At 34.6% G+C, this 192,068-nt stretch carries 169 protein-coding genes, 1 tRNA gene and 1 pseudogene; 87 read left to right on the top strand and 84 right to left on the bottom strand.

Annotated features, from left to right (window positions below; genetic code table 11):
- Window positions 1-273: 273 nt before the first annotated feature.
- Both lon and bamD read right to left on the bottom strand, forming a co-directional pair.
- The gene (gene lon, locus BKH43_RS02230) at window positions 274-2,775 is read right to left on the bottom strand and encodes an endopeptidase La (protein ID WP_095228091.1); all 2,502 of its coding nucleotides are present in this window, start codon (window positions 2,773-2,775) and stop codon (window positions 274-276) included.
- Window positions 2,776-2,785: 10 nt separating this feature from the next.
- The gene (bamD, locus tag BKH43_RS02225) at window positions 2,786-3,421 is read right to left on the bottom strand and encodes an outer membrane protein assembly factor BamD (protein WP_095228108.1); all 636 of its coding nucleotides are present in this window, start codon (window positions 3,419-3,421) and stop codon (window positions 2,786-2,788) included.
- 392 nt (window positions 3,422-3,813) lie between these two features.
- Between bamD and fliW the strand changes: the two genes are divergently transcribed.
- From fliW to miaA, 3 genes are all read left to right on the top strand, one after another.
- A complete protein-coding gene (fliW, locus tag BKH43_RS02220) occupies window positions 3,814-4,203 on the top strand; it encodes a flagellar assembly protein FliW (RefSeq protein ID WP_095228088.1) in 390 nt (129 codons plus the stop codon).
- A gap of 366 nt (window positions 4,204-4,569) precedes the next feature.
- On the top strand, window positions 4,570-5,388 hold the full coding sequence (locus BKH43_RS02215) for a pyrroline-5-carboxylate reductase (protein ID WP_172402291.1): 819 nt from the start codon (window positions 4,570-4,572) through the stop codon (window positions 5,386-5,388).
- 18 nt (window positions 5,389-5,406) lie between these two features.
- On the top strand, window positions 5,407-6,294 hold the full coding sequence (miaA, locus tag BKH43_RS02210; RefSeq protein WP_095228084.1) for a tRNA (adenosine(37)-N6)-dimethylallyltransferase MiaA: 888 nt from the start codon (window positions 5,407-5,409) through the stop codon (window positions 6,292-6,294).
- Between the two features lie 72 nt (window positions 6,295-6,366).
- Here the strand turns inward: miaA and cysK are convergent, their stop codons facing one another.
- The gene (gene cysK, locus BKH43_RS02205; protein WP_095228082.1) at window positions 6,367-7,287 is read right to left on the bottom strand and encodes a cysteine synthase A; all 921 of its coding nucleotides are present in this window, start codon (window positions 7,285-7,287) and stop codon (window positions 6,367-6,369) included.
- 134 nt (window positions 7,288-7,421) lie between these two features.
- Between cysK and acnB the strand changes: the two genes are divergently transcribed.
- Window positions 7,422-9,980 carry a bifunctional aconitate hydratase 2/2-methylisocitrate dehydratase gene (acnB, locus tag BKH43_RS02200; protein ID WP_095228080.1) on the top strand — a complete coding sequence of 853 codons (2,559 nt, stop codon included), beginning with the start codon at window positions 7,422-7,424 and terminating at the stop codon, window positions 9,978-9,980.
- A gap of 149 nt (window positions 9,981-10,129) precedes the next feature.
- On the opposite strand, the gene BKH43_RS02195 is transcribed toward acnB, so the two are convergent.
- From BKH43_RS02195 to BKH43_RS02185, 3 genes are all read right to left on the bottom strand, one after another.
- Window positions 10,130-13,132, bottom strand: a complete 3,003-nt coding sequence (locus BKH43_RS02195; protein WP_095228078.1) for a molybdopterin-dependent oxidoreductase — start codon at window positions 13,130-13,132, stop codon at window positions 10,130-10,132.
- Window positions 13,133-13,171: 39 nt separating this feature from the next.
- On the bottom strand, window positions 13,172-13,915 hold the full coding sequence (gene dsrO / locus BKH43_RS02190; RefSeq protein ID WP_095228076.1) for a sulfate reduction electron transfer complex DsrMKJOP subunit DsrO: 744 nt from the start codon (window positions 13,913-13,915) through the stop codon (window positions 13,172-13,174).
- A 159-nt stretch (window positions 13,916-14,074) separates the two neighbouring features.
- The gene (locus BKH43_RS02185; RefSeq protein WP_095228073.1) at window positions 14,075-14,893 is read right to left on the bottom strand and encodes a hypothetical protein; all 819 of its coding nucleotides are present in this window, start codon (window positions 14,891-14,893) and stop codon (window positions 14,075-14,077) included.
- A gap of 281 nt (window positions 14,894-15,174) precedes the next feature.
- On the opposite strand from BKH43_RS02185, the gene BKH43_RS02180 reads away from it, so the two are divergent.
- Genes BKH43_RS02180 through BKH43_RS02165 form a run of 4 tightly spaced genes read left to right on the top strand, consistent with a single transcriptional unit; the run spans window position 15,175 to window position 18,396 of the window.
- Window positions 15,175-16,032 carry an ATP phosphoribosyltransferase regulatory subunit gene (locus BKH43_RS02180; protein ID WP_253248021.1) on the top strand — a complete coding sequence of 286 codons (858 nt, stop codon included), beginning with the start codon at window positions 15,175-15,177 and terminating at the stop codon, window positions 16,030-16,032.
- Window positions 16,033-16,044: 12 nt separating this feature from the next.
- Window positions 16,045-17,229 carry an adenylosuccinate synthase gene (locus tag BKH43_RS02175; RefSeq protein WP_095228071.1) on the top strand — a complete coding sequence of 395 codons (1,185 nt, stop codon included), beginning with the start codon at window positions 16,045-16,047 and terminating at the stop codon, window positions 17,227-17,229.
- Window positions 17,226-17,678 (top strand): flagellar FliJ family protein, encoded by a 453-nt coding sequence (locus BKH43_RS02170; protein ID WP_095228069.1) that lies wholly within the window; start codon window positions 17,226-17,228, stop codon window positions 17,676-17,678. The genes BKH43_RS02175 and BKH43_RS02170 overlap by 4 nt, the downstream gene beginning before the upstream one ends.
- Window positions 17,647-18,396, top strand: a complete 750-nt coding sequence (locus tag BKH43_RS02165) for a PDP protein (protein WP_095228067.1) — start codon at window positions 17,647-17,649, stop codon at window positions 18,394-18,396. Before BKH43_RS02170 ends, BKH43_RS02165 begins: the two co-directional genes overlap by 32 nt.
- Window positions 18,397-19,334: 938 nt before the next feature.
- Here BKH43_RS02165 and BKH43_RS02155 read toward each other — a convergent pair.
- The 4 genes from BKH43_RS02155 to minD are packed head-to-tail and all read right to left on the bottom strand — an operon-like array spanning window position 19,335 to window position 22,441.
- The gene (locus tag BKH43_RS02155; RefSeq protein WP_095228063.1) at window positions 19,335-20,273 is read right to left on the bottom strand and encodes a DNA-processing protein DprA; all 939 of its coding nucleotides are present in this window, start codon (window positions 20,271-20,273) and stop codon (window positions 19,335-19,337) included.
- A 6-nt stretch (window positions 20,274-20,279) separates the two neighbouring features.
- Complete coding sequence (locus BKH43_RS02150; protein WP_095228061.1) at window positions 20,280-21,353, bottom strand: divergent polysaccharide deacetylase family protein; 1,074 nt, start codon at window positions 21,351-21,353, stop codon at window positions 20,280-20,282.
- A 34-nt stretch (window positions 21,354-21,387) separates the two neighbouring features.
- Window positions 21,388-21,612, bottom strand: coding sequence for a cell division topological specificity factor MinE (locus BKH43_RS02145; RefSeq protein ID WP_095228057.1), 225 nt, complete (start codon window positions 21,610-21,612; stop codon window positions 21,388-21,390).
- Window positions 21,613-21,622: 10 nt separating this feature from the next.
- Window positions 21,623-22,441, bottom strand: coding sequence for a septum site-determining protein MinD (gene minD, locus BKH43_RS02140; RefSeq protein WP_095228055.1), 819 nt, complete (start codon window positions 22,439-22,441; stop codon window positions 21,623-21,625).
- A 241-nt stretch (window positions 22,442-22,682) separates the two neighbouring features.
- On the opposite strand from minD, the gene rplM reads away from it, so the two are divergent.
- Together rplM and rpsI are read left to right on the top strand one after the other, a co-directional pair.
- A complete protein-coding gene (rplM, locus tag BKH43_RS02135) occupies window positions 22,683-23,111 on the top strand; it encodes a 50S ribosomal protein L13 (protein ID WP_095228053.1) in 429 nt (142 codons plus the stop codon).
- Window positions 23,111-23,503, top strand: a complete 393-nt coding sequence (gene rpsI / locus BKH43_RS02130) for a 30S ribosomal protein S9 (protein WP_095228051.1) — start codon at window positions 23,111-23,113, stop codon at window positions 23,501-23,503. Before rplM ends, rpsI begins: the two co-directional genes overlap by 1 nt.
- Window positions 23,504-23,592: 89 nt before the next feature.
- On the opposite strand, the gene BKH43_RS08455 is transcribed toward rpsI, so the two are convergent.
- Window positions 23,593-23,668 (bottom strand) — tRNA-Glu (locus BKH43_RS08455).
- Between the two features lie 251 nt (window positions 23,669-23,919).
- Between BKH43_RS08455 and tpx the strand changes: the two genes are divergently transcribed.
- A complete protein-coding gene (tpx, locus tag BKH43_RS02125) occupies window positions 23,920-24,414 on the top strand; it encodes a thiol peroxidase (RefSeq protein WP_095228048.1) in 495 nt (164 codons plus the stop codon).
- 159 nt (window positions 24,415-24,573) lie between these two features.
- Complete coding sequence (locus BKH43_RS02120) at window positions 24,574-25,743, top strand: glycosyltransferase family 2 protein (protein WP_172402290.1); 1,170 nt, start codon at window positions 24,574-24,576, stop codon at window positions 25,741-25,743.
- A 201-nt stretch (window positions 25,744-25,944) separates the two neighbouring features.
- Here BKH43_RS02120 and BKH43_RS02115 read toward each other — a convergent pair whose 3' ends face one another.
- The 12 genes from BKH43_RS02115 to tsaD form a co-directional block, all read right to left on the bottom strand.
- Window positions 25,945-26,649 carry a YceI family protein gene (locus BKH43_RS02115; RefSeq protein WP_095228044.1) on the bottom strand — a complete coding sequence of 235 codons (705 nt, stop codon included), beginning with the start codon at window positions 26,647-26,649 and terminating at the stop codon, window positions 25,945-25,947.
- 69 nt (window positions 26,650-26,718) lie between these two features.
- Window positions 26,719-27,783: an LptF/LptG family permease gene (locus BKH43_RS02110; RefSeq protein ID WP_095228042.1), complete on the bottom strand. Its 1,065-nt coding sequence runs from the start codon at window positions 27,781-27,783 to the stop codon at window positions 26,719-26,721.
- A complete protein-coding gene (gene pth / locus BKH43_RS02105) occupies window positions 27,780-28,538 on the bottom strand; it encodes an aminoacyl-tRNA hydrolase (RefSeq protein WP_095228040.1) in 759 nt (252 codons plus the stop codon). The genes BKH43_RS02110 and pth overlap by 4 nt, the downstream gene beginning before the upstream one ends.
- A gap of 3 nt (window positions 28,539-28,541) precedes the next feature.
- Window positions 28,542-29,078, bottom strand: a complete 537-nt coding sequence (locus BKH43_RS02100; RefSeq protein WP_095228038.1) for a 50S ribosomal protein L25/general stress protein Ctc — start codon at window positions 29,076-29,078, stop codon at window positions 28,542-28,544.
- A 56-nt stretch (window positions 29,079-29,134) separates the two neighbouring features.
- A complete protein-coding gene (locus BKH43_RS02095) occupies window positions 29,135-29,434 on the bottom strand; it encodes a c-type cytochrome (RefSeq protein WP_095228036.1) in 300 nt (99 codons plus the stop codon).
- Between the two features lie 74 nt (window positions 29,435-29,508).
- Window positions 29,509-29,838 carry a YnfA family protein gene (locus tag BKH43_RS02090; protein ID WP_095228032.1) on the bottom strand — a complete coding sequence of 110 codons (330 nt, stop codon included), beginning with the start codon at window positions 29,836-29,838 and terminating at the stop codon, window positions 29,509-29,511.
- Window positions 29,839-29,876: 38 nt separating this feature from the next.
- A complete protein-coding gene (mnmE, locus tag BKH43_RS02085; RefSeq protein WP_095228030.1) occupies window positions 29,877-31,244 on the bottom strand; it encodes a tRNA uridine-5-carboxymethylaminomethyl(34) synthesis GTPase MnmE in 1,368 nt (455 codons plus the stop codon).
- A complete protein-coding gene (locus BKH43_RS02080; protein WP_095228028.1) occupies window positions 31,241-32,464 on the bottom strand; it encodes a Jag N-terminal domain-containing protein in 1,224 nt (407 codons plus the stop codon). The genes mnmE and BKH43_RS02080 overlap by 4 nt, the downstream gene beginning before the upstream one ends.
- 30 nt (window positions 32,465-32,494) lie before the next feature.
- Window positions 32,495-34,255 (bottom strand): membrane protein insertase YidC, encoded by a 1,761-nt coding sequence (gene yidC, locus BKH43_RS02075; RefSeq protein ID WP_095228026.1) that lies wholly within the window; start codon window positions 34,253-34,255, stop codon window positions 32,495-32,497.
- A gap of 449 nt (window positions 34,256-34,704) precedes the next feature.
- On the bottom strand, window positions 34,705-35,217 hold the full coding sequence (gene rnpA, locus BKH43_RS02065) for a ribonuclease P protein component (RefSeq protein WP_095228022.1): 513 nt from the start codon (window positions 35,215-35,217) through the stop codon (window positions 34,705-34,707).
- A 34-nt stretch (window positions 35,218-35,251) separates the two neighbouring features.
- The gene (gene rpmH, locus BKH43_RS02060; RefSeq protein ID WP_095228020.1) at window positions 35,252-35,389 is read right to left on the bottom strand and encodes a 50S ribosomal protein L34; all 138 of its coding nucleotides are present in this window, start codon (window positions 35,387-35,389) and stop codon (window positions 35,252-35,254) included.
- Window positions 35,390-35,561: 172 nt separating this feature from the next.
- Entirely contained in the window at window positions 35,562-36,626 is a 1,065-nt protein-coding gene (tsaD, locus tag BKH43_RS02055; RefSeq protein ID WP_095228018.1) for a tRNA (adenosine(37)-N6)-threonylcarbamoyltransferase complex transferase subunit TsaD, read from the bottom strand.
- 72 nt (window positions 36,627-36,698) lie between these two features.
- Here tsaD and BKH43_RS02050 point away from each other — a divergent pair, with 72 nt between their 5' ends.
- The gene (locus BKH43_RS02050) at window positions 36,699-37,652 is read left to right on the top strand and encodes an agmatine deiminase family protein (protein WP_095228016.1); all 954 of its coding nucleotides are present in this window, start codon (window positions 36,699-36,701) and stop codon (window positions 37,650-37,652) included.
- 422 nt (window positions 37,653-38,074) lie between these two features.
- On the opposite strand, the gene BKH43_RS02045 is transcribed toward BKH43_RS02050, so the two are convergent.
- Together BKH43_RS02045 and thiS are read right to left on the bottom strand one after the other, a co-directional pair.
- Entirely contained in the window at window positions 38,075-38,590 is a 516-nt protein-coding gene (locus tag BKH43_RS02045) for a DinB family protein (protein WP_095228014.1), read from the bottom strand.
- A gap of 81 nt (window positions 38,591-38,671) precedes the next feature.
- Window positions 38,672-38,884 (bottom strand): sulfur carrier protein ThiS, encoded by a 213-nt coding sequence (thiS, locus tag BKH43_RS02040; RefSeq protein ID WP_095228012.1) that lies wholly within the window; start codon window positions 38,882-38,884, stop codon window positions 38,672-38,674.
- Between the two features lie 68 nt (window positions 38,885-38,952).
- Between thiS and BKH43_RS02035 the strand changes: the two genes are divergently transcribed.
- From BKH43_RS02035 to argC, 5 genes are all read left to right on the top strand, one after another.
- On the top strand, window positions 38,953-39,693 hold the full coding sequence (locus BKH43_RS02035; RefSeq protein WP_095228010.1) for a metallophosphoesterase: 741 nt from the start codon (window positions 38,953-38,955) through the stop codon (window positions 39,691-39,693).
- Window positions 39,694-39,713: 20 nt separating this feature from the next.
- Window positions 39,714-40,652: a chemotaxis protein gene (locus BKH43_RS02030; protein ID WP_095228008.1), complete on the top strand. Its 939-nt coding sequence runs from the start codon at window positions 39,714-39,716 to the stop codon at window positions 40,650-40,652.
- Between the two features lie 103 nt (window positions 40,653-40,755).
- Window positions 40,756-43,239: a chemotaxis protein CheW gene (locus tag BKH43_RS02025; protein ID WP_095228006.1), complete on the top strand. Its 2,484-nt coding sequence runs from the start codon at window positions 40,756-40,758 to the stop codon at window positions 43,237-43,239.
- A gap of 9 nt (window positions 43,240-43,248) precedes the next feature.
- Window positions 43,249-43,752 (top strand): chemotaxis protein CheW, encoded by a 504-nt coding sequence (locus BKH43_RS02020; protein WP_095228004.1) that lies wholly within the window; start codon window positions 43,249-43,251, stop codon window positions 43,750-43,752.
- A gap of 19 nt (window positions 43,753-43,771) precedes the next feature.
- Window positions 43,772-44,812 (top strand): N-acetyl-gamma-glutamyl-phosphate reductase, encoded by a 1,041-nt coding sequence (argC, locus tag BKH43_RS02015; protein WP_095228002.1) that lies wholly within the window; start codon window positions 43,772-43,774, stop codon window positions 44,810-44,812.
- Between the two features lie 88 nt (window positions 44,813-44,900).
- On the opposite strand, the gene BKH43_RS02010 is transcribed toward argC, so the two are convergent.
- The 4 genes from BKH43_RS02010 to BKH43_RS01995 form a co-directional block, all read right to left on the bottom strand.
- Entirely contained in the window at window positions 44,901-45,209 is a 309-nt protein-coding gene (locus tag BKH43_RS02010; protein WP_095228000.1) for an SMR family transporter, read from the bottom strand.
- Window positions 45,210-45,218: 9 nt separating this feature from the next.
- Window positions 45,219-45,548 (bottom strand): SMR family transporter, encoded by a 330-nt coding sequence (locus BKH43_RS02005; protein WP_095227998.1) that lies wholly within the window; start codon window positions 45,546-45,548, stop codon window positions 45,219-45,221.
- Between the two features lie 72 nt (window positions 45,549-45,620).
- Window positions 45,621-46,913 carry an MFS transporter gene (locus tag BKH43_RS02000; protein ID WP_095227996.1) on the bottom strand — a complete coding sequence of 431 codons (1,293 nt, stop codon included), beginning with the start codon at window positions 46,911-46,913 and terminating at the stop codon, window positions 45,621-45,623.
- 107 nt (window positions 46,914-47,020) lie between these two features.
- A complete protein-coding gene (locus tag BKH43_RS01995; protein ID WP_253248020.1) occupies window positions 47,021-47,605 on the bottom strand; it encodes a phospholipase D-like domain-containing protein in 585 nt (194 codons plus the stop codon).
- A gap of 104 nt (window positions 47,606-47,709) precedes the next feature.
- Between BKH43_RS01995 and BKH43_RS01990 the strand changes: the two genes are divergently transcribed.
- The 6 genes from BKH43_RS01990 to BKH43_RS01965 are packed head-to-tail and all read left to right on the top strand — an operon-like array spanning window position 47,710 to window position 53,673.
- Entirely contained in the window at window positions 47,710-49,794 is a 2,085-nt protein-coding gene (locus BKH43_RS01990) for a hypothetical protein (protein WP_095227992.1), read from the top strand.
- A gap of 1 nt (window position 49,795) precedes the next feature.
- Window positions 49,796-50,422, top strand: a complete 627-nt coding sequence (gene gmk / locus BKH43_RS01985; protein ID WP_095227990.1) for a guanylate kinase — start codon at window positions 49,796-49,798, stop codon at window positions 50,420-50,422.
- Window positions 50,422-50,694, top strand: coding sequence for a twin-arginine translocase TatA/TatE family subunit (tatA, locus tag BKH43_RS01980; protein WP_095227988.1), 273 nt, complete (start codon window positions 50,422-50,424; stop codon window positions 50,692-50,694). The genes gmk and tatA overlap by 1 nt, the downstream gene beginning before the upstream one ends.
- Window positions 50,694-52,328, top strand: coding sequence for an arginine--tRNA ligase (gene argS, locus BKH43_RS01975; RefSeq protein ID WP_095227986.1), 1,635 nt, complete (start codon window positions 50,694-50,696; stop codon window positions 52,326-52,328). The genes tatA and argS overlap by 1 nt, the downstream gene beginning before the upstream one ends.
- Window positions 52,329-52,339: 11 nt before the next feature.
- Complete coding sequence (locus tag BKH43_RS01970) at window positions 52,340-53,263, top strand: DMT family transporter (protein WP_095227984.1); 924 nt, start codon at window positions 52,340-52,342, stop codon at window positions 53,261-53,263.
- Complete coding sequence (locus BKH43_RS01965; protein WP_253248019.1) at window positions 53,260-53,673, top strand: CoA-binding protein; 414 nt, start codon at window positions 53,260-53,262, stop codon at window positions 53,671-53,673. Before BKH43_RS01970 ends, BKH43_RS01965 begins: the two co-directional genes overlap by 4 nt.
- Before the next feature lie 680 nt (window positions 53,674-54,353).
- On the opposite strand, the gene BKH43_RS01960 is transcribed toward BKH43_RS01965, so the two are convergent.
- From BKH43_RS01960 to BKH43_RS01900, 13 genes and pseudogenes are all read right to left on the bottom strand, one after another.
- Window positions 54,354-55,793, bottom strand: a complete 1,440-nt coding sequence (locus tag BKH43_RS01960) for a hypothetical protein (protein ID WP_095227982.1) — start codon at window positions 55,791-55,793, stop codon at window positions 54,354-54,356.
- Between the two features lie 468 nt (window positions 55,794-56,261).
- Window positions 56,262-56,738, bottom strand: coding sequence for a tRNA (cytidine(34)-2'-O)-methyltransferase (locus BKH43_RS01955; RefSeq protein ID WP_095227980.1), 477 nt, complete (start codon window positions 56,736-56,738; stop codon window positions 56,262-56,264).
- Window positions 56,739-56,749: 11 nt separating this feature from the next.
- Window positions 56,750-57,154 (bottom strand): hypothetical protein, encoded by a 405-nt coding sequence (locus BKH43_RS01950; RefSeq protein ID WP_095227978.1) that lies wholly within the window; start codon window positions 57,152-57,154, stop codon window positions 56,750-56,752.
- A gap of 21 nt (window positions 57,155-57,175) precedes the next feature.
- Window positions 57,176-57,403, bottom strand: coding sequence for a PP0621 family protein (locus BKH43_RS01945; RefSeq protein ID WP_095227976.1), 228 nt, complete (start codon window positions 57,401-57,403; stop codon window positions 57,176-57,178).
- Complete coding sequence (gene rsmG / locus BKH43_RS01940) at window positions 57,396-57,929, bottom strand: 16S rRNA (guanine(527)-N(7))-methyltransferase RsmG (RefSeq protein ID WP_095227974.1); 534 nt, start codon at window positions 57,927-57,929, stop codon at window positions 57,396-57,398. The genes BKH43_RS01945 and rsmG overlap by 8 nt, the downstream gene beginning before the upstream one ends.
- Window positions 57,926-58,978, bottom strand: coding sequence for a tRNA preQ1(34) S-adenosylmethionine ribosyltransferase-isomerase QueA (gene queA / locus BKH43_RS01935; RefSeq protein WP_095227972.1), 1,053 nt, complete (start codon window positions 58,976-58,978; stop codon window positions 57,926-57,928). The genes rsmG and queA overlap by 4 nt, the downstream gene beginning before the upstream one ends.
- The gene (tatC, locus tag BKH43_RS01930; RefSeq protein WP_095227970.1) at window positions 58,979-59,758 is read right to left on the bottom strand and encodes a twin-arginine translocase subunit TatC; all 780 of its coding nucleotides are present in this window, start codon (window positions 59,756-59,758) and stop codon (window positions 58,979-58,981) included. It abuts the gene before it with no gap.
- Between the two features lie 630 nt (window positions 59,759-60,388).
- Window positions 60,389-60,622 (bottom strand): annotated as a pseudogene (gene tatB / locus BKH43_RS08730) (Sec-independent protein translocase protein TatB); the annotation flags it as partial.
- Between the two features lie 13 nt (window positions 60,623-60,635).
- Window positions 60,636-61,412: a flagellar motor protein MotB gene (motB, locus tag BKH43_RS01920; RefSeq protein ID WP_095227966.1), complete on the bottom strand. Its 777-nt coding sequence runs from the start codon at window positions 61,410-61,412 to the stop codon at window positions 60,636-60,638.
- A gap of 18 nt (window positions 61,413-61,430) precedes the next feature.
- Entirely contained in the window at window positions 61,431-62,201 is a 771-nt protein-coding gene (motA, locus tag BKH43_RS01915; protein ID WP_095227964.1) for a flagellar motor stator protein MotA, read from the bottom strand.
- A gap of 91 nt (window positions 62,202-62,292) precedes the next feature.
- Window positions 62,293-63,072: a HesA/MoeB/ThiF family protein gene (locus tag BKH43_RS01910; protein ID WP_095227962.1), complete on the bottom strand. Its 780-nt coding sequence runs from the start codon at window positions 63,070-63,072 to the stop codon at window positions 62,293-62,295.
- An 11-nt stretch (window positions 63,073-63,083) separates the two neighbouring features.
- Window positions 63,084-63,701, bottom strand: a complete 618-nt coding sequence (locus BKH43_RS01905) for an MBL fold metallo-hydrolase (RefSeq protein ID WP_095227960.1) — start codon at window positions 63,699-63,701, stop codon at window positions 63,084-63,086.
- A gap of 45 nt (window positions 63,702-63,746) precedes the next feature.
- Entirely contained in the window at window positions 63,747-64,775 is a 1,029-nt protein-coding gene (locus tag BKH43_RS01900; protein WP_095227958.1) for a tetratricopeptide repeat protein, read from the bottom strand.
- Window positions 64,776-64,854: 79 nt separating this feature from the next.
- Here BKH43_RS01900 and BKH43_RS01895 point away from each other — a divergent pair, with 79 nt between their 5' ends.
- The 10 genes from BKH43_RS01895 to BKH43_RS01850 all read left to right on the top strand — a co-directional run bounded on the left by BKH43_RS01895 (window position 64,855) and on the right by BKH43_RS01850 (window position 75,056).
- The gene (locus tag BKH43_RS01895; RefSeq protein ID WP_172402289.1) at window positions 64,855-66,369 is read left to right on the top strand and encodes a hypothetical protein; all 1,515 of its coding nucleotides are present in this window, start codon (window positions 64,855-64,857) and stop codon (window positions 66,367-66,369) included.
- Window positions 66,370-66,972, top strand: a complete 603-nt coding sequence (gene lpoB / locus BKH43_RS01890; RefSeq protein WP_095227954.1) for a penicillin-binding protein activator LpoB — start codon at window positions 66,370-66,372, stop codon at window positions 66,970-66,972.
- Window positions 66,973-67,007: 35 nt separating this feature from the next.
- The gene (locus BKH43_RS01885) at window positions 67,008-68,093 is read left to right on the top strand and encodes a glycosyltransferase family 10 (RefSeq protein WP_172402288.1); all 1,086 of its coding nucleotides are present in this window, start codon (window positions 67,008-67,010) and stop codon (window positions 68,091-68,093) included.
- Window positions 68,094-68,602: 509 nt separating this feature from the next.
- Window positions 68,603-69,397 (top strand): class I SAM-dependent methyltransferase, encoded by a 795-nt coding sequence (locus tag BKH43_RS01880; protein ID WP_172402287.1) that lies wholly within the window; start codon window positions 68,603-68,605, stop codon window positions 69,395-69,397.
- Between the two features lie 236 nt (window positions 69,398-69,633).
- Window positions 69,634-71,850: a TonB-dependent receptor gene (locus BKH43_RS01875; RefSeq protein ID WP_095227948.1), complete on the top strand. Its 2,217-nt coding sequence runs from the start codon at window positions 69,634-69,636 to the stop codon at window positions 71,848-71,850.
- 188 nt (window positions 71,851-72,038) lie between these two features.
- On the top strand, window positions 72,039-73,268 hold the full coding sequence (locus BKH43_RS01870) for an autotransporter outer membrane beta-barrel domain-containing protein (RefSeq protein ID WP_095227946.1): 1,230 nt from the start codon (window positions 72,039-72,041) through the stop codon (window positions 73,266-73,268).
- 62 nt (window positions 73,269-73,330) lie between these two features.
- On the top strand, window positions 73,331-73,849 hold the full coding sequence (purE, locus tag BKH43_RS01865) for a 5-(carboxyamino)imidazole ribonucleotide mutase (protein WP_095227944.1): 519 nt from the start codon (window positions 73,331-73,333) through the stop codon (window positions 73,847-73,849).
- Window positions 73,842-74,372, top strand: a complete 531-nt coding sequence (locus BKH43_RS01860) for a DUF3972 domain-containing protein (protein ID WP_253248018.1) — start codon at window positions 73,842-73,844, stop codon at window positions 74,370-74,372. Before purE ends, BKH43_RS01860 begins: the two co-directional genes overlap by 8 nt.
- Before the next feature lie 168 nt (window positions 74,373-74,540).
- Window positions 74,541-74,816: a hypothetical protein gene (locus tag BKH43_RS01855; RefSeq protein WP_095227942.1), complete on the top strand. Its 276-nt coding sequence runs from the start codon at window positions 74,541-74,543 to the stop codon at window positions 74,814-74,816.
- Window positions 74,817-74,819: 3 nt separating this feature from the next.
- Window positions 74,820-75,056 carry a type II toxin-antitoxin system mRNA interferase toxin, RelE/StbE family gene (locus BKH43_RS01850; RefSeq protein ID WP_095227940.1) on the top strand — a complete coding sequence of 79 codons (237 nt, stop codon included), beginning with the start codon at window positions 74,820-74,822 and terminating at the stop codon, window positions 75,054-75,056.
- A gap of 666 nt (window positions 75,057-75,722) precedes the next feature.
- Here BKH43_RS01850 and BKH43_RS01845 read toward each other — a convergent pair.
- Window positions 75,723-78,182 (bottom strand): heavy metal translocating P-type ATPase, encoded by a 2,460-nt coding sequence (locus BKH43_RS01845; RefSeq protein ID WP_095227938.1) that lies wholly within the window; start codon window positions 78,180-78,182, stop codon window positions 75,723-75,725.
- Between the two features lie 94 nt (window positions 78,183-78,276).
- On the opposite strand from BKH43_RS01845, the gene BKH43_RS01840 reads away from it, so the two are divergent.
- The gene (locus tag BKH43_RS01840) at window positions 78,277-79,704 is read left to right on the top strand and encodes a potassium transporter TrkA (RefSeq protein WP_095227936.1); all 1,428 of its coding nucleotides are present in this window, start codon (window positions 78,277-78,279) and stop codon (window positions 79,702-79,704) included.
- A 56-nt stretch (window positions 79,705-79,760) separates the two neighbouring features.
- Window positions 79,761-80,798, top strand: a complete 1,038-nt coding sequence (gene aroB / locus BKH43_RS01835) for a 3-dehydroquinate synthase (RefSeq protein ID WP_095227934.1) — start codon at window positions 79,761-79,763, stop codon at window positions 80,796-80,798.
- A gap of 104 nt (window positions 80,799-80,902) precedes the next feature.
- On the opposite strand, the gene aldA is transcribed toward aroB, so the two are convergent.
- The 3 genes from aldA to BKH43_RS01820 all read right to left on the bottom strand — a co-directional run bounded on the left by aldA (window position 80,903) and on the right by BKH43_RS01820 (window position 85,773).
- Window positions 80,903-82,351 (bottom strand): aldehyde dehydrogenase, encoded by a 1,449-nt coding sequence (aldA, locus tag BKH43_RS01830; protein WP_095227932.1) that lies wholly within the window; start codon window positions 82,349-82,351, stop codon window positions 80,903-80,905.
- Window positions 82,352-82,567: 216 nt separating this feature from the next.
- The gene (locus BKH43_RS01825) at window positions 82,568-84,040 is read right to left on the bottom strand and encodes a DASS family sodium-coupled anion symporter (protein WP_216358488.1); all 1,473 of its coding nucleotides are present in this window, start codon (window positions 84,038-84,040) and stop codon (window positions 82,568-82,570) included.
- 260 nt (window positions 84,041-84,300) lie between these two features.
- Entirely contained in the window at window positions 84,301-85,773 is a 1,473-nt protein-coding gene (locus BKH43_RS01820; protein WP_095227930.1) for a DASS family sodium-coupled anion symporter, read from the bottom strand.
- Between the two features lie 433 nt (window positions 85,774-86,206).
- On the opposite strand from BKH43_RS01820, the gene BKH43_RS08450 reads away from it, so the two are divergent.
- A complete protein-coding gene (locus tag BKH43_RS08450; protein WP_172402286.1) occupies window positions 86,207-86,371 on the top strand; it encodes a hypothetical protein in 165 nt (54 codons plus the stop codon).
- 10 nt (window positions 86,372-86,381) lie between these two features.
- A complete protein-coding gene (locus tag BKH43_RS01810) occupies window positions 86,382-87,881 on the top strand; it encodes a disulfide bond formation protein B (RefSeq protein WP_095227926.1) in 1,500 nt (499 codons plus the stop codon).
- A gap of 1,072 nt (window positions 87,882-88,953) precedes the next feature.
- Here BKH43_RS01810 and BKH43_RS01800 read toward each other — a convergent pair.
- From BKH43_RS01800 to BKH43_RS08700, 3 genes are read right to left on the bottom strand one after another with little or no spacing between them, the layout of a single operon-like run.
- The gene (locus BKH43_RS01800) at window positions 88,954-89,661 is read right to left on the bottom strand and encodes a toxin (protein ID WP_095227922.1); all 708 of its coding nucleotides are present in this window, start codon (window positions 89,659-89,661) and stop codon (window positions 88,954-88,956) included.
- Between the two features lie 9 nt (window positions 89,662-89,670).
- Window positions 89,671-90,465, bottom strand: a complete 795-nt coding sequence (locus BKH43_RS01795) for a cytolethal distending toxin subunit B family protein (RefSeq protein ID WP_095227920.1) — start codon at window positions 90,463-90,465, stop codon at window positions 89,671-89,673.
- Window positions 90,462-91,310: an RICIN domain-containing protein gene (locus BKH43_RS08700; protein WP_275542194.1), complete on the bottom strand. Its 849-nt coding sequence runs from the start codon at window positions 91,308-91,310 to the stop codon at window positions 90,462-90,464. Before BKH43_RS08700 ends, BKH43_RS01795 begins: the two co-directional genes overlap by 4 nt.
- A gap of 178 nt (window positions 91,311-91,488) precedes the next feature.
- Between BKH43_RS08700 and BKH43_RS01785 the strand changes: the two genes are divergently transcribed.
- From BKH43_RS01785 to BKH43_RS01755, 7 genes are all read left to right on the top strand, one after another.
- Entirely contained in the window at window positions 91,489-92,181 is a 693-nt protein-coding gene (locus BKH43_RS01785; protein WP_095227918.1) for a 5'-methylthioadenosine/adenosylhomocysteine nucleosidase, read from the top strand.
- A gap of 2 nt (window positions 92,182-92,183) precedes the next feature.
- Window positions 92,184-93,149: a TIGR01212 family radical SAM protein gene (locus BKH43_RS01780; protein WP_095227916.1), complete on the top strand. Its 966-nt coding sequence runs from the start codon at window positions 92,184-92,186 to the stop codon at window positions 93,147-93,149.
- 801 nt (window positions 93,150-93,950) lie between these two features.
- Window positions 93,951-95,114, top strand: a complete 1,164-nt coding sequence (locus BKH43_RS01775) for an FtsW/RodA/SpoVE family cell cycle protein (protein ID WP_095227914.1) — start codon at window positions 93,951-93,953, stop codon at window positions 95,112-95,114.
- A gap of 17 nt (window positions 95,115-95,131) precedes the next feature.
- Complete coding sequence (locus BKH43_RS01770) at window positions 95,132-97,048, top strand: 6-hydroxymethylpterin diphosphokinase MptE-like protein (RefSeq protein WP_095227912.1); 1,917 nt, start codon at window positions 95,132-95,134, stop codon at window positions 97,046-97,048.
- A gap of 11 nt (window positions 97,049-97,059) precedes the next feature.
- Complete coding sequence (gene pseB, locus BKH43_RS01765; RefSeq protein WP_095228096.1) at window positions 97,060-98,064, top strand: UDP-N-acetylglucosamine 4,6-dehydratase (inverting); 1,005 nt, start codon at window positions 97,060-97,062, stop codon at window positions 98,062-98,064.
- Window positions 98,064-98,744: a triose-phosphate isomerase family protein gene (locus tag BKH43_RS01760; protein WP_095227910.1), complete on the top strand. Its 681-nt coding sequence runs from the start codon at window positions 98,064-98,066 to the stop codon at window positions 98,742-98,744. The genes pseB and BKH43_RS01760 overlap by 1 nt, the downstream gene beginning before the upstream one ends.
- 200 nt (window positions 98,745-98,944) lie before the next feature.
- On the top strand, window positions 98,945-100,318 hold the full coding sequence (locus BKH43_RS01755) for a sodium-dependent transporter (protein ID WP_095227908.1): 1,374 nt from the start codon (window positions 98,945-98,947) through the stop codon (window positions 100,316-100,318).
- A 733-nt stretch (window positions 100,319-101,051) separates the two neighbouring features.
- Here the strand turns inward: BKH43_RS01755 and BKH43_RS01750 are convergent.
- The 3 genes from BKH43_RS01750 to BKH43_RS01740 form a co-directional block, all read right to left on the bottom strand.
- Window positions 101,052-102,248 (bottom strand): NADP-dependent malic enzyme, encoded by a 1,197-nt coding sequence (locus tag BKH43_RS01750; protein ID WP_095227906.1) that lies wholly within the window; start codon window positions 102,246-102,248, stop codon window positions 101,052-101,054.
- 124 nt (window positions 102,249-102,372) lie between these two features.
- Complete coding sequence (locus BKH43_RS01745) at window positions 102,373-103,335, bottom strand: HAMP domain-containing sensor histidine kinase (RefSeq protein ID WP_095227904.1); 963 nt, start codon at window positions 103,333-103,335, stop codon at window positions 102,373-102,375.
- Window positions 103,329-103,991, bottom strand: coding sequence for a response regulator transcription factor (locus BKH43_RS01740; protein ID WP_095227902.1), 663 nt, complete (start codon window positions 103,989-103,991; stop codon window positions 103,329-103,331). Before BKH43_RS01740 ends, BKH43_RS01745 begins: the two co-directional genes overlap by 7 nt.
- 89 nt (window positions 103,992-104,080) lie before the next feature.
- Between BKH43_RS01740 and pstS the strand changes: the two genes are divergently transcribed.
- The gene (gene pstS, locus BKH43_RS01735) at window positions 104,081-105,094 is read left to right on the top strand and encodes a phosphate ABC transporter substrate-binding protein PstS (RefSeq protein ID WP_095227900.1); all 1,014 of its coding nucleotides are present in this window, start codon (window positions 104,081-104,083) and stop codon (window positions 105,092-105,094) included.
- Window positions 105,095-105,472: 378 nt separating this feature from the next.
- Window positions 105,473-107,026, top strand: coding sequence for a hypothetical protein (locus BKH43_RS01730; protein WP_095227898.1), 1,554 nt, complete (start codon window positions 105,473-105,475; stop codon window positions 107,024-107,026).
- A 1,021-nt stretch (window positions 107,027-108,047) separates the two neighbouring features.
- Here BKH43_RS01730 and BKH43_RS01720 read toward each other — a convergent pair.
- On the bottom strand, window positions 108,048-109,415 hold the full coding sequence (locus tag BKH43_RS01720; RefSeq protein WP_095227893.1) for an L-serine ammonia-lyase: 1,368 nt from the start codon (window positions 109,413-109,415) through the stop codon (window positions 108,048-108,050).
- Between the two features lie 57 nt (window positions 109,416-109,472).
- Window positions 109,473-110,699 carry an amino acid permease gene (locus tag BKH43_RS01715; protein ID WP_095228093.1) on the bottom strand — a complete coding sequence of 409 codons (1,227 nt, stop codon included), beginning with the start codon at window positions 110,697-110,699 and terminating at the stop codon, window positions 109,473-109,475.
- Between the two features lie 211 nt (window positions 110,700-110,910).
- On the opposite strand from BKH43_RS01715, the gene BKH43_RS01710 reads away from it, so the two are divergent.
- Together BKH43_RS01710 and BKH43_RS01705 are read left to right on the top strand one after the other, a co-directional pair.
- Window positions 110,911-113,067 carry a heavy metal translocating P-type ATPase gene (locus tag BKH43_RS01710; RefSeq protein ID WP_095227891.1) on the top strand — a complete coding sequence of 719 codons (2,157 nt, stop codon included), beginning with the start codon at window positions 110,911-110,913 and terminating at the stop codon, window positions 113,065-113,067.
- Between the two features lie 98 nt (window positions 113,068-113,165).
- Window positions 113,166-113,726, top strand: a complete 561-nt coding sequence (locus tag BKH43_RS01705) for a DJ-1 family glyoxalase III (RefSeq protein ID WP_095227889.1) — start codon at window positions 113,166-113,168, stop codon at window positions 113,724-113,726.
- A 101-nt stretch (window positions 113,727-113,827) separates the two neighbouring features.
- On the opposite strand, the gene BKH43_RS01700 is transcribed toward BKH43_RS01705, so the two are convergent.
- Both BKH43_RS01700 and BKH43_RS01695 read right to left on the bottom strand, forming a co-directional pair.
- Window positions 113,828-114,931 (bottom strand): Mur ligase family protein, encoded by a 1,104-nt coding sequence (locus BKH43_RS01700; RefSeq protein ID WP_172402285.1) that lies wholly within the window; start codon window positions 114,929-114,931, stop codon window positions 113,828-113,830.
- 29 nt (window positions 114,932-114,960) lie between these two features.
- The gene (locus BKH43_RS01695) at window positions 114,961-115,182 is read right to left on the bottom strand and encodes an alkylphosphonate utilization protein (protein ID WP_095227885.1); all 222 of its coding nucleotides are present in this window, start codon (window positions 115,180-115,182) and stop codon (window positions 114,961-114,963) included.
- 85 nt (window positions 115,183-115,267) lie between these two features.
- Here BKH43_RS01695 and BKH43_RS01690 point away from each other — a divergent pair, with 85 nt between their 5' ends.
- The 13 genes from BKH43_RS01690 (at window position 115,268) to BKH43_RS08695 (ending at window position 130,027) form a co-directional block, all read left to right on the top strand.
- Window positions 115,268-115,618 (top strand): DCC1-like thiol-disulfide oxidoreductase family protein, encoded by a 351-nt coding sequence (locus tag BKH43_RS01690; protein ID WP_095227883.1) that lies wholly within the window; start codon window positions 115,268-115,270, stop codon window positions 115,616-115,618.
- 161 nt (window positions 115,619-115,779) lie between these two features.
- Window positions 115,780-116,355 carry a pyruvate flavodoxin oxidoreductase subunit gamma gene (locus BKH43_RS01685; RefSeq protein ID WP_095227881.1) on the top strand — a complete coding sequence of 192 codons (576 nt, stop codon included), beginning with the start codon at window positions 115,780-115,782 and terminating at the stop codon, window positions 116,353-116,355.
- Between the two features lie 23 nt (window positions 116,356-116,378).
- Entirely contained in the window at window positions 116,379-116,783 is a 405-nt protein-coding gene (locus BKH43_RS01680) for a 4Fe-4S binding protein (RefSeq protein WP_095227879.1), read from the top strand.
- A 3-nt stretch (window positions 116,784-116,786) separates the two neighbouring features.
- A complete protein-coding gene (locus tag BKH43_RS01675) occupies window positions 116,787-118,004 on the top strand; it encodes a 2-oxoacid:ferredoxin oxidoreductase subunit alpha (RefSeq protein ID WP_095227877.1) in 1,218 nt (405 codons plus the stop codon).
- 18 nt (window positions 118,005-118,022) lie between these two features.
- Window positions 118,023-118,967: a thiamine pyrophosphate-dependent enzyme gene (locus BKH43_RS01670; protein WP_095227875.1), complete on the top strand. Its 945-nt coding sequence runs from the start codon at window positions 118,023-118,025 to the stop codon at window positions 118,965-118,967.
- Window positions 118,968-119,436: 469 nt separating this feature from the next.
- Window positions 119,437-120,099: a response regulator transcription factor gene (locus BKH43_RS01665; protein WP_095227873.1), complete on the top strand. Its 663-nt coding sequence runs from the start codon at window positions 119,437-119,439 to the stop codon at window positions 120,097-120,099.
- Window positions 120,100-120,112: 13 nt separating this feature from the next.
- Window positions 120,113-121,168 (top strand): hypothetical protein, encoded by a 1,056-nt coding sequence (locus BKH43_RS01660; protein ID WP_095227871.1) that lies wholly within the window; start codon window positions 120,113-120,115, stop codon window positions 121,166-121,168.
- 128 nt (window positions 121,169-121,296) lie between these two features.
- Complete coding sequence (locus BKH43_RS01655; RefSeq protein ID WP_095227869.1) at window positions 121,297-123,291, top strand: ATP-dependent helicase; 1,995 nt, start codon at window positions 121,297-121,299, stop codon at window positions 123,289-123,291.
- Window positions 123,292-123,298: 7 nt separating this feature from the next.
- Complete coding sequence (locus tag BKH43_RS01650) at window positions 123,299-125,812, top strand: ribonuclease catalytic domain-containing protein (RefSeq protein ID WP_095227867.1); 2,514 nt, start codon at window positions 123,299-123,301, stop codon at window positions 125,810-125,812.
- A 70-nt stretch (window positions 125,813-125,882) separates the two neighbouring features.
- Entirely contained in the window at window positions 125,883-127,613 is a 1,731-nt protein-coding gene (locus BKH43_RS01645; RefSeq protein ID WP_095227865.1) for an acetolactate synthase large subunit, read from the top strand.
- A gap of 9 nt (window positions 127,614-127,622) precedes the next feature.
- Entirely contained in the window at window positions 127,623-128,090 is a 468-nt protein-coding gene (ilvN, locus tag BKH43_RS01640) for an acetolactate synthase small subunit (RefSeq protein ID WP_095227863.1), read from the top strand.
- A 28-nt stretch (window positions 128,091-128,118) separates the two neighbouring features.
- Window positions 128,119-129,366: a glycosyltransferase family 10 gene (locus BKH43_RS01635; protein ID WP_095227861.1), complete on the top strand. Its 1,248-nt coding sequence runs from the start codon at window positions 128,119-128,121 to the stop codon at window positions 129,364-129,366.
- Window positions 129,367-129,523: 157 nt separating this feature from the next.
- A complete protein-coding gene (locus tag BKH43_RS08695) occupies window positions 129,524-130,027 on the top strand; it encodes a tetratricopeptide repeat protein (protein WP_095227859.1) in 504 nt (167 codons plus the stop codon).
- Between the two features lie 5 nt (window positions 130,028-130,032).
- On the opposite strand, the gene BKH43_RS01625 is transcribed toward BKH43_RS08695, so the two are convergent.
- On the bottom strand, window positions 130,033-130,815 hold the full coding sequence (locus BKH43_RS01625; RefSeq protein ID WP_095227857.1) for a methyltransferase domain-containing protein: 783 nt from the start codon (window positions 130,813-130,815) through the stop codon (window positions 130,033-130,035).
- A gap of 211 nt (window positions 130,816-131,026) precedes the next feature.
- On the opposite strand from BKH43_RS01625, the gene BKH43_RS01620 reads away from it, so the two are divergent.
- The gene (locus BKH43_RS01620) at window positions 131,027-132,019 is read left to right on the top strand and encodes a c-type cytochrome (protein ID WP_095227855.1); all 993 of its coding nucleotides are present in this window, start codon (window positions 131,027-131,029) and stop codon (window positions 132,017-132,019) included.
- Window positions 132,020-132,123: 104 nt separating this feature from the next.
- Here BKH43_RS01620 and BKH43_RS01615 read toward each other — a convergent pair whose 3' ends face one another.
- The 8 genes from BKH43_RS01615 to BKH43_RS01580 form a co-directional block, all read right to left on the bottom strand.
- The gene (locus BKH43_RS01615) at window positions 132,124-132,660 is read right to left on the bottom strand and encodes an NAD(P)H-dependent oxidoreductase (RefSeq protein ID WP_095227853.1); all 537 of its coding nucleotides are present in this window, start codon (window positions 132,658-132,660) and stop codon (window positions 132,124-132,126) included.
- A gap of 94 nt (window positions 132,661-132,754) precedes the next feature.
- A complete protein-coding gene (locus BKH43_RS01610; protein ID WP_095227851.1) occupies window positions 132,755-134,122 on the bottom strand; it encodes a glycosyltransferase family 9 protein in 1,368 nt (455 codons plus the stop codon).
- Window positions 134,123-134,131: 9 nt separating this feature from the next.
- A complete protein-coding gene (gene waaC / locus BKH43_RS01605; RefSeq protein ID WP_095227849.1) occupies window positions 134,132-135,205 on the bottom strand; it encodes a lipopolysaccharide heptosyltransferase I in 1,074 nt (357 codons plus the stop codon).
- 5 nt (window positions 135,206-135,210) lie between these two features.
- Window positions 135,211-136,671 (bottom strand): Ppx/GppA phosphatase family protein, encoded by a 1,461-nt coding sequence (locus tag BKH43_RS01600; protein ID WP_095227847.1) that lies wholly within the window; start codon window positions 136,669-136,671, stop codon window positions 135,211-135,213.
- A 10-nt stretch (window positions 136,672-136,681) separates the two neighbouring features.
- Entirely contained in the window at window positions 136,682-136,876 is a 195-nt protein-coding gene (locus BKH43_RS01595; protein ID WP_095227845.1) for a 4Fe-4S binding protein, read from the bottom strand.
- Window positions 136,877-137,662 (bottom strand): hypothetical protein, encoded by a 786-nt coding sequence (locus BKH43_RS01590; RefSeq protein WP_095227843.1) that lies wholly within the window; start codon window positions 137,660-137,662, stop codon window positions 136,877-136,879.
- A gap of 123 nt (window positions 137,663-137,785) precedes the next feature.
- Window positions 137,786-139,711 carry a DUF6056 family protein gene (locus tag BKH43_RS01585; protein ID WP_095227841.1) on the bottom strand — a complete coding sequence of 642 codons (1,926 nt, stop codon included), beginning with the start codon at window positions 139,709-139,711 and terminating at the stop codon, window positions 137,786-137,788.
- Window position 139,712: 1 nt separating this feature from the next.
- A complete protein-coding gene (locus BKH43_RS01580) occupies window positions 139,713-140,663 on the bottom strand; it encodes a glycosyltransferase family 2 protein (RefSeq protein WP_172402284.1) in 951 nt (316 codons plus the stop codon).
- Window positions 140,664-140,821: 158 nt separating this feature from the next.
- On the opposite strand from BKH43_RS01580, the gene BKH43_RS01575 reads away from it, so the two are divergent.
- Together BKH43_RS01575 and BKH43_RS01570 are read left to right on the top strand one after the other, a co-directional pair.
- Window positions 140,822-142,816, top strand: a complete 1,995-nt coding sequence (locus BKH43_RS01575; RefSeq protein ID WP_095227837.1) for a glucosyltransferase domain-containing protein — start codon at window positions 140,822-140,824, stop codon at window positions 142,814-142,816.
- An 83-nt stretch (window positions 142,817-142,899) separates the two neighbouring features.
- Complete coding sequence (locus BKH43_RS01570) at window positions 142,900-144,894, top strand: glucosyltransferase domain-containing protein (RefSeq protein ID WP_095227835.1); 1,995 nt, start codon at window positions 142,900-142,902, stop codon at window positions 144,892-144,894.
- A 47-nt stretch (window positions 144,895-144,941) separates the two neighbouring features.
- Here the strand turns inward: BKH43_RS01570 and BKH43_RS01565 are convergent, their stop codons facing one another.
- Both BKH43_RS01565 and BKH43_RS01560 read right to left on the bottom strand, forming a co-directional pair.
- Window positions 144,942-145,982 (bottom strand): D-alanine--D-alanine ligase, encoded by a 1,041-nt coding sequence (locus BKH43_RS01565; protein WP_095227833.1) that lies wholly within the window; start codon window positions 145,980-145,982, stop codon window positions 144,942-144,944.
- Window positions 145,983-145,984: 2 nt separating this feature from the next.
- Window positions 145,985-146,737 carry a non-canonical purine NTP pyrophosphatase gene (locus BKH43_RS01560; RefSeq protein WP_095227831.1) on the bottom strand — a complete coding sequence of 251 codons (753 nt, stop codon included), beginning with the start codon at window positions 146,735-146,737 and terminating at the stop codon, window positions 145,985-145,987.
- Between the two features lie 108 nt (window positions 146,738-146,845).
- Here BKH43_RS01560 and BKH43_RS01555 point away from each other — a divergent pair, with 108 nt between their 5' ends.
- From BKH43_RS01555 to BKH43_RS01530, 4 genes are all read left to right on the top strand, one after another.
- Window positions 146,846-148,168 (top strand): MFS transporter, encoded by a 1,323-nt coding sequence (locus BKH43_RS01555; RefSeq protein ID WP_095227829.1) that lies wholly within the window; start codon window positions 146,846-146,848, stop codon window positions 148,166-148,168.
- Window positions 148,169-148,170: 2 nt separating this feature from the next.
- A complete protein-coding gene (gene lolA, locus BKH43_RS01550; protein WP_095227827.1) occupies window positions 148,171-148,704 on the top strand; it encodes a LolA-like outer membrane lipoprotein chaperone in 534 nt (177 codons plus the stop codon).
- Between the two features lie 366 nt (window positions 148,705-149,070).
- A complete protein-coding gene (locus BKH43_RS01540; protein ID WP_095227823.1) occupies window positions 149,071-150,345 on the top strand; it encodes a hypothetical protein in 1,275 nt (424 codons plus the stop codon).
- A gap of 619 nt (window positions 150,346-150,964) precedes the next feature.
- Complete coding sequence (locus BKH43_RS01530) at window positions 150,965-152,323, top strand: FAD-dependent oxidoreductase (protein ID WP_095227819.1); 1,359 nt, start codon at window positions 150,965-150,967, stop codon at window positions 152,321-152,323.
- A 48-nt stretch (window positions 152,324-152,371) separates the two neighbouring features.
- Here BKH43_RS01530 and BKH43_RS01525 read toward each other — a convergent pair whose 3' ends face one another.
- Window positions 152,372-152,755, bottom strand: a complete 384-nt coding sequence (locus tag BKH43_RS01525; protein ID WP_095227818.1) for a hypothetical protein — start codon at window positions 152,753-152,755, stop codon at window positions 152,372-152,374.
- Window positions 152,756-152,805: 50 nt separating this feature from the next.
- On the bottom strand, window positions 152,806-154,623 hold the full coding sequence (locus tag BKH43_RS01520; protein ID WP_095227815.1) for a hypothetical protein: 1,818 nt from the start codon (window positions 154,621-154,623) through the stop codon (window positions 152,806-152,808).
- A 187-nt stretch (window positions 154,624-154,810) separates the two neighbouring features.
- Here BKH43_RS01520 and BKH43_RS01515 point away from each other — a divergent pair, with 187 nt between their 5' ends.
- The 3 genes from BKH43_RS01515 to cysS all read left to right on the top strand — a co-directional run bounded on the left by BKH43_RS01515 (window position 154,811) and on the right by cysS (window position 158,783).
- A complete protein-coding gene (locus tag BKH43_RS01515; protein WP_095227813.1) occupies window positions 154,811-155,848 on the top strand; it encodes a Cj0069 family protein in 1,038 nt (345 codons plus the stop codon).
- A gap of 66 nt (window positions 155,849-155,914) precedes the next feature.
- Window positions 155,915-157,360, top strand: a complete 1,446-nt coding sequence (gene murJ / locus BKH43_RS01510; RefSeq protein WP_095227811.1) for a murein biosynthesis integral membrane protein MurJ — start codon at window positions 155,915-155,917, stop codon at window positions 157,358-157,360.
- A 10-nt stretch (window positions 157,361-157,370) separates the two neighbouring features.
- Window positions 157,371-158,783, top strand: coding sequence for a cysteine--tRNA ligase (gene cysS / locus BKH43_RS01505; protein ID WP_095227809.1), 1,413 nt, complete (start codon window positions 157,371-157,373; stop codon window positions 158,781-158,783).
- Here cysS and BKH43_RS01500 read toward each other — a convergent pair.
- Both BKH43_RS01500 and coaBC read right to left on the bottom strand, forming a co-directional pair.
- Window positions 158,780-159,559: a hypothetical protein gene (locus BKH43_RS01500; protein ID WP_095227807.1), complete on the bottom strand. Its 780-nt coding sequence runs from the start codon at window positions 159,557-159,559 to the stop codon at window positions 158,780-158,782. The genes cysS and BKH43_RS01500 overlap by 4 nt on opposite strands.
- On the bottom strand, window positions 159,556-160,977 hold the full coding sequence (gene coaBC, locus BKH43_RS01495) for a bifunctional phosphopantothenoylcysteine decarboxylase/phosphopantothenate--cysteine ligase CoaBC (protein ID WP_095227805.1): 1,422 nt from the start codon (window positions 160,975-160,977) through the stop codon (window positions 159,556-159,558). Before coaBC ends, BKH43_RS01500 begins: the two co-directional genes overlap by 4 nt.
- Window positions 160,978-161,046: 69 nt before the next feature.
- Here coaBC and BKH43_RS01490 point away from each other — a divergent pair, with 69 nt between their 5' ends.
- The 6 genes from BKH43_RS01490 to BKH43_RS01465 are packed head-to-tail and all read left to right on the top strand — an operon-like array spanning window position 161,047 to window position 168,379.
- Window positions 161,047-161,982 carry a hypothetical protein gene (locus BKH43_RS01490; protein ID WP_095227803.1) on the top strand — a complete coding sequence of 312 codons (936 nt, stop codon included), beginning with the start codon at window positions 161,047-161,049 and terminating at the stop codon, window positions 161,980-161,982.
- A gap of 7 nt (window positions 161,983-161,989) precedes the next feature.
- A complete protein-coding gene (gene murA / locus BKH43_RS01485) occupies window positions 161,990-163,276 on the top strand; it encodes a UDP-N-acetylglucosamine 1-carboxyvinyltransferase (RefSeq protein WP_095227801.1) in 1,287 nt (428 codons plus the stop codon).
- 24 nt (window positions 163,277-163,300) lie between these two features.
- Entirely contained in the window at window positions 163,301-163,858 is a 558-nt protein-coding gene (gene folE, locus BKH43_RS01480; RefSeq protein ID WP_095227799.1) for a GTP cyclohydrolase I FolE, read from the top strand.
- 1 nt (window position 163,859) lies between these two features.
- Window positions 163,860-164,042 carry a hypothetical protein gene (locus tag BKH43_RS01475; protein WP_095227797.1) on the top strand — a complete coding sequence of 61 codons (183 nt, stop codon included), beginning with the start codon at window positions 163,860-163,862 and terminating at the stop codon, window positions 164,040-164,042.
- Between the two features lie 36 nt (window positions 164,043-164,078).
- The gene (locus BKH43_RS01470; RefSeq protein WP_095227795.1) at window positions 164,079-167,924 is read left to right on the top strand and encodes a restriction endonuclease subunit S; all 3,846 of its coding nucleotides are present in this window, start codon (window positions 164,079-164,081) and stop codon (window positions 167,922-167,924) included.
- A gap of 35 nt (window positions 167,925-167,959) precedes the next feature.
- Entirely contained in the window at window positions 167,960-168,379 is a 420-nt protein-coding gene (locus tag BKH43_RS01465; RefSeq protein ID WP_095227793.1) for a CrcB family protein, read from the top strand.
- A 24-nt stretch (window positions 168,380-168,403) separates the two neighbouring features.
- Here the strand turns inward: BKH43_RS01465 and exbB are convergent, their stop codons facing one another.
- From exbB to BKH43_RS01425, 8 genes are all read right to left on the bottom strand, one after another.
- Entirely contained in the window at window positions 168,404-168,901 is a 498-nt protein-coding gene (gene exbB / locus BKH43_RS01460; RefSeq protein ID WP_095227791.1) for a TonB-system energizer ExbB, read from the bottom strand.
- An 85-nt stretch (window positions 168,902-168,986) separates the two neighbouring features.
- Window positions 168,987-169,451 (bottom strand): SsrA-binding protein SmpB, encoded by a 465-nt coding sequence (gene smpB, locus BKH43_RS01455; protein WP_095227789.1) that lies wholly within the window; start codon window positions 169,449-169,451, stop codon window positions 168,987-168,989.
- Between the two features lies 1 nt (window position 169,452).
- The gene (locus BKH43_RS01450) at window positions 169,453-170,274 is read right to left on the bottom strand and encodes a hypothetical protein (RefSeq protein ID WP_095227787.1); all 822 of its coding nucleotides are present in this window, start codon (window positions 170,272-170,274) and stop codon (window positions 169,453-169,455) included.
- A complete protein-coding gene (locus tag BKH43_RS01445; protein ID WP_095227785.1) occupies window positions 170,274-170,525 on the bottom strand; it encodes a carbon storage regulator in 252 nt (83 codons plus the stop codon). Before BKH43_RS01445 ends, BKH43_RS01450 begins: the two co-directional genes overlap by 1 nt.
- The gene (truB, locus tag BKH43_RS01440; RefSeq protein WP_095227783.1) at window positions 170,519-171,418 is read right to left on the bottom strand and encodes a tRNA pseudouridine(55) synthase TruB; all 900 of its coding nucleotides are present in this window, start codon (window positions 171,416-171,418) and stop codon (window positions 170,519-170,521) included. Before truB ends, BKH43_RS01445 begins: the two co-directional genes overlap by 7 nt.
- 14 nt (window positions 171,419-171,432) lie before the next feature.
- On the bottom strand, window positions 171,433-172,680 hold the full coding sequence (locus BKH43_RS01435; protein ID WP_095227781.1) for a glucose-6-phosphate isomerase: 1,248 nt from the start codon (window positions 172,678-172,680) through the stop codon (window positions 171,433-171,435).
- 17 nt (window positions 172,681-172,697) lie between these two features.
- Window positions 172,698-173,621 (bottom strand): class II fructose-bisphosphate aldolase, encoded by a 924-nt coding sequence (locus tag BKH43_RS01430; protein WP_095227779.1) that lies wholly within the window; start codon window positions 173,619-173,621, stop codon window positions 172,698-172,700.
- Between the two features lie 13 nt (window positions 173,622-173,634).
- Window positions 173,635-174,456: a peptidyl-prolyl cis-trans isomerase gene (locus tag BKH43_RS01425; protein ID WP_095227777.1), complete on the bottom strand. Its 822-nt coding sequence runs from the start codon at window positions 174,454-174,456 to the stop codon at window positions 173,635-173,637.
- 140 nt (window positions 174,457-174,596) lie between these two features.
- Here BKH43_RS01425 and BKH43_RS01420 point away from each other — a divergent pair, with 140 nt between their 5' ends.
- Window positions 174,597-175,394 (top strand): EI24 domain-containing protein, encoded by a 798-nt coding sequence (locus tag BKH43_RS01420; protein WP_095227775.1) that lies wholly within the window; start codon window positions 174,597-174,599, stop codon window positions 175,392-175,394.
- A gap of 456 nt (window positions 175,395-175,850) precedes the next feature.
- Here the strand turns inward: BKH43_RS01420 and BKH43_RS01415 are convergent, their stop codons facing one another.
- The gene (locus BKH43_RS01415) at window positions 175,851-176,312 is read right to left on the bottom strand and encodes a DUF302 domain-containing protein (protein WP_095227773.1); all 462 of its coding nucleotides are present in this window, start codon (window positions 176,310-176,312) and stop codon (window positions 175,851-175,853) included.
- 254 nt (window positions 176,313-176,566) lie between these two features.
- A complete protein-coding gene (icd, locus tag BKH43_RS01410; RefSeq protein WP_095227771.1) occupies window positions 176,567-177,850 on the bottom strand; it encodes an isocitrate dehydrogenase (NADP(+)) in 1,284 nt (427 codons plus the stop codon).
- 137 nt (window positions 177,851-177,987) lie between these two features.
- Here icd and BKH43_RS01405 point away from each other — a divergent pair, with 137 nt between their 5' ends.
- The 8 genes from BKH43_RS01405 to gmhA all read left to right on the top strand — a co-directional run bounded on the left by BKH43_RS01405 (window position 177,988) and on the right by gmhA (window position 187,582).
- Complete coding sequence (locus tag BKH43_RS01405; RefSeq protein WP_095227769.1) at window positions 177,988-179,292, top strand: citrate synthase; 1,305 nt, start codon at window positions 177,988-177,990, stop codon at window positions 179,290-179,292.
- A gap of 313 nt (window positions 179,293-179,605) precedes the next feature.
- Window positions 179,606-180,064 carry a hypothetical protein gene (locus BKH43_RS01400; protein WP_095227767.1) on the top strand — a complete coding sequence of 153 codons (459 nt, stop codon included), beginning with the start codon at window positions 179,606-179,608 and terminating at the stop codon, window positions 180,062-180,064.
- A 95-nt stretch (window positions 180,065-180,159) separates the two neighbouring features.
- Window positions 180,160-181,755, top strand: a complete 1,596-nt coding sequence (locus tag BKH43_RS01395; protein WP_095227764.1) for a peptidylprolyl isomerase — start codon at window positions 180,160-180,162, stop codon at window positions 181,753-181,755.
- A gap of 9 nt (window positions 181,756-181,764) precedes the next feature.
- Entirely contained in the window at window positions 181,765-183,144 is a 1,380-nt protein-coding gene (gene ftsA, locus BKH43_RS01390) for a cell division protein FtsA (protein ID WP_095227762.1), read from the top strand.
- 27 nt (window positions 183,145-183,171) lie between these two features.
- Window positions 183,172-184,308, top strand: a complete 1,137-nt coding sequence (gene ftsZ / locus BKH43_RS01385; RefSeq protein WP_095227760.1) for a cell division protein FtsZ — start codon at window positions 183,172-183,174, stop codon at window positions 184,306-184,308.
- A gap of 307 nt (window positions 184,309-184,615) precedes the next feature.
- Complete coding sequence (locus BKH43_RS01380) at window positions 184,616-185,605, top strand: NAD-dependent epimerase/dehydratase family protein (RefSeq protein ID WP_095227758.1); 990 nt, start codon at window positions 184,616-184,618, stop codon at window positions 185,603-185,605.
- A complete protein-coding gene (gene rfaE1 / locus BKH43_RS01375; protein ID WP_095227756.1) occupies window positions 185,606-186,985 on the top strand; it encodes a D-glycero-beta-D-manno-heptose-7-phosphate kinase in 1,380 nt (459 codons plus the stop codon). It begins immediately after the preceding gene.
- Window positions 186,986-186,988: 3 nt separating this feature from the next.
- On the top strand, window positions 186,989-187,582 hold the full coding sequence (gene gmhA / locus BKH43_RS01370) for a D-sedoheptulose 7-phosphate isomerase (protein WP_095227754.1): 594 nt from the start codon (window positions 186,989-186,991) through the stop codon (window positions 187,580-187,582).
- Window positions 187,583-187,679: 97 nt separating this feature from the next.
- On the opposite strand, the gene BKH43_RS01365 is transcribed toward gmhA, so the two are convergent.
- From BKH43_RS01365 to BKH43_RS01355, 3 genes are all read right to left on the bottom strand, one after another.
- Window positions 187,680-187,946, bottom strand: a complete 267-nt coding sequence (locus BKH43_RS01365; protein WP_095227752.1) for a hypothetical protein — start codon at window positions 187,944-187,946, stop codon at window positions 187,680-187,682.
- A gap of 100 nt (window positions 187,947-188,046) precedes the next feature.
- Entirely contained in the window at window positions 188,047-190,551 is a 2,505-nt protein-coding gene (locus tag BKH43_RS01360; protein WP_095227750.1) for a DEAD/DEAH box helicase family protein, read from the bottom strand.
- Window positions 190,538-191,827, bottom strand: coding sequence for a site-specific DNA-methyltransferase (locus BKH43_RS01355; RefSeq protein WP_253248017.1), 1,290 nt, complete (start codon window positions 191,825-191,827; stop codon window positions 190,538-190,540). Before BKH43_RS01355 ends, BKH43_RS01360 begins: the two co-directional genes overlap by 14 nt.
- Window positions 191,828-192,068 lie beyond the last annotated feature (241 nt).

Genomic DNA, 192,068 nt, shown 5'->3' with positions numbered 1-192,068 from the left:
TTATGTTATAAGAAGAGTAAAGGTGCTGTTTTACTACTGTTACCTTATGAGAGAAGTAAGGTTGTTTTAGAGAGGGGAATAAGGGATCTAACTCTTAATATGCACTTAGATTGCTTTAAGAGTAAAGGCAAAACTGTAATTTGCTGCTATCTAGTTTTTAAGTTTATTTAGTCTTTAAGTTAGCTTATAGGATTTATTTGTAATAACAAGTGGCAAAATTGCCATTTTGTTATTATGTGTAAATCTATAGATGAAGTAAGTATGAAGGCTGGTTTATAAAAGTATCTCTTTTAAGACTTCATCTATATTAGATACTGCTACTATTTCTAAGTTGTCTAGTACTTCTTTAGGTATATCATCAAGATCTTTTTCATAGTTCTTTTTAGGTATAAGCACTTTTTTAATGCCAGCTTTGTGAGCTGCTATAAGTTTTTCTTTTAATCCACCTATAGGCAGCACTTCTCCACTTAAAGTTAGCTCTCCAGTCATGGCTATATCTTGTCTAGCATCTTTACCAAAAAGTATACTAGCTATAGCACTAGCCATAGTTATACCAGCACTTGGTCCATCTTTGGGAGTAGCACCTTCTGGAACGTGTAAATGCACATCTATATTGTTAGTCTTTGATTTTTTAGTAACTTCTTTATCATCTTTTACATTGCTTTCTTTAGTTTCTAAAGACTTGTCTTTTTTACTGCTAGTTTCTTCAAGTACCATAGAATCTAGTTTGGACTTTATGAGACTATAAGCGATTTGTGCGCTTTCTTTCATAACGTCCCCTAGACTACCAGTTAGCTTAAGATCACCTTTTCCTATGAGCTTGATAGCCTCTATAGTTAGCACATCACCACCGACACTAGTCCATGCAAGGCCATTAACAACTCCTCTTTTTGGCTTAGGATTAGTCTTTTGTATCTCAAAGATGCTTTTTTTAAGATAGTTTGGGACATCTTTTGTGCTTATATTTATAGTAGTGGCTTTTTTCTCTAAAAGCTGTACGGCAACTTTGCGCATTATATTAGCTATGCTTCGTCTTAGATTCCTAACTCCAGCCTCTCTTGTATAGTTTTGTATGATTAACTCTAGGGCATCTTTTTGAATCTTTACTTCACTAGGTTTTAGGCCATGTTTTTTTATCTCTTGAGGGATAAGATACTTTTTAGCTATCTCATACTTTTCTTGAGGTGTGTAGCTTGAGATCTGTATAAACTCCATCCTATCTCTTAGTGGGGCAGGGATAGCGCTTATGTCATTAGCAGTTGCTATAAAAACTACATTTGAAAGGTCTATATTAAAGTTAGTGTAGTAGTCTCTAAAGCTTATATTTTGCTCAGGATCAAGCACTTCTAAAAGCACAGATGTTGGATCGCCCCTAACTCCTCTCATAATCTTATCTATTTCATCTAACACCATGACTGGATTCATACTTTTAGCATCTATTAGCCCTTGTACTATACGCCCAGGCATAGCACCTAGATAGGTTCGTCTATGACCGCGAAGCTCATTAACATCTTCTAACCCACCTAAAGCTATCCTTACTAAAGGTCTTCCTATGGCAAGAGCTATGGAGTTTGCAAGGCTAGTTTTACCAACACCAGGAGGACCATAAAAGCAAAGTATGGTACCTTTATACTTAAAGCTATCATCTTTAGCTTTTTCGTCCTTTTTAGATGTTTTTATCTCTTCTTTAGAGTCTTGTTTTACCTCTTTTTTACTATCTTCTTCTTTTTTTGCATTTTCTTGGCTTCTTTTTTGTAAAAGCTCTTTTACTGCAAAGTATTCAACTATGCGTTCTTTTGGTTCAGTTAAAGAGTAGTGATCTGCATTTAGTTGCTTTTCTACGTTAGCTATGCTTAGTTTTTTGTGATTAAAAGTAGTAAAAGGTATCTCAAGTACCCATTCTATATAGTTTTGCACTATATTTGCATCAGATCCATCTGGATTCATACGAGAAAGTCTAGTGATTTGCTTTTTTATCTCTTTATAAACTTCTTCACTCATACCGCTTTTTAGGGCTTCAAGTTTTTTAAGATAAGCATCTATCTCTTCATCTTTTTGTTTATCAACACCTAGTTCTTTTTGAATCTGTTTTAATTGCTCTCTTAAAAAGTACTCTTTGTTGACTTGATCCATTTTGGTGTGAACCTTAGCTTTTATCTCACGCTGTAACTTTTGTGTTTCTATCTCTTCACTAACTAAGTGAGTAAGAAGCATTAGCCTTTCTTCTACATCACCACTTGCAAAGATCTGATAGCTTTGCTCTTTTTTTGGCCTTATGGCAGCACAGATTAGATCTATGGCTTTGTTTATCTCTTCGCTTTCTTCTATGTTTCTAAGTAAGTCTGGCGAGATGATTTGAGAGATATGGGCTAGAGCGTTTACTTTTTCAAAGAGGATATTGCTCATGGCATGGATTCTAGTAGCATCATAGGGCTTATAGCTCATACCTTGAACATCTACTTTTTCTTTACTAGCATCGCTAAATCCCAAAAACTTCCCTCTTGAAAGGCCTTGAAAAAGTAGCTTTATCCTTCCATCTTGAAGTATAGACTTGCGCATGATTCTACCTATGACGCCTACATCATAAAAAGGTAGCTCTTCTGCTTTTGGGTTGTTTTTCCCACATGCTACAAAGGCTAAACTATCAGTTTCTGTGTCTTTTAAACCTTTTATGCCATTTTTGTCGACTACAAAAATTGGAGTTATCATAAAAGGAAATATGAACATTTCGTGCTCTATTATCAGTGGCAACTTTTCTAAAATCTTAGAATCCATTTTTATCCTTTTACCAGTTTAATATCCACTTGTACCAAGGGATCTTTGAAGGTTTAGCATGAGCTTCTTTATTAAGCACATCATCTATCCTTTCTTCATATATAGCTACTGCTTTTGGTTTTTTTGCTTTTTTGTAAACTCTAGCTATGGCCTTATTAAGCTCATTAGTACCTAAAGTGAACTGCACTTCTATCTCTTGTACATAAGGTGTATATCTACTATTAGGATATTTGTCAAAAAAGTCTTGCACTAAAGAAAGTGTATCAGTCATAAAGGCTTGATCTTTAGCGGAAGTTCTTATTGAAAGATATCTTGCTTTTAGTTTTAAAAAAGCTATGTAGTCAAAGTTACTTGGGTTTCCATAGCGTTTTGTGTACTCATTAAAGTAAAAATCAGAGAGTAGATACTCACTATTATACATATGGGCTTGCCCTAGTGCTAGCATGGCTTCTGGGATAAGTGGAGAGTTTATGTGCTCACTTTGCAAAGAAGAAAAGTAGTTATCAGCACTTTCTAAGTCGCCTATCCTTATGTTTTTAAATATACCAGAGTACCAAAAAGTTGCTGGTTGGTTAAAAGTAGTAGTCTTACTAGCACAGGCTATAAAGAAAAAGCCAAGAGCAAATATCAGCGTTTTTAGAGGCATGATTCTAAGTAGTTTGCTTTTGGCCTTTAGGCTATGGTACGCACTTAGTTTGGCGTGGCTTTTGGTAGGTTTAAGAGTGTTTGACAAAAAGGACTCCGAGTTTTCAAAAATAATGCTAAATTATAGCAAATGACTTTCTTAAAAACTTATCTAAAAACCTATCTTAAACTTTTACTTAAGCTTTATACTCTAAACTTTAAGTATTTTATGATTTAAGGGGCGTAGGTTAGTTTTTAGGCTTTATGCTGGGGTTATAAACTCATATTTGTGTTATAATGAACAAATAGTGATTAAAGCGATGCGTAAATACGTTATTGTTTAAAATCTACATACATCATAAGATATTTTCTAGGGTAGTTGCTAATCAATCGTTCCTAAATGGAGAAGTGTAAATGGTTTTTGAAGTTAAGTCGCCAGTTTTAGGCTTCGAAAGTGTTAATAAGATGAAATTAGAAAAAATAGATGATGTTTTTATGCGTCTGACTAATGCACAAGATTCTTCTCCTATATTTACTTTAGTAAATCCTTTTATGCTTAGAGAGTATGAGTTTGAAGTACCAGCTTCTACTAAGATCTTACTTGATCTAGAATCTAGTAAAAACATACTAACTGCTAATATCATGGTTATACAAAATCCCATAGAAAACTCAACTATAAACTTCCTAGCCCCCCTAGTGTTTAACTTTGATAATCAGACTATGGCTCAAATAGTACTTGATAGTTTTAGATATCCAAACTACAAGTTAGCTGAACCTATATCTGCCTACTATCCCAAAGAATAGGTCTACCTAAAGAATAAGTTTGCTAAAAGAGCGGGTTTACCAACAAAGTAGATTTATTAAGAGAGTAGGCCTACTTGAAAGAAGCAAAGCTTTTTAGAGTATATATCTTTCTCATAAGGCTAAGCTCTACTAATAAGATAAATCTTAAAAAAAAGACTATCTTTTCTAAACTTTTGCTATCTCGTTCCTAAAAAACCCTTTTGTATTTAAATGAATACCATTTAATCCAAGGCTCCAAATCTTAAGTTTTATATCTCTAAACACCTTGTTTGAATACCTAAAAACAGATATTAAAGCCTTATCTTTAATATGAAACTTAATAAAAATATGCCATATTTAAATCATAAAATGATATGGAGGTTTAGCATGCAAACATTAGTAGTTATAGGCTATGGCAATATGGCAAAGGCTGTATTAAGTGGTATATTTAGTAGTGAGAAAAGTAAGTTTAGTTTGATTAGGATAGTTGGTAGAAACCCACAAAAACTAAGACCATGGATAGAATCTAAACTAGTAGATTCTAAGTTAGCTTCTAAAAACTATGAGATTTTATATGAGACTAGTTATGAAGCAGATATCACAGATAGCTCCTTACTGCTTGCTTGCAAGCCTTATAATCTAGATATTTTTAAGTTTAAAGGAAAGGCAAACATTACTTATAGTCTCTTAGCTGGTATAGAATTTGCCACTTTAGATAAGCACTTAAGCTCTAGTACTCTAGTTAGGGTTATGCCTAATGTTGCTGCAACTTTTGGCCTTTCTAGCTCTAGTGTTTGCATAAAAGATTCTGAGTGTGAGTGTAAAGAAGAGGTAAGAAACTTTGTAGAGTGCTTTGGAAACTGTGTTTTTTTAGATAGTGAAGCTAAACTAGATGCTAGCATAGCAACAAATGGCAGCACGCCTTCCATGCTAGCTATAATCGCTCAAGGGCTAATTGATGCGGGGGTTAATCAAGGCATAACAGTAAGTGATGCTAAAAACTTAGTAGCTCAAAGTTTTTTAGGAGTGGCTAAACTTTTAGAAAACTACACTCCTAGAGAGATCACAGATATGGTGACAAGCCCAGCAGGCACAACTTCAGAAGCAAACTTATACCTACAAGCAAAAGGTGTTCAAGGCTTAGTTAGCAAAGCAGGCATAAAGGCTGTAAAAAAGGCTAAAGAGATAGCAAAGAGTAATGCCTAGTTTTTTAAGGTTTATAAAGTGGAGCTAGTAGCCTTACTTGGTCCTAGTGGGAGTGGGAAGACTAAAGCAAGTATAAAACTAGCAAAGCTACTAGATGCTAATATCTTCTCACTAGATTCTTTAAGTGTGTTTAAGTATGTAGATATAGCCTCAGCTAAGCCTACTTTGGAAGAAAGAGAAGGCATAAGACACTTTGGCATAGATGTGCTTCGCCCAGATAGCACTAAGAGTAATGCTGGTTTTTTTACCACCCTCTTATATAAAGCTATAAAGCTTAGTAAGGATAAGCCTTTGATTATAGTTGGAGGCTCTAGCTTTTTTTTAAAAGCTATTATTAATGGGCTTAGTATAGCTCCTATGCCTACTAAGCAGGCACTACAAACTTATAAAGAAGTAGAATCTTACCCTTTAGACTATAAGTATAAGCTTTTAAGTAGGCTAGATTACCCTTATATGAAAAAGATAGATAGGCATGATACTTATAGGATAAATAAGGCCTTAGAACTCTATATCCACTCAAGACTTACACCAACTGAGTATTTTAGGCTTAATAGACCTATAAAGTTCCCATATAAAATTAACATCTTTACTATGGGGATAGAAAAAGAAACCTTAAAGGCAAATATAAGGCTGCGAACTAAGGCTATGTTAGAAAAGGGCCTAGTTGATGAAGCTAGATTTTTACTAAAAAAGTATGGGGATAAAATTTATCCTTTTAATACCATAGGACTAAAAGAGACTTTACTTTATCTAAAAGGAGAGATAGGCGTAGATGAGTTAGAAAGCATGATAAGTCTTAATACGATAAAGCTAGCAAAAAGGCAAACTACTTTTAATAAAACACAGTTTGAAACTAGAGTTTTTGAGTTTGAAGAGGTACTAAAAATCTACAGAAAAGATATGTAATGTTTTAAAAAGCTAGAAGGTCTTTCAAGCATCCTAGCTTGAAAGATAAATGTTAGGTTATATATCTAGTAACTACTCTTCAAAAAGATCAGTTGAAAGGTAGCGCTCACCAGTGTCATTTAGAGTAGTAAGTATGTTTTTGCCAGGGAAGTCTTTAGCTAGCATGCAGGCTGCTTGGATGTTAGCCCCACTTGAGATTCCAGCTAGTATTCCTTCTTGTTTTCCTAGTAATCTTGCCATCTCGTAAGCTTCTTCATTAGTTACTTTTAAAACACCATCATAGATATGAGTGTTTAAGTTTTCAGGTATGAAACCAGTACCTATACCTTGAATCTTATGTGGGGCTGGCGTTCCACCACTTAAAACAGGGCTAAGACTTGGCTCCATAGCAAAGATTTTTATAGCTTGGTTGTGGGCTTTTAGCACCTCGCCAACACCGCTTAAAGTCCCACCTGTACCAACTCCTGCTACAAAAACATCTATAGGAGTACTTCCAAAAGCATCAATTATCTCTTCTGCTGTTGTTTCTCTATGAGCTTGAGGGTTAGCTTTATTAGAGAACTGATTAACTATGACAGAATCTTTTATAGTGCTATTTAACTCTTCAGCCTTAGCTATAGCACCCTTCATGCCAAGCTCTGGAGCGGTTAGTTCTAAAGTTGCTCCAAGAGCTTTCATAAGCTTTCTTCTTTCAACTGTCATAGATGATGGTATGCAGATAACTAGTTTTAGCCCTAGCGCAGCACACACACTTGCTAGCCCAACTCCTGTGTTACCAGAAGTAGCTTCTATGATGGTTGTAGTTGGTCTTATGCTTCCATTATCAAGTCCGGCTTTTATCATGTAGTAGGCGATTCTATCTTTTACAGAACTGTTTGGATTCATAAATTCGCATTTTGCGAAGATGTTAGCGCCGTATTTTTTACTAAAGGTTTGCAATTTTACTATTGGGGTGTGCCCTATAAGCTCTGTTACATTTTGTGCAATTTTCATTTTAATCCTTTTTAGCTACGTATGTCTTTGGATTATTATACATTTGAGATAAAATATAGCTTAATCTTTGCTTAAGTAATTTAATGCTAAAGATGTTTATCCCAAAACTACCTAAGGCTATATAAGGAGAATTAATGAGCGATTTTATAAAGAACTATAAATTAATGGAAAGTGAAAGGGCAAAAGAGGGCATACCGCCTTTAGCATTAGATGTAAAGCAAACAAAAGACGTGATTGATATCTTATTAGATTCTAAAAGTAGTAAAGAAGATGCTAACTTTGTAAAAGAACTTTTAATACACAGAGTTAACCCGGGTGTTGATGCTAGTGCTAAGCTAAAAGCTGAGTTTTTTGGACAAGTCTTAAATGGTCAAGCTTGTAATTTTGTAACAAAAGAAGAAGCAGTTAAGTATCTTGGAACCATGCTTGGAGGCTACAATGTCCCTTATCTTATAGAAGCCCTTTCTAATAAAGATTCTGAAGTTGCTAAGATTGCAGCTAACTCTTTAAAACACACTTTATTAGTTCATAACGCCTTTGAAGATATAGCTAAACTTAGTGCAACTAACCCTTTAGCTAAAGAAGTCATCCAGTCTTGGGCTGATGCTGAGTGGTTTTTACACCGCAAAAAGTTAGATGATGAGATGAAGTTTATAGTCCTTAAAATAGATGGCGAGACTAATACTGATGATCTAAGTCCAGCAAGTGATGCTTTTACAAGAAGTGATATCCCACTGCACGCAAAAGCCATGCTTAAAAGCAGGGTACCAGACTATGAAAAAAGGCTAGCTGACATTAAGTCTAAAGGCTATAAGGTAGCTTATGTGGGCGATGTAGTAGGTACTGGAAGCTCTAGAAAGTCAGCTTGTAACTCTATCATGTGGCACTTTGGAGAAGAGATACCTTACATCCCTAATAAAAAAGGTGGCGGCATAGTTATAGGTGGTGTTATAGCACCTATCTTTTTTGCAACTTGTGAAGATAGTGGTTGTTTGCCACTTATCGCTGATGTTAGTAATCTTAAAGAAAATGACATCATCACTGTAAAGCCTTATGAAGGTAAGATTCTAAAAAATGGCGAAGTAGTAAGCACTTTTACATTAGAGCCTAACACTATCATAGATGAGATGAGGGCAGGGGGACGTATACCTCTAATAGTAGGAAGGGGCTTAACTAATAAGTCTAGAAAGTTTTTAGGGCTAGGAGAAAGTGACGTTTTTACTAAGGCTACTTCTCCAAAGGCTACTACTAAAGGCTTTAGTCTAGCTCAAAAGATGGTTGGGCTTGCTTGTGGAGTAGAGGGCATAATCCCAGGGGCATATTGCGAACCAAAAGTTACAACAGTTGGAAGTCAAGATACAACTGGGGCTATGACTAGAGATGAGATAAAAGAGCTAGCAAGTTTAAAATTTAGTGCAGACTTTGTTATGCAAAGCTTTTGTCACACAGCTGCTTATCCAAAGATGGCTGATGTTAGTTTGCAAGCGACTTTGCCAGAGTTTATGACTAGTAGAGGTGGGGTTGCTTTAAGGCCAAAAGATGGTGTTATCCACTCTTGGCTTAATAGATTTTGCCTTCCAGACACTGTAGGAACAGGGGGAGATTCTCATACTAGGTTCCCTATAGGTATAAGCTTTCCAGCAGGAAGTGGCCTAGTAGCCTTTGCTGCAGTTACAGCCTCTATGCCGCTTAATATGCCAGAATCTGTTTTAGTTAGATTTAAAGGCAAACTTAATCCAGGTATAACTTTAAGAGACCTAGTAAACGCCATACCTTACTACGCTATCAAACAAGGGCTTTTAACCGTTCCTAAACAAAATAAGAAAAATATCTTTAATGGCAGAATCTTAGAGATAGAAGGTCTAGAAGACATAAAAGTAGAACAAGCCTTTGAGCTAAGTGATGCAAGTGCTGAAAGAAGTGCAGCAGCTTGTGCTGTTGCTTTAAATAAAGAGCCAATAATTGAGTATCTTAAATCTAACATAGCTTTAATAGAAGGCATGATAAAAGATGGTTACGAAGACGCTGAGACTCTAAAAAGAAGGGCTAAAAAAATGCAAGAGTGGATAGATAATCCTAAGCTTTTAAAAGCTGATAAAGATGCAAGCTATGCTGCAGTTATAGACATAGATATAGCAGATATTAAAGAGCCGATTTTAGCTTGTCCAAATGACCCTGATGATGTTGCAACTCTAAGTGAGATACTAGCTGACCCTAAAAGACCAAAAAACATAGATGAAGTATTTGTAGGAAGTTGTATGACTAATATTGGTCACTTTAGAGCCTTTGCTGAGATAGTTAAAGGTACACCAGCAAGCCCTACTAGGGTATGGTTAGTACCTCCTACTAAGATGGATCAAAAAGAGCTTAGCCAAGAAGGCTTTTTCTCTATCTTTGGCGCTGATGGCGCTAGGATAGAAGTGCCGGGCTGTAGCCTATGTATGGGGAATCAAGCCCGCGTTAGAGATAATGCTATAGTGTTTTCAACCTCGACTAGAAACTTTGATAATAGGATGGGAAAAGGAGCACAAGTCTATCTAGGAAGTGCAGAACTTGCTGCAGTTTGCTCACTTTTAGGACGTCTGCCTTCACCACAAGAGTATATAGATATGGCTGCTAAAAAACTAGAAGGCAAAGAAGATAAGATCTATAGATATCTAAACTTTAACTTGATGGAAAACTTTAAGCTTTAAGGTAAAAGTTTTTGTACTTTAGATTCTTAGAATCTAAAGTAAAGTTAGAGCAAGAATAGCTTTAAAAGTTATACTTGTTCTAACCTGCTTCATACTCTAAAGTAACTCACCTTTAATCACTTGCCTTTAACTTAAAAAACCAATAATTTTTATACCTTATAAATGCGTGCAGGCAAAGACTGTCTAACACAAGTACCTACATAAAAATCAGCTAGGCTAAAGCTCCCTTTTCTTGTAGGATCTAGCAAACCTAACTTGTTATGATTAATGCCAGCCTTGCTAGAATCTAACTCAAGTAATTTTACTCCATCTATATAATGCGCTCTTGCTCCGTACTCATCATGCCCAAAGCCATGCTCTATTGATATCTCTCCACTTACTACGCCATTAGTAACAAAAGCTATGCCACTTTGTTCACCTTGTGGTGTTACAACCTTAACCTTATCCCCAGTTTTTATACTCTCTTTTTTCCCTATATCTTCAGCTATACGTACAAAATTATGAGGGTGCACGGCGGTTAGTTTTTCTATGATGATAGTGTAGTAGTGCTGTAAGTTAGACTTTCTAGAGCTTACTTTGTACTTCCATTCACTTGGTGGATAGTGTACATCCATTAAGCTACCATCACTTAGTAGCTGAGGCATATAGCATGGTGTACCACTCATGTATTCTCCTGTTATGGAGTGCTTGTGTGCTCCAAGTGGTTCATAATAAATAGCTGCTGGTGTGGCTTGTGAAAAAGGCCTTGCTATTATGTCATTTTCATAAGCAGTGCTCGTATCTTCAAACCTTCCACCGCGAGATAAGATAGTAGCAACCTTTTTAAGCTCTTCTGGCAAAAGATAAGATTCTATAGCTTTTAAGGCGTCTTGCACAGGTGCTAGTTCTAAGTCCTCTTTGCTTATATCATCTACACCTTTGCCATCAAAAGCTAGATTTGCCAAAGCTCTTGCGTAAAACTGCTCTTTTTTATCTAAATCATAAAACTTTCCATCTTTGTCTTTAAAAGCATTTTTACCAAAGCCTTTTAGCCCTAACTTTTTTGCTACAGAGATATAAAAGTGTTCAACACAGATTGATTCTCCATTTTTATCTTTATCTTGCCTTGCTTTTAATGCAGGATATCTTATAGTAGAAGTTTTTGTTAAAACACCCCATGGGGCAAGTGGCAATGCCCAGTTTTCTAGGTTTACTCCATCAGGGACTATGTAGTCACTATAGGCATTAGTTTCATTCATAAAAGCGTCTATGCCTATAAAAAGAGGGACTTTTTTAGTATCTTTTAGCACGTTAACTACGCTTTCTTGCGAACCGGCTTGATTGTAGACAACATTAGTCATATAGTTTATAAACACTTTAATGTTGTAAGGGTAGCCAAAGCCAGCTGCACTTAAAGGTTCATTTATCAAAGGCATAGATATAGGATACCAGGGTTGGGTTGCTGGGTAAGGATTAAGCCCTGCTTTTAGTTTTCGTTTATACTCTGTGCTAGTTTCATAGTACTTGCCACTTCTAGATAGATTTAAGCCACTAGGCTTTTTGCCACCTTCTACCTTTCCTAGTTCATAGCGTCCACTTAAAAAGTTATGAGTGCCAACTTGAGCTGCTATGGTTCCGCCCTTATAACCATAAGTACCCATAAGTGTATTTAAAGTTAAGATTGAAAAAGTAGTCATGCCTGCAAGTGTGCTCATCATACCACCGTGTACACTTGCATTTACTTTTCTTCCATTTTTAGAAAAGTTATCACTAAGCCATATGATATCTTTTAGACTTACTCCACAAAGTTTTGAATACTCTTTTAGACTTCTTTCAAAAGCAGATTCTTTAAGTAGTAAAAAAGAGCTTTTAACAGCCACTTTCTTACCATCTAGTAAGATCTTACCCTTAAACTCTAGCTTGGCGGGTTCATTTATCAAATGGCTTTGTATCTTGCCACTTTGCGAGCAAACTAATATTTCTTCATTTACCCTAGCAAACTGTCCGTACTTAGGATGATTTTTTTCTACTATAACCAAATGAGTAGCATTGCTATGGTGTATCTCGCCTGCAAGTTTGGCTTGAGCTAGATTTGGCTGGATAAGATAGTTTGTAGCATAACGCTTATTTTCTATAATCCATCTTATCATCGCCATAGCTAAAGCTAGATCTGTGCCTGATTTGATAGCTATCCATTTGCCATTACTTGCAGCATACTTTACTGAGTTATTAACACTAGGATCTATAACTGCATAGCTATAGTCTTTATTACTTCTAGCAGTAGCTAGCATCTTGGCTTGTTTTTGGAAAGGATTACCCGCATTAGATGGGGCAGTTCCCCAAAAAAGATTAAATCTTGCATTTTCATAATCTGGCTTTGTATGCAAAAAACCCTTAGAGTTAAGTGCCATTTTAGAGCCTATCCTAAAGCCTCCACCACAGATTCCACCATGGGAGTAGTGATTGATTGTGCCAAAGGATTGTTTTATAAATCTATCCACTATCTCAGATCGTCCATCATAGAAGTAAAAACTTAAAAGCTGATTACGCTTAGTGCCATAGTCTGGATTATCTTTATCTATTAACTCATCACTAAAAAGCGATCTTATTCCATCAACTTGGCCCTCGCCAAATAGATTCCCACCTTCTACAACTTCTTCTAATAACTGCTCAAAGCTTATCTTTTGCCATTTGCCCTCTCCTCTTTTACCAACTCTTTTTAGAGGAGATAGTATACGCACTTTAGATTCTGCCATCTTTGAAAGCAAAGCCCCCCTGCTGCACACAGTAGCTCGCATCTCTTGAGTATCTTGACTAGCAAGTCTAGAAAATGCCTTAACTAGTGGGGTTTTATAATCTTGATGATGCACATTAGCTAGTGGATGATAGGGATTTCCCACACAACGCACTACTTTCCCATGATCTAGCCTTACTCTTATGCCACACTTTGTAACACAGCCATGGCACATTTCTAAGATTACATCTTGGCCAGGCGTTTTAGTTAGCTTGCCATTTTTATAACTAAACTCAGGTATGTGTGGACTGCCTTGAGGTCTATAATCATCTTTTGGATTAGAATCTGTATCTTTTGCAAATAAAGGCGTGCTTACTGCACCTAGTGCTATGGTCTTTAAAAAACCTCTTCTTTTATCTTTTTTTATATCACTTTTCATGTTTTTACCTTTAAAAGTCTTTAATGGAATTTTGGCCTTTTAAAAAATGATGTTTTCACTCCAGTTAATCACCATTTTATACTCACTATTAGGTTTGTTTTGTGCAAGGATTTCGCTTAGTCCATAATAAAATATCTGAGGTTTTGTGTTTTTAGGGCTTGAAAGTATCAAAGTATCATGCGTGTTTAAAAATCTTCTAATAGATGAGTTAGGATCATGCAAATCTCCTATCATCCTACTAGCACCCACGCAGCTTTCAACGCAAGCTGGCAAAAGGCCTGCACGCAGTCTATGATCACAAAGTGTGCATTTATCAGCTTTTAAAGTGTCTTTATTTAAAAACCTTGCATGATATGGGCAGGCTTCTACACAAAAGCCACAGCCTATGCATTCATTAGTATCTATCTTAACTATGCCATTTGCTCTCTGATAGGTAGCACCTACTGGGCATACACTTATGCAAGCTGGTTTCTCACAGTGATTACAAAGTCTTGGCAAAGAGGCTATAACGCCACGTCCTTTAGAATCTTTAGCTTCATACTCTGCAACTATAGTTCTAAATTGACCAACTGGAACGTCATTTTCCATACTACAACTCATAGTACAAGACTGGCAACCTACACACTTTGTAAGGTCTATAACCATGCCATAGCGCGGACTTTTTGAGTTAGTAAACTTAGTCTCACTAGCCTTTAATAAAACACTTGTAGCAAGCAATAAACTACAGTATTTTATAAACTCACGCCTTGAGCTTAAATCTAGCTTTTTGGGTAAAACTTCCATCACTCTTCCTTTCCATTTACACTACATTTACTATTTGTGTAAATTTATAAATACTAGCATAAATTGTCAATTTTTAATGACAATTTAATCAGTCTGCTTTGGCTAGCTTGAAGATAGGTTACTAAGTGATTGAAGATAAAGTTTATAGATAGAAATTAACTACTTAAATATAACTTTGCCTCTATGGGCTATACTTTCTCCTTCTGCTATCCATAAGCTTGCACTTTTCCCTTCAAGCCTTCCTTCAGCTCTAAAAGTTGAAGGCACACAAAGCGGTCTTAAGCCTTGATAGGAGTACTCTAAAATCTTTTTATCTTTATGGTGTTTTGAAAAAGTATTAATCATAAAAGTAGCTAGCAAAGGTCCATGTATAACTAAGCCTTTATAGCCTTCAACTTCTGTAGCATAAGGAAAGTCATAGTGGATTTTATGGCCGTTAAATGTGAGGGCTGAGTAGCGGAAAAGTAAAGTAGAATCTAGATTAAAGCTCTCTTTAAACTCACACTTTTCTAAAGGCACATCACTGCTAGTTTTTGGCTTAGAGGGCTCTTTATAAACTATATCTTGTTCCTCACTTATACATAAAGTGTCATTTTGAAAGTACTCATGTAAAAGCGTTACAAAAGTAAGTTTGCCACTTCTGCCTTCTTTTTCTTGTATATCTTTTATAGTAGTTTTTTTCTTGGCTTCTTTGCCTATGATTAGATCTTTTAAAAACTTAAAGCGCCCACCAGCCCACATCCTATTTCTATCTTCAATAAGGGGTAAAAACTCTCCTAAACGTGGATGACCATCACGCCCAAGCTTGCTAGGATCTAAAGCTTTTACAAAAAAGCACCACTGCCAAAGGTGAGGCAAACTTTCTCCTACTTTTAGCTCTTTTACTCCAAAAGTAGCACAGATCTTTTGGACTTGATGTATGTTGATATCTTCAAAAGCTTCCTCACTTTTGCCTATATAGTTTTTTAGCTTGTTCATAAAAACTTCCTTTAAGAGTAATATTTTTAAATCTAGTGTTATTAAGTGATAAAAGTTCTAAATGTACTTTTTTTGTTTATATCAAAAAAAGGCTTGCTAGTTAGTGTATAAATCTAAAAATTTTATGTTTCTTAGATGCAGGGTAGCTTATCTTGCTAGTTATAAGGTTTTTAATCACTAGTTGATGGTTAGGTAGGTTTTTTTAGAATCTATATTTTGGTGATTTTAAAAAGTCTATTAGCTATAATGAGTGTCCAATAAATTTTTAAGGTCATGTAGCAATGATGATACTAGAACATGAAGTGCCACACAACAGTCAGCTTGCCTTTGCAAAGAGCGCAAGGCTTAAGCGTGTGGTAGAAAATCTATGCGTTGAAGAGTTTTATAAAGAAGGCTTTGAAGAGATTATTACTCCTACTTTTGTCTATGGACAGCACCAAAAAAGCTTTTTAGATAGAGATGTTATAAGGATAAGCAGTGAGAGTAATAATCAAATCTCACTAAGAAATGACAGCACACTAGAAGTAGCGCGTATCATAACTAGACGACTAGGTAGAACTACCAAGCAAAAAAAGTGGTTTTATATACAGCCAGTTTTTAGCTACCCAACTACTGAGTTAAACCAGATAGGTGTTGAGTATTTGGAACAAGATAGACTTGATTATATGCTAGATCTAAGCATCAAGCTTTTTAAGAAGTTTCACATAAGCCCAATTTTACAAGTGACTAATGCTAGGATAGCCCTTTTATGTACTAAGCATGAAGGATTAGATATAGGGCTTTTTGAAAGACAAGATGTTGCAGCTTTGATGAAGTCACCTCTTATGAAAGACTTAATTGAGATAAATGACAAAGAAAGCTTAAAGTCTTATTTGCCTAAAGCACCAGAGTTTTTAAAAGACGAGCTAGCTTCACTACTAGAGTTAACTAAGAATCTAGAGTATGAAAAAGTAGTTTTTTCACTCTTGCTTTTAGCACCAGTTGACTACTATAAGGGCGCGTTTTTTAGGATGTTTTTGGGTAATTCATTTTTTTGTAGTGGGGGAGTTTGTAGTATAGATGATTTAGTTACTTGTGGCTTTGGAATCTATACTGATGGTGTAGTTCACTACCTCTTAAAACACAAAGTAAGTTTATAAAGGATAAAGTTTATGGCAGATGTGATCTTAGGTATACAGTGGGGTGATGAAGGAAAGGGCAAGATAGTAGATATGCTTGCTAAAAACTATGACTTAGTAGTTAGATATCAAGGTGGGCATAACGCAGGCCATACCATAGTAGTAGATGGAGTTAAGTATGCCCTTCACTTAGTCCCTTCAGGCATACTCTATCCTCATGTTACTAACATTATAGGTAATGGAGTGGTTATAGACTTGCTAGCTTTAGATAGAGAGCTAACCCAGTTTCCAAACATAGAAGGAAGGGTTTTTATATCTAATAAGGCCCATATCATACTTCCTTATCACATCTTGCGTGATGTGCTTGATGAAGAAGGAAGGGTAGAAGCTATAGGAACAACAAAAAAAGGTATAGGCCCAAGTTATGCTGATAAAGTAGCAAGGAATGGAATCTTAATGCAAGATCTTTTTGATCTTAGCAATCTTAAAGATAAGATTAGATACAACCTAAGCTTGCTTAAAGTTTCTCATGACCTAAGTGCAGATTCTATAATCGAAGATATCAAAGAAGTACTACCTAATATTTTGCCTCTTATAACTGATACTACTAAGATGATATGGAAGGCTGTAGATGAGGGTAAAAAGATCTTGCTTGAAGGTGCGCAAGGTACTATGCTAGATATCGACCATGGCACCTATCCTTTTGTAACTAGTTCTCACACTAGTATAGCTGGAGCTCTAAGTGGAACTGGACTTAACACTAGAGATATAGATGAAGTCATAGGTATAACTAAGGCTTACTGTACAAGAGTTGGTAATGGCGAGTTTCCAACTGAGCTTCATGATAAAGTAGGGGAGTATCTAAGGGATAAGGGCTATGAGTTTGGTACTACTACTGGGCGTGCTAGAAGGTGTGGCTGGCTAGATGCAGCTCAAGTTAAGTACGCAGTAAGGCTTAATGGAGTAAGTAAGTTAGCCTTAATGAAGCTTGATGTTTTAGATGGGTTAGAAGAAGTTAAGATGTGCGTTAAGTATGATGATAAGGGCTTGCCAGTTTATGAAAGCTTTAAGGGGTGGGATAAGACCTATGGACTAAAAAGCTATGAGGCACTGCCAGAGGCTGCAAGGGCTTATATCAAAGCTATAGAAGATGTAGTAGGCACTAAAGTTGGCATAATATCTACATCTCCAAATAGAGAAGATGTAATCTTAAGATGATAAAACAGCTTATCTCTCTAGTAAAAATAGCCAAGCAAAATGTAGACTTACAAGAAAAGAGTGTGCAAGCTTGTGCTAGTGAGATAAGACTAAAGTTTGAATATATAGATAGCTTAAACTATGAACTTCAAAATGCAGATGTTCCAAAAAGTGGTAGTTTTAAAGACTATCAGTCTCAAAAAGTCTATATGCAGGGATTTTTATATGAGATAGAAAAGACTTATGAAGAAGTAGCTTTACTTAAACTTAAGAAAAAAGAGTTAGAAGAAGTGTTAAAGGCTTTTAATATAGAGTATGAAAAGCTAAAGTATATCTATGATAAAGAGAGCCTAAGACTAAAAAAAGAAAAAGAAAGTCTTGAGGCTAAAAGCTTAGATTCCATATCCAATCTACTTTATGCAAATAAGGGTTATAACCATGAGAAAAATTCTACTAATAGTAGTATGTAGCACTTTAGGTGCTTTGCTTAGTGCTAAAGCTAGCACTCCTACTACTACTCAAAACCAGCTAATAGATATTAATGCCCAGTGCAATGCTGTCTTTGAAGATAGAAAGCAAGAGATAAATGCCTCCCTTATAAAACTAAAACAAGAACAAACCACCTTACAGATACTATCTAATGAAAACTCTAAACTTTTAAGTGAAAGAAAGGCCAAACTAGACCTAAAAGAAAAAGCCTTAGAGCAGATGTATAAAGACATGAAAGAAGAAGAGGCAAAAAAAGAAAGTGAAAGTAAGGCTAGGTTAGAAGAGGCAAAGGCACTTTTAGCGCAAAATGAAAAAGTGCTAGCTGATATAAAAAATATAAAAGATAGCAAGTTAGCCCAAAGCTATGCAAAGATGAGAGATTCTAATGCCGCTCCTATACTTTCTTCTATGCCAACTGCTGATGCTATAAGCATACTTTTAAGCTTAAAACCAGCAGAGATAGGAAAAATACTAGCTAAGATGGACCCAAAAGTTGCTTCAGAGTTAACTCAAAAGATGCAAAGTTATCCACTTAAAACAGATGCCCAAGGCTCTATGTCTTTACCAAATCAAGCAGATCAAAAAAAAGATGAAGAAAGCACACCTTCTTTAGGTATGCCAAAAGCACCCACTCCACCTAGCGCACCAAAGGCTCCTAGTTTGCCAGATGCGTCTCAGTCTGGATTTAAAACTTACTAGTTTATAGAATCTAGTTTGCAATGTACTAGGTTTTGTAGTAGGTATTGATAGGGTTTGGTGTTATAAAACTTTGTGTTAAGAAGATATCGTGATGTGGCATTTGCAAATATATCGTTTTATATAGGCAATTCTAATCTCTTTATACTATTGACTAAATCTTTATTTCAGCACTTTCTTTTTCTATATTTTCTCATCTATATATTTTCTTTAACCAAAGCAAAGCTTCCTTGAAAGTGAAACTTCCTTGAAAAAGGGGTTTAACCCCCCCCCTAACTCCCGCAAAGCCTGCAAAAAAGGCTCTTTTTTTGGCAAACAAGGGGGAGGGGACTTGGCATATATTCGTTTCTAGCAAAGCGTAAGCTTCCTTGAAACATCACGTATTCAACACTACTGCTTTCTTTTCTCGTGATTTTTGTGCCACGAAACAAAGCGAGCTAACGGGCACATTTTAATGGAATAGTTGCGTATATATAATTTTTATTTTTAAGGAAGCTTACGCTTTATCATGTGCTAGGAGTAGAGAATCTATAACTAGGCAATATAATATTTTGCCTTTTGTTTTTTGTGCGTAAGCAAAAACAAGCGTGCTGAGGACTACTGGGCAATATTTTATAAAATAAAACTAGAGAGATAGTAGGAAGGCCTAGTTCAAGATATAGGGCCCCCTCTCCCCCCTTGCCAAAGGATGTTGATTTTATAAAAGTAGCTTTTAGAATTAAAAGGCTTAAGTGCAAAGGGCGTTTTACACACCCTTTGCAATGATAGATTGCAAAGATTACAAGAAAAAGTAATGCTGCCTATATAAAATGATAGTTTTATAGAATCTATTTGCAAAAAATCTTTAGCAAGCAAGGTAAGAAAGTAGGTACTAATTATTAAACTACTTAATATTTATAGTGGCCTAGAAAAGTGGCTTAGAAAAGTGGCTTAAAAAAAGTTTAATTAACCCTATAGTTTAGCCCAACACGCGTTATCTTAGAATCTAGTTCATACTCAAAAAGCAAAGCACCAAACTTTTCTTGTGCTTTTTGTATGGAAGGATTAAGCCTTATAAATTCTAATACTTCATCATTGCTAGCATTCAAAGTTTTTAAGTCAAAAAAGAGCCCTAAAGTTTTTATAAACTCATCTACATCATATATAGCATTTGCCTTCCTAGCGGCCAAAAGTTTTTGTGTACAAAGGCTTTCAGTCATCTTATGAGGCAAGGTAAATATAGGCTTATTAAGCGCTAAAGCAAGGGAGGCTGAGGAGCTAGAGCCACTTTGTAAGTCTGCATATGGGATAAAGACTAAGTCACTTAGGGCAATTATGATACGGTTTCTTTCTAGGAAGGAAGCTAGGGTTATGCGCCTATTAGCTTCATACTCACTTAAAGCTAGCCCATCTTTTTTTATAGCATCTAAGATTTTCTTGTTTTGTGCTGGGTAGTTTAGATCTAGTGAGCAAGGAAGCACTGCTATGGTATTAGGAAAAGAGTTTTCATGTGCTATGCAGTCTATACCTAAGGCACCACCACTTATGATATTAAAGCCACTTTTTGCAAGTTTGCTAGCTATAACTGCAGTTTGCTCTTTGGCATAGACATTAGGACTTCTAGAGCCTATGATTGCAAACAGGGGCTTTTTAAGTAGCTCTAAGCTACCTTTATAGAAGATTTTATCTAGTGGTTTAAATAAGCTAAAACTTTTAAGAGCTTTTTTATCTTGGGGTGTTTGAGTGGCATTTATATCTTTTTTGGTAAAAAAGGATTCTAAGTATTCTAGAGTATCTTTAGGCGTTAGGACTAAAAACTCTTTTCTTTCTTTGTTGGTTAGGGCATTAAGCCTTTTTATCTTTGGGCTAAAGTTACTTTGCAGTAAGGAAAAAGCATTCATCTAAGATTACTTATCAGGCTCTAGCTTTTGACCATAGTAGCTTACATGCTCACGTAAAAAGTCATCCAAAGTGCCTATATAAACTAGGTTATAGTACTTATTAATCACATCTTTATAAAGCTTAAGTGTTGCTATAGTTTTTGGATGAGGGTGGCCTATAGCTATGGCGTAGCCTCTAAGTCTAGCTATCTTTAAGAAAGTTTCCATCTGTTTTGCTATGTAGTTTGTATCTAAGTCATTATCTAAAAAAACATCTCTTGCTAGAAAGAAATGACCTCTTTTTTTGCCTATATCATTTACGACATTAGAGGCTATAGTTTTAGAATCCACAAACTCAAAGTCATCTTTATCTAGGGCTTTTAATAGTCTTAGCATGTCTTTTTTGCTACTTGTAAAAGCGTGGCCTGTGTGGTTGTTTATATAGTAGGCATCTGGAAAGTCCTGCCTTATCTCATCTATGCGTTTTTTTATCTTGCGATAACTCTCACCCATAGTTATCCACTCGCTTTTATCTGTGTAGTCTCCACCGGCTTCAAGGGGAAGGTGTATCATATAGTGCTTAAAGTCTTTTGCTATCTCTGGAGTATGTGGCGTTATGGGCTGTCTTGGGAAGAGGCTAGGAGTTAGATTAGCAAGTCCTACTGACTTGATGCGCCTTTCATGCACTCTACTAGAAACATCATCTATGATGATAACTATCATAGGTTTTTTATAGTGTGAAGTTTTTATGTATTTAGCATGTAAAGCATCTAGTTTTTGAGCCTTAGTTAGCTCAGGTTTAGGAGTTGCTAGTTTAGTACTTTGCTTTGGTGCTAAAGTCTTATCTAGCGTAATGCTAGGTTTTGTTGTGGTTTCTTGCATAGTTTTGGGAGGGGTAGCTTTTGGGCTAGATTCTATCTCACTAGGCTTTAAGGCTGGAGTTACATCTTGTAATGCTCTAGGATAAGAAGCTTGCTTGTTTAAGTCTTTATTAACACTTATATCATTACTCACAACAAAGTAGTAGACCACTCCAAGTAATACTATGATAATAACTACTAGTAGTGTTGCAAGTAGACCTAACTTTTTACCCTTACTCAAATTAGTCCTTGCTCGCTAGTGAAAGATTCTAAATTTAAGCATCTATAGTTATCTCTAGAGTTTTAGAGTAGTAGTCCCTTTCTGCTTTTTTTACTTCTACTGCATCAGATTTTGTATACTTTTTAACTACTGCTACTAGCTCATCTACCATCTCATCAAAGTGAGGTATGTTGGCGGTACGTTCTTTGGATAAAGTTAACATCAACCTTTTTTTAGCACAGCTAGCTGATTTTTCTTTGTATTTTCCTAGACCAAACAAGACAACCTCCTTACTTACTTAGCATACGTTTAAATGAGCCTAGAAATCCAGACTTAACTTTAAAGATAGGAAACTCTATAGTTTCACCAAGCACTCTTTTACTTATACGCTCATAAGCTTCTCCACTAGGACTATGCATATAGATAGTTGGCTCACCTGTGTTAGTAGCACTTACGACTTTAGGATCTTCTGGCACTAGGCCTATTAAAGGTAGGGCTAGCATATCTAAAACATCTTCAGTGCTAAGCATATCACCTTTTTCAACTAAGACTGGGTTAATGCGATTTATGATGACGTATTTTTCTAACTCTTCTCCAAGCTTAGCTTTTTCTGACTTAGAATCTATTATCCCTATAACTCTATCGCTATCTCTAATAGAACTTACCTCCGGAGTAACTACAATTAGCGCTTTATCAGCCCAAAAGACAGCGTGTTCAAAACCACCTTCTATGCCGGCTGGACTATCTATTATTATATAGTCAAACTCAGCTTTTAGTTTTTCTAAAAGCTCTTTTACTTTAGCAGTATCAAGTACGTTTTTATCTTTACTTTGAGAGGCTGGAAGGAAGTATAGATTTTTTGTTTTTTTATGGCTTATGATGGCTTGAGAAAGATTGCACTTTCCTTCCATAACATCTATAACGTCATAAACTATCCTATTTTCTAGTCCTAGTATCATGTCTAGATTCCTAAGGCCTATATCAAAGTCTACAGCTATGACCTTATGTCCAGCTTGGGCTAGGCCTATGGATATATTAGCAGTGGCGGTTGACTTACCAACCCCGCCTTTTCCAGAAGTTATGGTTATAACACATCCATTTTGATCCATATGTAAAAGCCCTTTTTAACGCAAGTTTATAAACACTAGCAACAAGTAGTATTTTTCCGATTAGACTATTGTAGCACAATACTCAGTGGTTGGGCTTGCATTAAATATGTAGCTATAAAATGCAAACCCTCATTTTGTCTACACATCAGAATCTAATTTTAAAAATAACTTAAATTAAGCTTTTTTTAAGTATAAACCCACTAAAGTCTCATCTTTATTTAAAATACAAGGCGTACATAATATGGAGCTAACGAAAACACCAAAAGTAGGTGAGATAAAAAGAGACTGGATAGTCTTGGATGCAAAAGGTCAAGTGTTTGGGCGACTGATAACTCAGATCGCTACTATTTTAAGAGGAAAGCATAAACCTAGCTTTACTCCTAATATGGACTGTGGAGACTTCGTCATAGTTATTAATGCAAAAGATGTTAAGTTTAGCGGTCTTAAGTTAGATGATAAAGAGTACTTTACTCACTCTGGCTACTTTGGAAGTACTAAAAGTAAAACTTTAGGTCAGATGCTAGAAAAACACCCAGAAAAGCTATACAAACTAGCTGTTAGAGGGATGTTGCCTAAGACAAAATTAGGAAGAGCTATGATTAAAAAACTAAAAGTATATCAAGGTGAAACTCACCCACATACTGCGCAAACAACAAGTAAAGGAAATTAATGCAAGAGGTTTATGCAACTGGTAAACGAAAAAGCGCTATAGCTAAAGTGTGGCTAACAAGCGGTACAGGAAAACTTATAATTAATGATATGAGCTTAAATGAGTGGTTAGGTGGGCATGATTCTATAAAAATGAAGGTTATGAGACCTTTGATGCTTACTAAGCAAGATAAGTCAGTTGATATCAAGGCTGTTGCTTTTGGCGGTGGATACTCTGCTCAAGCTGAAGCTTTACGTTCTGGTATAGCTAAGGCGTTAAATCTTTTTGATAGAGAATCTTTTAGGCCTATACTAAAACCTGAAGGCTTACTAACTAGAGATGCTAGAGTTGTAGAACGTAAGAAATACGGTAGAAGAAAAGCAAGACGTAGTCCACAGTTCTCTAAAAGATAGTTTTTTACAAGAGGTATATTTTTATATCTTTTTACAGGGGTTTGTTTGGCTTGGCTGTTTTTATGAGATTATAAAAGCGAGGTTTAAGTTGGCGACCCCTGAAAGATTTGAACTTTCGTAACCACCTGGAAAGGGTGGTATCCTTGGCCTCTAGATGAAGGGGTCGTGATAGACAAAGACTGAATTATACTATAAGTTTTAATTGAAAAATAAACTTAGTTACTCTCATTTTGCATAACTTATTGATTTTACTAGCAACACTTTATATATCACTTTTTCTTTTTAAATCTTTACTTTATTTTTTAAGTTATCTTTTTGAAAAACATAATTATTTTCATAGTTAACTTGATATTGCTTAATGTTTAAAGCAAGGCAGTACTATAGAATCTTTAGATAAAAAATATAAAGGATAAACTATGGTAACTTTTAAAGGTAATAAAGCAACATTAGGCGGAAAACAAGTAAAAGTAGGTGATAGTGCTCCAAGTGTAGAACTAGTAGCAGGTGATCTAAGCTCTGTAAAAGTTGGTGGAGCAAGTGGTAAATATCAAGTTATAAATGTAGTGCCAAGCTTAGATACAGGAGTATGTGCTGCTCAAACTAGAAAGTTTAATGAAGAGGCTTCAAAACTGCCAAACGCTCAAGTTTTTGTAGTTTCTATGGATCTTCCTTTTGCGCAAGGTAGATTTTGCACAGTAGAAGGTATAAAAAATGTAACTGCTTTAAGTGACTTTAGAAAAAAAGAGTTTGGTGAGAAGTATGGTTTAATCTTAGCTGATAGTCCACTAGAAGGTCTTTTAACTCGCGCAGTTATAGTAGTAGACCCACAAGGTAAGATAGTTTATGAAGAGATAGTTTCTGAGATAACTAATGAGCCAGATTACAAAAGTGCACTAAACGCACTTAAGTAGATTTTTATTTTTATTTTCCCTAAAATTGTATTGTAGTTTTAGGCTAGATACTAAGCATATTTAAGGAAAATAGATGATTAAAGTTAGCTCCACCAGATTAACTGGGGGGGGGGGGGGGACTTCCCTTTGCCAATCCTAGAAGATATAAGAGTTCAGCACTTGACTAGATTTGAAGGGGCTTTAGATCCTAAGGGTAAAAAGCCAGAAGTTTCTTTGATAGTTGCTAACTACAATAATGAAGCCTATATAGATGAGTGCATATTAAGCTTAAAAAATCAAACCTTTAAAGATATGGAAATCATCATAGTAGATGACGCTTCAAGTGATAAAGGTGTGGATAAGTTAAAAGCCTACGCCTTAGAAGATAACAGAATCAAACTTTTTTTAAATAGCGTTAGAACAGGTCATCCAAGCCTAGCAAGAAACTATGGAGTAAGCATAGCCCAAGGTAAATATATAGCCTTTGTAGATAGTGATGACTATCTTAACTTAGACTGCGTAAGACTTCATTATGAAAGCTTAGAATCTAGTCTTGCTGATATAGCCTACTGCAATCTTGACGTATATGATGAAAGTAAAAATGAGCATCATCCATTTAAACTAAACCATGCTTCAACTAAGGGCAGTTTAGTATTTAACGCCAGTAATGCTAATAGAGAGTTTTGGAGGAAGGTTAGAACTTCAGCTTGTTTTAATATGTATAAGAAAGAGTTTTTTGTAAAAGAAGAGCTTGCCTTTCAAGACTGTGACTTTGAAGATACTGATGTTGCTATAGTTGCTTTTTTAAGGGCTAAAAGTCTATGTCATATCCCTAAGACTCTTTATGTAGCTAGGATTAATAAAAAGTATGGATATAACAGAAGTGATGGAGCTAAAAGTAGTACTAGTTTAGCAGATCCACTTGTTGGGATTAATATCTTATGTCACTCTTATAAGCTTTTAGGACTAAAAGGCACAAAGGGATTTGAAGAGGGCTTACTTTATGCCTACTTTGATCTTTTTACTTATTTTCTTCATATTTTTGCTACTGAAGAAAACTTTTTTACTTGCATTAAAGAGGCTAAAAGTTTACTAGAAGAAGTTTATGAGGATAGTACTAAAAAGTTTACATACTTTAATCCTAATGAGATGCGTTTTATAAAACTACTATTAAAAAAATCACCAGTAGAGCTTATGAAAGAGTGCATAATTTACCACCGTGCTAATAATCTTGATGTAAGAGGACTTTTGCTAAATAGTATAAACCATGTGCAGTACGCAAGATATCCAAAAGTTATAAAATACCCGCTTTATATCTATAAGATTATGTTAAAAATAGCAGGCAAATAATAAGCAAGTAGCTTGGCTAAAGTAAGAAAGCGTGCGATAACTAAATCTAGACTTGCTAGGAGTAGGTTAATAGAGATAGAATCCTTTGTAAGATAAGTTTTAAAGTTCAGTGGGGAGAGAAGGAGGGTCTCCCATCTTAAAGATAGGAGCCTCTCCTTTAACTAAAAGGTAAAAGGAGAGAAAAGTTAGTAAGCTTAAGAGTTATTTGCCAGGGGTACCTTCTAGGGTAATGTTGATTCTTACATCATCACTTACCATGCTGTTAGCAAAACCATTGCCAACACCGAAGTCTTTTCTGTTAACTTTTCCACGTAGCATTAGAGAATAAACTTCATTTTTCTTCATATCTTGAACTGGTCCTCTTAACACACCAAATAGTTTAACTTTCTTTGTAACACCTTTGATAGTTAGATCAGCTTCGATAGTATATATTTTAGTAGGAACTTTCATCATCATGTCCATTGACTTTTTATCATCAGCCATGTCTTTTTTACTCATACCTTCTTTCATATCCATTTTTTTCATTTCAGATTCAGCATGCATGTGATGTTTTTTCATCTTAGCTTCAGCATGTTTGTCTTCTTTTATGCTTATAGCTTTTAAAGTTGCATCAGGGAATTTAGCTGCGTCAAAGAAGTCTGCTGCTTTTAAGTGATCATCTCTTTTTTGATTTTGAGTGTTTACTGAAGAGATTTTTAAGTCACCACTAAGTGCTTTTAACTCACCTTTTTCTACATCTACGTTACCAGTGAAAGTATCAAATGTACCATCAACGCTTGAAAGCATAAGGTGGGTTACTTGGAATCCAACTCTTGAGTGTGAGTTGTCTATCACAAGTGGAGCAGCTTGAGCTAAACCAAAACCTAGAGCTGATGCTACTACTAAACTTACTATTGTTTTTCTCATGAAAAATCCTTTTGTTTTAATGATCTAGCTAATGCTAAATTCACATTGATTATAATTAAATTTAATTAATCAAATATGATTAAGTTTGCTAAAGCAGTATGAGCCAACAGCAGCTAATATTACAAAAGGTATCAGCAGTCCAAACTCTGGTATAAAAAGATTGTTTGCGCTTAGTTTGCCTAGAGAGAAAAAAACCCCCCACATTATCAAGCAAAAAACGCTAAATATGATGCCATTTAATGCTAGGTTGCCATATCTTGCAAGCACTGGACTATAGTAAACTACTATGATGCTAGTAAAGATGACAAAGAACTGAATGATAGTAAGTGTGTAAAATATACCCCTAACTCTTCCAAACTCAGCATGGGCTTTGTATAAAATCTTCATAGAAGTTAGAGCATCATAGATAGAGACTGAAGGCTTGTTTTGGTAGATAGTATCTAGTACTTTTGGTCTAAACCCATGCAATAAATGCACGTTATCATAAGTTTTTATAGTGATACCTGGATGGCCTATCTCATAATCTTTAGGCATATCCATAACTGATACATTTTTTAAAATCCACTCATTATTTTTAAAAACTGCTTCTTTTGAAGAACTAACACTCACTAACTTTTTGTTATCTACTTTAAACACTTTGATATTTTGTGCGGTTTGAAGTAGAGGATAAATCTTGCCAAAAAAGATATAGCTATCTTTATATTTTACAAATAAGTTATTAGCCGTGTTCATGTTTGAGCCTTGATAGACTATGTTTTCTACCTTTTCTTGAGCATAAACAAAAGGAGTAATGTTAAGAATGATAAAAAGTACCAGTATGATTATGTTTATAGTAAGCACTGGGGCAAGGATGATTTTTTTAGAGTAGCCTAGTGCTAAGAGTGCTGCGTACTGGTTGGTTTTAATTAGGCTTATATAAAAGACTACCACTGCTAAAAGTAGGCTTATAGGTAAAACGTAGTTTAGTGCATAAAGGGCTTCATAGGAGTAAAAAAGTATGATGAGATTTACAGAATCTGGCATATGTTCAAAGTACTGCAAACTATCTATACTTACAAAGAAAAGTTCTAGGGCTAGGAAAATGGTGATAAGTATCTTTATATATCTATAAGAGATAAAGTTAAAAAGCATCATTTGAGATTAATGCCATATTTGTTTTGTGTGCTTGATGGAGAAGTTATTAAAGAAAACAAGGCTTGTAATATAAAAGGAAGCATATCTTTTAAAAGCAAAAGTTCAGTTTTGCTAAAGTTATTTAAGACATAGTTTGAGACTTCTTCATGATTAGTTTTATTAGCACTTTTTAGGGCTGCTAGGGCTATGTTTTTAAACTCGCTACCACTCATTATGCCCTTAGTATTATTACTAAGTTTTTCCTTATAAGAATCTATATAGTCTTGAGTTATCTTATAAGCATCTATGTTAGAACTTATAAGCTTTGTTAGTAATTCAGGATATAAAAGTATGTTAAATCCTATACCAAAACGCAGTTTAGAGTAGGGTAGGGAAAGATGCTGGTTGATGCTTTTTAGCCCATTATGCCCGGCTGTGCTACTTGTTTCTTTGTAGTTTAAACTTCCAAAGGGTAAGTCTAGCTCATCATGGATAACTACTAATCTTTCACATTTATAGTAGTTATAAAGGGGGGCTATGGCTGTGCCACTTAGGTTCATAAAAGTTTGAGGTTTTACTAAGATTAGGTTGTAAGTTTGGGAGCTATTAGATTCTAAAAGTTTGTGAGAGGCCACTAGGGCGTTTGCCTTTTTATCAAGAGAGAAACTAGTCCCTAGCTTGCTAGCTAGGGCATCTAGTATTATAAAGCCTATGTTGTGTCTAGTTAGTTCGTATTTTGATCCAACATTTCCTAGACCAGCAACTAATACATTCATTCATTACTTAGCTTTTATCACACCGACTATTGCTACTGAAGAACCTAGTTTTATTTCTACATTATCATGCTTATTTAGGTCTCTAACTAGTACGCTGTGACCAACATCTAACTTAGATACATCTATAGTGTAGCTATCAGGTAGGTGTTTAGCATCGCATTTCACCGGTACTCTTTTATGAGATACAAGCAAAATACCTTTGTTTTTCAAACCTATAGGCGTACCTACAGTTTTTACAGGTACGCTGAAGTTTGCTACAACGCCATCTTGTGCTACCATTAAGTCTACGTGTAATATAGAGCCTCTAACTGGATGTATGTTATAGCTTTTTGCAACTACAAGCAGTTCTTTACCATCCACCTTAACAGGGAATTTGATACTGTTTTTTGAACGCATAAACTTTATAAAATCGTTTTCTTTAAAATAGCAGTGGATGTTTTCTATCCCCTTGCCATAAATATTAGCGATTAGATTCCCATCTTTCCTTAAGGCTTTTGCGTTAGCCTTTGAAATACTCTCTCTAATTTTACCTTCTAACATATGTACCTTTCTTTGATTAAACTAAAACCTGGATTCTACCTATAATAAGCTTTAAGTTATTTTAAAGTTGGGATATAGTTAGCAAGAGCTGCGATATCAGCATCACTTAGGTTACTAGCTGCACCGTGCATAATAGTTCCCATACCTTTTTGGTTTAAAGTACCAGCTCTATAACCTTCTAGGTCAGCTTTAATTTTAGCACTAGTCATTTGATTAACGATATCACTTTTGCCCATAGCATGTTTTTCCATTTTTAAACCATGGCATGCTGCACATTTACCAGAAACTATACCAGCTGCATCACTAGCAAACACTAAACCCGCCAAACCTAAACCTACGAATAATATTTTTAACATTGAATCTTCCTTTTTTAAAAAAATGTTCTCAATTTTAACCAGTTTTGAAAAAGAAGTAGCAAATACTAATCAAATTATTTAATAAAATTTCTTCCATAGAGCATAATAAACACACCAAGTAATATAAGCACTGCACCTACTATATCAAATCTATCTGGTTTAAATTTGTCAAAAACCATAGCCCAAACTATAGAAAATACTATAAATATCCCGCCATATCCGGCAAAAACACGCCCAAAAGTGCTAGTTTGAAGTGTGGCAACTACTCCATAAACTGCTAGCATAACCATGCCAAGTATACCTATCCATAATGGCCTATCATTTTTTAGCCATATCCAAACTAGATAGCCTCCACCTACTTCAAAAATACAAGCTAGCAAAAAGTAAAGTATAGATTTTATCAAAATACAAAACTCCTTTTACTTTTTAGGGCTATCTTTGACTACTTCCCAACACAAAATTGAGAAAACATGGAATCTAACATCTCTTCAGTATCAAACTCATGAGTTATGGAAGCTAGTCCTTTTAAAGCAGCTCCTATCTCAAGACTTGCTAACTCTAAGGTTCCTTCAGTTAAAAAAGGAAGGGCGGCTTTTAGACTTTTTAGTGAGGATTCTAACTTCAAGCTTTGTTCTTTTGAACTAAGCATAACTCCTTCATAGCTTACAGTATCTAAGATATCTTTTAATAAGTTTTTTAGCCTTATGATAGAGCTTAGATTTTTAGAACTTATACTTATAGTCTTAAGCTTGTAGTTATTTTGAAGCTTAGATTCTAAGTTGGTTTTAGATTCTAGATCATTTTTATTTAACACTGCTATGACTTTAGAATCTAGTGTGCTAGCAAATCTTAGTATCTCTAAGTCATCTTTTTCTAAGTCTTGTGAGCTATCAAACACACAAAGCACTATGTTACTTTTCTTTGCTGCTTCTAGGCTTTTTTTTATGCCTAGCTCTTCTATATCATCTTTACTTTTATGGATGCCAGCAGTATCAGAGACTTTTAAAAGGTTGCCATCTATATTTATATACTCACTTATAACATCTCTTGTGGTACCTTTTGTATCACTAACTATGGCCCTATCTTCTAGAAGTAAGGCGTTTAGTAAGGAGCTTTTACCGACATTAGGCTTGCCAATTATGGCTAGGTTTAGGCCTTCAAGTGAAGTTATAGCAAGTTTGGAGTTTTCTATGATGTTAGAAAACTCCAAAATTAGTTTATTTAGATAGCTTTTTATACTTTCTATTAATCTAGTATCTAGATCTTCTTCTGAGTAGTCTATCATGACTTCAATTTGGGCTAGGATAGTTATCATATTAGCCCTAATATCATGTATGTAGTTACTTAGTTTGCCTTCAAGGTTTTGTGCTAGCAAGAGGGCAGCTTTTTTACTTTTAGCTTGGATTAGTGCTGCCATGCTTTCAAGTTGGACTAGATCTAACTTGCCATTTAAAAAAGCCCTTTTGCTAAACTCGCCAGCTTCAGCTAGCCTTGCATCTAGCCTTAAAAGTAGGTTTAAGATCTCATTTGCAACTACAAAGCCACCATGGCATTGAAACTCAACTATATCTTCTCCATTAAAACTAAAAGGGGCTTTATAGTAGATGCATATGCACTTATCAAGTAGTCTATTTTCTTCATCTTTTATCTTACATAAAGTAGCAACACGTGGAAGTAAGTCTTTGCCAGTAAGTCTAAAAGCTAGTTCTTTGGCTTTAGGCCCACTAAGCCTTACTATATTTATAGTGCTTTGTTCCTTAGTGGCCAAGGCTACTATAGTATCAGTGTTAGTTTGTGTTAGGTCTTTCATTTAAAGTCATTAATGATTATATATTTCTTATCGCCTGTGCTTGTTCTAAAGGAGACATATTTATTAGGAAGGGCAGCCCTTAGTTTTTTAAGAGCTATATGGGCTAAGACTCCATCTAGCTCTTTGGTGCTAGAGCTACCTTTGCTTAGGGCTTCTTCTATGATAGGTTTTATATAGGCATCTATCATGGCTTCTTGATTTTTTAAAAATTGAGATACTTCAAGCTTTATATTAAAACCATAAACTGGTTGAATCCAGTTTGATAAAAGGTAAGAAAGTGCTTTATATCTATAACCCTTTTCACCTATAATTAATGCAGAATCTTTGCCGTCTAAAAAGATAAATAAGGTCTTATCATTATAAACACTAACTTCTATAGTGTCTAGCTCTAAAGGCATATAAGATAGTAAGTCTTTTAATTCTGCTTGCACAGTAGCACAAAGTTCATCTATATCTTTTTGCACTTTATGGCTGGTTTCTTTAGCTTTTGTGTCTTTATTTATGCGCTCTTTTAGGTCTAGATTTTGGTATTTATGTATATCAGATCTAGAATCTTTATGAGTGGTTTCATAGCCTTTTTTGTGGTACCCATCTTGTTTAATGCTGTTAAAGGCGGCATTTTCTTCTTTTGTATTGCTAGGTAGGGTAGCTTCTTGCTTTGTGTTAGTAAGTGTTAAATCCTGCCGAACTTTATCTTTATAATTTTCTTCTTTATAATTTTTATCTTGGAAAACCTTTTCTTGAGTGTGTAAGGGAGTAGTATTAACGTTAGATTTTGGTGTATTAGATGCGTTAAGTTTAGATTCTAGGTTTTGCAATTCTTTATCTTGTTTTATATGCTTAAGAAACTCAGCCTTTTCTGTTAAACCTTGAGTTGGCTTTGCCATATTTTTGATATGAGTTTCTAAGCCAGTTTTTTCAGCATTATTAATTTTTTTGAGATCTTTTAAGTCTGAGTTAAAATTTACGCACATCATAGCTTCTTGGCTACCTAGAGCATCCTTAAAATCCCTACTTTGATCTTTTAAGTTTTTATACTCTTCAGTGTTTAAGTCTTGCTTTTTTTGCGCTACTAATATGGCATCTTTCTTGCAAAACCCTAAGAATCCCTTTCTTGGATACTGTATAACTTCATATTCTATAGAAGTAACTGAGCACTTAAGCATAAGACTAGCTTTAGTGAGTGCTTCTTCTATGGTGAGTGCTTGTATTTTTGTCATTTAAATCTAACTTTTTTTATATTTATAATTTTATTTATGTTTTTTCTCTTCTTTTATAACTTCTTTCTCTCCATGTTTTAAAGCAAATTTAGCTTTTTTGGCAGCTAGGATTTTATTGATTGCAAGTTGTTGTAAGGCTGAGAATATATTATTAACAGTCCAGTAAAGCACAAGTCCTGCTGGGAAAGTTATCAAAAATATAGTAAATACAACAGGTAAGAGTTTAAAAATCTTAGCCTGAGTTGGGTCAGTAACTGGTGTTGGCGAAAGGGTTTGTTGTAAGTACATAGAAAGACCCATGATGATAGGAAGCACAAAGTAAGGGTCCATAACACTTAAGTCATGTATCCAAAAGATAAAGCTAGCACTTTTTAACTCAACTGCATTATATAAAACTCTATAAATACCAAAAAATACTGGAATCTGCAAAACCAAAGGAAGACATCCTCCTACTGGATTGGCTCCATTTTTCTTATAAAGCTCCATCATGGCAGCTTGAAGTTTTTGAGGTTCCCCTTTATGCTTAGCTTGAAGCTCTTTCATCTTTGGAGCTAGTTCTTTTAGCTTTTGCATACCAACCATACCTTTATAGGTAAGTGGGAAGAGGATTATCCTAATAATAAGGGTAACTAAGATGATAGCAAAGCCCCAGTTTCCTACATAGCCATGTAAAAAGTTTAAAAGCCAGAAAACATACTTAGCAAAAAAAGTTATCATTCCATATTCAATTACATTAGTAAGTTTTGGATCTATGGAGTGTAGTGTAGAGTAGTATTTTGGTCCTATGTAGCCGCTAAATGTGACATCTTGTTTTTGTACATCTATAAAACTCATAGGTAATTTTTTACCTGTAGCTTGTTGGCCAACTATGACATCTAGGTTGTTTTTACTATAAAGCAAGGTTGTGTAGTATCTATCTACGCTAGCAACAAAGGTTGAGTTTGGATAAGCCTCTCCTTCTTTTTTAGCATCCCCATCTTCTATCTTTTCTATAGAGCCACTAGCTTTCTCTAATAAAACTCCATTAAATGCGTAGTTTTCACCATCTGCAGTTGGCCTAGCACCATTACTTAGTAAGTATTTTACAGGCTCACTAGTATGGATAGTAACTGTATAAGTTAGATTTGGGTTTATTAATAAGGTTTTAGTTATCTCTAACTTACCTAGTGTTTGGGTTAGTACTATGCTAACTGGGGTTTTTCCAAGATTTAAGATTCTTTCTTTTAAGGCTTCACTAGATGTTTCTAGTTTATAAGGAGTTTTAAAAGCAAGCGCGTTTAAGTCTTCATTTGCAAATCTCACTTCAAGAGGCTTAGGTGAAGCGTCATTTGCAAAAATAGGTAGTCTATCAAGCTGTTTTTGCTCACCTTTTACTATGCCAACTAGCCTTTTTACGTGCTCTAAAAAGTGCTCTTGAGGTGGGTGGGTGAATTTAGGGTCTTTTAAGTAAACTTGTTTAATGCGCCCTAAAGAATCTATATCCATATCAAACTCTTTAGACTTAATAGTAAGAAGAGTGGAATCTGGACTATCTTTAGCAAGGTTAGGGACAGATTTTGTATTATTTTTTAAAGCATCAGTTTGTTTCGCTATGGCTGGTGCGCTATTTATACTTGTACTTTCTTTCGTCTCTGCACTAGCAAGCTTGGCATCTTTTGTGGTGTTTGTGCTTGTATGATGTGTGTTAGTTTCATCTGGAGCGAAATACTTTGACCAGATTACGATAACTACAAGAGCTGCTGCTATAGCTATTACAATCCTTAAATTGGGAGACTTGGAAGACTTATTCACTGAACACCTTTAAATAGATTAAACTAAGATTATATAAAATTTTTCAACTTTAATCAAACTGATATTATGCACTTTATACTTAAAGATTAAGTATCTTAAATGTGGAATCTTAATAATATTTTTTTGTTTTAAGAGGGGGGCTAGTTTTAAAAAGGCAGGTTTTGAGGCTAAGTTTTTAGAACTAGTGCTTTTTATAGGTTGCTTGATAGAGCTTTTTTTAGGCTTATTAAGTCTTAGTTTTAGTATAAAAGGGGCATTAAAACCACCTTTAAAAAGTGAATTACACCTTAAGATTCTAAGCAAGGTTAGCAAAAAGGCTAGCAAAAAGTTGTTGTACTTGAAGTTTAAAAAAGAGTAGCTAGAACAGGTTGGATGATAGATGCAAGTTGGTTTTTTTAGAGGGGAGATAAAGCGTTGATAAAGGCTAATTAGAACTAAGGATACATACTTCATAATATAGTAGATGATGGGGTGCTAGAGGCTTTTTGGCGACTTTTATCTTGTGATGTTTGGCTTGGTGTTTTTGTGTTAGGCCTAGTAGTATTTTGATTAGCATAAGGCTTTAAAAGCATCTTAGTTTTTGCTTTATTAAAAGAGTATAAGATGCCTTTTTCTAAGTCTTCATAGCTTAAAGCTTCTATACCTTTTCTACCTATGATAACGCAAGCTAAGCCTGTATTGTTTAAGTCTTTATAGAGTTTAAAAGCTATGCTTCTAAGGCGTCTTTTTATGAGGTTACGCTTTACTGCCCCTCCTATCTTTTTACCTATGCTAAGTCCTAGTAAAAAGGTAGAAGCTTGAGTTATGCTTAAGTTTAGTGGTCTTTGTTTTTTAAGTTTATAAAAGCTACTTAGTTCTAAAAGTATGATGGTAAAAGTGTCTTGATTGTACTTAAAGCCATTTTTGAAAACTATATCAAAGTCTTTGCTTGTCTTTAAGGAGTCAAACTCTTTTGGTGTCATACTCTTTTGGTGTGATGATTAGGACTTAGTGTCATTAAGAGATGCTTAGTCTTTTTCTGCCCTTAGCACGTCTTGCGTTTATGACTTTCCTGCCATTTTTTGTACTCATCCTTAATCTAAAGCCATGAGTTCTTTTTCTTGGTGTGTTGTGTGGTTGATAAGTGCGTTTCATAGTTAACCTTAAGTACAAATTAAAAGTTGTGATTCTAACTTATATATTATTTAATAAAGCTTAAAAAGCTTGTAAGTCTTTTTCTTGCTTGTAATGGGGTGTAAAACTTCTTAGCATCATCATAAAATATAAAAATAGCTATCTTTAAATGCAAAAAGATGGAATCTAGATTCTAAAAGCAGGTACTTTTTGGGGATATATCTAGCTTATATCCATCTTCTAGTTTAAAAAGTTCTTTTTTAAGTTGTGAAAAGTCTTTAGATTCTAAAGTTTTTTTATCCAAAAGACTTTCTAGTCTTCCTACAGCAGCCCTTGCTATCATAGCGGCGTTATCTGAGCAAAACTCTAAGGGTGCAAGTTTTAGCTCTATATCTTTTGTTTTAAGTAAGCTAAGAATCTTTTCTCTTAGCATGGAGTTAGCCGATGCCCCGCCAATTAATGCAAAAGTTTTTATATCTTTTTTAGTATCTAGGTATTTTTTAGTTTTTTCTACTAGGTGGGTTGTAGCACTTTCTTGAAAGGCTAGTGCAAGCTCTGCACTATGTGTGTCATCTAAGTTTCCTTGTTTTTGCAACTCTTCTACCTTAAGTCTTACTGCATTTTTAAGGCCTGAAAAGCTAAAATCAAGTGTATCTTTATGACGCAAAGGCACAGGAAAGCTAAAGCTAGGAGTATCTTTATAACTTTTTGCAAGTTTATCTATAATAGGCCCTCCTGGATAGGCAAGCCCTAGCATCTTACTAACCTTATCATAGCACTCCCCAAAGCTATCATCTAGAGTAGTTGAAACTAGTTTTACACATCTATAACCCTTAAACTCTATAAGCATGCTATGCCCCCCTGAGACTAAAAGTGCACTTAAAGGCTTTTCTTCTTCCCATAAAAAGCAAGAGTAGATATGGCCTAGGAGGTGGTTTATCCCAAAAAGAGGTAGATTATAAACTAGGCTAAGCATAGAAGCTAGCATCAGTCCTTCTAAGAGTGAAGTAGCAAGGCCTGGTTCAGTCGTTACACTAACTGCTATAACTTTTGGCATGGAATCTAAAAGCTCTTTACTTAAAAGTTTTGGCAAGTCTTTAGCATGCAGTCTGCTTGCAAGCTCTGGTACTATACCTCCATGCAAGTTATGAAAGCTTTCTTGAGATATCTTTTGATGGTGAAGCAAGGCTTTTGAGTTTAAGTCCATCAAAGCTATGGCGCAGTCATCACAGCTTGTCTCTATGGCAAGTACTAGCATTTTATCCCTTGAACTATTTGGTTAGGTATAATTTTACCTTTAAAAATATATAACATAAAAGGTATTATTATAATGTATGCAGAGTGGGAAAAACAAAGAGCGATCGTATTAATATATCCTCACAAGTTTTGTGACTTTAGGGATGATTTAAAAGCTGTTAGAAAAGTTTATGAAGAGATAATTAATAACTTAGAATGTGAAGTATGGCTTATAAAGCATACCCAAGATTCTATAAGGGCAAGTTTTAAAGAGAATGTAAAGATTATAGAGATAGATACTAATGATCTTTGGGCAAGAGATAGTCTAGCTATAAGCATAAAACCTAGCACCACCCATGCTAAATATGCTTACAAAAACTTTGGTTTTAATGGCTGGGGATTAAAGTTTGCTTCAGACTTAGATAATCAGATAAATACTCAACTTGCTTGTTTAGGCTTTCTCAAAAATATGAAAACTGAAAGTCTAATCTTAGAAGGTGGTAGTATAGATGTTAACTCAAAAGGCGATTTATTAACTAACACACAGTGTCTACTTTCTCCTAATAGAAACCCAGCCCTAACCCAAAAAGAAATAGAATCTAAACTCTTAAAAGAACTTAATATTAAGCAAGTTTACTGGCTTAATCATGGCTTTTTACTAGGTGATGATACAGATAGTCATATAGATACTTTAGCTAGATTTATAGATGATGAGACTATTGCTTATATCAAGTGTGAAGATCCTAAAAATGTACACTTTAAAGGCCTAGAGCTTATGGAGCAAGAACTAAAAAACCTTCCTTTTAAGTTAGTAGCACTGCCTTTTTGTGACTATATAGAAGATGGCGAGGCACTACCAGCAAGCTATGTGAACTTTTTGTTTTCTGGTACTAAGCTTTTAGTTCCTATCTATAATAAACCTAGTGATGATAAGGCCTTAAAAGCTTTGAGTGAGGCTTTGCCAAACTATAAGGTTGTAGGTATAAACTGTGAGGCTTTAATCAAGCAGCATGGAAGCCTTCATTGTATAAGTATGAATGTTCATTAAGGTATTTTTAGTAATTGTCATATTTGTTAAAGCAAGTATGACAAGCTGATATTAAAAAACTCTTTCTTTAGTGCCTTGCGCGCTATTTTTTAAGAAGCTTTATTTTGCATCAAATCAAATTAATGAAAGGCAAAATATTAAAAATGCTATGTTATGACTTTTAGTTGCTTGCTAGCATGTGACAAGTCTAAAGACTTTATAAAAGCTATCAAGCGTAGTGAAAAGACTGCATTTTAGCTAGCATTAAATGTTTTATAAAGATATTTAAAATGTTTGTGTGCAATCACTAAGCAAGGAGGCTAGAAACTAGCAAATCTTTGAAGTTAGCCTTTGAAGCAGAGACTAACTTCAAAGGTTTAAAGGTTTATATATTGACTTAAGTTTAAATACTAAGTCACTAAAAGTATTATTAGGCTTTAAGATTATATAGCCATAAGTCCATTAAAGTCATTTTCCACGCCCATAGCATCAAGCATGCCAGAGATCTCTCCTCTATGGTGGGTTGCGTGGTTAAGTACAGCCATCATCACTTGATATCTAGGTTTTATTATGTCTTTATTAGGAGTTACTAGTCTATATTCAGTATAAAACTCATCAATTGATTCTATAACTTCTATTATCATATCGCTTGTTGCAGCCCTAGCTTTTTTATAAGCTTCATAGTCATTAGCTATCTCATCTTTTAAACTCATATCTTCTTTTAGATAGTCTAGCTTTTTAACTCCTTTACCAAAGGTGCTAAACTTAGTTCCATACATTATCAAGTCTGCATTTAGTATATGATTTACTGTGCCTTGTAAGCTTTTAAAGTAAAGACCTCTATCTTTAGTAAGTTCATCTTTACTAAGCTTGCCAAGTATGTTAGCTACGTCTTCATTAGCTGTCTTGTTAAACTTTGCAAAAAGTCTTAAAGCGTCTTTTACACCTTGATTTTTCATGTTTGATTCCTTATTTAGTTTTGGGTTAGGGTGATATTTTAGTACTAAAACTTAAATCTAAACTCTTAGCACGCCTTAATCTTAAAGACTTAAGCCTCCACCCATGAAATGAAGCAGCTCTAGATTATCTTTTTCTTTTAAAGTAGTTATGCTCCATTTATCTTTTTTTACTATATCAGTGTTTAAAGATATGGCTACAACTTGCTCTTCAATATTTAGTTTTTTTAGAAGGCTTGATATGCTAAGTGGATTTTCTTCAAAGCTTAGCTCTTTGCCATTTATGGTTAGTAGCATTGGTTTTTCCTTGGTATTTGAAAGTATTGAAGTTCTATTATAATTGAAAAAAATATATAGGTTGATATATGCATTTTATAGAGGATTTTTATATTAAAAAAGGCGCTATGTTTATAGCAGATTCTCATTTTAAGATGGGAGATATAGCTAGATTTGACGCCTTAAAAGATATAAAAGATTCTCAAATCTTTTTAATGGGGGATATTTTTCATGTTTTAATGGGTAATCTAAAAAGAAGCATAAAAGAAAATCTAGACTTAATACATTTTCTAGAAAAACTAGCTAAGAAAAATGATATCTACTACCTAGCTGGTAATCATGATATGCATTTAACCCTTATAGATGAACTAAGTGGCATAAAAATCTTTCCTCATAAACTCCAACCTATCATCCTTAAAGATTACATGGATAGAATCTGTATCCTAGCCCATGGTGACTTATGGATTAATACTAGCTATGATGCCTATGCTAGGCTTATGAGTGAAGCTTTAAGTGGGAAATGCTTAAGATATTTAGATAAAATCACCTTTGGAAAGCTTTATAGCAAGATTAGAAAAAAAGTCTACAGTAAGCCTATTATTAGGATGCCTTTTAGCGAAGAAAGATTAGAGCGTTTTGCTAGATATAGGGTAGAGCTTTATAAAAAGAAAGTTTTTAGTGGGGTTTTAAAACACTATAAAAAGCCTTTAGATTCTAAGTTTTGCATCATAGAAGGACACTTTCATCTAAATAGGAACTATACATTTGATAATGTAGAATATGTTGGCTTAGATGCATTTTACTTTGAAGGTAAACCCTTCATCTTATAAAGACTAATTGAAAGGCTTGCATGGAAAAAAGTATAAAAACAAGGGGTTTAATCAATGAGATTGAGCTTGTGGACTTTAGAATAAGTGAGCAACTAGATGATGGAGAGGTTTATGAAGGGATTTATGGCATTAATGTAACTAAGGTTCAAGAAATCATCCAAGTACCAGAAACTTTTGAACTACCAGCAAGTCCAGATTACATATTAGGAGTTTTTGATTTAAGGGGCACTGTTATGCCTTTAGTTGATCTAGCTACTTGGCTAGGTATAAAAGATAGAGAGCTAAAAGTGCCACCTAGTAAAAAGCGAGTGATAATTGCTGAGTTTAACAACCTTAAGCTTGGATTTGTAGTTCATGAAGCAAAGCTTATAAGGCGTATAAGTTGGAGTAATATAGAGCCAGCTAGCTTTAGTAGCAGTGATGCTATAGGTAAGGAGAGAGTAACTGCTGTTACTAGGATAGAAGATGGAAGGACTATGCTTATATTAGATTTAGAAAAGATTCTAAGTGATTTAGACTTCTATAAAGATGTTATCTCTAAGCAAGATAAAGAAGAAAGAAAAAGATTTAGCGGGACCGTTTTAATAGTAGATGATAGTACTATAGCTAGAAGCCTTATAAAGAAAAGTCTTAAAGGTATGGGCTTTGATGTTATAGAGGCAAAAGATGGAGAAGCTGGGCTTAAGGCTTTAGATGAGATAGTAAAAGAGCACCCTAAAGACTTACATAGCTTTTTAAAACTTATAGTATCAGATGTTGAGATGCCGCGCATGGATGGTTTTCACTTTGCACAAAAGATAAAAGATAATCCAGTGCTTGAAAGCATTCCTTTAATCTTTAGTTCTTCAATCTGTGATAAGTATAGTCAGCAAAAAGGCTTAGATATAGGTGCAGATGCTTATATAGTTAAGTTTAATGAAGAGATATTTAGCGATGAGATAGCAAAAATCATGGAATGAAAAAAGTTTAAATATTTTAAACTTTTATCTAGAAACTAAGATTACACTTGCAAGTGTGATATACTAAAAAACTGTTATTTTTAATGAAAAAGAGGTACTTACTATGGATGAAATGCAAGAGATAATGGAAGACTTTCTAATCGAAGCATTTGAAATGATAGAACAATTAGATCAAGATCTAGTTGAGCTTGAAAATAATCCTGAAGATCTAGACTTGCTTAATCGTATCTTTAGAGTAGCTCATACTATTAAAGGTTCTAGCTCGTTTTTGAACTTTGATATTTTAACCTTCCTTACTCACAACATGGAAGAGGTCTTAAATAAGGCTAGGAAAGGAGAGTTAAAAATAACTTCAGATGTTATGGATGTGGTTTTAGAATCTGTAGACTTGATAAAAGCTTTACTAGTTGCTATAAGAAATGATGGTACAGACGCAAACAGCGGTATAGATGTTAGTGAGTGTGTAAGTCGTTTGCAAGCTATCTCAAAAGGTGATGAGCCTATAAAAACAAAGCGTGAGGCACCAAAAGCAGATTCCCAAACTGCTAAAGAAGATGCAAATGCCACTTTAAAATCACTTAGCGCAAAAGATGCTAAAGCAGACACTATCTTAGATGAAGAAGAAAAAGACTACAGTAAGATGAGTGATGCTGAAGTTGAAGCTGAGATAGCAAGGCTGCTTAGCAAAAGACAAGAAGAAGATAGAAAACTTAGAGAAGAGCAAAAAAAGCAAGGAATAGTTGCTGATATACAAGCACCAAAAGATATAGAAGTTTCTAAGGACACTTCTATTAAAACGCCTAAAACGCCTAAAAGTGAAACTTCAAAAATTGACATCCCTAAAAGCTATGCATCTAGAGATGAGAGTAAGCATGAAGACCATGGCGGACATGATTTTGTGCATAAAAGTCCTCTAGGAGATTCTAAAGCTAAGGATGGAAAGTCTCCTTCAGTTGCTGTAGAACCGACTGTAAGAGTAGATGTAAAAAGACTAGATCATTTAATGAACCTAATAGGCGAGCTAGTTTTAGGTAAAAATAGACTTATAAGAATCTATGGCGATGTTGAAGAAAGATATGAGGGTGAGCGCTTTTTAGAAGAGCTTAATCAAGTAGTATCTTCTATAAGTACAGTTACTACTGACTTACAGCTTGCTGTTATGAAAACTAGAATGCTTCCTGTTGGAAAAGTCTTTAATAGATTCCCGCGTATGGTAAGGGACTTAAGTCGTGAGCTAGGAAAAAATATAGAGCTTGATATAAGTGGTGAAGAAACTGAGCTTGATAAGTCTATAGTTGAAGAGATAGGTGATCCACTAATCCACATCATAAGAAACTCTTGTGATCATGGTATAGAGATGCCAGAAGCAAGACTAGCTGCTGGCAAAAGTGAGACTGGCAAGATAGATCTAAAAGCTTATAATGAAGGCAACCATATAGTCATAGAGATAAAAGATGACGGTAAGGGACTAGATGCTGATATGCTTAGAAGAAAGGCTGTAGAAAAGGGCCTTATGTCTCAAAAAGATGCAGATAGCATGACTGATAAAGAAGCTTACGCCATAATCTTTAAGCCAGGTTTTTCTACTGCAACTACTATCACTAATGTAAGTGGTAGGGGTGTGGGTATGGATGTAGTTAAAACTAATGTTGAAAGACTTAATGGCCTTATAGAAATAGATTCTGAAAAAGGTGTAGGGACAACTTTAAAGCTAAAGATACCTCTAACTTTAGCCATCATGCAAGCCTTACTAGTAGGTGCACAAGAAGAGTACTACGCCATACCTTTAAGCTCAGTGCTTGAGACTGTTAGGGTAGGACAAGATGAGATCTATACAGTTGATGGCAAGTCTGTGCTTAGACTAAGAGATGAGGTCTTAAGCTTAGTAAGGCTAGCTGATATCTTTAAGATAGATTCTATCCTTGGTAATATTAGTGAGGTTTATGTAGTTATCATAGGCCTAGCTGAACAGAAAATAGGCGTTATAGTAGACTATCTTATAGGGCAAGAAGAGGTTGTTATAAAGTCTCTTGGTTATTACTTAAAAGGCACTGAAGGTATAGCAGGGGCTACTGTTAGAGGAGATGGTAAAATAACTCTTATAGCTGATGTTGCTGCTATGATGGATATGGCAAAACACGTAAAAGTAAGTGTTAATAATCTTATCTCTGAAGCTTCAAACTCTAAGGTAAAAAGTGCGCCAAGTGACTATATAGTACTAGCAGTTGATGATAGCACTACTGATAGGGCTATCATGAAAAAGTGCTTAAAGCCACTAGGTGTAACAGTTTTAGAAGCAACTAATGGTCTTGAAGCCTTAGACATGCTAAAAAATGGCGATAAGCAAATAGATGCCGTCTTAGTTGATATAGAGATGCCACGTATGGATGGTTATACTTTTGCTTCTGAAGTAAGAAAGTATAATAAGTATAAAAACCTCCCTCTTATAGCTGTTACAAGTAGAACTTCAAAAACAGATAGGATGAGAGGTGTTGAAAGTGGTATGACTGAGTATATAACTAAGCCTTACACACCAGAGTATCTACTAAATGTAGTAAAGCGCAATATCAATCTACCAAGTAGCTAGGAGTTAAGAATGACTGATAATAATGCACTAAAAGATGTATTTAGCAAGCAAAGAGCCAACGCTGAAGGCAGCAATAAAGTTGAAACTGAAAATGTAGTCCAGGTTATAGGCTTTATCATAGGTAGCGAAGAGTTTGCAGTTCCTATCTTAAATGTCAGAGAGATAGTAAAGCCTATAGAGTATACTCGCGTGCCTGGTACGCCTGATTATGTCTTAGGAGTTTTTAACCTTAGAGGTAATGTCTTTCCTTTGATTAACCTTAGGATGAAGTTTGGTATCCCTGCTATAAAACAAGATCAAGATACTAGGTATCTAGTTGTTAATCATAATGATGACATAGCTGGCTTTGTGATAGATAAACTAACAGAGGCTATAAGGATAGATGAAAGCGATATAGATTCCATCCCAGATACTTTAAATGAGCAAGATAACTTGATGTATGGAATCGGAAAAAGAGAAGATAGGCTAATAACTATCTTAAAAGTTGATAGTCTTTTAAAAAGAACATTTTAACCAGTAAGGGCTTTAATCAATGGACACTAAAGAGACCAAGATAAGAGCTAGCATAGTTGGAGCGACAGGCTATGTCGGATTAGAGCTAGTACGTCTTTTAAGTGCACATCCTAAAGTAGAGCTAGTAAGACTTATAACTCAAAGCTATGATAAAAAGCCTTATGGAAGTGTTTTTGGAAGCTTTGTGCATACTGATTATATCTGTTCAAGTGAGGATATAGAAGAGCTTTCTTTTATAAGTGATGTTATCTTTTTAGCCCTCCCTCATGGAATCTCAAGTGCTAAGATAACTTCTGATATATTAAGTAGATGCAAGATTATAGACATGGGTGCTGACTTTAGACTAAGTGATGTTAAAGTCTATGAAGAGTGGTACACCACGCATCACTCAAAAGAGCTTATAGACCAGGCAGTTTACGGGCTGTGTGAGCTTACTAGATCACGCATCAAAACAGCTAGGCTTTTGGCAAATCCAGGCTGCTATACAACTTCAAGCATACTGCCTTTATTTCCTTTGCTAAAAGAGGGCTTTATAGAATCTAAAGGCATCATTATAGATTCTAAGTCAGGTTTTAGTGGGGCAGGGAGAAGTGCTAGTGTAGAAAGCGTTTTTAGCGAGGTCAATGAAAACTTTAAGGCCTACAAACTAGCAAGCCATAGGCACACTCCAGAGATAGAAGAGAATCTAAGCATAGCAAATGGTGGCGAAGTAAAAGTACTTTTCACACCTCACTTAGTGCCTATGCAAAGAGGGATTTTAAGTGTTATGTACGCTAAACCTACTGTGAGCTTAGATTCTATAAAAGAGATTTATGAGCTTTATTATGGTAGGGAGCGTTTTATAAGGCTCTTAGATATACCACCTGAGACTAGATGGGTTAAAGGTACTAACTACTGTGATATCTATGTTACTTTAGATACTAGAACAGATACGCTAATAGTAGTTAGTGCTATAGATAATCTAATGAAGGGTGCTGCTTCCCAAGCCGTGCAGAATCTTAATATCATGTTTGGTTTTGATGAAGCTATAGGGATACCACTTATAGCCCCACTTCCTTAATGGCCTTTTTTTACACTAATAGTGTTTATATGCTAAGGCGTGATAACTAAAACTAGAAAATATAGAATCTAAAAAACTTTTAAAACTTCTAGCTTTTTAAAATAACTACAGCCACTAGTATAAGAACTATACCTATGTAGCCTATAAGCCTAAGTCTTTGCTTTAAGAAAAATCCAGTTACAACACTTCCTATGATGCCTATAGAGCCCCATAATACATAGGCTACTGAAAGTTTTATACCCATGCTTAAAGCTGTACTTAAAAGTAAAAATGAGATAACAACTAAGATAAGGGCTAAGATTCCAAGCTTGTAGCGTTTAAAGCCATTAGACTTAACTAAGATAGCATTAGCTAGTACTTCTATAAGACCAGATATACAAAGGATTACAAAAGACATCTTTACTCCTTAGTGCTTTTCGCCAGCTATAACTAGCACTATACCTATGAAGCCTAGGCTAACTCCTACTATCTCTTTAAAACTCATATGTTCATGAAAGATAAATATAGAGATAAGAAAGATAAGTATAAGCCCTGCTATCTCCCATATACTATAAGCTACACTTAAAGCTATGTATTTAAGGCAGAGGGCTAGAAAGATATAAGAGATTAGTATTAAAACTATCATAGTGAAGTTTGCAAGATAGATATTTGAGATAGCCTTTAGACTATAAAGAGCTATAGCTTCAAAGATGATAGCTGGTAAAAGTAAGAGATAGCCTTTAAGCTTAGTAAGCATAAATTCTTTCCTTAAGTAAATTTTTATCCAAAGCCTAGATTCTATCCACTTACATTCTCTTTGTCTATCTTTTTATAGTTGCATCTTTTTTCTAGTCTTTATAAATAAAGGCATAGAAAGTAGGGCTATAGCTATCACTACTAAAAAGTATACAGCAAGTCCATGAGGCATACTTTTATGAAAAGTGCTTGCAAGTATAGGTGTTAGTCCTCCAAAGATAGCATAAGCTATATTATAAGATGAAGAGATACCGCTAAATCTAACGGCTGCTGGGAAGCACTGAGTGGCAATTATAGGTGTTAAAACAGTTATGCCACTAAAAAGAGTAAGGATGATATATAAAGTCCAGATATTTGCTAGTGTGTAGGTGCTTGCATAAGCTGCATTGATAAAAAGATATGAGCTTATAGCAAGCCCTATGCTGCATATCACCATGCAAGTTACTGCGCCTATCTTATCACTAAAGTAGCCTATAACCACGCAACCTATGCACATGCATATAATCGCACTCATCTGCATATAAATAGTTATCTCTTTTGGAATCTTAAGGCTATCTTGCATGAAGTTAGGCATAAGTAAAAGCAAGATGATGACACAAGCTGTTAAAAGCCAAGTCATAGCCATATTAACCACAAAACCAAGTTTATAACTTTTAAAGACAGTTTTTAGAGGCAAGGCGTTTATAGATTTTTCTTTTTGCATCTCTTTAAAGGCTGGGGTTTCATGTAAAAAACGTCTTAAGTAGATAGATATCACACCAAAAGCCCCACCTAATATGAAAGGTATGCGCCAAGCGTACTCATGTATACTTTCTTGTGAAAAGATTTCATATATCACTACTGTTACTATACTACCTAATAAGATTCCGCCTACCACTGAAGCAGTTACAAAACCTAGACTTTTACCGGTATGTTGTGGGGCACTATGTTCTACTACAAAAACCCAAGCACCAGGTAACTCACCTCCTATGGCTATGCCTTGGAGGATTCTAACTAGTAACAAAACTATAGGAGCAGCGTAGCCTATGATGTCAAAAGTAGGCATAAAGCCTAGCACTAAAGTAGGTATGACCATTAAAAGGATAGAAAGCATAAAGACGTTTTTACGTCCTTTTTTATCTCCGAAGTGAGCCATTATGATACCGCCTAATGGCCTTGCAAAGTAGCCTGCAGCAAAGGCTCCATAGACATTTAGACTAGACCAAAAAGGGCTTAGATTAGCCGGGAAGAATAGGTCTTGAAAGACTTTGGCAAAAAAGACAAAGATGATGAAATCATAAAACTCTAACATGCCACCTAGGGATGAAAGACTTAGCGTTTTGATATCTTGCCTTGACATCTTTTTGTGTAAAGTTATCGTGTGCATGGATTAGGGCAACTCCAGTACTTGTAAATAGTGATTGTGTATTTATTCTACACTAAAAAGTAGAGTTTGCCAGTAGATAAAGTAGCCTTAGTTTATGAAATCTAGTGCTATCTATAAAGTTTGCATCTAGAAAACATGTCTTTATAAAAATGGCTAGCAGTTTTTACAGAGCTAGGAAAGTCTGTAAAAAGCAAGGTTTCATAGCTTAACTCAAAGGCGTTTTTACTCCAGTTAGCAGAGCCTAGGGCTAAGAGTTTATCATCTATGATGATAAGTTTTTGATGCATGATTCCATAGTAGTTATGCTTTCTATCTTTTAGGCCTTTAAGCGTGCATACGTCTATATTTCTATATTTTGCTAGGTCGCCTAGGGCACTATAGTCTTTTGGATGCCCTCTATCATTTAAGTTACCACTATCAAAGATGATATGTACCTTTACACCGCGTGCTGAAGCTTTTTTTAAGGCATTAATTAAGGGACGGTAAGTAAAGCTATATATAGCCACTTTTATATCTTTTTTTGCATAGTCTATACTTTGAACTAACTCTTTTAAGGCTTCTTTGTTTTGATAAGGAAGCATGTATAAGTTCTCATAAGCGTATACTTTAGAGACAAAAAAAGATACTATAAGGAGCAAAAATGCAAGGTGGATAAAAGATCTTTTCACCATTAATGTTTTATATACTTTCATAAACAAACTAATCCTAAAAAAGATAAATTTCTTGTATTATACAGTTTAACATTACTACAGGCTTGCCTTGAATCAAAACAATCTAAAACCATAAAAGAAGAGAGATGAAAGTATTACTTATTAACCAAAATCCTATAGTCGAAAAACTGATAAAACTAGCTTGTGATAAGTTAAATGTAGGGTTAGAATCTATACATGAAGTACCTGAGTTAATAGATAAAAGTTTGTATTTTTGTGCTTTTATAGATGGAGAGAGTGTTGGTAGTGATGCAAATAGGTTTTTATCTATAAAAGGGAATTTAAAGTCTTGTTTACTTTACTCAAAAGGTCATGGGGGCAAGTATGACAAAGATAGATTCGAAAAAGATATACAAAAGCCCTTTTTGCCAACAGAGGTTTTAAACATCATAGAATCTTGGAAGCCTTTAGATTTAGATAACAGTGAAAAAACAAACACTAAGGAAGAAAGTAAAACTACTGCAGAAAGCAAGGTTTTAAATATACAAACACAAGAAGAAAAAGAAAGTAGTAAACAAGAGCTAGCAGATAATGGTGTGCTTGATAGTGAAAGCCTTTCTAATAATGAAGGCTTAGATGAGTTAAATGTAGATGATAAAGACCTTGCAGATTTAAATGACTTAGATTTAGATCTAGATAGGTTAGGCAAGGATGATCAGACTAGTAGTTTAGAAGATAGTTTAGAGCTGCCACAAGATACACAAGAAGATACAGAGCTAAGTAAAGCAAGTAATAGCATCTTAGATAATCTAGATCTTTCAAGCCTAAAAGGCTTAGATATCACCCCTCATATAGAAGATAAAAAGCAAGAAGAGGTCTTAGAAAAAGAAGAAGTTTTAGATAAAGAAGATAGGCTTAAGTCTATGGATGCTAGCTTAGATGAAGATATGAACTTAGACTTAGAAACTAGTCTAGGCTTAGGAAAAAGTAGTAGCCAAGAGAGCGATGCTATGGATGCAAATGATCTTTCTTTTGATGATTTAAACTTTGATGATATATATAATGAAAGTCTTAGTAGCGATGACAAGCTAGAATCCACCAAGGAAGAAGATTCAAATCAAGCAGATATAGATAAAGAAGAAGAATCTGCAAAAGAACAAACTAGTCAAAAAGAAAAAGATAACAAACTAGCACAAGACTTAGAAGAAAAACTAACTGCTTTAAAAGATGAGTTAGGAGATGAGGGGCTAAAAGAGACTAAAAAAGATGAAGAATTAGAAAGTTTAGAAGATGATATGCAAGCTGCCTTAGATTCACTATTAAATCCACATAAAGAAGAGTCAATGAATAATACTTTAGATAATGAAAACTCAGCATCCAAAAAACCAAAGATTCTAGATGCTGATACTTTAAATGAACTAAATGACATGTTAAAAAATGATAATTTATTAAGTGATACAAGCAAAGAAGTTGAGACTAAAGAACCAGAAGTTAAAGAGATAAAAGATAGTCCAAAAGCAAGTAAAGATGAGATGGATAAAGAGCTAGAAGATGAAGACTTAGAATCTTTAGATGAGCTAGACTTAGCAGAAGCACTAGGTGAGGCTTATGATATCCCTAGTGCTGAAGATGAAAAAGATCTTACAGAGACAGCTAAAGTAGAGACAACTAAACTAAACGAAGATAAAGTAAATATAAATAAACCAGATACAAAAGAAACAAGCAAAGATGAAGCTAGCAAGTCTACTTTTAAAGACGATGCAAAATCTAACCTTAGCCAAGAAACTAAGCCTAAGGCTAGCGAGGATAAAGATTTAAGTAAAGATCTTAGTTCTAACTTAGAATCTACTAGCGAGATAGAAAACTCTAGTAGTCCTAAGCTAGAAGATGAAAGCATTAATGAAGACTTTAGTGAAAGTCTTGAAAAGCCAGATGTAAGCCAAGGCTTAGAAGATATACATGAAGATAAGCAAGTTTCTAGTGAGGTGCCTATGGAAGCAACAAGTAAAGAAGAAAAAGAAGAAGTTAAGCAAGCGCTTAAAGAAAGTAATAGCATTAAGTTAGAAGAGCTTACAAGCACTAATCAAGATGTATTAAGCAGTATATTAAGGACACTAAGATCTAGTGAGTTTAAATCTAGTCTAGGTCAGAGTGTGCAGTCTATAGAGCTAAAAGAAGACTTTAGCAATAATGAAGTAAATATTAATATTAAATTCCTTCCAAAGCAATAATATGAATGACTATAATAAAATGCTTATCATTTCTGGTCCTAGTGGGGCTGGAAAGTCAACTATTTGCAAGTATTTAGTAGAGCGCTTTCCTGATATCTACCTTTCTATATCTAGTACTACTAGAGCAAAAAGAGAAGGTGAGACTGAGGGGAAGGAGTATTTTTTTGTAAGTGAAGAAGAGTTTAAAAGAGGTATAGCTAATAATGAGTTTTTAGAGTGGGCTAATGTACATGGAAACTATTATGGAACCAGTCTAGTTAATATACAAAAGGCCATAGATAAAGATAAAGTTATACTTTTTGAGATAGATGTTCAAGGCTTTAATAGTATAAAAAAGATTTATCCAAAGGCATTTTCTGCTTTTATAACCACTAAAAATATTGAGACTTTAAGATCTAGACTAGAGTTTAGACATAGTGAGAGTGAAGCTATCATAGATAAGAGGTTAAAGAATGCACTTAAAGAGATGCAAGAAGTTTCTAAGTTTGAATATCTTGTAATAAATGAGGATATAGAGGAGTCCAAAAAGGCTCTCTATTGCATTATAAAGAGTTTATATTATGTTAATAGTGCTAATATTTCATTTAGCTTAACACAGAATTGGCAAATCAACATAAAGGATGTTTAATGGGTTTTTCAAGTATATGGCATTGGGTTATAGTTTTAATAATAGTTGTTTTACTCTTTGGCGCAAAAAAGATTCCAGACTTAGCAAAAGGTATAGGAAGTGGTATAAAAAGCTTTAAAAAAGAGCTTGAAGATGACGATGACAAAAAAGAAGAAAAAGCTACTCCTAAAGCACAAGTCATAGAAGCTAAAGAAGTTGAAGAAGATGAACCAGTAGTTGTAGCCACTAAGACAACAAAGACAAAAACTACAAAAAAGGCAAAAGATAGTTAATGTATTTTGAAGTTAAGAAGTATTTAAGTGCGCGTTTAGAAGATATTTTTGAACAAGATGGGATAGATATAAGCAGTTTGCTTATCTTAGAGCAGCCAAAAGATTCCTCTCTTGGGCATTTTGCAACTCCTATATGTTTTAGTTTAGCCAAGCTTAAAAGGACTAATCCAAAAGTTTTAGCCACTGAACTAGCCTCAAAGTTAGAAAACTCGCAAGTATTTTCCAAAGTAGAAGCTCTTAATGGTTACTTAAACTTCACTCTTGATACTAAATATCTAGAGTCTTTTTTAAACACTCCTCCAAAGCTTCCAGCTCTAGAATCTAAAAAGATTCTTTTAGAGTTTGTAAGTGCTAACCCAACTGGTCCCCTCCACATAGGTCACGCAAGGGGTGCTATAGTAGGTAATGCTATAGCTAATATCGCTAAAAAACTTCATCAAGACTTTTTTAAAGAGTACTATGTTAATGACGCTGGTTCTCAGATAGAAAACTTAGCAAAGTCTATATACGCGGCTATTTGTGAGATAAAAGGGCTACCTTGCGAAGTTAGTGAAGATAAGCTTTATAAGGGTGAGTATATAAATGAACTTGCGCTAAAGGCTTTAAACACTCTTAGTTTAGATTCTATTCCGCTAGTAAAAGATGCTGGCTTTAAAGACTTTCTTACTAGGCTTGGAGAGTTTGGAAAAGAACTTATGTTAGAAGAGATAAAGGCTAACTTAAAGTCTTTAAATATAGAGTTTGATTCTTACATGAGTGAAAAAGAGCTTTTTAGTAAGTGGAATGAAACTTTTAAGGCCTTAGAAAAAGCAAAAGCTTTAAAAGAAGAAGAAGGAAGCATATGGCTTTGTTCATCTTTAAAAGGTGATGAAAAAGATAGGGTTTTAATTAGATCTAACAAAGAGCCAACCTACATGGTAGGAGATATCATCTATCATAAAAATAAGTTTGATAGAGGCTTTGATACGTGCATAAACATCTGGGGAGCAGATCATCATGGTTACCTCGCTAGAATAAAAGCTGCTTTAGAGTTTTTAGGGGTTGATAGTCAAAGGCTAAAAGTGCTTTTTGTGCAGATGGTTAGTGTGCTTAAAGATAGTAAGCCTTATAAGATGAGTAAGCGGGCAGGAAACTTTATCTTGCTTCAAGATGTAGTTGATGAGATAGGGGCTGATAACTTAAAGTTTATATTTTTAAGTAAAAGCCTTGATACTCACTTAGAGTTTGATATAGCTGAGATTATAAGGACTAAAGAAGAAAGCCCACTTTACTATATAAACTATGCAAACGCGCGCATACACACCATACTTGCTAGAAGCACTTTAGATAAAGATTCTATCCTTACTAGCTCTTTACAAACTGATAATGCAAACTTAGAATCTGACTATAAACTTTTATGCCTTACTTCACTTAACCTAAATCACATTTTGCTTCAGTGTTTTAATGACAACGCGCCCCACAAGCTTTGTGACTATTTAAAAAATCTATCTAAACAGTTCCATTCTTTTTATAATGCTTATAAGATTCTGGGTTCAAAAGAAGAAGCAAGTATTTTAAAGCTATTTTTAAACATTTCTAACACTCTTACGATAGGATTTGATCTCTTAGGACTTAATATTAAAACTTCAATGTAGGAGTTTACGCAATGATAAGTACTACCTCTAAGGGTATCTTTTTCATGGCTCTATCATCTTTGTCTTTTGCACTTATGAGTGCAGCAGTAAAACTTTTGAGTAATGAAGTCTCTCCTATGGAGACTGTCTTTTGGCGCTCTTTTATCATGGTGCTTTTTACTATAGCCGTGATGTCTATCCCAACTAGTAAGTCTAAACCAAAGCCAGTTTTTAAAAAAGGTGGCAAGGCCATGCTTGCCTTTCGTGCCATCATAGGTGGCATAGCTATGCTTGCTGGCTTTTATAATATCTATACTATCCCTCTAGGCACAGCCATAGCCTTCCAGCAAAGCGTACCTATCTATGTAGTCTTTTTTAGCCTTGTGTTTTTAAGAGAACGCCTTGGTATAGGAGTGATTGTCGCTACTATTATAGGGTTTGTGGGTATAGTAATGATCTCAGATCCAAAGTTTGGTGGTATACATCCTATTAATATCTTTGCAGGTGTGATAAGTGGTATGTTTTCAGCACTTGGCTTTATGACGCTAGGAAAACTAAAGGCTTACTTTAGAAGCCAAACTGTGGTTTTAGCTTTTGGAGCAACTGCTAGCTTGATAGGACTACTTGGGATGTTTTTACCACTAGGGAACTTTTCAGAGTTTTTAAGACCTAGCCTTAAAGGTGCTAGCTTAATAATTTTTATGGGACTAACTGGCACCATAGCACAGTTTTTGCTAAACATGGCTTATAGGGCAGCTCCAGCGGGTATAGTTGGCCCTATAGACTATAGTAGAATCTTATGGAGTTTACTTTTTGGAATCTTACTAGGAGATGCACTGCCTAACTCTTATACAACTATAGGCATAGCCCTAATCATAATCTCAGGTCTTATGATAGCTATGCCTTCACTGCTTAGAGATTTAAATGCTATGAAGTTTAAAAAGGATATGAAATGAACATAAAAGATATAGTTAGTGATGTAAAAAGTATAGCCATAGTAGGCCTTAGTCCAGATGCAAGCAAGGATTCTAATATGGTAGGGTGCTTCTTGCAAGATAGAGGATTTACTATCATCCCTATCTATCCAAAAAAGCAAGAGATACTAGGCAAGATGTCTTATCCTAGTTTAAGTGAGGCAGTGAACGCTGGTGAAACTTTTCAGATAGTAGTAGTTTTTAGAAAAAGTGAAGCAGTGCTTGAGATAGCTAGAGAGGTTTTAAGCTTTCAAGATAAAGTAAAGATTAAATGCTTTTGGATGCAGTTAGATATAAGAAATGAAGATGCCAAAATGCTTTTAGAAAAAGAGGGCATAGTGGTGGTAGAAGATAAGTGCATAAAACTAGAGATGGAAGCCTTTGGCTTGTAGTGTTAAGACTAAACACTTTTTATAGAATCTAAAACTCCATTATACTAGTGCCTTGTGCTAATAAGGCTTAGTAAATTTACTATTACCAAACACATAGGCCATTAACTTATTTATAGAATCTAGATTCTATAAGGATATATATTTTTTATCTACTTATATTTTTTTTTAAATATCAAAATACCTTGTCACAGTTTATAAATCTTTCTAGAAGAAAAGGGCATTTTAGATTCTATAAAGTAGTTAGATTTACTAGTAATTTATGCGTTAAAAAAAGGCTAGTAGCCCTAAGTCTTTGTCACTAATAAAGACTTAAAGAGTTACTAGGCCTATGCGATCTTAAAAAAAGCAAAGAGTTTTAAGAGTTTAAAAGTAAGCCTTAACATACAAATGGCTACTTTTAGTTTTCTATAAAACTTTTATCCCACCCACCCAAACCCAATAAATATATTTTTAATACCCACTAAATCCTTATAAGCTTTACTTAGTAAAGGCTATAAAGGTAGTGCTAGATAAAGAAGGCTATAACTTATTAGTACAAGTCTTATAAATGCACTTCCTTTAGTCTAAAGATAAGATCTTTTCTTATTTGCCTCTCTTGCTATCTCTCTTACTTGCCTTTCTTGTTATCTTTCTTAATTTATCTTGCTTGCTTGCTTTCTTAACTTATCTCTCTTACTTTCTTATTTGCCTCCAAAGTAATATGTATAGTTAAGTGAGATATCACTACTTGCTATACCTTGAACTGTATTTCTAAAGTAGTACTGATACTCTAAAGACACTGCTTGATGTTTTCCAAAAAAGGCCACTAATCCAGCTTTAAGTGTAGGAAGTAAAGAAGGTACATTCTTAGCACTTGCTTCACGTAAACGTGCTTCCTGATTTGCTTGATTTGCAGCTGCTATTTGGTTGTTTCTTTTTATGTCATTAAGCTGCTTGGTTACTGCATCTAGCTGGGTTTGGGTATTTTGTAAATCATTTTGAGCTGTAGTTAGAGTACTCGTAGTAGTGCTTAGTTGTGTAGTTAGCTCATTAACTTTTGCTTGTGCATCTTGTAAGGCTTTAAGTTGATCAGCAGTTGGTTGACCTGATGTGGCTTGTAAGGTAGTTAGTTGATTTTGAAGGTTTGTAGCTTTTTGTTCTGCAGCTTGCTTTTCAGTTGTAAGAGTGCTTACTTGGCTTGTTAAAGTATTTACTTGTGTGGTTAAAGCGGCTGTTTTGTCATCAACCTTAGCATTTACATAGTTGTAGACAGCATCTACAGTGTCTGATAGATCTATAGGTAAGTTGCTACTATTTCCATCACGAGATGCAGTACTTAGAGAGTTTGATATATTAAAATTATTCCTAACCTGCGTTGCAAAACTTGCAGCATTTGTTTTTGCATTAGCTGCTGCAGCTTTTGCACCAGCATAATTCCCACTATTTAAATCATTTATTGCTTGTTTTGCAAAAGATATAGCACTGCTATAGCTTGGAGTATCTTGCGTATAAATGGTGTAAACACTATCAGGTAGAGTGTAGTTAACTTTACTACCAATGGCATTTGAATCTACCCCACTTATCTTAGCTACAGCAGCTCCAGCTACACTATCACTATTAAAGTTACCTTTACCACTATTACTTCCATCATGAGTTCTTATAGTAACTCCAGCTCCTAGTATATAACCTAGCTTTACAAATCCTGTACTTCCTACTTTAAAGGCTTGTATAAAATCTAAGTTAACTGAATACTGAGGATTAAAGCTTGAAGTTGCTCCTAAAGAGTTAACTCCTACTCCTATAGTTGCTTGTAATCCTAAAGTACTACTTCTAGTAGTAGTAAAGATTCCAGTACCTAACTTTAACTTAGCATCTAGTCCTGCATTAGGAGCTAGTATAGTAAAGCCACCATTAGCACTTTGTGCACTTAGTCCTGTTCCTACTCCTGCTCCTAGTAAAAACTTAACTCCACTTATGTCATTACTACTAGAGCTTAATCTTGCTTCACTATGCCTTAATCTTTTATGCCCTTCAGCAGCTAGCGCCACAGAACTAAAACTAGCTATTAATGTAGTAGCTAGGATTATCCTAGTGGCCTTATTGCTAGCTTTTTTATAAGCTTGTTTAGTAACTTTTTTCATATCCATCCTTTTATTTTCCTTGACTTAACACCACTAATTACTAGTGATTGAGAAAATTCTAGTTGTTTTTTTTTTTTTTTGTATTAAAGGAAACTTAAAGTGAAAATTTTTAAAGAGAAAATTTATTAAATCAAACTAAAAATGAAATAATTATTTACTTTTATCTCTTTTTCTTAGAATCTATACAAAACTGATATAACTTCTAAACACCCAAATAAGGGGATAAGAAAAGATGATCTTGACTTTTAAGAAAGGATGTTTACTAAAGTTATAAAACTTCTTTTTGCTAGTTTTTAGATGATGCTTTTTTTAAGTTTTAAAGGGTAGGGCAAGTGGGTTTGTGACTTATAGTTCATGGCTTATTACTTATTTCATCATAGTTTTATAGAATCTAGATTCTATGTTCTTGTTTAGATTGCTTATTTTTATATCAATATAAAAAACTACAACATTAAAAGATGCTAAGTGCTAGCCTAGCATCTTAGTATAGTAGTCATAGGCAACTACTGCTACGGCATTTGATAGATTAAGACAGCGGCAGTTTTTATGCATAGGTATAGTTGTAAGCTCTCTACTTAGATAGCTTTTATAAAAGTCTTCTTCAAAGCCTCTATCTTCAGAGCCAAAGTGAAGATAGACATCTTGGCCTTCATTTTTAGCCTTTGAGTATTCTTCTTTGTAATAGGGCTTAGTAGCCTTAGAGCTTAGTGCTTTGTGTAAGCAAGTTTGCAAGGGAAGGCTTAAAAAAGATTCTAAGTTTTCATGAACAACTAGCCTTAAGATATCCCAGTAATCAAGTCCTGAACGCTTCACTTTAGAGCTACTTATATCAAAGCCTAGAGGCTTAATAAGATGCAAGGTAGCATCTAAGGCTATACAAAGCCTTGCTATATTACCAGTATTAGGTGGAATCTGTGGGGAGTGGAGTACTATATGAAGACTCATCTTTAGCTACTTTAAGATTCTAAGATGCAAGTTCTATTGATAATGCCATCTATGCTAGCTTTAAGGCACTCTTTTACTACTGGGTTTAAAGATTTTTCATCACTTAGCACTAAAACTTTTAGAGTTAAAACATATTTTTCTACTATATCTTGCATTGCCTTAGCAATTTCAGGATTCTCACAAAGCACATATTCAGCGCCTAAGTTGATGTGGGCTATGATTTGGGCTATGTCTTTGCCTTCAAAAAAGTAATTATTCAGATAAAGACTATGAGCTACGCCATTATCTTGGCAGTACTTTGCTAAAGTATGTTGCACGGGCTTAAGTAAGGGGATATGAAGGGAATTTATATCTTTTAAATCATCACAAAACTTAAAACTAAGACTATTAGTATCATAAAAACCAAACATCAACATCTATCTCTCCATAATCTTATTTTAGTGTTTTAACTTCTTGCGACACTCACTACAAAGCACCTTATCGCCAACTTTTTTAGTTTCTTTTTCGCTTACAAAAGTAGAACATGAGTCACACTCTATCATTTTAGTAGAGTCATCTTTCTTAGCAGGCGGTTTGCTAGTACTAGAAGAAATGACTTGTGAGAATTTTTTGACTATATAGATGACAATTATAATCACCACTATAAAAACTAAAATTTTAAACATCCATCCTCCTTGCAGACTTGTTAAAATACACATAAGTAAAGTCACACTTTTTGATAGCAAAGCTTGCTTTTAAGTCTTTTACCTCATAGTCTTTACTTTTATAAAGTAAGTAGTTTGTATCTTTTGAAGCTATATCCTTACTTAGTTCTAAGATAAGCTCTAAGCTACCTACAGCGCGCGATGTGATTAGGTCTATATCCTTAAACTCACACTCTTCTATGCGTTTTTGAAAGATAGAGACATTATCTAAACCAAGTTTTAACTTGATATAGTTTAGAAAGCTTACTCTTTTAAGTCTAGGCTCAACTAGATAAAACTTACTTTTAGGGAAAGTTATGGCTAAAGGTACAGCTGGTAAACCTGCCCCAGATCCTATATCAACGCAAGTCTTAAAAGGTGCTAGCTTATGGCGTGGATATATACTTGCTAAGACTTGTTTTTTTAAGTCATCTAAGCTTAGATTCCCACTTAGGTTGTGTGTTTTGTTCCACTCCAAAAGTAGCTTTATGTAACTTAGTAGCTTCATAGTATAAGCATCCCATCTCCATAAGAGTAAAACTTATAGTCTTTAGTCTTTGCTAACTCATAAAGCTCTAGTGTTTTTTCTAAACCTATCATAGATGCTACTAACATTATAAGGCTTGATTTAGGAAGGTGAAAGTTAGTTAGGAGTGAGGTTGCTTTTTTAGGTGGATTTAAAGGATGTAAAAAGATATCGCACTCTCCACTACTAAGTTCATAGTTTTTCTCATCTAGGTATTCAACCGTTCTTAGGGCAGTAGTCCCTATACAAAGTATCTTTTTGCTTTCTTTTAACTTTGTTAAACTTTTCTCATCTATAAAAAAAGATTCTGTATGTATCTTATGATCTAAGATATTTTCTACTTGGACTGGTTGAAAAGTGCCTGCACCTACATGAAGTGTTAAGAAAAGATACTCATAGTGGCTTTTTAAGTAAGAAAGCATAGTGTCTGAAAAGTGAAGGCTAGCTGTTGGTGCTGCTACTGAACCTAAGTTTTTAGCAAAAGCACTTTGATAATCTAGCTCATCTTTAGCATTAGCCTCTCTTTTAATGTAGGGAGGAAGGGGGATAAGACCTATATCATCTAAAAGCTTTAAGACTTCACTTAGCTTTAAACTTTTAGCATTCTTTACAAAGCTTACTTCCCTAAAGCCAGAATCTAAAAGCCTTAAAACTTTTACGTATAAGTCTTTTTGTATGGCTATAAGATCACCTTCTTTTACCTTGCCTTTAATTTGAACTAAAAAGATACTTTCTCCATTTTTGTGCCCACTTTCTTTGTGAAAAAATATCTCATATCTTTTTTCATTTTTGAAGCCATAGAATCTAGCTTTGATAACTTTTGTGTCATTCATAACTATAAGATGATCTTTAGGTAAGTATGTAAAAAGGCTTTTAAAGGTGGTGTGTGTTACCTTATCTTTAGTTCTTTCATAGACTAAAAGTTTAGAATCTTCTTTTTGTAGAGGTGGGCTTAGTGCTATAAAGCTTGGATCTAAGCTAAAGTCATAAGAGCTTAGCTCTAGGGGACTTGCCCCATGCTTATGCTTCACTTACTCTTTACCTTCAGTGTCTTTTTTATCCTCAGTGTCTTCTTCAGCGTCTTCTTTTGGAAGTTTTGAAGCAGGGTTTACTATAAGGGCTATGATGTAAGAAAAGCCATATAGTAGTAGCATAGGCACGGCTAAAAGTAGCTGAGAGAAAACATCTGGTGGGGTTATAACAGCTGCTACTATGAAGATTACTACTATGGCGTATCTAAAGTAGTGCCTTACGGTTTTATCAGTTATAAGGCCTACTTTTGCTAGGAAGTAAGCAAGGACTGGTAGCTCAAAGCCTATACCAAAGGCAAGGATGAAACGCGTAAAAAACGTCACGTACTCACTACTTGAGATATTAGCATCTGCCATGTCATTACCAAAGGCTAAGACGTATTTAATGATAAAAGGAAAAACTACATAGTAAGAAAAGATAACTCCACACGCAAACATGATAGACCCAAAGGTCACAAAAGGAAGCACTAGCTTTTTTTCATGCTTATAAAGACCTGGTGCTACAAAAAGCCACAGCTGCCAAAAAATTATAGGTATAGAAATGATAAGGGCTGCAAAAAAGCTTACTTTTATACCTACAAAGATAAGTTCTGCAGGGGCTATTTGTACTAGTTTACCATGCACTCCTGAAGCAAAGGCTGCAGCTATTGGTGCTTTTACCCACTCAAATATATGCTTCCAAAAAGTAAAACATATAACAAAGGTGACTACTAGCGTTAAGGCTGAGATCATAAGCCTTTTGCGCAGGTCTTGTATGTGGGGTTTTAAGTCTTCAAACATAAGTGTATTACCTTTAAGTAGCTTTTGGTTTTATTTAGCACTTTTTTCTATTTTTTTCTGTATTTTCTTCTGACGCCTAGCTTGTTTACCTTCAGAATCTAAGTCATTAGTTTTAAACTTAGCTTCTTTTGCCCTTAACTCTAGCCTCTTAGCATCTTGTGCTAGTTTGGCTTGATGTCTTTTTTCTCTTTCTTCTTTAGAGATGGGCTCTTGTTTTGTACGTGCTTTTTTGGCTGTGCTAGTTTGTGCTTGCTTTGTATTAGTATCATTTAAGTTTAGTTTGCCAGCTTGAGCAGCTGTGATGTCTGAGTGTATGTTGTTAACTTCACCTACGCTTAAGTCATTATTTAGCTGGTTTAAGACTAAAGATTCATCTAGTCCACTTCTTTGTACTGCACTTTGAGCAGCACTAGAGATGTTTTTTGTTTCATGGACAGTTTTAGTATTAGTAGATGTGGCTAGCTCTTCTAGCGTATCTAGATTTTCTTCACTACTCTTTTTAGCATCTAGTCCATCTATACTTTCTTTTACGCCATCTACTTGGTTTTGTAAGATTTTTTTTGGGTTATATTCAGAAAACATGGAATCTATGTTGCCATATTCTTGCATTATAGGACTGACAGTTTTTTTCTCTATGCTTTGAACTTGTTGTTCAAACTTTTCTTTATACTCAAGGGCTTCTTTTTTTAGCTCTGATATATTCAACTCTTTATCTATAGTATCTTTTGCACCATCAATGGTCTTTTTAACAGCCTTTATAAACTTTGCTATATCAACTATAGCCTTAGGAAGTTTATCAGGCCCTAAGAAGATAATCGCCACTACTACTATTAGTAAAATCTCACCAAAGCCAAAACCAAACAATGATTTCTCCTATTTAATGCTGGTTAGAAGAGTGGGTATCTAAGATGCCCTTAACTTCGTTTACTGCGTCTCTTGAGGTTGAAAAGTATATCTCAACTCTATTGTTAGCATTCCTATTAACATCACTATTGTTAGGAAGTATAGGATGATACTTTCCATAAGATGTATAAGAAAGCTGCCTAGGATCAACCCCTTCAGATATCAAATACTCCATAACATTATAAGCTCTTTTGCTAGCAAGTTCATAATGATTACTAAAAGTCTTTAATGGAGAGTCATCTGTGTAACCTCTTACATTAATCTGTACTTCTTTTGGAAACTTTGCTATCAAACTACCTAAAAGCTTTAGTTCTGTTTGTCTATCAGAATCTATTAACTTAGCACTATCTGGCATGAATAATATATCACTTGGTAATCTTAACACTATCCCTTTTTCCATCTGCTCTAAAAGCCCGCCATCTTGTATGAGGTTGCTTAGCTGGGTTATAGAGACATAGTTTACTGAAGTGTTTAGCTTATCTGTCTTTGTTACGCGGGTAGAATCTGTTCTATTAGTAACGTGGCCTGAGCTTTGAGGAGTGATTATAACTGGTTGGGCAGATTCTGGTTTTGGTGCAAAGTCAAAGATTTTTATAAACTCAGTCTTTAAGGCCTTTACTTTTTCTGTATTAGTAGCAGAGATGGCATAAAGGGCGATAAAAAGTGCTAAAAGCAAAGATAAAAAGTCAGCATAAGGCACTGCCCACTTCTCACCCATAGGACATTCTGTTTTCTTTTTCTTTCTTGCCATTAGATCTTTCCTTGCTTACTAGTCAAACTGAGATATTTTAGGTTCATTAGGACTTAAAAATCCTAAAAGCCTTGCTTCTAGATTCCTTGGATTATCTCCATTAGCTATACCTATGACTGCTTCTAGGATAACTCTTTTTTCTTTTACTATGTCATTAGACTTAGCTTTTAGTTTTGCACCCCAAGGACCAAAAAGGGCATAAGAACCTACTATACCAGTAACTGTAGCAGTAAAGGCTGAAGCTATCCCAGCTGCCATCTCAGCTGGGTTATCTAAAAGCTGTAAAGCAAGCATAAGTCCCATAACAGCTCCAACAAGACCAAAGGTTGGACAAGATTCTCCCATTAATGCCCAGTAGTGGGCTGAGCCGTGGTAGTAGTCTTCGATTTCTTCGATTTGTACTTCCATATCTTCTCTTACATCTTTTGCTTCTCTACCATCTATTATCATAGACATGGCCTGTCTTGCAAAGTCATCTTCAAGTTGGGCTACTCTTGCTTCTAGAGTTAAAAGGCCATTTTTCCTAGCTTCAGTACTAAACTCAACCATTTGTCTAATAGTGGCATTAATATTTACTTTAGGATTTACAAAGATTATCTTTAACTCTTTAAAAGCCCCTTTTACATATCTCATATGGGTTGCTGTCATAGCAGAAAAGGCTGCTGTTGGTATGACTATCAATATAGAGCTTAGATGGAGGATGTGTATAGGATTACCACCTTCTAAAATGTCTCCAACAGAGAGACTAACTAGCGCTAAAATGATACCAAGGATAGTAGATAGATCCATAACAATGCCTTATATTAGTAAGATTTATTTTATATTAATCAAGCAAGAATTTTAAGCTTGCAAAAGTTTTTGGTTTGTTTTGCAAGCCTTCTTAAGATTGATAATCTTTTAGCTCTTTTAAGCCTTCTTTCCCACAGACCCTACAGTTAGGATCTTTTTTTACCGCTACTCTTCTAAACTCCATGCTTTTTAAATCAGCAGTTAAAAGAGTGTTAAGTAATAAATCGCCAATACCTAGAAAATATTTTATAGCTTCACTAGCTTGTATACAGCCTAAGATCCCTGGACACACACCAAAAAGACCTGCTTTAAAGTAGCTGTTTAATTCAACTGGAGGAGGGGCATCAAAGGCACAAGCAAAGCAAGCACTCTCTCCTGGTAAGATAGTCATAGCCTGACCTCTGTACTTTAAAACGCCAGCGTGGCTTAGAGGTTTTTTAGCTAAAAAACTAGCATCATTAATCAAAAATTTCCCCGCAAAGTTATCAGTTGCATCTATTATAAAGTCATACTTACTAAAAAGTTCTAAGGCATTTTTTGAATCTAGCTTCATTTGATAAGTATCAACTTTTACTTCTGGATTAAGTGCGTTCATTTTAGCTTTAGCAGATTCTACTTTTGGGACGTTTATATCTTGTGTTCTATGTATAACCTGTCTTTGAAGGTTACTAATATCTACTTTATCAAAGTCTAGTACGCCTATATTACCTATACCTGCTGCTGCTAGATAGAGCAAGACTGGAGAGCCTAGTCCTCCAGCACCTATAACTAACACTTTAGCTTGACTAAGTTTTTCTTGTCCAGCTTCCCCAACATCTTCTAACATTAAATGTCTAAGATATCTCTCCTTTTGCTCTGCGTTTAAACCCATTCATCCTACCTTTACATTCTATTTAGCCAGATGCTTACACTAGCGTGTTCATCATTAATGCTAGTGCTTTCTCCATGCCCTGGATATATCTTGCCATCTTGGTGCATATCTTGAAAACGTTTTAGCGATTCTTTCATATCTTGTGGATTAGAAAAGTCAAAGTCATACCTTCCTATACTTCTTTTAAAGATGAAATCACCACTAAAAAATACTCCATCTATCTCTATCATAGAACAGCCTGGAGTATGACCTGGGAAGTGGTGGAATCTAACCTTTACTCCTTTGATATCTAAAGTGGTAACACCTTTTTTGCCTTCTATTAAAATATCTGGTTTGCAAGGAGTAAGTCCTAGGTTAAAACCATCACGTTCTAACATAAAAGCATCTTCTTTAGGGCAGTAGATTTTTATATCTTTGCCTATTTTCTTAAAGGCCTCTTTTAACAAGTATAAATCCCATATGTGATCAAAGTGACCGTGAGTTACTAAGATCGCATCAGCATCACTAGCATTTTCTAAGACCCATTTAGCTGAACCTTCTCCTGGATCTATGATAAAAGTAACGCCATTAGTTTTTGCTATGTAGCAGTTTGTCTCACATCTTCCAAAAGCTTGCTTTAAGATCTCCATAGTTTTAAAACTCCTCGGTTTTGTTGCAGTTTGGATTCTAACACATTAATTTTTGTATCGCTTAGCTAAATCTGAAAGATATTTACAACCTTGTGCACTACCTAATTGACAAGCCTTAGTGTATAAATCAAGTGCTTTGCTTAGATCTTGCACTCCTGCTTGCCCGCTTTCATATATAACTCCAGCATTTAGGCAAGAGTTAGCTACGTTGTTATCACAGGCTAGATCATAAAGCCTAGAAGCGTTTTCATAGCTTTGACCTACGCCCTTCCCAAAGTAGTAAGCATTAGCTAGATAAAAGCAAGATTCCATAAAGCCACCTTGACAAGCCCTGTAAAATAGCATAGTGGCTGTAGTTTCATTAGCCTGTAAGCCCAAACTTCCGTTTTGATAGCTTAAAGCTAGGTTATTGCAAGCTTCATAGTTGCCTAGATTACAAGCTCTAAAGTAGCCTGCATAGCCTTCATTCATAGCATAAGGAGCTTTAAGTCTACTTTCTTCATAGTTTCTTGGACTGTAGAAGTTTGGGTTTTGGTTGTTGTGGGCATTTTGAGGATTTTGATTAAAGGCTTGTGCGTTAGGATTTTGTAAATCTTGAGAGCCTTGAAGAAGGCCTTGTTGTCCTTCAAGATTAGAAGAAAGATTAGGGTTAAAACTAGGTGAAAAACCACCACTTTTTAGCTCCTTTTCCCTTAAAGCAGCTAGTTTTTTTTGCTCTTTTTCTACTCTCTTGCTTTCTTTGGCTAGGGCTTTTTCTCTAGCTTTAGCCTCTTTTTCATTGCCACCTTGACTTTGAAACTCTGCTCCTAGGTTATTACAAGCTTGAGCTATACCGCCATTACAAGCTTTTTGATAGTAGCTTTGCATCTTTGCTTCATCTCTTGCTATCCCATGTTGCCCACTAAAAAAGATTCCAGCACTAAAGCAAGCTGTCATATCTCCACCACTACACAGTGCATCAAACATTCCAAGTGCTATAGAAACCCTACCTTCTTTATAAGTATCATATGCATCTTTATAAGTTAGTGGATAAGCAACTCCGATAAAAATCATCACAGCCAAAATAAGCCTCATAAATATCCTTAAAATACTGGTTAGTTAATTATAATATCAATTTCAACTCTTGTTTAAGTTATATAAATAAAGGAAAAGTTTGCACCTGTCTTTACGCTCGATTTTTTTGAGTGCATTTGTAGCATTATTTTTTATAGCCTGTGATATACACTCTGCTTATATTAATAACGCTTATGATGCAAACAACTTTCAGACTGCTTATAAGAAAACACTAAGTGCAGAAAAAGATAAGACTGATGCACTGCTTTGGACTATGCAAGAAGGATACTTAGACTTTTCATGGGGGGGAGGCTATTACAGTATACCTACACTTGATAGGGCAGAGGAGCTATTTAATGCAAGGGTAAAAAGTGGTTTTTTTGTTGGAGCTTTAGAAAATGTAGGTGCAACTTTAACTAATGACCTAGCCATCCCATATACTGGCTACTTTTTTGAAGGCTCTTTACTTAATCTTTATAAGGCCTTATCTTTTGTACAGCTAGGTGATTATGCTGATGCTAGGGTTGAGTTTAATAGGGCTAATGATAGACAAAGGATGGCAAGTGACTACTATGCTAAAGAGATAAGAAAAGCCCAGCTTAAACAGCTTCAAAAAGAACAAAAAAAAGATAAGCAAGATACCATAACACCTAGCACTAGAGATAAAGAGATAGTTAGTATCATAAATAAAGACTATAGCAATATTTTTGGTTTTGAAGTTTATAAGAATCTTATCAATCCAAGCATATCCTATCTATCAGGGCTTTTTTTCTTGCTTGATGGAGACTACTCAAAGTCTATAGACTTGCTAAAAGAAGCTTATGGGATAACAAAGTCTGGGGTTATCTTAGATGATATGCAGCTTTTAGAAGATAGGCGAAATGGAAAAATAAAGCGTTATACATGGGTTATTATCGATGATGGAGATATAGTTAGAAAGGCTAGTCTTTCTATCTCGCCACTTTTGTTTACTCCAGGTGGACTTGTAGGAGTTAGTTTTGTTTTACCAACCTTGCAAGGAAGGGATGGGAAAAATGCTTTTTCAAACTATAAGATAGGAGATAGAAATATAGAAGTTATAACCAATCTTAGCTCACTTTTTATAAGCGAGTTTAAAAAGCAACTTCCTTTAATCATAACTAGGGCTATGATAAGTACTATATCAAAGCTTGCCATCACTCAAAGCATGCAAATAGTGGGTAATAATCAAAATATACCACTTTTAAGTATAGCTGGAAGCCTTGCTACTATAGCCTTTCAAGCAAGTGCAAGCGCTGATACAAGATCTAGTACTTTCTTGCCTAATAGAACTTTAGTTGCAAGAATTTTAAATAGCAACTTTAAAAGTAGCGATGCAAATATCACAGGAGATGGAATCTTATTACTAAAACTTCACTTTATAGATGATGCTAGTAAGTGCCCTAGTGATGTATCTTTAGATAAAAACTTTAAAAACTTTAAGTCCTTAAAGCAAGGAGAAAAAAATAAGATACTTATAAACAACTTTAAAGCTAAAAAAAGCGATACTTTAAATCTATGTTCTAAAACTGACAATATAGTCTATATAAGGGCTAAAAATCACATCACAAACCACTTTATCATCAAAGGAGATTAAATGAAAAAACTACTTTATATAGCACTTTTTGCCCTCTTCATAGCAGGCTGTAGTAACCAAGTGACCTATCTAAATAACGCAGATTCTAAGGAGCTTACAAGTGTAGGTATAGACTTTCATGACATAGAAAGCACAGCTAGAAAGAGTGTACAAAATTTGCTTGATAGCAGCTATGTACAAAATCTAAGCGGCAAACCAAAGATTTTGGCTATATCAGATGTTATAAATGACACTATGCAAAGAGTAAATACTCAAGACCTAACCTTAAAGATAGCGCGCGCTATGAGAAATACTGGTAAGTTTCAACTAACTTCAGCCATAAGTGGAAGTGGCGGTATGACTGATGATATGATAAGTAGGGCTAGAAAGCTTAGAGATGATAAAGAGGTTAATCAAAAAACTACCATAGAAGAAGGAAACCTTATAGCACCTGATCTTTCTCTCTCTGGCAAGATAGTGCAAAAAAACACAGCAGTTGGTAGAAAACAAAGGATAGATTATTCATTTATCCTAGTTTTAACAGACCTAAAAACTGGACTTGTAGTGTGGGATGATGATAGTCATATCATAAAAGTTACAGGCTCTAAAGATGTAGCTTGGTAGATTAGAAGCTAGCTTGTAAATTAAAAAGGTAGATGATGAATTTTTATGAGGTATTTGAATCTAAGCTAGGACTAAAAGGTGATATACCTTCACAAAGTAAGGCTTTAAAAAGAGAACTTAGGGTTGCATTTGTAGACTTTTGGGAGACTTTTGATAAAGAGCGTAATCTAATAGCCCATGCCCTAAGATATAACTATGAGTTAGTCTATGACGAGAGTAATCCAGAAGTGGTTTTTTGCTCAGTCTTTGGCTCTAGGGCATTAGAGTATAAGTGTAAACGTGTCATTTATATAGGGGAGAATATCTGCCCAAACTTTAACGCCTATGACTATGCTTTAAGCTTTGAACACTTAAGCTATATGGATAGGCACTTAAGGATGCCTCATTATATCTGGCAGGGATTTGAAGACCTAAGTCGTAATAAGTACTCAACTTTACGCTTGCGTGATGATAAAACTATGCTAAATCGCAAGTTTTGCAACATAGTTTTTTCTAATGATTTTAATATGGAATCTATGCGCCTAGATACTTTAAGAGGCTTTAGTCAATATAAACAAGTAGATAGTGGAGGAAGGGCTGCTAATAATATAGGTGGACCAGTAAAAGATAAGATAGCTTTTCAAAGTGAGTATAAGTTTTCTTTAGCTATAGAAAACTCTTCACATAAAGGCTATGTTACTGAAAAGATCATGGATGCTTTTTTGGCTGGTAGTGTGCCAGTTTACTGGGGGGCAAGTGATGCTAGATTAGATTTTAATCAAGAAAGTTTTATTAACCTAAATGACTTTGCTAACTTAGAATCTGCCCTTGAGTACATTAAAAAGCTTGATAGTGATGATAGCCTTTATCTAAAAATGCTGCGTTCTAGTCCTTTGAATAATGGGAAGTTTGAAGGTGACTTTGATATAGAAAAACTTGCAAGTTTTTTAAAGCATCTTATAGAAGAAGGTGAGATCTATCACAAAGATAAACACTTTGGAAGAGATGCTAATAGTAACTATCTAGGTATACCAAAACTAGCAAAGTATGGGACTTTTTTTATTATAAACAAAGCTAAGCGTAGGGAAGCACGCTATAGACTAGCCCAAAAGATAATTAAAAGGCGAAATAAGCAAGGATAGAGGACTTATCTAAAAAATAGCTTGATGTTTTAAAACCTAATAACTTACTAATAAATCTAGCTACGTTACTTTATAAGCTCTTAAACTTAATTTATAGAATCTAAGCTCTATCTTTCTTTAATTTAGATTTTTTTGTGTCACTTATTATATTCATCCTTTGTGCGCGATACTGCTAGGATGTTTTTCTTTACTAAAAAATAATAGTTTTATCTCTTTATTAAAAAAACTACAAATAAGCTAAGTTTTTAAAAAGTAGATTCTATAAGCCACAAGCAAAGTAGGCTTTGGTGAAGATAAAAGGCTTTTTAGTATTAAGTTTACTTTACTTTAAGCTTATTAAGCACTCCTAGTAAGCACTAAAATATCAAATCGCTTTGTTATGTGTCATGCTTCTAGCATACTTTGAAATGTCAATTTTTATCAAAAAAGTATTTACATTTTATTAAATTTTATTATTTTGCATGCTATTATGATACTTATTTTTAATTTATAAATAGAAAGGGTACATATTGAGCACAGCTAATATTAAAAAACCACAAAACAAGACCTTAGAAGATATAAAAAACTATTGGAACGCTAGATCACAAAGCTATTCTGATTTAAACAACAAAGAGCTTCAAGGCTTTAAGTTTCAAGCTTGGGAAGAACTTATAAAGGCTAATGTTCCTATAAAAGAAGGTATGAAAGTACTAGATTGTGGGTGTGGGCCGGGATTTTTTAGCATACTTTTATGCAAGCTTGGTTGTAAGGTAACTTCAGTTGATTATAGCGATGATATGTTGCAAAGAGCTAGGGTTAATACGGAGGATTACCTAAGTGATAATAAGCCAGAGTTTTTTAAGATGGATGCTCAAAATCTAGACTTTAAAGATGAAAGTTTTGATCTAGTTATAAGTCGTAATCTAACTTGGAATCTACCTAATCCTCCAAAGGCTTATGAAGAGTGGTTGCGTGTGCTTAAAAAAGGAGGTACGCTTTTAGTCTTTGATGGAAACTGGTATCTTCACTTAAGTGATGAAGAACAAAAACAAAAGTATGAAGCAACTAAAGCAAAACTTGAAAGTCTTGGCTTGGAAAATCACATGACTAAGACAAAAGATGGAGTAGATACTAGGATAATGGAAGATATAGCTAGGGGATTATTTTTTAGTTACTACAAAAGACCACAGTGGGATAAGCAGTTTTTTCAAGATAAGGGCTTAAGGGTTATGGTAGATGAAGATATAGCTAGAAGGATCTATGATGACTTAGAGCTTTTAACTTATGACTTTAGCCTTCCTTTTATGATTAAAGTTACCAAATAAGCCATCAAACAATCACTAAGCCACAAAATATAAGATTTAAAGATGAAAATACACATACTTAAATACGTAGTAACTACAGGATCTTACAAGCCCGTTATAAGTTATAAGATGGCTTTAGATAGAAAAAAAGAAGGTAGTTAAAAAGAGGGTAGATTAGAAAGACTTACAAGGAGTAGTTCTAATTTCATTTATTGCTAGATTTGATAGATCTAAGTTTATATTTTTTAAGGGATAAAATGAAAAAACACATTAAAGGCAGCTTTACTTTAAGTATGTTAATAACAGGGGTGGTTAGTTTTGTAGGAAGTGCATATGCAAATGAGGCTAAGACAGTTAAACTTGATGATATAGTAAGCACAGGAAGCCTGCTTGCTACTCCTATATCTAAAGTTCCAGGCAATGTAAGCATAGTCACTGCTCAAGAGATGAAAAAAACTGATAATCAAAAAGTAGCAGATTATGTAAGACGCTTAGAAGGAGTTCATGTTAATAATGATGCTGGCTTTAACCCACGCCCAAGTATAAGGATAAGAGGCATAAACTATGGCACTTTGATAATGCTTGATGGAGTTATCTTAAGTGATCTTGAAGGGGAGAATAGAATCTTAAATCAGATCTCTCTTTATGATGTAGAAAGGGTTGAAGTAGCACGTGGGGCATTTTCTAGTCTTTATGGAACTAGTGCCATAGGTGGGGTTATAAACTTTATAACTTCTATGCCTGATAAGTTAACTACGCAAGTAATAGTAGGTTATGGCAATGAGTTTAAGGATAGGAGTGCTGATTTAAACTTGATGCGTGCTTACTTCGAACTAGGTAATGCATTTTTTGATAAAAGACTAAAAGTAAAGATTAGTGGTGGGCTAACTACTACTGAAGGTTATCCTAGTGTGCCAGCTTTTACTACAGGCACTCCAAATGAGGTACATGGCTATTTTGTAGATAAAAGTGGACAGACTATAGCAGGAGATGCAGGAAGGAGGGAGTATAGGACTTTTGATGTAAGAGTTAAAGCAAACTATGATAGCGATAACTACTCTATAAAGTCCATGTTTAGTATTTCAAGTCATGATTACACCTTTGTAGATCCACTTACTTTTTTAAGAGATTCTAGTGGCTTGCCAGTTTTTACTGGTAAGTTTGGTCCCCAAACTAATGGTGGCACTACTATAAATCCTTTCATAGGCACAGGTTATGAAGGTCATGGGCGTTATACTCATTATATAGCAAGTCTAAGCTATACCTACTTTTGGGATAATGCTAGTTTGAAAGTAGCTTTAAGTAGTGTTAATCTTGATAGTTACTGGCTTGATCCAGCAACTCAAGATGCTACTAAGGTTAGCTTCGGTGGAGGACCTGGCTACTCTCAAGATATCTATACTTCAAGTAATTATCTTGATATCCTTTATGACTATAAGATTAATGATGCCCACTCCATCACAGTTGCCCTTCAAGGACGCTATCTAAACTACGATCAGCTAAATTTTACAGCTAGTAACTGGAAGGTTAGAAAGTATAATGGCAACCCTCAAGCTTATGGCGGTATGGCACTAGTTGGTAGTGCCTATGTAGACTGGAATGCCTCTTGGAGTGATACTTTAAGCTCAACGCTGGGTTTTAGATATGACTACTGGCAAGATTTTGCTAACTACCTAAAAGGCCCAATAGCAGGTAAGACTAACATTGATTTAAGTCCAAAAGCTACTAATATCCCTAGCCCAAAAGCAAGTATAAACTATAAACCATTTGATTTTTTAAGTTTTAAAGCAGCCTTAGGCTTAGGCTATCGTATGCCTACTATTAGGGAAAAATATAGAATCTCTTTTGGGCAGTTTTGGAATGTTAATCCAAACTTAAAACCAGAAGTTGGTGTAAGTGGTGAGATAGGAGCTGAGCTTAATACACAATATATCGCCTTTAAAGCCTACTACTATCAAACAGAGCTTACTAATATGATCTATAGGCAGGGTAATGGTAAAGAAGCTACGCCATATGAACAAAAAAATGCAGGCTATGGCCGTATAAATGGAGTAGAGCTTGCTACTACTGTGCCTATCTATGATAGCCTTAGTTTTTATGCTAACTATACTTTAACCCTAGCAAGAATCATAAGCAATCCAGCTAATCCAAAAACTATAGGCAAGCAGCTACCTTCCACTCCTGAGCATATGGCAAACTTTGGACTAACTTATGGTAAGGCTAAAGGGGCTTATGGAAGCATAGAAGGAAGCTATGCTTCAGCTGCTTATGCAGATGCCATAAACTCACCTATAAATTTTGGTACTTTTGGTCAGTATGATCCTCAGTTTAGGTTAAATCTAAAGCTAGGTTACGTGTTTAAAAGTGGTATTGATATAAGTGGAAGTATCTTAAATGCAACTAATAATCGCTACTATGACTACTATCAAGTAGCAGGTATTAGTTACTACTTGCAAGCTCGCTATAAAATATAGTCAAGTTATAAGCAACCAAAGCTTTTATAACTAGGCTTTAAGCAAGCCTTAGTCTTGCTTTTTATGTTATAAAAATGTATCTTAGTATTACTACTTCTTATAAAGCATAGTATTTCTTATATAATGCTTCCTTTTTCTCCCAAACTCCCTAAAACTAGGGAGTAAAGACTAGTAATATAAGGCACTTAATGAAACAAACACTTAGAATCTTAACTTTTGCGTTATTTTTTTTACTCTTAGCAAGTAAAGCCTTGCAAGCACAAGATGATTCTATAAACCCAGCTGGTGTAAGTAGTGATATGAGCTCTACTACTAGCTCTGGCCTTAGTTTTAATAAGGCACTTTTTTCTAGTCGTGATGAGGTTTATGCACTAGAAGGACTAGTTTCAAGACTAAGTAGTACAGCCCCTAATGCATTAATTAATGCATTAAGTCCACTAAGCATGAAAGATGCTTCTACTCAAAAGCAAGTTCTTTCTTCCCTCTTGCCAAGTGGAGGTAGTAATGAGCTTTTAACAAGTGTCTTAGGCATAAGTAATATAGAAAATAAAATAATAGATTCTAATATGTATAGTTTTTATAGAAGCCTAAAAGATAAAGAGCTTCAAGCTTTCCCTAGAACTTATAACATTTACCTTCAACCTATCTTTAGAAATGCCACTAAGGATACACAAGCAGGTATAAGTGGCTTTAGTTCTAACTCTTATGGTATAACTTTAGGGTTTAATAAGCGTTTTACTAGCGGGATGATCTTTGGTAGTTTGCTAGCTTATACTAGAACTGAGCTAGCAAATACTAATGGGCTTAATAATACTCTTATGCTAGATAGTTACTCTTTAAAGCTTTATACTTTAAGAGAGTTTAAAAGAATCTTTTTTCAAGCCATACTTGGCTACTCCTTGCATGATGCATATACTACTAGGGATATCACTTTTTTAAATCAGTACATAACTTCAAACAGACTAGCAAACCAACTAGATGCGACCTTAAAACTAGGCTATAGCATACTAGGCTTTATGCCCTATGTAAGCTTAAACTACCTAGCTTTAATAGAAAGTCCTTATAATGAAAAAGGAGGATTTGGAGCTTTAAGTGTTGATGCAAACTTTACTCAAAGTCTAAGCTTAAATCTAGGCTCAACTTATAAGTACTCAATCAAACACTTCACCTTTGGCCTCTTAGGTGAGATAGGTTATGACACTTTAGCTGATAGGGTTAGTAACTCTGCTAGATTTATAAATACTAATCTTGTTTTTACATCTCAGACTTTAGAGCGCCCAAGCTTTGGCTTTAACACAGGGGCTAATATCAAGTTTAGCTTTCTTAAAACCTCTAGTTTATTTTTAGAGTATATTTTTTCTGTGAAGTCAGACTATAGGGCAAACTATCTAGGGTTAAAATATCTTTTAAGATTTTAAAGCTCTAAAGACTTAGAATCTAAAAATGTTGTAAAATTAAGCATTAACAAATAAGGAAGAGCATGTCGTTTGTATCAGTGATAATAGGCAGTAAAACAGACTGGCAGGTTATGCAAGAGTGCATTAAAGTTTTAGATAGTTTTGGTGTTAGAAATGAGATCTTAATCTCTTCAGCGCATAGAACTCCAAAAAGGACTTATGATCATGTTCAAGATGCCTTAAGTAGAGGGGTAGAAGTTTTTATAGGTGCAGCTGGTATGGCAGCCCACTTAGCAGGTTTTTTAGCTGCACATACTTGCAAACCAGTTATAGCTGTGCCCTTAGGTGGTGGTGCACTAGATGGCCTAGATGCTCTCTTAAGTAGCGTTCAGATGCCAAAAACTATGCCAGTAGCAACTGTAAGCCTAGGCAAAGCAGGGGCTATAAATGCCGCTTACCTAGCTATGCAAATCCTAGCTTTAAAAGATAAAGACTTAGAATCTAAACTTTTAAAAGATAGGGAAGAAAAAGCTAAGGCTTTAGAGATAGATTCTAAAGAGTTAGACTTAGAACTTAAAAAATTAAGACAAGATCGTGGATAAAGTAGACTTAAATAATACCCAATCTAAAAAAGCACTGCTTGAAGATGAAAGTATTAAAACATGGATGATAGTAGATGAGTTTATAAAACTTTCTGGCTTTAGTGTAGAACAAATTAGCACCCTTATAAAACAAGGTGACCTTAATAGCAAGGAAGAAGATGGTCTAGTTTATATAGATGTTAGTAGTGGAACTAGCGCTTTAATAAAGGGTGTTGAAAGCACTTTGGTTAATCTTGATGTAAGTGGAACCTCTCTTGATCCTATCTTTGTTGAAAAAACTATCTCAACTATCTTAAGTTTGCATGAAAAAGTCATAAGCGCTAAAGATGAAACTATAGCTGCAGTCAAGTCTGAGAATGAGTTTTTAAAAGAAGGCTTAATCTCTATGCAAGATATCTATGATGATGATAAAAAGACCTTAGAGCTTTTAAGGGAGGAGCTTAAAAAGGCAAATGAAGAAGTAGAGTTTATGAAGCGTAAGTATAAACTTATGTGGGGGAAGATTAGCAACTCTACTAAGTAGTTTATGCACTCAAGCTAGAGGCTATCTTATTATCTTTTTTTTCTTCTAGTCTTGTGTTATAGGCATATCGATTTAGTGTTAAAAAGGATTATATTATAGGCAATATTGCTCTTTTTACAATGTTGGCTAGCTCTTTATAGCTTATAAAAAGAAAGGGGAGAAAAGACCATGCAACTAGAAAAGTACAGCTATAGAAAACTTCACAATGACTTAATGCAAGTAAGAAAAACAATCAAGAAGCTAGAGAGCAAAAAAGCTATGGCAGAGAAAAAAATTCAAAACTACTTAGAAAAAGAAAAAGCCATAAGAGACGCTTTAATTTTTAAGCTTAATACTCCAACAGATGACACTATAAATTCCATTCTAAATTCAAAACCAACACAGTATAAAAATCATAGTGAGCTAGTAGAAAATTTGCATTTAGAACTACATAAAGAAAATTAATTAATGCGAGAGCTAATCATCCAAAACACATATGTAAAAGATTTAAAACTAGTTATCAAACAAAACTGGGATATAGAATCTACTGAACAAGTAGTGCATTCACTTTTGTGTGATGAAGTTTTAAATAAAAGATTAAAAGACCATCCATTAACTGGAGAGTTAAAAGGCTTTCGAGATTGTCACGTGTATGGCGATTTAGCAATTATCTACAAAAGAAGTAAAAGGGAGCTAATCTTATAATTCCAACACTTTCTTTTTCATATTGCTTATTATTTATATATTTTTTTAACCAAAGCGTAAGCTTCCTGGAAAATGAAGTTTTCTCGAAAAAGGGGTTTACCCCACCTAACTCTCCACAAGCCTTTAAAAAAAGTGTTTTTTAGCGTGAGCTAAGGGGGAGGGCTTTGGCACATATTTGTTTTTAGTAAAAATCATGCATTCAACACTACTGCTTGCTTTTCTTGTGATTTTTGTCAGCACGAAACAAAGCAAGCTAACGGGCACATTTTATAAAAATAGTTTGTATCCCTATTAAGTTTATAATTTTTATATTGTGATTGCGACATAGCAATTTTCATATATAGCCTTTTGTTTTTACGTAGTAAAAACAAGCGTGCGGAAAAGGACTACTAAGCAATATTTTATAAAATAAAAACTAAGGGGATAAGTAGACTGCCTAGTTTAAGATAGGTCCCCTTATCCCCCTTGCCAAAAGACAAAGATTTTTAAAAAGTAGATGTTGACAATAAAAAAACTTAAGTACTTCTAACACACTAGACTTATCACAGGGCGTTTTATATGCTCTTTGCAATGATAGATTGCAAAGATTACAAGAAAAAATAATACTACCTATATAAAACGATGGAATCTAACTTTTTTTACAAAACTAGCATAGTCTTAAAAGACTTAACTCTCGCTTTTAGCTTTTTGCTTAGCCTCTAATCTTTCTTCTTTTTTAAAAATATTATTAAGCCTTAAAGAGTTTAAAACTACACTCATAGAACTTATACTCATAAAAAGAGCTGCAAAAAGTGGTATAACAAAGCCTAAGACTGCTACTGGTAAGGCTATAACGTTATAAACTAAAGACATGATGAGGTTTTCTTTAATCTTTCCTATACTGGCTTTAGCTATCATAAAAGCCTTGCGTAAAGTTTTTAAACTATCATCAAGGATTATGACTTTAGATTCTTTAATGGAAGTTTGTGCCCCACTGCCCATGGAGATTCCAACGTGGGCATAACTTAAAGCAAGGGCGTCATTTAGTCCATCACCTATCATGGATACTATGTTGCCCTCATCTACTAGTTTTTTTACAAAGCTAGCTTTGCTAATAGGTGTTTGGTTGCTAAAAACTTCATCTATGCCAACTTTGCTAGCTATATCTTTTGCAACCTCTAGTCTATCTCCACTTAAAAGTATGCAGGTTTTATGGTTTGCTTTAAGATAGTCTATAAGCTCTTTTGCATTGCCCTTTAAAGTATCAAGTAAGAAAAATCTAGCACATAGCACGTATCTATCACCTTCTTTTAATGCCATATTAAAAGTGATAGATGAAGTTTTATTTTCTAGCTCTAAACCAAGATCGTTCATAAAAATATCGCTTCCACAAGCAAAATTAAACCTATCATTGCTCGCATAAAAGCCCTTGCCTGCAACATACTTTATATCAAACTCATCTACTGCTTTAGTATCTTTAGCGTTTAAAACTTCGCTATCATCACTTAAAAAATCATAAACAGTTTGAGAAACTAGATGTGTGTTGTGATGTAAAATATTTTTTAAAATACTCTTATCTACCTTATCTTTTAAGTCTTCATTAAAGATAGATTCTATAACTTTTGGCTTGCCATTAGTTAAGGTACCTGTTTTATCAAAAACTACGTGAGTGACTTTTGCTAAGGTCTCTAAGAAACTTGCTTCAGTAAATAAAATCTTATGTTTAAAGCCTAGATTTAACCCCACTACTGCAGCAATTGGCGTAGCAAGAGCTAGGGCACAAGGACAGGCTATGATGATAACACTTACTGCTATTAGCAGGCTATGATTAAAACCATCTTTCATCAAGAAAAAGTAGATACAAAAAGAAATCGCAGCCAAAGTTAAAACGATCTTAGAAAACATACCGCTAAATCGCAAAGCAAAGTTAGCAATGCGCGGTCTTTTAAACTGAGAGCTTTCTAGCATCTTAGCTAAGGTTGAAGCACTGCTGTTTTGAAAAGTAGTGGTTGCTTCATAGAATATATTAGTATCTAGGGCGTTATAGCCTGAAAGCAAGGCATCTCCTTCTTTTAAAGAAACTGGCAAACTTTCACCAGTGACTAGTGAGGTATCAAAGCTTGCACTAGGAGATCTTAAGAGGGCATCTACTGGGAGGATGTCTCCTGGTAAAAGCATCAACATATCACCTTTTTGTATTAGATCTGGTGATATCTCTTCTCCATTAGCCTTTCTTGCAATGCTAGGAAGTATCGAAGTTAGCTTATCTAAAGAATCCCCCATAGACTTACTAGCTAGGCTTTCTAAAAACTTTGAGCCAAGCACAAAAAGGATTATCATACTTACGCTATCAAAGTAGGTCTCTCCCTGCCTAAACAGCCACGCATAAATGGAGTAAAGATAGACTATAGTAGTACCAGTTATAACTAGTAAGTCCATACCTATCATATTTCTTTTTAGCCCATAATAGGCATTTTTATAAAACTTTGATCCACTAAAAAAGAGGCAAAAGCTACCCAGGATAAAGCTAGCAAAGTTTAAGATATCACGACTATTTTGTTCTATGCCAGTAAAAAAGCCAATGTATTGTCCTACATTTATCCACATAACATTCATAGCACAAAAGACTGCAACTACTAATCTTACGTAGTCATTTCTTAGTTTTGGAGTATTAGTGCTATCAAAAAAGATAGGCTTATAGCCTATGTTTCTTATACTTCTTACTATCTGTTTTAGTGTGATGACATTTGGGTCATAGGTAAGTTTTGCTTTATGGTTTGTATAGTTTATATTAACTGACTTTATGCCTTCTAACCCACTAAGATACTGCTCATTTAACCACACACAAGCAGCACACATAATATCTTCTAAGATAAAACTTACTTCATATAAATCCGGACTAAGCGTTTTTACATAACGTTTTAAAAAGCTAGGAGAATCATAAACACTATCTTTAGCATCCTCTCTATTTACTGGCTTTAAGGTCTTTGAGCCAAGTTTGTCATAAAAAGATTCTAAGTTGTTATCTTGAAGAAGGTTGTAGACAAACTCACAGCCATTACAACAAAAATGGCATTCTTTTCCGTTTATTACCACCTTGTGAAGTGAGTTTTCTGGAAAGTCTAGTTTGCAGTGGTCGCATTTCATGTTTTAAGCGCCTTTATAGTAAAAAAGTTTTTAATTTTAAGCTAAGTTGCCTTAAAATCTTTTTTTAACTTATAAGTTATGGAAAGAGGTATGATTGAAGACGGTACTATTAGTAATAGATGGGGATATAGGGAGAGAGTTTCTCTCTCAGGTAGTCAATAAATATTATAGTAGTAACAACTATGTGGTGCTTTCAAAAACTAAACTTCAAGATGATGTAAGCCTTCCTAGTACCTTTAGTTTTTATGAGTGCGATTACACTAGTACTTTTAGATTAGATCAGATTTTAGGTCCATATATAAGTGATATCTTTTTGATAGTAGATGACTTAGAAGAAAAAAAGATAGTTTATGAGTACTTACATGAGCGTTATAAAAATGCAAGGATAGTATCTAACTTTAAGTATGCAAGTTTTTGTGATTATAGTAAGGATTCTAACCTTGTTATCATCGAAGAAACTAGCAGTCTTGCTTCTAAGCTTTTAGCTAGACTTCCTAACACTCCAACAGTACCTAGAGGCTTTGGACTAGAACAAGGCGAGCTAATGGAGATAGGTGTGCCAACTGGCAGCATCTATGCTTATAGACAAATAGGCTCGATAGAACAAAAAGACTGGAAGATAGTTGGAATCTATAGGGCAAGGAAGTTCTTGCTAGCTAAAAACTCCCTTATGATAAAAGCAGGTGATGTTTTACTAACAGCTGGTGAGCCTAAGGTTTTAACTAGCATCTTTAATCACATCAAATCAGATATAGGTCAGTTTCCCTTACCTTTTGGACATGATATCCATCTCTATATAGATATGCTAGTACAAAGTAAAGAAAGCATACTTTATGCTATACAAGAAGCCCTTTTTATCCATAGTAAGTTAAAGTCTTTTAGGCTTTATATCAATGTTTTTAATACTTGTGATTTTAAGTTTTTAAAAGAGATAAAAGACTTTGATAGTGAAGATGTAGTAGTTAATATAGAACATGGCGGTAGGAGTTTTAAAAAACTTATAGAATCTCATAAGGTTAAAAAGATAGGGCTTATCATAGTTAGTAAGGAGATCTTTACTAAAAAAAGTAACAGAAAAGTGCTTCACTCTTGTTTAAGACCTGTTTTAAAGCTAGGAAGTCACTCTTTAAAAGAAGTAAAAGAAAGCTTAGTTATTATAAATGGCACTATAAAAGAGGGTAATAATCTAACCTCAGTTATATTTGATATAAGTAAGCAGTTAGACTTAAAGATAAAAGTTTATGACTATGAGCCAGATGGACACTTTGATCCTAGTGTGGAAGAGGGCTATCAAAACGTCGCTAGAATCTATAATAAAAATATACGCTATCTAAAAGTCACTTCTAAAAATCCACTCTTTCATCTTAAAACTTTAAAAGTCCCAGTATTTCAGTTTATGCCTTTTACTAAAAATATAACTAAGACTAAAGCCTTTGCTTTTTTAAAAACCAACATAGAAGCCCTATCTTTTTTACTTGATAATAACCCGCAGATTTTCGTTCCTATAGTAGAAGACTTGTAAGCTAGAGTAAGTTATACTTTAAAGTAAGTATCCTAATATCACTAAAGGAAGATTTTATGATAGAGATTAAACTAGATCTAAAAAACAACCCCTACAGCGTTTTTGTAGGGCCACTAAATGAGCTTGAAGTTAACTCTAGCGTTTTGATAGTTACTTCAAAAGTTATAGCTAAGTACTATCTTGATAGCCTTGTTAGTTTGCTAAAAGATTCTTTTAGAGAAAAAAGTTTTGAGATAGCAACTTGTGTGCTTGAAGATGGGGAAGAAACTAAAAATATGCAAAGTATAGAAACTATACTTGATACTGCTTTTAAAGCCAAGCTTCATAGAAACTCTCTCATGATAGCCCTAGGAGGAGGGGTTATAACTGATATGGTGGGCTTTGCTAGTGGAATCTATCAAAGAGGTATAGACTTTATAAGCATACCAACTACACTTTTAGGTATGTGTGATGCAAGTGTAGGTGGGAAATGCGGCATTAATAACGCCTATGGTAAGAATCTAGTGGGCCTTTTTCATCAGCCGCGTGCAGTCTATGTTGATCTAACTTTTTTACAAACCTTGCCTAAAAGAGAGTTTAATGCAGGCGTAGCTGAGATGATAAAGATGTTTGCAGGTTTTGATTTTAGTGCTTTAGAAAACTTTAGTGTTAATGACTTAGAAAGCTTTATAGCCTATGCTATAGAACTAAAAGCTAAAGTAGTGCTAGAAGATGAGACAGAGCGTCTTAATAAGCGTGCACTTTTAAACTACGGCCACACTTTTGCCCACGCCATAGAGTTAGAAACTAACTATAAAACCTTGCTTCATGGAGAAGCTGTAGCTGTTGGGATGATAATGGCAAATAGGCTTTCTTATAAGATGGGTATCTTAGAATCTAGAAAGGTTGACTTTATAGAATCTATGATTAATATATTTTCACTTCCTACAACTTATAAGATAAAAGATGTGAGCTCTTTTTATGAAAGCTTTTTCCTAGATAAAAAAAGCGTAGATTCTACACTGCACTTTGTATTGCTTGATGATGAAGGGCTTAAGGTGCATGATAACGTGCCAAAAGAGTTAGTACTAGAAGTTTTAAATGAGTTTGTTTAGGCATAGCCTAGTTGATGGCTAAGTTTTCAAAGTAGTAAAGTTAGATTCTAACTTTACTACTAGCTAGCATTTTAAAACTAAAAGCTAGCTATTTTTTATAAAAACTAAAAGTTTTTCTTTAGGTCATATTGAAGATAGACTACGTGAGTGGCTAAGTACTCTTCAAGGCCGTGTTTTCCATCAGCCCCACCTATACCACTTTTTCTAAATCCAGCGTGGAATCCTTGCATGGCTTCAAAATTTTCACGATTGATATAAGTTTCACCAAACTTTATCTCACGACATGCCCTCATAGCGATATCAAGATTTTGAGTATAGATACTTGAAGTTAGACCATACTCACTATCATTTGCCATCTCTATAGCCTCATCTAAGGTATCAAAAGTAACTATAGGCAAGACTGGGCCAAAGATCTCTTCTTGTATAAGCTCACTTTTTTGATTTAAGTCAGTTACTACTGTTGGCTCGTAGTAAAAACCATCCTTATTACTCCCTACGTGACCACCAGTTAGGACTTTAGCACCACTTTTTTTAGCCCTCTCAACCATACCATCTATGTTTTTTACAGCCTTTTCATCAATTAATGGCCCCATATCTACTTTTTCATCAGTTGGATTCCCATACTTAACATGCTTCATAGCCTCTACCATTTTTTTGGTAAAAGCATCTACTACATCTTTTTGTACATAAACCCTCTCAGCACAGTTACAAACCTGACCTGTATTTATAACCCTAGAGTTTTTTATGTACTCTACAGTTGCATCAAGATTTGCATCTTTGCAAACTATAGCTGGAGCCTTACCGCCAAGTTCTAAGTTAACTTTCACTATGTTTTTACTAGCAGCTTCCATGATTTTCACGCCTGTTTCTACACTACCTGTAAAGCTAACCATGCCTATGTCTTTATGACCTGCTAGTATGTTACCAACTGTGCTTCCACTTCCACTTACTAGGTTAAACACACCCTTAGGAAGGCCAACTTTATGAGCTAGTTTTGCAAACTCAAAGGCGTTATTTGGGGTTTCACTACTTGCTTTTATAACTATGGTATTACCAGTTACAAGAGCTGGGGCTAGCTTTCTAACTATAAGAAAGAAAGGAAAGTTCCAAGGTAAGATTCCACTTGTAACTCCAATGGCTTGTCTAAATATAAATATGTTTTCATTAGGTCTATCACTTTGAAGTATCTCTCCTTCATAACGTCTAGCCCAGCCTGCCATATAGTCTAAATAGTCAGCTGTGAAGTTTACTTCAACACGCGCTAGAGAGATGATTTTACCTTGTTCTTCTGTGATAACTTGAGCTAGCATCTCTGCATTTTCCCTTATCTCATTAGCTATCTTTTTAAGGTAACTCGCACGTTCAATTGCTGGCAAGGCTTCCCAAGCTTTTTGAGCTTTTTTACTAGAGGCTATGGCTTCTTCTACCTCGTGTTCACTTGCTGCTGGTATGTGAGATATGACTTGTTTTGTGGCTGGATTTATAACTTCTATAGTTTTATCATTTTTACTTGAAACAAAGGCGCCATCTATATACATCTGATAAGTACGCATGCTTTTTCCTTAATTACGAATTTGTATTTTCATTCTATAGTAGCTTTAGAAAATGCAAAAGTAAAAGCTATAAACTACTAGAGGCAATTAGTATTTTTTGGAAAAAGTGTAACGTATATATGAACTAGGTTTGTATATACGTACTATAAGTTTAATGTGATAGATTCTATAACTAAAGGAGCTTTCTTAAATATAGATATTTTAGAAAGCTTCACTTTATTTTGAAAAGCTAAGATAAGGGTAGATAAAGCTAACCCAAGGCATGCCAACTATTATAAAGATAGCAAGATATATCACGCCAAAAGTTATACCTAGACGCCAAAAGCTGCTTGATTTGATATAACCACTAGCATACCAAACAGTAGTAGGTCCTGTAGTATAAGGTGCTAAGATTCCAACAAAGCCCATAGGCAGTACTAAATAAAGCACAGTTTTTATCGGATCAGTTCCTGGGATACTTTGAGCTAAGATAACAAAGATAGTCATAAAAGCAGTGGCAAAGGCAGTATTACTAGCAAAGAAGTAACGCAAAAAGCTAAAAAGCAAAACTAGGCCAATGATAGCTACAAGCGGTGGGAATCCAATAAAAAGATGTTCAAACTTAGTAGATATCCACTCTATAAAACCTACATTTTTAAGTCCCCCTGCCATAGTTACTAAAGTAGCAAGCCAGACCATGACATTCCATGCAGGTTTGTTAGATAAGAAGTCATTCCAAGAGATAACTTTTAAAACTACCATGGCTATGGCGACTACTAGTGCAGTTGTAGTTGCGTTTATACCAAAGTAGCTTCCACCTATCCAAAGCACAAGGGCTACTATGGAAATTAAAAGCATTAAGTACTCACTAAGTGTTACTTTACCTATACTTTTTAACTCATCCTTAGCCCAAGTGACTATCTCAGGAGAGCCCTTTAAAGTGGGTGGATAAAACCAGTAAACTAATAAAGGCGTTAATAAAAAAAGTATGATACTAACTGGCAGCATAGCTACAAACCAGCTTAGCCAGTTAGGCACTGCCATACCAGCTTTTGTGATAAAGGCTAGGGCTAGTGAGTTAGATGAAGAGGCTGTTAAAAAGATAGAGCTACTAACGCAGCATGTAGCACAAGCTGTGTAGGCAAGGTAGGAGCCTATCTTTCTAGGGTTGTTTTCAGGCGTGCTATCAAACATAGGCGGTATGCTTGAGATGATAGGATAAGTGCTTCCACTTCTAGCGGCATTACTAGGGATAAAGGGCGCTAAGATTCCATCTATGATGGCTATGGCGTAGCCTAGCCCTAGTGTTCTTTTACCAAGTTTGCTAACTAGATATAAAGACATGCGACGTCCTAGACCACTTTTAGAAAAGCCTATACCTATCATAAAGGCTGAAAAGATAAGCCAAACTACCGTGTTAGAAAAGCCACTTAACCCCCATTCTATAGCGGCATGAGAACCCACACTTCCATGTTCTGTGCCAACTGGACCTATCTTTAAAAGTATGGCTAGGCCTACAGCTATAAGACTAAGCAAGGCTGGTGCTATAGGCTCTAAGATAAGTCCAACGATTAAAGCTATAAATAAGGCTAGATATCCCCAAGCATGCACACTTAGGCCATGAGGAGTTGGGATAAGAAAGATTATTACACCAACTAGGATGGTTACTATCATCTTTATTATTTTTGATTTAGTAGAGGCTTGTTTCATGATATTAGATTCCTTTTTTACTAGTTAGGGAAGCGGGTATAAAAGTACTTACAAGAATATTTTGTTAGTTTATATTTGTAGTTTCTTGCGTCATGTAAAAAAACTGATGGGAGATTCTATACCTTTGAAGCTTTTAGAAACATGATTTAAGACTAAGAAAAATCCCCATGTATAAAAACTTCTCACTTTTTTATTACAAGAGGATTTATATTTAAGCCTTGTTTTTCAACAAGACTTAATTACATTAACTCTAAGCAAGCTTACTTCATCCCAAGATGAGGGAAGATAAAACTTATCCAAGGCATACCAACTACTAGATAAATGATTAGATAGATAACTGTGAACAAAAGCCCTAGTCCCCAAAAAGCACCCGTTTTTATATATCCACTAGCAAACCATATAGGACTGTGACCTGTTCCATAAGGAGTTAAGATTCCAACAAAACCCATAGGCAAAATCATAAGTAACATAGTTTCTGAAGGATTAGTACCAGGTATACTTTGGGCTAGTACTACAAAGATAGCCACTGCTGCTGTTGCAAAAGCGGTTCCTGAAGCAAAGAAGTAGCGAAGGAAGCTAAAAAGTAAGATTAATCCTATGACTGCCATAAGTGGTGGAAAACCATGAAGCAAGAGTTCAAACTTAGTAGCAAGCCACTCTATAAAACCTACATTTTTAAGGCCTCCTGCCATAGTTACTAAGGTAGCAAACCAAGTTAAGACATTCCATGCAGGTTTATTACCAAGGAAGTCTTGCCAGCTTATGACTTTTAAAGACACCATGGCAATTATTACTATTAAGGCTGTTGTAGTTGAGTTAACTCCAAAAAAGCCTCCACCTATCCAAAGCACAAGGGCTACTATGGAGATGATTATCATAAACCATTCTTCTTTATGCATCTTGCCTGACTTTTCTAGCTCATCTTTTGCCCACTTAGTTATCTCAGGAGAGCCTTTTAAAGTAGGGGGATAAAACCAGTAGACTAGTAAAGGAGTGATTAAAAAAAGGATGATACTAACTGGCAACATAGCTAAAAACCAGCCTAACCAGTCAGGCACACTAACTCCTGCCTTAGCAGCAAGCTCTAAGGCTAAAGGGTTAGGTGCTTGACCAGTTAAAAAAATAGAGCTGCTAACACAAGTTACAGCTAGTGCAGTATAAGAAAGATAAGATCCTATCTTTCTAGGATTATGATCTGGAGTGCTTTCATACATCTGCGCGATACTTGTAACTATAGGGTAAGATGTGCCTCCACTTCTAGCAGCATTACTAGGGATAAAGGGAGCTAAGATTCCATCAGCTATAGCTACGGCATAACCTAGTCCTAAAGTTCTTTTTCCAAGTTTACTAACTAAAGCTAGGGCTATACGTCTTCCTAAACCACTTTTAGAAAAGCCTATACCTATCATAAAGGCTGCAAAGATAAGCCAAACTACAGCGTTAGAAAAGCCACTAAGTCCCCAGTGAAGTGCTGGACCTGCCTTGGCAAGATGCTCTCCTGACCCAACTGGTCCTACTCTAAAAAGTACAGCTACAGTAACTGCTATAAGTCCTATAAAAGCTGAAGGTATAGGCTCTAAGATAAGGCCTATAACTAGACCTATAAAGATCGCTAAATATACCCATGCATGATCGCTTAGGCCATGGGGCGTTGGTAGAAAGGCTATGATGATACCTACTACTATGGGTATGATTATCTTTATAGCCTTAGATTTAATACTTTGGTTTGCCATATATTAACCTTTATATAAAAATAAAAAAAGCAGTGCTATTATAACCTTAAATTAAGAGATAAGATAAATTTATCAAGGAGGAATAATGCTTATAAAAATTTTTTAGATTCTATATTTTTTAAATAAATAAATTAAAACTTTACTTTTTTTATTATAAAAATTAAAATGAGTAGTTTTTAATCATAATTATATAAATATGAGTAAAAATGCTACCTTTATTAGAAAAACATTATCTTTTTAGTAGATGTGTGCTTAAATGCCTTCCATGCTTGCTTATCTAGCCTTGCTAGAGATAGAATCTAAAAGCATAACTCTTATAAGAGGTTAATATAAAGTAAAATATAAGTTAAATTTATATAAAAAATAGTAGTTTAATATGAGGCTTGATGTAGAATTACTTGCTAAAAGCAAATTTTATATTAAGCGAGGACACATGGAGTTTTTAGGAATGGTTATCGCACTTATCTCAGTTATATTGATATGTGCTAAACCAAAATTAGAAAAAGTCGCTTTTGGGCTTTTTATCATCGCATGGCTTATAGCAATTATCATTTACTTGATACATGTTTCTAGCATCTTGCCAAATATGAACTTATAAGGAGGAGAAAATGCAAAAAACTACTACATTTTACGTACTCCTTTCACTAGCAGTAATTGGCATCTTAGCCCTTCCTGTAGGCATAGCTAACTTTATCTTTGGATATGTTTTTGGAGACTCTCCTTGCATACTTTGTTGGGGTCAGCGTCAAAGCATGATTTATATAAGCATAGCTGTGCTTTTTATACTTAGGTATGGGTTTAAACCAAAGTATCTAGCCATGCTTTTAGTTATCACAGCCTTTGCTTTATGGGAGAGTTTTTATCATCTTGGAAGCCACGCTACGCAAGATATAGGGCAGGGCTTTGGCCTAGCTATCTTTAGTCTTCATACTCAGTTTTGGGCTGAAGTGGTCTTTTGGGCAGTTGTGTTACTCCTTGGGATAATCTTTTTCTTTGCACCTAGTTTAAAAACTTTTGTAAATGAGATGGGAGAGGCTAAGTTTAGAAAGCTAACTGTTATGAATATCATAGCTTTTTGGGTTTTCTTTATAGTCATCATCTCTAATATCATCCAAGCCTTTGTTTCTTCTGGTCCTCCTCCTTTTGTAGGACAAGGTGACCCAGTGCGTTATAGTTGGAATCCAAAATATACCATTTGGTCTATGGAATCTTGGAGTGATATGAGATGGCCGGTTCACTTCCTTGGCAAAAGAGGCGTTAACTTGCCCGTGCTTGCAGATAGCAAGGATGCTAAGTTTGATGCTAACTATGCAGATTCTCCTTTGGTTGTAAATGAAGTTTTAAAAGTAGATTCTAAGCGTAAAAGCACTTTAAAACTTAACTCGCCGATAAGTGATTTAAACTATCAAAATGGCAAGATGTTAGTTTCTACTCAAAATTATGGTCTTTATATAACAGATAAGAATCTAGATTCTATCTCTTCATATTTTGTGCTTGATAACTACTTTTCTTCTACTATAGAAAAATTTGTAGGTGCTAACTTTATAGATGGTCATATACGTGTAACTGGTATGAATAAGGCTAATGTCGATGTTAAAGAAAATCCACATGCTAACAAAGTTGCAAATTTTCGTTACTTCATAAAAGGAGCAGATAAATTTGATGAGCTAGGTAAGTATAATCTCAAAACTAGCCGCGCTAGTAGCTACTACGTCTTAAGTGCAAGGAGTGATGGAACTCACACTTACATGATGACAGTGCCTAATAATCTATACAAAAAACTTATAGTCATCTCTACATTAGATAGCGATAAGGGCTTAGCTGCTGAGTACACTCCAACTTTAGGAGAGGGTGTTAGCTTAAAGGCTAAAAGAAGTTTAGGTGAGCTTTATATAACTGCTATGGCTTATAAAGATGGCAAGCTTTATGCAGCAAGCAAGGCTTATAATACTTTAATACTCTTAGATCCTAAAAGTGGAGAGATAGTTAAAACCTATGGTATCCCTAAAGAAGTAGCAAACATAAGTGCTATGACCTTTATAGGTGATAAGCTTTTAGTTTCTAGTTATGAAGATTCTAAAGATGTGCTTTATACTTTAGAGTTTTAGTTATGGGTTAAAAAACAACCTTAAAATATTTTTTAGTACAAGCTTTAAAGGCTTGTGCTAAATCAGAGTTAGCTTGTCATGTTTTTATTAAAAGTCATGACAAGCTAGTGTTTACATAGTTTAAATCATCACTTTATATAAGCAACTCCAATTTCTTTACACTATTAACTAAATTTTTATTCCAACACTTTCTTTTTTATATTTTTTATTGTTTGTTTGTTTGTTTTTTTAACCAAAAAGGGGTTTAACCCCTCCCCGCTCCCGCAAAGCCTGCGAAAAAGGTACTTTTTCGGCAATCAAGGGGAGGGCCTCGCTTGATCCGTTTCTAGCAAAAAAATGGCGTTCGCGCTTCTGCTTACTTATTTCCATTTTTTTACACCACGAAACAGGCTCGAGTAGTGCTTCGCCAAACAATACACAACTTAAAAAAGTGTGAAGCATTTAAGTCTTTTTGTCTTTCGTTTTTACTTTAGTAAAAACAAGCGTGCGGGGGATTAGGGGGCAATATTTTATAAAATAAAAACTAAGGGGGATAAAGGGGACTGCTTCGCTAATATAAGTCCCCTGTCCCCCTTGCCAAAAGACAAAGATTCTTTAAAAGTAGATTCTGGAATTAAAAGGCTTAAGTGCTTAACTAGTTTTTTATAAAGTTTACTAGCTCTTTATTCCAATACTTTCTTTTCACATTATTGATTATTTGTGTATTTTTTTTAATAAAAAAAAAGGGGTTTAACCCCTTTTTAACTCCCCACAAAGCCTGCGAAAGCGTAAGCTTCTTTGAAACTAGTACTAGTTGCGTAAGCAACTAGGGCTTTCTTTCAAGAAAGTCTTTTTTTAGCGTGAGCCAAGGGGAGGGCCTTGGCTCATATCTGTTTCTAGTAAAAAAAATGGCGTAAGCACTACGCTTACTTGTTTTTATTTTTTTGTCAGCACGAAACAAAGCGATAATGCCATAGGCCTTAAAAAATTATAATTATTAGCAACTTCATTGTGCATAGATAGCTGCCCGTTAAAAACCATATAAATACTTACTATTTTATAAATCTCTTACTTATAGAATCTAGATTCCATATTATTTTATAACTTTAGATGCGACATAAGGCACACCTATATTAAAAAGATTTTCTAGTCTTATCTGGCTGTTTTCATCCTTCTCACAGTCCCTAACTCCAAAGCGTTCAAAAGATGTAGGAGCGTTTATATTCCCCGCACTTAAGCACTCATTATCATTATTACTAAGAGATTCTATTTGCACTGCAGAGCTAGCTGTTGGAAGTATGGAAAAAGCACTCTCATAGTTACCTGCACGTATAAGCTTGCACGAGCTAGTATCAAGCTTGCCATCTTTTCTAACTATAAGGCAGATATCAGGCTGTGCAGGGTTTGCAAACTGTGCTACTCCAAAAGGGTATTTTCTAGCCATATCTTTAGGGAGGTTTACTTCACGCACTATCCAGTTTTGCTCTAAAAGATTATTAGGGTCTTCATCATAGCTAAGCAAACCTCCAGTATAAAGGCTTCTTATACTAACTAGTGGGTCTACATTTTCGGCTATATCAGTTTGAGGTAGTCTTATGTTATCTTTACTGCTAGTAGGAGTAGTGCTTTTAACTCCTCTAGAGGCTCCAAAGTAAGCCTCTATACTTTTAGATTCCATACTTTTACTTTCTTTAGAATCTTTACTTTGTGCATTTAAAGCACCCATGCTAAAAATTCCTACCATAGTTAAAAGCACACTTAGAGATAGGGTTTTAAATCCACTTTTTATTACTTCTTGCATAGCCTCTCCTTAAAACTTTCTAAAGTTAACTGGTATGTGATCTGAGGTTATCTGACTTCGCATATTAGCAAGCATGAGTATAGCTGCTAGGGCTGGGGCACTAAAAGTGCCAGTACCTGAGTTACCAGCTATGGCGTAATCTAGTGTGCGCCCGCTATTTTGAGTAGGAGCAGTAGTTGATATAACACTTACTCTACTTCTTATACTTGGCTCTAAGGCGTTATATAAAGAATCTGGCTCTCTATTAAAGTCCCCTCCAACTAGCCAGTTGATATTAGGCTGGCTTTGAAAGTTTCTATGTACTTCTTGTATGATAGCTGGCGCATCCCTTCCGCCACTTGCTAGGGCGTGGGCTGAGAAAAAGGCATCATTTCCTATCCTTATGCCTATGATTGGGCGAGAAGCAACAGTAGGAGGAGCTAGCACATAGACATCATCTGCTTGAGTTCTAGTAACTACTGCTAGATTTACTCTATTAGCCCCAACATCAACGCGCGAGTAGTAGATATAAACTGTATCTGGACGAGAGGCTGTGCCTAGATTCCAGGTGTATTCATGTATGGGTATACCGCCATGTTGTACTACTCTTTCAGTCTGTCTAGCACTTAGTGGTAAGCTTCCAGCTTCTTGGATAAGTAAGATATCAGCTCCGGCATTTCCAGTTATAAGTTGTCTTACATTTACATTCCACTTGCTTTCAGTTGCTGCTGAGCTTCCTTGCATATTCCATGAAGCGATGTTGTAGTCTTCAAGGGCGGCTAGTGCAAATGAGAAGCTTAAAAGTATTAAAGCTAAGAGTTTCATCTCCCCTCCTTAGTTAAAAAATCTCTAGTGTTTATATTAAAAGGTGTTGTTGTGTTAGCTGGAGGAGTTATCTGCCACTGCTGTGAAAGGTTAGTGTAGTCTTGGCAAGCTTCAAGGTTTATAGCATAGTAGCTTGCACCCTTTCTTGGATCGCTTGCTAAGCACTCACCACTTGCAAAGTTTTTTATCTGCACAGCACCATTACCAAAGGTTTTTAGTTCCCAAAACTGGGCTTGATTAGTGTCTTGACAAGTTGTGTGCACTACGCCATTTAAGTAAGCATTAAGACAAGTTCCTGTCATCTTGTTTCTTATCTGAACAAAGTCTTTTGGATAAATGATAATCTGCCATGTTCTAGCATCTCCAAAAGATAGGCTATTAAAAGGTGTATAGCTCCATACCCAGTTTCCTGCTGCTAGTGCCCACACTGTCATCATCGCATCATTTTGCCCTATGATAGAAACATAGTCAGAGACTTCTGGTGTGTTATAAAAGACTTTAGTATCATCAAAAGGATTACTTGGATCTACTGGCTCATTAGGCCCTTTTACTATATCATCTCCATTATTACTCCCCTTAGGAGGTATACTTGGCTGTTTTATAGAATCTACTTTTTTAAACATAGTAAGCTTTAAAGTGTTATCAGTGCCCTTTAGAAGGCGCATCTTTTTTGAAGGTTCCTTTGGAGTAGAACCTATGCCTAGCACGTCTCTATCACCCATAATCTTAAAGCCTTCAAAGCTTAGATTTGGTTTTGTGTTATCTTGAGAGGTGGCTTTATACTTGCTAGCACAGGCTGTAAAAAGCAAGGCTAGTAAAGGAAAGGTAAGTAAAATCTTTATCATTTAGATCCTTAAAGCTAATGATTATTAATATCTGAATGAAAAAGTATAATATATCTTAAACAAATAGTAAATAGAGCTCTAAGGCATTCATATATAAAGCTTGCTTTTTATACCTTCATCGTTTTTAAAGTTTCGGTTATAATTTTTACCCAGTTACCATAAATTTAAGGACGTATTAATGACTATAGGAATCCTAGGCGCCATGCAAGAAGAGATAGAGCCTCTTTTAAACTACTTTAAAGACTATAAAACTATAGAAGTTGGAAAGCAAAACTTCTATCAAGTAAACTATAAAAACCACACTCTTTATATCGCTTATAGCCGTATAGGCAAGGTTCACGCTGCCCTTAGTGCAAGTGTGTTAACACTAAAGTTTGATTGTGAAAAAGTGATATTTAGCGGAGTTGCTGGAGGCTTAGCAAGTGATCTAAAAGTAGGAGACTTACTACTTGGGAGTAAAACTTGCCAGTATGATGTAGATATAAGTGCTTTTGGTCATCCTTTAGGCTTTATCCCAGAATCTAAAGTTTATATGGAAAGTGATGCTAGCTTAAATGCCCTTGCAAGAAAAGTAGCTAAGAGTATGAATATAGACTTAAAAGAAGGAATCATAGCTAGTGGAGATAGCTTTGTAGCATCTGCAGAGAAAAAAGAGTGGATAAAAGATACCTTTAAAGCAAGTGTAGTTGAGATGGAAGGAGCAAGTGTAGCTGTAGTTTGTGATAGCTTAAATGTACCATTTTGCATCTTAAGATCCATAAGTGATAGTGCTGATGGAAGTGCTGATGTAAGCTTTGATGAGTTCTTAGAATCTAGTGCGAAAGTTAGTGCTAACTTTGTTATCAAAATGCTAGATATGATGGAAGGTTAAAGGTGCGACTACTTTTAACAGTTGGGCGTTACTTTAAAGCAAAGTATGGCTGCAAAGTACGTAAAATCCCTATATCTTTAAACGGCTTTACTTGTCCTAATATAGATGGGAGCGTGGCTAAAGGAGGTTGTATCTACTGCAAAAATGAAAGCTTTTCTCCAAGCCTAGCTTTAAACAAAAAAGACTTTAATAACTTTAAGATTAACTCTAGGATGAGTGAAAATCCTCTCTTAGACCTCCAGTTAAAAGACTTGCGCGACCAGTTTGCCCACCATAGCGCCTTTTATAAAAATGAATTTAACATTAGCAAGTATATGGTCTACTTTCAGTCTTTTACTAATACTTATGCGCCACTAAGCACTTTAAAAGTCCTCTATGATAAGGCTTTAAGCTATAAAAATGTAATAGGACTTAGCATAGGCACAAGGGTAGACTGCGTGGATGATAAAGTCTTAGACTTGCTTGAAGGCTATGTAAAAGAGGGTAAGGAGATATGGCTTGAATATGGAATCCAATCTGTTTATGAAGATAGTTTAAAACTTACAAATAGAGGGCATGGTATGGAGGGTGTAAAAGAGCTTTTTGCTAAGACTGCAAGTCGTGGTATAAAAGTCTGTGCCCATCTAATTTATGGTTTGCCTAATGAGACAAGTGAGATGATGCTTACTAGCTTAAAAACTATCCTTAGCTATGAAGTGCATTCTATTAAAATCCATCCCCTTTATGTCGTTAAAGGAACTAAGCTTGCTAATATGTACAAAAATGGCGAGTATGAGCCTATCACCTTAGAGGCTTACGCTGATTTAATAGTGGATTCTATGAAATTAGTGCCTGAAGATATCATGGTGCAACGCTTAAGTGCTGGCGTGCATGATGAAAGCTTGATAGCACCACTTTGGTGTTTTGATAAAAATGTACAAATGAAATACATTAGAAGTCGTCTAAGAAGTGAGGGTATAGACTACTAAAAAGCTAGCTTGTGTAAGCTAGCTTTTTAGCACTTTAATCCTGTCCTTAAAAGCTTTTTTTCTTGTAAAAGTCAATCGTTTTATATAGGTAATTCTAATATTTTTTACACCATTAACCAACTCTTTATTCCAACACTTTCTTTTTTTTTGCATTGTTATTTATATATTTTTTTAACCAAAGCGAAGCTTCCTCGAAAACGAAGCTTCCTTGGGAAAGGGGTTTAACCCCTCCTTAACTCCCGCAAAACTTGAGAAAAGGCTTTTTTTTGGCGTGAGCCAAGGGGAGGGCCTGTTTGATTTGTTTCTAGTAAAAATGGCTAAGCCTGTACTCTTGCATCCTTTTAACGCCATTTTTGTCAGCATGAAACGGGCTCAAGTAGCGTTTCGCTTTTTGTCTTTCGCTTTTTGCTTTAGCAAAAACAAGCATGTGTAGAGGACTACTAGGCAATATTTTATAAAATAAAAACTAGGGGGATAAGGGAGAGCGCCTAGTTCAAGATAAGGCCGCCTCTCCCCCTTGCCAAAGAATAAGGATTTTTTTAAAGTAGATTCTGTAATAAAAAAACTTAAGTGTTTGTTACACACTAGACTTGTCACAGGGCGTTTTTATATGCCCTTAGTACATGATAGATTGTAAAGATTACAAGAAAGATTAATACTGCTTATTAAAAACGATTCCTTCATACATAAAAAATAAACTTAAGACCACTTAAAGTATCAATACTTTAAATTTTAACCCCCTTATTTTCGCTATAATCAAGGCTTTTAACATCTCACTTTCTTATCTTGGGTTGGAATAATTTGGCAGATAAAAGATTATTTATATATGTGACTTTACTTTTAAGCATAGGCGTTTTGATGAGCTACTCGCTTAGTGCTTATGCCATAGTGTTTTATCACTACTCACAGTTCCACTTTTTGATAAGAGAACTTATCACTGGGATTATAGGGATAGTTATCATGTGGGCGCTTTCTTACCTAGATCTAAATAGACAGTTTTTTATAGTAGGTTTTATCATCCTAGTAGTTTCTACCCTTCTTATTTTTATACTTCCTTTTTTACCAGATTCCATAGCTAGTAGTGCTGGAGGGGCAAAAAGATGGATAAGATTTCCTGGCTTTTCTTTAAACCCTATAGAGCCTTTTAAAGTAGGCTATATCTTTTTTATCTCTTGGAGCTTATCGCGTAAGTTTGACTATAACAACAAGTACAACCTTTTAGATCAGATAATGATACTTATACCCCACATCTTTGTTTTTGCAGTTATGGCTTTTATGATAGCTATCTTTCAAAATGACCTTGGGCAAGTTGTGCTTTTAGGTGCAAGCTTTATTATCATCTTAATATTTGCAGGAGGAAGTTTCCAGCTTTTTGGTCTTATCATGATAGGGTTTGGAGCCATAGGGACGCTATTTATAGTAACTAGTGCACATAGAATCTTGCGTCTTAAGACATGGTGGGCAAATATACAAGATTTAGCCTTAGCCATAGTTCCTAATAGCTTCATAAAAGACTTACAAGTTAATAATCTTCCAGAGCCTTATCAAATCCATAATGCGGCTAATGCCATTTATAATGGTGGCTTTTTTGGCGTAGGCCTAGGTAATGGGACTTTTAAGCTAGGCTTTTTAAGTGATGTGCATACTGATATGATACTAGCTGGTATTAGCGAAGAGTTAGGCTTTATAGGATTAGTAGTGTGCGTGGCACTAATCTTTTTTATAGTTTATAGAATCTTGCGCATTTCTTATAGACAAAAAAATCGCTTCTATTATCTTTTTTGCCTAGGCATCTCTCTTTTAATATCAATAAGTTTTATAATTAATGCCTTTGGTATAGTAGGCATAACTCCAGTTAAAGGTATAGCCGTACCGTTTTTAAGTTATGGAGGATCTAACCTCTTATCAAACTGCATAGCCATAGGACTAGTCTTAGCCCTATCTAAAAAAGTCAAGTTAAAGTAAGTTTTAGCTTTTTTACCATGCAAAACTTAAAAACTTCCATAACCCAAGACTTAAGCTTAAAGTACGCTAAAAATATGGAGTTTTTTAAGGTTTATAACCCTAAACTTTTTAACTCCTTAAAGCTAGCTCCAAGTGAGTTTAACTTAGTTGTTAATGAAAAAGGTTTTAATATATTAAACCTTAAGACTAATGCTTTAATCTATCCTGAGATTAATGCTACTTACACTATGAAAGAAGCCCATCTTAGTCTAGCTAGTCCTTTTAGTGGTCCTATGTGGCAGCTAAATACTAATCATTTAAGCCTAGATGCAAGAGAAAATCTTATGGATGAGGTTAGATTCCCCCTAACTGCGAAGACTCATAACTTCTTACTTTTAGCTAAGCTTAACCCTAACTTTTCTTTGCAAACTAAGCTACAAAGCCTTCAAACACTGCCTAATGTTATGCTTTTTGGACTGCTTGGAGGTCTTTTTTTAGAAAGACTTTTTAAAACTTATAAACTTTCTAATCTTTTAGTTTATGAAGATAGTCTTGATCTTTTTCGTATAAGCCTTTACTTTGTAAGTTACTTTGATATAGCTTATAGCTTGCAGGATAGATTCTTACTTGTGGTTAGTAACTTAGACTTAGAGTTAAGTAAAAAGCTTTTAGAAGTTTACTTTGCTAAAAATAGGATTAATAACAACTTTTTAAGCCTAAGTTTAAAAGCTTATAGCTCACCTAACTTAGAATCTTTTTTTAAGCTAGCTAATCTTGCTTATGCAAAAAATGCAAGAGGTTGGGGGACTTTTGAAGATGAGCTTATAGGTCTTAAAAACGCTTTTACAAACCTAAAGTCTTGCTTGCTTTTAAGGCAAACTCCCAAAAAACTAGCTATGCCAGTATGCGTTATAGGCTCAGGCCCTAGCTTAGATCTTTGCTTACCATTTTTAAAGGCTAATCAAGATAGGATGATACTTTTTAGTGCAGGCACTGCTTTAAAAGTATTAAAAGCAAATGGTATAAAGCCAGACTTTCAAGTAGAGATAGAAAGAAGTGACTATCTAGATAGCATACTTCAAGATGACTTAGAAGATATACCTTTAATCATGGCACAAGTTGTAGACCCTAAAGTTAGCGCCCTTGCTAAAACTTCAAACAAAGAAGCTTTTTGCTTTATAAGAGGTGGTAGTAGCTCAGCTTACCTAAGTTCTTTTTTAGATTCTAAAACTTCAGAGTTTGCTATCTTAGAAAATGCAAGTCCTTTTGTTGGAAATGCTGCTTTTGAGCTTGCTTGTATGCTTGCTAAAGAAGTTATAGTTGTGGGATTAGACTGTGGTTATATAGAAGGTAAAAGCAAGCACTCACAAGGTAGTTTTTATGGAAAAGAAGATAGCGCCTTGCCAGAAGGAGTTATAAATATAAAGGGGAACTCAGACTTAAAAGTCTATACAGACTCCCTTTTTGCTCTCTCACTAAGAAAGTTAGAATCTAGTATCTTAGAACATAAAACAGATGTTATAAATATAGGCTATGGTGCTTTTATAGAAGGATCAAAGAGTGTTAGTTTAAAAAACTTAAACCTTAAAAAGATAGATAAAAAAGAGGATTTAAGCCTTGTAAGAAAGGGCTTTTTGCAAACTTCCCTTAAAGTAAATATAGATAAGATAGCACATGATCTTAACTCCTTAAAAGTAAGGCTAGAAGACTTAAACTGGGATAAAGACTTAGAAAATTTGCTTTATGATATAAACCAGATCTCTTTAGAGTTTAGTACTAATAAAGACACAAAAGTAGCAGGCATCTTACTTGAAGGAAGCCTAGCTTTTTTAGCACAAGGGATTAACCTAGGTGCATTTTTTGGGCAAGGATATACTAAAGAAGATTCTAAAGTAGCAAAAAAGCTAGTCTTAGAGTGTATAGCACTAATGATAGAAAAGCTCAAAAGTATATAAAGGATGTATCTATGTTAAATGGCAAAAGTATACTTATAACAGGTGGTACTGGTAGCTTTGGTAAGAAGTTTGTAGAGCTAGCATTAAGGCTTTATAAGCCAAAAAGGCTAGTGATTTATAGTAGGGATGAGTTAAAACAATACGAGATGAATCAGATCTATAATGATAAGTGCATGCGCTATTTTATAGGTGATGTTAGAGATGAAAAAAGGCTAAAAGATGCTATGAATGGTATAGATATATGCATACATGCAGCAGCTTTAAAACATGTCCCTATAGCTGAGTATAATCCTATGGAGTGCATAAAAACTAACATTAATGGTGCAAGTAACGTCATAGATGCTTGTATATATAATAATGTCTCTAAGGTCATAGCTCTATCAACTGATAAAGCAGCTAGCCCTATCAATCTTTATGGGGCAACTAAGCTAGCAAGTGATAAGCTTTTCACTAGTGCTAATAACATAAAAGGTAGTAAAGATATAAAATTTAGTGTTGTAAGGTATGGTAACGTCATAGGGAGTAGAGGTAGTGTAGTGCCTTTTTTTAAACGCCTACTACAGTCTCAAAAAGATAGTCCTATTAAGACTTTACCTATAACAGATCTTGATATGACTAGATTTTTTATCTCTTTAGATCATGGCGTGAAATTTGTCATAGAGTGTTTAAATAAAATGCAAGGAGGAGAGATTTTCATACCTAAGATTCCAAGTATGAAGATAACTGACTTAGCCCATGCCCTCTCTCCAGAAGCTACATTTGAAGTTATAGGTAAAAGGCCAGGTGAGAAGCTCCATGAAGTTATGATAAGTACTGAAGATGCCTGCTTAAGCTATGAGTTTGATAGTTTTTATGTTATAGCCCCAAGCATATCTTTTCAAAGCGGTATAGACTTTAGTACTAATGCCTTAAAAGAAAAAGGTAAAAAAGTAGCACCTAATTTCACTTACGCAAGTAATACTAATACTAACTGGCTAACTCAAGCTCAAATCAAAGACTTAATAAAGGATATATAATGAAGCAGCTATGTGCTAACTTAAAGGCTAATCTAACGCCAGATTCTACAACTACTTATCTTAAAACCTTAGAATCTAACCTTAATCCCAAGCTTAACTCTGAAGTACTAGTTTTTCCTAATATGGCCTCACTTAAAGCTAATAACTTTAAAAACATAAAGCTAGGAAGTCAAGATGCCTATCCTGCTAGAAATGGCGCTTTTACTGGTGCTATAGGCAGTGAAGTCTTAGAAAGCCTAGATATAAAAACTTTACTTTTAGGCCATAGTGAGATTAGAGAAAGAGGAGATAAACTTATAGCCAAAAAGTTTAGTTTTTTTAAAGACTTAGGTTTTAAGATAGTTTTTTGCATAGGCGAAGATTCTAGCGTGCTAGATAAAAAAACATTTTTAAGCACTCAGTTAAAAGAGTGTGATTTAGACTATGAAAACTTAGTTATAGCTTATGAGCCTATATGGGCTATAGGTAGTGGTAAAAGCGCTACTTTAGAAGATATTGAAAAAACTTATAGCATGCTTTCTTCGCTTGGAGCTAAAAAGATACTTTATGGTGGGTCTGTTAATGAGAGTAATGCAAAAGATATATGCGCTTTAACAGATGGCTTATTAATTGGTGGTTTTAGTCTAGATGCTTTGAAGTTTGCAAGCCTTGTTAATAAACTAGATTCCATAAAGTTTTAAGTTTTTATGCAAATCTTATAGAATCTAGCTCTTTAGGTTTTTAAAAGCTAGATTTTACGTCTATTAAATGACTTATTTTTTAAAAAACTACTTAAGATGATGCACTTTTTTCTTTCTCATGCAAATAGATCTAACTATTTTTGTTACTTTTTGGTTAATATAGGATTTATTACTTATTTATTACTTAAAAAAGGAAGAATGTGGGTGGATTTAGCAAGATAGGATTTTTACTGGCCGCACTTGGTAGCTCTATAGGATTAGGGCAAATCTGGCGTTTTCCATATATGGTAGCAGATAATGGAGGAGGGGCTTTTATCATCATCTTTTTAGTCTTAATCCTAACTATAGGGATAAGCATACTAATGGCAGAGATGATAATAGGAAATGCAGCAAGAAAAGACCCAGTAGAATCTTATAGGGAACTTGATACAACTAAAAGTAAAAAATGGTACATAGCAGGATTCTCACTCTTTGGTGGTATAGGAATCTTGTGCTTTTACTGTGTTGTTTTAGGCTGGGTTTTATACTATATGTTAGGTGTTAGCTGGGTGTTACCTGCTAGTGCACCAGAAAGTCTAAAAATCTTTAATAATCTTTTAAGTGATCCTTGGGGATGGCAGTTAGTATGCTTTTATGTGATAGTTATCATAACTGGTTATGTTATCTATAAGGGTGTTGAAGGTGGTATAGAAAAGCTTAACTTCATTCTTATGCCCTTACTTTTTGTCATCTTTATAGGACTAGTTATCTACTCTGCAACTTCGCCTTACTTTGGTTCTGCAGTCAAATATCTTTTTGATTTTAAGCCTGAAGCCATCACGCCTAAGACTTTTGTTGATGTAGTAAGTCAGATCTTTTTCTCCCTTTCAATCGGTATAGGGATAATCATAGCCTATGCTGCCTCTAGTCCAAAGAAGCAAAACCTTTTTAAAAGCTCACTTTTTATATCTATAGCAGGCGTTTGTATAGCTCTTATGGCAGGGCTTATGATATTCACAGTTGTGTTTCAATACACTGCAATCCACGGCAAAGAAGGTATAGAGTTCTCAGGTCCTGGCCTTGTGTTTAAAACCCTACCTTTAGTCTTTCATAGTATGGGCTTTACAGGGAAGATAATCTCGTTTTTATTCTTCCTAACACTTGGTTTTGCGGGCATTACTTCTACTATCTCTCTTTTAGAGCCTGGCGTTATGTATCTAGCTGATGTTACTAAAAATAGAAAAGTAAAACTTACTCGCACTAAGTCTACCTTACTACTTTCTTTGCTTGTAGCAGTTGTGGGGACTTTAGTTGTTTATAGTGATACAACAGGCTTTAAGTTTTTACATCTAAGTTTTTGGGACTGGCTAGATTTTCTAACTTCAGATGTCATTTTAATCGTAGGTGGATTGTGCGTGGTAATCTTTGTAGGTTGGGTTATAAAGAAAGAGACATTAAAAATCTATGCTAGCAACTCTTTAAAAGGTGCATGGTTTGAGATATGGTACTTCATAGTTCGCTACATCTCACCTATAATCTTAATCATCATCTTATATGTTTCAGTCAAAGATGGAGTAACTAGGATGATAGGCTAGAAGTCTTAAAGCTTCTTAAAAAGTTTTTTAAGAAGCTTTAAGTATTTCTTCTTTCTTTTATTATTTTATTTTCTTGAAAGTTTTCTGGCTTCTTTGAAAATACTTTGTATTTAATGGACAAAACTACTTTTTTTGCAAGTTTCATTAGGTATCTATTCCAACACTTTATTTTTTTTATTTTTTCTAACTTATATGTTTTCTTTTAATAAAAAAGGGGTTTACCCCCTCCTCACTCCCCGCAAGCCCTCAAAAAAAGTGTTTTTCGGCGTGAGCCAAGAGGAGGGCCTTGGCTCAATTCCGTTTCTAATAAAAAAAATGGCGTTAAGCACTACTGCTTACTTGTTTCCATTTTTTTTACTAGCACGAAACAAAGCGAGAATGCCTTCGGCCTAAAAAATTACAACTATTGAAACTTCATTGTATATAGATAGTTGTTCGTTAAAAATGATAGTTTTTATTTTGTCTTTATGCTAGTGAAATGAAGTTAAAAAGATAGTACGCTAGAGATTTGGGGGCGATACTATAAAAACTTAAAAAGGGTGTAAAGAGCTTATCTTGCTTATATAAGCTTTTTACCCTTTTTATCAAAAAAAACTAGAAATTTTATAAGTTTTTAAAAGGTAGATTTTTAGCAAGCAGTAAAAACACTTTTTTTGTTTTTAAGTTGCAGAATCTATCTTTTAAAGCTTATAGTTTTTTAAACATTAGATATAAAAAGCAAGGCTTTTGGCTTTTATATTCTACTCAGTCCTTCTTGCTTGGCTACTTTTACTACAGCTTGTGCAACATGAGGGGCTACTCTTTTATCAAAGGTAGAAGGTATTATAAACTCTTCATTTAACTCATCATCTTTTATAATGCTAGCTATGGCTTTAGCAGCTTCTATCTTCATGCTTTGAGTGATGACCTTAGATCTTGCATCTAGTACACCACGGAAGATTCCAGGGAATACAAGCACGTTATTTATCTGATTAGGAAAGTCACTTCTTCCAGTTGCTACAACTCTAGCCCCTGCCTTTTTAGCAAGATCTGGCATGATTTCTGGAGTTGGATTAGCCATAGCAAAGACTATGGAATCTTTTGCCATGCTTTTTACCATATCTTCACTTACAGTATTTGGTCCACTAACGCCTATTAAAACATCTTTGCCTTTAATGATATCTTGTAAGTGGCCTTTTTCATTGTGTTTATTAGTAATATTAGCCATATGAACTTGCTCAGCATTTAACCAAGCTTCACCTTTTGCAACTGCCCCTTTTCTACCTACTAAGACTACATTACCTACTCCAAAGTCAAGTAAAAGCTTAGCTATGCTTATACCAGCAGCCCCAGGCCCTGAGATTATGATATTAAGATCGCTCATTTTTTTGCCTACTACTTTTGCAGCATTTATTAGCCCTGCACAAGTGACTATAGCAGTGCCATGTTGATCATCATGAAACACAGGTATATCAAGCTCATCTTGCAGTCTTCTTTCTATCTCAAAGCATCTTGGTGCTGAGATATCTTCTAGGTTTATACCACCAAAACTAGGCGCTATATGCTTTATAGTTTTGATTATCTCTTCAGTTTCTTTTGTGTCTATGCAAAGTGGGAGGGCATCAACGTTTGCAAACTCTTTAAAAAGTATGCACTTTCCTTCCATAACTGGCATAGCAGCACTTGGGCCTATATCTCCAAGCCCAAGCACGGCACTTCCATCAGTTATAACTGCTATCATATTGCCCTTAGTTGTGTACTTGTAGGCATCTTCTTTGTTATCTTTTATAGCTAAGCAAGCAGCCGCAACGCCAGGTGTGTAAGCTAGACTTAAGTCGTAGTTGTTTTCAACTTTGACCTTTGAAGTTATCTTAAACTTACCTCTGTTGTTAGCGTGCAAATCTAAACTTTTTTCATAAACTGTTTTTTCTGGCTTATCTAAGTCGCTCATGTGTGATCCATCCTTTTTGATAAAATTGTATAGATTCTACATTATTTTAAATTAACTCTAGTAGATGTCTTTGTTGTTTTGTAACATTTTGTATAGCATAGTTTAGTTTAGGCACAAAAAAAGTTTAGTAGTAGATTCTAACTCTTAGTCCATAGCCTTTTTTGATACTAAAAAAGATACGCCAGTTATGAAGTTTTATTATTTCTTTAACTATAAAAAGCCCAAGTCCTAATGAGTGATCTCTTACTTCTTGTGAAGTTTTAGTTTTATAAAACTTCTTACCTAGCATCTTTAAAGAATCTTTATTCATAAGACCGCCATCATCATAGATTTCTAAAAAGCGTGTTTTTATCTCTACATAAACTTTTTTCTTAGCGTGCTTGCCTGCGTTTTGAAGGAGATTTATTAAAACTTGTTCAAGTAGGATTCTATCAGCAAGTAAGGTTTTTGGAATCTTTTTTAAGCTTATATCTATCTTGCTTAAAGCACTAGCACAAAGCTCTTCTAAAAGCTTATCAAGCCTTATAGATTCTAAGTTGATGTTTAAAAAACCTTGTTCAAGTGAGGAAGTAAGAGAAAGTTTAGTAAGGATTAAATCTATCTTAGCACTACCATTTTCTATCTTTTGCAAAAAGGTAAGTTGTAGCTTTTTATCCATGGAAGCAGGGTAGTTTTTTAAAGTGTGCACTGAAGCATTTATAATGCTTAGTGGGTTTTTTAGCTCGTGGGATATAGCATGTAAGCTTTTTGCTTGTTGTTCATTTAGCAGCTTTAGTTTTTTAGTTCGTTTTTGTATCTTTAGGTCTTGTTTTAATAAGGCCTTAGATATGGCCTTTAAGTCAGCACTAAAAGGGCTTTTTGTAAGTTTTAGTGTTTCATATCTTCTTCTTGCTAAGGCTTTTAGGTCTTCTTTTATGTCATTTATCATCTTTAGACTAAAGCTTAAGTGCTTCATATATATGTAGCAAGTTACACTTAAGATTATGCCTATGACACAAAAAGCTATGATTAGATAGACTTTTTGAAAAAGCACTAAGACTAAGATGATACAAAAGATAAGCAAAACTAGTGCTTGTAAGACTAGCAAAGCTTATAGCCTTCACTTCTAATAGACTTGATGTTTAAGTCTATGTGCTTAGCTTTTAGTTTAGCCCTTAGGCGTTTTATGGCGACATTAACACTGTTTTCTTGATAGTTTGAGTTGCCCCAAACCATCTCTAATAAATACTCCCTACTTAGAATCATATTTTTATTTTGCAAAAAGCATGCTATCAAACTACACTCTAATATACTTAGATCTAGGCTTGCTTGCTTGCTACTTAACTCTCTTGAAGTTAGATTTAAAGTTAGGTCTTTATACTTTATAAGCTCACTTGTTGGCGTGGCATATCTTCTTAAGACGGCATGGATTCTAGCTATAAGCTCATCCATATCAAAAGGCTTTGCTATATAGTCATCTGCAACTTTTAGGCCATCAACTTTTTCCATAGGGAGGCTTAAAGCGCTTAAAAATATACTTGGTATCATGTAGCCAAGATGCTTTAGCTCTAGGATGAAGCTTAGGCCATTTTCATTTTTTAGATTCCTATCCATGATGATTAAGGCTACTTTTTCGTTTTCTATAAATTTCATAGCCATCTTAGTATCAAGGCAGATAGCTACTTGGAATCCTGCTTTTTTGAGGTTGTACTCTAAAAGCTCTAGCAAGTCTAGCTCATCATCTACACATAAAATAAGATCCATTTTTTAATCTCTTTCTTTTAAGGATATTTTAGAGTAATTTTATAGTCATAATAGCTTATTACAATTTTAAAAAAAGCTAAGGAGTGAGAATGCAGTTTTTAAAACATAGGCCCTTGAAGGTGTTTTTAGTTTTTTTGATAGCTTTTATATCAACACTAAGCCTTGCAAACGCAAGAGATTTACAAGGTGCTGGGGCATCATTTCCAGCTGATGTGTACTATGCATGGGTTGCTAACTATAGAAAGATAGAACATAAAAACGTAAACTACCAATCTATTGGCAGTGGTGGAGGTATAAGACAGGTAAAAGCGCACGTTATAGACTTTGGGGCAAGTGATGAAGCTTTAAGTAGTGCTAATCTAGCTAAGGCTAACTTATATCAGTTCCCAACTGTTATAGGCGCTATAGTTGTAGCTTACAATCTAGAAGGCATAAAAGATGGTGAGTTAAAACTAAGTAATGAGATAGTAAGTGATATATTTTTAAAAAAGATAACTAAGTGGGATGACCCTCGTATCCTAGCTTTAAATCCTAGCTTAAAACTGCCAGATGCAAAGATATTTGTAGTGCATAGAAGTGATGGGAGTGGGACTACTTATAACTTTTCAAGATGGCTAGGTGATATATCTAAGGAGTGGAAAGATGTAGTTGGAGTAGGCAAGTCTCTTCCTTGGCCAACAGGAGTAGGTGCAAAGGGTAATGAAGGCGTAAGTCAGATTCTAAAACAGACCAAAAATACTATAGGCTATGTTGAACTAAGCTATAAGGTAGCTTTAAATCTAAGTGCAGCTAGGCTTCAAGATGGGAATCTTAAAGACTATGTTTATCCAGATGCAAAGTCTATAGCCCTAGCTGCTAGTGGAGCTATCTTTACTCCAGATAACGACTTTCAAACCTCACTTATAGCTATAAAAAAAGATGGTGCTTATCCTATAACTAGCTCTACTTTTATACTGCTTCCTAAGCACTCTAAGCGTTCACCTAAAGTGAAAGAGTTTTTTAAATTCAGCTTTGAACATAGCGCAGCTCTAACTAGTGATATGGGCTTTTTAGTTATACCAAAGTCAGTACAAGATAAGGTTATGGACTATCTTAAGTTTTAACTAGGCTTAAAGAAGTTTTAGCAAAGTTTTTAACTTCTAGCCTTTTAGGTTACTTTATTATTAAATAAGGTCTATATTTTAAAAACTACTTTTTTTTGTTACAAAACTAAACTTAAAACTTTAAGTTTAGTTTAAGTTAAACCTATCTTTTTTGCATAGCTTTATATTTATCTTCTAGCATTAAAAAATTATAAAGTTAATATTTTTTTACTAAGTTTTTTTATACATCAGTAGTAAATGATAATTTTTGTTAGATAAGAGCTATTTTTTAGCTTTTTTACATATTTTTAAAATTATTAAAGTAAATGTAGCATTAACATTCCTATTTTTCAGTTTTATTTGTATAATGTTTACATTAATTAATAAGAGGAGTTCGATATGAAAGCTAACCTGCAAAGAGGTAGTAAAAAGGGCAAGATAGTAACTAGTGTAGTGCTTGGTATTATGATAGGTGCTGGCTTTGTGCATGCAGCTGAAGACACTAGGTATACTAACCCTAAGGCTGATGAAAGAGTAAACGCCGTTAGTAACCTTGCTGCTCCAGTAAGTGAGTTTACTGAAAACCACGACGTTATAGAGGCTATCAGACAGTCTAAGTTCACAGGTTTTGCAGCTGTTAGACAAGTCTCTGTTGGTGGTAATGACGCTTTAGGTAATAGATGGCAGACTATGATAAAAGTAGATGCTACTTCAGCTAGACTTTATGGATTCCAAGCTCAAGTTGGTATCTATATGTCTCAAGGTACTACTGCTCCAGATTCCACATTTAGCGATGGAGATGTTCAAGGTTCTCGTGCTATAAGGATGGATGGAAAAGGTGTAAGTGATGCTTTTAACTTCTCAAATATAAACTTTGGTTACTACTATGATGCAGGCCCTTTAAAGTCTGAGTTAGTTTTAGGCCGTATGAATATGCGTAGTGCGCTAGTTAACCAAAGCACAGACTATGGTTTAGGTGGTATGTATAAGGGTAATCTTTCAGGATTAGATTTTTCTATAGCTTACTATGATAGCTGGGTTACAGATAATATCTATAAGTCTTTATTAACTAGAAACTGGGAAGCAGCTCAGAAACAAAATGTCGCTCAGTTTGGTATAGGTAACAACCTTATACGTGTGTCAGTTGCTAACAGTGGTAGCTTTGTAAAAGGCCTAAGCTTTGAAGCAACCTATCTAAAAGCTGTGCATTTAGTAGATATAGGCTATCTTGATGGTAGATATAAGATAGGCTTTATGGGAGATAAAGCAAGCTTTGATGTGTATGGGCAAGTAGGCTATCTTTACTTAAATGATGGCGCGCAGTTCCAAGTAGGTGGTGCTACTGGTAATGTAGTTAATGCAAACAAAGAACTTTTAAGCGGCCCTATCGCTAATCAAACTCAAAGTGTAGCTTGGGCTAAAAATGCAGGTCTTTATAACATCCAAGCTAACTTAAACTTTGACTTCTTAGAAAAACAAAATGCTGGTGGTACTCTTGGTTTTATGGGTAGTTTTGGAGAAGGTTATGGTGTGAGTTTGGCTAATGGTACTTTTAAAACAGCTGGAAGCTACTGGCAAAGTTATACTACCTACCTAGAAGGTACTCACTTTACAGGAGCTGGTAGTAAAAAAGGAAGTAATATACATGTAGCTTATGCTAAGTTCCACTACGCACCTATCAAACAAGTAACTTTTGGACTAGATCTAGCTTACATCCATGGTAAGACTAACATGCCTTTACTTATAAAAGCACAAGAAAGAAGAGGTATAAGTAATGATAGAAAAACTTATCGCTACTCTTCTATAGATACTGATAATGCTGGTCTTTTTGAAATAAACCCAAGAGTAGTTTTCAAATATAAAAAAGGTATAGCCTTTACAGCTGAGTACTCTCAAATCCTAGGTGATATGCAGATGTGGAGAGCTTACTTCGAAGCAAGATTCACTCTATAGTCTTTAATATCTACTTTTTAACCCCTCTTTATCTTTCTTTAAAAAGAGGAGTTAGCTTTATAAAGTCATACTTAAAGGCCTTTTACTAAAAAGGCCTAGTTGCTTTGATATTTCACTTTAATATCTTGCTTTGATGTCCCGCCCTTGCTTTTTTGCCTATCACTAATCTTACATCACAAAAATATCTTAGGTTTAGCTACTTTATAGAATCTAAAAGCTTAGTTTCTATCTTTGAGTTTTATTTCCCTTGCTTAAGACTTGATATATTATTTGTTTTTACACACTTGCCATGACAACATAAGAGCTTTATATAAAGCAACTTTTTCCAACTAGCATCAACTAGCGTGACCACTATTATATGCAGTAAAAAATCATCGTTGCACATAAGTAATTCCACTATCTTTACACTATTAACTAAATCTTCATTCCAACACTTTCTTTTTCATATTGCTTATTATTTTTATGTTTTCTTTTAACAAAAGCGTAAGCTTCTTTGAAAATAAAAAAGTATATATACGCAAACTATTCCATTAAAATGTGCCCGTTAGCTCGCTTTGTTTCGTGGTGCAAAAATCGTGAGAAAAGGAAGCTAGACAGTGCGACCGCACGATTTTTCAAGGAAACTTCGTTTTCAAGGAAGCTTCGCTTTCAAGGAAACTTCGCTTTCAAGGAAACTTCGTTTTGCTAGAAACAGAAATGAGCCAAGGCCCTCCCCTTGGCTCACGCCAAAAAAGGCTTTCTTAAAAGAAAGCCCTAGTTGCTATAAGCAACTAGTACTAGTTTCAAAGAAGCTTACGCTTTCGCAGGCTTTGTGGGAGTTAAGGAGGGGGTAAACCCTTTTTTTGTTAGAAAAAAGCATATAAGTTAGAAAAAATAAAAAAAAGAAAGTGTTGGAATAAAGATTTAGTTAATAGTGTAAAGAGGTTGAAACTGCCTATGTAAATCATACTAGATTATCAAACCTCTTTTAGGCTTATAATCTAGTTTTTGTAAGCATATAAGTGCTTAAAACTTTAAAGGCTTATGAACAAGAGTTGTGATGGCAAACACTTAGTGCAAGCCCACCTTTTGAAGTCTCTTTATACTTCTCGCTTATATCTTTACCAGTAGCATACATTGTAGCGATGATAGCATCTAGGCTAACTTTAGATTCTGTGTTTTGATAAAGTGCCATGCGAGCTGAGTTTATAGCCTTAACTGCTGCTATGGCATTTCTTTCTATACAAGGAATCTGCACTAGGCCATTTACTGGATCACAAGTTAGTCCTAAGTTATGCTCCATGCCAATCTCTGCTGCCATGCATACATGCTTTGCATTTCCACCCATAAGTTCAGCTAAACCTGCTGCTGCCATACTACAAGCTACACCTACTTCACCTTGACAACCTACTTCTGCGCCTGAGATGGAAGCATTTTTAACATAAAGCATGCCTATAGCGCCACTAGTTAGATAGTATCTTAGATACATATGTAAGTCTAGCTCTTTTACAAACTTATTATAGTAAGCAAGTGTTGCAGGTATGATTCCACAAGCACCATTAGTTGGAGCTGTGACTACGCGCCCACCACTTGCGTTTTCTTCACTTACTGCTAGGGCAAAGAGGTTAACCCAGTCAAAGACTACTAGTGGGTCATCAGAGTTTTTACTAACTACTTGTTTATAAAGGCTAAAAGCGCGCCTTGGGAGATTTAACCCACCAGCTAGCACTCCTTCTTTTGATACACCTCTTTTTATGCAAGCATCCATAGTGTGATAGATATCTTTGAAGTAGTTTTCTATCTCATTTTGAGAGTGCATGGTGAGTTCGTTTTGTAAGACTACATTTGAGATAGATAGGGCGTTATCATTACAGTGTTTTAGGAGTTCTTTTGCACTTTTAAAAGGAAAAGGTACTTTTTGATGTTTGGTGCTATCTTTTTTACTTATGTTGGCCTTAGTTTTAACTATACCTCCACCTATAGAAAAGTAGGTGTTTTCATAAAGCACTTTCCCCTCACTATCTAAGGCTTGTATGATCATGCCATTTTGGTGTTCTTTTAAAAAGCGTTCTTCAAAAACTAAGTCTTTATCATAGTCAAAGTCTACTTTTAATGTAGGAGAGATTACTATCTTTTTATCTTTTTTTATAGTTTGTATGATGCTAGGGATAGAATCTATGTCTATATTTTTAGCTTCATATCCACTAAGTCCTAAAAGGACTGCTTCATCAGTTTTATGGCCTCTTCCTGTTAAGGATAAAGAGCCAAAAAGTAAAACTTTTATCTTTTTAAGTGGTATTTTCTTTTCTAAAACCTCATCTAAAAACATCTTACCAGCCCTCATAGGACCCATAGTGTGGGAGCTTGAAGGACCTATGCCAACTTTGTATAATTCAAATACGCTATCCATGATTTAACCTTTAAAATTATAAGCCTATTATAGGCTTATTAGACGTTTATACTAGGATTAAATACCACTAAATATTAAGCCATAAATCGCAGCACTAATAGCTACAACTCCAAATACAACTACAAAGATGCTTATCCATATATTCCTATAAGCTTTAAGGGCTTTGTATCTCCAGATAGCATATATAGGCATTAAGAAAAGTATGGCTACTAGCACTAGACCACCTATACCTTCTATGATGTTTAGTATGTTTGGATTTTTATAAGCTACGTACCATGCTATTAAAAACATTATGACAACTGCAACTATGTTTAATGACTTATCAGAGAAGTTTTTACCACTTGCTTTTCTAACTATACCATTAAAGCCTTCTCTTGCTCCAAGGTAGTGACCTAGAAAGCTTTTTGACATGGCTACAAAGGCAACTATAGGAGCTAGGATCTCAAGTATAGGGGCGTTAAATTTATTAGCCACGTAGCTAAGGATGGAGATGTTTTGTTCTTTTGCTAAAACAAAGTCATGAGGAGTTAGGCAAAGCGCACAAGAAAATGTAAAAAACATAACTACTACTACCATTATGATATTACTTCTTGAGATGATTTTTGAAGATTTTTTTTCAGCACCTTCACCATAGCGCTTTTTCTCATGCACTGCTAATGAAGAGATAATAGGCGAGTGGTTAAAAGAAAAAACCATAACTGGTATAACTAGCCATAAAGTAAACCAGAATCCATGTCCGCCTGGCACACCACTAAAGCTTATATGTTCAAATAAAGCAGTATTCCACTGAGGGATTAAGAAAAGGGCTACTATAATCAAAAAGGCGATAAATGGATAGACTAGATAACTCATGATCTTAGTAACTACGTTTTCTCCAAGATAAGAGACTATCATTAAGATTCCAACTAGTATAAGACTTATGATTATCCTACTAAGTGAGCTTGAGCCAAAGTCTTTATAATGCATCTGATTAACTACAAAACTTATTAAGGTATTAACAATCCCAACGCTATATATTAAAACTATAGGAAAGATTGCAAAAAAGTATATAAGTGTTACGATAAAGCCACCGACTTTTCCAAAGTAGTTGCCAGCAACTTCAGTTATATCACCACTTGGATTCTTATCAGAAAGTACAAAACGACAAAGGCCTCTATGCGTTAAAAATGTTAGAGGGTAGGCTAGAATTAGTATAACTATAAGTGGTATAAGCCCCCCCATACCAGCACTTATAGGAAGAAAAAGCACCCCTGCGCCTATGGCTGTACCAAAAAGGCTTAGCATCCATGTTGTGTCATCCCTGTTCCATTTTGTTTTGTTTTGTTCTTTATCCACTTTAATGCTCCTTGTTTTGTAAGATTTAGTCTCATCAAGCTTTAGATTCTATAAAATTTTAAAGTTAAAATTATATATTCTTGGATATTTTAACGAAACTAGTTTGTAATATTACTATTTTACACTTTTATATCATTATAAGAAAAGGTTTTTGTTCAAAATGAGAACGTATATATTATATTTAAGCAACCTAAGTTGCCCAAGCTGTTGTACAGAAGTAGAATCAGCCCTAAAAAAGTTACAAGTTGTTAAAAAAGCTAATTTAGATTATGTTCAAGGGACGCTAGAAGTTATGACTAGTGACTTAGAACAAGTTATATCCACTATAAAAAAGATGGAGCCTGATAGCATAATCTCTCAAAATGAAGATTCCTTACCTAGAGAGCATTTTTTTTCCAAAGAGTTTTTCTTACTAGTTGGTCTTTTTATAGTTTTTATACTAGTTAGTGGCATAGGCTACATAGTAGATAATATGAAAGGCGAAGATAGTTTTGCTTATAAAAATATCATAGATTATATTGTATGGGTGATCCTAGCTATCATTTATCTAGTAGCTGGAAGGAATGTTTTTAAAGGGGCATATCAAAGCATCAAGAAGTTGAACTTTTTTGATGAGAATATGCTTATGCTCATAGCAAGTATTGCTGCCATAATACTTGGTCACTATGAAGAAGCCTGTGCCATTATGCTATTTTTTAATCTTGGAGAGTACTTAGAGGGCAGGGCAGTTAGTAAGTCTAAAAACTCTATAAAAGCTTTAATAGACAAAACTCCAAAGCTAGCAAACTTAGTTACTGCTGAAGGTAAGGTGGAAAAAGTATCTCCAAAAGATATAAATCTAGGAGATATCATACTTATAAGAGTAGGGGATATGGTGCCACTAGATTGTGAGATCATAGAAGGAAGCTCGCATGTAGATAAATCTAATCTAAATGGTGAGAGTTTGCCAGCAAAAGTAGTAGTTGGTGATACTTTAGAACAAGGTGTTATAAACCTTTATATACCACTTAAAGCTAAGGTTACTAAGAAGTATGCAGATTCTAGGATGTCTAAGATAGCAGAGCTTGTAAGACAGGCCTCTGATAAAAAAGCAAAGAGTGAGCGCTTTATAACTGTCTTTGCAAGATACTATACACCTATAGTGGTTATTGTGTGTTTGATAGTTGCATTTGGATTCCCATTTATCTTTGGTGGAACTATATCAGAGTGGGTTTATAGGGCCTTAGTTGTATTAATGGTAAGTTGTCCTTGTGCCTTAGTTATAAGTGTACCGCTTGCTTACTTTGGTGCTATAGGAGTTGCTAGTAAGTATGGAATCTTGATTAAGGCTTCTAAGTATTTAGAAAGTTTAAATGGAGTTAGATTTATAGCCTTTGATAAAACTGGGACTTTAACTAATGGGAAATTTAGCATAGTAGATTTTAAGATACTAGGCTATGAAAGAGGTAGTAAAGACTATGATGATAAAAAATCCTCTCTTTTAGACCTAGCAGCAAATATCCAGTCTTTTAGTAATCACCCACTAGCAAGGGCTTTTAATGGATATAAAGTTCACTCCCGTGATATAACTAATGTAAAAGAAGTAGCTGGCCGTGGTATAGAAGCGGATTTTGAAGGTAAAAAGATACTTTTGGGAAATGCTAGCTTTTTAAAAGAAAGTGGCGTTAGTGTAGACAAAGAAGAAGTTAGCTCATCTATAGTTTATATGGCAGTAGATAGTAAGCTAGTAGCTATCTTTTATCTAAATGATGAGTTAAAAGCTGACACCCTAGAAGCCTTTAGACGACTAAGAAAACTAGGTATAAAAAACACTTATATATTAAGTGGGGATAGTGAGGCTAAGGTTAAAGAGATAGCAAGTGAACTTAACTCTAGTTATAGTGCTAATCTAAGCCCTGAGCAAAAAGAGCGAAAATATTTAGAGCTTCAAAAACGCTTTAATGTAAAAAGTGCTTTTGTTGGAGATGGGATAAATGACGCTATAGTCTTAAAAAGAAGTGATGTTGGTATAGGGATGAATAACGGCTCAGATGTAAGTAAAGAAAGTGCAGATATCATCCTTACTCACTCTCTTATAACACTACCTTTAAGTATAAAGATAGCAAGGAAGACTAGGGCTATAGTTTGGCAAAATATCATTTTTGCCCTAGCTGTAAAACTGATATTTATAGTCTTAGGTCTTATAGGTATAGCTAATATTTGGGAGGCAGTTTTTGGAGATGTAGGCGTAGCACTGATTGCCTTGCTTAATTCTATGAGGATTAATAGCTTAGAGCATGTAGCTTATAAAAAAGGCTCAGAGTTAGATGATTTGTAGAATATAGTAAGTTTAGAATCTATTAAAGTAATAATTTACTGTTAGTGAAATAAAACGTGATAGAATCTGAAAATATCTAAAATTTAGGAGTATTGAATATGAAAACTGTATTAGTACCTTTAGCAACAGGTTTTGAAGAAATAGAGTTTATGGGTATAGCTGACACACTAAAAAGAGCAGGTGTTAATGTAATAATTGCAGGACTTAATGGCGCTAATGTTGTAGTTGGGGCTAATGGTATAGGCGTAAAAGCTGAAGTAAGCCTAGATGATGTAAACGTAGATAGTCTTGATGCTATAGCACTTCCTGGAGGATGGGATGGTATGGATAATCTTAAAAAAGATTCTAGGATTTTAAAAATAATCCAAACTTTAAATGAAAAACAAAAACTAGTATCAGCAGTTTGTGCTTCACCTTTAGTGCTAGAAGAAGCAAAAGTTTTACCAGATAACTATACTTGCTATCCAGGTTGTGAAGATCCTATAACTCATGGTCAAAGACAAGATAAACCAGTAGTAGTAAGTGGTAATGTTATAACTTCAGCAGGTCCAGCTACAGCTATACTTTTTGGTCTAGAGATAGTTAAACACCTAGTTGGTGGCGAAAAATATATGGAAGTTAAAGAAGGCTTATTAATACCTATGATAACTCATCACTAAGTCGCGCACAAAGGGTTTTTATAGGATTTAGATTCTAGATGCCCTTATCTTTTTATTAGCCTTAAGGAGTAACTTTAAAGTTACTCCTTAAGATTTTACTCTTACTTTTTATCTTCATACTCTTTTAAAAAAGCCTCTATTAAAGAAAAACTACCAAAAACTACATAAGTATCACTGGATTTTAAAGCCTTCCCATTATAAAGGCCATGTTTTATATCTAGCTTATCTAGCGTGCTTTGAAGTGTTTTTAGATCTAAGATTCTATAGTTATCTACCTTGTATATAAGAACTTCTTTAACTACTGGCTTTAAGATTTTTAATATCTCTTCATAGTCTTTATCTTTGTAGGTGTTATAAATTAATACTATGTCTTTAAAGATAGAAGTAAGATTGCGCGCTGCGTGTGCATTATGGCCCACATCTATATAGAGGTTTTCTTTTAGTCTTTCTAGTCTTCCTCTTAAACTTAAAGGCTTAGTTAGTAAAGGCACTTTTATGGAATCTAAAAAAAGACTAGCCAAAGTAAGGTTAGATTCTAAAAATGGATAAAGATGATATTTTAAAGCATAGGCTTTTACTTCATTACAAGGAGATGTTTGAAAGACTAGCTTTATATCTTTAGTCCTAGCTATATCTTTAGCTATGTTTTTAACTATATCTTGCTGCTTGCCTATGAAAGTAAGTCCTTGCATAGCCTTTAGTTTGGTTGTAGCTATAGATTCTAAAGTGTCACCAAGATAGTCTTTATGATCAAAATCTATAGGTGTATAAATGCTTGCTTGATAGCTTATACAAGAAGTTGCATCATACTCTCCACCAACGCCAGCTTCAGCCACTAAGTAATCAAACCCCTTAGCTAAAACTAGGCATAAAAAAAAGCTATATTCAAAGTAGCTAGCCTCAGTTATAAAATCAAAGCTTTGTAAAAACTCATGGGCTTTTTCTAAGGTTTTAGAATCTACATCTTTGTCATTTATAAAAAAACGCTCTTTATACTCAAAAAGATGAGGACTAGTAAAGTGAAGCACGCTAAATCCTGCTTCATGTAGGCTTTGAGTTATGAAGCGTCCAGTGCTTCCTTTGCCATTAGTGCCCATAATGTGCACACGGTATTTGGCTTCTTTTATGTGGGGCTTTAAAAGGGCGTAAATTCTATGAACCCTTGTTTTATCAAAAGGCGCGTACTCATTGCCCTTTTTATCCATATACTCTTTTAGCATTTTTAAGACTTAACTTATATCTTTTTTAAAAAGCAAGTTTTTAAAACCAGTGTTCCACACTTTTCAACCCTAGCTTCTATCTCGCCTTCATTTCCATTTAGACGTATGTTTTTTATAGTAGTGCCACGTTTTAGCGTAGCCTTAGCCCCACTAACTTTTAAGTCTTTTATAACGCTTACACTATCGCCATTTTCTAATATAACACCATTGCTATCTTTAACTTTTAAATCTTCCATATATAACCTCTTTTGTTTTAGACTTTAAGAGAGATTATATATAAACTATTAGAATCTACTTTTATAGTAATAGAGGTAAAACGCCATGACTTTTGTTTTTTATGATGCAAAATGTGATATCTGTCAAAATTATAAAAAATACATGGACATAAAAAAGAGGAGGGAGTTAGTTTTTGTAGACTTAAGAGATAAAGAAGAAGTTGCAAGGATTAATCCTAAAATCTTACTTTTAAACCCAAACCTTGGCATGATAGTTTATATAGAAGATAAAGACTTGCTTTTGCAAGGAAGCAAAGCACTTAGTAATCTTCATGCTAAAAATAGATTCCATGCTTTTATCATAAGAGCCATTTATCCTTTTTTAAAGCTTGTAAGAAGGGTGCTTTTAAGGATTAAGAGGGTTAAAGATATAAGCTTTAGTAGTGATATTAAGTGAGTATATTTTCTTATGTTTAACCTCTAAGTGGGCAAAACGTGTTAAGATTACAGATACAAAAAATTAGTTTTATGATGTTTTGATTAGGATTTAAATGTTTGTGGGACTAATATTTTAGTATTGAATTACATTTACCCAACCCAAAACCACAGGAGTTAAAAATGTTAGAGATAAGATGGCATAGTCGTGCCGGACAAGGTGCTGTGACAGGTGCAAAAGGGTTAGCTGATATAGTTGCAAGAACTGGCAAAAAGGTGCAAGCTTTTGCAACTTATGGCTCAGCTAAAAGAGGCGAGGCGATGGCTGCGTTTGATAAGATAGATGATAAACCTATATTAAATCATGAAAAATACATGTCACCAGATTATGTTTTAGTTATAGATCCAGGCTTAACTTTTATAACAGATATTTTTGAGTCTACTAAACCTACCACAAAATATATAATAACTACTCACTTAAGCAAAGAAGAGCTTATAGCTAAAAAACCAGAACTTAAAGATAAAGAATTTTATGTTGTAGATTGTATAAAAATCTCACTTGACACTCTAGGTAAGCCTATACCAAATGCACCTATGCTTGGTGCACTTATAAAAGTTACAGAGCTTTCTGGTGATCCATTATTAAAGTTTGATTTTTTCAAAGAGGCTTTTAAAGACGTTTTAGGTAAAAAACTACCTCAAAAACTTATAGATGGAAATATGTTAGCAGTTCAACGCGCATATGATGAAGTTAAATAACCCAATTAATTAAAGGACTGAACATGAAGAATGTACAAAAAGGTTGGAATGAACTAGCAATAGGTGCAGTAGTGTTCCCACTAGAATCTAAAGGTATAGAAAGTCTTGATATATACCCAGAAAATAGAAAATACACAGATGAAAGCTCAAGCACTCTAAGTGTTGCACACTGGAGAGTTGATAAGCCAGTACACAATGTAGATCATTGTATAAACTGCTATTTTTGCTGGGTTTATTGTCCAGATAGCTCTATCTTAGTAAGAGATGAGAAGATGACAGGGATTGATTATAAACATTGTAAAGGTTGTGGGATCTGTGCTGATGTATGCCCTACTAATCCTAAGTCTTTAATAATGTTCCAAGATTATGTAACAGAAGGCGAGGCTATAAAAAGTTGGCCTGCTAAAGAGAAAAAAGTAAAGGAGTAGGTAATGGCAAAAGTATATGAATTATTAGAAGAAGAAGTATGGGATGGTAACACAGCCGCAAGTCATGCTTTAAGACAAGCACAAATTGATGTAGTAGCAGCTTATCCTATAACACCTTCAACTCCTACCATACAAAACTATGGAACTTTTATGAGTAATGGCTATATAGATGGTGAGTTTGTATTAGTAGAATCTGAACATGCTGCTATGAGTGCATGCGTTGGTGCTGCTGCTGCTGGTGGACGTGTAGCTACTGCTACTAGCTCTCAAGGTTTTGCTTTAATGGTAGAAGTGCTTTATCAAGCAAGTGGTATGAGACTACCTATAGTTTTAAACCTAGTTAACAGAGCTCTAGCTTCACCTTTAAACATACATGGAGACCACTCTGATATGTATTTAGGAAGAGATACTGGCTGGCTACAGCTTTGTACTTGTAATCCACAACAAGCTTATGACTTTAACTTGATAGCATTTAAAGTTGCAGAAGATATGGATGTTAGAATTCCTGTTATAGTAAACCAAGATGGATTCTTAAGCTCTCACACAGCACAAAATGTAAACCCTTTAATGGATGATGTAGCCTATAAATTTATAGGTGATTATAAGGCTCATAACCCACTTTTTGACTTTGAACACCCTTCAACTTATGGCGCACAAGCTGAAGAAGACTGGCACTATGAGCACAAAGCACAACTTCATAGCGCTATCATGCACTCACCTACTGTAATTAGAAAAGTTTTCAAAGAGTTTGCTGACCTAACTGGTAGAAAGTATGACTTAATAGACACTTATAACATGGAAGATGCAGAAGTAGCTATCTTTGCTATAGGTACAAGTTATGAGTCTGCAAAAGTAGCAAGTGATACTATGAGGGCAAAAGGTATAAAAGCAGGTGTTGTTACAGTACATGTCTTAAGACCTTTCCCTTATGCTGAACTTCATGATGCCTTCCAAAAAGTAAAAGCTATAGCTATCATGGATAAGTCAAGCCCAGCAGGTGCTATGGGAGCTATGTTTAATGAGATATCTGGCGCTTTAGCTAATGGTAAAAATCGCCCATTACTAACTAACTATATATATGGCTTAGGCGAGAGAGACTTAACTCAAGTTGAGCTAAATGAAATATACACTTTAATGAATGAAGATGTAAAAGCTGGTAAACTAACTCATCCAACTCAGCTTTTTATAGGTCTTCGTGGTGCTAAATTAGCTTTCAATTAAGACTACAAGGAAGTAAAAATGACTAAAGAAATAAAAAACCTAAAACAATTCAGCAAAACAGCAGAAAGATTTGAAGGGGCACACTTACTTTGTCCAGGATGTGCGCACGGCATGATAGTAAGAGAAGTTTTAAACGCAGTAGATGGACCTATAGCTATAGGTAACTCTACAGGTTGTTTAGAAGTTTCAACTGCAGTTTATCCTCATACTGCGTGGGATATCCCTTGGATACACATAGGCTTTGAAAACGGTTCTACTGCAATATGTGGTGCTGAAGCTATGTATAAAGCCTTAGCTAAAAAAGGTCGCTACACTGGTAAAAAACCAAAATTTGTAGCCTTTGGTGGGGATGGTGCTACTTATGATATAGGATTCCAGTTTATTAGTGGATGTTTTGAAAGAGAGCACGACTTTACTTATATCTGTGTTGATAATGAAAACTATGCTAACACTGGTGGTCAAAGAAGTAGTTCAACTCCTATGGGAGCAAGTACTTCTACAACTCCAGCAGGAAGTGTTAGCTATGGTAAAAAAGAACATAAAAAAGACATGATAGCTATAATGGCAGCCCATGGCGCACCTTATGTTGCTCAAGTTTCTCCTAGTAAGTGGAAGGATATGAGTGTTAAAATCAAAAGAGCTATAGATACTGAAGGACCATGCTTTATAAACGCAGTTAGTGCTTGTACTACTGAGTGGAAGTTTGATCATAATAAAACTGTAGACATTTGTGATCTAGCTGTTGATAGTCACTTTTTCCCACTTTATGAGATAATAAATGGACATGAGTTAAACATAACTTACAGGCCTAAAAATGTAGTCCCAGTAAGAGACTATCTAGCTGCACAAGGTAGATTTAAACACCTTTTCAAAAAAGAAAATGAGCACATCATAGATCTTTTACAAAAAGAAGTAGATGAAAGATGGAACGCTCTTCAAAGAAGAGAAGAAGCTAGAGTTTAAAACTTTAAGCTTAATTTACAGCCTCCTTTGCAATGGGAGGAGGGGCTTAAGGCCCCTTTATTTTTCTTTAAGCTTTTAGTTTTACTGCATGCTCTTAAGCTTTGATTAAATCTCTACAATTTTCACTTTTAAATTTTATATTCACATAAAAACACTAAACTACGTCTTTTTTATTTTACACCTCTTTAAGACTCTTGTTAGATTCTAAAAGTAGGGATATCTTTAAGAAAAGTAAGGCAAAAAAGAACTATTTTTGATACTTTTTAAGAATCTTGTTTCATAAATATCAATTATTAGTTTTTGAAATGTAAAAAAATGCATTTTATTACACTTTATGTTTTCTTAAAATAGTTTTAGTTATCAAAATGTGCATAAAATAAAGCTTTATGTTTAATTATTGCTAGTTTTGATAACCCATAAAAACTAGCAATAAGTAGTAACTTTAATCTCAACCAAAGGAAGTAGTGATATGAGTAAAATACTATTAATAGAAGATGACTTGGATATGCAAACCCTCATAAAGACTTATCTAAACCAAGCTCATTTTAATGTCATAAGCATAGTATCGCCTAGCGAAGCACTTGATATCATACAAAGGGAAACTATAGACTTAGCCATACTTGATCTAACACTCCCAGAGATGGATGGCTTAGAGCTTTGCTGTAAGATTAGAGAAATGTCTCAGATACCAATTATCATCTCAAGTGCAAGAGATGATACTTATAATAAGATTCAAGGTTTTAATCAAGGTGCTGATGATTATATAGCTAAGCCTTATGAGCCAGCAGAGCTAATAGCTAGGATAAATGCACTTTTACGTCGCTTTAAGCTTAGAGAGATGGTCTTTGATACACTCTCAATAGATACTGAAAGACGTGTAGTTAGATCTAATAATCAAGTAGTAGACCTGACCATCACAGAATTTGATATACTAATATTTCTTATAGAAAATAGACTTCAGCCTATAAGCCGTGAAAGAATAGTAAGTGCGATAAGTGCTATACATGAAGACACAGGCCTAAGGAGCATAGATACTCATATAAGGAATCTTAGATCTAAGCTAGGAGACAGTGCTAAAGAACCAAAATACATTCAATCTGTATGGGGTATAGGCTATAAATTTTGCATTTAGTAAAGGTTAGATAATGAAGTTTTTCAAAGTGGTGTTAGTATCATTAAGCTTAAGTGGAGCGCTGTTTGCAGCAGCTAATGATGCAGGATCTGTTGATACAGATTCTACTAGTATGGGCGCTATGAATCTAAGTAGTCCTCCACAAGATAGCGCGCAAGCCTCAGCGTTAAAAGAGCTCCAGTCTTTAACTAATACTATGTCATCTTTTGTAAACTCCATGCCATCTTATATAACTCCTAGCTTAAACTATGAACTTAGTACTTTTTTATCTCTCACAGGTTTGAAACAAAGTGACTTAAAGTGTGAGCTTAATGGAGATAAGGCAAATTGTAAGATTAGCGATAGCGCTAAAAAGAAAAACTTCATACAAGACTTTAGTGCAAATGAAGCTATAAACTCTAATCGCATAGATTCTAAACTTAATCTTATAATAGATAAAAAGTCTGACTTTTATATCTCTTTAAGAGATAATTTAAAGCCTTTGATACCTAATAAGCTAGAGTGTAAAAACATAGATAAGATAGAAGGACTAGAGTATAAAAGCACATCAAATTGTGTATTTAATGCATCTAATGCCGAGTATAAGCTAAACTTTAGTGGTTATAAGCATGATAGTGCTTATAAGTCTATGAAAATCTTTGATAAGAAAAACTCTATGGCTTTAAAAGCGCCAAGTGATTATAGGATAGGAAAGCTAGAGTTAGTCTTAGATATGGGCATCATAAAAACTACCATATTAGAGTTTATGAACAATGGCAGTAATCCTAGCCAGAAGATAGACTTTAACTCAGCAGTAGCAGGTTTACAGACTATATCTATGATGATGATACCTCAAGCTGTTTCAGACCCAGAAGCTATTTCTTTAATGAATACTTTAGCTAATGAGTTCTTTTTAGCACTTAGATCTAATAAAAAGTATCTTGATATTAAGATAAGCGAAAAGCCTACTATGCATAATGCAAGTGTAGACATGGTTAAAAAATCTGCAAGTGAACTTACAAATGCTGACTTAGATAAGGGCTTAAAGATCTTTGCAAGTCAGTATGACTTTAAAATCTCTAGTTTTTAAACCCTGCATATTTTAGCTTTTGTGAGAATCTAAGATTAGATTCTTGCAAAACTTTTTTTACGTGGTATGTTGCCCTTAAAAGATTGATGGGCTGTGAATATATACTAAGCCTAGCAAAAAGGTAAAAGATGCTTAATGAAGAACAGCTTGCTGCGATAAATGCCCCCTTAGGTCATAACCTAATAATAGCAAGTGCAGGCACAGGTAAAACTTCCACTATAGTTAATCGCATAAAACATCTTCTAACCCTGGGCATAGCCCCTTCTAAAATATTGCTTTTAACCTTTACTAATAAAGCTTCAAAAGAAATGATAGCTAGATTAGAAAATCTCACTTCAAAAGATGTTGCACAAAGTATACATGCAGGCACGTTTCATGGTGTAGCTTATAAATACTTAAAAGAAACTAGGCATATAAGTCTTAAAACCCCACGCGAGTTAAAGATGCTTTTTAAAAGTATCTATGATAAGTACTTATTAAATAATAAAGAAGCCTATAGCTACCAGCACCTTTATGATAGCTATAGCTTTTATATAAACTCTGCCTTCCCTAAAAGCTTTAGTGACTTTTTGGAATCTAAAAATACAAAATCAGAAGGAGGAGGAGAGTTTTCTAATATCTATGAGAGACTTTTTTTAGAGTTTAATGACTTAAAAAAAAGCTATAACTATGCTGATTATAATGATTTACTAGTTTTTTATAGAGAAGAAGTACTTAATAAAAGGCTAAATAATGAAGTGCTTTTTACTGAAGTTTTATGCGATGAGTATCAAGATACTAACCCGCTTCAGTACTCTATCTTAAAAGCCTTAAGCCCACAAAGTCTTTTTTGCGTAGGAGATTATGATCAAAGTATATATGGTTTTAATGGCGCTGATATTCAAATAATCACTGATTTTACCAAAGACTTTAGCGATGCAAAAGTTTACTCGCTTAATAAAAATTATAGAAGCAGTGAACATATCTTAGAGCTAGCAAACACAGTCATAGAGCATAATCCTAGAATCTACCCCAAACGCTTAGAAGTTATAAAAAAAGGCGAGTTTAATAAGCCAAAATTACTAGTTTATGAAGACCTCTATGAGCAGTATAATGCCATCTCAAAAATCATAGCTAATGCAAAAATGGAGCATGATGACATAGCTATAATTTATAGAAATAATGCAAGTGCAGATGGTCTTCAAGCCTGCCTTAGGGCAGTTGGTGTGGCAAGTAAGAGGAGGGGAAGTAGCTCATTTTTTGATTCTAAAGAGATAGGGCTTTGTTTAAATATATGTGCGATTTTGGCTAATCCAAAAGATGTCATGGGCTTTTTACACGTACTTGATATAAATAAGGCCATAAGTTCTAATGTCGCAAAAGATATCTTTGATGCCCTTTTAAAACTAGGAAATGGAGATATCATACAAGGCTTGCTAAGACCAGCTACTAATAATAATCCTTACAACACCACTTCACTTTTTGAAGAAAGCAAGATAGAAGTTAGTAGACTAAAAGATGAGTTTAAAACCCATCCTATTTTAAAACACTCAAAGCTAACAACTGAAGGAGCACTTCATCTTCAAAACCTTTACTTGCTTTTTAAAGGTTACTCTACTTTTAGAGAGTTAAAGTACGCACTAGGCTATATTTATAACTCAGAGTTTGTAAAAGGCTATGTGGATTTTTTAAGTACATCTAGGGCTAGGCAAAAAGATGGAAGCATTAATGAAAGCTTGAAAGAAGAAAGTTTAAGTAGGATAAAAGTTAGATTTGATTTGCTTCAACAACTAAGTAGTAACTATACTGATATGAAGGCTTTTTTGAATATGCTTACTATGGATAGTAGTGAGGCTTCAGTTGGCAAGGGGGTTAATCTCTTATCAGTGCATGCAAGTAAGGGCTTAGAGTTTGAGTGTGTTTTTGTAATAGACTTGATGCAAGGACGCTTTCCTAACTTAAAGCTTATGGCAAAAAGTGGGTCTTTAGAAGAGGAAAGAAGACTTTTTTATGTGGCTGCAACTAGGGCTAAGAGTAGGCTTATACTAAGTTATGCTAAGTTTGATAGGTATAAAAATATAGACTATAAACCCTCCATCTTTTTAAAAGAAGCAAGGCTTATAGATACTAAAGCTTTTTTTTAGGAGAGAGATGTTTACTAAGCAAGAGAGAAAAAAAGCAAAAAGCGCAGAATCAAAACGAGAAAGAAATGCCCTAAGCCAAAAAAAGCGCTCAAGAAATAAAAGGCAAAAACAAAAAAAGTATAAAGGTAGGGCAGGTGAGGTAGCTAAAGTTTCTATAGATCTAAGTAGTATTAATCCTAGTGCTATAAAAGCTTTTATCTATGCTATATCAAAAAGTCCTATTAATCGCACTAAAGAAACACTAAGTCTAGCTTTAAAGCTTAACTCTAAGTTTTCTTGCTTTGAGATAAAGACAGATTCTATAGCTTTAAAGCCCGCTTTTTCTTTTGTTAGGGTTTATAAAGATCTAACAACTAATCTCATGCAAGCTTTTAGTATAGGCAAGGCAAAAAGAGTGCATATAAAAGGGGATGTAGGCGGTAAGGATGGAGATATCTTCCTAGCGGTTAATATAAAAAGTAAGACTGTCTTTTTGTGCAAGGTTTATAGTTTTTTAAATCTAGGGCTTTTTACTAGAGTTGATAGTAGTAGTAGTCCGCTTATAAAAGGAGTTCCTAAAACTAGCCTTGCTTTAAAAGTAGGGGCATCTTCAGTTGGTAAAAAAGTACCACTTTTTTTAAGGCTTGCTGGGCTTACTCCTATCATTACAAGCTATAAGGGAACTTCAGCTATAAAAACTGACACCTTAGTAGTCTTAAGCAAGGCTAATAATATCTTGCAAACACTAGGATGTTTAGAAGATGAGGGGACAGATTGCTTATTTGCCATGGCACTTTTTGATCTTTATCATCCAAAGTTTGATGCAGGCGATGTTTTTAATGTCCATGAAGGAAGTGATGCAAAGTTAGAGTATAAAAAAAGCGCTTTTAGTAAAGAAGCTTTAAATGAAGCAAACCACATGGCAAAAAGCCTAGCTTGTGATAAAAACTTATCCTTTGCTAGATTTAGTAAAGCTTATCTTAAAAAGACCTTAGATTCTAAACTGCGTTATGACTTAAGGGCATTTCTTTTTTGTAGTATAGACCCAAAGAGTGCAAAAGATGTAGATGATGCTTTTTACTTTGATAGTTTACGTTCAACGCTTTATGTAGCTATAGCTGATGTAAGTGAGTTTGTGCCTAACTTTTCTAGGCTTTATGATGAAGCTAAGACTAAAGGCTTTAGTATTTATATGGGAGAAGATGTTTTTCCTATGCTGCCAGCTATCTTAAGTAGTGATGCTTGTAGTTTGCAAGAAGGCAAAGATAGATTAGCTTTTGTTTTTGAGATAAAGCTTCATAAAAGGACTTTGAAAGTTTTAGATTCTAGGCTTTTTAAAGCAGTTATTAGATCTAAGTTAAAGACTGATTATGAAAGTGTTTTTGATGTGCTTAGTTTTAGTCCTTTAAAAGCAAGGTTTACTAAAAAAGGTAAGCTTAAAAAGCCTAAGAAGATAAGCTCTATCAAAGTTAGAGAATCTAAGATTCTATCAAGTGTAAGTTTTTCTTCCATAAAAAGCTTTAAGGCTTTAAGCATAAAACTTAGAAAAAAAAGGCTTGAAACTGGCTTTAACTTTGACTTAGAGGGCAAAAACTACGCCTATCACATGATAGAAGAGGCCATGCTTTTAGCAAACATTGAAGCAGCTAAAGTTTTAGCCCGCCTACCTAACTCCATCTTTAGAACTCATAATCCCATGGAAGTAAAAAAACTTAAGATCTTAGAAAAAGACTTACAACTTCTAGGACTTAAAAAGACTAATAGTCGTGATACTTTAAAGATGCTTAAAAGCTTTCAAGCCCAAGGAGAAAAGCTTGGGATTGCTGACTTAGTAGATAGTCTAACTATACGTTCTATGCCAAGGGCTATATATGATGCTACTTTAAAGCCTCATTTTGCACTAGGCTTTGAAGCCTATACTCACTTTACTTCGCCTATAAGACGCTTTAGTGACTTACTAGTACATAAGATTCTAAGTAGCTATGTTTATGGGGATAATGCCATAGGCTCTAAGTTTGCTAGGCTTGAAGTTTTAAGTGCTTTAGAGTTTTTAAATATGCAAAACTACAGCATAAAACTAGCTAGTAGAGAGTTTTTAAACATAAAGCTTGCTAGGAAGGCAAAAGAGTTTTTAGCTAGTCAAGATGAGCTAGGCTTTATGGAGGTGAGCTTAGAAGGCTTAAAAGCACAGCTTGAAGTTATAAGCAAAGAAGAAGAGTTACAAAAAGAAGAAAAGTTAGAAAAAGTTAGCCTAAAGATACAAAGGCTAAGTGAAAAGATAAGACTTTTAAGCACCAAGCTTAAAGAGGTTAATAACTTAGAGCTAGAAGTCATAGTTTTAGAAAAGCTAGAAGAAGCTTTGCTAAAAACATTAGATTCTAAAGACTACAAAGTTTATAAAGCCTATGTAAAAGAAGGGGTGTTAAAAAATGCAAATATTACACTTTTTAGTAAAAGTGAACTAAGTCTTTTTAGCACCCAAAGTGCAAGGCTTATAGAATCTGATATTTTTACCAGGGAGATTAGGGCGGTTTGTGGGTGATTTTAAGCTAAAACCTCTTTATTTTATTGCTATAATCAAGCCTGTATCGCTATAAACTTAAAGGACGATAATGCAAAAAGATATCATAAATGGCTCTTCTATGCTAGTAGAAGCCTTGCATAAAGAAGGAGTAGAAGTAGTATTTGGCTATCCTGGTGGGGCAGTGCTTAATGTCTATGATGAGATTTATAAGCAGACTTATTTTAGACACATACTAACCCGTCATGAGCAAGGAGCAGTGCACGCTGCTGATGGTTATGCTAGGGCTAGTGGAAAAGTAGGGGTTGCTATCATCACTAGTGGCCCAGGCTTTACTAATGCTATAACTGGTATAGCTACAGCTTATACAGATTCTGTCCCTCTCGTAGTTATAAGCGGGCAAGTACCTATAACCCAAATAGGAACTGATGCCTTTCAAGAGATAGATGCAGTTGGAATCTCTCGTCCTTGTACTAAACATAACTACCTTGTAAAAGATATAGCTGACTTTCCTCGTATCTTAAAAGAGGCCTTTTATATAGCACGCACTGGCAGACCAGGCCCTGTTTTAATAGACCTTCCAAAAGATATAAGCGCAGCTAAAGCGCCTTTTGTTTATCCAACCAAGATAGATATACCAAGCTATAGACCTACTTTGAAAGGTAACTCAAGACAGATAAAAAAGCTAGCTAATCTAATCATGGAATCTAAAGCGCCACTTGCTTACATAGGAGGAGGGGCAGTAAGTAGTGATGCTTATGAAGAGATAAAAACTTTTTTAACCTTAACCAAGATGCCTAGTGTTGAAACACTTATGGCAAGAGGTGTTACTCAAAATGATGAGAACTTTTTAGGCATGCTAGGTATGCATGGAACTTACGCGGCTAACATGGCAGTTAGTGAGTGTGACTTGCTTATATCTTTAGGAGCTCGTTTTGATGATAGGGTAACTGGAAAAGTAAGTGAGTTTGCTAAGTTTGCAAAGATAGCTCATATAGATGTAGACCCTAGCTCTATAGGAAAGATTATAGATGTTAAATATCCTATAGTTGGAGACTTAAGGCTAGTTTTACAAGAGCTTAATAAAGAACTTAGAATCTTAATTAGCGAGGCCTATGTTGATCAAAGCAAAGAAGAAGTTAAGTCTTTTATAGAACAAGAAAGCTTTCTAGCTAAGCTTACAAAGTGGAAGCAAACTCACCCTTTAAAGTATGCTGATAGCGATAGTGTTTTAAAACCTCAGTGGGTTATAGAAGAGTTAGGCAGAGTTTTTGGCAGCAAGGCAGTTATAGTAACTGATGTTGGTCAACATCAGATGTGGGCAGCACAGTTTTACCCTCTAGATTCTAAAAGGCAGTTTATAACTAGCGGTGGACTAGGGACTATGGGCTTTGGTTTACCAGCAGCCCTTGGAGCTGCAGTAGCCTTAGAAAATACAGATAAGATAGTAGTTAGTATAAGTGGTGATGGCGGTATATTAATGAACATTCAAGAGCTTATGACCTTAAAAGAAACTGGCATAAAGTGTATAAATATAGTGCTAAATAATGGCTACTTAGGTATGGTTAGACAGTGGCAAGAGATCTTTTATGAAAACAGGCTTTCAAGCGTTACTTTAACCCAACCAAACTTTGATGCCCTAACTTCATCTTTTGGGCTTTTAGGACTTAGTGCTAGTACTAAAGAAGATTTTAAAGACATACTTCAAAAAGCTATAGATTATCCAGAATCTAGCTTGTTAAATGTTGCTATAGAGCCATTAGAGAAGGTATTTCCTATGGTCCCAGGTGGGAATCCACTTTATAAGATGATACTTGAGTAAGGAAAGAAAATGCAAAAAAGAGTAATATCACTAACAGTTCTAAATGAACACAGCGTCCTAGCTAGAATCTCAGGTCTTTTTGCAGGGCGAGGTTATAATATAGAAAGCCTTACAGTTGCCCCTCTTATGGATGGTAATTTCTCTTATGTAAGTATATCTACTAGGGGAGATGAAAAAGTCTTAGAACAAATCATAAAACAGCTTCATAAACTTATACCAGTAGTGAGTGTAGGAGAGAGTGAAGATGTTATTACCGAGGAGCTAGCACTTTTAAAGTTTGAGATAAATGAGAATCTAGAAACGATTAAGTCTTTAATCTCTTACTGTAATCATCACATAGTAAGTATGAGTTCAAAGTATATAGTCTTTAGCGTAAGTGATACACCTAAAAAGATAAGCGAGTTAAAAAACACCTTAAAGCAGTTTAATCCAAAAGATATGATAAGAAGTGGTGTAGTAGTCATGGATAAAAACTAGCTTTATAAAAAAGTACTATAAGAGATTTATGAAAGATTTATTAAATAACAAGTTAGGCAATGTGCAAGAGGGTAAAAAGAAACTCATAAAAGCTAGAGTTCTAAACTGGTGGAGCCCAGACTTTGAAAATAATATTATAGTTAGGATCTTAAGTAAGTTTTATAGGGTTGAAGAGTGCTTTGACCCAAAACAATTAGATCTTTTAATATGCTCAGTTTTTGATGTAGAGCATACTCATCAGATGTATGATAAGGTAAAAAAGCTATTAGTTATAGGTGAGCATGTAACACCAGAGTTTAATGAGTTTGACTACGCTATAGGTTTTGATCATATAACCTTTGATAAGCGCTATATTCAGTTTTCTATATCACTTTTGCATGATACGGCTTTAGAGGCTAATATTAAGCATGAAAATATAACAGATTCTATGTTTGATAGAGACTTTGGATCTTTTGTGGTTAGTAATGGCTACTGTGAGATTAGAAACTCTCTTTTTACTAATCTTTCAAAGTATAAGCACATCCTTAGTGGTGGAAGATTTGCAAATAACTTGCCTAATAAAAAGCCAGTTGATAATAAGTTAGAGTTTTTATCTAAAACTAAGTTTAATATAGCCTATGAAAACACTTCAGGATATGGCTATATAACTGAAAAGATACTTGATGCCTTTGCTGCTAAAACTGTGCCAATCTACTGGGGAGACCCAAACATCGCCAAAGATGGAATCTATAATCCAAAGGCTTTTATAAACGCCCATGACTTTAAAGATGAAGCCTCTTTAATAGAGTATATAAAGTATGTTGATAACAACAAAGACTTATATTTAAGCATGTTAAAAGAGCCTGCTTTTTTAGATCCAAACTATGTAGATAGAAAAAGAGCTGAGGTAGAAGCATTTTTACGCTACATCATAGAAGATGGAAAGGTGTACTTTAAAGAGTGGTACCAAGCTAGAAGGGAGCACTTTTTAAAAAGGCTTGTTGAGATAAAACTTGATGAATATAACAACTTTGTAGAGTATGAAACGCTAATAAGAAGATATGAAAAACTAAAGACATACAAAAAGTCTTTTGCCCTAATGAATACTGCTTTTAACTCTAGCCTAAGCCTATACAGAACTGCAAAAAAGCTAAAAAGGCTAATTTCTCGGGGGGGGGGGGGGGGTAAGCCAAACTTGGGCTTACCTATAGATGATACATCCCAAAAAGAGAACTTATTTAGTCTGCGTTTAGAGCTTGCACCTAGTGAGGATGAACGTAGTTGTAAAAAAAAGTAGCACTTTTTATACTTTAAAATACTTTAGAATCTATACCTACCTAATAGTAACTTTTATAGTAAAGATAAAGTTTATTTTTACCTCTTTTTATATAGATGCACTTTTATCTTTGTTAAAATCAAAACAAGGATAGATAAAACTTAACTGGACTAGTAGGATGAAAAGGGTAGTTTGTGGATTTTTAACTTTGATGTTTGTTAGTACTTTTATATACGCAGCTTCAGATTTTACTTTGCCTAGCAGTATTAAAGGTTTGCAAAAAAAGTGTGATGCAGGTGATGCTATAAATTGCTTTAATCTTGCTCATTCTTATAAGTATGGAGAAGGTGTAAAGATAGATAACTCTAAGGCTGCTAAGTACTATGCTAAAGCTTGTAATCTTGGGATGAGGAATATGCAAGGACTTGGGTTTACTTGCACACAGGCGGCTTCAGTTTACTACTATGGAGAAGGCGTAAAGCAAGACTATCATAAAGCAAAAGAGTTTTCAGCTAAGGCTTGTAGCCTTGGAGATGCTGAAGGCTGCTATAACCTTGGGTTTATTTATGAGTATGGTAAGGGCGTATCAAAAAGTTTAGATATGGCAAAGACTTACTTTAAAAGGTCTTGTGATATGGAGTATGCAGATGGCTGTTTTGCTTATAAGCGCATCAACTACTAGCCATACTAAAAAGCCTTGCCTAGCAAAAAGATTCTAGGGAAGGGGAGGAGTATCTCGCCATTACACTGAGGCTTAAAGTGTAGCCTTAACTCTTTTAAGACATCTTCTAAAAACTCTGCTTGCAAGTCTCCTTCTAGCCTTTCTAAGTAGGGCTTAAGACCAGTTGCTTTATACCAAGTGATGATGGAATCTATATCTGGCAAGCGGTGCATGTATATAGTCTCTTTTATCTCAAAGTCCTTAGTGCAGGTTGCTAGGACATCAAAGTACTCATTAACACTTAAAGCGTGATAACTTCTTATATCTTTAAAGCTTTCATTCCACTTTGGCATGTTAGAGATTTCAGTTAGTATAGTATTTATGATAGCTTTTGGTTTATCAGGGATTTGCACTGCTAAGATTCCATCACTTTTTAAAAGTGACATTAAAAAAGGGAGTAAATTTTTATGGTCATTTACCCATTGTAAGCAAGCATTAGAAAAAACTATATCAAACTTACCTCCATTACTACATAGCTCCTTGGCATTTTCTACATTCATACATAAAAAGTCTATATCACTATAGGTGTTTTTTGCTTTTTCTATCATAGCTATAGAGTTATCTATACCTACTATGTAAGCATTTTCGTACTTTTTTCTAAGCACAGAAGTACTATTACCTGGTCCACAGCCAACATCTAATATCCTTAGGGCATGCTTGATATTTATCATATTAGCTAGGTCTAAGGCAGGTTTAGTCCGCTCACTTTGAAATCTTAGATAAAGGTCTGGATTCCACTGTGTTGTCATTCTTCACTCCTAAAGAATATTTATATATTTAGTTTACTAAAAAGCGATCATATTGCAAGCAATGATAGTAAGGAAAAATAACACTTTTTATCTTGATATGTAGATTTATTACTATTTTATTTACTTTTTATGCTTGTTAGTTGTAGTTTTATCGTAAATTTAACTTTATAAATATTAATATTTATTCATATTTTGATTAGAGGAGCTTATGATGAGACTTAAAACTATAGCCTTAAGCATTAGTATTTTGGCACTTAGTGGCCTTTATGCATTTTCTCCGACAACCATGAAAGAAAAACAAGAAACAGGTATCAAACTACCAGAAGCACAGTGGAAGGTGCCAGATGCTATAAATAAAGATGATGGCAGCATAGATGCTTCTAAGCTTCCTAAGTCCCCTTATACAGATGCTGTGATACTTGGCTCTAAGATAATGAATGAAACCCATCTCTACATAGGACCAGATGCAAAAGATAAAAGTAAACGCTTCGCAGGTAACCACCTTTCATGTTCAAGCTGTCATGCCCTTGGAGGCACTGTGGCTAATCAAGGAGGCTATGTTGGAATCCTAGGACGCTTCCCAGCATGGCAAGCAAGAAGCGATAAAGTCACAAGCTTAGAAGATAGGATAAATGGCTGTATGGTAAGAAGTATGAACGGTAAGATAGTACCAGTTGATTCTAAAGAGATGAAGGCCATGATGGCTTATATGCACTTTTTAAGTCAAGGTATACCAGTTGGGGCTAAGACTAAGGGGCAGGGCATCCCAAAGATAGCTAATCTTGACAGGGCAGCAAGCCCTAAAAAAGGTAAGCTAGTTTATGATAACTCTTGTGCTGCTTGTCATGGTATAGATGGTGAGGGCGTAAAAAATGTAGCTGCTGCTAAAGGGGACTACTATACTTTCCCACCACTTTGGGGTAAAGATAGCTATAACACAGGAGCAGGTATGTATAGACTTAAAAAGTGTGCAGCCTATGTTAAAGCTAATATGCCTAAAGGTGATGCTAACTTAACCTTAGAGGAAAGCTATGATGTATGTGCTTATATCAACACTCAACCTCGCCCAGTCTTTCCTAACCGCGAAAAAGACTTTCCAGACTTAAGAGTTAAGCCAGTTGATAGTGATGTTGGTCCTTATGAAGATAAGTTTAATGAAAAAGAGCATAGATTTGGCCCTTATAAAGAGATGGTAGGACACTAGTTTGTGCGTATATGCAAGAAGCCAAAAAAGCTTATAAGCCTTTAAAGGACTTATAAGACCTAGCTTCTTAGCTAGGTAGCTTTATCATAGGAAGGTAAAAGTTTTTATGAAAAAGTAGGATATGGATTAAAAAGCTCTTTATAGCCTTTGATTCCATTTTCTAAGATAGAAGCGTCATTTGCTACATTCATAGTGTCATATACGCCATAGATTTCTTCTGTCTCCATACCTAGATACTTAGCACTATGAAGCACTGAGATTAAGTACTCATCTAAATCATGGCCATTTCTACCATCTTTTGTGTACTTAGACTTTGGTGAGCCAGCACTTACTACTATCTTAAACTTTTTGCCAGCTACTAACTTTGGAGTATCGCCAAATAAGATTCCAGTAAAAACAGCATCCATGTAAGCTTTTAAAGCAGCAGGCACGCTAAACCAGTAAAGTGGAAACTGAAAGACTATCCTTTTAGCTTCACCTAAAAGTGCGCGCTCTTTAGCAGCGTCTATGTTAAGGCTTGGATATAGTTTTGCGATATTTCTAACTTCTATATTTTTTTGACCTTCTATTGAAGAAAGCAAGGCTTTATTAACTACGCTAGTTTCTATGCTTGGGTGACCTAGTATGATTAGATTTTCCATGTTGTATCCTTGTGTGAGATTTCAAATGCCCTTTTATTCTATATGAGACTTTGTAAACTCACCAAATAGTTTTCTACACTTATAGAATCTTTATCTATTTTAAAAGTTTTAAGATGCTGCTTACAACTTTTGTTGGGTTTATGCTTGAGACACTAAACTTTTTTGCTACATAAGGATAGATAAGACCGAGGTTAGAAAAAAGCTTTACTCCATTAAAGTTTTCTTCTATAGCGTCTTCATAGATAGTGTGAGAGTTAGGTCTAAGTTCGCGAGGATACTTGCTAAAACGACCTAGATTATCAGCGCTTGCTAGGGTTAAGGTAGGCTTATTTAGAGCGTTTGAAAGATGAGAGATATAAGAGTCATTAACCACGTTTAATGCGGAGTTTTGAAGTAAAAAGATTAAAGATTCTAAGTCTAGTTTTCCTACTAGGTTAGTAATGTTTGCGTGGGTTATAGAGCATAGTTTTAAGTCCTGTTTTTGGCCACAAAGTACTATATTAAGGTTAGGGCTATGTTCTAAAAGCTCTGTTAAAACTCTATCAAAGTGCTTATATCTTTTTTCTACTAGGCTAGTTTCTAAGGAGACTAGGATGTAATTTTTATCTTTAAAGGTTAAGATAGTTTTATCTTTTATAGAATCTTCTTTTATCCTTTCAAGACTATAGTTAACTTCAAAGCTTTTATTCATAAAAGCCTTAGTCATATCTATATATCTATAGTGTTCAAAGCAGATACATGGACTTGTATCAAGTGTTCTAGCATAGATATTAGCATACTCCATGTACTGTACTAGATTCATATAAGTTAAGTTTCCTTTTACCATAACTTTTGAAGTTGCATTAGTATATATGCTTAGTAGTTTGTATAAGGGCTTGTTTGAAAAAGATGTGTTAAAAAGAAAGTGTGCTTTAAGTGAGCTAAGTTCTTTAAGGCTAGCTTTAAGATAGCTTAGGGAGCTTTCAAGTTTTTGATAGTCTATGTAGATTATCTCTTTAAAGTTTTTTTCATCATAAAGCCTTATAAACTCCTTACTTTCATCTGAACTAACTAGCACTAAATCATACTTTTCTAGTAAGTGTGGTAGGGCGTTTCTAAAAAGGATATAGCCACTTAGCCCATCAAGACAAAAAAGCACTATGGTTTTTTTCTCTTTCTGCCAAAAGTTTTGGTCTATATCATGTCTTTTTAGGTTTAGTGGTAAGGTGCTTATACCTCTTAAAAAGTCATCAAACCCTTCTTTAAAGCTAGGCTGTCTTATAGCAAAGCTCATATTAACATCTAATCTTCCATCCATAAGCTGAGGTTTTAATACAGGTAGGTGTAGCAAAGTAGCTTTTTGTATAGACTTTTGGGCATCGCTTATGACTATGTCGCAGTCTTCAAGGCTTGAGTTTATAAAGAACTTATTTTCTTTAAAAAAAAGTTCTTTTAAGGGGGAATCTATAAAAAGCTTTATCACTTCTTACTCCTAAGTCAAATATATCTGTTTAAAGGTTTCATAAACCTTGCTAGGTTCTATACTCTCTACGCCAAAGACTTTAGTCTTATTACTAACATATAAGTTTTTTTCTCCTCTTAAGAGCACACGAGAAAGAGGAGTTTTTGAAAGATTACTACCACTTAGACCAGATTCTACGTTGCCAAAAAGTGTGATACTTGGTGAGTTTAGTGCCCATGCAAGATGAGTTATCCCAGTATCTCCACCTATAACACACTCCATACTACTTATTAGATACTTTATAGCATTAAAGTCCATACTAGGAAGCAAGGTAGCTTTAAGCTTACTATCTTGCAAGCTAGTAAAAAGTCTTCTTGCCCTTTCTTCATCATCATGCCAGATTAAAAAGATGCTTATGTTTTTAAAAGAGCCTAAAAGCTTAGCTAGGTTTAAAAAAGATTCTATAGGATAGGTTTTAGTTGCCTTTGAAGTTTCAAGCACAAAAAGTACTTTAAAACTAGCCTCTTCTTCTAAGGCACTTAAAGCTTCTTTTAGCACTTCTTTTGCCTTAGGTATATTACAACCAAAGCTAAGTTTGTGATTACTCAAAGCTTTAGAAACATCTATGTTTATCCCAAAAGGATTAAAAAGCACAGTTTTGTTTCTAACTAGTATATTTTCTTTATAAGGTATATGAACCTTAGTTTTATAAAAAAAGCTAGCAAGACTTTCTCTACTTGAAGCCTTATCAAAGCCTATAAAATTTTTAGAATCTAAAAACTTGCCTATAAGGCTAGATTTTATAAGTCCTTGGGCATCTATGACATAATCAAAGCTTTTACAAGACTTGCAGTATCTTCTTAACTCTAAAATCCCACCTAAACTTCTAAAAAGCTTTTTAAAAGGGAGGGCGTGGAGCTTAGTTATACAAGGAGAGTTTTCAAGCACTCCACTAAAACGCACATCCACAAACCACTCTATCATAAGGCCATCTTTTTGTTTTATATCAAACTTAGATTCTAAAGCCTCTTTAAAAGCATGTAAAAAACTAGCACTTATTATCACATCTCCTAAGGCAGATACTCTAATAATAGCTACTCTCATAAGCTCTACACAACTTCAAGCTTAATAGGGGGTTGGTTGATAGCTAAAAGCTCAGACTTAAAGGCTAAAGAATCTAGTCTTATGCGAAGCAAGTTAGATGAGAGACTATACTCATAGTTAGTAAGGCGCTGCATGATGTTTGCTACTGTTAGTATAAAGCTAAGTGATTTAAGTTTATCTTCACTTGGAAGGTAGGGTGCAAACTTAAGATTAGGCTTAAACTTAGACTTAGTGGAGTTTTCTAAAATGGTTGATATAAGCATCCTATCTTTGTGAGAAAAGCCATAAGTTAGGGCGTGCAGCGCTAGATAGGCACTATGTTTGTTAACGTGATAGAAGTTAAAACTAGCTCCAGCGTTATAGATCTTAGAGGCTATCTCTAGATGGTAAAGATACTTTTCATCAAGGTCAAGATGCTCACTTAAAAGGAAAAAAAGCTCTTTTGCCCTTTTAAAAAGTATGTTGCTTTTTTGTATCTTCTTACTTGCATAGCCCGCACTTAAAGTATCTTGCAAGGCTCTTAGGCTAGGTTTAAACCCATGGGGAAATTTATTATTAGAGTTTCTTAATAAGTCATGTAAAAAAACTCCCTCTCTAACTCCAACTCCACTTACTATAACACTTTTTATATTTAGCATTTTTAGCAAAGTAGCAAGGATTAAAACGCCTGGCCTTATAGAATCTAGTCTTGCAGCATCTATATTTAACTCTAAAAGCTCACTATCGCTAGCATGTAGTATCTTTTCACAGTACTCTATAAAAACCTCACTACTATTTTCATAGCCATGTAAGCTATCAAAGCAATAATTTGTGTTTTTAATAATGCACTTTGCTAGAGATCTTATACTTCCACCTATGCCAAAGCATTTTTTAATATTTATCCCTTTTAAAGAATCCATATTTTTAGAAATATACTCTTTTACATACTTTTTAGCGCCCTCTATATCACCCTCATCAAAGTAAAGCTCTTTTAGTCTTATACTGCCTAGATTAAGACTTAAAAGACTTTTTATATTACCTTCATCTATATAGGCTAGCTCAGTTGACCCACCACCTATATCCATAGTTATACCTGTGTTAGTGTGAAGAAGATTAGCACAAGCAAGCGCCCCAAAGTAGGCTTCCTTTGGTCCTGGGATAACCTTTATCTTAATGCCAGTTAGTTCTTTTACTTTTTTTAAAAATACATTTTTATTAGGCGCATCTCTTGTAGCAGAAGTAGCTACACAAAACATTTTTCTTGCCCCATAGCTTTTAGATATCTTATCAAACTCACACAAGGCCTTAAGCGCACGATTGATAGCATCATCTTGCAAGTAGGCTTCATGCTCATAGCTTCCAGAAGAGATTCTAACCTTAGCTTTTAACTCATATAAAAGGTGGAATCCAAACCTACTAGTTTTTTTAAATATAGCCATCCTGGCGGAGTTTGAACCTATATCTATAACACTTGTAATCTTACTCATCTTTATCTCCTTAACTGGCAAACTCTATGGCATCTACTGGACAAACCTTTATGCACTGCGGGTTAAACTTTCTGTCTTGATCTATACAAAAGTCACATCTCTTTGGATCTAGCTCATAAACTAGCCTTCCTGCTTTTATGGCTTCATTAGGACATACTTGCAAGCAAGCATCACAGGATATGCAAGCTTTTGTGATGACAAGCATTTAGTTTTTTACCAGATTCTTAAGCAACACTTTTAGGTTAGTTGGCAAGATAAAAGCACTTTCATGAAGTCTAGAGTTATAGTAAGTTGCATCTTCTAGCATATCGCTTTTTTGAAGTAAAAGACTAGCTAGAGGGTGATAAGTATCACTAGCATAAGCATAGATTTTTTTACTTAGGCTAAAAGGCAAACTAAAAGGCATTAATATATTAAAGCAAGCTGTTGCTAGGGCGATGTTTGCTTTTAAAAGGGCAAGGTTAGGAAGTGAGGAAGGAGAGTAGATAAATATACCTTTTTTATCCATCATCTTTTTTATAGCACTTAGCTCATTAGCTTGAAGCACTCCTAAGTGATAGACTAAGTCAAACTGAGTGCCCATAAAAGAGCTAAAACTAGTACTTATCTTCACTTTTCCTTCACTCATAACTTCTTTGAAGTGGGGGAAAAAGCCACTTAAGACATTTAGTGCTTCTAGGTCTTGAACTACCATATCTACTTTAAGACCAAGCTTACTTAAAAGGTAGGCTAACTCTAGGTTTAAGCTACCATAAATCAAAGCTCTTTTAGGATCTTCGTGCGTAGAGTAGGCACTAAAAGAAAGCATTTGCGCTTCTTCATTAATGCTAGTTTTATAAAAAACATCTTTTTGATTAAGCAGTACTACATCTTCAAATCCTTCTGTACTGAAAAGTTCAAGATGGATATCAGCAGCCTTGTACTCAGTGATCTTGTGTTTGAAAGTAAATTGTTGTTTATAGTCTTGGTTTAAGTTATCTGTAATCCACATTAAAACCCTTTTTTATGATTTTTGTTTAGTTTTATAAATATTAAGATTCTACCAAAATACTAAAACTCTTAAAGCCAAATAAACTTAAACCTACTAGAACTAACTAACTACAAGCTATCTTTTTTACTTAGGACTTTCACCCTCACTTTTTGGTGTGTTAGTTTCCTTGCTTTCACTTCTATCTTCTTTTGGCGTAGTTGCTTGTTTTGCAGGAGAAATAATAGGAGGGGAAGCAGTAGGAGATGAAGCAGGAAGAGAAGAAGTAGGAGAGGCAAGAGGCGGGGCATTAGTATCCTTAGTGTCATTTGGTATAGCTTCACTAGTAGTTTTATTAGTCTCATTAGTGGTGCTTAAATCTTTTGCTTCTTTAGTATCTAAATCCTTATTAGGACTAGAAATAGGAGTAGTGCTAGAGCTTGGTGAAGTTGTATCTTCTTTAGTAGTGCTTTCTTTGCTTGTGGAATCTTTAGATTCTAAAGTATCAGTCTTAGTGTTTAGCTCTGTTAAATCCTTAGAAGCTTCATTACTAGTTTTAATGCTAGAAGTTTCATCTATCTTTCCTAGTCTAAAACTTTTTACATGGTAGTACTTTGCTATATCAGTATTTGGCCACTGGCTAGCATTGCTTGAAGGACCATCCCATTCTCCTAACCTATCATAGAATCTAGTACGTTTATAAAACTTAGGGTCTATAACTAAGTCTTGTATCCCATTTGCTTTTTGAGTTTTTATCTCATGTAAAGCTTCTTTTTGAAGTGTGTAGTAGTTATAGTAGGCAAAAAGCACATAGAGGGCATATATGATAGTACCTATAGGCAGTAGCCAGTTAAGTATCTTTTTAAGATTAAACTTAGCTTCATAGTCTTTATAAAAGTAGCCTAGTACTAAAAGTAAGGTTATAAGAGAGACTATATGATCTCCCATATGTGCCCTATGAGGTAAGCCTATAAAAAGCACACTTAACCCACCTAAAAAAGCCCACGCTAAAAAGAGAAAGAAAAGCTTAGTGTAAAGCACTCTTAGGGTTTTTCTTAAGACTAGCGCACAGATTAAAAGTAAGATTAAGATGATGCCTACAAAGTATACATCTAAGAAAAAGCGTGTTAGATAGCTAAGCACTAAAAGCACTACTATAGCTACATAAAGCTTTATACCACGTTTAAAAAACTTAACTACTACAGGTAGGAAGCTAAAAAACACGCTTACAAAAACTATACTTTTAAAGAAGTGATGATAGGCCATATTTGCACGCTCTAGCATCTCTTGTGTGCTTAGAGTAAAAAACTCTTTTGCGCTCATATAACGCAAGATTCCATCTATGCGAATATTTTTTAGTGCATCAACTCTTATACTAGTACCAGGAGATAGATAAAACACTATAAAGCCTATGATTAAAAACAAGATTCCTATATAAAACCAAAGTGGGATCTTTTTACGTCTAACTAGAGTAAAGATTCCAAACACTACTAAAGTAACTATACTTAAAGGCACTAGTAGTTCACTACTAAAGCCAGAGATAAAGCCAAAGATGGCCATTAAGATAGCTGTTATTATAGTTTTAGACTTTGTGCTAGGTAGGCTTTGTTTTTTTAAGGCATAAGTATGATTAGCATAGATTCTATAAGGGATCATAAAGCCTATTAAGATAGTTATGCCCCAAAGATAGTTTAAAGCTCCAGCTCCCCAGATAAAGTTTGCTCCAAAATTAAAGAAAAGTATCATGCTTAAAAAGACTATCACTAAGGCTAAAAAGTCTTTAGTAGTTTTAGGATTCCTAGCATAGACCATATAAAAAAGTAGATAGACAAAAAGAGTAGCTACTACTGCGTTTGCTATATCAAAGTAAGGAGTGCCTACAAAACGTGCTACAAAGCTTGTATTAAGCATCTCTCCTAGTCGGCCATTCCAAGTAAAGTAAGAAAAGTTAGAAAAGCTGAAATGCTCCGTAGCATGCAAGTAGGCACTAAAATCATCACTCTGCATAGGAAGCAAGTAATTAACCACTAACATATATATAAAAAATACTGCAAAAAACGCTATAACTAACATATCAAACCTTATCTTGTGAGTCTATAAAGTAGGGCGGTCTGTTTTTAACTTGCTCATAAATCCTAGCTATATACTCGCCTATGATGCCTAGAATCATTATTTGGATGCCACCCATAAAGAGGATTATAACGATAATTGAAGGATAACCTTTGACTGGATTCCCAAAAGCTAGGGTATTTACTATCATGTAGATTCCATATAAAAAGCTTAAAAGGCTAATCACAAAGCCTACATAAAAGGCTACTTTTAAAGGCAGGGTTGAAAAGCTTACTACCCCAGATAGACCATAGCTAAAAAGCTTTCTTAGATTAAACTTTGAAACTCCTCCTGCACGCTCTTCAAAAGGACAGATTAAACAAATACTACTAAAGCCAACCCATGCAAAGATCCCTTTGCTAAATCTATGATACTCGCCTACTTCTAAGATGGCATCTATCACTTTTCTTGAAAGCAGCCTATAGTCTAAGACATTATGTTCTATCTTTACATCTACTAAAGAGTTATAAACTGAGTAATAAATCTTAGTTAAAACCTTTCTTAGTGCTCCTTCAGGGCGGTTAGGGCGTTTGGTATAAACCATATCATATTTGCCAGTTTTATAAGTCTCTAGTAAGGTTTTCATAAAACTTGGAGGCATCTGAAGATCAGCATCAATGATAACTGCTATATCTCCCTTGCACTCTCTTAAACCACAAAGCAAGGCACTTTCTTTGCCAAAGTTTCTAGAAAAGTTTATGAGTTTAGATTCCACATAGCTATCACTTTTAGGCTGCAAGTTTAATATCTCTTCTTTAGTCTTATCTTTACTTCCATCATTAATAAATAAGACTTCAACACTACTTAAATCTTCCCTCATAGAATCTAGTGCACTAAGTAGCTCTTTATAAAACTTAGCCACTACATCTTCTTCGTTATAACAAGGGACTATGACTGAAAGCTTGTAATTTTGCATGGAATCTCTTTGTTTTGAACTAATTGTTGAGCTGATATAGACTGGTTGCATAGCTTGTTATTATAGGCAATTTTTAAGCTTAGTGATTTTTATGGACACAAAATTGTTAACTTTGTTACAATGTGAGCCTTTATCAATAAAACTTTAAGGGTATAAATGTGCGCTCAAAAACACACAAAACTAAACAACCTATATATATATATATATCAAAGTTAAAAAAGGCCTATAAGCTAGCCTTTAGTATCTGGATAGTTCTTGCCATCTTACTTTTTATCTTTACTATAGTCTTAAGTGCCCTTTCTTATAATAAAACTTATAAAGCAAACCTAAATGTTATAAGTGTAAATCAAGTAGGCCTTAGCTATGAGTACCATGCAAAACTTCACTTTAAAAGCAATCTTTTTCGTGTGCAAGAAAACATCTCTACCATGACTATCTTAGATATAAACTATAAAGAAAACATAGCCAAATCTAGCATCACTAATCTAAGCACTCATTTGCAATATATAAACTTTAAAAGCCCCCAAAAGTTAGAGGGTAATATAGCAAGCATTAACTATAAGGTTTCTTTCTTACCCTTATATAAAAAGTTAGCCCTAGCTTTTATAGGAGGACTTATGCTTATCTTTATAGTTAGTGAAGTAAGAACTTGCTTTAAAGTAAGGGTGTGTGAGTTTATAGCTTCTCCTAACTTTTTAAAAATCTTTATTATTTCAGTAGTTATTTATCTAGTCGCTTTAAGTGCACTTTTAAGAGGTGATGTTTACTATATAGATGATTTTGGTAGGGCTGTAGGGCAAGGAGATGACTGGATAGGGTTTAGTAGATACATAGCAAAGTATCTATATAACATCATTAATAGCTTTCAAAGTTTCCCTTACACTGATATCTCTCCACTTCCTCAACTTCTAGCAGTTATCATCTTAAGTCTAAGTGGGATGCTTGTATCTTACATAGTGCGTAAAAAGCTTGATATCTTAGGGATAATCGCTACTTTACCCCTAGGCCTAAGCCCTTACTTTTTAGAAAATCTTTCTTATAAGTTTGATTCTCCTTTGATGAGCTTTTCTCTTTTTATACTTTTAGTGCCTTTTTTATTTAAAGATAACTTAAAGCACTTTATCTATATAAGTTTTATAGCCCTCTTACTTTCTCTTTCAACCTACCAAGCAAGTAATGGAATCTATATAATCTTTACTCTCCTTTTAGTGCTTACAAACTATCTTTATAAAGAAAAAAGTATCAAAGAGAATCTAAAGTTTTTAGGCTCTGCAGTGCTTTCTTTTATAGTTGCTATGCTGGTTTATAAGTACTTTATAGCCACTCAAGTTAATGGCTATGTAAGTAGCTATGCTATGAGTTTTACTAAGATCTTAGAAGGGGGGAATCTTAAGATTTATTTAAGTTATATCTTTAGTGACTTAAAAGACTTGCCATTTTTTATCTTTAGCCTAGTTATAGCCTTGCTTTTTATACTAGCTTGTACTTTTAACTCTAAGCAAACTAAGCTTTTATCCTTCATCTCTTCTATAGTTTTTTTAGCCTTAGGGCTTTGTCTTTTTAGTGGGGCTTACTTAGTGCTTTCAAAACCACTTTTATATCCTAGGGCATTTATAGGTTTTGGGGCTTTTATAGCCTTAGTTTATATAAATCTTTTTTATATGAAAAATTCTAAAATTTTAAAAGTCTTAAACGTAGTTTTTGTAGCACTAGGAAGCTACTCTTTAGTAGTTTTTGCTAGTAGTTATGGTAATGCTATCTCAGCCCAACAAAGCTATATGATGCAAAGGGCAGGTTTTTTAGCTAAAGATCTAAGCACTTTAGTTTCAAGAGAGGCACAAACTAAAACTGGTATAGTTTTTGAAGGTAGTATAGGCTACTCACCAGTTACTGATAACTTTATAAAAAGATATGGAAGTATGGCACAAAGGCTTATACCTATAACTCTACTAGGCAATCCATTATGGCCGTGGAATAGACAGCCTCTAATCTACCAAGGCACTAACTATAAAAGCTACAATGAGGCTGTGTGCGCACCACAAAACACCACTGCTAAAAAAAAGCTTGTGTTAGATAACGCCTATCAAAGTATATATAAGTCTAATAGCTGCTACTTTGTAGACTTAAAACCTAGCACATGGAAGGCTAGATAAAGCTAGGGATAAAAAAGTAAATATCTATTTATCTATATACTAAAATGCTGTTATAAAAACAGACATTAAGGCTACTATAAAAAATGACTACTTACAAAAATATGTCTAAAGGCTACAAGTTAGCCTTTAGTGTTTGGATCTTGCTAGCCATCCTAGCCTTTATCTTTACTCTAGTTTTAAGCCTTAGTTCTTTTAATAAGTCTTATACTGCTTTTTTAGACATACAAGGAAGGGTTCATATAGGCGAGATTTATAAGTACAGTGCAAAGATAGAGTATAAAAGCTTACTTTTTAGAAAGCTAGATTCCATATCTAGCATAACTACGCTAGCTACTACTTATATAAAAGGTGTACAAAAAGAAGATATATCTAACTTTCAAAATGAGTTTCATCATATCTACTTTGATAGCCCTAAAAAACTAGAAGTTGGCAACCTTGCTACTTTTAGTTATAAAGTTTCTTATCTAAAAGCTTATAAGAATCTACTTGTACTTTTTATATCTGGTCTTATAATAATTTTCATAGTTAGTAAAGTAGCAAGTAGCTTTAAGCAAAAAGTTTATGAGTTAGTAACTAAGCCTAAGTTTTTAAAGCTTTTTATCTTAAGTGTGATTATCTACCTAGTAGCTTTAAGTGCGCTTTTAAGAGGTGATGTTTACTATATAAACGACTTTGGAAGATCTATAGGACTAGGAGATAACTGGACAGGATTTAGTAGATACATATCTTTATATCTTTATACGTTAATAGATAGCTTTAAGGTCTTTCCTTACACTGATATCTCTCCACTCCCTCAGCTTTTTGCTATAGTGATCTTAAGTCTAAGCGGGATACTTTTAGCTTATATAGTGCGTAAAAAACTTGATATCTTAGGGATAATCGCTACTTTACCCCTAGGCCTAAGCCCTTACTTTTTAGAAAATCTTTCTTATAAGTTTGATTCTCCTTTGATGAGCTTTTCTCTTTTTATACTTTTAGTGCCTTTTTTATTTAAAGATAACTTAAAGCACTTTATCTATATAAGTTTTATAGCCCTCTTACTTTCTCTTTCAACCTACCAAGCAAGTAATGGAATTTATATCATCCTAACTTTATTTTTTATCTTTACTAATCTTATCTACAAAGAAAAAAGCCTAAAAGAAATACTTCAGTTTCTTTTTGCTGCAGTTATAACTTTTATAGTGGCCATACTTTTTTATAGATACTTTATAGTCACGCCAGTTCCACTTAGCTTAAGTGGTTATGTAAGTAGTAATACCATGCAAGCTACTAAAATCTTAGAAGGTGGCAACCTCAAAATCTATCTAAGTTTTATTTTTAGTGATCTAAAAAGCTTGCCATTTTTTACTTTCTTAGTAGTAAGTGCTTTGCTTTTTATTCTAACTAGCATGCTTTTAGGCAAGAGAAACTTTATAGTCTCTTTTATAGCTTCTTTAGTCTTTTTAGCCCTAGCTTTAAGTCTATCTTATGGTGCTTATCTAGCCTTGCAAAATGCCCTCTTTGCCCCAAGGGCCTTTATAGGTTTTGGAGGATTTGCAAGCTTAGTCTTTTTAGGTGTGCTTTATAAGAGTAAGTTTAGATTCTTGAAAGGCTTAAGCATAGTTTTTGTAGCACTAGGAAGCTACTCTTTAGTAGTTTTTGCTAGTAGTTATGGTAATGCTATCTCAGCCCAACAAAGTTATATGATGTATAGAGCAGGGTTGGTGGCTAAAGATTTAAGCGCTTTAGTGCCAAGAGAGGCACAAAATAAAGTAGGTGTAGCTTTAGAAGGAAGTATAGGCTACTCACCAGTAACACTAAACTTCATAGATAGATACTATGGAGGTATAGCAAAAAGGCTTATACCTAATGTCATGATAAATAAAGCCTTCCCTTTTACTAACTACCCACTAATCTATCAAGGAAGTAACTATCAAAGCTTTTATGGTAGTGCTTGTGCACCTGAAAATACCTACATAAAAGATAGCAGTGCTAAAAAAGAACTTTTATTAGATAACTCCTATCAAAGTATATATAAGTCTAATAGCTGCTACTTTGTAGATTTAAAACCTAGTACGTGGAATCCTAAAAAGTTTTAAAAGACTAGAGCTTAAAGCTAGTCTTTTTGAGATTTAAAAAAAAAGCTTTATGCTTTTCCTTTGGCTTTATGAATCTTGTCTATATACTTATAGCTTACTTTTATAAGTTCATTTTTAGGTAAGTTTAAAGCTAGGGCGTTTAAAGAGGCGTTGATATCAGTAAAAAGATAGTTTGCAAGGCTACCTGGGACTGGATTTATCTCATTAATATAAACTTCATCATCTATAACAAAAAAATCACATCTAATCAAAGCTCCAGCAAAGATATCACCATAAAGCTTATCAAAGTTTAGTTTTAGTCTAGATTCTAAGCTTTCACTTAAGACTGCCTTACTTACTTCAGTAGTCCTTGAAAAATCAAGATACTTATTTTCAAAGTCTAAAAACTCCTTTTTAACTGGCTCTTCTACTACTGAGTGCACCATACCTTCTTTTGCTAAAAAACCTGCTAAGTTAAACTCTTTTACATTTTCCACAAAAGGCTCAACTATGACCTTATTATCAAACTCAAATGCAACATCAAGTGCGTAGTCAAGCTCTTTTATATCACGCACCACACTTACTCCTAGGCTACTTCCTAGTCTTAAAGGCTTAATGATAAAAGGAGGCTTTAAAGTTACAACTCTATCTTCCCTACTTACTATTTCATAGCGAAGAGTTTTTACATCACAAGTAGCAGCATAAAGCTTAGTTAAGCTTTTATCAAAACTAAGCATAGAGGCTTCAGCCCTAGGACCTATGTATCTAATCTTATAAAAATCAAAAAGTGCACTTAAAGTGCCATCTTCTCCATCTTTACCATGTATGAGATTTATAACTATGTTAGTTTCTAAAGGCACAACTTTACCTAACATACCTTTAGTGTAAAAGCCTTCAACTCCCAAAAAAAGCTCTTTAGCGTCTTTGTACTTGCCATTTGAAAAGTAAGTTGACTTCATGTCTTTTTTGTCTATGAGATAGAATCTATGACTTCCATCTAAGAAGATACACTGCTTTATAGATAGCCCTTTTTTAAGTAAGGAGATAGCACTAACTATACTTATCTCATGCTCAAAACTTGCTCCACCAAAAACTATACTAAACTCCATTATTAATCCTCCCTTGCTTTATAGTTTGCAAATAGCGCTTCTAAGGCTTTAAGTGCTTTTAGGCGATGTGAGATTTTATTTTTTTCACTAGGATCTAGCTCACCTAGTGACTTGTGAGTTTCTAGGAATCTTTTTTCATCATCTTTACTTGTGAAATCAAGCCTTAGCTCTTCTTCACTTGGATAAAACATGCCATCATAGCCAAAGCCATTACTTCCTCTTTCTTCTACACAAGCTACTCCAGAAAGACTTTTTCTTAGCACACCACTTTCTTGTTTACCTTTTTCTAACCTATCTTTATACATTTTATCTTGAGTTTTTATGGCATAGGCTATAGCGCATTCAAAGCTTGCAAAACTTCCCCAAAGACCTTTTTTTTCTAGCTCAGCTTTTAGTTTTGCACAGTTTGCTTTAGAATCTGCCTTAGCCCCACCAAGTATATTGTCTCCAAGGGCAGCATATCTTGCACTATAAACTCCAGGTGCGCCATTTAAAGCCTCTACACTTAAACCACTATCATCAGCTATAACTATGAACTCTTCTAGCTTTATATCCCTTAAAAGGGCTTCAACTTTAAGCATGGCATTACCTTCAAAGCTATCTTTGTTTTCATCTACATCAAAGCTATCTACTCCTGCATCTTTTAGGCTTAGTACTTCTGAGTTTAGTATAAGCCTAACTTCCCTAAGCTTATCTTCATTACCCGTAGCTAAAACTATAGGTAGGCTATACTTAGATGAGTTATCTTTTGGCATATTTAGTTTCCTTATAAGTTGTGAATATTCTTAAGATTGATTAGTTAAAATTATACCTATCTTATAACTTTTAAACCCCATTTCGCCACCACAAAAGGATCTTTGATTATGTTTGTAAAAATACTGCCTATGCTACTTACTTTAATGTTTCGCTTTTTTGGACTTTTTATCATCTTGCCAGTTATATCTGTAACTATAGATTCTATAGCTAATGCAACTTATATGAGTGTAGGTATAGCACTTGGAGTGCCCTACTTAGTGCAAATCTTTACTCAGCCTATATTTGGGCGTATAAGTGATAAGTTTGATAGACGTCATGTCGTCATAGTAGGAATTATCATCTTTGTTATAGGTAATATAGTCTGTGCCCTAAGCCCTAACATAGAGATACTAATATTAGGGCGTGTTATAGAAGGTATAGGTGCTATAGGTGGGGTGCTTAGTGCCATGGTAGCAGATAGTGTAAAAGAAGAGTTTAGAATCCGCGCTATGGCGATAATGGGTATAGGGATCTTTGTAAGCTTTGTTGTAGCCATAATAGTAGGGCTTGTAGTAGGAACTCACTTTGGACTAAGATCACTTTTTTGGATAAGTGCTATCTTAAACCTCATATCTATACTTTTTGTTTTAAAAGCCAAAAAGATAGAAAAGATAAGATATGACTATCACAGAAAAGATAGAGCTACTTCTAAAAGCATCTATCTTCTTTCAGGCAGTGTTTTATTAGAAAAGTTTTTTATGACAGCAACTTTTATGATAGCTCCTCTTTTATTAAGCGAAACCTTTGGAGTAAGCAAAACTAATCTTTACATGGTCTATATACCGGGTCTAGTGCTTGGAATCTTAGCTATGGGCGTAGGCTCTATGCTGAGTGAAAAAAGAAATAAAAACTATCTAGTTTTAGTACTAAGTGTATTTATGTTTGTAGTGGCTTATGTGTTTATGTACTACTCTATAAGCTTTGTTATCTTTGGTATAGGCTTAATCTTTTTCTTCATGGGCTTTGTTGTACAAGAAGCCCTCTTACAAGGCTTAGTAAGCAAGCTATGCCTTGCAAGTCAGAGAGGGAGGGTCTTAGGTGACTTTAACGCCTTTGGCTTTGCGGGGTCTTTTTTAGGCGCGTTTTTAGGAGGCTTTGCTCATGCAGGTGCTATAACATCTAGTTCTTATAACACTATCTTTATCATAGCTATCATAGTTGCAGCCATATGGTTTATCCTAGTAGCCCTAATCTTTAAAAACCCTAAGAAAAACGCCACCTTTTATGTAGAAAGCTCTAAGGTTGATGATGCTGATTTAAAACAACTAGATTCTTTAAAAAGCATAGTTGAGTACTATAAAAACGAAACCCAAGGCGTAGTTACTATAAAATACAGGGCAAATGAGTTAGATCCAAAAGAGCTAAATGCCATGTTGCACTTAAAGGCTTAAATATGAACTTGCATAAGTATGTAGCTTTTTTAGTTTTGCTTTTTAGTCTTTCTTTTGGAAGCCCTCTAACTAATATAAAGACTTTTAAGGCAAACTTTACACAAGAGATAAAAGGTGAAGTAGGTGCAAAAAGTATCTTTTATCAAGGAAGTCTTGAAGCTACTAGTGATAATTTAGCCCTTTGGAATTACACTTTGCCTTTTAAAAAGCAAGTTTATATAGAACATGGAAAAGCTTATATCTATGAACCCATGCTTAATCAAGTAACTATAGGCAGTTTTGATAGTCAAGCTGACTTTTTAGGCGTGCTAAAAAATGCTAAAAAGATAGATGAAGATACTTACGAGGCAACTATTAATAAGCATGTATATACTTTAAAGCTAAAAGATTCTAAGCCCTATATCCTAAGCTATAAAGATGACTTAGGTAATGAAGCCATAATAGTCTTTAAAAACGTAGAAATAAATAAAGACTTAAAAGCAACTGACTTTGACTTTCACATACCAGAAGATGCCGAGATAGTTCATATAAACTAGTAAAAACTACTAGCTAATAGCGTGCTTGCTATAAAGCTATAAAGGCTAACTAATTCTCATAATCATATACAAATCTTAAATTAAGCTACAATTGTTAAGCAAAACCTCACAAAAAAGGATAAATCTTGCTTTTAAAAAGTAGCACCCAACTTATGATAAGCCAAAAACCTACAAGCAAACTTAACCTAGAAAATGGGGGGGGGGGGGGTGGACTTTGTCTTTTGCTTTTCCTCTTGCCTTTTGCCTTGATAAAAACACCCAGCTTTTTTACCCAGCCTTTTTCCAAAGCCCATCTCTTTTTAAGAAAGTTTTTAAAAAAGAGTTAATGGCTACTTTATTTTATCTAGGTCTATAGAGTTAACTTTCATGAAGCATTTACAAGATAACTCAACATCTACTACTAACCAAAGCTTGAAGGATAAAAACTTCCATACTATAGAATCTAACTCGCTTTTTGCCATCACTTTAGAAGAGATTAATGCACTAGATAAAAAACGACCTTTTGGACTTAGTGGGCATATGAGGGTTAAAAATGAAGAAGCCACTATAGAAGCAAGCGTGCACTCCATCATGCCAGTCTTAGATGAGCTAATCCTCTCAGTCCAACCAAGCGAAGATAAAACTTATGAGTTAGCACTAAAACTAAAAGATACCTATAAAGATAAACTTAAGCTAATCTACTACACGCCAAGCGTGCTTCCAGCCCACTCTTCACATGTAAGAGTAGGTGAAGAGATGAAAAGTGTGCTTAAAAGATTTGAAGGGGTCTTGCCGGCTAAGTCTATCCACTCTCTAGCGCATTTTTATAACCATGGCATGATTAAGGTAAGTTATAGCCACTATATGAAAGTAGATGCAGATCAGATCTACCTAACTAGAAAGTGCCAGGAGTTAAAAGAGGCTTTAAAGCTTATATATGACTTAGATTCTGCAGGTTTTAAGATCTCTAAGCTAGGTAAGTTAAAAGCAAAACTTATAGCTAAATATTTTTTGAGACCTAACTTAAAGCTTACTGTTTTATCTTACTATCTAGCTTATAAAAATACTGCCTTTGCCTTAGGCGGGATAAACATAGGCTTAAGTAAGGCTCAGTTTAAAGATATCTATAAAGACTATGATGATAAAAAGAATGAAAAAAGATACGCACTTGGAAGCTTTTCAGGACCTTTTAAAAATGGTGCTTTAAAGGATTTAGATATCACTAAGCTAAAAACTAGTTTTTTTAAAAGTGGTGAAAAGTGTATGTTAAAAGAGTGTTTAGTCCCTCTTAAAAACAACGACTATCCACCTTATAATGGAAGTGAGCTTTTAGTTTTAGAAGTAACTAAAGATAATCTTTACAAGATGGATAAAGACTATAAGTATGAAGTTATGCCTGTTGCTAATGTTAAAAGCTTACAAGCCCTTGGAATCTTTTGGCTGCACTTTGGGCTAGTAAAAAGGAACTACTTTATAAGTGGGGAGTGTTTTAAAGATTACATCCCTATAAAAAACTATATAAAAGCTAGTAAAAGCTTTTTGCTAAGTAGCATTACAAACGCTACTTCTCACACCTTAAATCATATAAAAGTTTGGCATAAGAAAGATAGCAAAGATTTAAAAAAGCTTTTAGAGAAAAGTTTAGATTCTATGCAAGATTAAAAAGGTTTATGTATTATAAGTCATAGGCATGATTATTCTGTGTGCAAGGTTAGCTAGCTCTTTATTCTAACACTTTCTTTTTTTTATTTCTTCTTACTTATATATTTTCTTTTAATAAAAAAAAGGGGGTTATCCCCTCCCTTACTTTTTGCAAAACTGCGAAAGTGTAAGCTTCCTTGAAAGCGTCAGCTTCCTCGAAAAAGAAGTTTCCTTGAAAGTGCAAGTTTCCTTGAAAAATCGCGCTTTTGCACTTCTGCTTACTTGTCTTTGCTTTTTGTACCACAAAACAAAGCGAGAATGTCTTTGGCTTAAAAAAATTATGACTATGGCTATTTATTCACATAAAATAACTGTCTATTAAATATGATGCTTTTTGGTATGGTTACTTTTTGTAAGTTTTATTTATTTGTTTTAAGTATTTTTTAAGTTTAATCTTATTTTTTTAGTTACTTATAGTTACTTTTAGTATAAATAAATTTTAGCTATAAAAATAATGTTACTTAAGTATAAGCCATGAAGTTTTATTGATTCTTTTTAAGAAAAATGTGTTTTATTGACACAATATTTTTTCAAAAGCATTATTATTGCCTTCACAAAAACTAATCATGGAGTTTCAATAATGAAAAAATACGATGTTGCCATAATCGGAGCAGGGCCTGGTGGCTACTCTTTAGCAGTTCAGCTTGGGAGCAAAGGTAAAAAAGTAGCACTAATAGAAAAGGCTGAGCTTGGAGGTACTTGTGTAAACGTAGGTTGTATACCAACTAAAAGCCTTATAACTTCTGCAAGATATGCATCTAAAAACTTACATAAGTATGGGGTAGAAACTAGTGAAGCGCTTTTAAACATTAAAACAGTAGCAAGTAATGCTATTAGAATCTCAAAAACACTAAATGGCTCTATAGCTAAAGCCTTAGAGGGCGCAAAGGTTGAACTTTATAAAGGTAAAAGTGCTAAGTTTGTAGATGCCCACACTCTTGATATCGAAGGCGAAAAGATAGAAGCTAGCAAGATAGTTATAGCAACAGGTGGAAGAAATAACACCTTTAATATAGAAAATGCAGACTTACTAACCAAGCAAGGCAAGCTGCTTTACTCAACTGAGGCTTTAAGAACTGAAGTTTTACCTAAAAAACTAGTCATCATAGGAAGTGGGATAATCTCTTTAGAGTTTGCTTACTACTTTGCTGCTATGGGCTCAGAAGTAACTATGCTAGAGTTTGCTCCTAAACCTTTCCCATCTTTTGATAGAGATGTAGCTAGTGAGATAGAAAAAAGCCTTAGTGGATTAAAAGTAAGCGTTAGAACTAATGTTAAATTTATCCGTTTTAATGAAGACTTAAGCTTAGAGATAGAAGTAGAAGGTAAAAAAGAAAAGATAGAGGCTGATAAGTTTTTAGCAGCAGTTGGTAGACGTCCAAATAGCGAGCTAGCACAAGGTATAGTTGATATAGATGAAAGGGGTAATATAAAGATTAATGATGCTAATCAAACAAGCCTTCCTCACATCTATGCTATGGGAGATGTAACTGGTAAAAAGCCACTTTCTTCAGTGTCTTATAAGCATGCTGATACTATCTATGAACACATTATGGGTAAACAAGTAGATGTAGTAAAAGTAGATCATATACCAACATCTGTATATATAGGGGTTGATATAGCAGGAGTTGGTAAGAGTGAAGAAAGACTTTTAAAAGAGGGGATTCCTTATAAAGTTTTAAAAGTCTCAGGGATGAATCTCCCACGTCTTCATGCTGAACAAACTCCAGAAGTTGGCTTAGTAAAACTACTTATTGATGAAGAAAATGATAGATTACTAGGAGCACACCTTGTATTAAAAGATGCAAGTTTAGTTATAAACACACTAGCTTTAGCAGTAAGTGATAAGATAAAACTTAGAGATCTTTATAATATAGGCTATACACACCCTTCAGTGGCTGAAGCAATCTATTACGCTTTGCGCCCGCTTTATCTATAACAAATCTTATAGAATCTAAAAGCTTTTAGATTCTATAAGATTAAATATTTACTTAGCTTGCTCATAAAGTAAGCTTTTATACTCTTCGCATGCTTTTAAGCTTCCTGCTTGACACTTACTTTTTAGCCCTTTTAGCATAGCTAGTTTTTCTTTCTCATCTGCCTTATCCCACTTTGCTTTTAGTAGCCTAGCTTCTTTGGAGATAGGAGGAGTTTTTATAACTTCAGATTCTACTGGTTTAGATTTTGCTGGTTTAGATTCCACTGATTTAGATTCTACTTTGGCTTGGGTGGTTTTAATTTCTTTAGCAGCATGAGTTATAGTGTAGTGCTGATAGAGATAAAAGATAAGGGCTGCTACTGGTATGATTAAAAAGTCTGCTTTTCTAAGTTTTAGTCTAAAGCGTGACCTTGGTTTTTCTTCTTGTGACATTTTTTAACCCCTCTTTTTTAAACACACTTAGAATCTAACATATATAAAACTTACTCTGGACTTACTTTTAAGATCTGATAGTCTTTATCTAACTCTATATCTAGCATATCGCTATCTTCTAATAGTATGCTTGATTTAACTTCTGTTGGAAAGTGTCTATGAAGTAGTATCTCGTTATTATCCCTCCAGCTAGATTCTGTAGTGATGCTAGCATTTAGCAGCTCTCCTTCTATACTTGAAGCAAGATTTGCATTTTGTATCCTTTCATCTTGAAGCTTTATGGCTGTGTCTTTTTGTAAGTGGACTTGTTTTAAAAGTGCTGCGTAGTACTGAAGCATCTTTTTAACTTCAGGGTCTAGTGGAGAGGCTTCAGCCTTGCTTTTAGCTATAAGTGGTTTTAGTGTTTCTATTACAGGTCTTAGCTTTTTTGCCTTAGTGATTAAGACTTTGCAGTAGTTAACGCGTGATTTTACATGCTCTTTTAAGAGGGTATCTTTTGCAAGCAAGCCTAAAAAGTGAGGTTTTTCATCAATATTAGCCATGATATTAAACTCTAACTTGTTTTCTACTCCATCTATTAGTTTTAAATGTATGCTTTCTGAAAAGTAGATATTGCAATTATTTCTCAAACGTGAAACTACTACTCTTTTTGCTACTACCTTACCTCCATTAAGCTGGAGTATGTTTGCATCTTGAGTGAATATACGCCCAAGCTCTAGATACTCGACATTAGCTTCAGTTTTGGCATAAAGTGTGCCTTTGTGTATGTTTATAAAGGCTTCATTAGCATATATAGTAGAACTTTGGTGTGTTTGGCCTTTTATATTTAGATTATTAGATCTAATTAGTGCGTTTTCGCCGACATTACCAGTTATATTTACTACATCAGCTTCTATGATAGCTCCATTTTGTATGGCATCTTTTGAGTTATCGCTACATTCAACGTCTACTTCTATGCCTTTTTCTAGGCCTCCTAGTATGCTTCCTGTTTTATTACTCACTGTTTCAAAAGTAGCTATGGATATAACTTTTAGTCCATCTTGAAAGTCAACTAAGCCTTTAGACTTTGCCTTATAGATTATCTTTCTATCAGTTTCTTCTTTGTCTATATTTTCATCTATACTAGGTGGGTTAGCATAGATAGCGCCTTCTTTTTCTTTAGTCTCTTTGGTGGTTTCTCTGCTTGCTATAGCTTGCATGTTCATAAACTCACCTTTAAGATTACGCCCATTAATTATCTCATCGTCTTTAAAAAAGATAGCTACTTCTTCGCCTTCATTTGCAGCATAGAGGGCATTATCTATAGAATCTGCATTATTTTTTTTAACCCAAGCTTCTTCTAAGAGATTAAGCAAGCCTCTTTGTTTATAACTAGCCTTACTCCTTAGTATCTCGTAGTTTAAAGTACTAGTTAAAACACATAAGTCTCCAAAGTCATTTAGTATATGAACTAAAGTGGCTTTTAAGAATTTAGAGTTATGCAAGATAACATTTTGTTCTACTAGTTTTGCTAGCACGTAGTCTATAAACTGCATTTTATAAACTTCAGAGCTATCTATGAAAAGGCCCTCTTTTAAGATAAGTGTTGCAAAAAGATTGTTTCTATCTATCTTTATATCTATAGCACTAAAGTCATACTCTCTAGGAGTTATCTCTACTTCATATTTTTGATATATCTCTTTATCAGAAGTCTCATACTCGCTTTCAAAGTAGCCTGAAGGCACAGGCATATCGTTAGTAAAAAAAGTCCTTGCAGAGTTAATGTGGATGTTACAATTATGCAAGTTGATATTTGCACTTTTACTAAAGGTGCTTAGGTCCTTCTCCCAGTTCAAGATACTAAGTTTTTTCTTAGAGAAGAAGTCCATGTTTAAGCTCCTATAAAGTATATATTTTGGTATTTCTGATAGCTAAATAATGCCTAAAAAGAGTAGGTATTTTATACAGAAAGTTAACTTATCTTTAAATTATATAATCTAAAAAGCTAACACATTCATGCAACTTTTACCAATATTGTACTAAGCTAAAACATAAAAATAGTAATGAGGTGTAAATATGAAAAAAAATGTAGTGTTTTTTGAAGTTAGAGGCGGAAGTGATAAAGGAAAAGATGGTTACAGACCAGATACTATGCCTATGGTTGATGCCCTTAAAAGTAAGGGTTATGATGCCGAAGTTATCTTTTTTGAAGTAGGTAAAAAAGATGAGATTTATGAGTATGTGAAAAATAATGCTATAGCTTATGTCTCTCGTATAAATCCTGGGAATCTAAAAGAAGAAAATGAGTACTTTGATATGCTTAGAAAGCTTTGTAAGGATGGAATCATTCCTATGCCTCATCCTGATGCTATGATAGGTTATGGTGCAAAAGATGCCCTTGTGCATTTAAATGACACTCCTTTAGTCCCAAAAGATACCTATGCTTATTATGATATTCAAACTTTTAAAGAAAACTTTCCTAAAACTTTAGCTAAGGGACAAAGGGTTTTAAAACAAAACAGAGGCTCAACAGGTGAAGGAATCTGGCGTGTGCAACTGCTTCATCCACTAAGTAAACCAGTAGATTCCTTACCACTTGATACAGAGATAAAATGTACTGAAGCTAAAGATAATCACACTGAGATTAGAAAGCTAGGCGAGTTTATGGACTTTTGTGAGCAATATATCACAGGGGAAAATGGCATGCTAGTAGATATGACTTTTTTACCACGCATAGTAGAAGGTGAGATAAGGCTATTAATGCTTTATGATAAACCAGTAAATGTAGTTCACAAAAAGCCAGCAGAAGGAGGAGATAACTTCTCAGCTACGCTTTTTAGTGGCGCAAAGTATAGATATGATGACCCTAGCTTATGGAAAGACTTAGTAAGTACTTTTTTAAGTGAGATTCCTATGATAAAACAAAAGCTAGGTAATTATGACTTGCCTTTAATTTGGACGGCTGACTTTATACTAGACACTGATAAAGATGGCAAAGATAAGTATGTCTTAGGTGAGATAAACTGCTCTTGTGTAGGCTTTACATCTCAGCTAGAGCTTGCTCCAAAAGTAGCAGATGAAATCATAGCTATAATAGAGCGAGCTAAGAAGTAAGTTTTAAAACCTATAAAATCACTGTAGAATCTAAGCCTTGAAAAACTTTTACCAACAAGGCTCTTAGTGCTACTTAGAACTGCTTTTTTAATAAACATAAGTGGGATTTTAACTTCTCGCATCTTTGGATTCTTGCGTGATGCTATGCAGGCTTATGTTTTAGGAACTAGTATCTATAGTGATATATTTTTTCTAGCCTTTAAGTTTCCTAACGTCTTTAGACGCGTTTTTGCTGAAGGAGCTTTTACTCAAAGCTTTCTTCCTTACTTCCTTCACTCTAGAAAAAAAGGTGCTTTTAGCATAACTATAGCTTCTATCTTTGGAATCTTTCTTATAATCTTAAGTCTTATCATCATGTTTTTTAGTCCCTATGTAACTCGTGTTTTGGGTATGGGTTATAGTGAAGACATCATCAAGCTTGCAACGCCTATAGTTGCGATTAACTTTTGGTATCTAATCTTTATCTTTTTTGTGACTTATTTCAGCACACTTTTGCAATATAAAAATATCTTTTGGGTTAATGCTTATAATACTGCCCTTTTAAATATAGCTATGATTTTAGCCCTTTTCTTCTCACGCCATAAAGATTTGATAGATATAGTTTATATACTAAGTTATAGTGTAGTTATAGGTGGTGTAGCTCAAGTAGTTTTGCACTTTTACCCACTTTACTACTCTCACATCTTACGTCTTCAAATAGTTGGCTTTAAAAGTTTTTTTGCATGGAATCTAAAAAAAGATAAAAAGTCTAAAAGAAATCTTGCCATTTTAAAAGAAGATATAAGACACTTTTTTGGAGGCTTTTTCCCTGCTATGCTAGGAAGCTCAACTGCACAAATAACTAGCATGATAGATACTATCTTAGTGACATTTTTGCCAGTAGCTGGAGGAGTAAGCATACTAAGCTATGCTAATAGAATCTTCCAACTCCCACTAGCACTTTTTGCTATAGCGATATCATCTGCACTTTTTCCCATGATAGCAAGGGCTTTAAAAAATGGCGAAGAAAAAAAGGCTCTAGCCCTCTTAAAAAAAGCCTTTACTTTTTTACTTTATATGCTTTCTTTTTGTGTGCTAGGTGGCATCATGCTATCAAATGAAATAATTTGGCTTTTATATGAAAGAGGCCACTTTACAAGAAAGTCTACTTTAGAAGTTGGTCTAGTTTTTATAGGCTATCTTATTGGACTTTTGCCTTTTGGATTAAGCCGTATTTTTTCACTTTGGCTTTACTCACAAAAAAAGCAAGCTTTAAGTGCTAAGATCTCAGCTTTTTCTTTAATTATAGGATTAGCATTTTCTTTGATACTTATGTGGCACTTTAGTGTCTTTGGGTTAGCACTAGCTGGCTCTTTAGGGGGCTTTGCTTTATTTTTTATGACGATTTATTTTTTTGGAGTGAGGAAGTTTCTTTCCTTGCTAGATTACAAAAGATTAGTATTATTGTTAGTTTTATTAGTTATTGAGTTTGTGATTATTTATCTATTCAAATTGAAATTTAGCATTACTTAAAAGGAAGTCCATGTATATATTTGATTCTAATAGTAAAGAAAAAGTAGAGTTTAAACCTATAAAAAAGGGCGAAGTAAGGATGTATGTATGTGGCCCTACAGTTTATGATGATGCCCACTTAGGACATGCAAGAAGTGCTTTAAGCTTTGATTTACTTTCGCGTCTTTTAAGAAGACTTGGATATAAGGTCACTTTTGCTAAAAACTTTACAGATATAGATGATAAGCTTATAGCTAAGTCTAAACAGACTAATAAAAGCGTGCCAGAGCTTGCTTCTTATTATTCCAAAAGATATCTAGAAGATATGGAAGCACTAGGAGTTAAAAGGCCAGATTTAGAGCCAAAGGCTACAGAGTTTATAGATGAAGTAAGTGAGTTTGTAAAAGGACTACTAGATAAGGGCTATGCTTATAAGGTTTCTAATGGAGATATCTACTTAGAGGTTTCTAAAGACAAAAAGTATGGCAGTTTAAGTAGGCATTATGCAGATGAGGATTCTTTAAGTCGCATCGATCATGAGCATGAAAAGAAAGATAAAAGAGACTTTGCCCTTTGGAAGGCCTATACTGGTGAGGGAGATGTAGGTTATGAAAGCATCCTTGGTAAAGGACGTCCTGGCTGGCATATAGAATGCAGCGTGATGATAGATTCTGTCCTTGCTTATAAAAATGAGCCCTATCTTATAGACATACATGGAGGAGGGGCAGATCTTTTCTTCCCTCATCATGAAAATGAAGCTAGTGAGACTAGATGTGAGTGTGGTAAAGAGCTTTCAAAGTACTGGATGCATAATGGCTTTGTAACAGTAGATGGCGAAAAGATGAGTAAAAGTTTAGGTAATAGCTTTTTTATAAAAGATGCTTTAAAAAGTTATGATGGTGAGATTTTAAGAAACTATCTTTTAGGTACGCACTATAGGGCGTCTTTAAGTTTTAATGAAGTTGATTTACTAGCAAGTAAAAAGCGTCTTGATAGGCTTTATAGACTTAAAAAGCGTATCAACTTTACTTCAGAGTTAGAACGTAAAAAAGATATAGAGTTTGAAAGTGCCTTTTTAAATGCTTTAAGTGATGATTTAAATATCTCTTTAGCTTTAAGTGCTTATGAAGAAATGCTAGCTAGGCTTAATGAAAGTTTAGATAAGAATCCAAAAGATAAAGAAAGCATATCTAAAGCTGCTAGTAATATAGATCTTTTGCAAGATATCTTAGGCATAGGCTTACTTTCTACTACTACTTACTTTCAGCTTGGAGTTAGTGAAGAAGATAAAAAAGAGATAGATACCTTAGTGGCTAAAAGGCTAGCAGCAAAGGCTAATAAAAACTATGCTTTAAGTGATGAGATAAGAGATACTTTAAAGGCTAAAAACATTAATGTTATGGATAAGCCAGGTGGAGTTAGTGAGTGGGAAGTTATAAGCTAGATCTTAATATCTAGCATCTTTAAGTCACTTCTTGGACTTAGGTCAAAAAGCATTCTAGCAGGCTTTATATTTATATCTACCTTAGAAAAACCTTTTAGAGTATCTAACTTAGATGCTAGAAAGGTTTTTATCTTTTTACTCATTACATTCATACTAAGACTTAGATCTTTTTTAGAATCTACATACACCATGCCATCTATCTCTCCTAAGCTAGAAAAAAGGGCATAAAACTCAAGCTTTACTTTTTGCTTTTTTATCTGCAAAAGAGAATCTTTTTCTTCATCTTTAATAACCAAACTTATAACACCTTTTTGCAAGCCTAAAAGCATCTGGGCTAGTTCTAAAAACTCTTGCTTGCTATTAACTAAAGGAAGTTTGTCTAAAAGTAAATCTTTATAGTTAGATTCCATACTTTTATCTTTGTGGTGTTCATTTTTAAAAAGCTCTTCTAAGCCCTTACTATCAAGCTTTAAAGCAAAGTTAGCAAGCGCTTCTAGTGTTTTTGGCTGAGCTATTAGATTAGTTATATTTAGTCCACCTAGCTTGTTTTGGGAGACATTAGCCCAGTAAGTTTTACCTAGTTCTAAAGGAACATCACTTTTAGTTTCTAGTATGAGTTTTCCTAGCTGAATTTGATAGGAGTTGTTACTTGTTTGTGAAAGGATTTTTAGCAAGGTTGGAAGGGTGGTGTTAAGCTCTTTTGGGCTAAGTTTACTAAGTGCATTAAGCAAGCTTAGCGTGCTAGTGTTTAAGGTGGCGTTAGTTTGAGGGATCATCGTTTTGATTCTAAGGCTCTTTTAACTTGCAATGCCTTTTGTTCTAGTATCTCTTTTGTACTTAGTTTAGCCCTTGCTACAGGCTTAGCCTTTACTTTAGAATCTACTATTTTAGAATCTACTATTTTAGAATCTGGTTTGGGCTTAGTGCTAGGCTCTTTAGTGCTTAAGGAAGCACTTTTTTCTAGCAACTCTTTTTTTTCTATAAAGTTTGCTATCTCAAAGCTTATTTCTAACTTACTAAGAAACTGCGTTTTTTCCATGGCATTTAAGTCTTTAGCATCTAAAAGCACCATCTGATTACTATCTTTACTTTCAGTAAAACTGTCTTTATTAAGCACATTTAAACACACATAAGAACAGCCCTTGGTAGTGATTAAAGAAGTGGCACTTTTTAAGGCATCTTGTGGGCTACTAGATTCTATATGCTCAGCCTTAAAGCCAATTTTTATGATATTTTTTTGTTTTATAGAGCTTAGTAAGTCTTCATTTAAGCTTAGGTCTAGTTTTAAGCCATTTGGATGGTCTAGTTTTTTTATCTTGCCTAGGGTTGCTTTTGGTAAATAATCACTAATAGCTGCTGCCATAAAAAGATAGCCTTTAGATTCTATAGAATCTAGCACAGAGACTAATTTTTCTTTATACTCTTTTGAGCTTTGAACGCTATAAGTTTTTATATCTTTTGGCAAGCACAGTGGAAACTTTGAAGAGATAAAACTAACGCGTGCACCTAGGAAGTAAAGAGCTAAGGCTAGATAGCTAGCTTGAAGCCCACTTGAAAAGTTACTTACACATCTTATATCATCTATCTTTTCTACGCTGCCTCCACCAGTTATAACTACATTTTTACCACTCCAAAAAGCATTTTTAAGTAAAGATCTTTTTACTCTAAAAACTATCTCTTCAGTATTAGCAAGAGCGCCTTTACCTTCATCCCCACAAGCTAGTAGCTTAGTTTCAGGCTCGATAATCTCATATCCGTAACTTTTTAAGACATTAAGAGAGTGCATAGTTTGAGGGGCTTCTAACATGAAGTTATTAGCACTAGGGGCTAGAAGTTTAGGTATATCTCTTAGGGCTATGGCTGTGCTTAAGTAGACATTATCAGCTATACCATGGGCTAGTTTATTAAGACTATTAGCACTTAGTGGTGCAAAAAGAGCTATATTTGCCCACTTAGCAAAGGCTATGTGATTAAGCCCATTTATCTTATCACTCCAGTCTTCACTCTCATCGCTTAAAAGCTTAGTATTACTTAAAGCTTCAAAACTTAAAGGGGTTATAAAACGAAGTGCTGCACTAGTTGCAACTACTCTTATGTTTGCTTTTTCTTTCCTTAAACTACTTATAACATCTAGTATCTTGTAAGCTGCTATGCTTCCACTTACAAAAATTAGCACATTTTTACCTTTTAGCATACAATTCCTTTTAAACTCGTATATAAGATTATAGAATCTTTATTATCAAAAAATCACCAAAGGGGCTAAATGGACTATCTCCACAGCTTAAGTTATGAAAATTTCATCTTGCTAATTATTGGCATAGTTGTTTGCTTCACTTTTATTATGGTCTTAGTCTCGCTTCAAGTAAGCTATAGCCTTTTTAAAAGACTAAACATTTTTATGCATAATGACTTACTTATAATAGGCGGTTGGAATATCTTCTTTATGCTTTTAACAACGACTATCTTCCCTCTAGAGTATAAAAATGTAAACTACACAGCAGTTAGTGTTCATATCTATGCTATAAGTTTTGTACTTTTGTTTTCTAATCTTTTATCTGGGATTAAAGGGCCTATACTTCGTGTCTTAGCCTCCCTTTATTTCATAGTTTTTATAAGCTACATCACTAAAGACTTTATTGGCAATATCTATGACAACATAGCAGCTTTTATCATGCTTTATATCATCATTAAAGGCTTTGCTAGCTTTGTTGAAACTAAGCATGGTAATGGCAAGTTAGCAGTTTATTCTTTATTTTTAAGTGTAGTTATTTTCTTGCTTTGCTTTTTCTTAGGCTTTACTTATGGCTTCTTGTTTTCTTCTGTCTTGGTTGGAGCAATACTTGGCTTTATGGTTTTTAACATCTTAGGCTTAAAGGTTGTGTTAAATAAGGGTGGGGCTTATTTTATGGGCTTTATCCTCTTTTTCTTAGTGTACTTACTTGTAAAAGTTTATGATTTAAATCTTTTATTTCTCCTAGCTGTTTTTATCTATCCACTTTGTCTTGGTATAAAAGCCCTTGCTAGACTTAAATTTTTAGCTAGTAGCTCTGTATTTTTAAGCTTTTTGTATCTAGTTATAGTCATACTTGCTTTTTACTTTTATGATGAGATATTAGCCCTTGGAATCTTGAGTGCTATTTTTGTTGTGGTTTATGTTATAAGTAGTTTTATATTTAAGCTTATAAAAAAGGAGATTTAAAAAAGTTATGGATTATTTACAAATTATTGGAGGGAAGCCTTTAAGTGGTGAGGTTTATATATCAGGAGCAAAAAACGCTAGCCTTCCACTTTTAGCCCTCTCTCTCTTAGCAAAAACTCCTTTTAAGTTAACTAATATCCCTAGTGTTGCTGATATAAAAACTTTTATAAAGCTTTTAGAAAACCTCGGAGCAAGGTGTGAGTACCCAAGTAAAAATGCCATCTTGCTTGATACAAGCTATGTCAATCACACTAAAGCAGTCTATGACATAGTAAGAAAGATGAGGGCTTCTATACTTGTTTTAGGGCCTTTACTTTCAAGATTCCACCACTGTGAGGTAAGCTTGCCAGGGGGTTGTGCTATAGGCGCAAGGCCAGTAGATATGCACTTAAAAGCACTTACTTCTATGGGGGCTGAGATAGATATCAAGTCAGGCTATATACTAGCGCGTGCACCTAAAGGACTAAAGGGCACAACTATAGTTTTTGATAAAAAGACAGTTACAGGAAGTGAAAACATCATCATGGCAGCAGCCCTAGCACAGGGCAAAACTAGGATAATAAATGCTTGCAAAGAGCCAGAAGTTGTGCAGCTGTGCCAGATTCTAAGTGATGCAGGTCTTGAGATAGAAGGCATAGGCACTGATGAGATAAGTATAACTGGAAGTGAAAGAAGTCTTTTAGACTTAAAAGAAGTAGCAGTTATACCTGATAGGATAGAAGCAGGCACTTATCTATGTGCAGGGGCTATAACTAACTCTCCCATCACAGTTCATAACGTTATAGAATCTCATATGGAAGCTATCACCATCAAACTTCAAGAAATAGGCTTTGATATAAACTACTCTTGTGATGATGATTCTGTATGTTCTATGAAGTTAGTACCAGCCAAAAAAATTAGTGCTTTTAATATCACAACTAGTGAGTTTCCAGGCTTTCCAACTGATATGCAAGCTCAGTTTATGGCACTAGCTACGCAGTGTGAAGGCACTTCAGTTATACGTGAGACGCTTTTTGAAAACCGCTTTATGCATGTTAATGAGCTTCAACGCCTTGGGGCTAATATCTCTCTAAATGGCAACGTTGCCCAAGTCACAGGCAAAAGCGAACTTTTTGGCACTGATGTTATGGCTACAGATTTACGCGCTAGTAGTGCACTAGTGCTTGCTTCACTAGTTGCAAAGGGCATATCTAATATACATAGAATCTATCATCTTGATAGGGGTTATGAAAACTTAGAAGAAAAACTTAGAAGCTTAGGGGCTGATATAAAACGCTTAAAAGAGCAGGCTTAAGTTAGTACTTAAAAGGAGCTAAAGATGGGTATAGAAGAAAGTAGCAAGGCTTTTTTTGAAGACTTTTTTAAAGCTATAGGCGAAGAGGGCACAAGAGAAGGCTTAAAAGATACTAGGAAGCGTTTTTTAGATTCTATGACAACGCTTTTTAGTGGCTACCATGAAGACCCAAAAGAAGTTTTAAGCACTACTTTTGTAACTGAGTGTGATGAGATGGTGATAGTTAAGGATATAGAGTTTTACTCTATGTGTGAGCATCATTTGCTGCCTTTTTTTGGGCATATAAGCATAGGCTACATACCTAGTGATAGACTAGTTGGGATTTCATCCTTAGCTAGATTTGTTGAGATCTATTCAAGGCGCTTGCAAATCCAAGAGCGTTTAACTACGCAGATAGCAGATACCATAGCAGATATCGTAAAACCAAAAGGCATCATGGTAGTTTGCAAAGCACGCCATATGTGCATGGAGATGAGAGGGGTAGAATCTAAAAGTGCTAGTGTTTTAACCTCAGCCCTCCGCGGACTTTTTAAAAAAGATTCCAAAACTAGGGCAGAGTTTTTAGAGTTTATAAAGGGGTAGGATGCTAAGGATTATAGGTCTTATAACTGTTATTTATCTAATTTTTCAGTTAATAGTTTTTATAGGCATTGGTTGGATTTATATCATAGGATTTATTATATTTATAACTCTTCTTGTACTAGCTATAAAACTAGTTATAGCCATTTTTAAGGCAATCCTTAAACCTTTTGAAAAACAAAACTAGATGTAATTTATAAAGACTTAATTTTAGGGGTTATATTTGATAACAAAAGATAAATTTAAAGCGCTTTTAAAAAGCTTGAATTTTACAAATGAACAAGATGTGTATGCAAAAACCTTTAAGGACTACGCTTTAAAGGTTGATTTTAAAAATGAAAAGCTTATCTATCCAGAGGGACTCATTATAAACGAAAAACAAACTTGTAATTTTTCTCAAAATGAAAATTTTGTCGTTTTTGAATGTGTGCACAGACTCCTTGAAAAAGGCTATCGTCCAAGAGACTTAGAGCTCGAACCTAAATGGCAGTTAGGGCATAGCCAAAAAAGTGGAAGGGCAGATATTTGGGTTAGGATAAAAAAAGAGGACTTTATAGAATCACTACTCATCATCGAGTGCAAAACCGAAGGCAAAGAATTTAATGATGCGTGGAAAGATACCTTAGACGATGGCGCACAACTTTTTAGCTACTTGCAACAAGAACGAGATACAAAGTTTTTGTGTCTTTATGCAAGTGATTTTACGACCGTATTGCAAGTGGACTATAAACTGATAAAAGTGCAAGATAATGAAGCGTTTATTAAAACATTAAAAGAGCCCAAAACCTACACAAAGGCAAAAAATAATAAAGAGCTTTTTAATGTATGGAAAGAAACCTATGATAGAAGTTTTGCCACACGCGGACTTTTTGAAAAAGAAATTGAAGCCTATCACATTGGTAAAAATAAATATACTTTGAGTGATTTGCAAGAGGTAAAAAGTGAGACAGAAATACAAGCAAAATATCATGAGTTTGCCACTATTCTTAGAAAATATAATGTTAGTGGACACGAAAATGCTTTTGATAAATTAGTCAATCTTTTTTTAGCCAAAGTGGTCGATGAGACGGAATATAGCGATGAAAAAGGTTTGCAGTTTTACTGGAAAGGCGTGGCTTATGATAATGACTTTGACTTGCAAGACCGTTTGCAATTGCTATACAAAATAGGTATGGAAAAGTTTTTGAATGAAGAAGTTACCTACATAGATAATAAAACCATTGAAGATGCTTTTACGCTTTTCAAAAACAAGCCCGATGAGACTAAACGCACCGTACTGAACTATTTTCGTCAATTGAAATTTTACACAAACAACGATTTTGCTTTTATTGACGTGCACAATGAAAGGTTATTTAAGCAAAATGCACGCGTGCTCAAAGAAATCGTAGAAATGTTTCAAGATATAAAACTAAAAACTACTGAACAACACCAATTTTTAGGCGACCTTTTTGAAGGCTTTTTAGACCAAGGAATCAAGCAAAGTGAAGGGCAATTTTTTACACCTATGCCTATCGTAAAATTTCTTATTTCCGCCTTGCCACTTCAAAAAATTATTAAAAGCAGTGAGATCCCAAAAGTAATAGACTATGCTTGCGGTGCAGGACATTTTTTAAACGAATATGCACATCAAATAAAATCCATAATCCCCGAAAACACCCTTATTGAACATTATAAAAATATCACGGGCATAGAAAAAGAATATAGGCTTAGTAAAGTTGCCAAAGTATCTGCGTTTATGTATGGGCAAGATGACATTAACATCATCTATGAAGACGCGCTGGCAGGCACTATCTTATCTGAAAAACATCACATTAAAAATCACACCTTTTCCGTACTCGTTGCAAACCCGCCTTATAGTGTCAAAGGCTTTTTAAATACACTAAAAGAAGATGACCAGAATCTTTTTTCCTTAACAAAAGAAGTCGGTGATAAAGAAAAAAATAACGCCATAGAAACCTTTTTTATAGAGCGTGCTCACCAACTCTTGCAAGAAGGTGGCGTAGCGGCAATTATTCTGCCGTCTTCCATTTTAAGCAATGGCAATATCTATATCAAAGTACGAGAGATTATTTTAAAGTACTTTGATCTTATAGCTATCGCAGAATTTGGCAGTGGCACTTTTGGTAAAACGGGCACTAATACGGCTACTTTATTTTTACGCCGAAAAGCGCAAAACCCAGATCTTGCCGCACATTATAAAAACCGTGTAGATGCATGGTTTAGTGGTGATTTTAACGCAGATAAAGTTTTTGAAGATAGCCATTTACTGCAAGCATATTGCGCACATATTGGCGTGGAGGTAGAAGCGTATAAAACTTTATTGCACGGTAATCTAAAAGAGAGCTTGCAAAGTAAAGACATATTGAAGGCATATAGAAAAACATTTGAAGATGACAGCAAAGCACGTGCCATAAAGAAAAAACGCCTTAGTGCTAAATACACACAAGTTGATAAAAATACCGAACTTGAAAAATATATTACGCAAGCCATTTGTAATGCCGAAAAAGAAAAATTATATTTTTTTATGTTGGCAAAAAGCAATCCGCAAGAGGTGATAATCGTAAAAAGTCCCACAGAAAACAAGGAGATGAAGCAATTTTTAGGTTACGAGTGGAGTGGGGCAAAAGGAAATGAAGGTATTAAATATATCGGTGCATATAAGACAGATGATGATGAGCTTATGAGCAGTAAAAGTATAAGGCAGATAAAAACCCCACTTTTTAATCCTAATGATTTAGATGATACAAGCAAGATAAACACACTCATACGCCAGAATTTTGTGGGGGGGGGGGGGATTTTTATCTCTGAAAATTTAAGCACGTATGTATCTATGGTGAGTTTAGTAGATATACTTGATTTTTCACGTGTGGAGTTTGATAAAGCCTTTAAAACGAGTGGTATAAAAAAGGTAGAGATTGAGAGCAAATATCCGTTAGTGAAGTTGGGGGAGATTGCAGAAGTTTCAGCAGGGAATAGTGCTCCACAAGACAGTCAAATGTTTGAAAATGGTAAATATCCGTTTTTTAGAGTATCTGATGTTGCAAAAGAACATATATCAAATAATTTAATAAGTACAAAAAGCTATCTTAATGATAAAGGTATTTTAAAAATGAAATTATTTAAAAAAGGCACTATTTTATTTCCAAAATCTGGTGCATCGACTTATTTAGACCACAGAGCGGTTATGGGGATAGATGGTTATGTAAGTTCTCACTTATCCACCATTTTTATAAACACTAAGATAGTGCTTATAAAATATGTATATGAAAATTTAGTTCTAGTTAAAGCAAGAGAGATAAAACCCAACTCCGGATATCCTTCATTAAATGAAATGGATATAAAAAACATAAAAATTCCACTTCCTCCGCTCGATATTCAAAAACAAATCGTAGAAGAGTGTGAAAAAGTAGATGAAGATTACAACACAAGCAGAATGAGCATAGAAGAGTATAAAAAGAAAATAGCAAAAGTATTTGAAGATTTAGAAGCATTAGTTAAAGCAAGGAAAGTAACCCTATATAAACTTGGCGAAGTATGCGAGCTTCTAAAAAGAGGAAAGGCTACAAAATATGGAAATTCTAATATTCAAGTAATTAAATCAGGACAAGCACGTGGTTACTTAGAATTTGATTTTAAAGAAAGATACTATGCTACACGTGAGTTTAAAGCAGATGAAAGAAAACTTATAAAAGGTGATATTCTCATAAACTCAACAGGTGTGGGAACAGCTGGTAGAGTTACATTATTTGACTTAGATGGTGATTTTGTAGTTGATAGCCATATAACTATTTTTAGGACAAATAAAAGCGTTATTCCAAAATTTGCTCTTTATGCATTAGCTGATATTGGTTTTGATAAAATAGAAAAAATGGCAAATGGAGCAAGTGGTCAAATAGAATTATCTTTATCAACAATATTAAATATCCAAATCCCCGTCCCGCCCCTTGCCAAGCAAAAAGAAATCGTACAAGAGATAGAAAGCTACGAGGCAGAAATAAACAAAGCAAGACAAGTTATGGCAGGCTGCGCTAGTCGTAAAGAGGCTATACTAAAAAAATATCTTAATTAAGTAGTTTTAGATTCTAAGTTGGAGTAAGTGTGTAAATGGCAATCTTGGTAGTGTTTATAGGTGGGGGAGTTGGTAGTGTTTTAAGATTCCTAGTAGGTAAGGGTGTGTCAAAATTTGCTAGCTCTTTTATAAGCGCTTTTTGTGTGTCGCCAGTTTTATCCTCAGTCCTTGCTACATTTATAGTTAACGCCCTTGGTAGTTTTGTGCTAGGCTTTTTAAGCGTGCTTTTTTTATATAAGTTTAGTATGGCTGAGAACTTAAGGCTACTTTTGATGGTAGGACTTTGTGGAGGCTTTACTACTTTTAGTACTTTTTCACTAGATGTTATAAATCTTTTTAAGTTTAATCTTAGCTATGCTTTTATTTATATCTTTATAACGCTTTTTGTATCTATCTTTTTAGCTTTTCTTGGAATCTTACTAGCTCAAAACATAGCTCTATCACTCAAGCTATAAGGCACTTTAAAAGTGCTTTGTCTTTTAGCTTAGTTTGTATTTAGTTTCGTCTTCTTTTAACTTTGGTCTTTCTTTAGCACTAGTAGCTGGAGGGTTTTTATATATATCCCAGTTTGTCATTATCACATCTGCTTTTCTTAAAAGTAGATTATAAAAAACTATGCTCGGTATAGCTACTATTAGTCCAAGGGCTGTGGCTTTAAGGGCTAAAGCAAGTCCAGTCATGATGCTAGTTGTGTCTATGTTTGAGTTACTTCCTATATTTATGAAAGTTATCATTATCCCAACTACAGTTCCTAGTAGTCCAACATAAGGAGCATTAGATCCTATAGTTGCAACTAGGGTTAGGCGTCTATGCAAGTCTAGTTCTAACTCTCTTTTATCATCGTAGTCATCTAGTCTTATGATGGAGTAAAACCAAACTCTTTCTATGGCTATAGCTATAACGACTATGCTTAAAAAGCCTAAAAATCCGAGTATGGAGTAGTCTATGATGTGAGCATAAACTATGATATTTTGCATTAGTTATACTCCTTTAGTTGTTTTTTGTTTTGGCGTTAAAATTTTTTGGCAACGTATATTCTACTCATTATTTATATGTTCTTAATCATTTATACTCTTTCATAGCCTGCGCTGCTTCTTTATCTAGAGTTTTTTTCTTTAAAGTCTCTCTTTTGTCATACTCTTTTTTACCACGGGCTAGTCCAAAAAGCATCTTAGCCTTTCCTCTTTTGCTAAAGTGGATCTGTAAAGGAACTAAGGCAAGACCTTTAGTGCTTACTTGCCCAAAAAGCTTATCTATCTCTCTTTTATGTAAAAGTAGCTTTCTAGCGCGTTTTTCATCTGGCATAAAATAGCGATTAGTAGTAGCAGAGTAGGTTATATGCATGTTAAAAACCCAAGCTTCGCCATTTATGATTCTAATAAAACTATCTTTTAAGTTGCATCTTCCAGCTCTTATGCCCTTAACTTCAGAGCCAACTAAAACTAGGCCTGCTTCAAAAGTACTTAGTATAAAGTACTCAAAATTAGCTTTTTTGTTTTTGATAACTTTAGTGTTGCTTGTTTGCATGCTAACTTATCCCTTCTAAAGTAAAAAAGCTACCACCACTTCCGCTAAAGTAGATGTCTTTATACTCTTTTATAAGATTTGCTTTTATCTCTTTTAGTTGTGGGTAGAGTTTGAAGGCTGGTATTTGTAAGTCATTAGGAATGCTAAAGTGTTTTAGTAAAAAAGGAGAGGTATTAGTTGCAACATCTAAACTTATAGTCTTAGTTTCTTTTTGCATCTTGCCAAACTCTTTATAAACACTAGCTGTATTACAAGATATATCATTAGTAAAGATTCTAACTTTAAAGTTAGGCTCATAAAAAGGCTTTATCACTTCTCCAAAGTTAGAAGCATCAGCACTTAAAAAAAGTTCTTCTTTGTCTTCAAGACTGCTTAGAGGAAACTTGCCATTTTGAGTATAAACACAGATAAAAAAACATATATCCATACCTAAAGTCTTAGCGTGGGCTAGTAGGGTTTCATACTCTAGGTTTAAACCTTCAATGTGGTTTAGTGCTAGTAGTGTTAAAGCAGCATTAACACTGCCTCCACCAAGCCCTGCTCCAAAAGGGATGTTTTTTATAACACCTATCTTATAAGGTGAGATATCATAAGTATCTTTTAAAAGTTTATAGGCTTTAAAGATTAGATTAGATTCTATTTCAAAGTTAAAGCCACTAAGGCTAAAGTCAGTGCTTTTTTCAAAGCTTAAAGTATCAAAAAGACTTCCGACTACAAGGCGCATCCTAGAATCTATCTTGTGTAATCTAGCCTCTTTATCAAAGTCTAAGACTTTAAGGGTTATATTAACCTTAGGGTAGGCTTTAAGCCTTAAGCTTTTCATTAGCTTTTGTGCCCCTTGCTAATTTGTGCTCCTAGTTCATTTAAGCTTTCATCAAGTTGCACTGAGGCGTTAGAACTTGCTTTTTTGTTTTCACTGCTTATAGCTTCTTTTAGTTCAGCTCTTAGGATTAAGGTCTCTACTGGGGCATCAAAGCCTAGTTTTACGCTACCTCTATCTATGCTTATGACTTTTAGTACTATGTCATCGCCTATGACTATACTTTCTTCTTGCTTTCTAGATAAAATTAGCATTTGCTTATCCTGTTTAATATATATCTAATCTCTTTGTTTTCCATTACTTCTATAACGCCAAAGTGTGATCTAAAGTCTACTAGATAGATTCCAGTGGGTGTGCTTTCTAGTTTAAACTTTGCGCCATTTAAGGCAAGCTCTTCGTGACTAAAAAGTTTAATTGTAACATATGGCAGTGTCTTTTCTAAGTCTAGGGGCAAGAGTTTTGTGCTAGGCTTACTTGCAGTGTTATTAGAGTTATATAGGTTTAGATACAAAGGCTTAGTTGTTCTAAGTAGGCTTTGATAGCTTAGGTTTCCTTCACTTAAACGCTCTAAACTACAAAGTGCTCCTTTAACACCTAGCTTATTACAGATTATCTCACTTAGACTTCTTATATAGCCTCCTTTACTAACGCTTACTTCAAAGCTTAAAAAAGGATGTGTGTAGTTTAGTAGCTTGAGATTAGAAACTTGCATAGTTGTATCACTTAGCCTAACTTCTTTACCTTCCCTACTTAGTGCATAAGCCCTTTTTCCATCAACTAGTTTAGCACTAAAGCTTGGTGGGGTGTAGGTTAGATTCCCATTTAGCGCTTCTAATGTGTTTATAATGCATGCTTTTTCTAAATGCTTTTCTTCATTAAGACTAAGAATGTTTTCAGTATCTAAACTCTTACTACTTAGCCCTAAAAAGATAGTAGCCTTGTAAGTTTTAAAAGGCATATTTACATGAGATAAAAATCTAGTATAAGAGTTAAAAGCAAGTAAGAGCTGTCCTTTAGCAAAGGGATCTAGTGTACCACTAAAGCCGACTTTATCTATATTAAATCCTTGTTGGTTTAGTGCTTTTTTAACAAGCTTAGCAAAGTAAAAGCTTGAGATATTAGGAGGTTTATAAGCAAGGGCTAGCATCTTTAAGCCTTTAGCTAGTTTAGTATAGTTTTTAGTTTAGCTTTTCCTAGCTCTACTGCTGGTTGATTGTAAGTGTTTATATCAAATATGCAGCCAACTGCTGAGGTTAGTAACTCATAGTACATGATAAGAGATCCTGCACTTTCTTCATTTAAGTGGTCTAACTCTATGGAATCTAAAGGTATACTAGCCTCTTTTATAGTTTGCATAGTTGCAACTTGCTGGGCACTTAAAAGCTTCGCAAAAGAGATTCCATTAACAAAGTTAGTGCTTTCTAACTCTTTGAAGTCTATATTTGGGATAGAGGGCTCATTATAACTATCTTTGTGTATGCCTAAAAAAGTTACAGTTTTATCTTTAGAGCCTTGTAAGATTAGCTGTAAGAATGAGTGCTGATCTATACTACCTATGAGGCCAATGGGTGTAAGACCTACATTTTTACCTTCTGCATTAATCTTACCTAGGCTTTCACCCCAAAGCTGGGCGTACCATAAGTTAAAGTCACTAAAAGAGCTTGAGTAAGAAAACAAGATATTGATTCTATAAGTATCAGGATGCTTGGCCATGAAGAGAGCTTTTTGTAAGATATGTTCTTCATGCCTGTTAAAAAAGCTAGTTGCTATAAACCTAGCACCTCTTAATATGGCATTAACATCATAACCAAGGAGTAATAAAGGCAAGATTCCCACACTACTTAAAACACAAAACCTCCCACCTATGTTTGGGTTGATGCATACATGTTCTACTTCATAGTTTTCTGCCCACTCATGAAGCTTGGAGTTTTTATCAGTTATGATTAAAAGTCTTTGTTTAAGATTTTGATCAAGAAGTGAAAAAGTATGAAGTGCGTACTTCATAAGTGAAGTTGTCTCTATGGTAGTCCCAGACTTTGATATAACTATAAAAAGCGTGCTTTGAAGTTTTATCTTTTTTATAGACTTTTTAATCTTAACTGGATCGGTGTGTTCTAAAAATTTTAAAGATATATCTTTTCTATTAGGTAGGTGATAGAGCATATTATCTAGTGCTTTTATACCAAGAGAGCTTCCACCTATACCGATTATAACAATGTGAGAGAGGTTATCAAGCACGCTAGCATTCCTCTTTATATAACTAGCAGCATCATCAAGAGCTTTAGTTTCAAAAGGAAGGTTGTAGTACCCGCTTATATCGCTATCTCTTTCCTCTACTATCTTATTAAAAACGTAGTCTAAGTCTTTTTTCTCATAAGTTTCTGGGAAGAACTGCTTAAACTTTATCATCTCACATCTTTATAAGACTAGATTTTATTACTGCTACCTAAAAGTTCCATCCTCTCAACTATGACTTTAACCATAGCTTCTTGAGCAGGTGCGAAGAACTTTCTTAAGTCAAACTGCGATCTATCATTGTTAGCAACTTTTCTAACTTCAGCCATAAAAGCTATGCGTAAGTCTGTATCAGTGTTGACTTTGTTTATACCACCGCGAACTGCTTCTTGTAAAAAAGAAAATGGTACACCTTTACTATTACCTAACTCGCCGCCACTTTCTATGAAACTTTCTCTTACATAATCTGGGATAGCACTAGCACCATGTAAAACTAGCGGAATCTTAGTTAGTGCTTTAACTTCTTTTAGCCTTTCAAAGTCAAGCTTTGGCTCTCCTTTAAACTTAAATGCACCATGGCTTGTGCCAATTGCTGGGGCTAAAAAGTCTACTTTGCTTTTTTCTACAAAGACTTTTGCTTCTTGTGGATTTACTAAGACAGCATCTTTTTCATCCACTGATATATTATCTTCTATACCCATCAAGCGTCCAAGTTCAGCTTCTACGCTTACGCCTCTAGCATGCGCCATCTCTACTACTTGTGAAGTCATCTCGAGGTTTTTATCAAAGTCATAGTGAGATGCATCTATCATAACAGAGCTAAAACCAGCCTCTATAGCATCTTTGCAAGACTGAAAGCTAGTGCCATGATCAAGGTGTAAACTAACTGGGATATGAGGATATCTTTGAGATAAGGTTTGAACCATACTCACTGCGATATCTGCACCCATATACTTTATAGCCCCTTCACTTGCTTGCACAAAGATAGGAGACTTAGCGATGTTTGCAGCAGTAAAGATGGCGTTTAACATCTCAAAGTTCACAAAGTTAAAAGCACCTACACCATAGTTTTCTTTATTGGCCTTATCTAAGATCTCATGTCCAAATACCAACATTTAAAAGTCCTTTTTAATATGTAATTTTTGCACTATCGCGGAATTTCTTAACTTTGCTTTGTATAAGCTGTTGCACTTTTGCTTCTCTTAAGTTATGCATAATCTCATTTTTAGCTTCATCAAAGCTTATAAGCTCAGGCTTTTTAATAGAATCTAGATAGATTACATGGTAGCCAAACTGAGTTTGTACTGGAGTTTTTGTATAAGTCTTAGGCTTCATATTTTTCACTGCTTCTGCAAAGGCTGGAACCATGCTATTAAGGTTAAACTCACCTAAAGATCCACCATTTTGATACTGTTTTGAGCTTGGGTCTATAGAAAGTTGATTAGCTAGTTCTTTAAACTTATCTTCTACTTTAGTTTTAGGTTGTTTGTTTAGCTGGTCTATTATGCTTTTTGCTTCAGCTTCAGTTGAAACTAAAATGTGTCTTGCTACAGCTTTTTGTTCTTCAAACTTAGATTTATTATCGTTATAAAACTTTCTAGCTTCAGCTTCAGTTACTTGTGGCACGCCTTTTGCGATATTAGCTATCCAAAGTTGCACTAGTAGTTGGCTTACAGCTTGTTTGTACTCTGGAGTTTCATCAAGTTTTTCTTTCTTGGCTTCATTTGATATTAAAACTGTGTCTATTAGTTGATCTAGTATTTTGCCTTGTTCTTGAGGGGATAAAGCGTCATAGTTAAACCTTGGATTTTGCTTTTTAATCATCTCGAAAATCTTATCATCTATAACAGTTCCATTAACTGTGGCAAGAGTTTTCGCAGTTGCAAAATTTAAGGCTAAAGTTCCGCTAATGGCTAATGCTAGAGTGCATTTCAACATTTTGTTTTTCATATAGTTTACTCCAAGGTATTTTTAGAATTTAGATTCTAAATGATACAATACTTTAATGATGCAAAAATATTTTTTTGTTTCCTTTGAGCATGCTTGGATGTGAAACTTGCAAATTTTCATAATAAATCTTAAGGAAGACCATGAAACTTTTTTTACTAAAACAGTTGCTTGGGGCTGGGTTTATAGGCAGAGCATTTAAAGACTTTTTTTCAAAAAAGATGTTATTTTTAAACTTCATCTCTTTTGTGATTTTAATTGTAGTTTATATCCTTAGCTTTATCTTTTTGTATGAAAACTTTGATCATTTAGTCAATCTCTTTCCACAGTTTATAGTAACTTATATGCACAATAGCGGTAGTTTTAACATCCTAACACTACTTTTAAAGCTAATAGTTTGGATAGAGATTATATTAATAAGTGCTTTTGTACTAGTGGTAGTAAATATCATCATGTCTATGTTTTATACTCCTATAGTCATAAGCCATATACATAAAACTTACTATAGTCACATTAAAATCTCCCCTGCTTCTTTTAAAGATAGCACTATCACATCTATAAAAGTGCTTATTAATACTGTTGTAAAACTATGTATTCTTGGTGCTATATTTGGCTTGCTTCATTTTATAGGACTAGGGTTTATTAGTGCTTTAGCTTTGCTTTATCTCTTCTTTAGATTCCAAGCTATTAATCTAAACTATGAAGTGGCTTTAAGCTTGATGGATTCAACTAAATGCAAGCAGTTTTTAAGATTTAATGCTTTAGCACTGTTTTTCTTAAACATACCACTTTACCTACTTAGTCTTGTGCCTATAGTTAACTCACTAAGTGTTGCGTTTAAAAGCCTTTTAATAGGCCACTACATGTTTTCAGTACTAGATATGAGTACTACTAACAATAGAAGTGATGAAGATGTGATAGATGTTGAGATACTTTCTTAAAGATAAAAATCGTTTTTGATGGGCAGCTATCTATATACAAATAAAGTTTTAATAATTATAGTTTTTTAATGCCTGTGGCATTCTTGTTTTGTTTTGTGGTGCAAAAATAGCGTTAAAAAGATGCTAGACAGTGCAGACTTAGCTATTTTTCAAGGAAACTTCGTTTTCAAGGAAGCTTGTGCTTTCAAGGAAACTTCGTTTTGGTTATAAAAAATCTACAAATAATAAATAATGTAAAAAAGAAAGTATTGAAATAAAGATTTAGTTAATAGCGCAAAGAGATTAGAGTTGCCTATTAAAAACGATTAGTTTAAAGATTCTAGTAAAGATAACTTGCTAATACCATATAAAAAAGATAGATACAAAGAAGTAAGTAGTAAAGAAGTAGATAAAAGATAAAGAGTAAGGCTTTTAAGAAGTTAAGATGGGGCCTAGCCTAGGCTAGGTTTTTAAAGGCTATTTAGTTACTTCATTAACTAGGTTAGTTAAGAAAGTGCTTATATTGTCTACTACTTTTTGGTTTTTAAGATTGTAGATTTTTTGTAGTTTTTTCATGTCATTAACTGCTACAAAAACTTGCCCTTTAGAATCTTGCCATATAGACATTCTTAAAGGTAGCTCAAAAGCTATCTCTTGGTTATCTTGCATTAAGAAAGTACCAACTTTTGGATTGCCAAATATCACAACGCGAGTTGGATTTAGCTCTAACTTAACATCAACTGCATTTTGTTTGTGATCTATATCTGCAAATATAGGTATGTCTTTAGCTTTTAAAAAGTTTACTAGGGCGTTATAAGTGTCTTCAAAGCTTTTGTTGCTTTTTTTTACTAGTAGGTCATACTTTGGAGTGAAGTCATTGGCCATAGCCATGCCTTGCCATATGAAGAGTCCGATGATGAGGGCTTTTAACATTCTCATTGATTAATCCTTGTTTTTAGATGTGTGGTCTACCTCTTTATGTGATGAAAGGTAACGTTTGATGATAATAGCAAAACATCAATAATAATTAATATTATTAGTCTCTATTATCTTATTTTTAGTGAGTAAATGAAACTATATGGAATCTTATCTTACAAAAAAGCCTTTGGTGAGGCTGTAAGTCTTAAGTTAAAAAAAAGACTTACAACTAGTTTTTTACACCCTTAGTATAGGATGCAAAAACTATCTCTAGGCTACATGTGAGATATCATAACATCAGCAAACTCAGAGCACTTAACCTCTTTTGCACCTTGCATCAACCTTGCAAAGTCATAAGTTACATTTTTAGATTCTATAGCTTTTTTCATAGAGCTTACTATAAGTGCAGCGGCTTCATTCCAACCCATATGTTTTAGCATCATCTCAGCACTTAAGATTATAGAGCCTGGGTTTACTTTATCAAGGCCTGCGTATTTTGGAGCTGTACCATGAGTTGCTTCAAACATACCTACAGTGTCATTTAGATTAGCTCCTGGGGCTATACCTATGCCTCCTACCATGGCAGCTAAGGCGTCACTTATATAGTCTCCATTTAGATTCATAGTAGCTATAACATCATATTCTTCCGGGCGAAGTAATATTTGTTGCAAGAAGGCATCGGCTATAACATCTTTTACTATTATCTCATTACCAGTTTTTGGGTTTTTAAACTTGCACCATGGGCCTTTGTCTATCTCAACTGCACCAAACTCTTTTTTAGCTAAAGCATAACCCCACTTCATAAAAGCACCTTCAGTGTACTTCATGATATTACCTTTGTGTACTATGGTAACAGACTTACTGTCGTTGTCAATTGCGTACTCTAAAGCTTTTCTCATTAATCTATCAGTACCTTCTTTGCTTATAGGTTTTATACCTATACCACTAGTGTTTGGGAATCTTATCTTGGTTACACCTAGGTCTTTTTCTAAGAAATTTATAAGCTTTTTAACTTCTGGAGTTCCTTCAGCAAACTCTATACCTGCATAGATGTCTTCGCTGTTTTCACGGAAGATTACCATATCGACTTTACCTGGTTCTTTTACGGGACTTGGACTTCCATACCACTTAACTGGTCTTAGACATACATATAGATCTAAAGTCTGTCTTAAGGCGACATTTAGGCTTCTAAAACCTTCTCCAACTGGGGTAGTTAGAGGTCCTTTTATAGATATTTTATAGTGAGTTAGGGCGTCAAGCGTATCTGGTAAAAGCCACTGCTCCATAGGAGTTAGAGACTTTTCATTTTTGAATTTATTAAAGCACTTTTCTCCAGCATAAACTTCATACCAGCTTATCTTTTTAGTGCCTTTATATGCTTTTTCAACTGCGGCATCTACGACTTTTATCATAGCTGGAGTGATATCTACTCCTATGCCATCGCCTTCTATGAAAGGTATTATAGGGTTGTTTGGAACATTTAATTTACCATTAGAATCAATAGTAATAGCCTCACCACTTGTAGGCTTTTGTAAAAAATTTGGATTATAGGTACCCATAAGTTCTCCTAAAAATAATATTATGTCTTTAATTGTAACTACAAAAGATATAAAGTTGTTTAAAAAGGTTATATTTTCGGATATTTTTATCTTTAGCGTGTAGAATCATATTCAATTCAAATTGAAAGGCGTGATAAATGGGTACTGTAACTCTCACCAATAATGAAACAAAAGAAAGTTTTGATTTTGATTTAATAAAATGCACTAGAGGGCCTGAGGCTATAGACTTTAGTAAGCTTTATGAAAAAGCAAAGATTTTCTCTTACGATCCAGGATATGGGTCTACTGCTGCATGTGAAAGTACTATAAGCTATATAGATGGCGATAAAGGCGAGCTTTACTATAAAGGGATCTTAGTTCAAGATCTAGTTAATAAATACCACTTTACAGATATATGCAAATTTTTAATAAGCGATAATGATTTTTTACCAAAGACTGCTGATGAGTCTAAACTTTTTGATCTTGAGCTAAGGCATAGAAGCTTTTTACATAGACGCCTAAAAGAAATCTTCAATGTATTTCCAGATAAAGCTCACCCAATGGCTGCTCTTTCGGCAATAGTAAGCGTGCTAGCTACAGTTTATCATGAACACGTAAGACTTAATCTTTCAGAATCAGAAGAAGAAGATGCATATCAAGTGATGGCAAGAAGAATCATAGCTAAGATTCCAACTATGGTGGCTTACTGCTATAGAAATGCAGTTGGCGCTCCTTTCATAGATCCAGATATAACTAAGCCTTATGTAGAAAACTTTTTATACATGCTTAGAGGCTATCCTTATGGAAGACTAAAGCAAACTTTACATGGGCAAGAAGACATTAATCCTCTAGAAGTAGAGGCACTAGATAAGATCTTTATCTTGCATGCTGATCATGGACAAAATGCTTCAACTACTACTGTTAGAAACGTAGCGAGCACAGGTGTGCATCCTTATGCTGCTATAAGTGCTGGTATTAATGCACTTTGGGGACCATCTCATGGCGGGGCTAATGAAAGCGTACTTTCCCAACTAAAAATGATAGGTGATGTAAAAAATGTAGATAAGTACATAGAAAGAGCCAAAGATAAAAACGATCCATTTAGACTTATGGGCTTTGGTCATAGAGTGTATAAAAACTACGATCCACGCGCAAAAATCCTAAAAGGGCTAAAAGATTCTTTAGCGAGCAAGGGTATTAAAATGAACACTAAACTTAGTGATATAGCAGATAAGGTAGAAGAAGTAGCCTTACACGATCCTTATTTCATAGAGAAAAAACTATATCCAAACGTAGACTTTTACTCAGGTATCATCCTAAGTGCCTTAAAGATACCAACAGAGCTTTTCACTCCTATCTTTGCTATAGGTAGGATGCCAGGCTGGTGTGCACAACTACTAGAACATATGAAAAACTCAAAAGCTAGGATCACTCGTCCAAGACAAGTCTACCTTGGAAAGTAACTAGATCTTAACTAGTTTAGAGCAAAGCTTTTAAACGCCTAAACTAGTTTTAAAGAAAGTAGGACATCTTAATAAGAAGCATTTTAAGATGCCTATATCAAAACAGACTACTTTCGATACTAAACTTCGCTTTTTGCAATAAGCTTTTTTATAGCGTCTTGAATATACCTTGCAACTATATTATGTACAGTTTTTAGCTTCTTATAATATTTCTTTTGTCTTATATCTATATGTTAGAATCTATAAAAGCACCTAATATCAAATCTTAGATTCTATAAGTTTGTAACCTAACTAGTATGGAAAGAAGTCGTATATGTTTGAAAACTTAGTAGCCTACCTTAGAACCAAAAGCTTAAAAGAGCTAGTTGTGTTATATATAGTTAGTTTAGTTTTTATAGTTGCGCTGTCATCTAAGTTTGACTCTTTTCTTCAAGAAAAGTTTAAATATTTCTTTAATGAAGAGAAAAATATTCACAACATTGATACAAAAAGTGTAGATTTGGAATCAAATCTAAAAACTTTAATGCCCTCCATTTTGCAAGAAATTATTTTATTAAACAACTGTAAAGAATCTTTTTGCAAAGCTAAAAAGATAGATTTATCACCTACTTTAAGCATACAAAGCTATGAGCTAAACTACCAAGGAAGGCTTAAAGACGCCATGGAAGTAGTAAGAAAGTTTGAAAATCTTAGTTTTGTTTATATTAACTCCCTAGTTACAAAAAAAGAGGGTGATATAATAAGAGTTAGTCTTAGATTTATATTGCTATGAGGGCTTTGGTGCTTAGGGCTTGAAGTCACTTAAAGCTTAAACTTCGTGTTATAATCCAGACTTATAAATTACGTATTTACGCATAAAGGCAATAGATGCTCGATTGGATGCAGAGGCATAAGAAATATCTAGTTATTACTGTTTGGGTTAGTGTGATCGCACTAGTTGCTGCAGGTGTTGTAGGATGGGGGGCTAATGCTTTTAGTTTTGGTCATCCTGGTTCTGTTGCTAGGGTAGGGGATATTTACATATCGCAAGAAGAGTATCAAAATGAGTATCAAAACGTGATGAGCACCTTTTCTCAAAATGGTCCTCAGATAGATGATACAGAAGCTAAGTCTTTGGGTCTTGATAAGATAGCACTTGATAGGCTTATAAGCGAAGCACTAATTAGATCTTATGCACAAAAGCTTGGTATAAAAGTAACACCTGAGCAGATTAGAGGCTATTTGCAAAATATCCCAGAGTTTCAGACCAATGGAGTTTTTGATCCACAAAAGTATAAAGACTATGTAGCTAGTACTCATAGAAAGCCTAGTGAGTTAGAATCTCAGATAGCAACAGAGCTTTTAAGACAGACTATGATATCTATTAGTCTTTTTCCGGCTTCTAGTTATGAAGTAGATGCTTTTTTGAGTGCATTTAATATTAAAGATGAGCTAGAGTTAAAGTATCTTGATGCTAGTAGTATGAAAGTTAGTGCGAGTCAAGATGAGATTAAAAAGTACTGGGAAGCACATAAGTCAGCTTATACCACCCCTATAAAATATGATGTAGCCTATATAAATATAGATGCAGATTCTTTGCCTATAAGTGATGAAGAGATAAAACACTTTTATGAAGAAAATAAATTTAAATACTTAGATTCTAATGGAGAGGTTTTGCCTTATGATAAGGCCAAAGATAGAGTTATCTTAGATGCTAAAAAGCAACTAGCTAGTAGCCTAGCAAAGTTTGCAGAAGTTTATTTAAAAACTGCTGATTTATCTAACTTAAAAGCGAATACAAAAGATGATACAAGTGTTATCATAGACGCAAGTAAATCTGAGATAGCCTCTTTAAAAAATGCTAGGGATAATGGAGTAGATATAACAAAGGGTTCTATAAAAGTGCATGTTTTAAGCTTTGATGAAAACACTAAAGTCTTATCACCAGCTATAGTTGCTAGTATAGATAAGTTACATAAGACAAACTCTAAACTTTTAGAGCCACATGCAAATGGAGACTCTTATATAACGCTTAGCATTTTAGATTCTAAAGACAAAGAACCTCTAAGTTTTGAACTAGCACAAGATGCAGCAAAGAAAGATTTACTAGTAAGCAAGAGGGCAAGTTATATAAAAGAAGTGGCAAATAAAGAGTTAAAAAATCTAAATGGTCTTATAGACTTTGGATTAGTTAGTGCAAATGATGCAAGTAAAATTAACATTAATGGCTTGAGTAAGCAAGATATCACTACTGCTTTGAGGGATATTTTCCAATCTCATGATAAAAAAGGCATAGTTTGGCTGGCAAATAATACTAAAGCTTTGATTTATAATATAAAATCTCAACAACTGCCTAGCTACTCAGAGCTTATGCATTTGGTTAGTTCAAGTGGGAGTGAGCAAGTTCAGCAGTTAAAAACTTCTATGATTTTAGATTCTTTGATACGACATGCTGAGCTTCATAGTAAAGTTACTAGATATTAGGAGTAAATTTTGAGTAGAGTTATTTTAGGTATAGACATCGGGTCTACCAAGATTTGTTCTGTAATTGCAGAAGTGAATTCTCAAGGTCCGCATATTATAGGAACTGGTATATCTAGATCGCAGGGGATAAGGCGGGGTGCTGTAGTTAATATAGAACAAGCAAGTAAAGCTATAAAAAATAGCATAGAAGATGCCAAAAGGATGGCTGGAGTTGAGATATCAAAAGCCATCATCTCACTTTCTGGCGCTTATACTAAAAGCTATATAAACTCAGGTGTTATAAATGTTGGAAACTCACAAATTGATCTAAAAACTATAGATAGAGCTATAGATAACGCACTTTATGTGGCTGCTATACCATCTGATTATGAAGTGATACATCTTTTACCTTTTAGGTTTAAGCTAGATGACCAAGACTATATAGAAGATCCACTAGGTATGACTGGAACTAGACTTGAAGTCTTTGTACATATAGTCACAGCTCAAAAAGCAAGCCTAGAAAACTTAAGGCGCTCTGTAAAGCTAGCAGGAGTTGATATAGAAACTATAGTGCTTTCTGCCTATGCTGCAAGTATTGCTGTTTTGGATGAAGATGAGAAAAAACTAGGCGTTGCCTGCATAGATATGGGTGCTAGTACTTGTGAACTTATGGTTTATAATGGCAACTCTATGAGATATAACGACTTTTTGGGAGTTGGATCTAGCTATATAACTAATGATATAGCAACTATTTTAGGTACATCTTTAGTTGCAGCTGATGAGATAAAGATAAAGTATGGCAACTTATTTCCAAGTGAGAGTGAAAAACAAGGTGCACTAGAAGTGCCAAGTATCGCTGATGAGCGAGAGAAAAAAGAAGTAAGACTTGATATAGTTCAAGACATAATAAGCACTAGGGTTGCAGAGACTATAACTATACTTTCTAAGTCTTTAGAAAAGAGTGGTTTGAAGGATAGTTTATGTGGAGTAGTATTAACTGGTGGTATGGTTAATCTTCCTGGTATGAGAGAGTTTGCTTCAGCCCTTTTTAGGAATCTATCAGTTAGAGTTGCAAAGCCAGTTGAGATAGGTGGCCTTTTTGATAACCTTAAAGAGCCAGGAAGCACTGTCGCAGTAGGTCTTATACTCTATGGGGCTGGTAAATTTACCAACTATGAAAAAGATTATCAGAGAAATATCAAAAGCAAGCATACCGATTTAAATATGTTAGAATCTGAGCCAGTACCATCGCTGCCAACTGGTGCGCCTTTTGGGGAGTTTGAGGTAGATTTATCTAATTTGAATCAAAAAGTCGGGGGAGAAGAAAAGATAGAAATTGACATAAGAGAAGAAACACAAGAAACCAGACGAGATGGATGGTTTAAAAGATGGATTACAAACTTATTTTAATAAATAGATTTTATAGGAAGTGGATTGATGGATGATATAGTTTTAGAAGAGGTTGCACCTAATATGAATGCAAATATAACAGTGGTTGGAGTTGGAGGCGGTGGCAATAACATGATAAGTCACCTTAAAAGAACGGGCGTTAATAGCTCTGTAAAGTTACTCATCGCAAACACAGATGTGCAGCATATGTCTAAGTGTAATGTTGAAAACAAGATAGTCCTAGGACAGAAGTTAACTAAAGGTCTTGGTGCTGGTGCTAATCCAGAAGTAGGCAAAGAAGCTGCAGAAGAAAGTTACGACAGTATAAAAGAAGCCTTAAAAGGCTCAGATCTAGTCATCATCTCAGCTGGCATGGGTGGGGGCACTGGAACTGGTGCTGCACCTGTGTTTGCTAAAGCTGCTAAAGAAGTTGGAGCTTTAACAGTGGCTGTAGTGACTAAGCCTTTTAATATAGAAGGTAAGAAAAAGTCTAAACTTGCAGAAGAGGGCCTAAAACGACTTTGTGAGTCTACAGATTCTATAGTGTTAGTGCCTAATGAAAAACTTATGGCCATAGTTAGTAAAAATGTGGGTTATAGAGAAAGTTTAAAGCTAGTAGATGATGTACTAGCAAGGGCGGTTAATGGCATAGTTAATATCATCTTAAAAAATAGTGAAGATGGCATGAATGTTGACTTTGCAGATGTAACTACTGTTATGAGATATAAAGGCTTAGCGCTAATGGGCATAGGTGAGGCTAAAGGCGAAGATGCTGCTGTGCACGCTGTTAAAGACGCTATAGAATCTCCTCTTTTTGATAGCATGTCTATTAAAGGATCTAAGGGTGCTATAGTTAACTTCGAGTTTAATCCAAACTATCCTTTAGTTTCTATCTCTGATGCTATGGCTATAGTAGAAGGGGCAGCAAATGAAGACGCAGATATCATAATGGGAACTATGACTACAGAAGATCTTGATATAGATGAAGTAAGAGTTTCTATCATAGCTACTGGTTTTGATGAGGAAAATAAAGTCCCTGATACTACCTTACAAACTGTAAGTAATGAATCTAGTTCTGATATGGATAGCGTCTTACATAAAATGGTAAGAAAAGTTAGCAGTGGTGAAAACTTCGATGATATGGACTTGTCACTTCCTTCATATCAACGCTATAAAAAAGACTAACTTTCTTAAAAACTAGTTTTAATATCAAGTCACTTCTATAATATAAGCCCTTTTATAACATACTTTAAAGGGCTTATATATCATCTTTTTAGCTCATACTTTTTTATTTACGCATTTTCGTACTTGCTCTTATGCTGATTGCTAGCATCTACTAGTTATATGTTAGTTTTTAAAGCACACTAACTTCACTAGATTTAGATTCCAAAATGTTTTATAAAACATCTCTACTTCATAAATATTAAACTTAAAAATTTGCTATTATGTACTAGCAAAATACTAACTTTTGACTTTTATAAAAGGATATTTCATGAATGAAGATATAGAAAACATCATAAAAGTAAGGCACCAAGGCATAAAGGTTTTAATAACAGGAGCTGCAGGCTTCATAGGCTCTAATATTTTAAACTACCTTTCAAGAAACTATCCTTTTATGCATCTAGTGGCTCTTGATACTTTTGGGGCTAATAAGTTTCATCTAGGCTCTTTTAAAAATATAGAGTTAAGACCTAATATTGAAGTGCTTTGTATGGACTTAAGTAAGAGGGATAATTTAAAGTATCTAGAATCTAATTATAAGTTTGATTATATCTTTCATCTAGGGGCTATTTCAGATACTACTTGTACTGATGTGGAGTTGCTTATGGCTACAAACTATACATCTTTTGCTCTTTTGCTAGAGTTAGCAAGCACACATAGAGCTAAGCTAATCTATGCTAGTAGTGCTGCAGTCTATGGAAAAACTTCTGCTCCTAATACAGTAGGCCAAGGTGAGATTCCAGAAAACATCTATGGCTTTTCAAAGCTAGCTATGGATAATGACATAAGACGTCTAAACTCTAGTAATGTAGTTGGCATAAGGATATTTAACGCTTATGGCAAGGGAGAGTACTTTAAAAGAAACACAGCAAGTATGATCTTACAACTTGGTATGCAAGCTATTAATAAGGGTGAAGTAAAGCTTTTTGAAAGTGGTGATCAAAGAAGAGACTTTGTATATATAGATGACATAGTGCAAGGTTTTTTAAAGGCTATGGCACCTGAAGCCCAAGGAGTTTATAACTTAGCCACTGGAACAAATGCAAGTTTTAATGACATCCTAGATGCTTTAAAATCCTACCTAGGAGACTTTAAAGTCACTTATATACCTAATCCTTACCCTTTCTTCCAAGATGCAACCATGGCTGATAATACTTGCTTTATACCAAACTATAAACCAGCCTTTGATATAAAAGCAGGGATTAGCGCTTATATACCAGATATTAAGACCTATGCTGCTTATCAAAAGTTAGGAATCTAGATGCATAAAAAAAGCATTTTAGTAATAGGCGACTTGATGCTAGATAGCTACATATTTGGTAGTGTAGATAAGATATCTCCTGAAGCCCCAGTGCCAGTTTTACTAGCTAAAGAAAAAAGCTTTAGTCTAGGAGGAGCTTGCAATGTGGCTAATAATCTAGTAGCACTCAAAGTAGATACAAAAATATGTGGCGTTATAGGGGATGATGAAAATGGCAAGAAACTTTTAGATATCTTAGAATCTAAAGGTATAAACACAGATCTAGTTTACAAAGATGAAAGACCAACGACATTAAAGTGTAGGATAGTAGCAAAAACTCATCAAATGTTACGCTTTGATGAAGAAAAGATTCTGCCTTTAAGTAAGGAACTAGAAAGCAAGATACTAAATGCTTTGAAGTTAGAAAAAGTAGACTGTGTTATCCTAAGCGACTATGCTAAAGGTGTGCTAAGTAAGCCTTTTACACAAGAAATCATCTCTTTTTGTAATGCTCATAATATCTTAGTGCTATGTGATCCAAAAGGCAAGGATTTTACTAAGTACAAAGATGCTACGCTTATAACACCTAATATCAAAGAGGCCTCTTTTGCTACGGATATAAATATAAAAGATGATGATAGTCTTAAGCAAGCCCTTACTTATATGAAAGATATCTGTAAGCTTAAATATCCTCTAATTACTCTTAGTGAAGATGGCATAGGATATATGAAAGATTCTATCTTTTATAAGTCTAAGGCTAAGGCACAAGAAGTTTATGATGTAAGTGGAGCAGGGGATACAGCCATAGCTGCACTTGCTTTTAAACTAATAGAAGATAAAGAAGATATAAAACAAGCTTGTGAGTTTGCAAACATAGCTGCAGCCATAGTTGTAGGAAAGCTAGGCTCAGCAGTTGCCACTTTAGAAGAGGTAGAAAATGCCATAAGCCGCTCTATAGTAAGTCATAAGATTCTAGATATAAAGTCTTTAAAAGATAGAATCTTAGATAAAAAAGTGGTCTTTACTAATGGCTGTTTTGATATATTACACATCGGACATGTTAGCTATCTTCAAAAGGCTAAGACCTTGGGAGATGTTTTAGTAGTAGGTGTTAATAGCGACCTTTCAGTTAAAAGGCTTAAAGGTGATACGCGTCCTATTAATAGTGAGTTTGATAGGGCTTATATCCTAGCAAGCCTAGCTTGTGTTGACTTTGTGGTTATCTTTGATGAAGACACACCTTTAAAGATTATAGAATCTTTAAAGCCTGATGTATTAGTAAAGGGTGCTGACTATAAAGGAAAAGAAGTAGTAGGAAGCAAGGTAGCAAAAGAGGTAGTTTTAATAGATTACATAAAAGATAAAAGCACAACTAATATAATTAATAAAATAAAAGGATGATAAATGTCAAATATACTAGAAGATAAAATCCAAAAAGAGTTAGATAAAAACTTAGAGGCTATGCAAAAAGCAGGCCTTTTAAAGTCAAGTCTTGCAAATGTTGCTTCACTGTTAATAGATGTCTTAGTAAGGGGTAATAAGATCTTAATCTGTGGTAATGGAGGCAGTGCAGCAGATAGCCAACACTTTGCCGCTGAGCTTACTGGAAGATATAAAAGAGAAAGAAAAGGCCTTGCGGCTATAGCTTTAAGTACTGATACTTCAGCTTTAACTGCTATAGGTAATGACTATGGATTTAAGTACGTTTTTGCTAGACAGGTTGAAGCTTTAGCAAAAGAGGGTGACTTATTATTTTGCATTTCAACTAGTGGTAACTCAGAAAATATCTTAGAGGCTTTAAAGGTTGCTAAGGCCTTATATTGCCCAACTGTAGGTTTAAGTGGGAAAGATGGTGGCCTTATGAGTGAGCATTGTAATATTAATCTAATAGCTCCAAGTGAAGACACCCCACGTATACAAGAGCTTCACATACTCTACATTCACATGCTTTGTGAACTTATAGAAGAGCATTTTGCAAACTGTGGTTGTGGCAACTAGAAGTTTTTAAATAGCCTTAAAGATTAGATAAGCAAGCTAGTATCTTTATGTTGATAAGGTAAAGATAAAAACTTGCTTTTTGCTAGTCTTTTTTATGTTACTTTTTACTTTGGGGGCGTCTTTTAAAGCCTTTTACTATCTGGATTAGGGAAGTTACTACTATTATAAATATAGCTATATAGATAAATATATTAGAGATTAAAAGCATTGTGCTATTAAGTTTTAAAAAGAGGTTTATACCTAAGATGATAACGCTAATTAGCGCTAGGATAAAGGCTATTAGGACTACTATAAGGCTTATGATCACGCCTTTTTTACTCTCCTTAGTCCTATCTTGATTTATGGCTTTTATCTTTTCTTTCATTTTCTTCCTTAGTAGTTTGGTTAGTAAGTGCGTGTAAATTATAGTTTGAAAAGTGCTGATTTTTAAAACTATTTTAGTAAGTCTTTAACCCCTACTACTTTTATAACAGTTCTTTTATAAACTCTTTTTCCCACGAAGTTCTATTTTCATCTATAAAAAATGGCAAGGCAGTAAGGCTTATTTTTTTATCCTCTTGTATGTGTAAGTTTTCATCAGTGTTAATAAGCATTTTTTGCTGGCTAATCTTTTCTAAAAAGTCTTCTTTCCACTTTTCATAGCCTACTAAGTGGCTTCCTTTTGGCTCTATAAAACACTGCACAAACTTAAAGTTCTTATCTTCATACCTTTTGCCAAAAAAGTAAAAGTCAGGCTCAAAACGCCTAGCATCTTCACTGTAAATAGCCATAAAGTTATTTCTCTCATTTCTTACTAGATACCATTTTTCATATACTTTACTGATATCTTCTTTCTTGCTTTTTATAAACTCTATTAACTCACACTCAAGGGAAGTGCCATTAAAAGTTTTAAATACAAACCATTCTTCATTGCCAACGGAGGTAGTTTCTCCTTTTTTTAGGACTATTTTATTTTTAAGTAGTTTAAGTGGTTTTAATCGCCACTCATTAACCCTATAAGATTCTAAAAGGTTTTGTGAGTTTTGCATAAACTCATTTAGCACGTAGTTAAGTATCTTAAAGATAAAGCTAGCTTGCTGTTTTTTACTAACCTTTATATTAAGCTTAAAGATATATTTTTCTATAAACTCCTCTTTAGAATCTATATCTTTAAAAATACGCCTTAAGTTATCAAAGTTATAAAAATCCCCTAGTTTATTCATAACTTTTATGATTAGTTTTTTATCAAGCCTATCTAATACAAACTCTTTTATCTCGCCCCTTAAGTCCTCTTTTATTTCTTCTTGCATAAGGCTAGCTTCACTTATATCTTTGCTAAAAAGAGGCACATTTATTACCTTTTCTCTATGGCGTTTTATCTCTATGCTATCCATCTCAAAAAGGCCATTAGTATCTTTTAAAACATCTTTATATTTAGTAACTGAGTTAGTGCTAAAGTACCACTCATTATAGGCATTACTTTCTAAAAAGTTTTCTTTTAACTCTAGTTCCATTATCTCTTTATCATCATTTATTAGCCCACTTTTTACTAGCTCACTTTGGAGGTTTTGTATAAATTTATTTTCATTAAAAGTGTGATAGTCTAGGGTTTCTAGAGCCCTTAGCTTATTGTTTATATCATCATCAAACTTACGTTTATATCTATCCATATTTTCATATTTAAAAGGATAAAGCCTTGCACCCCTTCCTATTAACTGGGCCTCACGTGGTGTATCTTTTAGTGATCCACTACCTAGTCTTACTATGTCAAAGAGGTTTAGTACATCCCAACCTTCATTAAGCCTATCTACTGCAAAGATATAGCGTATAAAGTTAGTAGTATCTTCTAGGGAGTTTATAAGAAGTTGGTTTCTTTCTAGCTCTTTTTCTTCATTCATATTCACTCCAAACTGGGGAGCAAACTCTGCTTTTATATCCTCGCATAACTTAGTATTAATCTCTAAAAAGTTAATGGCATCTTTCATAAGCGCACTATAACTAGCCTTATTGCTACTAAAGTTTTGTAAGATATTTACATCTAGATTTTCTATAAGGGAGTTAAAAGCTTGATGATTTTTCTGGCTTTCTTTTATAGCCTTACTTTTTAAAAGTACTACTGGCTTTAGCCTTATGTTATGTTTACTAGCTAGCTTTTGTCTATACATACTAACTAGCAAACTTCCTAGCATCAAGGTTATATCATCGTTATCACTGTACTTTTGTAGCTCTATATTTTTAGAGTAACCTTCAAAGTTAAACTCTTTTAAAGTGTACTCATAGACTATTTTATCTTCGTATTTTTCTAGTACGGCCTTATCTTTTGGCAAAGTTGCAGAAAACTCTAAAAGCTTATTATCTTTGTTTTGCTTTAAGATTTTATTTATAACGCCTTCCCAACTTTCTTTATTTTGTTTCTCACTAACACTTAGCTTAGACTTAGTTTCAGCGTTTAGATGGTGGGCTTCATCTGCTAAAAGTACCACTTTTAGATGTTCAAAGTCTTCAAAGCTTATAGCATTTTCTCTTTCTTTAGTTAGTGTTGTAAAAAGTGCTTGGATAGTTGTAAAAACTATGTTGATATAGCCTTCCTTGCTATCACTAAGTTTATCTATAACGTTTATCTCTACATTTGTAGAATCTATATTTATCTTACTTGCAAAAAGGTACTTACTTGAAAAAGGAGAGTTAAAGTTAGCCTTAGTTTTTTCTACTATAGAGTTAGAGTTTACAAAAAAGATAAAGTTAGAAAAGCCTTTTTTAAAAAGCTCTAAGATTAAAGCTACCATGATTAGCGTTTTACCACTGCCTGTAGCCATGTTAAACATTAGATGATTAGTGCTTGGTTTTTTTTCGTGCATTAGATAATGCTTTAGTGCATTTTTTTGATACTCTCTTAACTCTAATTTAGGATTTAGATTACTAGTTATGTACTCTGGTATTTCTATGTCACTAAACTCTAGCGCACTTTTTAGCTTATCACTTAGTTTCATATATCCACCTATTTAGATTTCTACTAGCTTCATCTACATTAAAGCTAGCATCATCACACTCACTAACTGGCAAATAGTTCATATTAGAATCTAGACATTTTAAAAGCACTTCTTTTTGTTCTTTTAAGCTAAGATCTTTAAAGTCTTTATCACGTATAGCTTTTATAAAGTCTACTTGATAGTTTAAAAATGCCTTTTCTTGTAAGATTTTTATAACTTCTTCTATATCACTAGATTCTAAAATCATCTTTTTATAAATCTCATTAACCTCAAACATCTCCATATAGATAAAAGAGTTATTTTCTAGTTTTTCTTCTTTTGGATTCCAGTTAAGCGCTTTTGAAACTCCCCCTTGCTCACCAGCTACTACTTTTTTAAGTCGCTCTTTTGTGATAGATTTTATATACTCCATCTGTTCTATGCCTATCCAGTGGCGTTTCATCTTATGGGCTACTGCCAAAGTCGTCCCACTGCCAGCGAAAAAGTCCATTACTAAGTCGTTTTCGTTAGTGGATAATTCTAAAATTCGTTTTAATAGCGCCTCTGGTTTTTGACCATCAAACTCTCCCCTTTCTTTAGCCATAGGGTTTATGACTTTTATATCATTCCACAAACAACTGATGGGCTGTCCTTTATATTCATCTAAATAAATTTTTCTATTTATATTTTGTGCTTTATTTTTTGGAAAACATAATTTTCCTTCCTTATCCCATTGTTTCATTACTGCTTCAGAAATAGAATATCCATTATGTGGTGTTTTATATCCTTTATAGTCATAAATTAAATTTTCCCTATAATTTGGGCTTTGCAGTGGAGATTTCATAAATCTTCTACCGTTCTCATCCATGTTATTGAACCGTTCTTTGATGTATTGTTGTGTATTATCATCATCTATAGAATAAATATGATTGATGTTGTACTTATCGCTATTGGAGTACCAAAGTATGTAGTCTATAACTATATTTAGTCTATTTTTTGGATTTGCACTTCCACCTCGTCTTTTCCATACAATACAATTTACAAAATTCTCCCTACCAAATATCTCATCCATTAGCACTTTTAAATATGCTTGCTCGTTATCATCGCATTGCACAAATATCACGCCATCATCTCGTAAAAACTTTCTTGCAACTTCAAGGCGGTTTTTCATAAAAGTTAGCCACGTACTATGGTTAAAGCTGTCATTATAGTTAAAACTATCATTTCCAGTGTTATAAGGTGGGTCTATGTAGATAAGTTTTATTTTAGAGGTAAAAAGTTTAAGTAAGGAGTGCAAGGCTAGGAGGTTGTTGCCTTTTATTAAGAGGTTAGATTCTAAAACTGAAGAATTCCCCGCCCCCCCCCCCCCCCCCCCACCCCTCCTCGATGGGGGGGGCCCTCACGGATCCCTCCCCCACCCCTTCCTCCTTTCATCCCTTCGCATACCCCTCCTTTATTTCCTTTTCTCCTTCTCCTCCATCTCCTAATACTATCTAATAAACTATGATTCTTCTTATTTATTCTTTTTTTCTTCTCGT

Source organism: Helicobacter sp. 13S00401-1 (genome assembly GCF_002272925.1).
Taxonomy (GTDB): Bacteria; Campylobacterota; Campylobacteria; order Campylobacterales; family Helicobacteraceae; genus Helicobacter_I.
Note: the sequence above shows the minus strand (reverse complement) of the source record. Positions and strands in the feature narration are given on the sequence as shown.

What these genes read in the sequence shown, in the direction of transcription:
- BKH43_RS01740 (WP_095227902.1), bottom strand. Translation starts at nt 103,991, where the DNA reads ATGGATCTTATTTTATGTGTAGATGATGAGCTAGACTTGCTAGAGCTT.
- pstS (WP_095227900.1), top strand. Translation starts at nt 104,081, where the DNA reads ATGCAGTTTTTAAAACATAGGCCCTTGAAGGTGTTTTTAGTTTTTTTG.
- BKH43_RS01875 (WP_095227948.1), top strand. Translation starts at nt 69,634, where the DNA reads ATGAAAAAACACATTAAAGGCAGCTTTACTTTAAGTATGTTAATAACA.
- BKH43_RS01475 (WP_095227797.1), top strand. Translation starts at nt 163,860, where the DNA reads ATGCTAAGGATTATAGGTCTTATAACTGTTATTTATCTAATTTTTCAG.
- BKH43_RS01820 (WP_095227930.1), bottom strand. Translation starts at nt 85,773, where the DNA reads ATGGCAAACCAAAGTATTAAATCTAAGGCTATAAAGATAATCATACCC.
- lon (WP_095228091.1), bottom strand. Translation starts at nt 2,775, where the DNA reads ATGGATTCTAAGATTTTAGAAAAGTTGCCACTGATAATAGAGCACGAA.
- BKH43_RS01695 (WP_095227885.1), bottom strand. Translation starts at nt 115,182, where the DNA reads ATGGAAGATTTAAAAGTTAAAGATAGCAATGGTGTTATATTAGAAAAT.
- BKH43_RS01970 (WP_095227984.1), top strand. Translation starts at nt 52,340, where the DNA reads ATGATAAGTACTACCTCTAAGGGTATCTTTTTCATGGCTCTATCATCT.
- BKH43_RS02170 (WP_095228069.1), top strand. Translation starts at nt 17,226, where the DNA reads ATGATAAAACAGCTTATCTCTCTAGTAAAAATAGCCAAGCAAAATGTA.
- BKH43_RS01430 (WP_095227779.1), bottom strand. Translation starts at nt 173,621, where the DNA reads ATGTTGGTATTTGGACATGAGATCTTAGATAAGGCCAATAAAGAAAAC.
- BKH43_RS01635 (WP_095227861.1), top strand. Translation starts at nt 128,119, where the DNA reads ATGAAAGATTTATTAAATAACAAGTTAGGCAATGTGCAAGAGGGTAAA.
- BKH43_RS01885 (WP_172402288.1), top strand. Translation starts at nt 67,008, where the DNA reads ATGAATTTTTATGAGGTATTTGAATCTAAGCTAGGACTAAAAGGTGAT.
- BKH43_RS02115 (WP_095228044.1), bottom strand. Translation starts at nt 26,649, where the DNA reads ATGAGAAAAACAATAGTAAGTTTAGTAGTAGCATCAGCTCTAGGTTTT.
- BKH43_RS02175 (WP_095228071.1), top strand. Translation starts at nt 16,045, where the DNA reads ATGGCAGATGTGATCTTAGGTATACAGTGGGGTGATGAAGGAAAGGGC.
- BKH43_RS02155 (WP_095228063.1), bottom strand. Translation starts at nt 20,273, where the DNA reads ATGAATGCTTTTTCCTTACTGCAAAGTAACTTTAGCCCAAAGATAAAA.
- aroB (WP_095227934.1), top strand. Translation starts at nt 79,761, where the DNA reads ATGATAGAGATTAAACTAGATCTAAAAAACAACCCCTACAGCGTTTTT.
- BKH43_RS01845 (WP_095227938.1), bottom strand. Translation starts at nt 78,182, where the DNA reads ATGAAATGCGACCACTGCAAACTAGACTTTCCAGAAAACTCACTTCAC.
- murA (WP_095227801.1), top strand. Translation starts at nt 161,990, where the DNA reads ATGGATTATTTACAAATTATTGGAGGGAAGCCTTTAAGTGGTGAGGTT.
- icd (WP_095227771.1), bottom strand. Translation starts at nt 177,850, where the DNA reads ATGGGTACCTATAATCCAAATTTTTTACAAAAGCCTACAAGTGGTGAG.
- tatA (WP_095227988.1), top strand. Translation starts at nt 50,422, where the DNA reads ATGGGTTTTTCAAGTATATGGCATTGGGTTATAGTTTTAATAATAGTT.
- BKH43_RS01850 (WP_095227940.1), top strand. Translation starts at nt 74,820, where the DNA reads ATGCGAGAGCTAATCATCCAAAACACATATGTAAAAGATTTAAAACTA.
- bamD (WP_095228108.1), bottom strand. Translation starts at nt 3,421, where the DNA reads ATGCCTCTAAAAACGCTGATATTTGCTCTTGGCTTTTTCTTTATAGCC.
- BKH43_RS01655 (WP_095227869.1), top strand. Translation starts at nt 121,297, where the DNA reads ATGCTTAATGAAGAACAGCTTGCTGCGATAAATGCCCCCTTAGGTCAT.
- BKH43_RS01670 (WP_095227875.1), top strand. Translation starts at nt 118,023, where the DNA reads ATGACTAAAGAAATAAAAAACCTAAAACAATTCAGCAAAACAGCAGAA.
- lolA (WP_095227827.1), top strand. Translation starts at nt 148,171, where the DNA reads ATGAACTTGCATAAGTATGTAGCTTTTTTAGTTTTGCTTTTTAGTCTT.
- BKH43_RS01900 (WP_095227958.1), bottom strand. Translation starts at nt 64,775, where the DNA reads ATGAGGCTTATTTTGGCTGTGATGATTTTTATCGGAGTTGCTTATCCA.
- BKH43_RS02025 (WP_095228006.1), top strand. Translation starts at nt 40,756, where the DNA reads ATGGATGAAATGCAAGAGATAATGGAAGACTTTCTAATCGAAGCATTT.
- lpoB (WP_095227954.1), top strand. Translation starts at nt 66,370, where the DNA reads ATGAAAAAACTACTTTATATAGCACTTTTTGCCCTCTTCATAGCAGGC.
- rfaE1 (WP_095227756.1), top strand. Translation starts at nt 185,606, where the DNA reads ATGCATAAAAAAAGCATTTTAGTAATAGGCGACTTGATGCTAGATAGC.
- BKH43_RS01700 (WP_172402285.1), bottom strand. Translation starts at nt 114,931, where the DNA reads ATGGATAAAAAGGGCAATGAGTACGCGCCTTTTGATAAAACAAGGGTT.
- thiS (WP_095228012.1), bottom strand. Translation starts at nt 38,884, where the DNA reads ATGCTACTAACCATAAATGGCAAAGAGCTAAGCTTTGAAGAAAATCCA.
- waaC (WP_095227849.1), bottom strand. Translation starts at nt 135,205, where the DNA reads ATGAGAGTAGCTATTATTAGAGTATCTGCCTTAGGAGATGTGATAATA.
- cysK (WP_095228082.1), bottom strand. Translation starts at nt 7,287, where the DNA reads ATGAAAATTGCACAAAATGTAACAGAGCTTATAGGGCACACCCCAATA.
- BKH43_RS01770 (WP_095227912.1), top strand. Translation starts at nt 95,132, where the DNA reads ATGCAAAACTTAAAAACTTCCATAACCCAAGACTTAAGCTTAAAGTAC.
- BKH43_RS01950 (WP_095227978.1), bottom strand. Translation starts at nt 57,154, where the DNA reads ATGTTGATGTTTGGTTTTTATGATACTAATAGTCTTAGTTTTAAGTTT.
- BKH43_RS01680 (WP_095227879.1), top strand. Translation starts at nt 116,379, where the DNA reads ATGAAGAATGTACAAAAAGGTTGGAATGAACTAGCAATAGGTGCAGTA.
- BKH43_RS01795 (WP_095227920.1), bottom strand. Translation starts at nt 90,465, where the DNA reads ATGAAACTCTTAGCTTTAATACTTTTAAGCTTCTCATTTGCACTAGCC.
- dsrO (WP_095228076.1), bottom strand. Translation starts at nt 13,915, where the DNA reads ATGGAAGTTTTACCCAAAAAGCTAGATTTAAGCTCAAGGCGTGAGTTT.
- mnmE (WP_095228030.1), bottom strand. Translation starts at nt 31,244, where the DNA reads ATGAAAGACCTAACACAAACTAACACTGATACTATAGTAGCCTTGGCC.
- BKH43_RS01965 (WP_253248019.1), top strand. Translation starts at nt 53,260, where the DNA reads ATGAACATAAAAGATATAGTTAGTGATGTAAAAAGTATAGCCATAGTA.
- fliW (WP_095228088.1), top strand. Translation starts at nt 3,814, where the DNA reads ATGGTTTTTGAAGTTAAGTCGCCAGTTTTAGGCTTCGAAAGTGTTAAT.
- motA (WP_095227964.1), bottom strand. Translation starts at nt 62,201, where the DNA reads ATGGATCTATCTACTATCCTTGGTATCATTTTAGCGCTAGTTAGTCTC.
- coaBC (WP_095227805.1), bottom strand. Translation starts at nt 160,977, where the DNA reads ATGCTAAAAGGTAAAAATGTGCTAATTTTTGTAAGTGGAAGCATAGCA.
- BKH43_RS02080 (WP_095228028.1), bottom strand. Translation starts at nt 32,464, where the DNA reads ATGACAAAAATACAAGCACTCACCATAGAAGAAGCACTCACTAAAGCT.
- BKH43_RS01400 (WP_095227767.1), top strand. Translation starts at nt 179,606, where the DNA reads ATGTTTGAAAACTTAGTAGCCTACCTTAGAACCAAAAGCTTAAAAGAG.
- truB (WP_095227783.1), bottom strand. Translation starts at nt 171,418, where the DNA reads ATGCTAGCCCTTGCTTATAAACCTCCTAATATCTCAAGCTTTTACTTT.
- BKH43_RS01540 (WP_095227823.1), top strand. Translation starts at nt 149,071, where the DNA reads ATGAAGCATTTACAAGATAACTCAACATCTACTACTAACCAAAGCTTG.
- BKH43_RS02185 (WP_095228073.1), bottom strand. Translation starts at nt 14,893, where the DNA reads ATGAACAAGCTAAAAAACTATATAGGCAAAAGTGAGGAAGCTTTTGAA.
- BKH43_RS01675 (WP_095227877.1), top strand. Translation starts at nt 116,787, where the DNA reads ATGGCAAAAGTATATGAATTATTAGAAGAAGAAGTATGGGATGGTAAC.
- BKH43_RS01570 (WP_095227835.1), top strand. Translation starts at nt 142,900, where the DNA reads ATGACTACTTACAAAAATATGTCTAAAGGCTACAAGTTAGCCTTTAGT.
- BKH43_RS01650 (WP_095227867.1), top strand. Translation starts at nt 123,299, where the DNA reads ATGTTTACTAAGCAAGAGAGAAAAAAAGCAAAAAGCGCAGAATCAAAA.
- BKH43_RS01380 (WP_095227758.1), top strand. Translation starts at nt 184,616, where the DNA reads ATGAATGAAGATATAGAAAACATCATAAAAGTAAGGCACCAAGGCATA.
- BKH43_RS01710 (WP_095227891.1), top strand. Translation starts at nt 110,911, where the DNA reads ATGAGAACGTATATATTATATTTAAGCAACCTAAGTTGCCCAAGCTGT.
- exbB (WP_095227791.1), bottom strand. Translation starts at nt 168,901, where the DNA reads ATGCAAAATATCATAGTTTATGCTCACATCATAGACTACTCCATACTC.
- BKH43_RS01990 (WP_095227992.1), top strand. Translation starts at nt 47,710, where the DNA reads ATGAAAGTATTACTTATTAACCAAAATCCTATAGTCGAAAAACTGATA.
- BKH43_RS01660 (WP_095227871.1), top strand. Translation starts at nt 120,113, where the DNA reads ATGAAGTTTTTCAAAGTGGTGTTAGTATCATTAAGCTTAAGTGGAGCG.
- purE (WP_095227944.1), top strand. Translation starts at nt 73,331, where the DNA reads ATGTCGTTTGTATCAGTGATAATAGGCAGTAAAACAGACTGGCAGGTT.
- BKH43_RS02020 (WP_095228004.1), top strand. Translation starts at nt 43,249, where the DNA reads ATGACTGATAATAATGCACTAAAAGATGTATTTAGCAAGCAAAGAGCC.
- rsmG (WP_095227974.1), bottom strand. Translation starts at nt 57,929, where the DNA reads ATGAAGCTACTAAGTTACATAAAGCTACTTTTGGAGTGGAACAAAACA.
- BKH43_RS01785 (WP_095227918.1), top strand. Translation starts at nt 91,489, where the DNA reads ATGACTATAGGAATCCTAGGCGCCATGCAAGAAGAGATAGAGCCTCTT.
- ftsZ (WP_095227760.1), top strand. Translation starts at nt 183,172, where the DNA reads ATGGATGATATAGTTTTAGAAGAGGTTGCACCTAATATGAATGCAAAT.
- rpmH (WP_095228020.1), bottom strand. Translation starts at nt 35,389, where the DNA reads ATGAAACGCACTTATCAACCACACAACACACCAAGAAAAAGAACTCAT.
- BKH43_RS01525 (WP_095227818.1), bottom strand. Translation starts at nt 152,755, where the DNA reads ATGTCACAAGAAGAAAAACCAAGGTCACGCTTTAGACTAAAACTTAGA.
- folE (WP_095227799.1), top strand. Translation starts at nt 163,301, where the DNA reads ATGGGTATAGAAGAAAGTAGCAAGGCTTTTTTTGAAGACTTTTTTAAA.
- BKH43_RS01910 (WP_095227962.1), bottom strand. Translation starts at nt 63,072, where the DNA reads ATGGGTTTAAACGCAGAGCAAAAGGAGAGATATCTTAGACATTTAATG.
- BKH43_RS01585 (WP_095227841.1), bottom strand. Translation starts at nt 139,711, where the DNA reads ATGTTAGTTATAGCGTTTTTTGCAGTATTTTTTATATATATGTTAGTG.
- BKH43_RS02100 (WP_095228038.1), bottom strand. Translation starts at nt 29,078, where the DNA reads ATGTTAGAAGGTAAAATTAGAGAGAGTATTTCAAAGGCTAACGCAAAA.
- BKH43_RS01595 (WP_095227845.1), bottom strand. Translation starts at nt 136,876, where the DNA reads ATGCTTGTCATCACAAAAGCTTGCATATCCTGTGATGCTTGCTTGCAA.
- BKH43_RS01420 (WP_095227775.1), top strand. Translation starts at nt 174,597, where the DNA reads ATGAAACTTTTTTTACTAAAACAGTTGCTTGGGGCTGGGTTTATAGGC.
- ilvN (WP_095227863.1), top strand. Translation starts at nt 127,623, where the DNA reads ATGCAAAAAAGAGTAATATCACTAACAGTTCTAAATGAACACAGCGTC.
- rplM (WP_095228053.1), top strand. Translation starts at nt 22,683, where the DNA reads ATGGAGCTAACGAAAACACCAAAAGTAGGTGAGATAAAAAGAGACTGG.
- argS (WP_095227986.1), top strand. Translation starts at nt 50,694, where the DNA reads ATGTATTTTGAAGTTAAGAAGTATTTAAGTGCGCGTTTAGAAGATATT.
- BKH43_RS02035 (WP_095228010.1), top strand. Translation starts at nt 38,953, where the DNA reads ATGCATTTTATAGAGGATTTTTATATTAAAAAAGGCGCTATGTTTATA.
- BKH43_RS01760 (WP_095227910.1), top strand. Translation starts at nt 98,064, where the DNA reads ATGAAGCAGCTATGTGCTAACTTAAAGGCTAATCTAACGCCAGATTCT.
- BKH43_RS01945 (WP_095227976.1), bottom strand. Translation starts at nt 57,403, where the DNA reads ATGTTTAAAATTTTAGTTTTTATAGTGGTGATTATAATTGTCATCTAT.
- BKH43_RS01520 (WP_095227815.1), bottom strand. Translation starts at nt 154,623, where the DNA reads ATGGACTTCTTCTCTAAGAAAAAACTTAGTATCTTGAACTGGGAGAAG.
- BKH43_RS01465 (WP_095227793.1), top strand. Translation starts at nt 167,960, where the DNA reads ATGGCAATCTTGGTAGTGTTTATAGGTGGGGGAGTTGGTAGTGTTTTA.
- acnB (WP_095228080.1), top strand. Translation starts at nt 7,422, where the DNA reads ATGAGCGATTTTATAAAGAACTATAAATTAATGGAAAGTGAAAGGGCA.
- BKH43_RS01360 (WP_095227750.1), bottom strand. Translation starts at nt 190,551, where the DNA reads ATGAAACTAAGTGATAAGCTAAAAAGTGCGCTAGAGTTTAGTGACATA.
- BKH43_RS08450 (WP_172402286.1), top strand. Translation starts at nt 86,207, where the DNA reads ATGGAGTTTTTAGGAATGGTTATCGCACTTATCTCAGTTATATTGATA.
- BKH43_RS01750 (WP_095227906.1), bottom strand. Translation starts at nt 102,248, where the DNA reads ATGAGCGACTTAGATAAGCCAGAAAAAACAGTTTATGAAAAAAGTTTA.
- cysS (WP_095227809.1), top strand. Translation starts at nt 157,371, where the DNA reads ATGTATATATTTGATTCTAATAGTAAAGAAAAAGTAGAGTTTAAACCT.
- BKH43_RS01490 (WP_095227803.1), top strand. Translation starts at nt 161,047, where the DNA reads ATGGACTATCTCCACAGCTTAAGTTATGAAAATTTCATCTTGCTAATT.
- BKH43_RS01645 (WP_095227865.1), top strand. Translation starts at nt 125,883, where the DNA reads ATGCAAAAAGATATCATAAATGGCTCTTCTATGCTAGTAGAAGCCTTG.
- BKH43_RS01715 (WP_095228093.1), bottom strand. Translation starts at nt 110,699, where the DNA reads ATGCTAAGCCTTTTTGGTACAGCCATAGGCGCAGGGGTGCTTTTTCTT.
- aldA (WP_095227932.1), bottom strand. Translation starts at nt 82,351, where the DNA reads ATGCGTACTTATCAGATGTATATAGATGGCGCCTTTGTTTCAAGTAAA.
- BKH43_RS01960 (WP_095227982.1), bottom strand. Translation starts at nt 55,793, where the DNA reads ATGAAAAAAGTTACTAAACAAGCTTATAAAAAAGCTAGCAATAAGGCC.
- BKH43_RS01590 (WP_095227843.1), bottom strand. Translation starts at nt 137,662, where the DNA reads ATGTGGATTACAGATAACTTAAACCAAGACTATAAACAACAATTTACT.
- BKH43_RS02010 (WP_095228000.1), bottom strand. Translation starts at nt 45,209, where the DNA reads ATGTCTTTTGTAATCCTTTGTATATCTGGTCTTATAGAAGTACTAGCT.
- BKH43_RS01685 (WP_095227881.1), top strand. Translation starts at nt 115,780, where the DNA reads ATGTTAGAGATAAGATGGCATAGTCGTGCCGGACAAGGTGCTGTGACA.
- BKH43_RS01365 (WP_095227752.1), bottom strand. Translation starts at nt 187,946, where the DNA reads ATGAAAGAAAAGATAAAAGCCATAAATCAAGATAGGACTAAGGAGAGT.
- BKH43_RS02045 (WP_095228014.1), bottom strand. Translation starts at nt 38,590, where the DNA reads ATGAAAAATCAAGGTGTAAAAGACGCTTTAAGACTTTTTGCAAAGTTT.
- BKH43_RS08700 (WP_275542194.1), bottom strand. Translation starts at nt 91,310, where the DNA reads ATGATAAAGATTTTACTTACCTTTCCTTTACTAGCCTTGCTTTTTACA.
- motB (WP_095227966.1), bottom strand. Translation starts at nt 61,412, where the DNA reads ATGGCAAGAAAGAAAAAGAAAACAGAATGTCCTATGGGTGAGAAGTGG.
- BKH43_RS01435 (WP_095227781.1), bottom strand. Translation starts at nt 172,680, where the DNA reads ATGATAAAGTTTAAGCAGTTCTTCCCAGAAACTTATGAGAAAAAAGAC.
- BKH43_RS01445 (WP_095227785.1), bottom strand. Translation starts at nt 170,525, where the DNA reads ATGCTAATTTTATCTAGAAAGCAAGAAGAAAGTATAGTCATAGGCGAT.
- BKH43_RS02215 (WP_172402291.1), top strand. Translation starts at nt 4,570, where the DNA reads ATGCAAACATTAGTAGTTATAGGCTATGGCAATATGGCAAAGGCTGTA.
- gmhA (WP_095227754.1), top strand. Translation starts at nt 186,989, where the DNA reads ATGTCAAATATACTAGAAGATAAAATCCAAAAAGAGTTAGATAAAAAC.
- BKH43_RS01600 (WP_095227847.1), bottom strand. Translation starts at nt 136,671, where the DNA reads ATGAGTAAGATTACAAGTGTTATAGATATAGGTTCAAACTCCGCCAGG.
- tpx (WP_095228048.1), top strand. Translation starts at nt 23,920, where the DNA reads ATGGTAACTTTTAAAGGTAATAAAGCAACATTAGGCGGAAAACAAGTA.
- BKH43_RS01810 (WP_095227926.1), top strand. Translation starts at nt 86,382, where the DNA reads ATGCAAAAAACTACTACATTTTACGTACTCCTTTCACTAGCAGTAATT.
- BKH43_RS01515 (WP_095227813.1), top strand. Translation starts at nt 154,811, where the DNA reads ATGAAAAAAAATGTAGTGTTTTTTGAAGTTAGAGGCGGAAGTGATAAA.
- BKH43_RS01405 (WP_095227769.1), top strand. Translation starts at nt 177,988, where the DNA reads ATGGGTACTGTAACTCTCACCAATAATGAAACAAAAGAAAGTTTTGAT.
- BKH43_RS01855 (WP_095227942.1), top strand. Translation starts at nt 74,541, where the DNA reads ATGCAACTAGAAAAGTACAGCTATAGAAAACTTCACAATGACTTAATG.
- BKH43_RS01560 (WP_095227831.1), bottom strand. Translation starts at nt 146,737, where the DNA reads ATGCCAAAAGATAACTCATCTAAGTATAGCCTACCTATAGTTTTAGCT.
- BKH43_RS01800 (WP_095227922.1), bottom strand. Translation starts at nt 89,661, where the DNA reads ATGCAAGAAGTAATAAAAAGTGGATTTAAAACCCTATCTCTAAGTGTG.
- BKH43_RS01565 (WP_095227833.1), bottom strand. Translation starts at nt 145,982, where the DNA reads ATGGAGTTTAGTATAGTTTTTGGTGGAGCAAGTTTTGAGCATGAGATA.
- BKH43_RS01615 (WP_095227853.1), bottom strand. Translation starts at nt 132,660, where the DNA reads ATGGAAAATCTAATCATACTAGGTCACCCAAGCATAGAAACTAGCGTA.
- smpB (WP_095227789.1), bottom strand. Translation starts at nt 169,451, where the DNA reads ATGCAAACAAGCAACACTAAAGTTATCAAAAACAAAAAAGCTAATTTT.
- BKH43_RS02050 (WP_095228016.1), top strand. Translation starts at nt 36,699, where the DNA reads ATGTATGCAGAGTGGGAAAAACAAAGAGCGATCGTATTAATATATCCT.
- BKH43_RS02030 (WP_095228008.1), top strand. Translation starts at nt 39,714, where the DNA reads ATGGAAAAAAGTATAAAAACAAGGGGTTTAATCAATGAGATTGAGCTT.
- tatC (WP_095227970.1), bottom strand. Translation starts at nt 59,758, where the DNA reads ATGTTTGAAGACTTAAAACCCCACATACAAGACCTGCGCAAAAGGCTT.
- BKH43_RS01625 (WP_095227857.1), bottom strand. Translation starts at nt 130,815, where the DNA reads ATGACAACACAGTGGAATCCAGACCTTTATCTAAGATTTCAAAGTGAG.
- pth (WP_095228040.1), bottom strand. Translation starts at nt 28,538, where the DNA reads ATGAATGTATTAGTTGCTGGTCTAGGAAATGTTGGATCAAAATACGAA.
- BKH43_RS01995 (WP_253248020.1), bottom strand. Translation starts at nt 47,605, where the DNA reads ATGAAAGTATATAAAACATTAATGGTGAAAAGATCTTTTATCCACCTT.
- BKH43_RS01580 (WP_172402284.1), bottom strand. Translation starts at nt 140,663, where the DNA reads ATGCAAAATTACAAGCTTTCAGTCATAGTCCCTTGTTATAACGAAGAA.
- BKH43_RS01425 (WP_095227777.1), bottom strand. Translation starts at nt 174,456, where the DNA reads ATGAAAAACAAAATGTTGAAATGCACTCTAGCATTAGCCATTAGCGGA.
- BKH43_RS01955 (WP_095227980.1), bottom strand. Translation starts at nt 56,738, where the DNA reads ATGAGTCTTCATATAGTACTCCACTCCCCACAGATTCCACCTAATACT.
- BKH43_RS01705 (WP_095227889.1), top strand. Translation starts at nt 113,166, where the DNA reads ATGAAAACTGTATTAGTACCTTTAGCAACAGGTTTTGAAGAAATAGAG.
- BKH43_RS01870 (WP_095227946.1), top strand. Translation starts at nt 72,039, where the DNA reads ATGAAACAAACACTTAGAATCTTAACTTTTGCGTTATTTTTTTTACTC.
- BKH43_RS01500 (WP_095227807.1), bottom strand. Translation starts at nt 159,559, where the DNA reads ATGATCCCTCAAACTAACGCCACCTTAAACACTAGCACGCTAAGCTTG.
- BKH43_RS02000 (WP_095227996.1), bottom strand. Translation starts at nt 46,913, where the DNA reads ATGCACACGATAACTTTACACAAAAAGATGTCAAGGCAAGATATCAAA.
- BKH43_RS02195 (WP_095228078.1), bottom strand. Translation starts at nt 13,132, where the DNA reads ATGAAAAGTGATATAAAAAAAGATAAAAGAAGAGGTTTTTTAAAGACC.
- BKH43_RS01665 (WP_095227873.1), top strand. Translation starts at nt 119,437, where the DNA reads ATGAGTAAAATACTATTAATAGAAGATGACTTGGATATGCAAACCCTC.
- BKH43_RS02110 (WP_095228042.1), bottom strand. Translation starts at nt 27,783, where the DNA reads ATGATGCTTTTTAACTTTATCTCTTATAGATATATAAAGATACTTATC.
- rpsI (WP_095228051.1), top strand. Translation starts at nt 23,111, where the DNA reads ATGCAAGAGGTTTATGCAACTGGTAAACGAAAAAGCGCTATAGCTAAA.
- BKH43_RS01555 (WP_095227829.1), top strand. Translation starts at nt 146,846, where the DNA reads ATGTTTGTAAAAATACTGCCTATGCTACTTACTTTAATGTTTCGCTTT.
- BKH43_RS01450 (WP_095227787.1), bottom strand. Translation starts at nt 170,274, where the DNA reads ATGAAAAGCTTAAGGCTTAAAGCCTACCCTAAGGTTAATATAACCCTT.
- BKH43_RS01905 (WP_095227960.1), bottom strand. Translation starts at nt 63,701, where the DNA reads ATGGAGATCTTAAAGCAAGCTTTTGGAAGATGTGAGACAAACTGCTAC.
- minD (WP_095228055.1), bottom strand. Translation starts at nt 22,441, where the DNA reads ATGGATCAAAATGGATGTGTTATAACCATAACTTCTGGAAAAGGCGGG.
- BKH43_RS02180 (WP_253248021.1), top strand. Translation starts at nt 15,175, where the DNA reads ATGATGATACTAGAACATGAAGTGCCACACAACAGTCAGCTTGCCTTT.
- rnpA (WP_095228022.1), bottom strand. Translation starts at nt 35,217, where the DNA reads ATGACACCAAAAGAGTTTGACTCCTTAAAGACAAGCAAAGACTTTGAT.
- BKH43_RS02165 (WP_095228067.1), top strand. Translation starts at nt 17,647, where the DNA reads ATGAGAAAAATTCTACTAATAGTAGTATGTAGCACTTTAGGTGCTTTG.
- BKH43_RS01395 (WP_095227764.1), top strand. Translation starts at nt 180,160, where the DNA reads ATGCTCGATTGGATGCAGAGGCATAAGAAATATCTAGTTATTACTGTT.
- BKH43_RS01730 (WP_095227898.1), top strand. Translation starts at nt 105,473, where the DNA reads ATGAAAGCTAACCTGCAAAGAGGTAGTAAAAAGGGCAAGATAGTAACT.
- BKH43_RS01620 (WP_095227855.1), top strand. Translation starts at nt 131,027, where the DNA reads ATGAGACTTAAAACTATAGCCTTAAGCATTAGTATTTTGGCACTTAGT.
- BKH43_RS01415 (WP_095227773.1), bottom strand. Translation starts at nt 176,312, where the DNA reads ATGAGAATGTTAAAAGCCCTCATCATCGGACTCTTCATATGGCAAGGC.
- argC (WP_095228002.1), top strand. Translation starts at nt 43,772, where the DNA reads ATGGACACTAAAGAGACCAAGATAAGAGCTAGCATAGTTGGAGCGACA.
- pseB (WP_095228096.1), top strand. Translation starts at nt 97,060, where the DNA reads ATGTTAAATGGCAAAAGTATACTTATAACAGGTGGTACTGGTAGCTTT.
- gmk (WP_095227990.1), top strand. Translation starts at nt 49,796, where the DNA reads ATGAATGACTATAATAAAATGCTTATCATTTCTGGTCCTAGTGGGGCT.
- BKH43_RS01530 (WP_095227819.1), top strand. Translation starts at nt 150,965, where the DNA reads ATGAAAAAATACGATGTTGCCATAATCGGAGCAGGGCCTGGTGGCTAC.
- BKH43_RS08695 (WP_095227859.1), top strand. Translation starts at nt 129,524, where the DNA reads ATGAAAAGGGTAGTTTGTGGATTTTTAACTTTGATGTTTGTTAGTACT.
- BKH43_RS02095 (WP_095228036.1), bottom strand. Translation starts at nt 29,434, where the DNA reads ATGTTAAAAATATTATTCGTAGGTTTAGGTTTGGCGGGTTTAGTGTTT.
- BKH43_RS01720 (WP_095227893.1), bottom strand. Translation starts at nt 109,415, where the DNA reads ATGGATAGCGTATTTGAATTATACAAAGTTGGCATAGGTCCTTCAAGC.
- tsaD (WP_095228018.1), bottom strand. Translation starts at nt 36,626, where the DNA reads ATGCTAGTACTTGCCATAGAGACAAGCTGTGATGACTGCGCCATAGCT.
- BKH43_RS01690 (WP_095227883.1), top strand. Translation starts at nt 115,268, where the DNA reads ATGACTTTTGTTTTTTATGATGCAAAATGTGATATCTGTCAAAATTAT.
- BKH43_RS01825 (WP_216358488.1), bottom strand. Translation starts at nt 84,040, where the DNA reads ATGAAACAAGCCTCTACTAAATCAAAAATAATAAAGATGATAGTAACC.
- BKH43_RS02005 (WP_095227998.1), bottom strand. Translation starts at nt 45,548, where the DNA reads ATGCTTACTAAGCTTAAAGGCTATCTCTTACTTTTACCAGCTATCATC.